216 protein-coding genes, 5 tRNA genes and 2 riboswitches (2 of these 223 running past the window's edge) are annotated in these 226,880 nt (G+C 70.1%); of the genes, 73 read left to right on the top strand and 148 right to left on the bottom strand.

The window, feature by feature from the left end; all coding sequences use genetic code 11:
- The 5 genes in view from ACFQW8_RS16915 to ACFQW8_RS16895 are tightly spaced (at most 34 nt apart) and all read left to right on the top strand, a layout consistent with a single transcriptional unit that may run on beyond the window.
- A protein-coding gene (locus ACFQW8_RS16915) for a helix-turn-helix transcriptional regulator (protein WP_380089386.1) crosses the window boundary here: on the top strand, positions 1-753 show its 3' portion. 219 nt of this gene lie to the left of the window's left edge; 753 of the gene's 972 nt are visible here — the last part of the coding sequence; its start codon lies off the left edge, out of view; its stop codon occupies positions 751-753.
- Positions 754-787: 34 nt separating this feature from the next.
- Positions 788-1,114, top strand: coding sequence for a Sec-independent protein translocase subunit TatA (gene tatA / locus ACFQW8_RS16910; RefSeq protein ID WP_380089384.1), 327 nt, complete (start codon positions 788-790; stop codon positions 1,112-1,114).
- Positions 1,115-1,126: 12 nt separating this feature from the next.
- Positions 1,127-1,966 (top strand): twin-arginine translocase subunit TatC, encoded by an 840-nt coding sequence (tatC, locus tag ACFQW8_RS16905; protein WP_380089382.1) that lies wholly within the window; start codon positions 1,127-1,129, stop codon positions 1,964-1,966.
- A complete protein-coding gene (locus tag ACFQW8_RS16900; RefSeq protein ID WP_380089380.1) occupies positions 1,963-2,865 on the top strand; it encodes a diacylglycerol/lipid kinase family protein in 903 nt (300 codons plus the stop codon). Before tatC ends, ACFQW8_RS16900 begins: the two co-directional genes overlap by 4 nt.
- A gap of 9 nt (positions 2,866-2,874) precedes the next feature.
- Positions 2,875-5,745 (top strand): DEAD/DEAH box helicase, encoded by a 2,871-nt coding sequence (locus tag ACFQW8_RS16895; protein WP_380089378.1) that lies wholly within the window; start codon positions 2,875-2,877, stop codon positions 5,743-5,745.
- A 12-nt stretch (positions 5,746-5,757) separates the two neighbouring features.
- Here the strand turns inward: ACFQW8_RS16895 and ACFQW8_RS16890 are convergent, their stop codons facing one another.
- Both ACFQW8_RS16890 and ACFQW8_RS16885 read right to left on the bottom strand, forming a co-directional pair.
- Positions 5,758-6,687: a 5'-3' exonuclease gene (locus ACFQW8_RS16890; RefSeq protein WP_380089376.1), complete on the bottom strand. Its 930-nt coding sequence runs from the start codon at positions 6,685-6,687 to the stop codon at positions 5,758-5,760.
- Positions 6,688-6,717: 30 nt separating this feature from the next.
- Entirely contained in the window at positions 6,718-7,074 is a 357-nt protein-coding gene (locus ACFQW8_RS16885) for a hypothetical protein (protein WP_380089374.1), read from the bottom strand.
- Positions 7,075-7,112: 38 nt separating this feature from the next.
- On the opposite strand from ACFQW8_RS16885, the gene ACFQW8_RS16880 reads away from it, so the two are divergent.
- Together ACFQW8_RS16880 and ACFQW8_RS16875 are read left to right on the top strand one after the other, a co-directional pair.
- Positions 7,113-7,535, top strand: a complete 423-nt coding sequence (locus tag ACFQW8_RS16880; RefSeq protein ID WP_380089372.1) for an Lrp/AsnC family transcriptional regulator — start codon at positions 7,113-7,115, stop codon at positions 7,533-7,535.
- Positions 7,536-7,593: 58 nt separating this feature from the next.
- A complete protein-coding gene (locus ACFQW8_RS16875) occupies positions 7,594-8,013 on the top strand; it encodes a hypothetical protein (RefSeq protein ID WP_380089370.1) in 420 nt (139 codons plus the stop codon).
- Here the strand turns inward: ACFQW8_RS16875 and ybaK are convergent, their stop codons facing one another.
- Both ybaK and ACFQW8_RS16865 read right to left on the bottom strand, forming a co-directional pair.
- On the bottom strand, positions 8,014-8,508 hold the full coding sequence (gene ybaK, locus ACFQW8_RS16870; RefSeq protein ID WP_380089368.1) for a Cys-tRNA(Pro) deacylase: 495 nt from the start codon (positions 8,506-8,508) through the stop codon (positions 8,014-8,016).
- A gap of 23 nt (positions 8,509-8,531) precedes the next feature.
- Complete coding sequence (locus tag ACFQW8_RS16865) at positions 8,532-9,803, bottom strand: MFS transporter (RefSeq protein WP_380089366.1); 1,272 nt, start codon at positions 9,801-9,803, stop codon at positions 8,532-8,534.
- A gap of 101 nt (positions 9,804-9,904) precedes the next feature.
- Between ACFQW8_RS16865 and ACFQW8_RS16860 the strand changes: the two genes are divergently transcribed.
- Entirely contained in the window at positions 9,905-10,225 is a 321-nt protein-coding gene (locus ACFQW8_RS16860) for an ArsR/SmtB family transcription factor (protein WP_380089365.1), read from the top strand.
- A gap of 40 nt (positions 10,226-10,265) precedes the next feature.
- On the opposite strand, the gene ACFQW8_RS16855 is transcribed toward ACFQW8_RS16860, so the two are convergent.
- Positions 10,266-11,720, bottom strand: a complete 1,455-nt coding sequence (locus ACFQW8_RS16855) for a KamA family radical SAM protein (protein WP_380089363.1) — start codon at positions 11,718-11,720, stop codon at positions 10,266-10,268.
- 87 nt (positions 11,721-11,807) lie between these two features.
- Here ACFQW8_RS16855 and kdd point away from each other — a divergent pair, with 87 nt between their 5' ends.
- Positions 11,808-12,902, top strand: coding sequence for an L-erythro-3,5-diaminohexanoate dehydrogenase (gene kdd, locus ACFQW8_RS16850; RefSeq protein WP_380089361.1), 1,095 nt, complete (start codon positions 11,808-11,810; stop codon positions 12,900-12,902).
- Positions 12,903-12,911: 9 nt separating this feature from the next.
- Here kdd and ACFQW8_RS16845 read toward each other — a convergent pair whose 3' ends face one another.
- Positions 12,912-14,015 (bottom strand): winged helix DNA-binding domain-containing protein, encoded by a 1,104-nt coding sequence (locus ACFQW8_RS16845; protein ID WP_380089359.1) that lies wholly within the window; start codon positions 14,013-14,015, stop codon positions 12,912-12,914.
- Positions 14,016-14,149: 134 nt separating this feature from the next.
- On the opposite strand from ACFQW8_RS16845, the gene kamD reads away from it, so the two are divergent.
- Genes kamD through ACFQW8_RS16815 form a run of 6 tightly spaced genes read left to right on the top strand, consistent with a single transcriptional unit; the run spans position 14,150 to position 19,762 of the window.
- The gene (kamD, locus tag ACFQW8_RS16840) at positions 14,150-15,739 is read left to right on the top strand and encodes a lysine 5,6-aminomutase subunit alpha (RefSeq protein WP_380089357.1); all 1,590 of its coding nucleotides are present in this window, start codon (positions 14,150-14,152) and stop codon (positions 15,737-15,739) included.
- Positions 15,736-16,512, top strand: coding sequence for a lysine 5,6-aminomutase subunit beta (kamE, locus tag ACFQW8_RS16835; RefSeq protein ID WP_380089355.1), 777 nt, complete (start codon positions 15,736-15,738; stop codon positions 16,510-16,512). Before kamD ends, kamE begins: the two co-directional genes overlap by 4 nt.
- A gap of 5 nt (positions 16,513-16,517) precedes the next feature.
- Positions 16,518-16,913, top strand: coding sequence for a 3-aminobutyryl-CoA ammonia lyase (gene kal / locus ACFQW8_RS16830; protein ID WP_380089354.1), 396 nt, complete (start codon positions 16,518-16,520; stop codon positions 16,911-16,913).
- 23 nt (positions 16,914-16,936) lie between these two features.
- Complete coding sequence (gene lnt / locus ACFQW8_RS16825) at positions 16,937-18,505, top strand: apolipoprotein N-acyltransferase (RefSeq protein WP_380089353.1); 1,569 nt, start codon at positions 16,937-16,939, stop codon at positions 18,503-18,505.
- Positions 18,498-19,271: a polyprenol monophosphomannose synthase gene (locus ACFQW8_RS16820; protein ID WP_380089352.1), complete on the top strand. Its 774-nt coding sequence runs from the start codon at positions 18,498-18,500 to the stop codon at positions 19,269-19,271. Before lnt ends, ACFQW8_RS16820 begins: the two co-directional genes overlap by 8 nt.
- Entirely contained in the window at positions 19,268-19,762 is a 495-nt protein-coding gene (locus tag ACFQW8_RS16815; RefSeq protein ID WP_380089351.1) for an FxsA family protein, read from the top strand. Before ACFQW8_RS16820 ends, ACFQW8_RS16815 begins: the two co-directional genes overlap by 4 nt.
- A 194-nt stretch (positions 19,763-19,956) precedes the next feature.
- On the opposite strand, the gene ACFQW8_RS16810 is transcribed toward ACFQW8_RS16815, so the two are convergent.
- From ACFQW8_RS16810 to ACFQW8_RS16795, 4 genes are all read right to left on the bottom strand, one after another.
- Entirely contained in the window at positions 19,957-20,319 is a 363-nt protein-coding gene (locus ACFQW8_RS16810) for an RNA polymerase-binding protein RbpA (RefSeq protein ID WP_380089350.1), read from the bottom strand.
- 184 nt (positions 20,320-20,503) lie between these two features.
- The gene (locus ACFQW8_RS16805) at positions 20,504-21,889 is read right to left on the bottom strand and encodes an MFS transporter (protein ID WP_380089348.1); all 1,386 of its coding nucleotides are present in this window, start codon (positions 21,887-21,889) and stop codon (positions 20,504-20,506) included.
- A 49-nt stretch (positions 21,890-21,938) separates the two neighbouring features.
- Positions 21,939-23,456 carry a D-alanyl-D-alanine carboxypeptidase family protein gene (locus ACFQW8_RS16800; RefSeq protein WP_380089347.1) on the bottom strand — a complete coding sequence of 506 codons (1,518 nt, stop codon included), beginning with the start codon at positions 23,454-23,456 and terminating at the stop codon, positions 21,939-21,941.
- 135 nt (positions 23,457-23,591) lie between these two features.
- Positions 23,592-24,347, bottom strand: a complete 756-nt coding sequence (locus ACFQW8_RS16795; protein WP_380089345.1) for an SGNH/GDSL hydrolase family protein — start codon at positions 24,345-24,347, stop codon at positions 23,592-23,594.
- Between the two features lie 177 nt (positions 24,348-24,524).
- On the opposite strand from ACFQW8_RS16795, the gene ACFQW8_RS16790 reads away from it, so the two are divergent.
- On the top strand, positions 24,525-27,812 hold the full coding sequence (locus ACFQW8_RS16790) for a GH92 family glycosyl hydrolase (RefSeq protein ID WP_380089343.1): 3,288 nt from the start codon (positions 24,525-24,527) through the stop codon (positions 27,810-27,812).
- Positions 27,813-27,952: 140 nt separating this feature from the next.
- Complete coding sequence (locus ACFQW8_RS16785; RefSeq protein WP_380089341.1) at positions 27,953-28,291, top strand: single-stranded DNA-binding protein; 339 nt, start codon at positions 27,953-27,955, stop codon at positions 28,289-28,291.
- Here ACFQW8_RS16785 and ACFQW8_RS16780 read toward each other — a convergent pair.
- Positions 28,281-28,595: a DMT family transporter gene (locus tag ACFQW8_RS16780; protein ID WP_380089339.1), complete on the bottom strand. Its 315-nt coding sequence runs from the start codon at positions 28,593-28,595 to the stop codon at positions 28,281-28,283. The two genes, ACFQW8_RS16785 and ACFQW8_RS16780, sit on opposite strands and share 11 nt — an antisense overlap.
- Positions 28,596-28,608: 13 nt before the next feature.
- Positions 28,609-28,674, bottom strand: a riboswitch (guanidine-III (ykkC-III) riboswitch).
- Between the two features lie 51 nt (positions 28,675-28,725).
- Positions 28,726-29,187: a GNAT family N-acetyltransferase gene (locus tag ACFQW8_RS16775; RefSeq protein ID WP_380089338.1), complete on the bottom strand. Its 462-nt coding sequence runs from the start codon at positions 29,185-29,187 to the stop codon at positions 28,726-28,728.
- Between the two features lie 83 nt (positions 29,188-29,270).
- On the opposite strand from ACFQW8_RS16775, the gene ACFQW8_RS16770 reads away from it, so the two are divergent.
- Both ACFQW8_RS16770 and ACFQW8_RS16765 read left to right on the top strand, forming a co-directional pair.
- Entirely contained in the window at positions 29,271-29,714 is a 444-nt protein-coding gene (locus ACFQW8_RS16770) for a helix-turn-helix transcriptional regulator (RefSeq protein ID WP_380089337.1), read from the top strand.
- A gap of 10 nt (positions 29,715-29,724) precedes the next feature.
- Complete coding sequence (locus tag ACFQW8_RS16765) at positions 29,725-30,129, top strand: VOC family protein (RefSeq protein WP_380089335.1); 405 nt, start codon at positions 29,725-29,727, stop codon at positions 30,127-30,129.
- A gap of 48 nt (positions 30,130-30,177) precedes the next feature.
- Here ACFQW8_RS16765 and helR read toward each other — a convergent pair whose 3' ends face one another.
- Together helR and ACFQW8_RS16755 are read right to left on the bottom strand one after the other, a co-directional pair.
- Positions 30,178-32,322 carry an RNA polymerase recycling motor ATPase HelR gene (gene helR / locus ACFQW8_RS16760; RefSeq protein WP_380089333.1) on the bottom strand — a complete coding sequence of 715 codons (2,145 nt, stop codon included), beginning with the start codon at positions 32,320-32,322 and terminating at the stop codon, positions 30,178-30,180.
- 453 nt (positions 32,323-32,775) lie between these two features.
- Positions 32,776-33,315, bottom strand: a complete 540-nt coding sequence (locus ACFQW8_RS16755) for a M15 family metallopeptidase (protein WP_380089807.1) — start codon at positions 33,313-33,315, stop codon at positions 32,776-32,778.
- A 246-nt stretch (positions 33,316-33,561) separates the two neighbouring features.
- On the opposite strand from ACFQW8_RS16755, the gene ACFQW8_RS16750 reads away from it, so the two are divergent.
- Both ACFQW8_RS16750 and ACFQW8_RS16745 read left to right on the top strand, forming a co-directional pair.
- Complete coding sequence (locus ACFQW8_RS16750) at positions 33,562-34,257, top strand: response regulator transcription factor (protein ID WP_380089331.1); 696 nt, start codon at positions 33,562-33,564, stop codon at positions 34,255-34,257.
- Positions 34,250-35,353, top strand: a complete 1,104-nt coding sequence (locus ACFQW8_RS16745; protein WP_380089330.1) for a sensor histidine kinase — start codon at positions 34,250-34,252, stop codon at positions 35,351-35,353. Before ACFQW8_RS16750 ends, ACFQW8_RS16745 begins: the two co-directional genes overlap by 8 nt.
- Here ACFQW8_RS16745 and ACFQW8_RS16740 read toward each other — a convergent pair.
- The 9 genes from ACFQW8_RS16740 to ACFQW8_RS16700 all read right to left on the bottom strand — a co-directional run bounded on the left by ACFQW8_RS16740 (position 35,340) and on the right by ACFQW8_RS16700 (position 40,637).
- Positions 35,340-35,783: a hypothetical protein gene (locus ACFQW8_RS16740; protein ID WP_380089328.1), complete on the bottom strand. Its 444-nt coding sequence runs from the start codon at positions 35,781-35,783 to the stop codon at positions 35,340-35,342. The genes ACFQW8_RS16745 and ACFQW8_RS16740 overlap by 14 nt on opposite strands.
- Before the next feature lie 48 nt (positions 35,784-35,831).
- Positions 35,832-36,428 (bottom strand): GNAT family N-acetyltransferase, encoded by a 597-nt coding sequence (locus ACFQW8_RS16735; protein WP_380089326.1) that lies wholly within the window; start codon positions 36,426-36,428, stop codon positions 35,832-35,834.
- 23 nt (positions 36,429-36,451) lie between these two features.
- Positions 36,452-37,294, bottom strand: a complete 843-nt coding sequence (locus ACFQW8_RS16730) for a methyltransferase domain-containing protein (protein WP_380089324.1) — start codon at positions 37,292-37,294, stop codon at positions 36,452-36,454.
- Entirely contained in the window at positions 37,291-37,605 is a 315-nt protein-coding gene (locus ACFQW8_RS16725) for a hypothetical protein (protein ID WP_380089322.1), read from the bottom strand. The genes ACFQW8_RS16730 and ACFQW8_RS16725 overlap by 4 nt, the downstream gene beginning before the upstream one ends.
- A gap of 15 nt (positions 37,606-37,620) precedes the next feature.
- Positions 37,621-37,929 carry a DUF1905 domain-containing protein gene (locus ACFQW8_RS16720; protein WP_380089320.1) on the bottom strand — a complete coding sequence of 103 codons (309 nt, stop codon included), beginning with the start codon at positions 37,927-37,929 and terminating at the stop codon, positions 37,621-37,623.
- 282 nt (positions 37,930-38,211) lie between these two features.
- The gene (locus ACFQW8_RS16715; protein ID WP_380089318.1) at positions 38,212-38,994 is read right to left on the bottom strand and encodes a GNAT family N-acetyltransferase; all 783 of its coding nucleotides are present in this window, start codon (positions 38,992-38,994) and stop codon (positions 38,212-38,214) included.
- A gap of 15 nt (positions 38,995-39,009) precedes the next feature.
- Positions 39,010-39,633, bottom strand: coding sequence for an L-threonylcarbamoyladenylate synthase (locus ACFQW8_RS16710; protein WP_380089317.1), 624 nt, complete (start codon positions 39,631-39,633; stop codon positions 39,010-39,012).
- Between the two features lie 3 nt (positions 39,634-39,636).
- On the bottom strand, positions 39,637-40,095 hold the full coding sequence (locus ACFQW8_RS16705) for an OsmC family protein (protein ID WP_380089315.1): 459 nt from the start codon (positions 40,093-40,095) through the stop codon (positions 39,637-39,639).
- Complete coding sequence (locus tag ACFQW8_RS16700; RefSeq protein WP_380089314.1) at positions 40,092-40,637, bottom strand: DUF1697 domain-containing protein; 546 nt, start codon at positions 40,635-40,637, stop codon at positions 40,092-40,094. The genes ACFQW8_RS16705 and ACFQW8_RS16700 overlap by 4 nt, the downstream gene beginning before the upstream one ends.
- Before the next feature lie 89 nt (positions 40,638-40,726).
- Here ACFQW8_RS16700 and ACFQW8_RS16695 point away from each other — a divergent pair, with 89 nt between their 5' ends.
- Positions 40,727-41,335, top strand: coding sequence for a histidine phosphatase family protein (locus ACFQW8_RS16695; RefSeq protein WP_380089313.1), 609 nt, complete (start codon positions 40,727-40,729; stop codon positions 41,333-41,335).
- Positions 41,336-41,359: 24 nt separating this feature from the next.
- Here ACFQW8_RS16695 and ACFQW8_RS16690 read toward each other — a convergent pair whose 3' ends face one another.
- The gene (locus ACFQW8_RS16690; protein ID WP_380089312.1) at positions 41,360-42,847 is read right to left on the bottom strand and encodes a glutamate-cysteine ligase family protein; all 1,488 of its coding nucleotides are present in this window, start codon (positions 42,845-42,847) and stop codon (positions 41,360-41,362) included.
- A 137-nt stretch (positions 42,848-42,984) separates the two neighbouring features.
- Between ACFQW8_RS16690 and ACFQW8_RS16685 the strand changes: the two genes are divergently transcribed.
- On the top strand, positions 42,985-44,163 hold the full coding sequence (locus tag ACFQW8_RS16685; RefSeq protein WP_380089311.1) for an exonuclease SbcCD subunit D: 1,179 nt from the start codon (positions 42,985-42,987) through the stop codon (positions 44,161-44,163).
- On the top strand, positions 44,160-47,300 hold the full coding sequence (locus ACFQW8_RS16680; protein WP_380089310.1) for an AAA family ATPase: 3,141 nt from the start codon (positions 44,160-44,162) through the stop codon (positions 47,298-47,300). Before ACFQW8_RS16685 ends, ACFQW8_RS16680 begins: the two co-directional genes overlap by 4 nt.
- Positions 47,301-47,494: 194 nt before the next feature.
- On the opposite strand, the gene gcvP is transcribed toward ACFQW8_RS16680, so the two are convergent.
- The 10 genes from gcvP to ACFQW8_RS16630 form a co-directional block, all read right to left on the bottom strand.
- Positions 47,495-50,383 carry an aminomethyl-transferring glycine dehydrogenase gene (gcvP, locus tag ACFQW8_RS16675; protein WP_380089309.1) on the bottom strand — a complete coding sequence of 963 codons (2,889 nt, stop codon included), beginning with the start codon at positions 50,381-50,383 and terminating at the stop codon, positions 47,495-47,497.
- Positions 50,384-50,457: 74 nt separating this feature from the next.
- Positions 50,458-50,557: riboswitch (glycine riboswitch) on the bottom strand.
- Between the two features lie 70 nt (positions 50,558-50,627).
- Positions 50,628-51,203 (bottom strand): MerR family transcriptional regulator, encoded by a 576-nt coding sequence (locus ACFQW8_RS16670; protein WP_380089307.1) that lies wholly within the window; start codon positions 51,201-51,203, stop codon positions 50,628-50,630.
- A gap of 140 nt (positions 51,204-51,343) precedes the next feature.
- Positions 51,344-51,847, bottom strand: coding sequence for a bifunctional nuclease family protein (locus ACFQW8_RS16665; protein ID WP_380089305.1), 504 nt, complete (start codon positions 51,845-51,847; stop codon positions 51,344-51,346).
- Positions 51,848-51,864: 17 nt separating this feature from the next.
- Positions 51,865-52,563 (bottom strand): transcriptional regulator FtsR, encoded by a 699-nt coding sequence (ftsR, locus tag ACFQW8_RS16660; RefSeq protein WP_380089303.1) that lies wholly within the window; start codon positions 52,561-52,563, stop codon positions 51,865-51,867.
- A complete protein-coding gene (locus ACFQW8_RS16655; protein WP_380089301.1) occupies positions 52,544-53,002 on the bottom strand; it encodes an FHA domain-containing protein in 459 nt (152 codons plus the stop codon). Before ACFQW8_RS16655 ends, ftsR begins: the two co-directional genes overlap by 20 nt.
- A gap of 112 nt (positions 53,003-53,114) precedes the next feature.
- Complete coding sequence (gene gcvH / locus ACFQW8_RS16650) at positions 53,115-53,504, bottom strand: glycine cleavage system protein GcvH (RefSeq protein WP_380089300.1); 390 nt, start codon at positions 53,502-53,504, stop codon at positions 53,115-53,117.
- A gap of 24 nt (positions 53,505-53,528) precedes the next feature.
- A complete protein-coding gene (locus tag ACFQW8_RS16645) occupies positions 53,529-54,305 on the bottom strand; it encodes a DUF881 domain-containing protein (RefSeq protein WP_380089298.1) in 777 nt (258 codons plus the stop codon).
- A gap of 10 nt (positions 54,306-54,315) precedes the next feature.
- Entirely contained in the window at positions 54,316-54,648 is a 333-nt protein-coding gene (locus ACFQW8_RS16640) for a small basic family protein (protein ID WP_380089296.1), read from the bottom strand.
- Positions 54,645-55,556 (bottom strand): DUF881 domain-containing protein, encoded by a 912-nt coding sequence (locus tag ACFQW8_RS16635; protein WP_380089294.1) that lies wholly within the window; start codon positions 55,554-55,556, stop codon positions 54,645-54,647. The genes ACFQW8_RS16640 and ACFQW8_RS16635 overlap by 4 nt, the downstream gene beginning before the upstream one ends.
- On the bottom strand, positions 55,553-56,155 hold the full coding sequence (locus ACFQW8_RS16630) for a CDP-alcohol phosphatidyltransferase family protein (protein WP_380089292.1): 603 nt from the start codon (positions 56,153-56,155) through the stop codon (positions 55,553-55,555). The genes ACFQW8_RS16635 and ACFQW8_RS16630 overlap by 4 nt, the downstream gene beginning before the upstream one ends.
- Before the next feature lie 36 nt (positions 56,156-56,191).
- On the opposite strand from ACFQW8_RS16630, the gene ACFQW8_RS16625 reads away from it, so the two are divergent.
- The 3 genes from ACFQW8_RS16625 (at position 56,192) to ACFQW8_RS16615 (ending at position 59,102) form a co-directional block, all read left to right on the top strand.
- Positions 56,192-57,331, top strand: coding sequence for a MalY/PatB family protein (locus ACFQW8_RS16625; protein WP_380089291.1), 1,140 nt, complete (start codon positions 56,192-56,194; stop codon positions 57,329-57,331).
- A complete protein-coding gene (locus ACFQW8_RS16620) occupies positions 57,328-58,938 on the top strand; it encodes a phospholipase D family protein (RefSeq protein ID WP_380089289.1) in 1,611 nt (536 codons plus the stop codon). Before ACFQW8_RS16625 ends, ACFQW8_RS16620 begins: the two co-directional genes overlap by 4 nt.
- A gap of 90 nt (positions 58,939-59,028) precedes the next feature.
- Positions 59,029-59,102 (top strand) — tRNA-Pro (locus tag ACFQW8_RS16615).
- Here ACFQW8_RS16615 and ACFQW8_RS16610 read toward each other — a convergent pair.
- The 13 genes from ACFQW8_RS16610 to ald form a co-directional block, all read right to left on the bottom strand.
- Complete coding sequence (locus ACFQW8_RS16610; protein ID WP_380089287.1) at positions 59,094-61,199, bottom strand: ATP-binding protein; 2,106 nt, start codon at positions 61,197-61,199, stop codon at positions 59,094-59,096. The genes ACFQW8_RS16615 and ACFQW8_RS16610 overlap by 9 nt on opposite strands.
- A complete protein-coding gene (locus ACFQW8_RS16605) occupies positions 61,196-62,653 on the bottom strand; it encodes a glycosyltransferase family 2 protein (protein ID WP_380089285.1) in 1,458 nt (485 codons plus the stop codon). Before ACFQW8_RS16605 ends, ACFQW8_RS16610 begins: the two co-directional genes overlap by 4 nt.
- Entirely contained in the window at positions 62,653-63,762 is a 1,110-nt protein-coding gene (locus ACFQW8_RS16600; RefSeq protein WP_380089284.1) for a HEAT repeat domain-containing protein, read from the bottom strand. The genes ACFQW8_RS16605 and ACFQW8_RS16600 overlap by 1 nt, the downstream gene beginning before the upstream one ends.
- The gene (locus tag ACFQW8_RS16595; RefSeq protein WP_380089282.1) at positions 63,759-64,142 is read right to left on the bottom strand and encodes a response regulator transcription factor; all 384 of its coding nucleotides are present in this window, start codon (positions 64,140-64,142) and stop codon (positions 63,759-63,761) included. Before ACFQW8_RS16595 ends, ACFQW8_RS16600 begins: the two co-directional genes overlap by 4 nt.
- A 113-nt stretch (positions 64,143-64,255) precedes the next feature.
- On the bottom strand, positions 64,256-65,746 hold the full coding sequence (gene der / locus ACFQW8_RS16590) for a ribosome biogenesis GTPase Der (protein ID WP_380089281.1): 1,491 nt from the start codon (positions 65,744-65,746) through the stop codon (positions 64,256-64,258).
- A 489-nt stretch (positions 65,747-66,235) separates the two neighbouring features.
- Positions 66,236-66,961: a (d)CMP kinase gene (gene cmk / locus ACFQW8_RS16585; protein ID WP_380089279.1), complete on the bottom strand. Its 726-nt coding sequence runs from the start codon at positions 66,959-66,961 to the stop codon at positions 66,236-66,238.
- A 62-nt stretch (positions 66,962-67,023) separates the two neighbouring features.
- A complete protein-coding gene (locus tag ACFQW8_RS16580; RefSeq protein WP_380089277.1) occupies positions 67,024-68,118 on the bottom strand; it encodes a prephenate dehydrogenase in 1,095 nt (364 codons plus the stop codon).
- Entirely contained in the window at positions 68,115-69,059 is a 945-nt protein-coding gene (locus ACFQW8_RS16575; protein WP_380089275.1) for a pseudouridine synthase, read from the bottom strand. The genes ACFQW8_RS16580 and ACFQW8_RS16575 overlap by 4 nt, the downstream gene beginning before the upstream one ends.
- Positions 69,056-69,697, bottom strand: a complete 642-nt coding sequence (scpB, locus tag ACFQW8_RS16570) for an SMC-Scp complex subunit ScpB (RefSeq protein ID WP_380089273.1) — start codon at positions 69,695-69,697, stop codon at positions 69,056-69,058. The genes ACFQW8_RS16575 and scpB overlap by 4 nt, the downstream gene beginning before the upstream one ends.
- A complete protein-coding gene (locus tag ACFQW8_RS16565) occupies positions 69,690-70,625 on the bottom strand; it encodes a segregation and condensation protein A (RefSeq protein ID WP_380089271.1) in 936 nt (311 codons plus the stop codon). The genes scpB and ACFQW8_RS16565 overlap by 8 nt, the downstream gene beginning before the upstream one ends.
- Before the next feature lie 4 nt (positions 70,626-70,629).
- Positions 70,630-71,466: a ParA family protein gene (locus ACFQW8_RS16560; RefSeq protein WP_380089806.1), complete on the bottom strand. Its 837-nt coding sequence runs from the start codon at positions 71,464-71,466 to the stop codon at positions 70,630-70,632.
- A gap of 166 nt (positions 71,467-71,632) precedes the next feature.
- Positions 71,633-72,553 (bottom strand): site-specific tyrosine recombinase XerD, encoded by a 921-nt coding sequence (gene xerD / locus ACFQW8_RS16555; RefSeq protein ID WP_380089805.1) that lies wholly within the window; start codon positions 72,551-72,553, stop codon positions 71,633-71,635.
- Positions 72,550-73,665 (bottom strand): alanine dehydrogenase, encoded by a 1,116-nt coding sequence (ald, locus tag ACFQW8_RS16550; RefSeq protein ID WP_380089269.1) that lies wholly within the window; start codon positions 73,663-73,665, stop codon positions 72,550-72,552. Before ald ends, xerD begins: the two co-directional genes overlap by 4 nt.
- Positions 73,666-73,724: 59 nt before the next feature.
- On the opposite strand from ald, the gene ACFQW8_RS16545 reads away from it, so the two are divergent.
- Positions 73,725-74,336 carry a hypothetical protein gene (locus ACFQW8_RS16545; RefSeq protein WP_380089267.1) on the top strand — a complete coding sequence of 204 codons (612 nt, stop codon included), beginning with the start codon at positions 73,725-73,727 and terminating at the stop codon, positions 74,334-74,336.
- On the opposite strand, the gene hisS is transcribed toward ACFQW8_RS16545, so the two are convergent.
- Complete coding sequence (gene hisS / locus ACFQW8_RS16540) at positions 74,299-75,669, bottom strand: histidine--tRNA ligase (RefSeq protein ID WP_380089265.1); 1,371 nt, start codon at positions 75,667-75,669, stop codon at positions 74,299-74,301. The genes ACFQW8_RS16545 and hisS overlap by 38 nt on opposite strands.
- Positions 75,666-76,367, bottom strand: a complete 702-nt coding sequence (locus ACFQW8_RS16535) for an MBL fold metallo-hydrolase (protein ID WP_380089263.1) — start codon at positions 76,365-76,367, stop codon at positions 75,666-75,668. The genes hisS and ACFQW8_RS16535 overlap by 4 nt, the downstream gene beginning before the upstream one ends.
- Before the next feature lie 57 nt (positions 76,368-76,424).
- Here ACFQW8_RS16535 and ACFQW8_RS16530 point away from each other — a divergent pair, with 57 nt between their 5' ends.
- A complete protein-coding gene (locus tag ACFQW8_RS16530; protein WP_380089261.1) occupies positions 76,425-77,213 on the top strand; it encodes a peptidylprolyl isomerase in 789 nt (262 codons plus the stop codon).
- 2 nt (positions 77,214-77,215) lie between these two features.
- Positions 77,216-78,865: a DUF349 domain-containing protein gene (locus tag ACFQW8_RS16525; protein ID WP_380089259.1), complete on the top strand. Its 1,650-nt coding sequence runs from the start codon at positions 77,216-77,218 to the stop codon at positions 78,863-78,865.
- A 252-nt stretch (positions 78,866-79,117) separates the two neighbouring features.
- Here ACFQW8_RS16525 and ACFQW8_RS16520 read toward each other — a convergent pair whose 3' ends face one another.
- From ACFQW8_RS16520 to pdxT, 10 genes are all read right to left on the bottom strand, one after another.
- On the bottom strand, positions 79,118-81,418 hold the full coding sequence (locus ACFQW8_RS16520; protein ID WP_380089258.1) for a RelA/SpoT family protein: 2,301 nt from the start codon (positions 81,416-81,418) through the stop codon (positions 79,118-79,120).
- A gap of 9 nt (positions 81,419-81,427) precedes the next feature.
- Positions 81,428-81,979 carry an adenine phosphoribosyltransferase gene (locus tag ACFQW8_RS16515; RefSeq protein WP_380089257.1) on the bottom strand — a complete coding sequence of 184 codons (552 nt, stop codon included), beginning with the start codon at positions 81,977-81,979 and terminating at the stop codon, positions 81,428-81,430.
- Between the two features lie 4 nt (positions 81,980-81,983).
- Positions 81,984-83,192: a protein translocase subunit SecF gene (gene secF, locus ACFQW8_RS16510; protein ID WP_380089255.1), complete on the bottom strand. Its 1,209-nt coding sequence runs from the start codon at positions 83,190-83,192 to the stop codon at positions 81,984-81,986.
- A complete protein-coding gene (secD, locus tag ACFQW8_RS16505) occupies positions 83,189-85,081 on the bottom strand; it encodes a protein translocase subunit SecD (RefSeq protein ID WP_380089253.1) in 1,893 nt (630 codons plus the stop codon). The genes secF and secD overlap by 4 nt, the downstream gene beginning before the upstream one ends.
- Before the next feature lies 1 nt (position 85,082).
- Entirely contained in the window at positions 85,083-85,403 is a 321-nt protein-coding gene (gene yajC, locus ACFQW8_RS16500; protein ID WP_380089251.1) for a preprotein translocase subunit YajC, read from the bottom strand.
- A gap of 139 nt (positions 85,404-85,542) precedes the next feature.
- A complete protein-coding gene (gene ruvB, locus ACFQW8_RS16495; protein ID WP_380089802.1) occupies positions 85,543-86,646 on the bottom strand; it encodes a Holliday junction branch migration DNA helicase RuvB in 1,104 nt (367 codons plus the stop codon).
- Positions 86,647-86,747: 101 nt separating this feature from the next.
- Positions 86,748-87,353 (bottom strand): Holliday junction branch migration protein RuvA, encoded by a 606-nt coding sequence (ruvA, locus tag ACFQW8_RS16490; protein ID WP_380089249.1) that lies wholly within the window; start codon positions 87,351-87,353, stop codon positions 86,748-86,750.
- Positions 87,350-87,862 (bottom strand): crossover junction endodeoxyribonuclease RuvC, encoded by a 513-nt coding sequence (gene ruvC, locus ACFQW8_RS16485; RefSeq protein WP_380089247.1) that lies wholly within the window; start codon positions 87,860-87,862, stop codon positions 87,350-87,352. The genes ruvA and ruvC overlap by 4 nt, the downstream gene beginning before the upstream one ends.
- Positions 87,863-87,948: 86 nt before the next feature.
- Entirely contained in the window at positions 87,949-88,710 is a 762-nt protein-coding gene (locus ACFQW8_RS16480) for a YebC/PmpR family DNA-binding transcriptional regulator (RefSeq protein WP_380089245.1), read from the bottom strand.
- A 140-nt stretch (positions 88,711-88,850) separates the two neighbouring features.
- Positions 88,851-89,462 (bottom strand): pyridoxal 5'-phosphate synthase glutaminase subunit PdxT, encoded by a 612-nt coding sequence (gene pdxT / locus ACFQW8_RS16475; RefSeq protein WP_380089801.1) that lies wholly within the window; start codon positions 89,460-89,462, stop codon positions 88,851-88,853.
- Between the two features lie 52 nt (positions 89,463-89,514).
- Here pdxT and ACFQW8_RS16470 point away from each other — a divergent pair, with 52 nt between their 5' ends.
- Positions 89,515-89,763, top strand: a complete 249-nt coding sequence (locus ACFQW8_RS16470; protein WP_380089243.1) for a hypothetical protein — start codon at positions 89,515-89,517, stop codon at positions 89,761-89,763.
- A 31-nt stretch (positions 89,764-89,794) separates the two neighbouring features.
- Here the strand turns inward: ACFQW8_RS16470 and ACFQW8_RS16465 are convergent, their stop codons facing one another.
- The 5 genes from ACFQW8_RS16465 to ACFQW8_RS16445 all read right to left on the bottom strand — a co-directional run bounded on the left by ACFQW8_RS16465 (position 89,795) and on the right by ACFQW8_RS16445 (position 96,122).
- Positions 89,795-91,753 carry a family 43 glycosylhydrolase gene (locus ACFQW8_RS16465; protein WP_380089242.1) on the bottom strand — a complete coding sequence of 653 codons (1,959 nt, stop codon included), beginning with the start codon at positions 91,751-91,753 and terminating at the stop codon, positions 89,795-89,797.
- A 100-nt stretch (positions 91,754-91,853) separates the two neighbouring features.
- Positions 91,854-92,858: a glycoside hydrolase family 43 protein gene (locus tag ACFQW8_RS16460; protein WP_380089240.1), complete on the bottom strand. Its 1,005-nt coding sequence runs from the start codon at positions 92,856-92,858 to the stop codon at positions 91,854-91,856.
- A gap of 32 nt (positions 92,859-92,890) precedes the next feature.
- Positions 92,891-93,793 carry a carbohydrate ABC transporter permease gene (locus ACFQW8_RS16455; RefSeq protein WP_380089238.1) on the bottom strand — a complete coding sequence of 301 codons (903 nt, stop codon included), beginning with the start codon at positions 93,791-93,793 and terminating at the stop codon, positions 92,891-92,893.
- Entirely contained in the window at positions 93,790-94,773 is a 984-nt protein-coding gene (locus ACFQW8_RS16450; RefSeq protein WP_380089237.1) for a carbohydrate ABC transporter permease, read from the bottom strand. The genes ACFQW8_RS16455 and ACFQW8_RS16450 overlap by 4 nt, the downstream gene beginning before the upstream one ends.
- A 2-nt stretch (positions 94,774-94,775) precedes the next feature.
- Positions 94,776-96,122 (bottom strand): ABC transporter substrate-binding protein, encoded by a 1,347-nt coding sequence (locus ACFQW8_RS16445; RefSeq protein ID WP_380089235.1) that lies wholly within the window; start codon positions 96,120-96,122, stop codon positions 94,776-94,778.
- 209 nt (positions 96,123-96,331) lie between these two features.
- Between ACFQW8_RS16445 and ACFQW8_RS16440 the strand changes: the two genes are divergently transcribed.
- The 3 genes from ACFQW8_RS16440 to fdhD all read left to right on the top strand — a co-directional run bounded on the left by ACFQW8_RS16440 (position 96,332) and on the right by fdhD (position 98,982).
- Positions 96,332-96,859, top strand: a complete 528-nt coding sequence (locus ACFQW8_RS16440) for a GNAT family N-acetyltransferase (protein ID WP_380089233.1) — start codon at positions 96,332-96,334, stop codon at positions 96,857-96,859.
- Complete coding sequence (locus ACFQW8_RS16435) at positions 96,856-98,100, top strand: kynureninase (protein WP_380089231.1); 1,245 nt, start codon at positions 96,856-96,858, stop codon at positions 98,098-98,100. The genes ACFQW8_RS16440 and ACFQW8_RS16435 overlap by 4 nt, the downstream gene beginning before the upstream one ends.
- Before the next feature lie 75 nt (positions 98,101-98,175).
- Complete coding sequence (gene fdhD, locus ACFQW8_RS16430) at positions 98,176-98,982, top strand: formate dehydrogenase accessory sulfurtransferase FdhD (RefSeq protein ID WP_380089229.1); 807 nt, start codon at positions 98,176-98,178, stop codon at positions 98,980-98,982.
- A gap of 141 nt (positions 98,983-99,123) precedes the next feature.
- Here the strand turns inward: fdhD and ACFQW8_RS16425 are convergent, their stop codons facing one another.
- The 10 genes from ACFQW8_RS16425 to ACFQW8_RS16380 form a co-directional block, all read right to left on the bottom strand.
- Positions 99,124-99,657, bottom strand: coding sequence for a hypothetical protein (locus ACFQW8_RS16425; RefSeq protein WP_380089227.1), 534 nt, complete (start codon positions 99,655-99,657; stop codon positions 99,124-99,126).
- A gap of 29 nt (positions 99,658-99,686) precedes the next feature.
- The gene (gene pdxS, locus ACFQW8_RS16420; protein WP_380089226.1) at positions 99,687-100,625 is read right to left on the bottom strand and encodes a pyridoxal 5'-phosphate synthase lyase subunit PdxS; all 939 of its coding nucleotides are present in this window, start codon (positions 100,623-100,625) and stop codon (positions 99,687-99,689) included.
- A gap of 21 nt (positions 100,626-100,646) precedes the next feature.
- On the bottom strand, positions 100,647-101,234 hold the full coding sequence (locus ACFQW8_RS16415) for a hypothetical protein (protein WP_380089224.1): 588 nt from the start codon (positions 101,232-101,234) through the stop codon (positions 100,647-100,649).
- Entirely contained in the window at positions 101,231-102,421 is a 1,191-nt protein-coding gene (locus ACFQW8_RS16410) for a glycosyltransferase family 4 protein (RefSeq protein WP_380089222.1), read from the bottom strand. Before ACFQW8_RS16410 ends, ACFQW8_RS16415 begins: the two co-directional genes overlap by 4 nt.
- A complete protein-coding gene (locus ACFQW8_RS16405) occupies positions 102,418-103,368 on the bottom strand; it encodes a phosphatidylinositol mannoside acyltransferase (RefSeq protein ID WP_380089221.1) in 951 nt (316 codons plus the stop codon). Before ACFQW8_RS16405 ends, ACFQW8_RS16410 begins: the two co-directional genes overlap by 4 nt.
- Complete coding sequence (gene pgsA, locus ACFQW8_RS16400; protein WP_380089219.1) at positions 103,365-104,006, bottom strand: phosphatidylinositol phosphate synthase; 642 nt, start codon at positions 104,004-104,006, stop codon at positions 103,365-103,367. The genes ACFQW8_RS16405 and pgsA overlap by 4 nt, the downstream gene beginning before the upstream one ends.
- Positions 104,007-104,032: 26 nt before the next feature.
- Positions 104,033-104,581 carry an HIT family protein gene (locus tag ACFQW8_RS16395; protein ID WP_380089217.1) on the bottom strand — a complete coding sequence of 183 codons (549 nt, stop codon included), beginning with the start codon at positions 104,579-104,581 and terminating at the stop codon, positions 104,033-104,035.
- Positions 104,582-104,863: 282 nt separating this feature from the next.
- Positions 104,864-105,322, bottom strand: coding sequence for a GNAT family N-acetyltransferase (locus ACFQW8_RS16390; protein ID WP_380089215.1), 459 nt, complete (start codon positions 105,320-105,322; stop codon positions 104,864-104,866).
- Positions 105,323-105,338: 16 nt separating this feature from the next.
- A complete protein-coding gene (gene thrS / locus ACFQW8_RS16385) occupies positions 105,339-107,324 on the bottom strand; it encodes a threonine--tRNA ligase (protein ID WP_380089213.1) in 1,986 nt (661 codons plus the stop codon).
- Between the two features lie 122 nt (positions 107,325-107,446).
- Positions 107,447-108,520 (bottom strand): FUSC family protein, encoded by a 1,074-nt coding sequence (locus tag ACFQW8_RS16380; protein WP_380089212.1) that lies wholly within the window; start codon positions 108,518-108,520, stop codon positions 107,447-107,449.
- Positions 108,521-108,599: 79 nt separating this feature from the next.
- Between ACFQW8_RS16380 and ACFQW8_RS16375 the strand changes: the two genes are divergently transcribed.
- Positions 108,600-109,352, top strand: a complete 753-nt coding sequence (locus ACFQW8_RS16375) for an N-acetyltransferase (protein WP_380089211.1) — start codon at positions 108,600-108,602, stop codon at positions 109,350-109,352.
- 6 nt (positions 109,353-109,358) lie between these two features.
- On the opposite strand, the gene ACFQW8_RS16370 is transcribed toward ACFQW8_RS16375, so the two are convergent.
- Genes ACFQW8_RS16370 through ACFQW8_RS16360 form a run of 3 tightly spaced genes read right to left on the bottom strand, consistent with a single transcriptional unit; the run spans position 109,359 to position 112,846 of the window.
- Positions 109,359-110,216, bottom strand: coding sequence for a MaoC family dehydratase (locus tag ACFQW8_RS16370; RefSeq protein WP_380089210.1), 858 nt, complete (start codon positions 110,214-110,216; stop codon positions 109,359-109,361).
- Positions 110,216-111,553, bottom strand: a complete 1,338-nt coding sequence (locus ACFQW8_RS16365) for a 3-oxoacyl-ACP reductase (protein WP_380089209.1) — start codon at positions 111,551-111,553, stop codon at positions 110,216-110,218. Before ACFQW8_RS16365 ends, ACFQW8_RS16370 begins: the two co-directional genes overlap by 1 nt.
- 3 nt (positions 111,554-111,556) lie before the next feature.
- Positions 111,557-112,846 carry an acetyl-CoA C-acetyltransferase gene (locus ACFQW8_RS16360; RefSeq protein WP_380089207.1) on the bottom strand — a complete coding sequence of 430 codons (1,290 nt, stop codon included), beginning with the start codon at positions 112,844-112,846 and terminating at the stop codon, positions 111,557-111,559.
- 112 nt (positions 112,847-112,958) lie between these two features.
- Between ACFQW8_RS16360 and ACFQW8_RS16355 the strand changes: the two genes are divergently transcribed.
- From ACFQW8_RS16355 to ACFQW8_RS16345, 3 genes are read left to right on the top strand one after another with little or no spacing between them, the layout of a single operon-like run.
- The gene (locus ACFQW8_RS16355; RefSeq protein WP_380089205.1) at positions 112,959-113,747 is read left to right on the top strand and encodes a TetR family transcriptional regulator; all 789 of its coding nucleotides are present in this window, start codon (positions 112,959-112,961) and stop codon (positions 113,745-113,747) included.
- A gap of 2 nt (positions 113,748-113,749) precedes the next feature.
- Positions 113,750-115,729 (top strand): acyl-CoA dehydrogenase family protein, encoded by a 1,980-nt coding sequence (locus tag ACFQW8_RS16350; RefSeq protein ID WP_380089203.1) that lies wholly within the window; start codon positions 113,750-113,752, stop codon positions 115,727-115,729.
- The gene (locus ACFQW8_RS16345) at positions 115,726-116,358 is read left to right on the top strand and encodes a class I SAM-dependent methyltransferase (protein ID WP_380089202.1); all 633 of its coding nucleotides are present in this window, start codon (positions 115,726-115,728) and stop codon (positions 116,356-116,358) included. The genes ACFQW8_RS16350 and ACFQW8_RS16345 overlap by 4 nt, the downstream gene beginning before the upstream one ends.
- 68 nt (positions 116,359-116,426) lie before the next feature.
- On the opposite strand, the gene ACFQW8_RS16340 is transcribed toward ACFQW8_RS16345, so the two are convergent.
- The 14 genes from ACFQW8_RS16340 to kdpF all read right to left on the bottom strand — a co-directional run bounded on the left by ACFQW8_RS16340 (position 116,427) and on the right by kdpF (position 131,512).
- Complete coding sequence (locus ACFQW8_RS16340) at positions 116,427-117,242, bottom strand: hypothetical protein (protein ID WP_380089200.1); 816 nt, start codon at positions 117,240-117,242, stop codon at positions 116,427-116,429.
- A 154-nt stretch (positions 117,243-117,396) separates the two neighbouring features.
- Positions 117,397-118,521 (bottom strand): NAD(P)/FAD-dependent oxidoreductase, encoded by a 1,125-nt coding sequence (locus ACFQW8_RS16335; RefSeq protein ID WP_380089199.1) that lies wholly within the window; start codon positions 118,519-118,521, stop codon positions 117,397-117,399.
- Entirely contained in the window at positions 118,518-119,801 is a 1,284-nt protein-coding gene (locus ACFQW8_RS16330) for a class I SAM-dependent methyltransferase (protein WP_380089198.1), read from the bottom strand. The genes ACFQW8_RS16335 and ACFQW8_RS16330 overlap by 4 nt, the downstream gene beginning before the upstream one ends.
- Positions 119,798-121,189 (bottom strand): FAD-binding oxidoreductase, encoded by a 1,392-nt coding sequence (locus tag ACFQW8_RS16325; RefSeq protein WP_380089196.1) that lies wholly within the window; start codon positions 121,187-121,189, stop codon positions 119,798-119,800. The genes ACFQW8_RS16330 and ACFQW8_RS16325 overlap by 4 nt, the downstream gene beginning before the upstream one ends.
- A 194-nt stretch (positions 121,190-121,383) precedes the next feature.
- A tRNA-Val gene (locus ACFQW8_RS16320) sits at positions 121,384-121,457 on the bottom strand.
- Positions 121,458-121,546: 89 nt separating this feature from the next.
- Positions 121,547-122,011, bottom strand: coding sequence for a TIGR02611 family protein (locus ACFQW8_RS16315; protein ID WP_380089194.1), 465 nt, complete (start codon positions 122,009-122,011; stop codon positions 121,547-121,549).
- Entirely contained in the window at positions 122,008-122,856 is an 849-nt protein-coding gene (locus ACFQW8_RS16310) for an aminotransferase class IV (protein ID WP_380089192.1), read from the bottom strand. Before ACFQW8_RS16310 ends, ACFQW8_RS16315 begins: the two co-directional genes overlap by 4 nt.
- The gene (locus ACFQW8_RS16305) at positions 122,853-123,902 is read right to left on the bottom strand and encodes a chorismate-binding protein (RefSeq protein WP_380089190.1); all 1,050 of its coding nucleotides are present in this window, start codon (positions 123,900-123,902) and stop codon (positions 122,853-122,855) included. Before ACFQW8_RS16305 ends, ACFQW8_RS16310 begins: the two co-directional genes overlap by 4 nt.
- A gap of 10 nt (positions 123,903-123,912) precedes the next feature.
- Complete coding sequence (locus ACFQW8_RS16300) at positions 123,913-124,623, bottom strand: response regulator transcription factor (protein WP_380089189.1); 711 nt, start codon at positions 124,621-124,623, stop codon at positions 123,913-123,915.
- Entirely contained in the window at positions 124,620-127,157 is a 2,538-nt protein-coding gene (locus ACFQW8_RS16295; RefSeq protein ID WP_380089188.1) for a DUF4118 domain-containing protein, read from the bottom strand. Before ACFQW8_RS16295 ends, ACFQW8_RS16300 begins: the two co-directional genes overlap by 4 nt.
- Positions 127,154-127,735, bottom strand: a complete 582-nt coding sequence (gene kdpC / locus ACFQW8_RS16290; protein ID WP_380089186.1) for a K(+)-transporting ATPase subunit C — start codon at positions 127,733-127,735, stop codon at positions 127,154-127,156. The genes ACFQW8_RS16295 and kdpC overlap by 4 nt, the downstream gene beginning before the upstream one ends.
- A gap of 5 nt (positions 127,736-127,740) precedes the next feature.
- On the bottom strand, positions 127,741-129,768 hold the full coding sequence (kdpB, locus tag ACFQW8_RS16285) for a potassium-transporting ATPase subunit KdpB (protein ID WP_380089185.1): 2,028 nt from the start codon (positions 129,766-129,768) through the stop codon (positions 127,741-127,743).
- A complete protein-coding gene (kdpA, locus tag ACFQW8_RS16280) occupies positions 129,765-131,414 on the bottom strand; it encodes a potassium-transporting ATPase subunit KdpA (protein WP_380089184.1) in 1,650 nt (549 codons plus the stop codon). Before kdpA ends, kdpB begins: the two co-directional genes overlap by 4 nt.
- Positions 131,414-131,512, bottom strand: coding sequence for a K(+)-transporting ATPase subunit F (gene kdpF, locus ACFQW8_RS16275; RefSeq protein WP_380089182.1), 99 nt, complete (start codon positions 131,510-131,512; stop codon positions 131,414-131,416). The genes kdpA and kdpF overlap by 1 nt, the downstream gene beginning before the upstream one ends.
- An 85-nt stretch (positions 131,513-131,597) precedes the next feature.
- Here kdpF and ACFQW8_RS16270 point away from each other — a divergent pair, with 85 nt between their 5' ends.
- Genes ACFQW8_RS16270 through ACFQW8_RS16260 form a run of 3 tightly spaced genes read left to right on the top strand, consistent with a single transcriptional unit; the run spans position 131,598 to position 134,272 of the window.
- Positions 131,598-132,632 carry a class I adenylate-forming enzyme family protein gene (locus ACFQW8_RS16270; RefSeq protein WP_380089180.1) on the top strand — a complete coding sequence of 345 codons (1,035 nt, stop codon included), beginning with the start codon at positions 131,598-131,600 and terminating at the stop codon, positions 132,630-132,632.
- Complete coding sequence (locus ACFQW8_RS16265) at positions 132,629-133,768, top strand: thiolase family protein (RefSeq protein ID WP_380089178.1); 1,140 nt, start codon at positions 132,629-132,631, stop codon at positions 133,766-133,768. The genes ACFQW8_RS16270 and ACFQW8_RS16265 overlap by 4 nt, the downstream gene beginning before the upstream one ends.
- A 21-nt stretch (positions 133,769-133,789) precedes the next feature.
- Positions 133,790-134,272, top strand: a complete 483-nt coding sequence (locus ACFQW8_RS16260) for a DUF6328 family protein (RefSeq protein WP_380089176.1) — start codon at positions 133,790-133,792, stop codon at positions 134,270-134,272.
- Here the strand turns inward: ACFQW8_RS16260 and ACFQW8_RS16255 are convergent.
- Genes ACFQW8_RS16255 through ACFQW8_RS16235 form a run of 5 tightly spaced genes read right to left on the bottom strand, consistent with a single transcriptional unit; the run spans position 134,259 to position 138,453 of the window.
- A complete protein-coding gene (locus ACFQW8_RS16255) occupies positions 134,259-135,185 on the bottom strand; it encodes a S1C family serine protease (RefSeq protein WP_380089174.1) in 927 nt (308 codons plus the stop codon). The genes ACFQW8_RS16260 and ACFQW8_RS16255 overlap by 14 nt on opposite strands.
- Before the next feature lie 20 nt (positions 135,186-135,205).
- Positions 135,206-136,153, bottom strand: a complete 948-nt coding sequence (locus ACFQW8_RS16250; RefSeq protein WP_380089173.1) for a VWA domain-containing protein — start codon at positions 136,151-136,153, stop codon at positions 135,206-135,208.
- Positions 136,153-137,100: a DUF58 domain-containing protein gene (locus ACFQW8_RS16245; protein ID WP_380089171.1), complete on the bottom strand. Its 948-nt coding sequence runs from the start codon at positions 137,098-137,100 to the stop codon at positions 136,153-136,155. The genes ACFQW8_RS16250 and ACFQW8_RS16245 overlap by 1 nt, the downstream gene beginning before the upstream one ends.
- A complete protein-coding gene (locus ACFQW8_RS16240; RefSeq protein ID WP_380089169.1) occupies positions 137,093-138,145 on the bottom strand; it encodes an AAA family ATPase in 1,053 nt (350 codons plus the stop codon). The genes ACFQW8_RS16245 and ACFQW8_RS16240 overlap by 8 nt, the downstream gene beginning before the upstream one ends.
- Positions 138,142-138,453, bottom strand: a complete 312-nt coding sequence (locus tag ACFQW8_RS16235) for a hypothetical protein (protein WP_380089168.1) — start codon at positions 138,451-138,453, stop codon at positions 138,142-138,144. Before ACFQW8_RS16235 ends, ACFQW8_RS16240 begins: the two co-directional genes overlap by 4 nt.
- A gap of 157 nt (positions 138,454-138,610) precedes the next feature.
- Here ACFQW8_RS16235 and ACFQW8_RS16230 point away from each other — a divergent pair, with 157 nt between their 5' ends.
- Together ACFQW8_RS16230 and ACFQW8_RS16225 are read left to right on the top strand one after the other, a co-directional pair.
- Positions 138,611-139,312: a response regulator transcription factor gene (locus ACFQW8_RS16230; RefSeq protein WP_380089167.1), complete on the top strand. Its 702-nt coding sequence runs from the start codon at positions 138,611-138,613 to the stop codon at positions 139,310-139,312.
- On the top strand, positions 139,309-140,535 hold the full coding sequence (locus ACFQW8_RS16225; RefSeq protein WP_380089165.1) for a sensor histidine kinase: 1,227 nt from the start codon (positions 139,309-139,311) through the stop codon (positions 140,533-140,535). The genes ACFQW8_RS16230 and ACFQW8_RS16225 overlap by 4 nt, the downstream gene beginning before the upstream one ends.
- Positions 140,536-140,557: 22 nt before the next feature.
- On the opposite strand, the gene ACFQW8_RS16220 is transcribed toward ACFQW8_RS16225, so the two are convergent.
- The 3 genes from ACFQW8_RS16220 to ngcE all read right to left on the bottom strand — a co-directional run bounded on the left by ACFQW8_RS16220 (position 140,558) and on the right by ngcE (position 143,966).
- On the bottom strand, positions 140,558-141,454 hold the full coding sequence (locus tag ACFQW8_RS16220) for a carbohydrate ABC transporter permease (protein WP_380089163.1): 897 nt from the start codon (positions 141,452-141,454) through the stop codon (positions 140,558-140,560).
- Positions 141,454-142,425 (bottom strand): carbohydrate ABC transporter permease, encoded by a 972-nt coding sequence (locus ACFQW8_RS16215; protein ID WP_380089161.1) that lies wholly within the window; start codon positions 142,423-142,425, stop codon positions 141,454-141,456. The genes ACFQW8_RS16220 and ACFQW8_RS16215 overlap by 1 nt, the downstream gene beginning before the upstream one ends.
- A 125-nt stretch (positions 142,426-142,550) precedes the next feature.
- A complete protein-coding gene (gene ngcE / locus ACFQW8_RS16210; protein WP_380089159.1) occupies positions 142,551-143,966 on the bottom strand; it encodes an N-acetylglucosamine/diacetylchitobiose ABC transporter substrate-binding protein in 1,416 nt (471 codons plus the stop codon).
- Between the two features lie 145 nt (positions 143,967-144,111).
- On the opposite strand from ngcE, the gene ACFQW8_RS16205 reads away from it, so the two are divergent.
- The 5 genes from ACFQW8_RS16205 to ACFQW8_RS16185 all read left to right on the top strand — a co-directional run bounded on the left by ACFQW8_RS16205 (position 144,112) and on the right by ACFQW8_RS16185 (position 149,275).
- Positions 144,112-146,082, top strand: coding sequence for a DUF5107 domain-containing protein (locus ACFQW8_RS16205; protein WP_380089158.1), 1,971 nt, complete (start codon positions 144,112-144,114; stop codon positions 146,080-146,082).
- 121 nt (positions 146,083-146,203) lie between these two features.
- Positions 146,204-146,803, top strand: a complete 600-nt coding sequence (locus tag ACFQW8_RS16200) for a hypothetical protein (RefSeq protein WP_380089156.1) — start codon at positions 146,204-146,206, stop codon at positions 146,801-146,803.
- Positions 146,804-146,883: 80 nt separating this feature from the next.
- Positions 146,884-147,345 (top strand): pyridoxamine 5'-phosphate oxidase family protein, encoded by a 462-nt coding sequence (locus tag ACFQW8_RS16195; protein ID WP_380089155.1) that lies wholly within the window; start codon positions 146,884-146,886, stop codon positions 147,343-147,345.
- A 3-nt stretch (positions 147,346-147,348) separates the two neighbouring features.
- Complete coding sequence (locus ACFQW8_RS16190) at positions 147,349-148,593, top strand: acetyl-CoA hydrolase/transferase C-terminal domain-containing protein (RefSeq protein ID WP_380089154.1); 1,245 nt, start codon at positions 147,349-147,351, stop codon at positions 148,591-148,593.
- A gap of 88 nt (positions 148,594-148,681) precedes the next feature.
- Positions 148,682-149,275, top strand: a complete 594-nt coding sequence (locus ACFQW8_RS16185; protein ID WP_380089153.1) for a CBS domain-containing protein — start codon at positions 148,682-148,684, stop codon at positions 149,273-149,275.
- Here the strand turns inward: ACFQW8_RS16185 and ACFQW8_RS16180 are convergent.
- From ACFQW8_RS16180 to ACFQW8_RS16150, 7 genes are all read right to left on the bottom strand, one after another.
- Entirely contained in the window at positions 149,263-149,928 is a 666-nt protein-coding gene (locus tag ACFQW8_RS16180; RefSeq protein ID WP_380089152.1) for a response regulator, read from the bottom strand. The two genes, ACFQW8_RS16185 and ACFQW8_RS16180, sit on opposite strands and share 13 nt — an antisense overlap.
- A 57-nt stretch (positions 149,929-149,985) precedes the next feature.
- Entirely contained in the window at positions 149,986-151,677 is a 1,692-nt protein-coding gene (locus tag ACFQW8_RS16175) for a GAF domain-containing sensor histidine kinase (RefSeq protein ID WP_380089150.1), read from the bottom strand.
- A gap of 106 nt (positions 151,678-151,783) precedes the next feature.
- Positions 151,784-151,858 (bottom strand) — tRNA-Val (locus ACFQW8_RS16170).
- A gap of 17 nt (positions 151,859-151,875) precedes the next feature.
- Positions 151,876-151,946 (bottom strand) — tRNA-Cys (locus ACFQW8_RS16165).
- 23 nt (positions 151,947-151,969) lie between these two features.
- A tRNA-Gly gene (locus ACFQW8_RS16160) sits at positions 151,970-152,042 on the bottom strand.
- Between the two features lie 79 nt (positions 152,043-152,121).
- Positions 152,122-153,300, bottom strand: a complete 1,179-nt coding sequence (locus ACFQW8_RS16155) for a YihY/virulence factor BrkB family protein (RefSeq protein WP_380089148.1) — start codon at positions 153,298-153,300, stop codon at positions 152,122-152,124.
- A gap of 97 nt (positions 153,301-153,397) precedes the next feature.
- A complete protein-coding gene (locus ACFQW8_RS16150) occupies positions 153,398-154,297 on the bottom strand; it encodes a PPK2 family polyphosphate kinase (RefSeq protein ID WP_380089147.1) in 900 nt (299 codons plus the stop codon).
- A gap of 50 nt (positions 154,298-154,347) precedes the next feature.
- On the opposite strand from ACFQW8_RS16150, the gene ACFQW8_RS16145 reads away from it, so the two are divergent.
- Positions 154,348-155,031, top strand: coding sequence for a dihydrofolate reductase family protein (locus ACFQW8_RS16145; RefSeq protein ID WP_380089146.1), 684 nt, complete (start codon positions 154,348-154,350; stop codon positions 155,029-155,031).
- Here the strand turns inward: ACFQW8_RS16145 and ACFQW8_RS16140 are convergent.
- Positions 154,996-155,718 carry a DUF899 domain-containing protein gene (locus ACFQW8_RS16140; protein WP_380089144.1) on the bottom strand — a complete coding sequence of 241 codons (723 nt, stop codon included), beginning with the start codon at positions 155,716-155,718 and terminating at the stop codon, positions 154,996-154,998. The two genes, ACFQW8_RS16145 and ACFQW8_RS16140, sit on opposite strands and share 36 nt — an antisense overlap.
- A gap of 98 nt (positions 155,719-155,816) precedes the next feature.
- On the opposite strand from ACFQW8_RS16140, the gene ACFQW8_RS16135 reads away from it, so the two are divergent.
- Positions 155,817-156,452 carry a TetR/AcrR family transcriptional regulator gene (locus ACFQW8_RS16135; RefSeq protein ID WP_380089142.1) on the top strand — a complete coding sequence of 212 codons (636 nt, stop codon included), beginning with the start codon at positions 155,817-155,819 and terminating at the stop codon, positions 156,450-156,452.
- Here the strand turns inward: ACFQW8_RS16135 and ACFQW8_RS16130 are convergent.
- From ACFQW8_RS16130 to ACFQW8_RS16115, 4 genes are all read right to left on the bottom strand, one after another.
- The gene (locus ACFQW8_RS16130) at positions 156,442-157,434 is read right to left on the bottom strand and encodes an LLM class flavin-dependent oxidoreductase (protein ID WP_380089140.1); all 993 of its coding nucleotides are present in this window, start codon (positions 157,432-157,434) and stop codon (positions 156,442-156,444) included. The genes ACFQW8_RS16135 and ACFQW8_RS16130 overlap by 11 nt on opposite strands.
- Positions 157,431-158,852, bottom strand: coding sequence for a dicarboxylate/amino acid:cation symporter (locus ACFQW8_RS16125; protein WP_380089138.1), 1,422 nt, complete (start codon positions 158,850-158,852; stop codon positions 157,431-157,433). Before ACFQW8_RS16125 ends, ACFQW8_RS16130 begins: the two co-directional genes overlap by 4 nt.
- 199 nt (positions 158,853-159,051) lie before the next feature.
- Entirely contained in the window at positions 159,052-160,218 is a 1,167-nt protein-coding gene (locus ACFQW8_RS16120) for an alpha/beta hydrolase family protein (RefSeq protein WP_380089136.1), read from the bottom strand.
- On the bottom strand, positions 160,211-162,352 hold the full coding sequence (locus ACFQW8_RS16115; RefSeq protein ID WP_380089134.1) for an ATP-dependent DNA ligase: 2,142 nt from the start codon (positions 162,350-162,352) through the stop codon (positions 160,211-160,213). Before ACFQW8_RS16115 ends, ACFQW8_RS16120 begins: the two co-directional genes overlap by 8 nt.
- Positions 162,353-162,488: 136 nt before the next feature.
- Between ACFQW8_RS16115 and msrB the strand changes: the two genes are divergently transcribed.
- Complete coding sequence (msrB, locus tag ACFQW8_RS16110; RefSeq protein WP_380089131.1) at positions 162,489-162,923, top strand: peptide-methionine (R)-S-oxide reductase MsrB; 435 nt, start codon at positions 162,489-162,491, stop codon at positions 162,921-162,923.
- Between the two features lie 146 nt (positions 162,924-163,069).
- Here msrB and ACFQW8_RS16105 read toward each other — a convergent pair whose 3' ends face one another.
- The 5 genes from ACFQW8_RS16105 to hemG all read right to left on the bottom strand — a co-directional run bounded on the left by ACFQW8_RS16105 (position 163,070) and on the right by hemG (position 166,776).
- Positions 163,070-163,417, bottom strand: coding sequence for a hypothetical protein (locus tag ACFQW8_RS16105; protein WP_380089129.1), 348 nt, complete (start codon positions 163,415-163,417; stop codon positions 163,070-163,072).
- Between the two features lie 16 nt (positions 163,418-163,433).
- Positions 163,434-164,177, bottom strand: a complete 744-nt coding sequence (locus ACFQW8_RS16100; RefSeq protein WP_380089127.1) for a hypothetical protein — start codon at positions 164,175-164,177, stop codon at positions 163,434-163,436.
- Entirely contained in the window at positions 164,174-164,521 is a 348-nt protein-coding gene (locus ACFQW8_RS16095) for a type VII secretion target (protein WP_380089125.1), read from the bottom strand. The genes ACFQW8_RS16100 and ACFQW8_RS16095 overlap by 4 nt, the downstream gene beginning before the upstream one ends.
- 100 nt (positions 164,522-164,621) lie before the next feature.
- Positions 164,622-165,350, bottom strand: coding sequence for a hydrogen peroxide-dependent heme synthase (gene hemQ / locus ACFQW8_RS16090; protein WP_380089123.1), 729 nt, complete (start codon positions 165,348-165,350; stop codon positions 164,622-164,624).
- 4 nt (positions 165,351-165,354) lie between these two features.
- Positions 165,355-166,776 (bottom strand): protoporphyrinogen oxidase, encoded by a 1,422-nt coding sequence (hemG, locus tag ACFQW8_RS16085; RefSeq protein WP_380089121.1) that lies wholly within the window; start codon positions 166,774-166,776, stop codon positions 165,355-165,357.
- Between the two features lie 126 nt (positions 166,777-166,902).
- On the opposite strand from hemG, the gene ACFQW8_RS16080 reads away from it, so the two are divergent.
- Complete coding sequence (locus ACFQW8_RS16080; protein WP_380089119.1) at positions 166,903-167,874, top strand: DUF4349 domain-containing protein; 972 nt, start codon at positions 166,903-166,905, stop codon at positions 167,872-167,874.
- Here the strand turns inward: ACFQW8_RS16080 and hemE are convergent.
- From hemE to ACFQW8_RS16050, 6 genes are read right to left on the bottom strand one after another with little or no spacing between them, the layout of a single operon-like run.
- Positions 167,863-168,891: a uroporphyrinogen decarboxylase gene (gene hemE / locus ACFQW8_RS16075; RefSeq protein WP_380089118.1), complete on the bottom strand. Its 1,029-nt coding sequence runs from the start codon at positions 168,889-168,891 to the stop codon at positions 167,863-167,865. The two genes, ACFQW8_RS16080 and hemE, sit on opposite strands and share 12 nt — an antisense overlap.
- A 34-nt stretch (positions 168,892-168,925) precedes the next feature.
- On the bottom strand, positions 168,926-169,759 hold the full coding sequence (locus ACFQW8_RS16070) for a DMT family transporter (RefSeq protein ID WP_380089116.1): 834 nt from the start codon (positions 169,757-169,759) through the stop codon (positions 168,926-168,928).
- A 9-nt stretch (positions 169,760-169,768) separates the two neighbouring features.
- Positions 169,769-171,547 (bottom strand): IucA/IucC family protein, encoded by a 1,779-nt coding sequence (locus tag ACFQW8_RS16065; protein ID WP_380089114.1) that lies wholly within the window; start codon positions 171,545-171,547, stop codon positions 169,769-169,771.
- Complete coding sequence (locus tag ACFQW8_RS16060) at positions 171,544-172,086, bottom strand: GNAT family N-acetyltransferase (protein WP_380089113.1); 543 nt, start codon at positions 172,084-172,086, stop codon at positions 171,544-171,546. Before ACFQW8_RS16060 ends, ACFQW8_RS16065 begins: the two co-directional genes overlap by 4 nt.
- Positions 172,083-173,381, bottom strand: coding sequence for a lysine N(6)-hydroxylase/L-ornithine N(5)-oxygenase family protein (locus tag ACFQW8_RS16055; protein ID WP_380089112.1), 1,299 nt, complete (start codon positions 173,379-173,381; stop codon positions 172,083-172,085). The genes ACFQW8_RS16060 and ACFQW8_RS16055 overlap by 4 nt, the downstream gene beginning before the upstream one ends.
- The gene (locus tag ACFQW8_RS16050; protein WP_380089110.1) at positions 173,381-174,901 is read right to left on the bottom strand and encodes a pyridoxal phosphate-dependent decarboxylase family protein; all 1,521 of its coding nucleotides are present in this window, start codon (positions 174,899-174,901) and stop codon (positions 173,381-173,383) included. The genes ACFQW8_RS16055 and ACFQW8_RS16050 overlap by 1 nt, the downstream gene beginning before the upstream one ends.
- A 135-nt stretch (positions 174,902-175,036) precedes the next feature.
- Between ACFQW8_RS16050 and ACFQW8_RS16045 the strand changes: the two genes are divergently transcribed.
- Positions 175,037-175,621, top strand: a complete 585-nt coding sequence (locus ACFQW8_RS16045; protein WP_380089109.1) for a DUF3000 domain-containing protein — start codon at positions 175,037-175,039, stop codon at positions 175,619-175,621.
- Position 175,622: 1 nt separating this feature from the next.
- Positions 175,623-176,897, top strand: coding sequence for an HRDC domain-containing protein (locus ACFQW8_RS16040; protein ID WP_380089107.1), 1,275 nt, complete (start codon positions 175,623-175,625; stop codon positions 176,895-176,897).
- A 20-nt stretch (positions 176,898-176,917) separates the two neighbouring features.
- Here the strand turns inward: ACFQW8_RS16040 and ACFQW8_RS16035 are convergent, their stop codons facing one another.
- Both ACFQW8_RS16035 and ACFQW8_RS16030 read right to left on the bottom strand, forming a co-directional pair.
- Positions 176,918-177,811, bottom strand: coding sequence for a hypothetical protein (locus ACFQW8_RS16035; RefSeq protein ID WP_380089105.1), 894 nt, complete (start codon positions 177,809-177,811; stop codon positions 176,918-176,920).
- Positions 177,808-178,299, bottom strand: coding sequence for a hypothetical protein (locus ACFQW8_RS16030; RefSeq protein WP_380089103.1), 492 nt, complete (start codon positions 178,297-178,299; stop codon positions 177,808-177,810). Before ACFQW8_RS16030 ends, ACFQW8_RS16035 begins: the two co-directional genes overlap by 4 nt.
- 94 nt (positions 178,300-178,393) lie before the next feature.
- Between ACFQW8_RS16030 and ACFQW8_RS16025 the strand changes: the two genes are divergently transcribed.
- Positions 178,394-179,929 (top strand): helix-turn-helix domain-containing protein, encoded by a 1,536-nt coding sequence (locus ACFQW8_RS16025; protein WP_380089101.1) that lies wholly within the window; start codon positions 178,394-178,396, stop codon positions 179,927-179,929.
- A 3-nt stretch (positions 179,930-179,932) separates the two neighbouring features.
- The gene (locus ACFQW8_RS16020; RefSeq protein ID WP_380089800.1) at positions 179,933-181,057 is read left to right on the top strand and encodes a class I SAM-dependent methyltransferase; all 1,125 of its coding nucleotides are present in this window, start codon (positions 179,933-179,935) and stop codon (positions 181,055-181,057) included.
- A gap of 2 nt (positions 181,058-181,059) precedes the next feature.
- On the opposite strand, the gene ACFQW8_RS16015 is transcribed toward ACFQW8_RS16020, so the two are convergent.
- Genes ACFQW8_RS16015 through ACFQW8_RS15990 form a run of 6 tightly spaced genes read right to left on the bottom strand, consistent with a single transcriptional unit; the run spans position 181,060 to position 186,539 of the window.
- Entirely contained in the window at positions 181,060-181,809 is a 750-nt protein-coding gene (locus tag ACFQW8_RS16015; RefSeq protein ID WP_380089099.1) for a 3-hydroxybutyrate dehydrogenase, read from the bottom strand.
- 1 nt (position 181,810) lies between these two features.
- Positions 181,811-182,836 carry a branched-chain amino acid ABC transporter permease gene (locus tag ACFQW8_RS16010; RefSeq protein WP_380089097.1) on the bottom strand — a complete coding sequence of 342 codons (1,026 nt, stop codon included), beginning with the start codon at positions 182,834-182,836 and terminating at the stop codon, positions 181,811-181,813.
- Positions 182,833-183,702, bottom strand: coding sequence for a branched-chain amino acid ABC transporter permease (locus tag ACFQW8_RS16005; RefSeq protein ID WP_380089095.1), 870 nt, complete (start codon positions 183,700-183,702; stop codon positions 182,833-182,835). Before ACFQW8_RS16005 ends, ACFQW8_RS16010 begins: the two co-directional genes overlap by 4 nt.
- A 21-nt stretch (positions 183,703-183,723) precedes the next feature.
- Positions 183,724-184,974, bottom strand: a complete 1,251-nt coding sequence (locus tag ACFQW8_RS16000; RefSeq protein ID WP_380089094.1) for an ABC transporter substrate-binding protein — start codon at positions 184,972-184,974, stop codon at positions 183,724-183,726.
- Between the two features lie 49 nt (positions 184,975-185,023).
- Complete coding sequence (locus tag ACFQW8_RS15995; RefSeq protein ID WP_380089093.1) at positions 185,024-185,731, bottom strand: ABC transporter ATP-binding protein; 708 nt, start codon at positions 185,729-185,731, stop codon at positions 185,024-185,026.
- A complete protein-coding gene (locus ACFQW8_RS15990; protein ID WP_449274540.1) occupies positions 185,724-186,539 on the bottom strand; it encodes an ABC transporter ATP-binding protein in 816 nt (271 codons plus the stop codon). Before ACFQW8_RS15990 ends, ACFQW8_RS15995 begins: the two co-directional genes overlap by 8 nt.
- A gap of 161 nt (positions 186,540-186,700) precedes the next feature.
- Between ACFQW8_RS15990 and ACFQW8_RS15985 the strand changes: the two genes are divergently transcribed.
- Positions 186,701-188,566: a helix-turn-helix domain-containing protein gene (locus tag ACFQW8_RS15985; protein ID WP_380089091.1), complete on the top strand. Its 1,866-nt coding sequence runs from the start codon at positions 186,701-186,703 to the stop codon at positions 188,564-188,566.
- A 42-nt stretch (positions 188,567-188,608) separates the two neighbouring features.
- Positions 188,609-189,610 carry a hypothetical protein gene (locus tag ACFQW8_RS15980; RefSeq protein WP_380089090.1) on the top strand — a complete coding sequence of 334 codons (1,002 nt, stop codon included), beginning with the start codon at positions 188,609-188,611 and terminating at the stop codon, positions 189,608-189,610.
- A 14-nt stretch (positions 189,611-189,624) separates the two neighbouring features.
- Here ACFQW8_RS15980 and ACFQW8_RS15975 read toward each other — a convergent pair whose 3' ends face one another.
- Complete coding sequence (locus ACFQW8_RS15975) at positions 189,625-191,043, bottom strand: DUF222 domain-containing protein (protein ID WP_380089089.1); 1,419 nt, start codon at positions 191,041-191,043, stop codon at positions 189,625-189,627.
- 200 nt (positions 191,044-191,243) lie between these two features.
- On the opposite strand from ACFQW8_RS15975, the gene ACFQW8_RS15970 reads away from it, so the two are divergent.
- A complete protein-coding gene (locus ACFQW8_RS15970; protein WP_380089087.1) occupies positions 191,244-191,507 on the top strand; it encodes a hypothetical protein in 264 nt (87 codons plus the stop codon).
- A 47-nt stretch (positions 191,508-191,554) separates the two neighbouring features.
- Here the strand turns inward: ACFQW8_RS15970 and dxs are convergent, their stop codons facing one another.
- Positions 191,555-193,429, bottom strand: coding sequence for a 1-deoxy-D-xylulose-5-phosphate synthase (dxs, locus tag ACFQW8_RS15965; RefSeq protein ID WP_380089085.1), 1,875 nt, complete (start codon positions 193,427-193,429; stop codon positions 191,555-191,557).
- A gap of 127 nt (positions 193,430-193,556) precedes the next feature.
- Positions 193,557-193,988 carry a hypothetical protein gene (locus tag ACFQW8_RS15960; protein ID WP_380089083.1) on the bottom strand — a complete coding sequence of 144 codons (432 nt, stop codon included), beginning with the start codon at positions 193,986-193,988 and terminating at the stop codon, positions 193,557-193,559.
- A gap of 125 nt (positions 193,989-194,113) precedes the next feature.
- Between ACFQW8_RS15960 and ACFQW8_RS15955 the strand changes: the two genes are divergently transcribed.
- The 6 genes from ACFQW8_RS15955 to ACFQW8_RS15930 are packed head-to-tail and all read left to right on the top strand — an operon-like array spanning position 194,114 to position 200,651.
- On the top strand, positions 194,114-195,817 hold the full coding sequence (locus ACFQW8_RS15955) for a nitrite/sulfite reductase (protein ID WP_380089082.1): 1,704 nt from the start codon (positions 194,114-194,116) through the stop codon (positions 195,815-195,817).
- Complete coding sequence (locus ACFQW8_RS15950; protein WP_380089081.1) at positions 195,814-196,530, top strand: phosphoadenylyl-sulfate reductase; 717 nt, start codon at positions 195,814-195,816, stop codon at positions 196,528-196,530. Before ACFQW8_RS15955 ends, ACFQW8_RS15950 begins: the two co-directional genes overlap by 4 nt.
- Positions 196,527-197,519: a sulfate adenylyltransferase subunit CysD gene (gene cysD, locus ACFQW8_RS15945; protein ID WP_380089079.1), complete on the top strand. Its 993-nt coding sequence runs from the start codon at positions 196,527-196,529 to the stop codon at positions 197,517-197,519. The genes ACFQW8_RS15950 and cysD overlap by 4 nt, the downstream gene beginning before the upstream one ends.
- Positions 197,519-198,865 (top strand): sulfate adenylyltransferase subunit 1, encoded by a 1,347-nt coding sequence (locus tag ACFQW8_RS15940; RefSeq protein ID WP_380089078.1) that lies wholly within the window; start codon positions 197,519-197,521, stop codon positions 198,863-198,865. Before cysD ends, ACFQW8_RS15940 begins: the two co-directional genes overlap by 1 nt.
- Entirely contained in the window at positions 198,853-200,070 is a 1,218-nt protein-coding gene (gene cobA, locus ACFQW8_RS15935; RefSeq protein WP_380089076.1) for a uroporphyrinogen-III C-methyltransferase, read from the top strand. The genes ACFQW8_RS15940 and cobA overlap by 13 nt, the downstream gene beginning before the upstream one ends.
- A 53-nt stretch (positions 200,071-200,123) precedes the next feature.
- Positions 200,124-200,651 (top strand): DinB family protein, encoded by a 528-nt coding sequence (locus tag ACFQW8_RS15930; RefSeq protein WP_380089075.1) that lies wholly within the window; start codon positions 200,124-200,126, stop codon positions 200,649-200,651.
- A gap of 120 nt (positions 200,652-200,771) precedes the next feature.
- Here ACFQW8_RS15930 and ACFQW8_RS15925 read toward each other — a convergent pair whose 3' ends face one another.
- Positions 200,772-202,820: an amylo-alpha-1,6-glucosidase gene (locus tag ACFQW8_RS15925; protein WP_380089074.1), complete on the bottom strand. Its 2,049-nt coding sequence runs from the start codon at positions 202,818-202,820 to the stop codon at positions 200,772-200,774.
- Positions 202,821-202,995: 175 nt separating this feature from the next.
- Here ACFQW8_RS15925 and ACFQW8_RS15920 point away from each other — a divergent pair, with 175 nt between their 5' ends.
- The 4 genes from ACFQW8_RS15920 to ACFQW8_RS15905 are packed head-to-tail and all read left to right on the top strand — an operon-like array spanning position 202,996 to position 207,298.
- A complete protein-coding gene (locus ACFQW8_RS15920) occupies positions 202,996-204,063 on the top strand; it encodes a LacI family DNA-binding transcriptional regulator (protein ID WP_380089073.1) in 1,068 nt (355 codons plus the stop codon).
- Positions 204,060-205,316 (top strand): sugar ABC transporter substrate-binding protein, encoded by a 1,257-nt coding sequence (locus ACFQW8_RS15915; RefSeq protein WP_380089072.1) that lies wholly within the window; start codon positions 204,060-204,062, stop codon positions 205,314-205,316. Before ACFQW8_RS15920 ends, ACFQW8_RS15915 begins: the two co-directional genes overlap by 4 nt.
- A 3-nt stretch (positions 205,317-205,319) precedes the next feature.
- The gene (locus tag ACFQW8_RS15910) at positions 205,320-206,447 is read left to right on the top strand and encodes a carbohydrate ABC transporter permease (RefSeq protein WP_380089071.1); all 1,128 of its coding nucleotides are present in this window, start codon (positions 205,320-205,322) and stop codon (positions 206,445-206,447) included.
- Positions 206,444-207,298, top strand: a complete 855-nt coding sequence (locus ACFQW8_RS15905) for a carbohydrate ABC transporter permease (protein ID WP_380089069.1) — start codon at positions 206,444-206,446, stop codon at positions 207,296-207,298. The genes ACFQW8_RS15910 and ACFQW8_RS15905 overlap by 4 nt, the downstream gene beginning before the upstream one ends.
- Positions 207,299-207,395: 97 nt before the next feature.
- Here ACFQW8_RS15905 and acnA read toward each other — a convergent pair whose 3' ends face one another.
- From acnA to ACFQW8_RS15890, 3 genes are all read right to left on the bottom strand, one after another.
- Positions 207,396-210,206 carry an aconitate hydratase AcnA gene (acnA, locus tag ACFQW8_RS15900; protein ID WP_380089068.1) on the bottom strand — a complete coding sequence of 937 codons (2,811 nt, stop codon included), beginning with the start codon at positions 210,204-210,206 and terminating at the stop codon, positions 207,396-207,398.
- 134 nt (positions 210,207-210,340) lie between these two features.
- Positions 210,341-211,627, bottom strand: coding sequence for a class I SAM-dependent RNA methyltransferase (locus ACFQW8_RS15895; protein WP_380089067.1), 1,287 nt, complete (start codon positions 211,625-211,627; stop codon positions 210,341-210,343).
- Positions 211,624-213,651, bottom strand: a complete 2,028-nt coding sequence (locus ACFQW8_RS15890) for an APC family permease (protein ID WP_380089065.1) — start codon at positions 213,649-213,651, stop codon at positions 211,624-211,626. The genes ACFQW8_RS15895 and ACFQW8_RS15890 overlap by 4 nt, the downstream gene beginning before the upstream one ends.
- Before the next feature lie 46 nt (positions 213,652-213,697).
- On the opposite strand from ACFQW8_RS15890, the gene ACFQW8_RS15885 reads away from it, so the two are divergent.
- Both ACFQW8_RS15885 and ACFQW8_RS15880 read left to right on the top strand, forming a co-directional pair.
- Complete coding sequence (locus ACFQW8_RS15885) at positions 213,698-214,357, top strand: potassium channel family protein (protein ID WP_380089064.1); 660 nt, start codon at positions 213,698-213,700, stop codon at positions 214,355-214,357.
- Between the two features lie 22 nt (positions 214,358-214,379).
- Entirely contained in the window at positions 214,380-215,066 is a 687-nt protein-coding gene (locus tag ACFQW8_RS15880; protein WP_380089063.1) for a potassium channel family protein, read from the top strand.
- Here ACFQW8_RS15880 and ACFQW8_RS15875 read toward each other — a convergent pair.
- From ACFQW8_RS15875 to ACFQW8_RS15845, 7 genes are all read right to left on the bottom strand, one after another.
- Positions 215,051-215,731 (bottom strand): DUF3159 domain-containing protein, encoded by a 681-nt coding sequence (locus tag ACFQW8_RS15875; protein WP_380089061.1) that lies wholly within the window; start codon positions 215,729-215,731, stop codon positions 215,051-215,053. The two genes, ACFQW8_RS15880 and ACFQW8_RS15875, sit on opposite strands and share 16 nt — an antisense overlap.
- Before the next feature lie 8 nt (positions 215,732-215,739).
- The gene (locus tag ACFQW8_RS15870) at positions 215,740-216,108 is read right to left on the bottom strand and encodes an OB-fold nucleic acid binding domain-containing protein (RefSeq protein WP_380089060.1); all 369 of its coding nucleotides are present in this window, start codon (positions 216,106-216,108) and stop codon (positions 215,740-215,742) included.
- The gene (locus ACFQW8_RS15865) at positions 216,108-216,887 is read right to left on the bottom strand and encodes a DUF3710 domain-containing protein (RefSeq protein WP_380089058.1); all 780 of its coding nucleotides are present in this window, start codon (positions 216,885-216,887) and stop codon (positions 216,108-216,110) included. Before ACFQW8_RS15865 ends, ACFQW8_RS15870 begins: the two co-directional genes overlap by 1 nt.
- On the bottom strand, positions 216,884-217,378 hold the full coding sequence (gene dut, locus ACFQW8_RS15860) for a dUTP diphosphatase (RefSeq protein WP_380089056.1): 495 nt from the start codon (positions 217,376-217,378) through the stop codon (positions 216,884-216,886). Before dut ends, ACFQW8_RS15865 begins: the two co-directional genes overlap by 4 nt.
- Before the next feature lie 74 nt (positions 217,379-217,452).
- Positions 217,453-217,752, bottom strand: a complete 300-nt coding sequence (locus ACFQW8_RS15855) for a DUF4193 domain-containing protein (RefSeq protein WP_009774670.1) — start codon at positions 217,750-217,752, stop codon at positions 217,453-217,455.
- A gap of 155 nt (positions 217,753-217,907) precedes the next feature.
- Complete coding sequence (locus tag ACFQW8_RS15850) at positions 217,908-218,774, bottom strand: inositol monophosphatase family protein (protein WP_380089054.1); 867 nt, start codon at positions 218,772-218,774, stop codon at positions 217,908-217,910.
- Position 218,775: 1 nt separating this feature from the next.
- Positions 218,776-219,894 carry a ferrochelatase gene (locus tag ACFQW8_RS15845; protein ID WP_380089052.1) on the bottom strand — a complete coding sequence of 373 codons (1,119 nt, stop codon included), beginning with the start codon at positions 219,892-219,894 and terminating at the stop codon, positions 218,776-218,778.
- A gap of 115 nt (positions 219,895-220,009) precedes the next feature.
- On the opposite strand from ACFQW8_RS15845, the gene sepH reads away from it, so the two are divergent.
- Entirely contained in the window at positions 220,010-221,221 is a 1,212-nt protein-coding gene (gene sepH, locus ACFQW8_RS15840; RefSeq protein WP_380089050.1) for a septation protein SepH, read from the top strand.
- Between the two features lie 243 nt (positions 221,222-221,464).
- Here the strand turns inward: sepH and ACFQW8_RS15835 are convergent, their stop codons facing one another.
- The 4 genes from ACFQW8_RS15835 to ACFQW8_RS15820 all read right to left on the bottom strand — a co-directional run bounded on the left by ACFQW8_RS15835 (position 221,465) and on the right by ACFQW8_RS15820 (position 226,804).
- Positions 221,465-222,142 (bottom strand): thymidine kinase, encoded by a 678-nt coding sequence (locus tag ACFQW8_RS15835; protein ID WP_380089048.1) that lies wholly within the window; start codon positions 222,140-222,142, stop codon positions 221,465-221,467.
- Between the two features lie 11 nt (positions 222,143-222,153).
- Positions 222,154-223,308, bottom strand: coding sequence for an alkaline phosphatase family protein (locus tag ACFQW8_RS15830; protein WP_380089046.1), 1,155 nt, complete (start codon positions 223,306-223,308; stop codon positions 222,154-222,156).
- A 101-nt stretch (positions 223,309-223,409) separates the two neighbouring features.
- A complete protein-coding gene (locus ACFQW8_RS15825; protein ID WP_380089045.1) occupies positions 223,410-224,075 on the bottom strand; it encodes a DUF5998 family protein in 666 nt (221 codons plus the stop codon).
- 62 nt (positions 224,076-224,137) lie between these two features.
- Positions 224,138-226,804 (bottom strand): bifunctional acetate--CoA ligase family protein/GNAT family N-acetyltransferase, encoded by a 2,667-nt coding sequence (locus tag ACFQW8_RS15820; protein ID WP_380089044.1) that lies wholly within the window; start codon positions 226,802-226,804, stop codon positions 224,138-224,140.
- Here ACFQW8_RS15820 and ACFQW8_RS15815 point away from each other — a divergent pair.
- Positions 226,803-226,880 carry the 5' portion of a nitroreductase family protein gene (locus tag ACFQW8_RS15815; RefSeq protein WP_380089042.1) on the top strand. The gene runs 597 nt beyond the window's last position, so 78 of the gene's 675 nt are visible here — the first part of the coding sequence; the start codon lies at positions 226,803-226,805; its stop codon lies beyond the right edge, outside the window. The two genes, ACFQW8_RS15820 and ACFQW8_RS15815, sit on opposite strands and share 2 nt — an antisense overlap.

Here is a 226,880-nt window from a genome sequence, read left to right as displayed (position 1 = left end):
GGCAACGCCGACACGATCTCGCGCCCCCTGCGGCTCGGTGTCGACGAGGCCGTCACCCTCATCGTCGGGCTGCGCACCCTGCTCGACGTGCCCGGCCTCACCGAGCGTGACGCCATCGAGCGGGCCCTGGCCAAGCTCGAGGCGGCGTCCGGCACGGCTGCCGAGGCCGCCGCCCGCGTCTCTGTGGACCTCGCGGGGGAGCGCGTCGACGACACGACCCTGGCCCGCGCCCGCGAGGGGGTCGAGCAGCACCGCCGGCTCCACCTGACCTATCACGTGCCCGGGCGCGACGAGTCGACCGAGCGCGACGTCGACCCCATGCGCGTCATCGCCTCGGACGGCCACTGGTACCTCGAGGGGTGGTGCCACCGCGCCCAGGGGGTGCGCGTCTTCCGGCTCGACCGGGTCGAGGACCTGACCGTCCTCGACGAGGACGGCACTCCGCCCGAGGGTGTCGCCCCGCGCGAGCTCGGCGAGAGCATCTTCAGCCCGGCCGAGGACGACCTGCTCGTCACCGTGCGCCTGCTGCCCGGCGCCATCTGGGTGAGCGACTACTACCCGGTGGAGACCTCTGAGGACGCCGAGGACGGCTCCCGCACCATCACGCTGCGCACGGCCGACACCGCGTGGATCGAGCGGCTCGTCCTGCAGCTGGGCGGGCACGCCATCGTGCTCTCACCGGAGGATCTCAGCGAACGCATCGCCGCACGAGCGCAGGCAGCGCTCGCTCCACAGGCCCACGACGTAGACTGACCACCGACCTCTCACTGGAAGAAGGCTTTGCCTCATGAACCGCATCGGCGCCCCCGAGATCATCATCATCGCCGTCCTGCTCATCGTCATCTTCGGCTGGAAGCGCCTGCCTGACGCGGCACGCAGCCTCGGTCGGTCGGCGCGTGTCTTCAAGTCCGAGGTCGACGAGATGAAGGGCGACAAGGACAAGAAGGCCTCCGAGACCGTGCCCGGCGAGACCGTGCACCGTGACTCGGCTGCCCCCGCGCCCACGCAGGCGTCACCGGCCGCGACCCCGACCGCAGCCCCGACCTCGTCCCCGATCGACGAGAACGCGCCCCGGACGGACAACCAGTCCGGTCCGACCGGCCACGTCGTCTGACCCAGCCCTTCGATGCCCCGACTTGCCAAAGCCGGTCGGGCTCACCTGCCCCGGCGGCGTGAGCGCGACCCCGAAGGCAGGATGTCGCTCGGCGACCACCTGCGCGAGTTCCGCCGACGCGTCCTGCTCGCTGCTGCCACGGTCGTCGTCGCGGCGGTTGCGGCTGGCCTGAACTACGACCGCATCTTCATCTTCCTGGCGGACCCGTTCTACGACTACAAGCGCGCCAACCCGCAGAACGCCATCAGCCTGAACTTCGGTGAGGCGACGTCGGCGTTCTCCAACCTCATCACCCTGTCGGTGTTCGTCGGTGTCATCGCTGCCAGCCCGGTCTGGCTCTACCAGCTCTGGGCGTTCATCGTGCCGGGGCTGACCCAGAAGGAGAAGCGGATCTCGCTGGCGTTCATCGCCTCCACCGTGCCGCTCTTCGTCGGCGGCTGCTGGTTGGGCTATCTCGTCCTGCCGCAGTCCTTGCAGCTGCTCTACGGCTTCTCGCCCGAGGGGACGTCCAACATCCAGCAGGTCTCGGCCTACTTCTCCTTCGTCACCCGCTTCATCCTCGTCTTCGGTGGGGGCTTCCTCTTCCCGGTCTTCCTCGTCGCGTTCAACGCCGTCGGCATCCTTCCTGCCGAGAGGATGATCCGAGGCTGGCGAGTGGCGACGGTCGGCATCTTCGTCTTCGCCGCGGTCGCCACCCCCACCGCAGACCCGATGACGATGTTCCTGCTCGCAGCGCCGCTGATGGTCCTCTACTTCGTGGCCTACGGTGTGGCCCGGCTCATCGACTCGCGTCGCGCCAAGAGCCGCCCGGACTGGCTCCAGACGGCGGACGACGAAGCCTCGACCCTGTGAGCGACGCCCGTCGCGAACGCATCGGGCTGGTCATCAACCCGACCGCAGGCAAGAACACCGGTGCTCGCGTCGGACGAGAGGCTGCCTCGTTGCTGGCCGCCGCGGGACACGAGATCGTCGACCTGTCGGCCATGGACGGCGCCCATGCCATCGCACGGGCCCGGGCCGCCATCGCGGACCACTCCGTCGACTGCATCGTCGTCGCCGGTGGCGACGGCATGGTGCACCTCGGCGTGAACCTCGTGGCCGGCAGCGACATCCCTCTCGGCATCATCGCCGCGGGCACGGGCAACGACAACGCACGCGAGCTCGGCCTGCCGGTGCGTGACGCGGGCAAGGCGGTCGAGCGGATCCTTCGCGGAGCCACGCGTCGGGTCGACGCCGTCCGCCACGTCACTCCCCGCGGCGACGAGCGCTGGTTCCTGGGAGTGCTCGCCGCCGGCTTCGACGCCGTCGTCAACGAGCGGGCCAACGGCTGGCACTGGCCCAAGGGGCAGATGCGCTACAACCTCGCGATCCTGCGCGAGCTCGGCGTCTTCAGGCCCATTCCCTACGTCGTCGAGGTCGACGGAGCTCGCCACGAGACCAGGGCGATGCTCGTCGCGGTGGCCAACGGGCCGGCATACGGAGGGGGCATGAAGGTCGTCCCGAGCGCCGCGTTCGACGACGGCCTGCTCGACATCCTCATCCTCCACGAGGTCTCGATCCCGACGCTGCTGCGCGTCTTCCCCAAGGTCTTCAAGGGCGAGCACGTCAGCCACCCGTCCGTCGAGATCGTCCGCGGCCGACACGTCCGGCTGGAGGCCAAGGGGATCGTGTCGTATGCCGACGGGGAGCGGTTCGGACCACTGCCGCTCGAGTGCGAGGTCGTGCCCGGAGCGGTCTCCGTCCTGACGTAGCCTGACCGCATGAGCGGGACAACGGTCGAGCCCACCTCCCATCTCGCGACTTTCATGGCGTCGCTGAGCTTCCCGCTCGACGACTTCCAGGTGCAGGGATGCGCTGCCGTCGAGGCCGGCCAAGGCGTCCTCGTCGCGGCCCCCACCGGGGCGGGCAAGACCATCGTCGGTGAGTTCGCCGTGCACATGGCGCTGGCCACGGGCCGCAAGGCCTTCTACACGACCCCGATCAAGGCCCTGTCGAACCAGAAGTACCACGACCTCGTCGCCGTCCACGGGGTCGGCAACGTCGGTCTCCTGACGGGAGACTCGTCGGTCAACGGCGAGGCTCCCGTCGTCGTCATGACGACCGAGGTGCTGCGCAACATGGTGTATGCCGGGAGCAGTACCCTGCGTGGACTGGGTTTCGTCGTCATGGACGAGGTCCACTACCTCGCCGACCGCTTCCGCGGGGCGGTCTGGGAAGAGGTCATCATCCACCTGCCCGAGTCGGTGCAGGTCATCTCGCTCTCCGCGACGGTGAGCAACGCCGAGGAGTTCGGTGACTGGCTGGCCGAGGTCCGGGGCAACCACGCCGTCGTCGTCTCCGAGCACCGACCCGTGCCGCTGTGGCAGCACATGCTCGTGGGCAGCTCGATGTTCGACCTGTTCGTCGACGAGACGGCCGAGCCGCGCGAGGACGGCTCGACGCCACGCGTCAGTCCCGACCTCATCCAGGCCATCCGTGGCGCCGAGCAGCGACGGGCCGACGGTTGGGTGCGGGGGAGCACCCGCGACAAGGGGCGAGGCCCCGAGCGTCCTCGCGACCAGGGCCGCGAGGGGGGCCGCAAGAATGGGCGCGACCACGGACGCGGGCCCGGTCGCGGGCCCGGTCGCGGTGGCGCGGTCGAGGTCTCGAGTGGGCCGAACGGGCGCCCGGACCGGGGCTTCACGCGAGGCGGCCGCCCCGGTGGGGGAGCGACGCGGGCCGAGGTCATCGCCCAGCTCGACCGCGACGGCCTGCTGCCGGCGATCACCTTCATCTTCAGCCGCATGGGCTGCGAAGGGGCCGTCGGGCAGCTGCTGTCGTCCGACACCCGGCTCATCCCGCAGCGCGACGGCGAGCGGATCCGCCGCCACGTCGAGGAGCGCATGGGCTCCCTCGCCGAGGAGGACCTCGGGATCCTGGGCTACTTCGACTTCGTCGAAGGGCTGTCGCGGGGCTTCGCCTGCCACCACGCGGGGATGCTCCCGCTCTTCCGCGAGATCGTCGAGGAGCTCTTCACCCAGGGGCGCATCCGCGCGGTCTTCGCCACCGAGACCCTCGCCCTGGGCATCAACATGCCGGCGCGCACCGTGGTGCTCGAGAAGCTCGTGAAGTTCAACGGCGAGACCCATGCCGACATCACGCCGGCCGAGTACACCCAGCTCACCGGTCGCGCCGGACGGCGTGGCATCGACATCGAGGGCCACGCCGTCGTGCAGTGGAGCCGCGGCCTCGACCCGCTCGCCGTGGGTGGACTGGCGTCGACGCGGACCTACCCGCTGCGCTCCAGCTTCCGGCCGACCTACAACATGGCGGTCAACCTCGTCGCCCAAGTCGGACGCCAGGTGGCCCGCGACATCCTCGAGACGTCCTTCGCCCAGTTCCAGGCCGACCGCGCCGTCGTGGGGCTGGCCACCAAGGTCCGGCGCAACGACGAGGCGCTCGAGGGCTATGCCGAGTCCATGCACTGCGACCTCGGCGACTTCCGCGAGTACTCCGACCTGCGCCGGGCCATCGCCGATGCCGAGAAGGACGGCGTGCGCAAGCGTTCGGCCAGCCGCAGGGCCGAGGCCGCGGTCAGCCTCGAAAAGCTCCGGATGGGCGACATCTTCAAGGTGCCCGCTGGCCGGCGCTCGGGGTGGGCCGTGGTCGTGCAGACCGCCAAGACGGGCAGGGGTGCAGCGAGTGGGCCCGGTGTCGTGACCGAGGACCGCCAGTTCCGGCGGCTCACGCTCGACGACGTCCCCGTCCCCGTCGAGGCCGCAGCCTCGATCACGGTGCCCAAGAACTTCAACGCCAAGTCCCCGAAGTCTCGACGTGACCTCGCGACGACGATGCGGATCGCCGTGCCCCACGACCTGCCGCCGAAGCGGGCCAGGGAGGAGGCGCAGGAGGCAGCCGAGGAGAACGACCGCATCGCGCACCTGCGGGCCGAGCTCAGGGCCCACCCCTGTCACCAGTGTCCTGACCGCGAGGACCACGCCCGATGGGCCGAGCGCTGGCACCGCCTCAGGCGCGAGACCTCCGGGCTGAAGCGCAAGGTCGAGGGCCGCACCAACTCGGTGGCACGCACCTTCGACCGCATCTGCGTCGTCCTGACCCAGCTCGGCTACCTCGAGGACGACGTCGTCACCGAGCGTGGCGAACGGCTGCGGCGCCTCTACACCGAGCGTGACCTGCTGGCGGCCGAGTGCCTGCGCCACGACGTCTGGAAGCGGCTCGACGCAGCCGGTCTCGCTGCCTGTGTCTCCACGCTCGTCCACGAGCCGCGGCACGAGCAGGCCGACCCGTCACCGAAGATGCCCAATGACGACGTGGCCGCCGCCATCACCGAGATGCAGCGACGGTGGAGCGAGCTCGACGACCTCGAGGGCGACCACGGACTCGAGGTCACGGCGGTCCCGGACGGCGGGATGGCCTGGATGGTCCATCGGTGGGCGAGCGGCGAACGTCTCGACACGGTGCTGCGTGGTCAGGAGATGGCCGCCGGTGACTTCGTGCGTCGCTGCAAGCAGATCGTCGACCTGCTGGGCCAGATCGCCGACGCCGCCCCAGACACCGAGCTGCGGCGCACGGCCCGCAAGGCCGTCGACGCCGTCCGCCGGGGCGTCGTCGCCGCCGACCGCCTCGACTGACCCGGCTGCGGGTCAGGGGATCTGGAGCGCCGCGAGCACGCGGTTGATCGGGTTGGTGATCCCGTAGGTCGAGGCGAGCTCGCTGAGCAGACGAGCGTCGGCCACCTTGGTGGGCAGCGTGATGTCGACGTCGGCGACAGGGGCGTCGCGGGCCACGCGCACCACTCGCGGCGCGACGTCGAGGTAGGCCGCGGCGGCCTCGAGGTTGGTCCGCCTGGCGCCCTTGATGGCGGGGTCGCCTTCGGCGACCGCCTTGCGCAGGCCCTCCAGCGATCCGTATGCCGCGATGAGCTGCGCCGCGGTCTTGTCACCGATGCCCTTGACCCCGGGAAGCCCGTCGCTCGTGTCTCCCCGCAGGATGGACATGTCCAGGTAGGCGTCACCGCTCGGTACGGAGTACTTCTCCCGCAGGTAGGCCTCGGTGCCCTGGTCCGGCTCTCGCACACCGCCCTTGCCCGTGTAGAGCACACGCACGGAGTTGGCGTCGTCGATGAGTTGGAGCAGGTCGCGGTCACCCGTGACGACGTCGATGGCCTTGCTGCCGCGGTGCCGTTCGACGAGGGTGCCGATGACGTCGTCGGCCTCGAAGCCTGGGGCGCCGAGGCGCGGGATGCCGAGCGCGGTGAGGGCGTCGCGGATCAGGGGCACCTGCGGAGTGAGGTCGTCGGGCGACTCCTCGACGACGTCGCTGCCCTCGGTGAGCCGGTGCGTCTTGTAGGTGGGGATGAGGTCGACCCGGAACTGCGGGCGCCAGTCGTCGTCCCAGCAGGCGACGAGGTGTGTCGGTTTGTGGGCGTTCACCAGCGTGGCGATCATGTCGAGGAACCCGCGCAGCGCGTTGGTCGGCGTCTCGTCGGTCGAGTCGCGCTGGTCCGGGACGCCGAAGAAGGCCCGGAAGTAGAGGGAGGCAGAGTCGAGGAGCAGCAGCCGGTCCGTCGTCATGGCGGTCAGCCTAGTTGGGCCTCTTCTCGCTCAGAGTGAGCCGACGACGGTGCCGACCAGCCACACCAGTCCGGCGCCGAGCAGCAGGACCCCGAGCACGACGTCCCAGACCGTCCGCGGCGAGCCGCGCCCGATCCGGACGATGCGGACGACCAGGGTGACCACCAGGGTGAGGGCGCTCAGCGGGGCGACGACGATGATCCCGGCGAAGGCGGCGAGGTCGTGCGGAGTGAGGGTGCAGCCGAAGCCCAGGCCCGAGCACTGTCCACCGGGGTTGCTGTCGGGGGCAGTCAGCAACCAAAGCGCCCAGACCACCCAGAGGGCCACGAGCACACCGAGGACGATGAGGGACCCACGGGGGCGGCGTGTCGTCGACATCGCGGTCATGACGAGCATCGTGCCCTGAACTGACTAGGGTTGGCGACGTGGAGGACCTGGACCGCAAGATCGTGGAGCAGCTCTCGACCGACGGCCGGATGAGCTACACCGACCTCGGGCGGGCATTGGGCATGTCGACGTCCGCCGTCCACCAGCGGGTCCGCCGCCTCGAGAAGAGGGGCGTCATCAAGGGCTACACCGCCCGGGTCGACCACGCGGCTGTCGGGGTTGCGATGACGGCGTTCATCTCGATCACCCCCCTCGACCCGGCCGCCCCCGATGACATCCCCGACCACCTGCGCGACATCCCTGCCATCGAGGAGTGCCACTCCGTGGCGGGCGACATGAACTACATCCTCAAGGTGAGGGTCGCCACCCCCCTCGAGCTGGAGGAGCTGCTGGCCCGCATCCGCGGCGTGGCCAATGTCTCCACCAAGACGACGGTCGTGCTCTCCACGCCCTGGGAGTAGGTCCCGTCCCTGTGGAGAAGTCCACGGCGCCTTCGCAGGATTTCGGCACGATTCCGTCATGACCTTCGACGACCTGCCCAAGAACTTCCGTGACCTTCCACTCGACGACCCGATCCTGCGCGCTGACGTGGTGGATCTCTTCGTCGGCTATGTCGACCGCGCGGAGGGATGTCTTGCCATCCTCCTGCTCGACGACGAACACCGCTGTGTCCAGCCCGTCCTCATCACCGAGCTGGGTCCCGCCGACCCCACGACCCTGGGGTCGCCGATCCGCGTGATGCTTGACGAGCTGCGGCCTCCGGCCGTCGTGGCCGCCCTGGGACGCCAGGGGTCGCCCCTCTTCACCGACACCGACCGCTCCTGCCACCAGGTGCTCGTCGAGGTCTGCCGAGAAGTCGGCGTCGACCTCGTGGCGGCCTACGTCGCCACCGAGCACGCTGTGCGCGAGCTCCCCGAGCACCTGCGCCTGGCCTCCTGACTAGCGCGCGACGGGTGCGGTGATCGCTCGGGTCACCCTCACGAGGTCGGCGGGGGAGAGCTCCAGGTCCAGCCCGCGACGACCGCCCGACACGAGCACCGTGTCGTGCCCTGCAGCTGATGCGTCCACCACCGTGGGCAGAGAGCGCTTCTGCCCCACGGGGGAGATGCCGCCCACGACATAACCCGAGCTGCGCTCTGCCGCAACGGGATCGGCCATGACGACCCTCTTGACACCCAACGCCGCCGCCATCGCCTTGAGGTCCAGGCTGCGGTCCACCGGGACCACGCCGACCGCCAGACCGGTGCCGGTGTCGACGAGCAGCGTCTTGAGGACCCGGGCCGGCTCGACGCCGAGTGCCTCCGCGGCTTCCAGACCGAAGGACTGCGCCGCAGGGTCATGCTCGTAGGCACGCACGGCATACGCGATCCTCGCCCGGGTCAACGCCACGGTCGCCGGGGTGCCGACCGAGCCGCCGCGCTCCTTGCGTCCCATGACGGGCGAGTATGCCGTGTCAGTCAACCCTTCGTGGCGAAGGTCCGGGTCAGCGCGGCCGCGCCGGAGAGGACCACGACCACGAGTCCATAGATCGTCGCCGTCGTCTCCAGCCCCAGGCGTGGAGCGGCGAACCCGGCCGCCACCGCCGGCAGGCCGAAGGCGAGATAGCTCACCACGAAGACGCTCGCAAAGAGCTCACCGCGTTGCTCGGGCCCGACGGTCGGGGTGATCGAGCGCATGATGCCGAGGAACGACGTGCCGAAGCCCGACCCGGCCACGACGGCGGCGAGGAGGAACCCGACCAACGACTCGCCGTGCAGGGCCAGGAGCGTGAGGAGGGTGCCGACCGCGAGCATCGTCGTGCCATAGATCGTGATCTGCCGCGGGGTGCGGTTGCGGGCGAGGAACGAGCTCACCGCCCCCACGCCGGTGAGCACGGCCACCACGGACCCCTGGACGAGGTGCGAGCGGCCACCGAGGAGCTGGCCGACGAGGGGCGCGCCCAACGACAGGTACAACCCACCAGTCGCCCAGCCGGCGAAGAGTGCTGGAGCGCTGCGGCGGAAGGCGGGACGCGCTGCCTGCGGGATGCCCACCCTGGGTCGGAGGGAGCGGCGCCAGCCCTCGTGGCGGGGGGACGTCTCCGGGAGCGCGAGGACAGCCAGGGCGAGGACGACATAGACCGCCGTGAGCGACGCGAAGACGATCGTGAGGGCGCCACCGGGGCTCAGGTCGAGCACCAGACCACCGAAAAGGGCGCCGGCCGCGAGACCGAAGAGCGGCGTCACGCTGTTGAGCGTGGCAGCCAGGCCGGGACGGGAGGCCGGCTCGAGGTCCGTGACCGCAGCCGTCATCGTCGACATGAGCAGCCCCGCGGCCAGGCCCTGGACGGCGCGCGAGACGAGCAGGGTCCCGACGCTCTCGGCGTGCCAGAAGCCGACCATGCTGGCGGCCAGCACGACGAACCCGGCCGCCAGCACGGGTCGCCGGCCGATGTGGTCGGACAGCGACCCCGTGACGAGGAGGGTCACGAGGAGCGCCACGGCATAGACGCCGAAGATCGTGGTCATGGTCCCTGCGGAGAACCCGATCTCTGCCTGCAGCACCGGATAGAAGGGCGAGGGTGCACTGGCGCCCACCATGAGGGCGACGACCGTGGCGAGCGTGAGCACGAAGCCGGGGCCGCGCCCGAGACGACGTGTGGCCGTTTTTCGCTCATCCGTCTCAGCGACCTGCCCCGCTGAGGCCGACCTCTCCCGAGAGCTGCTCCGGGTGCTGCTGGGTGCGGTCATGACGGCCTCTCCGACGGAAACTACGGTTCGAAAGGGTTCGAACCTAGACGCTCGCCCAGGCATTCCCGGCGTCCAGCATGTGGTTCGACTATTATCGAACCATGCCAGCGAACCAGGCGCTGCCCCATCCCGCCATGAAGGACGTGGAGCTCACCGAGGTCCTCTTCGCGCTGAGCGACCCGGCTCGCCTCCAGATCGTCCACGACCTGGCCGACGGCCCGCTCCAGATGGCCCAGTGCGGCGCCACGAATCCGGCCCTGCCGAAGTCGACGAAGTCGCACCTCATGAAGGTCCTGCGGGAGGCCGGCGTCATCCGCAACGAGCCGCAAGCACGGGGGCGGCTCGTCTCACTGCGCCGCGAGGAGCTCGACGAGGCCTTCCCGGGCCTCCTCGACAGTGTCCTGAACGCGCCGAAGGCCTGACCCTCAGCACGAGAGTCAGGCCTCCGGAACAACCAGCTCGTCAGGCGAGGTCGCGCGCCGAGGCGTCCCGGCTGGCCGTGGCACCGGCCATCGCCGCAGCGTGGACCTGGTCCACGTCGGTGTTGGAGCTCCACCACTGCTGCCCGGCCTGCGGCAGCGTGTAGATCGGGTCGTAGTAGACGTACTCGCGGGAGAGCGCCTGCTCGTCCGAGCCCTCGATGGACGTGCGGTAGTTCTTGCGCCAGAACGACATGCCCTTGTCCCGGTCGTAGGTGTCGACCTGGTGGACCCAACGCTTGCCGACGAACGGTACGTCGCAGACGATGCGTGGCGTCGCGAAACCCGGGAGGTAGCCCATGATCGAGTGCTGCAGGTGCTGCGCCTCGTGCAGCGCCAGTCGCCAGTGCTCCGAGAACGGGATCATGTCGCACATGTAGAAGTAGTACGGCGTGATCATCGCCTCGTCCTGGAGCGCGAAGCAGAGGTCGAGCAGGTCCTCGCTCGTGTCGTTGATGCCGCGCATGAGGACGCCCTGGTTGCGGACGTCTCGCACGCCGGCCTCGAGCATCGCCTTGGACGCGTCGGCGACGAGCGGGGTGACCGACTGGGCGTGGTTGACGTGGGTGTGGATCGCCAGCGACACCCCACGCGACCGGGCCAGTGCCGAGACCCGGGCCACGCCCTCGACGACGTCCGGCTGCAGCCAGTGCTGCGGCAGACCCATGAGCGCCTTGGTCGCAAGCCTGATGTCGCGGATGTTGTCGATGCGCAGGAGCTTGTCGAGGAAGCCCTCGAGGTTCTTCCACGGCATGTTGGCGACATCGCCACCCGAGACGACGACGTCGCGCACCTGCGGGGTGCGCTGGAGGTAGTCGAGCATCGCGGCGTGGCGGTCGACCGGCTTGCCGGCGAGCTTGAGCTTGACGACCTGCGCGGTCGAGTTGCCGACGAGGTCCATGCGCGTGCAGTGGCCGCAGTACTGCGGGCAGGTCGGCAGCATCTCGGCGAGGACCTTGGTGGGATAGCGGTGGGTCAGACCCTCGACCGCCCACATGTCGTGCTCGTGCAGGCTGTCGCGCGCCGCGAACGGGTGGGAGGGCCAGTCGGTGCGACGGTCGCTGAAGACCGGGAGCATGTAGAGGCGCACCGGGTCAGCGAGGAATGCCTGCGTGAAGGCGACGCCGGCAGCGGGCATCGACCCGTCGGCCCACGACATCTCGCTGACCATGGTGTTGAGCATCTGCGGCGGGACGAGCATCGACATCGTCGCCCGCTCGACCTGGTCCCGCTCAAGGTCGGCATAGAACTCGTCGGTGAGGAGGTCGCCCATGAGCTCACGGAGCTGCGCGACGTTCTTGACGCAGTGCGCGCGCTGCCACTGGGCGCTGGCCCACTCGTCCTTGGTGACGTCGCGCCACCCGGGGAATCGCGTCCAGTCCGGCTCGACGAGCTCGCGACGCCGATAGACGTAGGGCTGCTCGATGTTTGTCGTCATGTCTGCGAGGATACGGACAGACCACCTTCAAGTCATCTTCCTTCCGCAATATTTGTTGCCCATTTCTGTCAGACAGGAGAACTTCCCGTGCCTGGAACGTCACCGGTGAGCACGACGACCTCGCCGTTCGGGGTGCACCGCGTCCTCGACCCGGCCGGGAAGTCGCTCCCGCAGGCCGCGCGTGTCCTCGACGCCCGGCCCGAGATCTGGCCGGACGAGGTGCGTATCGACATCGAGACGCTCAACCTCGACGCAGCGTCCTACCGCCAGCTCCACGACAAGCACGCCGGTGACGGCGCCGCCATCCGCGCCGAGGTCCTCGAGATCGTCGGGGAGCGCGGCAAGATGCAGAACCCGGTGACCGGTAGCGGAGGCATGCTCATCGGCACCGTCGCCGAGGCCGGTCCGGAGTCGACGCTCGGACTCGTGGCCGGCGACCGCGTGGCCACCCTCGTCTCCCTGTCGCTCACGCCGCTGGCCCTCACCGACGGGCTGGAGCGGTGGGACGGGTCGGGGGAGCGGGTGCCTGCAAAGGGGCACGCGATCCTCTTCGGTCGCTCCATCGCCGCGAAGCTCCCTGAGGACCTGTCGCCCGAGCTTGCCCTCATGGTCATGGACGTCTGCGGTGCACCTGCGCTCGTGTCCCGGACAGTGCGCGGGTATGCCGCCCGCCCGCCTTCCGATCCCGCCACCAGCTCCGTGGACGGGCCGTCGGTCGTCGTGCTCGGGGGAGCGGGCAAGTCCGGCTCGCTCTCGTTGGCCGCTGCCGCCGACGCCGGCGCGACCCGCCGGGTCGCTGTCGTCCGTGACGAGGCCGAGGCGGCCCTCCTCGACGGCACGGGCCTCGCCACTCACGTCGTCGTCGCCGACGCCCGCAACCCGATCGGGCTCTCCGAGGCACTAGCCGCCGCGGGCGGCCCGGCCGACCTCACGGTCGTCTGTGTCGACGTCACTGGCTGTGAGCAGCCGGCGATCCTCGCGACGGCCGAGGGCGGCACGGTCATCTTCTTCTCGATGGCGACGAACTTCGCCGCCGCCGCACTGGGGGCCGAGGGTCTGGCGGCCGACGTGACCATGCTGGTGGGCAACGGCTACGTACCCGGCCACGCGGCATACGCGCTCGAGCTCCTCCGTGGCAACGCCGCGGTCCGCGAGCTCTTCGAGGGTCGGCTCACGCACTGAGCGCGGCGGTCACGCGGCGGCCCACTCGATCCGGTGGCCGCCCCCTGAGGTGAGGAACGTCAGGAGCCATTCGGCCTCGGCGTCCACGTCGTCACCCGCCTCGGCCCGGGTGAGTCCGCCCAGGGGAGAGATGACGAGGACGGTGGTCGCGTCGTCGTCGACACGCGTCGTCCACGTCGCCCGGACCCGACCGTCGACGAGCAGGTAGCGAGCGCCCAGGATGCTGAGCCCCTTGTCGGCGTCATCGATGATCCGCGAACGGTCGTCGTAGCCGAGCACCGCGTTGTCGAAGGCGGGGAGGAACCTCGGGGGAGCGGGGGTGTCCGGGTCCGGGAGGAGTCCGTCAGGAACGTCGAGGAGGAGCCGCCCTCGCTCGTCGCGGTAGGTCACCAGGTCGGGCAAGAGGTTCTTGACCGCCGCCGGTAGGCCGGCGAGTCCTGACCACGACCGGACGTCGGCGCTGGCTGCCGGGCCGTAGGCGCGCAGGTAGCGAAGCACCAGGCTCTCGGCAGCGATCGCACCAGACCCGCCCGTGGTCGGCACGTCCTGCCCGAGCCAGGTGCTGATCGTCGTGTTCCTGGCCGGACCAGCCTGACGCCACAGCCCGCGCGGCGGCACCTGGACGAGCGGCACGAGCGAGCTCAGCGCATCCCCGAGGTCACGAGCGACGGCGCCAGGCCAGCGATCCGCCAGCGCGCGGCCTGCCTCTGCCAGCTGTCTCGCCTCACCCACGAAGAGGGGGGTGCCTGCCTCACGCAGCTCCTCCTCGTCGACACCGACGAGCCGGGTCCGCAGGACACCTCGCATGCGCTGCTCGAGCATCGGCTGGTGCAGGGCCCGCAGGCCGAGGCAGTCGGCGGCACTGAGCAGGTGGATGGTGCGACGCATCATCAGCGTCCGGACCACCCGGCGGCTCTCCAGCAGATCGCTCGCAGCGACCGGGTCGAAGTCGGCGAGCCGCGAGAACAGGCCGACGTAGGGCTCCTGCGGCTCCTGCGCCTGCAACCCGACCAGGTGCTCGGTGGCAGCGACGACGTCCAGGGTCGAGCGTTCGAGCAGCAGGTTGCGGGCCAGCAGCGCCCGGTTGAGCTCGCGTCCGCTCAGCACTCTCATGCGGGGAACTCTAGGAAGTTGCGCCGACACCCGCACCCGGGGCGACGGCGCGCTCGCCGCACTCGAACAGGGAGGATTTGCGGCCCAGCGTGTGCTGGCCCGGAAGTCCTCTCTCTCGCTGCTAGATTTACCGCGTGTCTTCGCGTACCCCACCCCTTCTCGAGCTCGACAAGGCCGACGTCCGGCGCGCCCGCTCGCTGGCGCGCAAGGTCGGCAAGCCGGTCGTCGACATCGCCAACCGTCACACCACCGTCTCGGTCGAGCGCGCCACCCTGCGACTGGCCGGACTCGGCGGCGCCGACCACGACCGCGTCCCGTGGGTGAACCACCTCGTCGACGCCGTCCGCGAGAGCGCCGGGCTCGAGCACGGTGTCACCCTGCCCGTCTGGGACGCCCTGCGCCGTGGCGCCGCTCCCGACCTGCTCACCCTCGCCCAGATGGCGAGCAGCCGTTCGGTGGACTTCCGCGTGCCGAAGGGCAAGGACGCCACCGCGGCAGCCAGGCATTCCCGCACAGCCGTGGCACGCGGCATACGGGCCATCGACAAGCAGCGCGCCGCTCGCGACCGGCTCGTCAAGCGGCACGGGGACCCCAAGCAGCGGCCGTGGATCTATCTCATCGTCGCCACCGGCGACATCTACGAGGACATCCCGCAGGCCCAGGCTGCCGCGCGTGAGGGCGCCGACGTCATCGCCGTCATCCGCTCCACGGGGCAGTCACTCCTCGACTACGTGCCCGAGGGTGCGACGCGCGAGGGGTATGCCGGCACCTACGCGACCCAGGAGAACTTCCGCCTCATGCGGGCCGCTCTCGACGAGACGAGCAAGGAGGTCGGCCGCTACATCCGGCTGACCAACTACGCGTCCGGGCTGTGCATGCCCGAGATCGCGGCGCTCGCCGGCATGGAGCGGCTCGACATGATGCTCAACGACTCGATGTACGGCATCCTCTTCCGCGACATCAACCCGATCCGCACGTTCGTCGACCAGCGCTTCAGCCGACAGGTCCACGCCCGCGCCGGCATCATCATCAACACCGGTGAGGACAACTACCTCACGACGAGCGACGCCGTCGAGGCCGCGCACACGGTCACGGTGAGCCAGCTCCTCAACGAGTACTTCGCCAAGGAAGCCGGGCTCGAGGACTGGCAGCTGGGCCTGGGCCACGCCTTCGAGATCAACCCCGACCTGCCCGACTCGTTCCGGACCGAGCTCGCCCACGCACTGCTCGCCCGCACGCTCTTCCCCGACGCGCCACTGAAGTGGATGCCGCCGACGAAGCACATGACCGGCGACGTCTTCAAGGGCAACCTGCTCGACGGCTTCTTCAACCTCGTCGGCGCGCTCACCGGCCAGGGCATCCTCCTCGTCGGGATGATGACCGAGGCCGTGGTCACCCCCTGGATCTCGGACCGTGACATCGCGCTCCAGAACGTCCGCTACGTCCTGGGCGCGGCCGGGGGACTCACCGAGGACTTCCACCCGCCACGCGACGGCTACATCCAGACGCGCGCCCGGCACGTGCTCGGCGAGGCGATCGACCTCCTCCAGCAGATCACCGACGAGCCCGGCAAGGCGCCTCTCCTGGAGGCGATCGCTGACGGCACCTTCGGCGAGATGAAGCGCCCGGCCACGGCGGGCAAGGGCCTCGACGGGGTCGTCGTGCGTGCGGCCGGCTACGACAACCCCGCGATCACCCTCCTCGAGACGGGAGAGACCCGATGAGTGTCCCCGACATCCCCCAGGTCATCCGTCCCTACGGCGACCAGACCGGTGACGGGATGGTCCAGGTCTCCTTCACGCTGCCCATGCTGAGCGGCAAGCGGGCCGAAGGGGCAGCCCTCCAGCTCGCCGGCAAGATGGGCATCGAGCCGGCGATCGTGGTGCACAGCAAGCCGATCGGCGAGGGTTTCACCTTCTTCGTCGTCTACGGCTCGGTCAAGCACCTCGTCGAGCCGGGACTCGTCGAGGTCGTCGAGCGCGAGTTCCCCCTGCTCTCGGGCAAGGAGATCAACACCGCGATCAAGCGCCAGCTGCGTCGCAAGCTCGTCGTCGTCGGCGCCTGCATCGGCACCGACGCGCACACGGTCGGCATCGACGCGATCCTCAACATCAAGGGCTTCGCGGGGGAGAAGGGCCTCGAGTACCACCGCGAGATCAAGGTCGTGAACCTCGGTGCGCAGGTCCTCGTCCCCGAGCTCGTCGAGCGCGCCCGCGAGGAGAAGGCCGACGCCGTCCTCGTGAGCCAGGTCGTCACCCAGCGTGACGCCCACATCCACAACACCACCGCGATGTCGGCGGCCTTCCGCGAGGCGTTCCCGGCCGGCAAGGTGCCGCTGCTCGTCGTGGGCGGGCCCCGGTTCGAGGAGGGCTCGGCCGGCAGCCTCGGCGTCGACCGCATCTTCGGACGGGGAACCACGCCGGGTGAGGTCGCCAGCTACCTCGTCCACGCCCTCGTCGCGCAGCGCGCCGCCGACCGCCAGACCAAGGGAGCATGAGCACCATGACCGAACGCCAAGACCCCACCGGCAGGACGGTCACGCACCGTCGCTACGTGCCCTACAGCCACGCCCACTACGCCGGCAACCTCGTCGACGGCGCCTACTCGCTGGCCGCCTTCGGTGACGTCGCCACGGAGATGTGCATCGTCACCGACGGCGACGAAGGCCTCTTCGCGTCCTACAGCGACGTCCAGTTCCTCGCACCCGTCCGTGCCGGCGACTGCATCGAGATCGAGGCGACCCTGGTGCGGGTCGGCACCCGCAGCCGCGAGATGGAGTTCGCGGTCCGGGTCGTCGCGCGGGGCAATCCCGAGCGCGGCGAGTCCGCAGCCGACGTCCTCGACCCGCCGATCGTGGCCACGACGGCCCGCGGTGTCGTGGTGGTGCCGCCGCGCTGAGGTCCGTGACCTACGGTGGCTGCGTGCCACTGACGATCCCGTATGCCGTGCGCCTCGCCGGCGCGCTTCTCGCCGGGATCCTGCTGTGGCTGGCCTTCCCCGAGCACAACCTCTGGTGGCTGGCGCCGGTCGCCGTCGCGCTCCTGGGTGCCGTGACGATCGACGTCGGGGGGCGACATGGCTTCGTGCTCGGCCTCGTCGCTGGCTGGGCGTTCTTCGTCCCGGTCCTGTCCTGGTCCGGCGTCTATGTCGGCAGGTTCCCCTGGTTCGCGCTGGCCACCCTCGAGGCGCTCTACCTCGGAGTGATGTGCGCGGCGGTCGGCTTCGTCGGCCAGCGGCTCCGTCCTCGTCGGGGTGACGGCGTGTATGCCGTGGTGCCCCTCGCGTGGGTCGGCCAGGAGCTGGCGCGCGGAACGACGCCGTTCGGTGGGTTCCCCTGGGCGCGGCTCGCGTTCAGCCAGGCCGACAGCCCGCTGGCCAACGTCGCCCAGCTCCTGGGCGCGCCGGGGGTCACCTTCGCCGTAGCTGTCATCGGCACCCTGCTGCTGATGGTTGCAGTGGGAGCTCGGCGCCAGCCTCGCAAGGCAGCCGCGCTCGCGGCCGTGACTGTTGCCGGGGTGGTCCTCCCTGGCTTCATGACCCCGTCGGTCGACGGCCGGAAGGTCACGGTCGCCCTCGTCCAAGGGAACGTCCCGCGGGCCGGGCTCGACTTCAACGCCGAGCGTCGCGCCGTCCTCGACAACCACGTGCGCGGCACCGAAGCGGTCGCGGACAAGGCGGCTGAGGACCTCAGCCTCGTCGTCTGGCCCGAGAACGCCTCGGACATCGACCCCATCCGCAACCCCGACGCGGCAGCGCAGGTGCAGCGCGCGGTGAGCGCCGTCGGCGTGCCGGTCATCGTCGGTGCCGTCCTGCAGGAGCCACAGCCCCAGGTCTCCAACGTCTCGCTCTTCTACCGGCCCGGGGGAGGGGAGCCCGAGCGCTACGTCAAGAACCACCCCGTCCCCTTCGCCGAGTACATCCCCTACCGGTCCTTCTTCCGCACCTTCAGCGACAAGGTCGACCTCGTCACCAAGGACTTCGCCAAGGGGACCGACCTCGGCGCCTTCCGGGTCGACAGCCCGTCGAGTGCCTACTGGGCGCTGCCGACCATCTGCTTCGAGGTGGCCTACGACGGCCTGATGCGCGACTCCGTGACCCAGCCGGGCAAGGAAGCGAGCCTCGTCCTGGTCCAGACCAACAACGCCACCTTCGGCTACACCGCCGAGTCCGAGCAGCAGTTCGCCATCTCCCGCATCCGCGCCATCGAGCACGGCCGTTCGGTGGCGCACGTGTCGACGGTCGGCGTGTCGGGTTTCATCGCCCCCGACGGCTCGGTCACCGGCAAGACCGGTCTCTTCACCGCCGAGCAACGGATCGCCCCCGTGACGATCCGCACCGACCGGACCGTCTCCGACCAGCTCGGCCCGTGGCCGGAGCGCCTCGGCGCCGTCGCGCTCCTCGCGTTCGTCGTTGCCGCAGGTCTGCGGGGTCGACGGGATAGGGTCGGGCGACCCGTTTCGACGCCACCCACGAAGGACCACGTTGACTGAGCGTCCCCCTCTCGACCGCGTTGTCGTGCTCATCCCGACCTACAACGAGCGCGAGAACCTGCCGATGATCCTCGAGCGCGTCCGGCGAGCGGTCCCCGAGGTCGACGTCTGCATCCTCGACGACAGCTCGCCCGACGGCACAGGGGAGCTCGCCGACGAGCTCGCCGAGGGCGACGACCAGGTCCACGTGCTGCACCGCGCCGGCAAGGAAGGTCTGGGGGCGGCATACCTCCACGGTTTCGCGTGGGCGCTCGAGCAGGGCTACGACGCGCTCGTCGAGATGGACGCCGACGGGTCCCACCGACCCGAGGACCTGCGTCGGCTGCTCGTGGCCGCCGAGGACGCCGACCTCGTCATCGGGTCCCGCTGGGTGCCCGGGGGTTCCGTCGTCAACTGGCCCACGCACCGCAAGGTCCTCAGCGTCGGTGGCAACATCTACACCCGGCTGCTGCTCGGCATGCGCGTCCACGACGCCACTGCGGGCTACCGCGTCTACCGCACCGACGCGCTGCGCCGGCTCGACCTCGGCAGCGTCGAGTCGGCCGGCTACTGCTTCCAGGTCGACCTGACCCGCCGCGCCGTCCTGGCCGGCCTGGTCGTCGTCGAGGTCCCGATCACCTTCGTCGAGCGCGAGCACGGCGAGTCCAAGATGGACCAGAGCATCGTGCGCGAGTCGCTGGGGCGGATCACGGTCTGGGGAGTGCAGCGCCGGGCCGACCAGGTGCGGGAACGGCTCACCGGCCGTGAGCGTTGGCACCAGTTGTGACCCACCCGATCGGTTCCACGCCCTACGCGCGACGGCAGAAGCGGCCCCGCTGGCTCACGTTCGTCCTCTTCGGCCTCGTCCTGGCACCGGTCATCGAGATCGCCGTCCTCATCGCCGTCGGCAGGACCATCGGCCTGGGCTGGACGATCCTCGCGCTGCTGCTCCTGACGATCCTGGGCACGTGGCTCGTGCGTCGCGAAGGTGCCCGCACCTGGAAGGCCCTGCGCGAGGCCTCGCAGACCGGCCGGATGCCGAGCCGCGAGATCGCCGACGGGGTGCTCGTCCTCATCGGTGGCGCGTTCCTGCTGCTGCCCGGATTCGTCAGCGACGTCATCGGGCTGTTCTTCGTCCTGCCATTCACCCGTGGCTTCGCTCGGCGCCTGCTCGAGGCCTTCATCGCGAGCCGGGTCCTCGTGCGGGTGCCCTTCCCCGGCGGCGGCCCGTCGTCCCCGGGCGCGCAGGGCACGATCCGCGGCGAGGTCATCGACTGAGCTCCGCGGCATACCTGCCTGCCTCATGATCGGGTCACCCGATGTTGGACCGCTTCATCCCGGTTGCCACCTCCGGTCGAGAGCCCCTTTATCGGGTGACCCGATCATGCGGCGGCTGACAGATGGGTTCAGACGCACGTATGCCGTGTGCCCTCGTGGGCAACACGGCATACGGCGTCTGTGGGTGGAGACCCTCAGGCGGACTTCTTCTTGCCCGGCTTCTCACCGCGCGACGCGCGCAGGAGGAGCAGGCGCTCCTCGAGGAGCTCCTCGAGCTCGGGGATGGAGCGACGCTCGAGGAGCATGTCCCAGTGGGTACGAGCCGGCTTGACCGGCTTCGGCTCGGGCTCGGGGCCGCCGCCCTGGAGCTTGGCCTCCTCGCCACAGCGGCACTCCCAGACGGCCGGGATCTCTGCCTCGATCGAGAACGGAAGCTCGATGCGGTGGCCCTGGGGGCACAGGTAGGTGGTGATCTGACGCTCGCTCGGGACGACGTTCTCGTCCGTCTCCATGCTGAGGGCGCCGAGTCGGCTGCCGCGCAGGCTGCGTTCTGCCATGGGGTGTCTCCCAACGAATTTCGTGGATCCCGGCGGATGTGCTGCGCCGGGTGTCACAGATGAAACGGCTGAGCATCCGCCGTTGTTCCGGGATCAGCGATGACGTCGCTGCCGCCGTGCGAGGCGCAGGTCCCCCTGTGACCGGAATCACGCCCTTTCGGCGCGACAGATCAGTCTAGCGGATTCAGACGACCGCTGGCACCTCGTTGCCGGCCTCGCGGATCCCCCGGGGCATGTCGACCTTGGCCAGCAGGACCCCGCCGAGCACGAAGAAGACGACCAGGGCGAGGATCGCCGGCCGGTAGGAGTCGGTGATCTGGTGCACGACACCGAAGATCACCGCACCGAACCAGCTCGTTCCGCGCTCGAGCGCCTGGTAGAGGCTGAAGAACTCGGCCTCGCGGTCTCGGGGGACGAGCTGCGAGTACATCGAGCGGCTCAGGGCCTGGGTTCCGCCCATGACGAGCCCGATGCCGATGCCGAGCGCGAAGAGGGCACCCAGCGCCTTCTCCGGGACGAAGAAGGCCGAGATGATGACGAGGACCCACATGCCGATGCCCCACAGCACCGTCCGCCAGGCACCGAGCCGTCGAGCGACCTGGCCGAAGATGAGAGCACCGCCGAAGGCCACGAACTGCACCATGAGGAAGAGCGTGAGCATGGTGGTCTCGGAGAAGCCCAGCTCGGCCGTGCCGTAGAGGCTGGACTGGCCGATGACCGTCTGGATGCCGTCGTTGAAGAACATGTAGGCGACGAGGAAGAGCAGGGTCTGGGGCAGCCCGAGGAGGTGCTTGAACGTGTCCTTGAGCTGTCGGAAGGTGCCCCCGACGACACCGGCCTTCGCCGCGACGACCGGTCGCTCGACGCCGCGCATCTGCCACATCCCGAGGACCGGGATGAGGCTGAACAGCCCCCACCAGAGCCCGGCCATGAGCATGCTGATCCGCACCGCCTGCCCGGTGCCACCGAACGTGTCCTCGTTGCTCAGCATGAGGAAGTTCACGGCGAGCAGCAGCCCGCCGCCGAGGTAGCCCAGGGCCCACCCGCGCGAGGACACCTTGTCGCGGTCGTCCGGGTGGCAGATGCGCACGAGGATCGCGTCATAGACGACGAGGGAGGCTCCGAGGCAGATGCTCGCGATCATGAGCAGCAGCACGCCGAGCTGCCAGTTGGTGCCCTCGACGAAGAACATGAGGGAGGCGGCGACCGCGCCCACCCCGGCGAAGGCACCCATAAGTCGCGCGGGCCGCTTCGTCCGGTCGGCGATCCCGCCCACGAAGATGAGGAGCAGGGCACCGACGAAGGTCGACAGGCCGACGGTGTAGGGGTGGAGGGAGCCCGGGTCGATGGGGAGCCCCAGCACGTTGAGGTCGGTCGTGCAGTCCGCGCCCTCGGCCAGTCCCGGGCAGGCCGCCTCCGTCGCGATCGAGGTGAGGTAGGGGCCGAACAGCACCGTGGCCGTCGTCGTCACGAAGGCGGAGTTCGCCCAGTCGTACCAGTACCAGGGGCGCTGGTACGGCGCGTTGGTGGAGTACTCCTCGGCGGTGACCGTGGCCGACTGCGTCGTCATGAGCCGAACTGTGGCACACCGGAAGGGGTGAGCGGGCGAGTACGTCTACTCAGCCTGCGTACTCCCAGTGCCAGGGTTCCGGTGTGGCGCCGGAAGGACCCGCCCAGCTGGGGTGGAACCAGCCGTAGAGCGGAGCGTTCTGCTTCATCCACAGGTGGGCGGGGGAGCCGAAGTTGTTGATGCCACCGCACAGGTCGAGCGCCATGCCGAGCCCGTGGCGGCTGGTGCCGGGGCGAGCCGCGAAGCGCCCACGCTTGGCCTTGGTGACGTACTGCTGGCTGAGCGAGCGGTAGGAGTCGGTGACACAGATCGGGCTGCCCGTCTGCTTGGCGTAGGCCATGCTCATGGCGTTGTAGGCGGCTGCGGCTCGGGGCGACAACATCTCTCCCGGGGCCTGCCACAGGGGGCAGAGCGCCGACGTGGGGAACATGCCGTTGGGGTACGCGCCGGAGGCCGTGCTGCACGGCTTCACCACGCCCGCCGTCGGGACCGCGGACCCGAGCACCTTGGCGAGCTTGGCGTAGGCCGCCTTGGCCTCGGGTGTCTGGATTCCCACGAGGTATGCCGCGATGGGCCCCGCCTTGGCGACGTCGGCGGCCTGCGACTTCTGCAGCAGGGCCAGCTTGGTCTGCTGCGTCCTGACCAGCGCGTCCAGTGACGCCTTCTCGCGGACGATCTTGGCTGCTGCCTCGACGGCGACCTTCTGGGCGGCTGCTCGGCTCGTCGTGAGCTCTCGCTGACGCGCGGTCAGGGTCCGGACCTCGTCGACGGCTCGCACGCGCTGGTCGGTGAGGTAGGACAGGTCGCCGAGCGGGTCGCCCACCTCCGCCTCGTCGGCGCCCATCGCGTCGAGCATCGAGAGCATCTCGGCGCCGGTGCCACCCTCGGCGTAGGCCTGGAACGCCCACTCGCGAACGATGGCCCGGGCGCGATCGAGGCGCCCCTGGAGCACGCCCAGCTCGATCTTGGCCTGCGCTGCTGAAGCCGTCGCAGTCTTCTCGGCGGCCCGCGCCTCGGTCAGCGACTCCAGTAGGGCATTGGACTGCGCGGCCAGACCCTGCAGCTCCTTGAGGGCGAGCGACAGGCCGGTGTTGGACGCGGTGATCTGGGCCCAGATCTGGTCGGCGGCGGCGACCTGCTGGGCCAGGTCGGTGGTGGTCAGCAGGTTGTCGGGGTCGAAGGACCGGGGTCCGTCATCGGAGTCACCCGGTGCGGGCGGGTTCCACGGCAGGCGTGGCGTCGGAGTCGGGTCGGGGTAGGGGTCCGGCCGGGTGGGGGGCGCATCCGTCGCGGGAGGCGGGGTCGTCGGGGGCGACGTCGTGGTGGACGGCTGCGTGGTGCTCGGCCGGGGCGTCGCTGGAGGTGGTGTCGTCGTAACCGGAGGGGGCGTCGTGGCCGGAGGTGGGGTCGTGGCAGGGGGTGGTGTCGTGGCAGGGGGTGGTGTCGTCGGCGGAGGCGTGGTGGTCGTCTCGGCGGGCTCGGCCACCGGGGTCGTCGCGCTCGGGTCCACCGGCTCGGCAGCGGCCGAGCCGACCGTCAGCGCAACGGCAGCCGCTGATGCGGCCAACCCTGTCGCGATCCGCGACAGCCTTCTCCGTTGCATGGTGGACGTTCACTTCCCGGGCGCACGACCTGCGCCCTGCGCTGACCGGGCAGGACCCGATGACTCTCCGGTCCACCCTAGAGGAGGGGGACAGGCCTGTCAGCCGGTTGACGTCTGACCGATGGCCTCGGAGACGACCTTGGCGAGGGCTGCGTGCCCGGCATCGTTGGGGTTGGTTCCGCCGGCGACCATCAGCTCGGGCTGGTCGACGAGCGGCTGCTTCGTGTCGAGATAGGTGACCCCCGCGGCCGTCGCGGCTGCCCGGACGGCGGACGTCTGGGCCGTCAGTGACTCCGGGACCGGGCGGAGGTCCCACCACGGGTTGACCACGTAGATCTTCGCCTGCGGCAGCGCCTTCCTGAGGTCGCCGAGGGTGTCGCTGACGGCCTGCGAGAAGTCCTCGGCGGGCAGGCCTGCGTCGTTGCCGCCACCGGTGACGACGACGGCGGAGGGCTTTGCCCTCACGACCTCGTCGACCATGCCCTCGAAGTTCGGACAGGCCGCGTCGCCGCACGAACCCTCCGATCCCTTGCGCAGGTAGCCCGTGCGAGCGTGGCCGAGGTTCACCTCCTTGAGTCCGAGGTCGGCCGCCACGAGACTCGTCCAGCGCTTTGCCCGGGTCGTCGCGCTCCTGCCTTCCGCGACCGAGTCCCCGAGGAAGACGACCGATCCCGCCCCGGTGGTCGACGACGCGGACGACGAGGGCGACGGTGCCGTGGTCATGGACGGCGTCGTCGAAGCCGAGGTCTGCGGCGCCGCGGCCTCGGGACCCCGGCTGCGCAGCGAGAAGCCCACGAGGACCAAGGTGAGGACGAGAAGTGCGGCCAGTGCGCCGTTCTCGAGGCGGTCGTTCATGCCTCGCAGTGTTCCACGAGTCCGGCGGCACCCTGCGGAGGTCCTTGTCTGTCCGGTGGCGTGACCTGACCGGACAAGGGGGGACGCTGCGATTGACCAGGTCAGCGCGGCCCCGGATGGTGAAGATGTCACAGCTCGCACAGCTCGTGGATCACCGTCGCCCCACAAGGAGCATCAATGCGCCGCATCCTCTCCAGGTCTGCCCTCACTCTGGCCTGCAGCCTCGTCGTCGCCCTCGGCGTCGCCGTGCCCGGCAACGGCTCGGGTGGCCTACCCGCCGCAGCCGCCGCGACGCCTCTCACCGCAGAGGTGAACCCCTTCATCGGGACGCAGGACAACGGGAACACCTTCCCCGGGGCGAGTGCGCCCTTCGGGATGGTGCAGGTGAGCCCCGACACCGGGGGAGAGGGTGGCTACGACTACTCCCAGTCGTTCATCCACGGTTTCAGCCAGACCCACCTGTCGGGTGTCGGCTGTCCGGTGGTCGGCGAGCTCCCGGTCATGCCGACGACGGGAGCGGTCACATCGACCGACCACACGGCATACCGGAGCGGTTTCACGCACGCCGACGAGGAGGCGACACCCGGCTACTACCGGGCGGGTCTGACGAAGTACGACATCGACGCCGAGCTCACCGCGACCGACCGCACGGGGTGGCAGCGCTACACCTTCCCGGCCGGCAAGCAGGCCAACGTCCTCTTCAACACGGCCAAGGCCAACAGCACCGTCTTCGACTCCGAGATCCATGTCGTGGGCGACCGGACGATCGAGGGTCGCATCCACAACGGCAACTTCTGTGCCGGCAAGGACGAGCACACGATCTACTTCTCGGCCCAGTTCGAGAAGCCGTTCGAGAGCTTCGGGACCTGGACCGGGTCGACCCGCACGCCGGGAGGTCGTGACGCCTCCACCGTCCGTGGGGGCAACGGCGCCTGGGTGACGTTCCCCGCGGGCACGACGAGCAGCACCCTCAAGGTCGGGCTGAGCTACACCGGCGTGCCCGGTGCCCGCGCGAACCTCGCCGCAGAGACGGGGTCGTCCTTCGACTTCGACGCGACCCGCACCGCCCTCACCCAGCGTTGGGAGAGCCAGCTCGGCAAGGCGCGGATCACCGGCGGGACGAGCGCACGACGCACGGCCTACTACTCCTCGCTCTACCACGCGCTTCTCCATCCGAACCTCGCCGAGGACGTCGACGGCAAGTACTTCGGCTGGGACCGCAAGATCCACACGAGCGACGGCTGGACCGCCCGCCAGAACTTCTCCCTGTGGGACACCTACCGCCCGCAGAACCAGCTGCTCGAGATCCTCGAGCCCGATGTCGCCCGCGACTCCTACCTGTCGATCCTCGCCATCGGCCGCGAGGGTGGCTGGCTGCCCCGCTGGGCCTTGGCCAACAGCGAGACCAACATCATGACCGGTGACCCCGTGACGCCCTTCCTCGTCGAGGGCTGGTCCAAGGGCTTCCTCGCCGGTCACGAGGCCGAGGCCTATGCGCTGCTGAGGCAGAACGCCACGGAGCGACCGCCGGTGGACAGCCAGTTCAACGGACGCAGCGGACAGCACTACTACGAGAAGCTCGGCTACATCCCGTTCGGACTGGAGCTCGGCACCGACTGCGTGCACCACGGCGGCGACAACGACTGCGTCCACCCGGCGTCGGCGACCCTCGAGTACGCCGCTGCTGACGCGTCGCTGGCGCAGATGGCCAAGGGCCTCGGCAAGACCGCTGACGCCGCGATGTTCGACGAGCGAGGACGGAACTACCGCAACCTCTTCGACTCCACGACGGGCACCTTCCGCCCGCGGCTCGAGGACGGCACCTGGCTCGACCCGTACGACCCGGTGGAGGCGTCACGCGCCTTCCACGAGGGTGGGGCGTACCAGTACCAGTGGCTCGTGCCCCAGGACCCGGCCGACCTCGTCAAGCTGATGGGCGGTCAGGAGAAGGCGTCGGAGCGCCTCGACGACTTCTTCGCCTACGACAAGCTGCTGACCGACCCTGCAGGGACGGTGCGCAACGACTGGATCGAGGCGACGTACGCCTACTACTCCAAGCCGACCTACAACCCCAACAACGAGCCCGACCTCCTGGCCCCCTACATGTACGCGTGGGTCCGGGAGCCCTCCAAGACCGCGACGGTGGCACGGGCGGCATACACGCTGTTCAACCCCGGACCGGACGGCATGACCGGCAACGACGACCTCGGGACGATGTCAGCGTGGTACGTCATGTCCTCGTGGGGCATCCACCCGCCGATGAGTGGCGCGAACTACTTCGTCGTGTCGAGCCCGCAGTTCGAGCGCACCGACATCACCGTGGCTACCCCGAAGACGGGGACCGCGCGGCAGGGCGGCAGGCTGACCATCACCGCACCCGGTGTCTCCGACGACCGTCGCTACGTGCAGTCCCTGACGGTCAACGGCTCGCGCACGACCAAGAGCTGGATCGGCTGGGACGCACTGCGATCGGGCGGTCAGATCTCCCACGTCGTCGGTGACACCCCGAGCTCGTGGGGTACCCGTCCCTCCGACGTGCCGCCATCGGTGTCGACCTCCAAGGGTTCGTCCAAGGTGAGCCTGAGCATGACCGCGCGACCCAACCCCCTTGTCCTGGGCACGGACGCGACCTCGGGCAAGTTCGTCGTCGACCTCGTCGGACAGGCGCAGAAGAGCCTGCCCACCCGTGTGTCGGTGGCTGTCCCGGAGGGCTGGAGCGCCACCAGGGCCAGCACCGACGTCGTGCTGAAGAGCAACGGTGTGCCCGCCTCGGCATCCGTCCCCGTGACGTTGGGACTGCCCGCGGACGCGGCACCGGGTGACCACCAGGTCGTCGTCACCGCGTCGGCCCCGGGCGTGCCCGACGTCGTCCGCACGCTGACCGTGACGCTCAAGGAACCGCTGACGTGCGCGAACGCTGCGGCTCCGTGCGCCGTCGACCTGGGCGCCGAGCGCAACCATGACGGCACGGCGACCGTGACCGCGACCACCGAGGGCAACTTCGACGGAAGCGGCTGGGCGTTCGACGGAGCACTGCTCCCGGCCGCCGGCTCGTGGGAGCACGGGGGAGTGGAGTATGCCGTCCCGTCGGCTCTCGGGACGACGCCCAACTTCGTCGAGGCGCGGGGACAGACGCTCCTCGTCCCGGCCGGTGCGCGCTCACAGCTGCGCCTCATCGGAGCGACCCACAACGGTGACGTGTCGACGGCCCTTCGCGTGACCTACACCGACGGCTCCGTGGCGAACGTGCCGGTCGCTCTGACCGACTGGGCTGCCGGGAGCGGTCGCAACGGCAACACCGTCGCCATCGCGATGGACCACCGGATCAAGGGTGGCTCCGGGGTCGACGGTCCGCCGGTGCAGCTGTTCGCGGCCAGCGGGGCGACCGACGGCGGCAAGCAGCTGCAGTCGATCACCCTGCCCAACGACCCGCGGTTCGAGGTGTACGCACTGACGCTCCAGTGACGCGGGCGCTCGTCCACAGGCGGGCGGTCTCTGGGACGTCGTCCACAGATCGCCCGCCAGGGCTGGCGGCCCCCGGCCACGCAACCACACGCTGGCACCAGACATTGGTGCCGCGTGCGGCGTGAGCAGGGGAGTGGAACATGACGAGGATCGTCGATCCGACGACGCCGTCCGTCAACACGGTGGAGCTGTCCGGGCGAGTGAGCGGCGAACCCGAGTCGCGACAGCTGCCCAGCGGGGACCAGATCGTGACCTTGCGACTGGTGGTGACCCGGCCCAAGGGAGGACCGGTCGACACCATCGACCTGGCCTGCTGGTCGTCGACCACACGTCGGTCCGCCGAGCGGGTGGGCGACGGGGACCAGGTGCACGTCGTCGGCGCCCTCCGTCGCCGCTTCTTCCGGACACCCGGTGGAGCGGCCAGCCGCTACGAGGTCGAGGTGACCAAGCTGTCACGTCGTCGGGGGGTCAGTGAGTGAGCTTGAGACCGACGACGCCGGCGACGATCATCGCGACGAGGACCAGACGCAGGGGTGACGTCGGCTCCCGGCCGGTGGCCATCGCATAACCCACGGTGAGGACGGCACCGATCCCGACCCACACGGCATACGCCGTCCCGACCGGAAGGTCGCGCATGGCGAAGGCGAGCCCACCCATGCTGAGGACGAGGGCGATGCCGAAGGTGAGGGTGGGGACGAGTCGGGTGAAGCCCTCCGACCGGCCGAGGGCAGTGGCCCACACGGCCTCCAGCACACCGGAGAGGACAAGGACGATCCACGACATGACGAGCTGCTCCTGCGGGCCGTCTTGTCGCGTTGCCGGGTACGGCGCCCCTCGTCCGGGAGCCTGCAGCAGGCTCTCCGACCAAGGTCTCACACGGGGGAGGGGGCGGCAAATGCGCCGAGTCCGGAGGTCACAGGTCGCGTTCGTAGTAGACGGCGAGCGGACCCTCGCCCCGCCCCTCGTGGCAGTCGAAACCGAAGTCCTCGTAGAGGTGACGCGCGGCCTCGTCGTCCTCTGAGGTGTTGAGGTCGGCGTAGACGGCTCCACGGGCACGGGCATGGTCGAGGACCTCGGCGAGGAAGGCTCGCCCGATGCCCCGGCCGCGGTGGTCGGGAGCCACGTAGAACTCCGCGAGGTAGGCCTCCTGCCCGGCATCCCACGTCGCCGTCCGGAACCTCAGGATCGCCAGCCCGATGGGTGGGGACCCCGTGAGCAGGACGCTCGTGTCGCCACCCTGCACCAGGCTCGCGAGATGGCCGGCGAGCCACACCGGATCTGGCGTCGGGTCGTCATACTCCGTGTTGAAGTCCACCAGCAGGCCTGCGGCACAGCGGAACTCATCGTCCGTTCCTGCCGGGAAGCTCGTGTCCATGGCGTGAGGCTAGCGCTCATCGCGACGACGGACCATGGCTGAGTGGGTGCGGGGAGGCCGTCGGACGTAGCAAGATCGTCGACGTGGCAGGACACTCGGGGTCGGACGACAGGTTGCGCGACCTGGCGCTGCTGCGACGGGTCCGGGACCGCATGGACCGTGAGTTCGCCCTGCCGCTCAACGTCGAGGCGTTGGCGGCAGACGTGCACATGTCCTCGGGTCACCTGAGCCGGTCGTTCAAGGCGGCGTACGGCGAGTCGCCCTACAGCTATCTCATGACGCGCCGCATCGAGCGGGCCATGTCCCTGTTCCGTCGGGGTGACCTGAGCGTCACTGAGGTCTGCTTCGCTGTGGGTTTCTCCTCCCTCGGCACGTTCAGCACGCGCTTCACCGAGCTCGTGGGTATGCCGCCCAGCACCTATCGCCAGCTGGCCGAGGAGTCGGCCGGCGAGCTGCCGTCGTGCGTCACCAAGGCGGTCACGAGACCGATCAGGAATCGAGAAGCACCGCCGTTCGAGCCCCGCTAGCGTCAGCGGCATGAACCTGAGCATCCACCACACGTTCCTCCCGCACCACGACCCTGAGGCCTCGCTGGCCTTCTACCGAGACGTCCTGGGCTTCGAGGTCCGCAACGACGTGGGCTACGAGAACATGCGTTGGATCACCGTCGGTCCAGCCGGTTCCGGGACGACGATCGTCCTCACGCCGCCGGCCGTGGATCCGGGCATCACCGACGAGGAGCGTGCCACCGTCCTGGAGATGATGGCCAAGGGCACCTACGCGACCATCGTCCTGCAGTCGCCCGACGTCGACGAGACGTTCCACCAGATCCAGGCGACCGGCGCCGACGTCATCCAGGAGCCCACCGACCAGCCGTATGGCGTGCGCGACTGCGCGTTCCGCGACCCCGCCGGCAACCACGTCCGCATCAACCAGGCCTGATCCGGGCTGCTGCCGATGTGCATCCCCGGGGCGCGGTTTCTGACCGACTCAACGGCTCGTGAGGATCACGAGCCGCTCGGTGGCCCTGGTCATGGCGACATAGCGGTCCACGGCGCCCTCGACCCCGTCACCGAACGTCTGCGGGTCGACGAGGACCACGAGGTCGAACTCGAGCCCCTTGGAGAGCGCCGGCGTCAGGGACAGCACCCGGTCCGTCGACTCAAAGCTCGGATCACCGATGACGCAGGCGACGCCGTCGTCGTGCTGGGCGAGCCACATCGAGAGGATCTCGTCGCGGTCTGAGCGCCGGCCGTGGGTGACCGGGACGCCGGCACTGCGGATGCTCGTCGGCACGTTGGCGTCCGGCAGTGCTGCGCGGATGACCGGTGCGGCTTCGGCCATGACCTCCTCGGGGGTGCGGTAGTTGATGCTGAGCGAGGCCGTGGTGACCCGGTCGACCCCGATGCGCTCGAGGCGTTGCTCCCAGGACTCCTGTCGCGCCTGGGCGCGGTCGCCGACGATGGTGAGGCTGCGGGACGGGCACCGCACGAGCAGCATCTGCCACTCGGCGTCGGTCAGCTCCTGCGCCTCGTCCACCACGATGTGGGCGAATCGACCGGCGAGCAGGTCGGCACCCGCGCTTTGGGTGGCCGCCTCGTCGACGAGGTTCTCGCGGATGTCGGGGTGGCGGAGCATCGTCACCAGACCCTCGCCGTCGTCGGCCGCGATGAGGTCATCGATGACCTTGGCCATCTGCTCGCGCTCGACGGCCGAAGCTGCCTCCCGCCGACGCCGGCGTCGCGAGGCCTCGGGGTCGCCGAGCCGCTGTCGTGCCGCATCGAGCAGGGGCAGGTCGGCGAGGGTCCATGCCTGGGCGTCATCGCGCTGGAGCAACCGGACCTCCTCCCGGCTGAGCCATGGGGCGCACCGACGCAGGTAGGCCGGGACCGACCACAGGTCGCCCACGAGGTCGGCGGCCTCGACGAGCGGCCAGGCCCGGTGGAAGGTCTCCATGAGCTCCTCGTTCTGCAGCAGGGTCCTGCGCAGGAGGTCGTGCGGGGCGTCGACCTCGTCGTCCTCGTGCTTCGTGATGATGATCGACACCAGCTCGTCCCAGATCTCGTCCCGAGCCTCGTTGTGGGGCGTGCCGGGCGCCGCGGCCTCGAACGCGACACTCCAGTCCTCGGGGCCCAACCAGACGTCGGCCCAGGGGGTCTCCACCGTGAGTCCGGCCGTTGGCGGCTCCTCGTAGAGAGCGACCGCCGGCTCGATGGCCTTCACCATGTCGACGGTGCCCTTGAGGCGGGCAACGTTGGCATCAGGCTCGATTGGGGCATCGGCACCTTCGGTCACGAGGTCGCGGATGGTGCAGGTGAGCACACCTTCCTCGCCCAGGCTCGGCGGGACGTCGGACACGTAGGCCAGGTAGGGCTGGTGCGGTCCGACGAAGAGGACACCGCCCCTGCGGTGGCCGAGTCGCGGATCCGAGTACAGCAGGTATGCCGTCCGGTGCAGCGCCACAACCGTCTTGCCCGTGCCTGGTCCTCCGTCGACGACAAGTGCCCCCTTGGAGCCGGCCCTGACGATCGCATCCTGGTCGGCCTGGATGGTGCCGAGCACGTCACGCATGCGCTCGGAACGACTGCTGGCGAGGCTGGCGATGAACGCCGACTGGTCGTCCAGCGCTGCATGGCCCTCGAGCCCGTCGGCAGTGAAGACCTCGTCCCAGTAGTCGGTCACCCGGCCGCTCTGCCAGCGATATCGGCGTCGACTCACCAGACCCATCGGGTGGGCATGGGTGGCGCCGAAGAAGGCTTCGGCTGCGGGGGAGCGCCAGTCGATCAGCAGCCGAGTGCCGTCACTGTCGGTGAGTCCCAGTCGGCCGATGTAGATCGGCTCGGCGTCGTCGGCAGGCACGATGCGACCGAGGCACAGGTCGACGCCGTAGCGGGTCAGGGCGCGCAGCCGCGCCGTGAGTCGGTGGATCTCGAGGTCCCGGTCCATGGCGGCCTGACCCGTGCCGCCCGGCGAGGAACGGGCCACGGCGAGCCGCTCGGAGAGCTGGGCGATGGACTCCTCGAGACTGGCGGCGACTGCTGCGAAATGCCGCCCGTCAGAGGCGATCTGGCGCTCGTCAGCCTTGGGGGAGAGGTGTTCGGGAAGGTGAAAGAAAGGGGTGGTCGTCGTCGTCACTCAGGGCTCCGTCCGGCCGGAACCTCCGGCCACGACCTGAAATTCTGGACACGAACAGCCGCTTGCGGCAAGGCCCCCCATGCGCTATATCTTGGGAGTGGAAGGACGCCTCGGGCGATCCTTCTTTTTTCTGCCCCGGGGTGGCTGTCGACAAACAGCCGTGGACGGGTCCGGCAAAGGCGTCCCGGCACGTGCCAGAAGCAACCGCCCAGCTCGGCCCGTGTGACCCCGGTGCTACGTGTTCGCTCGACCGTTGACGGGGAGGAAGCCCGCCCGTGCAGACATGTGAGTACGCAGCGGTTCCGCGGATGCTTCTGGTCGTTCCATAACGCCGATAATCAACATTATGTCAAGTAACGCGAACTGTGACCCAGGGCGACCTCCCCTCCTGTCCCAACGTAGAGCCCTTGACGACTCGCACGAACCGTGGCCCCCGACGGAATGACGCCGTCGTTACTGCTGCATCCGCGGATCCTGCGTGGGGTCGGCATACATGCGAGGACAGCCGTCGTCGACGGCGTCGGGACGCAGCTCGAAGTGCCAGGGCTCGTTGCGATAGATCTGACACAACCCGTGAGCTGCGCCGTGCTCGGACAGCCACGCCGTCGCAGCCGAAGGTCCCAGATCGACCGCCTCCCCGGCGACGTGGGCCGAAGTGCTCGGTGTCGCCACCCAGCGGGCCGCCTCGGCCCTGGAGCCGTAGCGGCGGATCGCGTCTCGAAGGAGCCGCTCCTGGTGCTCCGCAGAGCGCCAGCCGCTGTTGACCACGAAGGCAACCCCCTCCCTCTGCGCCTCCCCCGCCGCCCGGCGGAGGGCGTCTGCGAGGTCGCGGTCGAGGTTGCGCACCGCCGGGACGTCGGTGTCGAAGACCGTCGCATCCTCAGGCACGCCGGCGCCGGCCCCCGATCCATCAGGAGTCCGCTTCCCGGGCCCCGAGCCCGTGGGCTTCACCGCAGCCGGCGCCAGTCGTGAGGGCACAGCCACGGTCACCATCTCGGACGACGCGGATGTCCCCTGCGTCGCAGTGGACGATGGCCCCTGAAGGTGGTTGCCCACCACTGCCACCATGGCTGCGACGAGCAGTGGGCCACCGAGACGCGGACCCCACCGATGGTGAGGGCTCGTTCTGCCGGCTGCTTCTCGAGGAGTCATGACGTCAGTCAAGGCACCACCGCGTTGCCATCGCGTATGCCGTTCTCGATACGCCGCGGATATGCCGCCCGCCCTAGCATCGACGGCATGCGTGTCTTGATCGTCGAGGACGAACCCCTCATGGCCGAGGCCATCCGCGACGGGCTGCGGCTGGAGGCCATCGCCTCCGACATCGCCCCCGACGGTGACCTCGCCCTCGAGCTGCTGGGCGTCAACACCTATGACATCGCCGTCCTCGACCGCGACATCCCGGGCCCGTCCGGCGACGAGGTGGCCGGGCACATCATCCGCTCCGGGAGCGGCATACCCATTCTCATGCTCACGGCGGCCGACCGCCTGGACGACAAGGCGTCCGGGTTCGAGCTCGGGGCCGACGACTACCTCACCAAACCCTTCGAGCTCCAGGAGCTCGTCCTGCGTCTCAGGGCTCTCGACCGTCGGCGGGGTCACAGCCGCCCACCCGTGCGGGAGATCGCCGGTGTGAGGCTGGATCCGTTCCGCCGGGAGGTCTTCCGCGACGGTCGCTACGTCGCGTTGACGAGGAAGCAGTTCGCCGTGCTCGAGGTGCTCGTCAGCGCCGAGGGCGGCGTCGTCAGTGCCGAGGAGCTGTTGGAACGGGCGTGGGACGAGAACGCCGACCCGTTCACCAACGCCGTGCGCATCACCGTCTCGGCCCTGCGCAAACGGCTCGGTGAACCCTGGGTCATCGCGACGGTGGCCGGCGTCGGCTACCGCATCGACACGGCCTCCGGCACGGGACCGGAGCGAGCGGGTCGTGGATAGACCCTCTGGGCCGAGCGTCCGGCTCAAGCTCACCCTCAGCTATGCCGGGTTCCTCATGGTCGCGGGCGCACTGCTGCTCGCCGTGGTGTGGGTCTTCCTCCTGCGCTACGTGCCGGACGTGACCACCGGACCCGGACCCGGACCTGCGAGGTTCGTGCCCAACCGCTCCGACCTCCAGCGCGCGTTCGTCCCCAAGGCGGCGTGGGCCATGGCTGCCCTGTTGCTGTTCGGCCTCGTCGGTGGCTGGGTCCTCTCCGGGCGCATGCTCGCTCCCCTGTCCCGCATCACCCGGGCCACCCGCCTCGCCGCGGAGGGCTCTCTCGCCCACCGGATCGAGCTGGAAGGTCCCCGGGACGAGTTCCGTGAGCTCGCCGACGCCTTCGACAGGATGCTCATCCGGCTCGAGGCCCACGTCGCCGAACAGGAGAGGTTCGCGGCCAACGCCTCTCACGAGCTGCGCACACCGCTCGCGATCACCCAGACGCTCCTCGAGGTGGCCCGCCAGGACGCGAACCGCGACCCCATCGAGCTCATCGACCGTCTCCACTTCGTCAACTCCCGCGCGATCGACCTCACCGAGGCCCTGCTCGTCCTCAGCCGCGCCGATCGAGGGTCGTTCGCCCGCGAGCCGGTCGACCTCTCCCTCATGGCCGAGGAGGCAACCGAGACGCTCCTACCTCTGGCAGAGGGACGGGGACTGACCATCGAGACCTCCGGCTCCCCCTCCCCCACCCTCGGCTCACGCGCTCTGCTGCTGCAGCTCACGACCAACCTCGTGCACAACGCCATCGTCCACAACCTGCCGGATGCCGGCACCGTGTGGGTGACGACCGGTGTGGGGCGGACGACCGCGTGGATCATCGTCGAGAACGACGGTGTCGAGCTGTCTCCCGACGTGGTGCGCACCCTGGCGGAGCCCTTCCGCCGTGGGACCGAACGCATCCGCACCGACCACACAGGTGTCGGCCTGGGCCTGACCATCGTCCAGAGCATCACCCGGGCTCACGACGGAGCGCTGACTCTCACACCCCGCGCGGGCGGCGGACTGTCCGTGAAGGTGAGCCTTCCCCTCGCCCCTCACCTCACCGGCGGGTGAAGATGAGGTCGAAGTCCTTGCGCCACGTGGAGCCCTGGTCCTCGGAGGCCTCCCAGCGCCCGTCGAGCCGGTCCGGCGAGACGTCCGCCACGAACCGCTGGTGCATGTCGGGATCCTCGCGGACCAGAGTCCACCGTGAACCGTCGAAGGTCATGTCGAAGACGCGGCAGACGCCTCGTTCGTCGTGGTAGAGCGCGGTGAGCTCGTCCCGGGCGTCGCTGCGGCCGAGCACCAGGACCTGCTCGCTCGTGGCCTCCCCGACATCACCCTGCATGGTCCAACGGGCGACGAGGAAGGCATCGGCCAGCCACTCGATCGTCGCGGAACCGGGCACCTCCTGATCGGCCGGCTCCAGGAACCATGCGTTGGTCAGCGTGGTGTCCCACGACCCTGTCAGGACGTCCAGACGGTCCAGGTCCTTGTTGCGCATTGCTGCCTCCATCTGTGTCGGGTTGCCGCCGAGTCTCACCTAGCTCGTTCAGGCTTCGGCGAGCCGTGGCGACGGGATGGTCATGACGAACGGCGCCGGCGAGTCGAACCCCAGCCGCCGATAGAACGCCACCGCAGCGAGGTTCTCCTCGCCGACCCTCAGGTGGACGCCGGGCACACCCAGACGCCCCAGCTCCTCGGCCAGGGTGCGCAGGAGCTCTCGGCCGAGGCCGCGTCCCTGGGCTTGGGGCAGCAGGTCGACGTGCAGGTGCGCGGGGAAGGCCGCGTCATCGGCGTGCGAGAGCATCAGCTCCGGTCGGGTGCCGCCGGCGAAGAGCCATTCCTCGTCTGCGCGCGCCGCCACGTCCCCGTGCCGACGCACGAACTCGTCGGTCCACGACTGGCCCCACCAGGCCACGAAGTCGACCGTGTCAGGAACCGCGACGACGTACCCCACGGCACCATCGCCCTCATCCACGACCCAGGCAAGACCCTGCGGATATCGCAGGTAGGGCTCGAGGTAGACGTCCGGCAGGAGACCGTCGTCGGCCCACCGGCCGGTCGCGTCGGTGCCGTTGTCACCGGTGAGCAGGCAGACGCGGCGCATCGAATCGAGGTCGTCGAGGGTGGCCCGCCGGATCGTCACGCCACGACCGTAGTCCTGGTCGGTCATCCGAGGGGAAGTCGCGCCAACAGCTCCCCGTGCACGACGGCGAACCAGGCGTCGGGAGCGGTGCTCCAGCGCCACCAGCCGTCGCCGATACGCGCCAGCTGCTCGGCGTCGACACCGTGCTCGGCAGCCTGCTCCGCGAACACCCTCCCCACATAGCGCTCGGCCTGGCTCTCGCCCCACCAGCGGCAGGACCTGTCGTCGGCGTAGGTCCAGACACTCGTCGACAGGCGGACGTCAGCCAGTCCCGCAGCCCGGGCCCAGCCCCGCAGCCGGCGCCCGGCATCGGGTTCGGCACCGTTGCCCCGCGCGACGTCTCGATAGATCGAGCGCCACTCGTCGAGCTCTGGCACCTCGGGAAACCAGGCCATCGCCGCGTAGTCGGCGTCGCGGGCCGCCACCCACCCACCGGGCCGACAGACCCGGGCCATCTCGGTGAGCGCCGTGACCGGGTCCGTCACGTGTTGCAGGACCTGGTGCGCATGGACGACGTCGAAGCTGTCGTCGTCGTGGGGCAGGGCAAGGACGTCGGCCTGCTCGAACCGCGTCGTCGTGTCGCCTCGCCGGGCAGCCTCGTCCCGGGCCGCCGCGAGCGGACCCGCGACCGGCTCGATCCCGACCACCTCGCCAGGTGCCACGACCTCGGCCAGGTCGAGCGTGATGGTGCCCGGCCCACAGCCGACATCGAGGACCCGCATCCCCGGTTCGAGAACGGGCAGCAGGTAGGCGCAGGAGCTCTGCGCGGTGCGTCGTCCGTGCGAGGCGAGCGTCGCGGGCTCATGACCCTGCGTGTAGCGGTGCTGACCCTTCCCCGCCGAACCGGACCCGGCTGGGCTCGTCACGACAGCCCCCGGTGCGTCGACCACAGCGCACTCGCGTGGGTCGCGGCCGCGTTGATGAGCGCCACCAGCTCGGGCCGGTCCGGGACGCGGAAGGACGTGTAGCCACCGCGACCACTCGCCACCGGCCGCCCGTAGGCCTTGGCGGCGAGGTGCCCGTCAGGCAGCAGGCGGATGGTCACCGACTGCAGGACGAACTCCGCGCCCGCGCGAGTGTCCCGCCACTGCAACGCCTCCGGCACGGCGACGTTGATCGCCAGGGCACTGACATCGACACCGGCGTCCTCGGCGGGAGGTGGAGGCTCGGCCGTCATGGGCTCATCCCTTCGTCACACGTGCAGGTGGATCGACATCGACACCGTGACCACGTCTCCGAGTTCGATGGACTCGGCCCGCCGCACCCGGTCCTTGAGCGGCACCACGTAGCCACCGTCCTTGGGCCACAGGGAGGTCGTCCACTCCGTCGCACCGATACGCACCGTCACCGGCACCATCCCCCATCCGTAGCTGACGAGCTCGGCCGACTCGCGGACGTCGTCGTGCAGCTCCTCGGGCACCGACACGAAGTGGAAGGGAGCCGGTCCGCGCCACTCCCAGACCTCACCCGTGAGCTCCAGCTCGACGACGTCGCTGATCACGCCCGCCAACCTAGCCTCGCCGACCCGACCCGGCCACCACCGACCACAAGCACCCACTCCCCCGAACGTGGCCCGCAAAGTCTTGACCCCGGCATACCAACTCTTGACTCGGACGAGACCCTGCGTTGACCGCGGCCTTCCTAGGCTATGGGCGCTGCGGCGGTGAGGATCAGGGAGTTCTTCACTCCACCGCGGCCGCGCCTGCTCGATTTCCTCCCGGGCAGGTCGTCGTCGTCACCCCCACCGGTCCAGGGGCTCAGGCACCGGCGGGGGTGACGCACGTCAGGGGGCGATCTCGAGCAGGTGGGCTCGTTCCTGCCCGATGGGGGTGAAGCCCTCGCGCAGCAGGACCGGGAGCGACTGGGTGCGTCGCGCCTTGGTCACTGCGGTGTGGCACCGCGCCGTGGAGGCAAGGTCGAGCCTCGCGGCCAGCATGGCGGCATACACCCCGCGTCGGCGGGCGTGCGGCAGGACGGCCGCGCCGACAAGGGGCGCCACGCCGTACTCGAAGCCCACTCGCGCGCGCCCGACCGGCGCCCCGTCGACCCACCCCACGACCCAGGCGCCCGCTCCGCGCTCGAGCTCGTCGAGCACGTCGGCCAGCAGCGCGGCGCGATCCGGCTGCGGGTTGTCGAACACCTCGACGCCGATGTCGACCACGGCGTCGAGGGCCTCGGCGTCCTGCACGAGGGTGACCTGCACACCCGGTGCGATCGACGGCGGTGCGTCACCCACGGCGCGTGCGACGCACACCTGGTCCTCGATCGTCTTCGCTCCCGCCGCCAGCACGAGCTCCTCCAGCCCGAGGGGTGTCGAGTCGTCGCGGAACCACCATTCCGCGCTGCGCGCCCCGGACGTCCGCAGGTATGCCGTGAGCTCACCGAAGAGGTCAGCCGGGTCGCGGTCCGACCGGGTCCAGTGGACGACGAACGGCCGTTCCGGCTCAGGCGGGTAGTGGCTGATGAGCGCGTCGTAGTGGCCGAGGGTCACGTAGCCCCGGCTCGGCGTCACGCCGTGCCGGGTGATCGACTGCAGGACGAGGTCGGGGAACGTCGGCTCGGTCACGCGGCGACCGCTGGCTCACGCCTCGAAGCGGCCGGGGTCACCCGCGCCGACGCGCAGCACCTCGGCGCCCGCGCCGGAGAGGTCGACGACCGTGGTCGGCTCCGTGCCGCACTCCCCCGAGTCGATGACGACGTCGACGACGTGGTCGAGCTCCTCCTTGACCTGCCAGCCGTCGGTCATGGGCTCGCTCTCCCCCGGGAGGATGAGGGTCGACGTGAGCATCGGCTCGCCCAGCTCGGCCAGGAGTGCCTGCACGACGGGGTGCTCCGGGATCCGCACGCCGACGGTCTTCTTCTTGGGGTGCAGCACCCGACGAGGCACCTCACCCGTTGCGGGGAGGATGAACGTGTAGGGACCCGGGGTCGAGGCCTTGACTGCTCTGAACACCGAGTTGTCGACGTGCACGAACTGGCCGAGCTGGGCGAAGTCGGCGCAGACCAGAGTGTAGTGGTGCTTGTCGTCGAGCCGACGGATGTCGCGGATGCGGTCCTTGGCGCTCTGGTTGCCCAGCGCCGCTCCCAGGGCGTAGCCGGAGTCGGTCGGGTAGGCGATGAGCCCACCTTCTCGCAGGGTGTCGACGGCCTGCTTGATTGCTCGGGGCTGCGGGTCCACCGGGTGGACGTCGAGGTAGCGCGCCACGGCTCAGTCCTCGCGCATGGTGATGGGGGTGCCGAGCTGGACGGTGCGCGACACGGTGCACAGGCGGTCACGTGACTGGGCGATCGACCGAGGCAGCATCTCGCGTGCCTTGTCACCCTCCGGGCCCTGCGGGAAGCGCACCCTGAAGGTCACCTCGAGGTCCTCCATGTGGTTGCCCTTCTCGGCGCTCTTGACCTTGTCGCCCTCGCTGACGACCACGAACTCGGTCGGTTCGGCGCGCTTGGCGGTGATGAAGTCGACGTCCACGGCGCTGCACCCGGCGATGGCCGTGAGGAGCAGCTCGACGGGGGTGAAGTCGTCGGACTCCCCCGTGCCGATGTGGATGGTTCCACCGCGCACGTTGGTGACGTCGAACTCGCCGTGGCTCGTGCGGGTCAGCGTGACCGCGCGGTGCCCCGGTCCGGTGCCACCGGTCTCTGCGGTCGGGTCGGGCTGGGTCACGTGGTGCTCCACTTCTCGTCGATGGCGCGCACGACCTTGATGTCGCGCGAGGTGAAGGTCGTGCCGGCCAGGCGTTCGAGCCTGGCGCCGCCGAGCCTGGGGGCGGGGACGTTCCCGGCCAGCTCGAGGAGCAGGTCACGGCCCACGACACGGCAACGTTCTGGGGTGTCCGCGTATGCCGTGAGCGCACCTTGCGCTGTCGCGCTCACCTCACCCTTGGCGAACGCGACGTAGCGACGCGCCTGGTCGTCGAGAAGCGGAGGGGTCGCCTCGATGGCCTGCACCATGGCGTGGAACTCGCCGGGAGACCGGACCATGGTGGGCACCTCGAAGCCGCGCCAGTCCCGCAGGAGGTCCTCGATGGCGGCCTCGACCTTGATGGCCGAGCGCATCCTGGACGTGAGGGCGATGTTGCCGGTGTGGATGTGGGTCTCCACCTCGGTGAAGCCGGCCGCCACGAGCCGTTCGCGCAGCTCAGCCATCGGCACCTGGTGATGGGCACCCAGGTTGATGGCACGCAGGAAGGCCAGGTGACGCGGCATACGAGGATCCTGCCAGAGCGGGGTGGAGGCAGAGTCCCTGCTCACCCGCGGGTGGCGGAGGGGGCGAGGCTCCTGCCAGAGTGAGCCGCATGACTGGTCCACCCGCTGTCCCCGAGGGACGCATCGTCCTCGTCCGTCATGGCAAGACCGAGTGGAGCGAGTCGGGTCAGCACACCGGCACGACGGACATCCCCCTCACAGAGCAGGGCGAGGCCGACGCCCTGACCCTGGGCGAACGGCTGTCGGGCTTCGACTTCGGACTCGTCCTCACCTCCCCGATGCAGCGCGCTCGACGCACGGCGGAGATCGCCGGGTTTGGCTCGCCTGAGGTCGATCCCAACCTCGTCGAGTGGGACTACGGCGCCTACGAGGGGCGCACCACGAAGGAGATCCGGGCAGAGCTCGGCTACGACTGGGCAGCCTTCGAGCACGGTGTCGTCCCTGGTGAGACCCCCGGCGAGACTGTCGAGGAGGTCGCGGCCCGCGCCTCCCGGGTTCTGCTGCGGGCTGCGCCCGTGCTGGCGACCCGGGACGTGCTCCTCTTCGGACACGGCCACGCGCTGCGGGTGCTCGCGACGACGTTCCTGCGCGAGCAGCCACGGTTCGCGGCCAAGCTGCTGCTCGACGCAGGGTCGGTCAGCGTGCTCGAGTACGAGCGCGAGCAGCCGGCGATCAAGCTGTGGAACAGCCTGGGCTGAGCCCTCGTTGGACCGGGCCCGAGCTCAGGGCAGCGGCCAGGTGTGGACCGGCTCGTTGGTGCCCATGTGCTCGGTGTAGAGCTCGAGCATCTGGTGCAGCGCCGTGCGCCGGTCGGACCCGCGCTCCTCGAAGCGCCGGACCGCGTCGGTCTGCCAGGTGGCGCCGTTGGCGCCGGCCTGGCACCGGGCCTCGATGATGCCGAGGAACCGGTCACGCACGGCCTGGGAGACACCCCACTCCTGGAGGCCTTCGTGGGCGAGCGGCAGGAGGTGACGCAGGACGAGCTCGTCGGCCCCGACCTCGCCGAACCCTGGCCAGTAGAGGCGTGCCTCGATGCCGTCCCGGGCCCCGCGGTGGAAGTTCTCCTCGCACGCCGCGAAGCTCATCTTGGTCCACACGGGGCGCTCGGTCGACGCCAGCTTGCGCACGACGCCGTAGTAGAAGGCGGCGTTGGCCATGGTGTCGGCGATCGTCGGGCCGGCGGGGAGCACCCGGTTCTCGACCCGGAGGTGGGGCCGCCCCTTGACGATGTCGTAGATGGGACGGTTCCAGCGGTAGACCGTGCCGTTGTGCAGTCGCAGCTCGGCCAGGTCGGGCGCCTCGCCCGCCTCGAGCTTGGCCATCGGGTCCTCGTCGGTCGTCTCGGCGAGGAGCGCCGGGAAGTAGCGCGAGTTCTCCTCGAAGAGGTCGAAGATCGAGGTGATCCAGCGCTCACCGAAGAAGACGCGGGGTCGCACGCCCTGGTTCTTCAGCTCGATGGGCCGGGTGTCGGTCGCCTGCTTGAAGAGCTCGATCCGGGTCTCGGCGTGGAGCCGCTGACCGAAGAAGAACGGCGAGTTCGCGGCCAGGGCCACCTGGACGGGTGAGATGGCCTGCGCGGCGTTCCAGTGGTCGGCGAAGTCCGAGGGCTCCACTTGCAGGTGCAGCTGCACGCTCGTGCACGCCGACTCGGGAGCGATGGAGTCGCAGTAGGTTGCGACCCTCTCCCCCTGCGGGCCGGTGATGTCGAGATAGATGTCCTCGCCGCGGGCCACGAAGATGGAGTCGTTGAGCGCGGTGTAGCGGTTGTTGTCGCTGATCCACTCGCCCTCGTAGTGCTCGGGCATGATCGTCGGGAGGATGCCGATGGCCACGAGCCGCGAACCCACCTCCCGGGCCTTGGCGTCCGCTGCGTTGAGCGACTCACGCAGGTCGCGCTCGAGCTCGAGGGCCGAGTCGCCCGGCAGAGCTCTCGGCGGGACGTTGAGCTCGATGTTGTACTGGGCCAGCTCGGTCTGGTAGCCGGGGTCGGCGATGGCCCGGAGCACCTCGGCGTTGGCGAAGTGGGGGTCGAAGTTCTCGTTGACGAGGTTGAGCTCGATCTCGAGGCCCGTCATTGGCCGGTCGAACTCGAAGGAGTGCTGGCCCAGCATCCGCTCGAAGACGTCGAGGTTCTGACGCACCTTCTCGCGATAGCGCTGGCGCTCCTCGCGTGTGTAGCTCTGCGCGCTGACCTCAGCACCCACGCCCATCACCTCCCGATCTCATCGTGGTTCGTCTGCTCGGAGGCCGAGTCAATCACCATCCGAGCACAGCGCGCGAACGGAACGTGGGCGAATCCGCGTTTCGGTCACGGGGGCTGTCGGCGCCCCCACCTAGCCTCGGTGACGTGCGCATGATCCACACCTCCGACTGGCACCTGGGACGGGCATTTCACCAGGTCGGGCTGCAGGCTGCCCAGTCGGCCTTCCTCGACCACCTCGTCGAGGTCGTGCGCTCCGAGTCCGTCGCCGCGGTGGTCGTCTCCGGTGACATCTATGACCGTGCCCTGCCCGCGCCCGACACGGTGGCCATGCTCTCCGACGCGGTCGAGCGGCTCATCGACGCCGGCGCCGCCGTCGTGCTCTCCAGCGGCAACCACGACTCCGCCATCCGACTGGGCTTCGCCTCGCGTCTGCTCGAGCGCTCGGGTCTGCACATCCGCACGAGCATCGAGGACATCGGCCGTCCCGTGCTCGTCGGGGACGCCGCCATCCACGCGCTCCCCTACCTCGAGCCGTCGCTGTCGGCCGGTCCCCTGGGCACCGGCGAACGCACCCACGCCGGCGTCCTGCGCGCGGCGATGGAGCGGGTTCGGTCCTCCCTCGCAGCCGGCGGTGCGCGACGCTCCGTGGTCATGGCGCACGCCTTCGTCACCGGAGGCGCCACGAGCGAGTCCGAGCGAGACATCTCCGTGGGTGGTGTCGCGGCCGTGCCCCCGGAGGTCTTCGCCGGGGTCGACTACGCCGCTCTGGGCCACCTGCACGGCCGTCAGCAGGTGTCGGAGTCGGTCCGCTACTCCGGCTCCCCCGTCGCCATGTCGTTCAGCGAGGCGAGCCACACCAAGGGGTCCTGGCTCGTCGACCTCTCGGGCGAGGTCCCCGTCACCGACTTCGTTGCGGCTCCCGTCGAGCGTCCCCTCGTCCTGCTCCGCGGAACCCTGGACGATCTGCTCGGGGACCCGCGTCACACGGCCGCCGAGTCCGCGTGGTGCCAGGTCACCCTCACCGACCCGATCCGTCCGCTCGGGGCCATGGAGCGCCTGCGGGTCCGCTTCCCCCACACCCTCGACCTGCGCTTCGCCCCCACGGGTTCGGTCACGACCATGAGCGCGTATGCCGCGTCGCTCACCGAGCGCTCGGACCTCGACGTGTGCTGCGACTTCCTCACCCACGTCCGCGGCGGGCACGGCGCCGACGAGGACGAGCGGCTGCTGCTCGGCCGGGCCGTCGAGGGGGCCCGGCTGCGTCGATCGGCCCGTGAGGGCGAGGGTGGCAGGTCCATCCACCGGGTCACGGGGGCGGCATGAGGATCCACCGCCTGAGCGCGACCGCCTTCGGTCCGTTCCCCGACGAGATCTCCGTCGACTTCGACGTCCTGACGTCTGCGGGGCTTTTCCTCATCCACGGGCCGACGGGGGCCGGCAAGACCAGCCTCCTCGACGCGATCTGCTTTGCCCTCTTCGCCGACGTCCCCGGGCTGCGCGACAAGCGTGGCATTGTCAGCGACCACGCCGCCCCCACCACCACTCCCTCCGTTGAGCTCGAGTTCACCTGTGGCACACGGAGATTCGCAATTCGTCGATCCCCCGCGCACGCGCGCCCCAAGAAGCGTGGCACCGGCACGATCGAGGCGCCGGCCACGGTGGTCCTCTCCGAGCTTCGTGGTGGGGACTGGACGGTCGTCTCGACCCGCAACGACGAGGCGGCCGAGGTCCTCCACGACGTGCTCGGCATGGGCAAGGAGCAGTTCGCCAAGGTGGCCATGCTCCCCCAGGGTGAGTTCGCCGCGTTCCTCACCGCCAAGGACGACGAGCGTCGGGCCCTGCTCGAGAAGCTCTTCGACATCACCCGCTTCGCCGATGTCGAGGAGTGGCTCGTCGGCGCGCGCCGGGCCAGCGAGGCGGCAGTCACCGAGCTTCGGTCCGGCATCGACACCGACCTCGCCCGCCTGGCCGATGTCGTGGCCGCGAGTGGCCTTCCCGGGCCCGTCCCCGATGGTGACGCCGAGGCTGTCCCCGGGGCTGACGAGCGCACGCTCGATGGTCGCCCGGCTCTCGACCCGGCGTCGCCGGACGGGATCCGCGCGCTGCTCGACACCATCGGCAGCGACCTCGACGAGCGGCTGTCCGAGGCCATGGTCGCCCTCGACGCGGCCGTGGCCTCGGAGGCGGCCGCCGCCACCGAGGTCGAGCGTTCTCGCAGCGTCACCGCACTGCGAGAACGGGCCCGCGTTGCACGGGCGGCTCTTGCCAGCCTCGATCGCGTCGAGGACGACATCACCGCCGCCCGAGCCACCCACGACGCCGCGAGCCGGGCCGCGTCGGTCCGCGGCCACCTCGTCGCCATGGCGCGCGAGGCCACCGAGGTCGAGCGCGCCACGACGGCCCTCGAGGCAGCCATGGCTCGCGTGCGGTCCGTCAACCCACAGGCCGTGGATCCCACGGCCCTGCTCGACGCCCTGGAGGCGCATGACGACAGCCTGCGTGAGCTGGTCCGCCTCGAGACCGCCCGCGGCCTGCGAGCGCGACAGGCTGGTGACCACCTCGACGCCATCACGGATGCCACTCGAGTCCTCGAGAGCGCCGACGCCGACCGTGCCGCAGCCAAGGACCTCCTCGTCAGGGCCGAGTCGGTGGTGGCTGACGCCCTCGAGGCCGAGGCCTCCCGTGAGGGGGTGGAGAGTGCTGCCGAGGTGGCCCACGACCGGCTGCGTCTCGCTCGACGCGTGGTCGAGGACGAGGTCACGGTGTCACGGCTCGCCACCGATGCGGCGCAGGCCCGCTCGGCCGCTCAGGATGCCCGCGACCATGAGCAGGACGTCGTCTCTCGACGGTTGTCGCAGATGGCGGCAGAGCTGGCCGAGGGCCTGGTCGACGGCGAGTCGTGCCCGGTGTGTGGTGCCGACGAGCACCCGGCACCGGCTCGCGAGGGCAACCGGGTCGGCGCGACCGAGCTCGACGAGGCGCGACGCACCCATGCTGCCCTCACGCGTGCGCACCAGCAGGCCGAGACCGCGGCGGCAAGCGCACAGGCTCTGCTCAGCGAGGCACTGCGAGTCCTCGGCGTCTCCTCCGTCCGCGACCTCGAACTGAGGGCCCTGACTGACGAGGCTGCGTCCGCGGCAGCTCGGCAGGCGCAGGTGCGGGCCCGCGCCGCACAGCGGGTGTCGGGCGAGCAGCGCCTCGCAGCTGCCCGTGCCGAGCTGCACCGCGTCGACGAGGCAGTCACCGCTGCGCAGCAGGACCTGGCCCGCGCCACCACCGTGGCCGATCAGGCCCGGGTGGCCGACGCCGCCGACGTCGCCTCCATCGGCGCGCTGCTCGAGAGCCACTCGACCTGCCCCTGCACCTCCTCCATCGCGGCAGTGGAGGTTCATGCCGGGTCCGTGCCCGGTGCCTCGGGGGACCCCGCAGGCACGACGCGAGACATCGTCGAGTCGCACGAGAGCCTGGTCGTGGCGACGCGTGCGTGGGAGCAGGCCCTGGCCCGCCACGACGAGTCCGCCTCCCGACTGGCCTCCGCTGCCGAGGCCGGTGAGGCCGCGGCTGCTGAGGCCGGGTTCTCGTCCCTCCCTGACGCCTCCGCCGCAGTGATGCCACCCGCGGCCCTCGACCGGCTCCGTGACCGGCTGCACGACCACGACCGCGCGCGGTCCTCCGCCAGCGCCGTTCTCGAGGACGCCGAAGTCGTTGCGGCCGAGGCAGCTCCTGCGCCGGACCTCGACGCCGTCGTGTCGGCGGCGCAGCAGGCACGCTCGATCCTGCTCGCGGCGCAGTCCACCCAGACCCAGGCCAGCGCCGCTCGCCGGGCGTTCACCACCGTGAGGTCGAGCCTTGTGGCAGGCCTCGATGCCGCCGGGCCGGCCCTGACCCACCACCACCGGATCAAGGAGCTAGCAGACACCTTCACCGGTGGCGGACTCAACAACACCCTGCGGATGCGGCTCACCTCGTTCGTGCTCGCCAGCCGACTCGACACCGTCGCCCGGCTGGCCAACGAGCGGCTCCGCATCATGGGTGACGGTCGCTACACGCTCGAGCACTCCGACCGGTTGGCAGCTCGGGGGGCCCGCAGCGGACTGGGGCTGCGCGTCCTCGACCAGTGGACTGGGGTGAGCCGCGAGACCTCGACCCTGTCCGGGGGTGAGGCCTTCATGGCCTCACTCGCCCTCGCCCTGGGGCTGGCCGACGCCGTGCGCGAGGAGTCGGGCGGTTTCGACCTCGGCACCCTGTTCGTCGACGAGGGCTTCGGCACTCTCGACGACGAGAGTCTCGAACAGGTCATCTCCGTCCTCGACTCCCTGCGCGAGGGTGGGCGAGCCGTCGGCGTCGTCTCTCACGTCGGCGAGCTCCGCAGCCGCATCACCAGCCAGCTCGTCGTCCGCAAGAGCGCCAGCGGCAGCACCGTCGCGCTCTCGACCCCCGGAGCCGAGAGCGCCGCGTGACCTGCTGACGGCCAGGAGTCAGCGACGTTCCGGGCCGTGACGCGGAGGGTTCCATGCTCTCAATGGCGTATGCCGCCGCTCTCCGTCCCCGCGCCGGCCCGCGCCGGCCCGCGCCAGTCGAGAGGAGAGAACTCGCTGCCTCCGTCGTGGTGGAGACGGCGAGCTCTCTCCCCTCGACCGGTTGTTCGGGCAGCTCAGTCCTCGAAGGCCTCCGGCGGCGGGCACGAGCAGACGAGGTGGCGGTCGCCGTAGGCACCGTCGATGCGGCGCACCGGCGGCCAGTACTTCGCGAGCGGGTCGACACCCTTGGGGAAGGCGGCGTCCTGCCGGCTGTAGTCGACGTCCCAGTCTCCTACCAGCGAGACCGCCGTGTGCGGGGCTCCGCGCAGCACGCTCGTCGCCGCGTTGCCGGCAGCACCGACCGCCTCGATCTCCTCGCGGATCGCGATCATCGCGTCGCAGAAACGATCGAGCTCGAGCTTGTCCTCGCTCTCGGTCGGCTCGACCATGAGCGTGCCCGCGACCGGGAACGACATCGTCGGGGCGTGGAAGCCGTAGTCGATGAGCCGCTTCGCGATGTCGTCGACGCTGACGCCCGTCTCCTTGGTGAGGGGCCGCACGTCGAGGATGCACTCGTGGGCGACGAGCCCTCCCTCGCCCGAGTAGAGCACCGGGTAGTGGTCGCGCAGGCGCGCCGCGACGTAGTTGGCGTTGAGGACAGCCACCTCGGTCGCGCGACGCAGGCCCGCCGCCCCCATGAGCCGCACGTAGGCCCACGAGATCGGCAGGATGCCCGCCGAGCCGTAGGGCGCGGCCGAGATCGGACCGACGCCGGTCTCGGGACCTGCCTCCGGGTCCAATGGGTGGTTGGGGAGGAACGGTGCGAGGTGCTCCCGGCACGCCACAGGACCCACGCCCGGACCACCACCGCCGTGCGGGATGCAGAACGTCTTGTGGAGGTTGAGGTGGGAGACGTCGGCACCGAACCGCCCGGGCTGGGCCAGGCCGACGAGAGCGTTGAGGTTGGCGCCGTCGACATAGACCTGGCCGCCGGCGTCGTGCACCATCGCGCAGAGGTCGGTGATCGTGTCCTCGAAGACGCCGTGCGTGGAGGGATAGGTCACCATGATCGCGGCGAGGTCCTCCCGGTGCTCCTCGACCTTGGTCTTGAGGTCGTCCATGTCGACGTTGCCGGTGATGACATCGGTCTTGACGACGACGACCTTCATCCCCGCCATCACCGCGCTGGCGGCGTTGGTGCCGTGGGCGCTGGCCGGGATGAGGCACACCGTGCGCTCCCCCTGCCCTTGTGAGCGGTGGTATGCAGCGATGGCCAGCAGGCCGGCGAACTCACCCTGGGAGCCGGCGTTGGGCTGGAGCGAGACCGCGTCGTAGCCGGTGATGTCGCAGAGCCACTGCTCCAGCTCGCTCACGAGGTGGCGGATGCCCTCGGTCTGGTCGAGCGGTGCGAACGGGTGGAGGTTCGCGAACTCGGGCCAGGTGATGGCGAGCATCTCGGTCGTCGCGTTGAGCTTCATCGTGCACGAGCCGAGCGGGATCATGCCGCGGTCGAGGGCGAAGTCGCGATCCGAGAGGCGACGCAGGTAGCGCAGCATCGACGTCTCGCTGTGGTGGCTCGTGAAGACCGGGTGAGTGAGGTAGTCGGACGTGCGGAGGAGGGCCCCGTCCCAAGCGGGTTCGGCGATCGCCACCTCCGACGGCGCGTCCACACCGAACGCTCGGCAGACCTTGTCGAGGTCGTGGAGGTCGGTGGTCTCGTCGACCGAGATCAGCACGGTGTCGGAGTCATGCCGCCAGACGTTGGTGTGCTCGGCGAGGGCAGCCTGAACGATGTCGTCGGCGCGTCCCGGAACCCGAACCGACAACGTGTCGAAGACCGCCTCGTCGGCCACGTCGAAACCACCCTTACGCAGCGCGGCGACAAGAGCCGTCGCGTGCGCGTGGGTGCGGAGCGCGATGGCGCGCAGTCCACGCGGGCCGTGGTAGACGGCATACATGCTGGCCATGACCGCCAGCAGCACCTGTGCGGTGCAGATGTTGGACGTCGCCTTCTCGCGGCGGATGTGCTGCTCCCGGGTCTGGAGCGCAAGCCGGTATGCCGGTGCGCCCGTGACGTCGACCGACACGCCGACCAGTCGGCCGGGCAGGGTCCGCTCGAGGCCGGCACGCACGGACATGTAGCCGGCGTGGGGTCCGCCGAAGCCCATGGGGACACCGAACCGCTGAGTGGTCCCGACGGCGATGTCGGCGCCCCACTCCCCCGGCGCCGTGGCCAGGGTCAGGGCCATGAGGTCCGCCGCCGCCGTGACGAGGGCACCAGCCTCGTGGGCCGCGTCGGCCAGGGCGCGATGGTCACGCACCCGGCCGTGCAGGTCGGGGTACTGAACGAGCACACCGAAGACGTCACGCCCACCAGCAGCCGCGACGAGCGCCTCGCCCGTCGTCACCGACGACAGGTCGGCCACGACGATCTCGATGCCGAGCGGCAGGGCTCGGGTCTGCATCACGGCGAGAGTCTGCGGGAAGATGGCCTCGTCCACGAGGAGCACCGACTCGGACGCAGCCTTGCTCGAGCGGCGCATGAGCGTCATCGCCTCGGCCGCCGCGGTCGCCTCGTCGAGGAGGGAAGCGCCGGCCGTGTTCAGTCCGGTGAGGTCGCTCACCACGGTCTGGAAGTTGAGGAGCGCCTCCAACCTGCCCTGCGAGATCTCCGGCTGGTAGGGCGTGTATGCCGTGTACCAGGCCGGGTTCTCGAGGACGTTGCGCTGGATCACCGCCGGCGTGATCGTGCCGTAGTAGCCCAGGCCGATCATCGACGTGAGTACCTGGTTGCGGGCGGCGAGGCCGCGCAGCTCCTCGACGACGGCGAACTCGGAGTCAGCGGGTTCGATGGCCATGGCACGGGTCGCGCGGATGGCGGCCGGGACGGCGGTCTCGGTCAGGTCGTCCAGACTCGAACGACCTATGGTCGCGAGCATCTCGGCGATCTGCCCGTCGTCGGGACCGATGTGGCGCTCCGCGAAGGCGGGCAGGTCATTGGCGTGGATCGTGGGGTCGGTCATGAGGGTGAGGCTCCTGGCGCACGGACGGGCACGGGCCTCCCCTTCTGTCGCGGCAGAAGCCGTTTCAGAGGTGCCTGATCCGTGCGGTCCTTTGCGCCTGAGAGGTTCCGGGGAGTTTGCCCCTTCGGCGCCCCGGCTCCGATGTGCGACCAGGGACTCTCCCGCACGGTGTTTGCGGCGCGGCCAGCGTAACAAACGGCGCGCACCCGATGGGCGCGCGCCGTCTGCTACGTCGGTTGGGGGTTCAGGCGAGTCGCGCAGCGCGACGGGCACTCAGCTCGTCGTCGGGGTGCGCTGCCGGCGTCTCGTCGGAGAGACGCTCGCTCGGCAGGTGGGACAGGTCGCCCTCGACCTCGCGCCAGACCTTGCCGACGGCGATGCCGAAGACACCCTGACCGCCCTGGAGGAGGTCGATGACCTCTTCGTTGGACGTGCACTCGTAGACCGAGGCACCGTCGCTCATGAGGGTGATCTGGGCGAGGTCGTCGACGCCGCGGTCGCGCAGGACCTGCACGGCTCCACGAATCTGCTGCAGCGAGACCCCGGTGTCGAGGAGGCGCTTGACGATCTTGAGCGCGAGGATGTCGCGGAACCCGTAGAGACGCTGTGAGCCCGACCCGGCGGCCCCACGAACCGACGGCTCCACGAGTGAGGTGCGGGCCCAGTAGTCGAGCTGGCGGTAGGTGATGCCGGCCGCCTTGCACGCAGTCGGCCCGCGGTAGCCCATCTCCTCGTCGAGCTCGGGCAGGTCGTCCGTGAAGAGCAGCCCCTGCGCCGCGACGGGCACGTGAGCCTTGGGATGTTCCTCGATGGCGTTCACGCCAGCCTCCTGCTGCGACACGGTGTAACTACATGGACGTCGTTCTCTTGAGGTGACGTTATGGCGCTGGGCACCTGGGGTCAACTACCACTGGACCCTAACCTCATGCGTGTCGTGAGCAACATGAGTAACACTCACCCTCAACTTGACGGTTGATCTCCGGTGTCGAAGTCGTCGGCGGAGACGTGGTCCAGGAACTCCTTGAACTTCTCGACCTCGTTCTCCTCCTGCTCCTCCTCCGCCATGGCGATGCCGGCTTCGCCGAGGAGGTCCTCGGTCGTCACGATGTCGACGCCGAAGCGCAACGCCAGGGCGATGGCGTCCGAGGACCGGGAGTCGATGCTCTGCCCTCCCCCGTCCTCGCCGCCGTCGACGTCGAGCACCGCGTGGAAGACGCCGTTCGCCAGGCTGGTGATGCGCACCCGGTCGAGGGTGTGGCCCAGGTCGTCGAGGAGGTTCTTCATCAGGTCGTGGGTGAGGGGTCTCGGTGGGGTGACTCCCTGCTGGGCGTAGGCGATCGCCGCGGCCTCGGCCGCACCCACCCAGATGGGCAGGTAGCGACTGCCGTCCCGCTCACGGAGCAGGACGATGGGCTGATTGGTCGGCATCTCGACTCGGACCCCGAGGACGTCCAGTGACTTCACCCTTCCACCGTACGTCGTCAGGGTCGGGACAGACCACCCTTGACCAGCGCGGCGTGGAGCTGGAGGCACAGGCGAGCGACATCGGCCTGGTCCTGGGCACGGCCACCGGACCGGCGCGTGCTCATCGCCTGCTCGACGAGCCCCACCTCGCGATCGGCTGCGGTCCGGAACGGACGCAGGTGCCGTGCCTCGATCCCGTATGCAGCGAGGCCTGCGGCCGCGTGCGCGGCCTGGAGGTCGGCTCCCGAGAAGAGGCCCTCCGCATCGACTCGAAGGATGCCGAAGCCCTCGAGCGAGGAGATCGTCTCGAGGTCGAGACCTGTGGCCGTCGTCAGCTCGTCACGGGTGAGGCGGACGATCGGGCCCGGGCGGAGCGTGTCGGCCGAGGGAACGTCGGGATCCGCCTCGGGTCCGGGGGGCTGCGGGCGGGCGTCGACGTCCGTGGCCGGCTGGAGCCCGCGGTCGAGGGCGTCGAGCGCCTCACGGATGACCCTGAGCGGCCAGAACCGGTCGCGCTGTGCTCGCAGCACGTAGCGGAGGCGTTCGACGTCCGCGGCCGAGTAGGTCCGGTATCCCGCGGGCGTTCGTGTGGGTTCGACGAGCCCCTCGCCCTCCAGGAACCGGATCTTGGAGATGCTGACCTCGGGGAACTCCTGACGCAGGGCGTCGAGGACCTTCCCGATGGTCAGCGGCCGGTCAGGCCTGCTTGGCGGCATAGAAGACGAGGCGGTACTTGCCGATCTGCACCTCGTCGCCGGTCTGGAGCACGGAGTCGTCGATCCGCTCCCGGTTGACGTAGGTGCCGTTGAGCGAGCCGACGTCCTTGACGACGAACCGACCCTGGACTCGCTCGAACGTCGCGTGCTGCCGGGAGACGGTCACGTCGTCGAGGAAGATGTCGCTGTCGGGGTGCCGACCCGAGGAGACGATGTCGTCGTCCAGCAGGAACCGGGCCCCGGTGTTCGGACCGCGCAGGACGACGAGCAGGGCCGTGCCGGGACGGAGCGCCTCGACCGTGGCCTGGTCGGCGCGGGTGAGGACGTGCTCGCTCTCGTGGACGACGTCGGACTGCTCGAGTCCGTCCACCGCCCGGAAGCGCATCGTCGTCGACGACTCCGGCTCGCGCGCTGGGGTCTGGCGACTGTCGTCACTCATCTGTGCGGCTCCTCGGGTGCGGATGCGATTCTGCGGGCTTGTCGTCCGGAACATTCACCCTAGATGACCACTCCAGGGATGAACAGGTGGTTGGCCGTGGATGGCCTGTCAATCAGCTGAGCTGTTGCTGGTAGGCCTCGACGTCCAGGAGTCCGTCGACCGCTGCCGAGTCGCTCGGGCGCAGCTCATACATCCAGCCCTCGCCATACGGGTCGGAGTTCACGAGCTCGGGCGAGGCGTCCAGGGCCGCGTTGACGGCGGTGATCTCACCCGCGACCGGCGCGTAGAGGTCACTGACCGACTTCGTCGACTCCACCTCGCCGCACGCGTCTCCGACGGCCACGGTGTCTCCGGCTGCCGGCAGGCTGACATAGACGACGTCGCCGAGCGCGTCCTGGGCGAACGACGTGATCCCGATCCGCACGGTGCCGTCGTCACCTGCGCGCACCCACTCGTGCTCGGCGGTGTAGCGCAGGTCGCTCGGGTACTCGAGGTCGCTCATCGGTGAGGCTCCTTCAGGTGGCGTTCAGGACTTCGTGGGACTGGGGACGGGTCGAGCGTACTGAGGCTCCGAAACGGTCTGCAACGCGGACACCGTCACCTCCTCCTTGGTCTCGACGCCCGCCTCACCTCCGACGCTGCGGACCGACTCGGTCACACCCCCGGGGATCTCCATGGCGGACGCGAGGGTGGAGCCGTCGCCGATCGCCGTGACGACGTAGGGCGCGGTCACCGACGTGCCGGAGATCGCGAGGCCGCCCTCGTCGTCCGTGAAGTAGGTGTTGGCCACGACGCGGACGTTGTTGATCTCGACCGCCTCGGCGCCGGCGTCGCGCAGCTCCTGCAGGGTGTCGAGCAGCATCGGTGCCGTCACGCCGTTGTCGGGATCGCGGATCGTCAGCACGATGCCGGGCCCACGCGTCGGCACCGTCCCGGCCATGATCGCCAGCGAGTCGAGGCGCTGCTGCGCCGCCTGCTGGGCCTCGGTGAGGCTCGTGGTGTCGCTCTGGAGGCGGTCGCGCGAGAGCTGCAGGGTCTGGATCTCCTCGGCGAGCCGGTTGCCGTCCTGGTCGACCGTGTCGAGGATGCGGATGAGCTCGTCCTCACGCAGGTCCTCCAGCCCCTCGATCGAGGTCTGGTGCACCTGCGCCGCGATGGCGAACCCAAGGCCGAGCGCGAGGAGGGTCGCGAGGATGTTGGCCTTCGTACCCCGGGGTCGTCCGGCCCGGCCGAGCCGGTGCCACGCCGTGCTCGAAGACCCCGCGGGGCGGTTGGCGGGTGCGGTCGGCTGTGCGTCGGTCATCGGCGTCTGCTCACGCGTTGAAGAGGTGGCGGCGGATGGAGGCGACGTTGGAGAAGATCCGGACACCCAGGACGACCACGACGCCGGTCGAGAGCTGGCTGCCCACACCCAGCTGGTCGCCGAGGAAGACGATGAACGCGGCGACGACGACGTTGGAGAGGAACGAGATCACGAAGACCTTGTCGTTGAAGATCCCGTCAAGGACCGCCCGGACCGCGCCGAAGACCGCGTCGAGCGCGGCGATCACGGCGATGGGCAGGTAGGGCTGCAGCCACAGGGGCACCTCGGGCTGCATCAGGACACCGGCGACGATGCCGATGACCAGGCCCAGTGCGGGGATCACGACGAGTCTCCTTCGGGCGAGGGCGTTGCTGGGTCCTTGACCCTATCCGCGGGGACGGCTGCTCGGGTCCCGAGCGTGGCCGAGGCCGGAATCGTGACCTCTTTGCGGACGGAGGTCTCGACCCTGATGCCGAAGGAGCTCTTGAGCGTCGAGAGGTATGTGCCACCATTGCCGTCCGCGAAGGCCGCCGGCATCCTGCCCGGGTCGCCGATGGCGGTGACGACGTAGGGACGCTTGAGGGGGCGGTAGTCGACGAGGATCGCCTCACCCGCGAAGCGGATGGACGCCGTCGTGGTCAGCCGCTGGCCGTTGACCGAGACGGCCTCGGCACCGGCCTCCCAGAGGCTGTTGGTGAGGATCTGCAGGTCCCGGGCGAAGACGTTGCCATCGGTCGAGCTCGCATCAGCGCGAGGTTCGCTGTTGGAGCCGGCCTCCTCCGAGCTGGGCGCGTCGTCGACGGTCACGACGAACCCCGGGCCACGCACCGGGACCGCCCCGGTGACGAGGGCGAGGCGCTCGACCTCCTGGGCCAGCGACTCGCTCACGTCACGGAGGGTCTCCGCGTCGAGGGTCGCGATCTCGGACCGGAGCGTTCCCGCCTGTGCGGCGCGGGTGTCCACGACGGCCTGCTGCTGCTCGATGCGCTCGATGAGGCTGGTCTTCGTGCGCTCCTTGGTGGTCTCGCCGCCACGCAGCTGCATCGCGGCGATCCCGACGAGCACGCCGATGACCACCGCGAACAGGACGAGCGCGGGCGAGCGCAGGCTCGTCGCCCGGGACAGGCCCGCCCTCTCACGGCGGTCGGCGGCCGCGGCATACCCGGAGTCGAGGGGTCGCTCGAGCATCGAGGTGAGCAGCGTCATCGACGCGTCAGGGCGGCGAGGTGGGGTGGTGACCTGCGGGCTCATCGGGCACCACGGCGAGCGATCAGCGCACGGAGCTGGACGGCATACAGGATCCCCGCAACCCAGTAGAGGACGATGCCCCACCACGCGAAGCCCCACCCCACGGGGCGCATGAAGGTCGCCAGCGCACCGTCCCCGTCGGCCATGAGCAGTGCCGGGAACGCGTAGAGGAGGTTGAAGGTCGCAGCCTTGCCGATGAAGTGGACGGGCAGCCCGGTCCAGCCATGGCGCTTGGCGATGAGGACGACGACGCCCATGAACGCCTCACGGGCGAAGAGCACCACCACGACCCACCAGGGGATGATGTCGCGCCACGCGAGACCCACGAGGGTGGTGACGATGTAGAGGCGGTCGGCGATGGGGTCCAGCAGCTGGCCGACGCGCGAGACCAGCCCGTAGTGGCGCGCGATCTTGCCGTCCAGGTAGTCAGTGATCCCCGACGCCATGAGGATGACGAGGGCGATGGCGTCGTGCTGCGTGGCGATCGCCCAGATGAAGACGGGAACGCCGAGAAGTCGCAGTGCCGAGAGCGCGTTGGGCAGGGTGACGACGCGGTCGACGGGGTCGCTGTCGGTCCCCCGAACGCTCTCACCCGCAGTCATGGCTGCAGCCTATGTGCTCGTGTCTACAGTCGGTTCATGACTTCCCGCATCCTCACCGGCGACGCCGCGACCTGGCGTTCGCGCCGCACCGGAGTGAAGTGGGGGCACTATCCCGACGACGTCCTGCCGCTCTGGGTCGCGGAGATGGACGCCACCCCCTGCGAGCCCGTCGTCGAGGCGGTGAGCGCGGCACTGCGACGTGGAGACACGGGCTATCCGCTCGGGGCCGACTTCGTCGACGCGGCTGTCGGGTATGCCGCCGACACCTGGGCCTGGACGATCGACCCGACCCGCGCCACTCCCGTGGCCGACGTCATGATCGGGCTGGCCGAGCTCGTCCGGTGCGTCACCGACCCGGGCGGTCCCGTCATCGTGTCGTCGCCGGTCTACAACGCGTTCTTCGACTTCGTCGCCATGACGGGTCGCCGGGTCGTCGACGCCCCGTTGTGCGGCGGACGTCTCGACCTCGCGGCGCTGGACCTGACGTTCGCCGAGGTGACCGCACAAGGTGGGCGGGCGGCATACCTGCTGTGCAACCCGCAGAACCCGACGGGCACGGTCCACACGGCCTCGGAGCTCGCGGCCCTGGCTGGCCTGGCGAACCGCCACGGGGTCGTCGTCATCGCCGACGAGATCCACGCGCCGATCGTCCATGACGGCCCGTTCACTCCCTACCTGTCGGTGCCGGGCGGGCAGCAGGGGGCCAGTTTCCTGTCGGCGTCGAAGGCCTGGAACCTCGCCGGCCTCAAGGCAGCCCTCGCCGTCATCGGCAGCGACGCCCGGAGCGAGCTGGCGATCCATGAGGCACACACGCACGGCGCGAGCCACCTGGGTCAGATCGCGGCCGTCGCGGCCTGGACCGACGGACGCCCGTGGCTCGCCCAGGTCACGGCCGAGATCGCCGAGAACCGCGTGCTGCTGGGTCGACTGCTCGCCGAGCACCTCCCGAAGATCCGGTATGCCGCACCCGCCGCGACCTACCTGGCGTGGCTCGACTGCCGGGCGCTCGGCCTGGGCGAGGACCCAGCCTCGGTCATCCGCGAGCGGGGACGGGTGGCCCTCTCGTCGGGCCCGACCTTCGGCGACACCGGACGCGGCCATGTCCGGCTCAACCTCGCGACGTCTCCGGATATCGTCACCGAGGCCGTCCGGCGCATGGCAGGGTCGCTCGGGTGAACCCCGATGTGACCCGATGGCTGCTCACCGCGACCGAGCGCGACAACCCCCACACGCGCCTCGACGAGGCGCACCCCGGGGAGCAGGCATGGTCGACGGGCAACGTCGTGCGTCCCCTCGTCGACGGCGCGACCTACTTCGCCGAGCTGCACCGGGTGCTCGAGGCGACGAAAGAGGGCGACCTGGTCCTGTTCGCCGGGTGGCGGATCGACGGCGACGAGCAGCTCACCGACGACCCGTCGAGCACCCTGCTCGCCGTCCTCGACCGGGCGGAGAACCGCAGGGTGCAGGTGCGCGTCCTCGTCTGGCGCTCGCACACCGAGCAGCTCGACTTCTCGGCCGAGAAGAACCGCCAGGTCGCTGAGGAGCTCGCCGACGAGGACGACGAGCACGCCGAGGTGCTGCTCGACATGCGGGTCCGCCGCGGCGGCTCGCACCACCAGAAGTTCGTCGTCGTCCGACACCGCGACGACCCCTCGCGCGACATCGCCTTCGTCGGCGGGATCGACGTGGCCCACTCCCGACGCGACGACTCCCACCACCACGGTGACCCGCAGCGGCAGACGCTCGCCGACGAGTACGGCCCCAGCCCCGGGTGGCACGACGTCCACTGCGCCATCACGGGCCCGGCGGTCGCGGACGTGGAGACCGTGTTCCGTGAGCGCTGGGAGGATCCGGACCCCCTCACCCCGGCGTGGCACTCGCGGCTGCGCGATCGGCTGAGCCGGGTCAAGCACGAGGCGAGCCCGCTGCCACCGACCCTTCCCGCCCCCGAGCCGGTCGAGGGCGGCACGCACGTCGTCCAGCTGCTGCGCACCTACCCGCACCTTCACCTCGGTCGGGCCTACCCGTTCGCTCCGCGGGGTGAGCGCTCCATCGCCCGGGCCCACCTCAAGGCCATCGGGCAGGCGCGCGAGCTCATCTACATGGAGGAGCAGTACCTCTGGTCGTCCTCGGTGACCTCGGCGCTCGCGGACGCCCTGACCGACAACCCGCGGCTGCACCTCATCTCGGTCCTCCCCCACCGTCCCGACCTCATGGGCACGGCCGAGCTGCTGCAGCTCGAGGGCCGCTTCGAGGCGATCGCCCAGCTGACCGCCGCGGCACCGGACCGCTTCGCGGCATACGGCATCGAGAACTCCACCGGTTGGCCCGTCTACGTGCACGCCAAGGTCTTCGTCATCGACGACTGGTACGCGACGATCGGCTCTGACAACGTCAACCGACGCTCGTGGACCCACGACTCGGAGCTGACGGCGCTCGTCCTCGACGAGGCCTCCACCGACCACTCGCCCTTCGCCCGGTCGCTGCGGCTGCGGCTCGCCGCCGAGCACCTCGACCGCCCGCTCTCGGGACCGGAGCACGAGAGCGCCCTGGCCGACTGCGTCTCCGCCGCTGGGATGTTCAACACGTTCGCCGCGTCCGCCACGGCGCTGCAGGCCTGGCGCGACGGTGGGATGCTCGGTCAGCGATCGGCCGGGAGGCTTCGACGGGTCCACGAGCCGGACATCGGTCGGGCGCTCCGGCGGGTGCTGGAAGTGCCGCAACGCCTGCTCGGCGACCCCGACGGGCGGCCGACGACGCTGCGCCGAGAGCGGTCGTACTGACCTGGGGCCCACCTTGCTCAACCGATTCGGCCGGGACTACACGCATGGGATATGGTTTCGTTCGCTCGCCCGGCAACAGGTGAGCAGCCACGGGCTGTGGCGCAGCTTGGTAGCGCACTTGACTGGGGGTCAAGGGGTCGCAGGTTCAAATCCTGTCAGCCCGACGTTCGGACCCTGACCTCTTCATGCAGGTCAGGGTCCTTCTCTGTCCGCTCCGGCTCGGGTGCCGCAGGCGTCGTCAGTGGGAGCACCATGACGACCGTCGTGCCCTCACCCTCGACCGACTGGAGCTCCAGCTCTCCGTGGTGTGCGTCGATGATGGCCCTGACGATGGCCAGGCCCAGTCCGGTGCCGGGGATCGCGTGCTCGGTGGCGTTGCTCGCGCGGAAGAACCGCGAGAACATCTGCGCCATGTCGGCCTCCGGGATGCCGATCCCCTCGTCGCGGCACTGGATGCGCACTCGCGTCGCCTCGACCACGGCGGCGACCGACACGGTGCCGCCGGTGCGTGAGAACTTCACGGCGTTGCCGATGACGTTGGTGAGTGCCCGGCCCAGCTGCAGCGGGTCGCCCTGCAGGATGCAGGTGCCCGGGACGGCCAGGACCTCGAGCCTCACCGAGTTTGCCGTCGCCTGCGGCTGCAGGTCCTGGACGACGTCGGCCACCAGCGACCCGATGTCCACGGGCACGAAGCTGGGGTCGAGGCCGCGGGTCTCGATCCGGTTGAGCACGAGGACGTCCTCGATGAGGCCCCGGAGGCGGACCGTGTTGCGGTCGATCACCCCGAGGGCCTTGACCTGTGCCGGCGACAGCTCGCCGAGGTCTCCGTCCTCAAGCATCTCGAGGTAGCCCGCGATCGAGGTCAGCGGGGTCCGCAGCTCGTGACTGACGGTTCCGACGAACTCGTCCTTCTGCCGGTCCAGGGCCTCGAGCCGCTCGACGAGCTGGGCCTGCTGCCTGACCCGCTCGCCGGTGAGGAAGCTGCGCGCGGTGTAGGCGGTCGCCTGCTGGAGGGCGCTGCGCTCGTGCGGCGTCCACGAGCGCGCCGTGGGTGAGATGAGGAGGATCCCCCCGATCACACCGTCCCCGACCCCGAGCGGCGTGCCGAGGAAGGCGCCGATCGGCAGCTGCTCGGCCAGGCTCACGACGAAGGGCTGGTGACGCATCGGATCGCGGGCGAGGTCCTCCGTCATGAGCAGGGTCCCCGACACCCAGTGGCCCCGGGCGATGCTCTCCCGGGAGACCGGGGGAACCAGGACGACCCGCGACCCGTCGAGCACGTCCGGTGGCCAGGATGCCGCCAGCCGCCAACGGCCTTCCGCGGCGCCCTCCGTCGGCTCCGCCGTGAAGATGGCCGCGGTGGTCGAGGTCGCCTCAGCCAGCACCTCGGCCGTGATCGCCAGGGCCTCCTGCGGCTCGACCCGGCCGCGCAGCCGGGTGGCGAGCGAGAGCGTGACCTCCTGCATCCGGATCGCGTCCTGCTGGTCGGCCTCGAGCGAGCGCGTGACTGAAGTGAGGTGGTTGAAGTGGGCCGCGAGCTCGCGCACGTCGCGGGGGCCCGACGTCTCACGGGCCAGGGCGGTGCGATCCCCTCGGCTCTGCGCGTGCACGACCTGGCGCAGTGCGTCGATCGATCCGGTGAGCGACCTCGCGATGCGCCACCCGGCATACAGGGCGATGACGGTCGCGAGCAGCGCGCCGCCGGCGAGGAGCACCACGGCATCGCGAAGCTGGCCCGTGGACGCCCTGCGAGCGGCTATGCGTTGGGCCGTGAGGTCCTGGCCGATCGCCGCATTGGCCGCGCGGACCTCGTCGAACACCCTCTTGCCGCCCCGGTAGTCCAACGTGCCCCGGGTGGCCAGGAGCGACCTGGAGTCGTTGGCGTAGTCCCACCACGCAGCGATGGCCCGGTCCTGCGTGGCCAGCCTCTCGGACCAGCGAGGGAGCTCGGGATCGAGCACCCGGCGCAGCGCCTGCTGCTGGGTCGTGACGCGCCGCTGGGCACCGTTGAACGGCTCGAGCAGGACCTGGTCGCGAGAACCGTCGTACCCACGCAGGCCGGTCTCGGCGTCGGTGAGGATCTGGAGGATGGACGCGTTGGCGTCGGCGGCCGGTCCGTTGAGCGTGGCCAGGTCGTCGACCTGGCGATAGGCGCCCAGCACGGCCACGGTGCCCGTGACCACCGCGAGGAGCATCAGTCCCACGAGGATGAAGACGAGTCGCCGCAGGCGCTGGGTGACCGTCAGGGCCGCGACGTTCATGTCTTCGACTTCTCGCCGAGGCCCACGCGCGTCATGGTGCCCCAGACCTGCTCCCGTCCGCGCAGGCTCGCCCACCAGCCCTGCAGTCGCCACCAGGCGGTGATCTGGCGGTAGCCGATGTTCTCTGCCACCGCCGCGAGGAGCATGACGCCGAGGTCGCGCCACCGCGTGTACTTGCGGAAGGTCATCTCCTCGAGAGTCATCGCGGCGAGTGTCACGAGGATGGCGTAGCCGTAGGCGACGAGCATGAACAGGAGCGCGAAGGGGACGTTGATGACGTCCAGGGCGAGCCCGAGGATGACGAGCAGGAGGCCCCCGAACTCCAGCAGCGGAGCGAGGAGCTCGAAGAGCCAGTAGTACGGCACGGCGAGCATGCCGACCTTGCCGTAGCGCGGGTTGAGCATCATGTGCTTGTACTTCCACAGCGTCTCCCAGAGACCGCGGTGCCAGCGTGCCCGCTGCTTCCTCAGGACCTTGGTCGTGGAGGGAACCTCGGTCCAGCAGACGGGTTCGCCCACGAACTGCACGCGGTAGTCGCGACCCTCGCGACGCAGGTGCTGGTGCACGCGCATGAGGACCTCGAAGTCCTCCCCGATGCTCGTGGTGTCCAGTCCGCCGACCTCGACGAGCACGTCGCGCCGGAACACGCCGAACGCGCCGGAGATCAGCACGAGCGCCCCGAGCCGGGACCAGCCGGCGCGGCCGATGAGGAAGGCACGGAGGTACTCGACGACTTGTATCCGCGGCAGCAGCTCCCTCGGCATCCGAGGCTCCACGAGCCGGCCGGCGACGACGCGGCTGCCGTTGGCTGCGCGGATGACTCCCCCGGCAGCCACCATCCGCGTCGGGTCGTCCGCGAACGGGACCGTGACGGTCAGCAGGGCGTCGGGGTCGAGGATCGAGTCCGCGTCGACGAAGACGAGGAGCTCGCCGGCCGCGGCGTTGATGCCGACGTTGACGGCGTCCGACCGCCCCGAGTTCGTCTTGCGGATGATCGTCAGCGGGGTGCGACCGTTGCGGGGCACGTGGACCGAGAGGACCTCGGCGCGCACCGGCAGCTCACGCGGGATCTCGCGGTCGACCTCCACGAGGTCGAAGGCCTCGGCGAGCACCGCGAACGTGTCGTCCTTGCTCCCGTCGTCGACGCACACGACGTCGTGGTGCGGGTAGCGCAGCGAGAGCAGCGACTGCACCGACTGGACGATGCCCGCGGCCTCGTTGTACATCGGCACGACGAGCGTCACCGACGGCACGAACTCGCTGGCCACCCGCTCCCCACGCCCGGCCTGCTCGACCCGACGCAGGTGGTGCACGAAGTCCCAGGCTGCGAGGGCGACGAAGACGAGGTAGGACGTGTTGATGAGCACGAAGTAGATGAGGACCGGCCACTGCATCGTGGCCAGCACGTCGATGACGACCTCGCGCAGCCCCGGGACGATCTCGTCGGCATCCATCAGCCGGCCCGCTCTGAGCTCTGCAGGTCGAGCAGCTGGACGGCTCCGCGGACCGCGGACCGCGCGGCCTCCGGCGCATGGGAGTCCTGCGCCGTGCGGCGCAGGGCCCGCCGTCCCTCGTCGGACTGAGCGAGCGAAGAGGCCGAGGCCACCGCCAGGAAGCGGTCCTCGTCGGCCAGGACTGAGACGAGCACTGCGACGGCGTCGGTGCCCCCCAGCTCGCCGAGCGCCCGGGCGGCCGCCCGCCGCACCACGGCCGGCTGCTCGGGCGCGAGCAGGTGCGCGACCGCGGGGACGTCCTCCGGCCGGCCGACCGCGCCGAGTGCCTCGGTGGCGCTCACCCGCACCGTCCGGTCCTCGTCGGTGGCCGCCAGCCGGGTCAGTCGAGGCACGCAGCCGATGAAGAGGCTGTGGCCCGCGACGGCCGCGGCGACGTTGCGGACGCCGGGGTCGGAGTCCTCGAGCCCCATGGACACGGCGGACCCGGCCTCGACGCCCAGCCGGGTGAGCGTCTGCATGGCCACGGTGGCGGGCACTCCGGGGCCCGACCGTCGGGTCCGGACGGCGCGCAGGACTGCCTCGGCGGCCTCGGACCCCGCACCCGCGCCGATGGCGCCGACGGCCCGGGCGGCGACGATGCGCACCTCTCTGGACCGGTCGGACAGCATGCGCACGATGTCGTCGGTGAGGGCTGGGTCCCGCAGCAGCCCGAGCGTGCGTGTGGCGCGTGCGCGCCGCACGCTGGACGCCGCGTCGAGGGAACGCAGGGCGGTGGACACGCCATGGCGCTCGCGCAGGACGGCGACCAGGTCCTCGGCCGGCGCGCCGCGCACCTTGGTCAGGAGGTCGACGAGGGCGCGGTCGAGGACCGTGCCGGCGACCCGGTCGTCGACCAGGCGCCGGCGGGACTTCCCTGACGGGTCCTCGCCCGCACCCACCGCGATGAGATCGGTGCGCAGGGGCGCCAGCCGTTCGCGACTGGACGTGGCCGTGCGCTGGATCCACACCCGGCTGGCGACGACGACGAAGGCCAGGACGACGCACAGGCCAAGCACCGCGACGAGGACCTCGTCGAGCAGGCTCTGGCCGACGGGAAGCGCGTCGATCACCTTGGTCGTGCGACGAGGGCCGCGATGCGGTGGACGAGCTCGCGCGGGCTGAACGGCTTGATGAGGTAGTCGTCGGCGCCGGTCGAGAAGCCCATGTCGACATCGGTGTCACGAGAACGCGCGGTGAGCAGGACCACGCGGACGTTGCGCAGCGCGTCGTCGGCACGGATCTCGCGCAGGACGTCGATCCCCGAGAGCCCTGGCATCATCACGTCCAGAACCGCCAGGTCAGGTGGGTCGCGCCGGATCTCCTCGAGGGCCTCGACGCCGTTGGCACTGGCTCTCACGGTGTATCCGGACTGGGTGAGCTTGAGCTCCACCAGGTCACGGATGTCCGCGTCATCATCGGCCACGACCACGTCCACCACTGTCGGCTGCACGGATGCCCCCTCTCCTCGGGCCATCAGCGTATAGCCACTGACTAGTCGGTGGGGACCACAACGCGCCGACAGGCGTGGCCCAGCAGAACCACAGGTGCGGCCCTTTGAGCGGGTCAGCGGCGAGAGCGCTTCTCGCGGACTCGGACAGACACCTCGATGGGCGTGCCCTCGAAGCCGAACTCCTCACGCAGGCGACGTTCGACGAACCGGCGGTAGCCGGCCTCGATGAACCCCGAGGCGAACAGCACGAACCGTGGCGGCCGGGTCGAGGCCTGGGTCGCGAAGAGGATGCGAGGCTGCTTGCCTCCGCGCACGGGGTGCGGGTGGCCGGCGACGATCTCGCCGAGGAAGGCGTTGAGGCGGCCGGTCGGGATCCGGTGGTCCCACGACTCCAGCGCTGTCTCGAGCGCCGGCACGAGACGGTCCATGTGCCGGCCGGTCGAGGCCGACACGTTGACCCGGGGGGCCCACGGGATCTGGACGAGCTCTCGCTCAATCTCTCGCTCGAGGTAGCGGCGACGCTCCTCGTCGGTGAGGTCCCACTTGTTGTAGGCCACGACGAGCGCACGGCCGGAGTCGACGACCTGCTGGATGACGCGGATGTCCTGCTCGGTGATCGACTCGGAGGCGTCGACGAGGACGACCGCGACCTCGGCCTTCTCGAGAGCGGTCTGCGTGCGCAACGAGGCATAGAAGTCGGCGCCGCGGGTCTGGTGGACCCGGCGGCGGATACCGGCCGTGTCGACGAAGCGCCACGTCTTGCCGCCGAGCTCGATGAACTCGTCGACCGGGTCCCGGGTCGTGCCTGCGACGTCGTCGACGACGACTCGCTCCGAACCAGCGAGCTTGTTGAGCATCGAGGACTTGCCGACGTTGGGGCGTCCCAGCAGGGCGACGCGTCGCGGGCCCCCTCGCTGGTAGGCGCTCACGGCGGACTTGTCCGGCAGCACGGCAAGGATGGCGTCGAGGACGTCACCACTCCCCCGGCCGTGCAGCGCCGACACCGGCCACGGCTGCCCGAGCCCGAGGTTCCAGAGAGCGGCCGCATCGGCCTCGGTGCGCTGGTCGTCGACCTTGTTGGCGACGAGGATGACGGGCTTGCCCGAGCGCCGGAGCAGCTTGACGACGTTCGCGTCGTCGTCGGTGGCACCGACGACGGCGTCGACGACGAAGAGGACCGCGTCCGCGAGCTCGACGGCGATCTCGGCCTGCTCGGCGACGCGCAGGTGGATGCCCTTGGCGTCGACCGCCCAGCCACCGGTGTCGACGAGGGTGAAGCGGGTGCCGGTCCACTCGGCGTCGTAGGCCACGCGGTCACGGGTCACGCCCGGCACGTCCTCGACGACGGCCTCGCGCCGCCCGATGATGCGGTTGACGAGGGTGGACTTGCCGACGTTGGGGCGTCCGACGACGGCGACGACCGGGACGGCCCCCTCGAAGTCGTCGTCGGGGAGCGAACCGTCGCCACGGTCGACGAGGGCGAGGTCCTCCTCGCTCAGGTCGAAGTCCTCCAGACCGGCGCGCAGGGCATGCGTGACGGACTCGTCCAGCGACCCGTCGTCGGTCACGGTCTCGTCGGTCTCGGGGGTGTTCATGCCATCCATTCTCCCTCAGACGAGCGAATGCTCAGTCCCACAGGTTCGGGCGCACGTCGCTCGGTTGCTCGATGCGGTGCCGCCGGCTCGGAGCGACGACGTGCTCGGACGACGTGGAGCCGATCTGCTCCCCTGCCCTCTCGAGAGCAACCGACCCGGTATGCCGTCCGCCCGCGTCACCGAGACCAGGCGCAACCCGAGGGTCAGAAGGATGCAGGGACGCTGACCCCCATCTGGATCGGATCATGGGGACTGCGGGTGTCCGGCCCCCTCCAGAGCGGTTCGTTCGCGAGGGCGGCAGGCTTGTAGAAGCCGTCGATCCCCAGCCCCCGGGGCACGATCCGCCCACCGGTGCGACCTGAGATGTTGTTGGGGTCCTCGCCCACGGTCTTGTTCCAGTCGCCGCCGAGCAGGAGACGCTGAGGGTGGGCGTTGGAAAGCGCGACGACGTTGTCCCCTCACCGGCAGCTCTGCGAAACCGCTGCGGAACCGCTGTCGTCAGGGCGCGTCAGGTGCATCGGGGTGTGCGTGCCCGGCGATCGAGGCCACGACGGCGAGGACGGCCTCGACGCTCTCGTCGAAGTCGAGGTCCGAGGTGTCGACCGTGACCACACCGTCGGCGGCGACCGTGAACTGCGAGACAGCGGAGTCGTCGCGGTCGCGTCGCAGCACCTGGTCACGGGTCGCAGCGATCGCCGCCTCGTCGGCGGAGCCGTGGACCTCGGCCGAGCGGCGGCGCAGGCGGGCCTCCTCGCTTGCCGTGAGCAGGATGCGCACCAGGGCGTCCGGCGCGACGACGGTGGTGATGTCCCGACCCTCGGCGACGACCCCTCCGGTCGCGACGCTGATGGTGGCCATCCGGTCGCGTTGCGCCTGCTGGAGGACGGGGCGCACCCCCGTGTTGGTGGCGACCTTGGACACCTCTGCACTGATGGCCGTCGTGCGGATCGCGGCCGTGACGTCGGTGCCTCCGACCACGACCCGCTGGTCGCCTGGGTCGGTCGACAGCTCGAGCGGCAGTGCCTCTGCGGCAACGACGACGGCCGCCTCGTCGGTGAGCGCGACACCCTGGTCGAGGCACCACCATGTCAGTGCGCGATACATCGCGCCCGTGTCGAGGTAGCCGATGCCCAACCGGTCCGCGACGGCCCGGGAGACACTTGACTTGCCCGATCCGGAGGGACCGTCGATGGCGATGGTGAGCAGGGGCTGGTCGCGCGACATGGCGGTCAGCCTAGGCGTTGGCTGCTCACCCGATCACCGGGGCGAGAGCTGACGCGCGACGCTCAGCCGTGCAGCCGCCAGCCACGCTCCTCGAGCCCGTCGGCGAGTGCGGTCGCGGCACCGGGGACGACATCGATCTCGGCCAGCCCGAACGCCTGACCGAGGCCGTGGTCGAGGTGGAACTCCTCGATGTTGGTCCCGGTCGCACCGACGTCGGCGAAGAGCCGACCGAGCTGTCCCGGCTCGTCGGGGATGAGCACCCGGACGGTCGTGTATGCCGTGGGCGCCGCTCCGTGCTTGCCGGGGATCCGCGCGTGGCCGGCGTTGCCAGCGGCGATGGCGCGCGCCAACGTGCCGCGGGCGCCGGGGGCGTCGTCGTCGACGCCCAGGGTGGTGAGAGCCGCGATGACCCCCTCGAGGTCGGTCGCCAACGAGGCGAGGACCTCACGCACCGCGGAGGCGTTGCCCGAGAGGATCTGCGTCCAGAGGTGCGGGTCGCTCGCAGCGATCCGCGTGACGTCGCGCAGCCCCTGCCCCGAGAGCGCGACCGACGACTCGGCGAGGTGCTCCAGGCGTGCGGCGACGAGGCTGGCCATGAGCTGTGGCACGTGCGAGACCGAGGCCACCGCGGCGTCGTGCTCGTCGGGAGCGAGGGTGATGACCTCGGCCCCGACGGAGCGGGCGACCTCCGCGACCAGCCCGTATGCCGCGTCGCCCGTCTCCGCGGTGGGCGTGAGCACCCAGGCGCGGCCGTGGAAGAGGTCCTGACGACCGGCGACGGCCCCGCTGCGCTCACGACCGGCCATGGGGTGGGAGCCGCAGAAACGGGCGAGATCGGCTCCGCGAGAACGCAACCCGTCGATGACGGCGCCCTTGACCGACGCCACGTCGGTGACGACGGCGCCCGGCCAGCGCTCCAGTGCCACGGCGACGCAGGACGCCGTGACGTCCGGCGGGGTCGCCACGACGACGAGCACCGGGTCACCCTCGGCCGAGGTCTCCCCCGCCCCGAGGTCGCGGGCCAGTGCCGCGTTGGTGCTCGAGATGTCCTCGAGCGTCACGCGGCGACCCGCCTGCGAGAGCGCCAGCCCGAGACTGGTCCCGATGAGCCCGGTGCCGATGATGTGCACCCGTGCGGGGGCCGGGCTCTGCGTCACATCCCCGCCGCGGTGTGGAGCTCCCCGACCTCGCCCTTGGTGAGGCGACGGAACTTGCCGGGTTTGGTGTCGCCGAGACGGATGGGTCCGATCTGGGTGCGCACGAGGGAGAGCACCGGGTGGCCGGCCTCGGCCAGCATCCGGCGGACGATGTGCTTGCGACCCTCGTGGAGGACCACCTCGACGATCGCCTTGCCCGGCTGGCTGTCGACGACCCGGAACGAGTCGACCTTGACCGGCCCGTCCTCGAGCTCGATGCCGTCGCGCAGCTTCCTGCCCAGGTCGCGCGGGACGGGCCCGCGGATCTGCGCGAGGTAGGTCTTGAGGACGCCGTACTTGGGGTGCTGCAGACGGTGGGCGAGGTCGCCGTCGTTGGTGAGGAGGAGCAGGCCCTCGGTGTCGGAGTCCAGACGACCGACGTGGAAGAGGCGCTCCTTGCGGTCGCCGAAGTAGTCGCCGATGTCGATGCGACCGAGGTCGTCGTTCATCGACGTGACGACGTTGAGCGGCTTGTTGAAGGCGAGGTAGACGCGTGACTCGTCGAGCGTCACCCGCACTCCGTCGACGTGGACGACCTGGTCGGAGTTGATGCGGACACCGAGCTCGGTGACGATCTGGCCGTCGACCTCCACCCGCCCCTCCGTGATCATCTGCTCGCAGACGCGACGTGAACCCACCCCTGCAGAGGCGAGGAGCTTCTGCAGGCGTATGCCGTCGGGGTCGTGCACGTCCTTCTTGGCGACCTTGGGCCGGTCGGGCAGACCCGTGGGCTGGCTCTTCTTCGTCGTCCCGACGCCACGGGGGCGTCCTCCACCTGCCGGAGCGCTTCCACCGCCGGCGCCGCCGGCGCGGCCAGCACCCCCGGCGCGACCGCCGGACGTCGGGCCGCGGCCACCGGGCTTCTTCGCGGGTCCGCCGCGTCGGTTCTGCGGCGGGGTCATGCCCGACCGCTCTCTGCGATCTCGTCGAGCACGTCGACCTCCGGAAGGTAGGGGGCTAGGGCGGGTAGGTCATCGAGCGTCTGCAGTCCGAGCCGCTCGAGGAAGTAGGGGGTCGTGCCATAGAAGGTGGCCGTCGACTCCTCGTCGGTGCCGACCTCCTCGATCAGGCCTCGGGTGAGGAGGGTGCGGATGACGCCGTCGACGTTGACGCCGCGGACGGCCGACACCCGTGAGCGTGACACAGGCTGGCGGTAGGCGATGACCGCCAGGGTCTCGAGCGAGGCCTGCGTGAGCCTGGCCTGCTGTCCGGCGAGGATGAAGCGGCTCACGACGGGGGCGTAGTCGGAACGGCTGTAGATCCGCCAGCCGCCACCGACCTCGCGCAGGGTGAAGCCGCGCTGCTGCGCGGCATACCCCTCCTCGAGCTCGACCAGAGCGGCCTCGACGTCGGGGACGGGGACCTCGAGGGCGGACGCGATCTCGAGCTCGGTCACGGGTTCGTCGACGACCATGAGGACGGCCTCGATGGCGCTCCTGAGCCCGCCCGGGAAGTCGTGGACGTCGAACGCCAGCTGGATCTGGGACTCCGGCTCGACGACTGCGTCCTCGAGGGTGTCGGTCAGGGGTGTGTCAATCATGGTCAGCCTCTCGCTGATCGGTGGATGCGTCTTGGTCGTCCGGTGTCGCCGGGGCGGGCAGCGCATCCTGGACGGCCCTCGGCTCGTCGATCCCGGTCTCGGTCTCGTCGAACTCGTCGGTGACCTCGATGTCGCCCTCCATCGGACCGGTCCAGCGCACCGTGAGCTCCCCGAGCGCCTCGGCCTGCTCGAAGGAGATGGACGACTCGCGGAAGAGCTCGAGCAGCGCGAGGAAGCGGGCGACGATGACGAGGGTGTTGTCGGCGTCGCGGACGAGGCTGCGGAAGGACGAGACGCCCTCCCGCCGCAGCCGCTCCCCGATGATGCTGGCCTGCTCGCGCACGCTCACCGCAGGAGCATGCAGGTGTCCGAGCCCGACGACGTCGGGGACCTTGGGCGTCAGCGCGTGGGCCGCGATCATCGCCAGCTGGTCCGGCGTGATGGTCATGACCAGCTCGGGCAGGAGCTTGGCGAACTGCGGCTCGATGCCGGCCTGACGTGCCGTCATCCGCCCCGCCGTCGTCATCCGCTCGTCGAAGGTGCGGGCGATGTCCTTGAACGCGCGGTACTGGAGCAGCCGGGCGAAGAGCAGGTCGCGTGCCTCGATGAGGGCGAGGTCCTCCTCGTCCTCGGGACCCGCCTGCGGCAGCAGTCGAGCGGCCTTGATGTCGAGCAGGGTCGCGGCGACGAGCAGGAACTCCGAGGCCTGCGAGAGGTCCCAGACATCGCCACCCTTGGCCTGCTCGGTCTTGATGTGGGCGATGAACTCGTCGGTGACCTGGGCGATCGCGATCTCGGTGATGTCGAGCTTGTGCTTGGAGATGAGACCGAGGAGGAGGTCGAACGGCCCCGAGAAGACATCGAGATGCACCTCGAAGGCCGTCGTGGCTGCCCGTCGGGTGAGAACTCCGCCGGGGGCCTCGGTCATGGTCTCAGGCTGCTCCGCCACGGGCGATGAGCTCTCTGGCCAGCTGGCGGTAGGCGCCGGCACCCTTGTGGGTGCTGTCGTAGGTGGTGATCGGCTCGGCGGCGAGCGAGGCGTCCGGGAACTTCACCGTGCGGCTGATGACCGTGTGGAAGACCCGGTCGCCGAAGTGCTCCACGACGCTCGCCACGACCTCCTTGGAGTGGAGGGTGCGGCTGTCGTACATCGTCGCGAGGATGCCGTCGACCTCGAGGCGTGGGTTGAGCCGGTCGCAGATCTTCTCGATCGTCTCGATGAGGAGGGCCACGCCGCGCATGGCGAAGAACTCGCACTCGAGCGGGATGAGCACGCCGTGCGCTGCGGTGAGCGCGTTGACCGTGAGCAGGCCGAGCGAGGGCTGGCAGTCGATGAGGATGACGTCGTAGTCGTCCAGGACCGGACGCAGCACGCGCGCGAGGATCTGCTCGCGCGCGACCTCACCGACGAGCTGGACCTCAGCGGCCGACAGGTCGATGTTGGCCGGGATGACGTCGAGGTTCTCGACCTTGGTCCTGACGATGACGTCGCGCACGTCGTGTCCGCGCTCGGTGAGCAGGTTGTAGACGGTGACGTCGAGCTGGTGGGCAGGGATGCCGAGACCGACCGAGAGAGCACCCTGCGGGTCGAAGTCGACGAGGAGCACCCGCCGGCCGTACTCCGCCAGGGTCGCTCCGAGGTTGATGGTGGTCGTGGTCTTGCCGACGCCACCCTTCTGGTTGCACATGGCGATGACCCGCGCCGGACCGTGGCTGGCCAGCGGCGGCGGCTCGGGGAAGACGGGCATCGGGCGCCCGGTGGGGCCCATCTGTCCTCGACCGGCGTCCTCGGTCCCGGGCAGGTGTCCGTGTCGGCTCGTGGGGCCGGTGGACTCATCCACTTCGGTCACCACGGCCTCGATGTTCGACGAATCCATCTCTCTCCCGGAACTGGCGTGCAGGCGGTCAGCGTCCCGCTGATCGCCACGAACCCTATCAGCGCGCACGCGGATGGCTCTGGGCGTAGACCTCACGCAGCTGCTGCACGGTGACGAGCGTGTAGACCTGCGTCGTCGTCACCGAGGCGTGCCCGAGCAGCTCCTGGACGACACGCACGTCCGCGCCGCCTTCGAGCAGGTGGGTGGCGAACGAGTGCCGCAGCGTGTGCGGCGAGAGGTGGCCCGAGAGGTCGGCGCGTGCCGCGGCCGCCCGCAGGATCGACCAGGCACTCTGGCGCGAGAGCCGCGACCCCCGCTGGTTGAGGAAGATCGCCGGCGTCCCGATGCCCTTGGTCGAGAACGTCCCACGACCTCGGACGAGGTATGCCGTGAGCGCCTCCCTGGCGTAGGACCCCAGGGGCACGAGCCGTTGCTTGCCGCCCTTGCCCTCGAGCCGGACCACTCCGGCCTCACGGTCGACGTCGTCGATGTCGAGCCCGACCGCCTCGGAGATGCGGGCGCCGGTGCCGTAGAGGAGCTCAAGCAGAGCCCGGTCACGCAGTGAGGCGGGGGTGTCGCCCACGGCCGCCGCGTCGAGGAGGCGCTGGACCTCGCTGACACTGATCGCCTTCGGCAGTCGCGACGGCGGAGGGGGTGGGCTGACCGCAGCCGCCGGGTCGGCGTCGAGATCTCCCTCCAGCGCGAGGAACCGGTGCAGTCCCCGGACCGAGACCAGGGTCCGGGCGGCAGAGTTCGCGGCGAGGGCCGGGTGGTCCTCGTCGCCCTCGCGCAGCCGCGCGAGGAACTCACCGACGTGCTTCTCGGTCACCGCGGCCGGATCGTCGATCCCGACCGCGGCGAGGTATGCCGTCCAGCGCCCCAGGTCACGCCGGTAGGCCTTGAGCGTGTTGGCCGACAGACCTCTCTCGACGTCGAGGTGCGTCAGCCACGACCGGACGGCGCGGTCGACCCCGCTCAGCCGAGGACCTCCGCCAGTGGGCGGTGCCCGAGTCCGTGGGCCTCGGCGACGGGGCCGTAGACGATCTCCCCCGCGTGCGTGCTCAGCCCCAGGGCGAGCGACTGGTCGGCCCGGGAAGCCTCGCGCCAGCCACGGTCGGCGAGCCGGACGGCATACGGAAGGGTGGCGTTGGTCAGCGCCCACGTGCTCGTGTTGGGCACCGAGCCCGGCATGTTGGCGACGCAGTAGAAGATCGAGCCGTGGACCTGGTAGGTCGGTTCAGCGTGGGTCGTCGGACGGGTGTCCTCGAAGCACCCGCCCTGGTCGACGGCGATGTCGACGAGGACCGAGCCGGGCTTCATCTGCGACACGAGCTCGTTCGAGACCAGCGTGGGCGCCTTGGCCCCGGGGACGAGCACGGCCCCGATGACCATGTCGGCCTCCATGACCTGCTGACGGATGGCGAGCGTCGACGAGGCAAGGCCGTGGACGCGGTTGTTGTAGCGCCAGAAGCTCATCCGCAGCTTGTCCAGGTCGGTGTCGAGCAGGGTGACGTCGGCGCCCATGCCCAGCGCGATGTTGGCGGCGTTCTGGCCGGAGACACCGGCCCCGATGATGACGACTTTGGCGTTGGCGACACCGCCGACACCGCCCATGAGCACGCCGCGCCCACCCTGCGGCTTCATGAGGGAGTGGGCACCCACCTGCGGAGCGAGGCATCCGGCGACCTCGGACATCGGGTAGAGCAGGGGAAGCAGACCTGACGGGAGCTGGACCGTCTCGTAGGCGACCGAGGTGGTCCTCCTGTCGACGAGCTCCTTGGTCAGGCGCTCGTCGGCAGCGAGGTGCAGGTAGGTGAAGAGGGTGAGGTCCTCGCGCAGCCGGTGGTACTCCTGCTCGACCGGCTCCTTGACCTTCATGACCATCTCGGCCTCGCCCCACACGTCATCGGCGCTGTCGATGATCCGCGCCCCCTGCGAGACGTACTCGTCGTCGGTGATCGACGACCCGAGGCCCGCGCCCTTCTGGACGAGCACCTCGTGACCGTGCTTGACGAGCTCGTGCACGCCGACCGGCGTGATGCCGACCCGGAACTCGTTGTTCTTGACCTCGCTGGGGATGCCGATGCGCACCTGCTGACTCCTTCGTCGTGGGGCTGCGGTGGGTGTGCCGCGGTGCGAGTCTAGGACCTGTGAAGCTCTATGCAGACCTGCCCGGACGACGGCTCGTCCAGATCCTCGCCGACCTCGCGCTCCTGGCCTGGGTCGCCCTGTGGGCGTGGGTGGGGCGCCGCGTCCACGACGTGACGATGGCGCTCGCCGAGCCGGGGCGCCGGCTCCAGGGAGCCGGTGCCGGCTTCCGCGAGAAGCTCAACGCCGCCGGCGACGGGGTGGACGACCTGCCCCTGCTCGATGACCGCGTGGCCGGACCGTTCCGGTCCGCAGCCGGCGCCGGCACCGACATCGAGCAGGCCGGCACCGACCTCATCAGTGCGGTCGAACGCCTCGCCCTCCTCATCGGGTGGACCACCGCGCTCGTGCCGATCCTCATCGTCGCGATCTGGTGGGCGGTCGCCCGAGGCCGCTTCGTGCGGCGCGCCTCGGCAGCCCAGCGGTTCATCGACGCCGACGCCGACCTCGACCTCTTCGCGCTGCGTGCCATGGCCAACCAGCCCATGACCACCCTCGCCAAGGTCTCGGCGGACCCGAGCGGCGCCTGGCGCCGAGGTGACCGCGAGACGATCAGGGCCCTGGCCCTGCTCGAGCTCAAGGACTCGGGTCTGCGGCCACCACGGACGGCCTGAGGTCCTGCGCCGGCGGCTCCCACGTCGCCGGGTCGGCGTCCACCTGGTCACCGGAGCGGATGTCCTTGACCTGCCCCATGGACCCCGGCACTGAGCCTTCTTGAGGGAACCAGACGAAAGGTATGCCGCGCCGGTCGGCATACCGAATCTGCTTGCCGAACTTCGCGGCGGTCGGGGCGACCTCGCACGGGATGCCGCGGGCACGCAGCGCTTGAGCGACAGCGGCCGACTCACGGCGCGAGTCCTCCTCGACGACGGCGACGAGGACGGCCGCGGGCGTGGCGCGCGAGGCCGTCACGAGGCCCTTGCCGAGCAGGAGACCGAGCAGGCGCGAGACGCCGATCGAGATGCCGACGCCGGGATAGGTCGTCTTCCCGTCACTGGCCAGGGCGTCATAGCGGCCGCCCGAGCAGAACGAGCCCCACGACTCGTAGCCCTCGAGCTGCGTCTCGTAGACGGTGCCGGTGTAGTAGTCGAGGCCGCGGGCGATCTTGAGGTCCGCGACCATGGCGCCGGGCGCGTTGTCGAGGCCACTCCGGATAACAGCGCTGAGGGCTGCGAGGCCCTCGTCGAGGGTGGGGTGATCGACCCCGAGGGCGCGCACCTGGTCCACGAACGAGAGGTCCTCGGTGCGGATCGCGGCCAGGGCGAGGCACTGGTCGGCCTGCTCGCCAGTGCGGCCCGCCTCGACGAGGAGGGTCCTCACCTTGGCCGGGCCGATCTTGTCGAGCTTGTCGACGATGCGGAGCGTGTTCTGGATCTCCGTGTCATCGTCGGTCCCGATGCCGATTCCTCGGTAGAAGCCCTCGGGAATCTTGCGGTTGTTGACCTGGATCGTCATCCGCCCGATCGGCAGCTTGGCGAAGACCTCGGCGATCACCAACGGCATCTCGGCCTCGAAGTGGGCGCTGAGCTCCCCCACGTCCACGACGTCGATGTCGGCCTGGGTGAACTCGCGGTAACGGCCCTCCTGGGGTCGCTCCCCTCGCCACACCTTCTGGATCTGGTAGCGGCGGTAGGGGAAGGTCAGCTTCCCGGCGTTCTCGAGGACGAAGCGGGCGAACGGCACCGTGAGGTCGAAGTGCAGGCCGAGGGCGACGTCGCGCGACGGGTTCTCGACGCTCTCCTCCGCGAGGCGCGTCACGCCGTAGATCTCCTTGTCGGCGTCTCCTCCCTTGCCGAGCAGACGCTCCACCGGCTCGACGGCGCGGGTCTCCAGCGAGGTGAAACCGTGCAGCTCGAAGGTCTCGCGGATGACGTCGAGGAAGTGCTGCTCCACGATGCGTTCGGCGGGGAGGTACTCGGGGAAGCCGCTGAGCTTGGTGACCTTCACGCGCCCAATCCTTGCAGGTAGGGGTTGGTGCTCCGCTCACGGCGCATCGACGTCGCGGACCCATGCCCGGGGAGGAGCAGCGTGGAGTCGGCCAACGGCAGGACGACGTCCCGCAGCGAACGTTCCATGGCAGAGCCGTCGCCCCCGGGCAGGTCCGTGCGCCCGATGGAGCCGGCGAAGAGGACGTCGCCCGTGACCATGGTGCGGTCGAGCTCCTCGGGCGCGCGGACGCCGTCGGGCAGCCGGTCGAAGCCGAACATCACCGAGCCCTCGGTGTGGCCCGGCGCATGCAGCACCTCGAGGTCCAGCCCCGCCAACGTCAAGGACTCTCGGTCGGTCACCTCGACGACGTTGCTCGGCTCGGTCCATGTCGCCTTCTGACCGAACTGCTGCTCGAGCATCCCGACGAGGCCAACGCTCGCCGATCCGAGTGGGTCGGCGAGGCGGTAGCGGTCGTCCGAGTGGATGTATGCCGCCGTGTCGCCTCCGCAGACCGGTGTCACCGAGTAGACGTGGTCGATGTGCCCGTGGGTGAGCAGAACTGCTGTCGGCTTGAGCCGGTGCTGGGTGAGGACCTCACGCAGGGTCTCCTCGATCCCGATCCCCGGGTCGACGATGAGGCACTCCTCCCCCTCGTTCGTGGCGAGGACGTAGCAGTTGGTGCCGAAGGCCGCGGCAGGAAAGGCGATGGTCAACACGCCGCCCAACCCTAGTCGGGTGAGCAACCGGCATACCGCGTCCCTAGACTCACCCGGGTGACGAAGAAGCAGGAACGCGACCGGGCCCGGCGTCGGTGGGAGAAGCAGCAGGTGACGCAGGCTGCTCGCACGGAGAGGCGTGCCCGCAACAGGCGGGTCGCGGCGATCGTGGCCACCGTCGCGGTCGTCCTGGCGCTCGTCGTCGGGTTGACCATCGCGCTCCGGCCGGAGCAAGCCGCCGAGCCTGCCCAGACCGCAGCCGGGTGCACGTCACCTCCGCAGCCGCTGGGCACGTCGGCCAAGCTCACCCTGCCCGACAAGGCGACCGCCAAGGCCGCCACCTGGACGACCACGCTGACGACGAACTGCGGTGACATCGTCATCGACCTCGACGGGGCCAAGGCGCCGCAGGCCGTGGCCTCGTTCATCCAGCTCGCTCGAGCGGACTACTGGCTCAACTCGCCTTGCCACCGCCTGGGCGTCGGCGAGGGCTTCAAGCTGCTCCAGTGCGGTGACCCGACGGGCGCCGGTGACGGCACTCCCGGCTACGGCTTCGGCGTGGAGAACGCACCCAAGGACGGCAAGTACACCCGCGGCCAGCTCGCCATGGCCCGCACCCAGGACCCCAAGGCCGGCAACGGGGGCCAGTTCTTCATCATCAACGGGGACACGAGCCTTCCGGACCCGGTTGGCTACACAATCTTCGGCACGGTGACCAAGGGTTTGGATATCGTCGACAAGGTCGCCGCAGCGGGCGTTCAGCCCGGCGGTGAGTCGGAGACCATCGGTGCCCCCGTGGCACCCATCAGCATCCTTCGGGTTGCAGTGACAGAGAAGAAGGCATAACCGTGAGCGACGAGACGACGAGCACCACCCCCTCGGACGAGTCCGTGGAGGTCCAGGCCGAGACGCCGCCACAGGTCGCGGAGGAGGGGCCCGCAGCGCAGGAGGCTGTCGCTGTCGACGAGACCCCGGCGACGGAAGAGGCACCCGCCGTCGCAGAGACGCCCGCGGACGAAACACCCGCGGTCGCAGAGACCCCCGCGGCCGACGAGGCACCCGCCGTCGCAGAGACCCCCGCGGCCGAGGAGACGCCGGCACCGGCCGAGGAGACGCCGGCACCGGCCGAGGAGAAGCCGGCGCCGGTCGCGCCCAAACCGTCGGTCCCCTCCCCAGCGGCGCTCGCGTCGAAGATGGCGGCCCGCCCGACCCCTCCCGTCACGCCATCCGTCGTGCACGAGCACTCCGACTCGGCGAAGTTCGGTCGGGTCGACGACGAGGGTCACGTCTTCGTCAAGGTCGGTGACGAGGAGCGCGAGGTCGGCTCCTACCCCGGCGCGTCCCCTGACGAGGCCCTGCAGTACTTCGCCCGCAAGTACGACGAGATCGCCGCCTCCGCCGACCTGCTCGTGCAGCGTGTCGCCAACCCTGACGTCGCAGCCAAGGAGGTCGCCGACGGGCTCAGCACCCTCAAGGAGCACATCGCCGACGCCCACGTCGTCGGTGACCTCGCCGCGCTGGACGCCAGCGTCACCGCCGTCGAGGCCGCGCTCGCCGCCAAGCGGGAGACAGAGCAGGCAGCGCGTGCCGAGGCACGTGCAGCGGCCACCGTCGAGCGCGAAGCCATCGTCGCCGAGGCCGAGGCGATCGCGGGACAGCATCCGGACCAGACCCAGTGGAAGCAGAGCGGTGAGCGGATGCGCGCGCTGCTCGACACCTGGAAGCAGCACCAGCGTTCCGGCACCAAGCTGGACAAGCCGACCGAGAACTCGCTGTGGCAGCGCTTCAGCCACGCTCGCAACCACTTCGACAAAGGGCGGCGCACCTACTTCGCGCAGCTCGACTCCACCCGCGCCGAGGCCAAGGGCACCAAGGAGTCGCTCGTGAAGGAGGCGGAGGCCCTCGCCACGAGCACCGACTGGGGTCCGACCGCGCGAGCGTTCAAGAACCTCATGGACCAGTGGCGTCAGGCCGGCCGCGCCTCGCGCACCGAGGACGACGCCCTGTGGGAGCGCTTCAAGACGGCCCAGGACACCTTCTTCAACGCCAAGGACGAGGTCTCCGCCGCCGAGGAGGAGGAGTTCCGCGCCAACCTCGCCGTCAAGGAGGAGCTGCTCAAGGAGGCCGAGCAGATCCTGCCCATCACCGACCTCGAGAAGGCCAAGGCGCAGCTCCGCACGGTCCAGGACAGGTGGGACGCCGCGGGCAAGGTGCCGCGGGCCGACATCGACCGCACCGAGAAGGCGATCCGCCGGATCGAGACCGCTGTCCGCGAGCAGGACGAGAAGAAGTGGAAGTCGTCGAACCCCGAGGTGGCCGCCCGGGCCAACTCCATGGTGACCCAGCTGCGCTCGTCGATCGAGACGATCGAGGCCGACCTCGCCAAGGCCACCGCATCGGGCAACGAGAAGAAGGTCAAGGACCTCACCGCCAGGCTCGAGTCGCAGCAGGTGTGGCTCAAGCAGGCCGAGGCCGCCGGCGACGAGTTCGGCTCCTGAGCCCTGACTGAGCGAAGACTGCAGCGCCCACTGGTTGCCGAGCATTGCGCGGCGAGGTGGGCGCTAAGTCGTGCTGAGCCGACCCGCGGCGCAGTGACGGGCGCGCGTTCGGTCGATGCTCGTAGCGCGCTTGCTCGAAAAGCCTCTGCGACATCGCAACTCGCGCGCGGAGAGCAGCGTGCCGACTGAGCGTGCCCCTCACTGCGCAAGGGTCGGCGACCACATGCGCGAGGGACGACGTCGCCGAACGGGTCAGTTCTGGGTGATGCGGTAGGCGTCGAAGACGCCAGCAATCCCCCGGACGCTGCGGATGACGTGGTCGAGGTGGCTGGGGTCGCCCATCTCGAAGGTGAACTTGAGGCCGGCCACGCGGTCGCGTGAGGTGTGCACCGAGGCGCTGAGGATGTTGACCCCGCTCTCGGACAGCACACGGGTGACGTCGGACAGCAGCGCCGAGCGGTCGAGTGCCTCGACCTGGAGCTGGACGAGGAAGATGCTGTTGGCGGTCGGGGCCCACTCGACCTCGATGATCTTGTCGTCCTGGCTGAGCAGCGACGAGGCGTTGGTGCAGTCGGTGCGATGCACCGAGACGCCCGCGCCTCGCGTGACGAACCCGAGGATGTCGTCGCCCGGGACGGGCGTGCAACATCGGGCCAGCTTGACCCAGACGTCCGAGGTGCCCTTGACGACGACGCCCGGGTCCCCGGCACGTCGCCGACGGTTCGAGATGGGCCGTGGCATCGTGACCTCGGCGAGGTCGTCGCTCGACTCCTCGCCGCCCTGCGCAGCCACGAGCCGCGCCACGACGTGCTGGGCGCTGACGTGCCCCTCGCCGATCGCGGCATACAGGCCGTCGATGCCGCTGAGCCGGAGCTCCTCGGCGACACCGGTGAGGGACTCGACGGACGACAGGCGGGCGACCGGGAGGCTGCGCTTGCGCATCGCCTTGGCCAGCGACTCCTTGCCGTTGTCGATCATCTCCTCGCGCCGCTCGAGGGTGAACCAGTGACGGATCTTGTTGCGGGCGCGCGCGGACTTGACGAACGAGAGCCAGTCGCGTGACGGCCCGGCACCGTCGGCCTTGGACGTCAGGACCTCGACCGTGTCACCGTTGTCCAGCCGCGACTCCAGCGGGACCAGACGCCCGTTGACCTTGGCACCGATGGTGTGGTGTCCGACCTCGGTGTGCACGGCATACGCGAAGTCGACCGGAGTCGAGTTGGCCGGCAGGCCGACGAGCTGGCCCTTGGGCGTGAAGACATAGACCTCGCTGGCGTTGATCTCGAACCTCAGCGACTCGAGGAACTCGCCGGGGTCTGCGGTCTCCTTCTGCCAGTCGAGGAGCTGGCGCAGCCACGCCATGTCGTTGGCGCCGGTGTTGCTCGTCGTCGGACCCTCGGGACCGCCGCCCGCCTTGTCGTTCTCCTTGTACTTCCAGTGGGCCGCGACGCCGTACTCGGCGCGGCGGTGCATCGTGTGCGTGCGGATCTGGATCTCGACCGGCTTGCCCTCGGGCCCGATGACGGTCGTGTGGAGCGACTGGTACATGTTGAACTTCGGCGTCGCGATGTAGTCCTTGAACCGGCCGGGCACCGGAGTCCACCGGGCGTGCATCGCGCCCAGCGCCGCGTAGCAGTCGCGCACGGTGTCGACGAGCACTCGCACGGCCACGAGGTCGTAGATCTGGTCGAAGTCGCGTCCGCCGACGATCATCTTCTGGTAGACGGAGTAGTAGTGCTTGGGCCGCCCGGTGACCGTCGCCTTGAGCTTGGCCGCTCGCAGGTCCCCGTCGATGTTGGCGCGCACCGTCGCGAGGTACTCCTCGCGAGCCGGGGCCCGGTCGGCCACGAGGCGCACGATCTCGTCGTAGACCTTGGGGTACAGCGTCTGGAACGACAGGTCCTCGAGCTCCCACTTGATCGTGTTCATGCCGAGGCGATGGGCCAGCGGGGCATAGATCTCGAGGGTCTCGCGGGCCTTGCGCTGCGCCGACTCCTTGGAGACGTAGCGCCACGTCCGCGCGTTGTGCAGTCGGTCGGCCAGCTTGATCACGAGGACGCGGATGTCGCGTGCCATGGCGACGACCATCTTGCGCACGGTCTCGGCCTGCGCGGCCTGGCCGTAGGTGACCTTGTCGAGCTTGGTGACACCGTCGACGAGCATGGCGATCTCGGCGCCGAAGTCCTTCTCCAGCTGGTCGAGGTGGTAGTCGGTGTCCTCGACCGTGTCGTGCAGCAGCGCGGCGGCCAGCGTCGGCGGGGTCATGCCGAGCTCGGCGAGGATCGTCGTCACGGCGAGGGGGTGCGTGATGTAGGCGTCACCGCTCTTGCGCATCTGGCCCTCGTGGGCGCGCTCCGCGACGTCGTAGGCACGCTCGATGACCGTGAGGTCGGCCTTGGGGTGGGTGCGGCGGACCGACGTCAGCAGCGGCTCCAGGACCGGGTGGGTGGAGGTGCGGGTTCCTCCGAACATGGCGATGCGGGCACGCGCACGGGCGCGTTGGGAGCCTGTAGCCCCGCTGCGCACCGGTATCGGCGTGGTCTCCTCGGCCATGGAGGGAGTCTAGGCGTCCGCCGTGCCGGTCACGACATGCAGGGCGTGGACGGAGCGCTCCCCCATCGCGTCACGTCCCCCGAGGAACGCCAGCTCGACGATGGTGTCGAACCCGACGACGTCGGCGCCGCAGTCGGTCAGCAGGTCCCAGGCTGCGATGGCCGTGCCGCCCGTCGCCAGGACGTCGTCGACGAGCAGGACTCGTTGTCCGGCTGTCACGGCATCGGCGTGGATCTCGATGGTCGCCGTGCCGTACTCGAGGTCGTAGGTCCGCTGCACCGTCTCGCCGGGCAGCTTCCCCGCCTTGCGGACGGGCACGAAGCCGACGCCCAGCTCGAGCGCGAGGGCGGCCCCGATGATGAAACCACGCGCCTCCACCCCGGCCACCGCGTCGATCGGCTGCGCCGCGCCGGTATGCCGTGCCGCGAGCTCGCGGATCACCGCACCGAACGCTTCCCCGTCTCCCAGGAGCGGCGTGATGTCCTTGAACACCACGCCCGGCTTCGGGAAGTCTGCGACGTCGCGCAGCAGGGATGCGACGAGCTGGCTGACGGCGGTCACGCGGCTACCTGCGGCGCGATTTGGGCGGTCGCTTGGGCTGGTTGCGTGGGCCGGACTGGGCGTACTTGTGCACCTGTCGGCCGGTGACCGTCGCAGAGCCCTCGCCCTCGGCCATGGGCGACGTCGATGCCAGTGCCGGGTCTGTGTCCACCTCGGTGATCCGACCATCGGTGACCGACGAGTCCGTCACGACTGCGGACGATCCGGACGGTGCCACGCCGACCAGCTCCTTGGCGCGCTTGGCCTGGGACCGAGCGGCTCGCTTGTCCAGCTCCAGGACCGACTCGTCCTTGTTGCGCAGGCTCACGAGGAGCGGCGTGGCGAGGAAGATCGAGGAGTAGGCGCCGATCAGGATCCCGACGAAGAGCACGAGCGCGAGGTCGAGCAGGGTGCCTGGCCCGAGGAAGATCGCGCCGACGACCATGACCGCGAGGATCGGCAGGATGCCGATGACCGTGGTGTTGATCGAGCGGACCAACGTCTGGTTGACCGCGAGGTTGGCAGCCTGGGCAAAGGACAGCCGTCCGTTGGCGAAGGCCTCGTTGGTGTTCTCCCGCACCTTGTCGAAGACCACGACGGTGTCGTAGATCGAGTAGCCCAGGACGGTGAGGAAGCCGATCATCGTGGCCGGGGAGACCTCGAACCCGGTGAACGAGTAGATGCCGACGGTGATGACGAGGTCATGGACGAGCGCGAGCAGGGCTGCGAGGGCCATCTTCCAGTTGCGGAAGTAGATCGCGAGCACCGCGGCCACGAGCACGAGGAAGATCACCAGCGCCCGCAGCGCCTGCTTGGTGACGGAGTCCCCCCAGGAGGGCCCGATGAAGGTCGAGCTCACCTTGTCGGCTCCGACCTCGAACGTCTGCGCGAGCTCGGTGGCCACCCGGGCGCTCTCGGCGTCGTCAAGACGCTCGGTCTGGACGCGGACCGTGTTGGCACCGAGCTTCGAGACGCGCACGCCCTGGGAGTCGTCCGCGTCACCGAGCGCCTCCCGCGCCTGCGACTCGTAGTCGCCCGGGACCGACGTGGTCGTGACCCGGAACTCCGAGCCACCGCTGAACTCCAGCCCGAGGTTGAGCTTGTTGATCCCGAGGCCTGCGATGGCGATCGCCATGAGCAGGAGCGAGACGAGGTAGAACGACTTGCGCTTGGCGACGACCGGGATGGATCGCTTGCCGGTGTAGAGGTCGTTTCCGAGATCGGCGAACTTCATCGAGCTGTCCCTTCGGCGCCCGCGGTGCGGGGCGGGTTCGCACCTGCTGTGCGGGGCGGGTTCGCGCCCGTGGTGCGGGGCGGGTTCGTCGTGAACCGGCCACGGCCGGCATACGAGGTCTTCTTCACGGCACCGAGCTTGTCCGGGTCGAGTCCCGACATGGGGTGCCCGTCCCGGAAGAACTTCAGGCGCGCGAGGAGCGTGACCAAGGGGTGGGTGAAGAGGAAGACGATCAGGATGTCGAGCAGCGTCGTGAGCCCGAGGGTGAACGCGAAGCCACGCACACTGGAGCTGGCCAGCACGTAGAGCACGATGGCCGCGAGGAAGTTCACGCCGTCGGCGATGAGGATCGTGCGCTTGGCACGGGCCCACCCGGTGGCGACGGCGCTCTCGAGCGAACGACCCTCACGCAGCTCGTCACGGATGCGTTCGAAGTAGACGATGAACGAGTCCGCGGTGAAGCCGATGGCGACGATCAGACCGGTGACACCGGCCATGTCGAGTCGGTAGTTGTGCGACCACCCCAGGATCGTGATGGCGAGATAGGTGAGCAGCCCCGCCACGAGGATCGACGCGATGGTGACGAGCCCGAGCACGCGGTACTGCGCCAGCGAGTAGAGGACGACGAGCAGGAGCCCGACGAGCCCGGCATACAGCCCGTAGCGCAGCTGCTCGCCACCGAGGGTGGGGCTGATCTGCTCACGCGTCTGCAGGTCGAACGAGATCGGCAGGGCGCCGAACTTCAGCGTCTGGGCGAGGTCACGAGCCTCGGTGATCGCGAAGCCACCGGTGATGCTCGCCTTGCCGTTGGGGATCGCCTCGTTGAAGGACGGAGCCACGATGACGCGGGAGTCGAGGGTGGCAGCCAGCTGGTTCTGCGGCTGCTGGAGGGAGACCATCTTGCGGGAGACGTCCGCGTACTGCTCGGTGCCCTCACCGTTGAGGCTGAGCTGGATCTCGACGACGGACGTCTGCTGGCCGTTGGCACCGACCTGGTAGCCGGCGGCGGCATCCGAGACCTTGTCACCGGAGACGACGACCGGACCAAGGATGTACTTGGCTGTGCCGTCGGCGTCACAGGTGGCGATCGGCTTGGTCTCGTCGTCGACGAGGGCGTCGAGGGCGCCGTCCTTGCTGCAGTCGAGAGCGGTGAAGGCGGCGGTGAGCTCGGGCGTGATCTGCTCGAGGCTGAACGGGTCACCCCCGGCAGGAGCCGAGGCGGAGCCGCTGGGGCTGGGGCTGGGCGAGGCGCTGGGTGACGCGCTCGGCGAGGCGCTGGGTGACGCGGACGGCGACGTCGACGGCGACGGGCTGGGCTCGGCGACCAAGGCCTCGGGGATGGCCGAGTTGTTGGTGGGCGAAGGGCTGACCGGGTTGGCTGACGGCACGGGCGCCGACGGGGAGGCACTCGGCGAGGCGCTCGGCGAGGCCGAGCCACTCGGGGACGGACTGGCCGAGCCGCTCGGCGAGGCCGACGGAGCCGGTTGGGGTGAGCCCGCGGCGATGGCGAGGACCGGCCGGAACTGGAGCTGCGAGGAGCGGCGGATCGCGTCCTCGTCCTGCTTGCTCGGTGTCCCGGGCATGCTCACGACGATGTTGCGGCCGCCCTGGGTCGTGACCTCGGCGCCGGCGACACCGCCCGCGTCGACACGCTGGACGATGATGTCGCGGGCCTGGGTGATCTGCTCCGGCGAGACCTCTCGGCCACCGGTGAGCCGGGGTTCGAGAATGATCTGGGTGCCACCCTCGAGGTCGAGGCCGAGCTTGGGGGCGTAGCTGCCGTTGCTGAACTGGTTGGCGCCGAACAGCAGGCCCATGAGCGCGATCGTCAGGACCGCCATGGCGGCCATCGCACGGCGCGCAAAGTTCGCGTGACTCATCTGCGCCATGTCAGCCGACCTCTGGGGTGCTGTCCGGTGAAGCAGCGCCGTCGTGCGTCGTGTCGGAGCCGGGCTGCTTGAGCCCGATCGCCCGACGGTCGACCCGCACCTGGACGCCGGGGGCGATCTCGAGGGTCGCGGCCACGTCGCCGAGGGTGGTGATCGTGCCGTAGAGACCCGAGGTCAGGACCACCTCGTCACCGACGGTGAGTGCTGCCTGGAAGTCCTGCACGGCCCGGCCACGCTTGCGCTGGCTGAGCATGAGGAACGCCAGCAGAGCGAGTGGGAGGGCGAGCACGAGGAGGTTGCCGACGCCGGCACCGGAGTTCATGGAGTGTCCTTCGAGTCTGGTTCAGTGCACCCGCAACGCTGCCGGGCACGTCAATGGCCCGGGCGACGCCGGGCCGAGCCAGCATAGGTGACGGGTTCATCCTCGACCAACGCGCGACACCCGGAGGGAGTGCCCGCGGTCAGCCGCCGAGCCGCCCGGGGCCGTCGCTGAGGGGCAGGACGTCCTGGGTGGGCAGATCGCGAGGAGGACTGAGACCCAAATGTGTCCAGGCCTTCCTCGACGCAGCCCGTCCTCGGGGCGTGCGCACCATGAATCCCTCGCGCACGAGATACGGCTCGGCCACCGTCTCGACGGTGTCGGACTCCTCCCCCACGGCGATCGCCAACGTCGAGAGCCCGACAGGGCCACCACCGAAACGTCGGCAGAGGGCGTCCAGCACCGCGCGGTCGAGCCGGTCGAGCCCCGCGTCGTCGACGTCGAAGAGCCGCAGCGCCTGATGGGCGGCCTCGAGGTCGACGCTGCCCATGCCGTGGACCTGGGCCCAGTCGCGCACCCGGCGCAGGAGCCGGTTGGCGATGCGAGGCGTGCCTCGCGACCGCCCGGCGATCTCGGTGATGCCCGCCTCGTCGGCGTGCACACCCAGCAACCCGGCGGAGCGGCGCAGGATCGTCGTGAGGTCGCTCGCGTCGTAGTAGTCGAGGTGGCCGGTGAACCCGAACCGGTCCCGCAGCGGCGCCGGCAGCAGACCGGACCGGGTCGTGGCCCCGACGACGGTGAAGGGCGACAGCTCCAGGGGGATCGCTGTCGCGCCCGGCCCCTTGCCGACGATGACGTCGACCCGGAAGTCCTCCATGGCGAGATAGAGCATCTCCTCGGCGGCCCGCGACATGCGGTGGATCTCGTCGAGGAAGAGCACCTCGCCCTCGTCGAGCGACGAGAGCACCGCGGCCAGGTCGCCCGCGTGCTGGATGGCGGGTCCGGAGGTGATCCGGATGGGGCGCTCCAGCTCCGCGGCGACGATGAGCGCCAGCGTCGTCTTGCCGAGCCCGGGCGGGCCCGACAGCAGGATGTGGTCGGGCACGCTCCCCCGGCGTCGCGCCGCCTCGAGGACGAGCCCGAGCTGGTCACGCACGCGGGTCTGCCCGGGGAACTCGGAGAGGCGCTTCGGCCGCAGGGCCGCCTCGACGACGCGCTCGTCGTCGCTGTCCGCCCCGGCGTCGACGATCCGCGCGGTCGCGTCGAGCGAGCCGTCGGCGTACCTGTCGTCACCCAGCTCGGACATCCCGGCCTCGACGATGTCGGACCGGAAGCCCTTGGTGCTGCCACCGGGATCGTCAGCGCTCGTCGACGTGGGCTTCATGGGTGGTGTCATCTCGGCCGCACTCATCGGCCCAGCTCGCGCAGAGCCATCCGCAGCAGTGCCGCCACCGAGGCCTCGGGGTCGGCAGCAGCGGACACGCCTGCGACGGCGTCGGTCGCCTGCTTGGCCGACCAGCCCAGACCGACGAGGGCCTCGGCGACCTGGTCGCGCTTGGCGTCGCCGAGGGAGGCGGCGGAGGGGGTGACGTCGGCACCCGCCGAGCCGGTCGGCATACCCACCTTGTCCTTGAGCTCGAGCACGAGGCGCTCGGCGCTCTTCTTGCCCACCCCGGGGATCTTGGTCAGGGTCGCGAGGTCCCCCGCCCGCAGGGCGCCACTGACCTCGTCCGGCGTGAGCACCGAGAGCATCGCCAACGCGAGCCGTGGCCCCACGCCCGACACCGTCTGCACCGTCTCGAACATGTCGCGCTCAGAAGCGGACCCGAAGCCGAAGAGGGTCAGGGAGTCCTCGCGGACGACGAGCGTCGTCGACACGGTGACGTCCTGACCCGTGCGCACCTCCCCGGCCTGGCGCGGGGTCGTGTGGACGAGCATGCCGACACCCCCGACCTCGATGACGACGCGGTCGAGCCCGACGTGGCCGACCCTGCCGGAGAGCGAGGCGATCACCGGACGCTCGCCTTCGCGAGGGCCTCGAGGCGTGCCGTCGCCGCCCCGCGCCAGAGATGGCAGATCGCCAAGGCCAGGGCGTCGGCGGCGTCGGCAGGCTTGGGCGGTGAGTCGAGCTTGAGGATCCGGGTGACCATGGCGGTGACCTGGGCCTTGTCGGCCCGACCGCTGCCGGTCACCGACGCCTTGACCTCGGTGGGTGTGTGGAACACGACCGGTATGCCGCGTTTGCCGGCGGTGAGCAGCGCGATCGCCGTGGCGTGGGCGGTGTTCATGACCTGAGTGACGTTGGTGTCGGCGAAGACGCGCTCGACCGCCACGACGTCAGGCGTGAACTTGTCGAGCCAGCCGTCGAGCTCGCGCTCAAGGAAGATGAGGCGTTGCGACGGCTCGGCGTCGGAGGGAGTGCGCACGACACCCACCGCGACCATCGCCGCGCGACCGGCCCGGCCGTCGACGACGCCGAGGCCGCACCGGGTGAGACCGGGATCCATCCCGAGAACGCGCACACGCGCCGCCTTCCACACAGAGCCGAACAGGTGTTCGGTGCCACGCTACACAGCGTCGTCCGGACGGGCGGGCAGCAACACGCAGGTCACTCCTCGTCGTTCAGCTCCGCGAGGACGTCGTCGGGGATGTCGCCGTTGGCGAAGACGTCCTGGACGTCGTCGGAGTCCTCCAGCGCGTCGATGACCCGGATCATCTTCTTGGCCCCGTCGAGGTCGAGCTCGATCTGGAGGTTGGGGACCCATGACGCCTCGGCAGAGTCGTAGTCGATGCCCGCGTCCTGCACGGCCTTGCGCACCGCGACGAAGTCGCTCGCCCCCGACACGATCTCGAACGCCTCGCCCAGGTCGTTGACCTCGTCGGCGCCTGCCTCGAGGACGACCTCGAGGATGCGCTCTTCGTCGACCGACTCGGACTTCGGCACGACGACGACACCCTTGCGGTCGAAGACGTAGGCCACCGAACCCGGGTCACCGAGCTGCCCGCCGTTGCGGGTGAGCGCGGTGCGGACCTCGGCGGCGGCGCGGTTGCGGTTGTCGGTGAGGCACTCGATGAGGATCGCGACACCACCGGGCGCGTAGCCCTCGTAGGTGATGGTCTCCCAGTCGGAGCCACCCGCCGTCGCGCCCGAGCCGCGCTTGACCGCGTTGTCGATGTTGTTGTTGGGCACCGAGCTCTTCTTGGCCTTCTGGATGGCGTCGTAGAGCGTCGGGTTGCCGGTGATGTCGCCACCGCCAGTGCGGGCGGCGACCTCGATGTTCTTGATCAGCTTGGCGAAGAGCTTGCTGCGCTTGGCGTCGACGACAGCCTTCTTGTGCTTCGTCGTCGCCCATTTGGAGTGGCCGGACAAGGTGTCTCCTCGTGCTGTCGAACGTGCAGGACTCGCGGACGATCCTAAGCCGTGTGCCGTGTGGGCCGGTCTGCGGTGCTGGAGCCGCTGCGTCCGGCGACGTGGGCGGCATACCCACCGCAGTTGGTTGACCGAAGGGCTCAGGCGCGACGGACGAGGTCGGTGAACCAGGCGTGGACTCTGTGGTCGCCGGTCACCTCGGGATGGAAGCTCGTCGCGACGAGGTTGCCCTGGCGCACGGCCACGGGGTGGTCGGCGCCCTCGACCCGCACCGAGGCGAGCACCTGCACGGCGTCGCCCACGTCCTCGACCCAGGGCGCGCGGATGAACACGGCTCGCACCGGCTCGGGGCCGAGCTCACGGATGCGCAGGTCCTCCTCGAAGGAGTCGACCTGTCGCCCGAAGGCGTTGCGGCGCACCGTGATGTCGAGACCTCCGAGTGTCTGCTGGTCGCGGTGGCCGTCGAGGATGCGGTCGGCGAGCATGATCATTCCCGCGCAGGACCCGTATGCCGGGAGTCCGTCCTGCAGTCGGGCCACCAAAGGCTCGTGCAGGTCGAAGATCCGGACGAGCTTGTCCATCGTGGTCGACTCACCACCGGGGATGACGAGGCCGTCGACCGCCTCGACCTCGCTCGGGCGCCGGACGGCGATGGCGCGGGCGCCGGCCAGCTGCAGCGCCTGGACGTGCTCTCGCACGTCGCCCTGGACGGCGAGGACTCCGATGGTGGGTTGGGCGCTCACGCCCGGAATCGTACGTCCGGCTGCCCACCTGCGGCGGCGGCGGTCGACCTAGGCTGGGCCCATGACGACATCACAACCCGGAGACGACACGTCGGCAGAGGTCCTGGAGGCGAGGGTCGAGTCCCTCCAGGCGGTGGTCGACCGGGTCCTCTCCTGGCAGGAGAGCGCACCCGAGGGCACCGTGCGCGAGGAGCTCGACAAGGCGCTGGACGAGGTGGGCCTGGAGCTGGACGAGGCGACACGCGAGCGCATCGTCGAGCACATCCACTCAGGGGAGGAACACACCGACGTCCGTCGCTTCCTCGGCTGAGGAGACGACGGACGTCGGTGTGCTTGCCGGGTCAGGGCTGCGGCCTGGCGCCTCCCTTGACCCCGTAGACCCGCACGTAGTCGAACTCCGCCGTGATGGGCGAGGTCACCTGGTCGGTGGCTCCCATGGACACGAGGCCGATGAGTGCCTCGTCCCCGAGGCTGTGGGTCCAGACGCCGCCGCGCACCCAGGTCACGCCGTCCTGGCTCGTGTATGCCGTGTAGCGCTCCGTGTCGCCACCGGCCTCGCGCTGCTCGGAACCGCTGAGCCGCTCGACGACGATCCGCAACCACGTCCAGTCGTCCCCGGGGGGGCCGACGACGGTGTTGCCGTAGCGGCTCCACCCCTCGGGCGCGGGGCTGAGCTCCTTGGCGAACTCCGTCTGTCGGGTCTCCCAGATCGAGGCGCTCGTCAGCTTGACGAAGTTGTCGTCGTCCTCGTAGACCACGAGCCCGGCCTGGGCGTAGTTGAAGCAGCACCCCTCGTCGGGCAGACCGGTCAGCCGCACCTTGGTCTCGACGACGTAGTCGCCCGCCGGTGCGTCACGCACGAGCACCGAGGCCGTGTCGCTGTCGACGTAGAGGTCGGTGTGCTCGACCTCCCAGCGCAGCACCCCGCCCGCGACCGTGGCGTCGCCCACGCGTCCCTGCGCCCAGGACCAGTCGCCGTCGATCGTGGTGCCGGAGAACTCGTCCCGGTCGAGCAGCTGCCCGACGACCTGCGGCTTGACGAGCTGGGTGCGGTAGCGGGAGCGCTCACCCTCCTGGGCTGCGGGGGCGGGCATCTTCGTGTCGGAGGCGCCCGCGCCACCGTTGACGACCGGCCACCCGTTCACCCAGTCGACCGGGTCGAGCAGGGCCGGTCGCTTGGTGAAGCCGGTCGCGAAGTCGTAGAACGGGTCCTCCTGGTCGACGGCGTGGTAGACGGTCCACCACTGGCCAGCCTCGTCGACGAAGACCGAGTTGTGGCCCGTGCCGACCCAACGGTTGCCGTTCATCGTGAGGAACGGCGTGCCGCCCACGTTGGCGTCGAGGAAGGAGTTGCCCTCCTTGTCGACGAAGGGTCCGTAGGGGCTGGTCGAGCGGCCGACGAAGACGCTGTAGCCGGTCAGCGCACCGTTGCAGCAGTTCGTGGCCGAGGCGAAGAGGTAGAAGTAGCCGTCCTTCTCGACGACGTTGGACCCCTCGTAGCGGTTGCCGATCGCGATCCGGATGTCGTCGGTGGTCGTCTCGGTCACAGCCGTCACGCCGGTCTCGGTGAAGTTCACGTCCGTGACGAACATGCCGCCGTAGTAGGAGCCGTAGTAGAGGATGCCCTTGTCGGTGACGGTGTCACCCAGGACGTCCGGGTCGAACGTCCAGAAGTAGGAGCACTCGCCGCCCCCCGGGTCCTTGCGGGGCTGGACGACCGGCTCGTCGCTCCACGTCCATGGACCGGTGGGGCTGTCGGCGACTGCCACGCCGATGGCTCCGTCACCGCGACAGGTGTCCGAGCCACCACCAGCGGCGGTCGTCTCGGTCACCGTGGTGAAGAGGTAGTACTGGTCCGTCGTGCTGGAGTAGACGACCTCCGGGGCCCAGAAGGCTGCGGTGGGGTCGATCCAGGCCGGGAGGTCGCCGCCGTCCAGCGGGAAGGCGTCTCCGACGTAGGTCCAGTTGACGAGGTCCGTGGAGACGTTCATCGGGATCCGGTGGAAGATCGGGTCGCCGTTGGCGTCGACGTCCTCGTCGTTGAGCGGGTCGGTGGTGCAGTACATGTACCAGACCTGCTCCCCGTCGATCGTCTCGCCGTCCTGGCCCTGAAGGATCATCGGGTCGGCGCAGCTGTCGACGGTGCCGTCACCCGGGACCACCGGGGCCAGGGGGTTCTCGTAGCTCGTCGTCACCGGCTTCGCCTTCGCCGGGGCGGCCTTGGTCGGGGCGGCTTTGGCGGCCGAGGCGGCCGGGGCCTTCGCCGGCGCGCCGGCGGCCGAAGAGGCCGTCGGCGCCACGACCAGCAGGCTGAGCGCCGCCACCATCGGAGCGAGCAGCGACCGAGGCCTGCGTCGCCCGCGTCTGCCTGCAGTGGTGTGTCCGGTCCTTCGTGCGCTTTCACTCATGGCCGTGTCCTTCGTGCGGGGAGTGGTGGTGATGAGGTGGTGCGGGTGGGTCGGATGACACCGAGACCTGTCGGCCGTCGACGTGGAGCGCCAGGCGGTGGGGCCGCCGACGATCGAGGGATGGGTCCCAGGCGTGGAGGATCAGGTGCCTGGACCCGTCCTCGTCCGTGAGCACGCTGCAGTGTCCAGGACCGATGAGGCCGGTGCCGGCGCTCGTGACGACCGGTCCCCGGTCGGGGTCCTCGTGCCAGGGACCAGTGGGGGCCGGCGCGCTGGCGAGGGCCACCCCGTAGCCGGGTGTCTGCCAGTTGCCGCCGGAGTACAGGAGCAGGCACCCTCCCTCGCCGTCGTCCATGACGGACGGCCCCTCGAGGGTGTGCCAGTCGTGGACGCCGCCGTAGATCTCGCGGTCCGCCTCGTAGCGCTGCCACTCCGCGCTGGCCCGCAGGACGATGGTCGGGTCGCCCTCGAGCCGGGTCATGTCGAGCAGCCGTTGCACGGCGAGGACGGTCCCCGGGCGGTCCCCCTCGACGAGGTCGGTGGCATAGAAGAGCCACCACGACCCGTCGGTGGCGCGGTACGGGGACGGGTCGATCGCGAACGGCACGTCCGGGGTCAGGACGAGTCCGAGGTCCTCGAACGGACCCGTCGCGCTCGGTGAGGTGGCCACTCGCAGCCGGTGCTCCTTGTCCCCGATCCCGCTGGAGTAGTACATCCAGTAGCAGCCGTCGGAGTACGCGACCTCCGGCGCCCAGTACTCCGTGCCGGGCGGCCTCTCGCCGACGACGAGGGCACCGCCCGCGTCCTCCCATGTCTCGAGGTCCTCGCTGACGAGCACCTGGAAGGCACGTCCCTCGGGAAGGGCGACCGGCGTCGTGCCGTACATGACGTAGCGCCCGTCCTCCGCCCGCAGCACGAACGGGTCGGCGCAGTAGCCGTCCCACAGCGGCAGGTGAGCACGCCCAGGCTCGGCCGTGGCGTCCGGGGTGGACGCCACGGTCGCGGCGGCGTTCTCGGCAGGGATGGCGCTCAGCCCTTCACGCCGCCGCGGGCGATGCCCTCGATGACGAAACGTTGGCTGATGAGGAACAGGATGAGCACCGGGATGCTCGCGATCGCTCCCCCGGCGAGGATCGTCGCGTAGTCGGTCGTGTAGGCGCTCTGCAGCGTCGACAGGCCGGGCTGGATCGTCAGCCGTTCAGGGCTGAACAGCACGTAGAGCGGCCACAGGAAGTCGTTCCAGTTGGCGAGGAACGTCAGCAGGGCGAGTGTTGCCAGGGCGGGGCGCGACAGCGGCACGATGATCGTGAGGAAGGTCTTGAAGCGACCGGCTCCGTCGAGCATCGCGGCCTCCTCGAGCTCGATCGGAAGGCCCATGAAGAACTGCCGCAGGAAGAACACCCCGAACGCCCCGGCTGCCCCCGGCACGATGACGGCCGTGAGGCTGTCGAGCCACCCCAGGTTGGACACGATGACGTAGTTGGGGATGAGCAGCGAGATGGGCGGCACGAACAGGGTCGCCAGGACCAGCCCGGTGAGGATCCTCTTTCCGGGGAAGGACAGCCGGGCGAGGGCGTACGCCGCCATCGTGGCCACGACGAGGACGAGCAAGGTCTGCCCCGTCGCAGCGAGCATCGAGTTGAGGAACCACGTGCCGACCGGGGTCTGGGGCGCATCGAGGATCTTCTGGTATCCCTCGGTGCTCACCTCGCCCGGGATGAAGTTGAGCTCGGCCTGTGACACCTCGGCCGTGGACTTGAGCGACGTGGTGGCCATCCACAGCATCGGTGCGAGGAAGAGGAGGGCAAGCAGGCCGACGAAGATGATTCGCCACGGTGATCGCGACCGGCCCTCGGCCTCGCTCGCCTCCGGCCGGTCCCGGTTCGGCCCGTCCGCTGTGTCGACGTCGGCGTCTGTGACGTGCGTGCTCATGCCTTCGACTCCTTGGGTGTGCGCTCCCGCATGAACGAGAGGCTGAGCACGCTGATGAGGAGGAGCGCGAGGGTGAGGATGGTGCTCATCGCCGAGGCAGCGCCCATGTTGAACTGGCGAAGCCCTTCCTCGCCGATCTGCATGATGACCGTGCGCGTCTCCTCGCCCGGTTGGCCCTGGGTGATGAGGTAGGACTGCCCGAAGACGTTGGCCGAAGCCAGGATCGTGATGGTGAGGACGAAGATCGTCACCGGCCGAAGCCCGGGCAGCGTGACGTGCCTGAACCGCTGCCATGCGCTGGCACCGTCGAGCTCGGCTGCCTCGTAGAGGTCGGGAGAGATCTCCTGCAGGCCGGCGAGGAAGATCACCATGTTGTAGCCGGCCGTCCACCAGATCGTCGGCACCACCAGCGCCAGCCACACCCACGGCGTCGCGGTGGTGAACGGAATCCTGTCGATGCCGATCTGGTCGAGGTAGTAGTTGAGGACACCGACATTGGGGTCGAGCAGGTAGCGCCAGAGCAACCCGATGACCGCGACGCCGAGGACGTAGGGCGCGAAGAAGATCGCCCGCACCGCGTTGCGGCCCCAGAACTTCTTGTTGAGGGCGACCGCGAGGGCCAACGGCAGCACCATGAGCAGGGGAACGCTGAGCAGCGTGAAGATGCCGGTCGCGCGCATCGAGTTCCAGAACGGTCCCGCCGTCGTCGACCCGCCCGTGAACAGGTCGGCGTAGTTCTTCAGGCCCACGAAGGGCTTCCCGGGCAGGAGGAAGTCCCACTGGTGGAGGCTGATCCACAGCCCGTAGAGGATCGGCCCGAGGACGAACATGACGAACAGGACGAGGTAGGGCCCGAGGAACAGCAGGGCCGTCCCGAGCCCCGCACGCATCACGGCCGGGTCTGCATTGGGGGCCTTCCCGTTGCCGCCCGCCTTCTCCACCGGAGGCGCTTGGGCGGCAACGGGCGCGAGTGCGCTCACGCTCAGGCCTTGTACTTGGACCGGTCGGCGGCGAGCAGCGAGTCGGCCTTCTTGGCGGCCTCGTCGAGGGCGGCCTTGGGCTCCTTCTTCCCGAGGATGACCTCGTTGACCGCGGTCTCGTAGGTCGGTGCGACGACGCCGCCGATGCCGGGCACGGACGGCGGGAACTGCACGTCCGGCAGCTGCTCCGCGAGGACCGACTGCACCTTGAGCGCCTTGAACTCGGCCGAGTCGCGCACGCTCGCGCGGGCCGGGACCTGTCCTGACTTCGCCCACTCGAGCGACTTCCCGGACACGTAGGAGATGAATGCCCTCGACGCGGCCAGCTTGTTGGGGTCCTTCGTGGCCTGGCTCGTCACGACGAAGTTGTGCGAGCTGGCCCAGACCGCCGGCTTGTCGCCGATGGTGGGGAACTTGGCGGCCTCCCAGTCCAGGCCCTTGACCTTGGCCCACTCGTTCATCATCCAGATGCCGTCGAAGGTCATGGCGTTGCGCTGCTGCCGGAAGGCGACCGCCTGCGCGTCGTTGGAGACGTTCTTGGGGCTGGACCCGCTCTGGATGAACTTGGTCATCCACTCGAGCGACTCGACCCCGGCGTCGGAGTTGAACGTCGCCTTCGCCCCCTCCTCGTCGAAGATGCTTCCGCCGAACTGGGCGATGAGCGAGGTGAAGATGAGGTGCGCCGGCCAGGTGGCGGTGACCCAGAACGGGTTCGCGACGCCACCCTTGCCCTTGAGCTCCGTGACGGCCGCCTCGAACCCGGCCCGGTCGGTCGGGATCTCGGTGATCCCGGCCTTGGTCATCAGTCCCTTGTTGACGTAGAACCCCAACGGGTGGATGTCGAGGGGGATGCCGTAGCGCTTGTCCTGGTACTCGCCGGCGTTCCAGACCACCGGGGCGAAGTCGTCCTCTTCGAGCTTCAGTCCCGTAGCGATCTCGTCGAGCGGGACGATGACCCGCCGCGCGGCGTTGGTGGCGAGCTGGTCGATGTGCATGCAGGCCACGTCGGGGCCTGCACCGGAGGCCACCGCAGTGGGGACCTTCGCGTAGAAGTCGGCCCACTGGAGCGTGTTCATCGCAACGGTGACGTTGGGGTTCTCCTTGTTGAACGCGTCGACCATCTGCTTCATGAAGGGCCCGTCGCCGCCGGTGAAGCCGTTCCAGAAGGCCAGTGCGACCTTGGGACCTTCGTACTTGTCGCCCTCGCCGAAGGAGCCGCTCGAGGGAGCCGCACCAGGGGGGGTGCTGGTCCCGCCCGAGCAGGCGGAGAGCGCGGCGCTCGCGCCGATGGCACCGAAGCCTCCGAGAAGCAGGCGACGGGAGAGGTCGGATGACGGGGAGTGAGACATGGGCGTTGGCTCCTAGATCGGCCGCGTCTTGCGTGCGCAGGGACGAAAGGCCGGCAGGGACAACGCCGACCCATGTTCCGTTCTATACCCACATGTGTGACCCGCACCACATTGGCCTCGGGTCTCTTTGGTGACGCTCCGATAACGCCTTGACCTGCATCGACGGGCGCGAGCCACAGGGCCGGACGTGGTTCGCCTACCGTGCGGAGGTGCCTGTGACGATCCGCGACCGCCGACCCGACGATCTGACTGTCCTCGTCGAGCTGCTCGGCGCGCAGCAACCTGCCACCTCCTACCCGCAGCGGTGGCCCCTGCCCTTCCCGCCCGAGGAGTTCATCGTCCGCCCCGGCGAGCTCGCCGCCTGGGTCGCCGTGGAGGACCAGACCGTCGTCGGCCACGTGTCGGTCACCGAGCTCACCAGGAGCCGGATGGCGGCCGAGTGGGAGAGCGCCACGGGCCGACCCGCCGACGGGCTCGGGGAGGTGTCCGTCCTCTTCGTCGCAGGCGGCCGCCACGGCTCCGGGATCGGCGGCCTCCTGCTCGACACGGCCCTCGCGGAGATCCGCCGGCGCGGGCTCACTCCCATGCTCGACGTCGTCGGTGACGAGACGACCGCCGGACTCTTCTACCGACGGCGCGGCTGGCGCACGGTCGGCACGGCCCGGCCACCCTGGCTGCCTGACCACCGACCCGACCTTGCCTTCATGCTTCTGAAGGATGAGAGGGTCAGGGCATGAGCGACGATGCCCTGACCGCGCTGGGGAAGCGCGCGCGTGACCTCGACTCCGACCATGCGTCCACCGATCGACGCGGTGCGTTCGTGCTGCCCGAGGGTGTCATCTATCTCGACGGCAACTCGCTGGGGGCGATGTCGGTGGCGGCGCGTGACGCGGCCACGGACGCCGTGACCCGTCAGTGGGGCCAACAGCTCATCCGCGCCTGGAACGACTCGGCCTGGTGGACCGCCCCTGAGCGCGTCGGTGACCGCATCGGCGAGCTCGTCGGCGCGCCCTCCGGAACGGTCGTCGTCGGTGACTCCACGACCGTCAGCCTCTTCAAGGCGCTCCACGCCGCTGCCCGAATGCGCCCCGACCGAACCGTCGTCCTCACCGACCCGGACTCCTTCCCGACGGACGTCCACGTCACCCGCGGAGTCTGCGACCAGCTCGGCCTCTCCCTCGAGCTGGTCCCGCCCGGCGACGCCGTGGCGCGACTCGAGGGCTCGAACGACGTTGCCCTCGCCTCCTACTCGCACGTCGACTACCGCACCGGCCAGCTCTGGGACCTCGCCGCGATCACGGATGCGGCGCATGCGACCGGGGCCCTCGCGTGCTGGGACCTCTGCCACTCGGCTGGGGTCGTGGAGGTCGGACTGACCGCAGGGGGTGCGGACTTCGCGGTGGGCTGCGGCTACAAGTACCTCAGCGGCGGACCCGGGGCACCGGCCTTCCTCTTCGTGGCACCGCAGCACCTGCGCGACTTCACCAACCCCATCCTCGGGTGGAACGGGCACGCGACCCCCTTCGCGATGACGCCGGACCACGTCCCCGCCGACGGCATCACCCGGGCCCGCGTAGGCACTCCCCCAGTGCTCGGGATCGCCGCGCTGGAAGGTGCGCTCACGGCATACGACGGCCTGGATGTCGTCGACGTGAGGCGACGCTCACTCTCGCTCACCGGGTTCTTCATCGAGTGCCTCGACGCCCTCGGCGTCGACCTTCCTGTGGTCACGCCACGAGACGAGGCGCGCGGCTCACAGGTGAGCCTGCGGCACCCCGACGCGTATGCCGTGGTGCAGGCGCTCATCGCGCGCGGAGTCATCGGTGACTTCCGTGAGACCGACATCGTCCGGCTCGGTTTCGCACCGCTCTACCTGTCGCACGAGGACGCTCTCGCGGCAGCCGTGCACCTGCGGGACGTCGTCGTCGGGCGCGAGTTCGAGCAGGAGCGGTTCCGGCAGCGCGCAACCGTGACCTGACAGGGAGACAATGGTGATGATGGGACGCAACGCACCGACCGACGACCAGGGCGACGTCGACCTCGAGGCTCGCTGATGGGCCGGGTCACCTCACGCCACAAGGTCGTCCGCATCGACCTCGACGGGGAGGTCTCGCGGACGATCGACACGATCGCCGGTGAGGAGCCGCTGGAGATCCGCGTGAACGGCGAGACCTTCACCGTGACGATGCGGACGCCGGGCGCCGACGTGGACCTGGCCCACGGGCTGCTGCGCGCCGAGGGTGTCATCGCCCGTCGCGACGACGTAATGTCGGCGCGTTTCTGCTCCGACCTCGACACCCTCAACGTGCTCAACCTGACGGTGCCGGGTCGTGACGCGCGGACCGCCGTGACCTCGACCCGCAACCTCGCGTCGCTGGGCGGGTGTGGTCTCTGTGGCACGACCGCTGTCGACGCCATCGAGGCCGTCGTCGAGCAGAGACCGCCCGAGGTGCTGTGGGAGGCTGCACAGATCGCTGACGCCTTGGGTGAGCTGCGCTCTCGCCAGGCGGTGTTCGACAAGACCGGTGGTGTGCACGGCGCAGGTCTTGTCCCGGCGGGGAGCAGCGAGGTCGCCATCGTCCGCGAGGACATCGGGCGCCACAACGCCGTCGACAAGGTGCTGGGCTCAGCGCTCGTCACGGGCGTCGAGACCGCCGGTGGGCTGCTCGTGGTGTCGAGCCGGGCCAGCTTCGAGATCGTGCAGAAGGCCGCGGTCTCGGGCATCTCGGTGCTGGCCTGCGTCTCGGCGCCGTCATCGCTGGCGATCGAGGCAGCCGACCGGCTCGGGGTCACCCTCGTGGCCTTCGCGCGGGGACGCCGGATGAACGTCTACACCCACCCGCACCGCATTCCCCACTGACCGGCGGTCAAGACGACCTGCACCCAGTCACGCCTATGAGGAGTGCGCCGCTCCCTGAAGCTCGAGCGAGGCAGAAGCTGGCGACCACGCCCCTACGGGAGCATCGCTCACCAAGGTGTGGCTCGCTCGGCCAGCCAGGGATCAGGCTGCGACGACAGTGGCGCCGGACTGGTGGAGCAGCCAGAGGAACTCGTCGGCGTAGCGCCGCTCACGCAGGTCCTTGAAGTCGTTGCGGGAGATGAGGTTGATGTGCTCGTGACTGACCGTGAGGTTGAGCCGGCCCGTCTGCTCGGTCTCGACCCACACCTCGCCCTGCGACAGCATGCTGTTCTTGCCCGCGCGCACCCGGGTCGTGGGCACGAGCCACGTCGGCGTCGCCGCGTCGCCCGCGTGGAACCCGAGCCAGCCGTTCTCGATGCGGATGGTGCCACCGTCGCCACCGAGCTCGAGCCGTCCGCTCGGCGTCACCCGGGCGTTCCACTGCCCGACCGGGCAAGCCGGTGGACGCGCCGGGTCATGACCGGCCGCAGAGACGGCCTGGGCGGTGGAGACCGGCACCCGGGGCCTGCGAGTGCGGTGCCAGAGGAGCACCAGGGCACCGGCGAAGAGCAGCGGGATCGCAGAGATGAACGCGCTGAACAGCCCGAAGATGCTGTCGCCTCCGAACCCGAACACGGCTCCCCACCCTCAGCGGTCCGGCCGGGTCACCAGCCCCGCTCGGAGAGGCGGTGTGGCTCGGGGATCTCGTCGACGTTGAGCCCGACCATGGCGTCGCCGAGTCCGCGGGAGACCTTGGCGATCACGTCGGGGTCGTCGAAGAAGGTCGTGGCCTTGACGATCGCCTCGGCGCGCTGGGCCGGGTTGCCGGACTTGAAGATGCCGGAGCCGACGAAGACGCCCTCGGCGCCGAGCTGCATCATCATCGCCGCGTCCGCGGGGGTGGCGATGCCGCCCGCGGTGAAGAGCACCACCGGCAGCTTGCCCGCCTCGGCGACCTCCTTGACGAGCTCGTAGGGAGCCTGCAGCTCCTTGGCCGCGACGAAGAGCTCGTCCTCGGGCAGGTTCTGGAGCTTGCGGATCTGCTGGCGGATCTGACGCATGTGGGTCGTGGCGTTGGAGACGTCTCCGGTGCCGGCCTCCCCCTTGGACCTGATCATGGCCGCGCCCTCGGTGATGCGGCGCAGGGCCTCACCGAGGTTGGTCGCTCCACAGACGAAGGGCACCGTGAAGTTCCACTTGTCGATGTGGTTGGCGTAGTCGGCCGGGGTCAGGACCTCGGACTCGTCGATGTAGTCCACACCGAGGGACTGCAGGACCTGGGCCTCGACGAAGTGGCCGATGCGCGCCTTGGCCATGACCGGGATCGACACCTCGGCGATGATGCCGTCGATCATGTCGGGGTCGGACATGCGCGAAACGCCACCCTGTGCCCTGATGTCGGCGGGAACCCGCTCGAGGGCCATGACGGCGACAGCGCCCGCGTCCTCGGCGATCTTGGCCTGCTCGGCGTTGACGACGTCCATGATGACGCCGCCCTTGAGCATCTCGGCCATGCCGCGCTTCACCCGGGTCGTGCCGGTGCCGCTGGTGGTGCTGGTGGCGGTGGTGGTCGGGGAGTCTGCGGCGGGGGTGTTCTCACTCATGCGCGCAAGTCTAGGGCCGCCTCAGTCCACGACTGCGGGCGGAAGGTCATCGTCGAAGTCGACGGGCACCGGGAGGGCCGCGTGCCCGGCCAGTCGGAAGAGCCGCACGACCTTCTTGGCCCGCACCCGTCGCACCTCGCGCACCGCGTCGTTGTGGAACCGGCGGGCGAGCTGGACCCTCAGGGCGCTCGCCTCCACCCGGCTCAGCCCGTCGGCCCCGGGACTGCCCGGTTGGTCGCGCAGGGCCTGGACGGTCTCGGGCTGGAGTACCGCGCGCAGTGTCGCGGTGAGGTCGGCCTCGGTGCTCTCGCGCCCGGCGAACGTCTGGCCGTCGAGAAGGTCGTGGCTGAGCGGGTGGTGCGTGTGGCGCTCGAGCGCCTCGCTCGCGGCGTCGGCGAGAAGCAACGAGGTTGCCGGATCCACACTTCCGCTGGTGGCGAGCTCGAGGGTGGCCTCGGCCCGGCGCACGAGCTGGGCGTCCAGCGCTGACACCGCACCCTCGACCTTGGCGTGCAGCCGGTCCAGGCGCGACGCGGAGTAGGAGAGGTACCAGGCTGCCCCGAGCAGAACCAGGGCGAGGATCGTCGCGACCTGCAGGACATCGATCACGCTTCACCTCTCACTGGCCAGCGCAGGCGACCCAGCAGACCTGCGCGCGGGCCGGCCTCGACCGGGGAGTGGTCGGCGCCCTCGATGACAGTCTCGTACACCGCCATGACCCGCTCGGCGACGACCGTCCAGTCGAACGAGCGGGCCCGCCTGAGCCCGACCTCGCGCAGTCGCTGACGCTCCTCGGGCGAGCCGATGAGGTCGATGGCCGCAGCAGCGAGTGCGGCGCTGTCGCCGTTGGGGAAGGTGCGCCCGGCGGGGTCGGCACCGAGGACCGCGGTGAAGGCCTGGAGGTCGCTGGCGAGGACAGGGGCGCCCGAGGCCATCGCCTCGACGAGGACGATGCCGAAGCTCTCGCCACCCGTGTGGGGTGCGACGTAGAGATCCGCCGACCTGAGGAGCGCGACCTTGTCCTCCTCGGAGACGGATCCGAGGAACTCGGTGGCGGCCCTGACGCTCGGGTCGAGGCGCTCGGAGATCTCGTCGACCTCTCCCGGACCGGCGACGACGAGCCGGGCGCCGGGCAGTGCGTCGAGGATCGCCGGCATCGCCGCCACGACGACGGCGAGGCCCTTGCGGGGCTCGTCGATGCGACCGAGGAACGCGAGGGTGGGTCGCTCCGGCGTGCCGGTCCAGCGGGTCACTGCACCGTCCGGCGCGAAGCGCTTCGTGTCGACGCCGTTGGGGATGATGTAGGCGTCGCCACCGAGGTGGCGACGCACCGTCCCGCGGGCCTCCTCGGAGACGGCGATCCGCGCGCGGATCTTCTCGGTGGAGGGGCGGAGCAACGGGTTCGCCGCGTGCATGGCACGCGAGCGGAGGTTGGACGTGTGGAACGTCGCGACGACCGGCTCGGACGAGGCCCAGAGGGCCATGAGCGACGCGCTGGGCGTCACTGGCTCATGGAGGTGGAGGACGTCGAACTCGCCGTCCTCGAGCCACCTGCTCACGCGCGACGAGGTCACCGGGCCGAATGTCAGGCGTGCGACGGATCCGTTGTAGCGCACCGGAACTGCGCGACCGCACGACGTCACGTATGCCGGCAGCGACGTCGCGTCGTCATCGACCGGTGCGAGGACGGAGACGTCGTGGCCCTGCGCGATGAAGTACTCGGCCAGGTCCCGGACGTGGAACTGCACACCCCCGGGGACGTCGTAGGCATAGGGACAGACGAGCCCGATCCTCATGACGCCCCGGCACGGGCGAGGCGCTCACGGTCGAGGTCCTTGGTGAAGACGGGCTGGAGCATGTGCCAGTCGGCGGTGTGCTCGCGCACGGTCGCTCCGAGGGCGTCGGCGCACGCCTGCGTCATCTCGGCCACCTTGGCACGGGTCGTCCCCGACTCGGGCACGGGCACCGGCTCGTGGAAGGTGATGACGATCCCCCACCCCGCGTCGCGGCGCTCGTGACGGATCGAGACGGGGAACAGTGGCCGTCGTGTCGTCAGGGCGAGTGCGGCAGGGCCAGCCGCCATCCGCGCCGGCACGCCGCAGAAGTCGACCTCGACACCGTCGCGGGAGAGGTCGCGGTCGGCGAGCAGGGGGATGAGTCCGCGCCGCCCCGTGGCCTCGCGCAGCAGCGGGAACGGTGGTGGACCGCCGGTGAGCGGGTGGATGGTCATGCCGAGACCCGTGCGGAACTCGAGGAACTCCTCGAAGACCTCCTCGGGCTCAAGTCGCTCCGCCACCGTCGTCACCGGCCCGAGGTGCACCGCTCCCCAGGCTCCGGCCAGGTCCCAGTTGCCGAGGTGCCCGAGGAAGCAGACGAGAGAACCGTCGGCCGCGAGGACCTCGCGCACCGGTCCGTCGCCCTCGACCCGCACACGGGCGGCCAGCTCGTCCGGCGAGAGGACGGGGAGTCGGAACGCCTCGCAGTAGTAGCGCAGGTAGGCCCGCATCCCGTCGCGCACCAGCGCGTCGAGGGCGGCGTCATCGAGCTCGGGCCGGACGGTCGCATAGTTCGCCCGCATCCGCGCACCGCCACCGCGGGCGACGGTGAGATCCGCGATCCGGTCGAAGACCGCGTAGGCCGTGCGCTCCGGCATACGCCGGATGACGGACCATCCCACGCGGAAGCCGGCCACCGTCGCGACGTCGGTGGCTCGAGCGAGAACCGCTGAGGGGAACGGGCTCACGCGACGTCGAGGGCCTGTCGCCGCACCTCGAGCATGCGCTGCACCACGGTGACGAGGCTGGCGAGGGCAAGGAGGGCCAGCACGACGGCCAGGAAGATCTCGGGGACGAACCAGCCCACGAAGCCCGTCGTCACGAGGACGGCGACGAGGCGCTCGGCCCGCTCTGCGATCCCCACGTTGGCCGTCATGCCCAAGCCCTCGGCGCGTGCCTTGGCGTAGGAGACGACCATGCCGAGGATGAGGCAGCCAAGGGCGAGTGCGGCCATGATCCCGGGACGGACCTGGAGGATGCTGTCGGGGCGGAGGTTCTGGCCTCCGGCGTAGAACAGGACGAGACCGCTGAAGACCGAGGCGTCCGCGACGCGGTCGAGCGTCGAGTCGAGGTAGGCGCCCCACAGGCTCGAGCGCCCCGAGCGCCGCGCCATGATGCCGTCGACCGTGTCCGAGAAGACGAAGGCCGTGATCACGAGGGTCCCGACGAGGAACTCACCGCGCGGATAGAAGACCAGGGCACCGAGGCTCACGCCGAGGGTTCCGACGATCGTCACGACGTCAGGGCTCACCCCGAGGCGCAGCAGGAGGGAGGCCAACGGGGTCAGGAGCTTGGTGAAGAGGGGTCGCGCGTACTTGTTGAGCATGGTGCGGCCAGCCTAGTGGGCCGGGCTCACTCCCCCGGCCAGGCCAGCGCGAGGCGGCGGCGCGCGTCCTCGAGGAGGACCGGCAGGGCCTTGGTCTGGCCCACGACCGGGAGGAAGTTCATGTCGCCACCCCACCGCGGCACGACGTGCTGGTGGAGGTGGGCCGCGACACCGGCCCCGGCGACCGCGCCCTGGTTCATCCCGATGTTGAAGCCCTGCGGTCCCGACGACTCCTGCAGTGCCACGATCGCCTGCTTGGTGAGAGCCGTGAACTCGGCCGTCTCCTCGTCGGTGAGGTCGACGTAGAGGGACACGTGACGATAGGGACAGACGAGCACGTGACCCGGGTTGTAGGGGAAGAGGTTCATCACGACGTAGCAGTGCACTCCGCGGTGCACGACGAGCCCGTCCTCGTCGTCCCGCCCCGGGGCGGCGCAGAACGGGCAGCCGTCACCGGCATCCTTGGACGGGCGCTCCCCCGTGACGTAGGCCAGCCGGTGAGGGGTCCACAGCCGGTCGAAACCGTCCGGCACCCCCGCGAAGTCCTCGGCGGCAGTCGTCGGAACATCACTCATGGCCACGATCCTAGACACGCGCGCCCCCGTGGTCGGAGGGCCGGGGCGTGCGCCCCTGCACGACGCCCCGGTCCCTCCAAGCATTGAGACGTCGTGGGTGGCCTGAAGGTTGCTCGGCGGACGAGAAAAGGGTGGGTCTTGTGGACTTGTGCCTCGAACCGCAGCGCGAGCTGTGAGGATCTGCCTCGTCGGAAGGGGGCAACGACCCGAGCCACGCGTGTGAGGTGCGCCGACGGCATACCGCACTGCCGGTATGCCGTCCGCACCACCGACGCTGTCCGCTCACCGCGTGCTGGCGCGCCACTCCATGAGCTCCGGTGCAGCGGTGGTGAACCCGGCCCGCTCGTAGAGACCGCGGGCCCGTGGGGCAGCGTTGAGCTGTATCCGGTCGACGTCGTTCTCCCCCGCCCACAGCTGGAGGGTCGAGAGGAGCCGGGTGCCCAGACCGGCGCCGCGGGCGTCCTGCGTCACGAACAGCAGCGACACGTGGAGCCACCTCGTCCGAGGCCGTCGTGAGCTGGGGAGCTTGGTGACGACCGCGGCGGTGACCAGGCCCAGCGGGCGGCCATCCGCGGCCTCGGCGACGAAGGTCACCCGGTCGCGGTCGGCCAGCCACGCGTCGGCGTAGTCGTCGAGGAACCCCGGCACGATGCTCGCACCGCACTCCCGGTCGTCCTGCATGGTCAGCGCTGCGACGGCGAACGCGTCACGGGGCTCGGCCAGCCGGACGACCGGTTCCATGTCTCTCGCGCCCCCGTCAGACCTGGGCGCGGGTCTCGATGGCGCCCAGGACCTCTGCGATCGCGTCCTCGATCGGCACACCGTTCTTCTGGGACCCGTCGCGGTAGCGGAAGGACACCGCGTTGTTGCTGCGGTCGTCCTCGCCCGCGATGAGGGCGAACGGGACCTTGGCCTTGCTTGCGTTGCGGATCTTCTTGGGGAAGCGGTCGTCGCTGTCGTCGAGCTCGACCCGGATGCCCTTGGCCTTCATCTGCGACAGGACGCCCCAGAGGTAGTCGTTGTACTCGTCCGCGACCGGCAGCCCCAGCACCTGGACCGGGCTGAGCCACACCGGGAACGCACCAGCGTAGTGCTCGACGAGGACGCCGATGAAGCGCTCGATGGAGCCGAACTTGGCCGAGTGGATCATCACCGGCTGCTGTCGGGTGCCGTCGGCGGCCTGGTACTCGAGGCCGAAGCGCTCGGGTTGGTTGAAGTCGTACTGGATCGTCGACATCTGCCAGGTGCGGCCGATGGCGTCGCGGGCCTGCACCGAGATCTTCGGACCGTAGAACGCGGCGCCGCCCGGGTCGGGGACGAGGTCGACGCCGTACTTGCCCGCAGTCTCCTCGAGGACGCGCGTCGCGGTCTCCCACTGCTCGGCGGACCCGATGAACTTCTCCTTCTTCTCCTCCGAGTCGTCGCGGGTCGACAGCTCGAAGTAGTAGTCATCGAGGCCGAAGTCCTTGAGCAGACCGGTGACGAAGTCGAGGAGGTGCTCGACCTCTGCCGGTGCCTGCCCTGCGGTGACGTAGGAGTGCGAGTCGTCCTGGGTCATGGCCCGCACCCGGGTGAGACCGTGGACGACCCCGGACTTCTCGTAGCGGTAGACGGAGCCGAACTCGAAGAAGCGCAGGGGCAGCTCGCGGTAGGAGCGACCGCGCGACCGGAAGATGAGGTTGTGCATGGGGCAGTTCATCGCCTTGAGGCGGTACTCCGCGTGCTCGAACTCCATCGGCGGGAACATCGTGTCGGCGTAGTAGGGCAGGTGTCCCGAGGTGTGGAACAGCCCGTCCTTGCTGATGTGCGGGGTGCCGACGTAGTCGAAGCCCTCCTCGATGTGGCGACGACGGACGTAGTCCTCCATCTCACGCTTGATGACCCCGCCCTTGGGGTGGAAGACCGCCATCCCCGAGCCGATCTCGTCGGGGAACGAGTAGAGGTCGAGCTCGGCGCCGAGCTTGCGGTGGTCGCGCTTCTCGGCCTCGGCGAGACGGTCGAGATAGGCCTTGAGCTCGTCCTTGGTCGGCCACGCGGTGCCGTAGACGCGCTGCAGCTGGGGGTTCTTCTCGGAGCCCCGCCAGTAGGCGGCGGCGCTGCGCATCACCTTGAAGGCGTTGCCGAGGACCTTGGTGGTCGGCACGTGCGGACCGCGGCAGAGGTCGCCCCACGCCTTGGTGCCGTCGCGACGGACGTTGTCATAGATGGTGAGCTGCGCGCCGCCGACTTCGACGTCCGCGCCCTCCGCCGCCTCTGAGGCCGCGCCGCCCTTGAGCCCGATGAGCTCGCACTTGTAGGGCTCGTCCTTGAGCTCGACCAGGGCGTCCTCGTCGCTGATCTCGCGCCGCACGAAGGTCTGGCCCTCGTTGACGATCTTCTGCATGGCCTTCTCGAGGGCCTTGAGGTCGTCGGGCTGGAACGGCTCGGCCACGTCGAAGTCGTAGTAGAAGCCGTCGCGGACCGGAGGGCCGATGCCGAGCCTGGCGTCTGGCTTCAGCTGCTGCACGGCCTGAGCGAGGACGTGGGCGGCGCTGTGCCGCAGGACATCGAGCCCGTCCTGCTCCTGCGCCGTCACCGGCTCGACGACGTCACCGTCGGCGACGACATGGGCGAGGTCGCGCAGCTCACCGTTGACGCGGGCGACCAGCACGTCGCGCCGGCCTTCGAAGAGGTCAGCCGCCGTCGTCTCCAGCTCCACCGATCGCTCGTCTCCGGCGACATGAACGGTGATCTGTGAGGACACAGCGACTCTCCTGGGGTGACACGAAACGCGGGTATGCCGCGTGCGGACGTCCCGACGCGGCATACCGATGTTATCCGGCTGGTTTCCCACGTCGCGCGCGCCTTTCGCGGGTGGCGAGCGGCTCAGTCGGTGGGTGGGATGACGGCGCCTCCGGCCACGCTGCGCAGGTCCGCGACGAGGCGGGTGCAGTCATGGAGCAGGGCGCCGTGCTCGGGCCAGGCGCGGGGGTCCTCCAGGGGCGTCTCGTGCAGCAGCGTGGTGAGCTCGTCGAGCCGGCGCTCGACGCCGTCCAGGCGTGACCCCACGGACTCGAGCGCCCCGTCCACGCCGAAGTCGTCGAACGCGGCCGCCACCTCACTGAGGACCGAGGCGATCCCGTCGAGGAAGTCCTGGCTCGGCGCGGCACGGGCGGGATGGTCGAGGTTGTCGCCCAGGGTCCGGACCAGCCCGCTCACGTGCCAGGTCGCGCGGCGCAGCCCGTCCACCGTCTCGCGGTAGCCGTCCCAGGCCGGCTCGAGCTTGTGGAGCTCGTCACGCGGGTTGAACCGCTGGCTCTCACGGCCGAGCTCGATGAGGTCGAGGACTCCGGGCGCCTTCTCATGGAGGGAGTCGGCGGCGGCCCGCCAGGCATCGACCGAGTCCTTGCCCCACTCCCCTCGCAGCCCATCGGCCACCTCGTCGAGAAGGGCTCGCACGCGTCGGCTGTAGTCGAGAACCCTCTCGCGGGGTGCCTGGACGTGCAGCGGTGCGAAGACCAGCACGTTGACGGCCACGCCGATCATGCCGCCGACGAGCGTCTCCAGCATGGTGATGCCGGTGAACTCCTCGTCCGTGCCGCCTGCCGTGAGCAACGACAGCAGGGCCATGGAGGGCACCTGGATCCCCGAGTCCCCGAGTCGGTGCCAGCGACCGAGGACGAGGGCGCCGAGGATGACGATGCCCATGCTCCACCAGTGCAGACCGAGCGTCGTGCCGACCAACCACGCGAGGGCCATGCCGAGCCCGACGGCGAGGATGCGGCGCACGCTCTGGCCGAGCGAGCGCGCGACGGTCCGGTCGACGACGAGGAGCGCGGCCAGAGGGGCATAGAACGGGGTGGCGCTGCCCATGACCCGATCAGCGACGAACCAGGCGATGACCGTGGCCATGGTGGCCTTGACGACCATGAGGAGGTCGTCGCGGGAGAGAGTGGGCATGTTCGCGACCCTAGGCCGCGACCCGGCATAGCGGGAATCTCGGAGGCGCGAGCGACGCCCGACGTCCTACCGTCGGGGCATGGACCTCCACATCGCCAGCCTCGCCGAGCGGCCGGACCTCGTTCACCTCCTCCGGGAGTTCGACGACCCGTGGCCGGAGTTCATGAAGTACGACGCGATCGCCGACCTGTACTACCCCCGGGCATCGACGACCTTCGCTGCCTGGACGCTGCTCGCGTGGGACGCCGCTGACCCGAGCCGCCTCGTGGCGAAGTCACACTCGATCCCCTTCGCGATGGGCGCGGACATCGGGCGCCCGACGTTGCCCGAGGACGGGTGGGACGGCGTGATCGTGTGGGCGTGGCTGGACGAGCTCGCCGGGCGCGAGCCCACCCATGTGTCAGCCCTCGAGGTGGCGATCCGATCCGACCTGCAGGGCACCGGTCTGGCGTCGGTGATGCTGGAGGCCAAGCGGCAGAACGCTGCCCGGCTGGGGTTCCACGACCTCGTTGCGCCCGTTCGCCCCAACGCCAAGCACCTGGAGCCCGGGACCCCGATGAGTGACTACGCGCTGCGGACCCGCGAGGACGGCCTGCCGGTCGACCCGTGGCTGCGACTGCATGCGCGCGTCGGTGGCGAGATCGTGGGCGTGTGCCCGAGGGCGATGACGATCTCCGGGACCCTGGCCGAGTGGCGGGCGCGGACCGGGTTGCCCTTCGACGCCAGCGGCGACGTCCAGGTGCCGTTCGCGCTCAGCCCGGTCCATGTGAGCGTCGAGCACGACCACGCGGTCTACGTCGAGGCGGGAGTCTGGGTCCACCACCGCATCTGAGCTGCCTCAGGAAGCCGTCTCGAGGGAGAGGACGAGGTGCTCGGTCTCGGGTCTGCGCGTGGAGCGCAGCCCCGCCACGACGAGCGCCTGGCTGCGGTCGACGACGAGGTCGACCCTGCTCGGCAGGAGCACCGGCTTCCTGAACCACACGTGGGACGTGCTCGGCCCATTGGCGACACGTCCGAACGATCCCAGGGTTCTGGCGGAGGTCCACATGCCGTGGGCGATGGCCCTCGGGAAGCCCATCGCCCTGGCAGTGAGTCGGTGCAGGTGGATGGGGTTGACGTCCCCGGAGACCGCGGCGTACTGACGGCCGAGGTCACCCGGGAGGGACCACTGCGCGGCAGCACTGCCCAGGGGGATGCCCGGAGCCTCGGCACCACGTTCGGCATCGGGGTTGCCCTTGCCGCGCGCGAGATAGGTCGAGCGACCGCTCCACACCGACTCGCCCTCGACGCTCACCTCGGTGACGAGGTCGACCTGGCGACCCTTGGGGTGCTCACGCAGGTCCTCGGCGTGCACGGCGATGTCGAGGACGTCGTCAGCCGTCAACGTCCTGCGCACGGTGATGGTGTTCTCGACGTGCACCAGTCCGACCAGTGGCAGCGGGAACGCCTTGCGCGCCATGAGCTCGGCCTGCAGCGGGAACCCGAGGATGTGCGGGTAGGTGTGCGGCAGAACGTCATCGACACCGAACCCGCAGAGCCGCTGGTAGTCCATGAGGTGGTCACGGGCGACCGAGTGCCCGCTGAGGACGAGCTCGCTGGCGGGCAGCGACCGGCCGGACTTCTTGCCCGCGACGGCGGCACGCACGAAGACCCTGGCCAGGGACGGCGCGGTGCTGAACAGCTCCTGCTGGGCCATCAGGCGCCCAGGATCATCTGGCCGCAGACGCGCACGACGTTGCCCGTGACGGCACGGTTGGCGTCCCAGGCGAAGTAGCCGATGGTCTCGGCGACGTCGATGGGCAGCCCACCCTGCTGCAACGAGTTCGTCAGCCTGCCGATCTCCCGGGTGGCGAGCGGGATCTTGGCGGTCATCTCGGTCTCGATGAAGCCGGGCGCCACGGCGTTGACGGTGATGCCCTTGTCGAGGATCGCCTGGTCGGCGGCGAGCGACTGGGTCATCCCGATGACGCCGGCCTTGGACGCGGCGTAGTTGGTCTGTCCGCGGTTGCCGGCGATGCCGGCGATGGAGGAGACGTTGACGATGTGTCCGCCGTGGTTGATCGCCGGGATGAGCGCCTCGTTCATCCGAAGGATCGACAGGAGGTTGACCTGGAGGACGGAGTCCCACCGGTCGGCCTCGGTGTTGGCGAGCAGCTTGTCGCGGGTGATGCCGGCGTTGTGCACGACGATGTCGAAACCGCCGTGACGAGCCTGGGCGTGCTCGACGATCTTGGCGCCGGCATCGTCGGCCGTGACGTCGACCTGGAGGGCGGAGCCCCCGAGCCGGTTGGCGACCTCGGCGAGCGGGCCGCCAGCGGCGGGGACGTCGACGGCGACGATCGTCGCGCCGTCACGCGCGAGGGTCTCGGCGATCGCCGCCCCGATGCCGCGTGCGGCGCCCGTGACGACGGCGACCTTGCCGGCGAGCGGCCGGTCCCAGTCAGAAGGAGCCACGATGTCGGCGACGGGAGCCTCCACCCGGAAGACCTGGGCCGACACATAGGCGGAGCGACCCGAGAGCAGGAACCGCACCGTCGCGTCGATGCCGGCATCCGCCCCCTCGGCCACGAGGACCGTGTTGGCGGTACCGCCGCCACGCATCTCCTTGCCGATGGAGCGCACGATGCCCTCGACCGCGCGGCGGGCCGCAGCCTGCGCGACCGACGTGGCCGACTCGGGCGGACGGCCGAAGACGATGATGCGACCGGAGGGAGCCAACGTCTTGAGCGCCGGACCGACGACACCACGAAGGGTCTCGAGGTCGGCAGGGGTCTCGACCGTGGTGAGGTCGAGCACGACGCCGGCGACCGACGTCGACGGTCGCGACGCGACGGTGACACCTGCCTCGGCGAGGAGGTGCCGGACGCGCTCGGCCACCGGGGCGTCCCCGTGACCGGCCACGAGCACCTCACCGGGGACGAGCGAGCCGCCCACCTTGTGGCGACGCAGCCGGCTCGGCCGGGGCAGCCCCAAGGTGGTGGCCAGCTGCTTGCCGACCCCCCCGCTGACGAACTGTCCGTAGTTGAACGCCATGAGTCAGGCTCCTTCGAGGATCGCGACGACGCCCTGCCCACCGGCAGCGCAGATGGAGATGAGACCGCGGCTGCCCGGCCCCTGCTCGCGCAGCATCTTGGCGAGTGAGGCCACGATGCGGCCGCCGGTCGCGGCGAACGGGTGACCCGCGGCGAGCGAGGAACCGTTGACGTTGAGCTTGCTGCGGTCGATCGAGCCGAGCGGCTTCTCGAGGCCGAGCCGCTGGGTGCAGAACTCCTCGTCCTCCCACGCCTTGAGCGTCGAGAGCACGGTCGACGCGAAGGCCTCGTGGATCTCGTAGTAGTCGAAGTCCTGGAGCGTCAGTCCGTGACGTGCGAGAAGTCGCGGCACGGCATACGCGGGAGCCATGAGCAGGCCCTCGTCGCCGTGGACGTAGTCGACCGCGGCGACCTCGCCGTCGACGAACCAGGCCTGGATCGGCAGGTTGTGCTCGTCCGCCCACTCCTCGCTGCCGAGGAGGACGGCGGACGCGCCGTCGGTGAGGGGCGTCGAGTTGCCCGCCGTCATCGTGGCGCCCTCACCCTTGCCGAAGACCGGCTTGAGCCTGGCGAGCTTCTCGACGGTCGAGTCGGCACGCAGGTTCTGGTCCTTGGCGAGGCCGAGGTACGACGTCATGAGGTCGTCGAAGAAACCACGGTCGTATGCCGCCGCGAGATTCTGGTGGCTGGCTGCCGCGAGCTCGTCCTGGGCCTCGCGGGTGATGCCCCACTTCTTGGCCGTGATGGCCATGTGCTCGCCCATCGACAGGCCGGTGCGCGGCTCCGTGTTGGCCGGGGTCTCGATGCCGATGTCGCCGGGCCGGATCCGCAGAGCGCTCTTGGCCATGTCGACCGTGGACTTGGCGCGGTTGATCCTGAGCAGCTTGCGGCGCAGCTTCTCGGTGACCATGATCGGCGCGTCGGAGGCGGTGTCGACGCCGCCCGCGATGCCGGACTCGATCTGGCCCAGCTTGATCTTGTTGGAGACGAGGATGGCGTTCTCGAGGCCGGTGCCGCAGGCCTGCTGGACGTCGTAGGCCGTGGTCTCGGGCGCGAGGCTCGAGCCCAGGACGGCCTCACGGGTCAGGTTGAAGTCGCGGCTGTGCTTGATGACAGCACCTCCGACGACCTCTCCGAGGCGCTCCCCCCCGAGGCCGTGACGGGCCACGAGGCCCTCGAGGGCGGCCGTGAACATGTCCTGGTTCGACGCGTTCGCATAGGGCCCGAACTGACGGGCGAAGGGAATGCGGTTGCCGCCGAGGATGGCGGCGCGGCGGGGACTGGCTGGTGTCACCGGGGGCTCCTGAGGTCTGTCGAGAGGGTGGACGACCGGGTCACGTGGGACGCGACACATATCCGATACTGACGGTAGCAGGTACCTCGCTTCACCTGCTACGGTCCGACCTGTGAGCAGCACCACGGACCCCCTGCGCGACTCCGCCGACACCCGCGACGCGGACTCGGCGGAGGTCGTCGACGGTCGCAGCAGCCGCTGGGACCGCCATCGCGCGCAGCGGCGGCAGGAGCTCGTCGAGGCGACGCTGCGTGCCATCCGCGCCCAGGGCGCCGGCGTCGGCATGGACGACATCGCGAGCAGTGCCGGAACCTCCAAGACCGTCTTCTACCGTCACTTCACCGACCGCGCTGGGCTCTACTCGGCCGTCGCGGAGCGCGTGAACCGGATCATCCTGCGCGACATCACGAGGGCGGTCGGCGACCTCAGCGTGTTCACGAGTCACGCCTCACGGCGGTCGGCCGAGCCCCGCGCCCTCCTGGGTGCGGCGGTCGACGCCTACCTGTCGCTCGTCGAGACCGACCCGGAGGTCTATCGCTTCATCGTGGCCGCACCGCTCGTGCCTCCGTCGGAGCGCACCGAGACGATCGACCTCGCCTCGACGGTGAGCCGCGCCATGGGGGTGCAGATCGGCTCGCTCATCGCTGCCTCGCTCACCGGTGCGGGGCGGGGCACCGAACCCGCCGCCACGTGGGGGCACGCCGTGGTCGGCATGGTCCGTGCTGCGGGTGACGAGTGGCTGCGTTCTGGGGCGGCCGCGTCGGGAACCTCGCGTGAGACGCTCAACGAACACCTCACCGAGCTCATCTGGGGCGGCCTGTCGTCGGCCTGGCCGATCGCGGACGTCACCCCGGACACCCATCCCGACGCCGACGCTGACGCGGACGCCGACAAGGAGTGAACGTGGACGACCTCACCCCCGAGCTCACCCGGATCCTCGACGGACGATGGGGTGATGTGCGCCGCCGCCTGCGCGAGCACGAGGACGCCTCGCGCTTCGCTCCCCCGAGCGAGCAGCTGTCGTCGCAGGAGCACCGCCGCCACACGACGCGCCAGCTGCTGGCGCTCACCCACGAGGACTTCGCCAGCGCCGGTCTGGCCAAGGGCATGGGCGGCTCCGGGAACTTCGGTGCCTCGGTGACGGCGTTCGAGATGCTCGGCCACGGCGACCTCTCACTCCTGGTCAAGGCCGGGGTCCAGTTCGGCCTGTTCGGTGGGGCGCTCGCCAACCTGGGCACCCAGCGGCACCACACGGCATACGTGCCGGGAATGCTCGACGGCACCCTGCTGGGCTGCTTCGCCATGACCGAGACCGGGCACGGCTCCAACGTGCAGCACCTCGAGACGACGGCGACGCACGACCCCACCACCGACGAGCTCGTCATCGACTCCCCCACCCCGGGCGCGCAGAAGAACTACATCGGCAACGCCGCGCGCGACGGCCGGATGGCGGCCGTGTTCGCCCAGCTGGTCACCGCCGACGGCGAGTCGCACGGCGTGCACTGCGTGCTGGTGCCCATCCGCGACACGAGCGGACGTCCGATGCCCGGCGTGACGATCGGCGACTGCGGCGCCAAGGGCGGCCTCCCGGGCGTCGACAACGGCACGCTGGAGTTCGACCGGGTTCGTGTCCCCCGGTGGAACCTCCTCAACCGCTACGGCGACATCACGGCTGACGGCACCTACACCTCGCCCATCGACAACTCGTCCCGTCGGTTCTTCACGATGCTCGGCACGCTCGTCCGCGGCCGCGTGTCGGTCGCCGGTGGAGCCGGCGCCGCAACCCGGTCGGCGCTCACGCTGGCCACGCGGTATGCCTTGCACCGGCGACAGTTCGCAGCGCCCGGCGGCGACGAGGAGCTGACCCTCATGAGCTACCGCGCGCACCAGCGCAAGCTGCTTCCGGCCATCGCTCGCAGCTATGCGCTGATGCTCGCCCAGAACGACCTCGTGGCGATGATGCACGAGGTGGCCGGCCACGAGGGAGACGCTCCCGAGGAGCGGCAGCGCGAGCTCGAGGCCCGAGCCGCCGGCATCAAGGTGGCCGCGACCCGGCACGCCACCGACGCCATCCAGATGTGCCGCGAGGCGTGTGGCGGCGCGGGCTACCTGGCCGACAACCGGCTCACCTCGCTCAAGGCGGACACCGACGTCTTCACGACCTTCGAGGGAGACAACACCGTCCTGCTCCAGCTCGTCGCCAAGGGTCTGCTCACCGAGTTCCAGGAGACGTTCGAGGACAACTCACCACTGGCGATGATCGCGTTCGCGTCTCGCTTCACGGCCTCGTCGATCCTCGAGAAGACCCCGGCCGCCGGGCTCATCTCCAAGCTCATGTCGCGGGCCCCGAGCAGCGACGAGGACGGCGCCGAGCGCCACCGCGGTCGTCAGGTCGCGCTCTTCGTCGACCGAGAGAAGCATCTCCTCGAGGGCGTCGCCCTCCGGCTGGCCAAGGCGGCGAAGGCCCAGCCGGCCGACGCCTTCCGGATCTTCAACAACGCCCAGGACCACCTCTTGACGGCCGCCGAGGCGCACATCGACCGGGTCCTGCTCGAGGCACTGTGCGCGGCGGTCGAGGAGTGCGAGGAGGGGCCGGCCAAGGAGCTCCTCGACGACGTCACCGACCTCTTCGCGCTCTCGACGATCGAGTCCCACCGGGGTTGGTACCTCGAGCACGGGCGGCTCACCCCGGTGCACTCCAAGGCCGTCATCCGCGACGTGGGAGTGCTCTGCAAGAACCTCGCCCCGCACGCCCGCACGCTCGTCGACGCGTTCGCCATCCCCGACGCCTGGTTGGGCGCGCCACAGCTGCTCGAGCCGCTGCCGTCGGCCCACCCCGCGACACGTGAGCGCGTCACCGACACCGCCGAGAGCACCGCGTGAGCGACATTCCGCCGAGCCGGTGGGCGTTGGGTGGGCAGGCCACTCGGGGCTACGGTCCGCGTTTCGCCGAGCTCGTCGCGCGAGGCGACGACGTGGATGGTGAGGCGCGACTCGCCGACGCCCTCTGTCGGAGGCGTGCTCGCATCCTCGATGCGGGCGCGGGCATGGGTCGGGTCACCGCAGCGTTGCGCGCCCGGGGCCACGACGTCACCGGCATCGAGCCGGACCGCAGCCTCGTGGACCAGGCCGAGACCACCTATCCGGGCATCGGGCTGCTCCCTCTCGACATCCTCGAGCTCTCCCCTGCGGTGCTCGAAGCGCATGGCTGCCCAGCGGCACACGATCTCGTCGTCGCTGTCGGCAACGTCTTCGTCCTGCTCGCCGAGGACACCGAACGCCGCGCCCTGACGACCCTCGGCAGCCTCCTGGCGCCGGGAGGACGGATGCTCGTCGGCTTCCACCTCACGGCAGGGCCGGCCGGCAGCCGCACCTACCCGCCGGAGGAGTTCGTGGCCGACGTCGAGGCGGCGGGCCTGAGGGTGGACCTGCGTGCGGGCAGCTATGAGCTCCATCCCGCGAATGCGGAGTATGCCGTGTGGCTGCTCAGCCGGGACGTCACCACCGGCTGAGCACGCCGTGCGCGCCAACGGACGGCCCGCGTGCCGGTCGCGCACGGGCCGTCCGTCCTCCTGCTCGCTCAGCAGGTGAGGCTGAGGAAGAAGTAGTCGTCGACGTAGGCGTTCGAGGTGTTGCTGATGCCCACCTTGACCTTGTTGCCGCCGTAGCTCGAGTGGTTGTCGGGCGACGGGTCGGTGTTGGAGCCCCAGATGAGGCTGCTCGCCGTCGCTGCGCACTTCGAGACGGTGCGGTCGAAGACGACGTCGTAGTTGCCGGTGCTCGTCTTGGTGACGGACACCACGCCCGAGGCGATCCCGTCGTAGATCGTGCCGCTGGGTGAGACCGCCACGTAGGCCGGCTTGGTGTAGTAGCCGGCGACGTCGGCGAACACGTTGGCCCGTCCGGTGACGCGCAGGTTGAACTGCTCGGAGGCGTTGACGGGCAGGGTGACCATGTTGGCGATCGCTGCGCTGCCGAAGTTGAGCAGTGAGGCGAGCGGCACCGGCTGACCCGTCGCCCAGCCCTGGACGTAGCCACCCGGGGCGACCGGGACCGCACCGAGGTTGACCTGGATGGCCTCGGCGTTCGTCGGGATGCCACAGCCCGCAGCGTTGCCGCCCTGGGCCGCGAGGGCTGAGCTGGAGCGGAAGGTGCGGGTGGCGTTCTGGAGGGCGCCACCGCCATAGCGGGTGTCGAGGATGCGGCATGGTGCGACCGCGTGGAAGACGAAGTCGGACCCCGGCGCGCCGGGCGGCACGATCGACTCGAGCAGGGCGGCGCTCGGGACCGGGTTCGGCGGTGCCTCGGACTTCGCAGCGGCGCCGCCGGCCGCGATGAGGGTCGCTGCCACGCCGATCAGGGCGACACGACGGGTTCTGCTGATGAGCTTGTTCATGGTGACTCTCCCGTGAGATCTGCCCGGCCTTCCCGACCGAGTCAACGGGGAGGAGTCCACCGGAGGCGTCCAGATACATCCGCGGGCATGTTCGTGCTGTGGGGATCTCCACTGCGTCACCAGCACCCAGCCTCCGCGAGTGCGCTGTGCGGCGTCAGCTGTCCGAGGGCGGTCCCTGGCCGACGCTGGCGCGCATCTCGTCGGACGCGTCCCAGTCGTTGGCCTGCATCGCCGCGACGACCACGTCGTCCTTGACCCACCAGGCGCGGAACGCCCCACTGAAGTCGCCACGCGTCTGCACGCGGTCGTAGCCCTCGGGTCCCACGCTGCCGAAGTACTCCATCCCGAGGTCGTACTGGTCGGTGAAGAAGTAGGGCAGCTTCGCATAGGACTCGGCGGCGCCGAGGATCGTGGCGGCCGCCGCCTTGCCCTGCCCGATCGCGTTGTCCCAGTGCTCCACTCGCACACGCCGACCGAGCACCGGGTGCTGCTGGCTCGCGATGTCACCGATGGCGAGGATGCGCTCGTCCGAGGTGCGCAACAGCTCGTCGACGAGCACGCCGTCGTCGACCTCCAGGCCCGCGGCCGACGCCAGTGACGTCCGGGGCGAGACGCCGATGCCGACCACGACGAGGTCGGCCTCGGCCAGATCCTCCGAGGTCACCGGGGCGCCCAGCCGCAGGTCCACGTCGTGCGCCCGGTGCAGGTCGGCGAAGTGCTGGGCGACCTCAGGACCGAGCACCGCCAGCAGCGGCAGGGACTCCGTCTCGTGGACGGTCACCGCAGCGCCGGCAGAGCGGGCGGCCGCCGCCACCTCCAGCCCGATCCAGCCAGCGCCGATGACGGCGACCCTGGTGTCCTGGGTGAGAGCCGCCTTGAGGGCAACGGAGTCCTCCATGGTGCGCAGGTAGTGCACGGGCCGTCCGGACTCGTCGGCCAGCCTGAGACGCCTCGGCTCGGATCCGGTCGCGAGCACGAGCCATTCGTAGGGCTGCTCACCCGTGGTCGTGACGACGCGTCGACCAGCGAGGTCGATGGACTGCACCTCGGTGCCCGTGCGCACGTCGATGTCGTGCTCTCGCCACCACGCCTCGTCGTGGACGTAGGCCGAGTCGACCTCCTTGTCGCCGAGCAGGACAGCCTTGCTCAGCGGCGGACGCTCGTAGGGCAGATGGTCCTCCGCCCCCAGGACGACGATCTCGCCGTCGTGGCCACGGTCTCGCAGGGCCTGCGCCGTCGTCGCTCCCGCGAGGCCGGCTCCGACGATGACGACGGTCATGCCGACCACCACGGGCGCAGCGGAAGGCCGGGGAGGCGGGTCTGGTCCAGCCGGGTGGCGAGCACCTGGTGCAGCTGGACGACGTTGCGCTCGAAGCCACGCCGGGAGCCGGCAAGATAGAGGCCCCAGACCTTGGCCGTGGCCTCACCGACCTCGTCGACACACTCGTTCCAGTGCTCGACGAGGTTCTCGCACCAGCCGGCGAGCGTCAGGGCGTAGTGCTCGCGCAGGTTCTCCTCGTGCAGCACCTCGAACCCGGTGTCCTGCATCGCGGTGACGATGCGCCCGGAGCCGGTGAGCTCGCCGTCGGGGAAGATGTAGCGGTCGATGAAGGGACCCACGCTCCTGGGCCTGTTGTCCGGTCGGGTGATGCAGTGGTTGAGCACGAGTCCGCCCTCCTTGACGTGGTCGAGCATCCACTCGAAGTACGCCGGATAGTTGCGCACGCCGATGTGCTCGGTGATGCCGATCGACGAGATCGCGTCGAAGCCGGACTCGGCGACGGCCCGATAGTCCTCGAACCTCACCGAGGCGAGATCCCCCAGACCCTCACGCTCGATCGCCTCCTGGGCCCACGTCGCCTGCTCCCGCGACAGGGTGACTCCGATGGCCTGCACACCTCGACGCGCGGCATACCTGACCATCCCGCCCCAGCCGCAGCCGATGTCGAGGAGGCGCTGGCCGGGCTGGAGTGCGAGCTTGTCGAAGACGAGGCGGTACTTGTTCTCCTGGGCCGCGTCGAGGTCGGTGTCCTGCTCGGGGAAGACGGCACACGTGTAGGCCATCGACGGACCGAGGACCAGCTCGTAGAAGCGGTTCGAGACGTCGTAGTGGTGGTGGATGGCCTCCTTGTCCCGGGTGAACGAGTGACGCAGCCCCTCGGTGGCGCGCCGCCACCGAGGCAGCGCCTCCTGTGGAGGCGGCGGGGGCGGCGTGAGGCCACGCGGCCCGAGCACCCGGGCGAGGTCGAGGAGCAGTCGGGGGTCGGGGCGACGGAAGTGCAGCCGCTCGAGGTCGACGAGCGCCTCGTAGGGGTTGCCCGGGTGCACGCCCTCGACGACGAGGTCACCGGTCGTGTAGGCGCGAGCCATCCCGAGGTCCCCCGGGGCGGTGGCGAGGTAGGACACGGCGCGATGGTTCGCGATGTGGAGTGCACGCGGAGCGCTGTCCGGTCCGGTCTTCGAACCGTCGTATGCCGTGATGCGCAGTGGAAGGGGTCCCGCCACTGCTGCGTCGACGAGCTCGGCGATCGTCCGGGTCTCACGGGTCGTGCTGCTCATGCGTGGTGCACCGCCTTGTCATAGAGGTCAGGGAAACGTCCGAGAGGGTCATGGAGGGACTTGAGGGCGGCATACGCATCGCCGCCGTAGAGGGCGTCGAAGTCCTCACGGGAGTAGTAGGAGTCGGAGTAGAGGGACTTGTGTCCGTCGAGCTCGCCGACCCGACGCTCGATGGCCCGGTTGGTCACACCGGGCTCCCCGCCGGGGACGGTGGACCAGAAGCCGACGTTGACGTAGGTGTGGTGGGGGCGAAGGGGGTAGAGGTCCCAGGTGCTGTCGCCGCGAAGCCTCAACGGGCACAACCAGATCGGCTCGATCGGCACCTCTTGGAGGAACCAGTGGAGGAACTCGGCGGTGTGCTCGAGTGGCAGCTCGACGTCCTGGACGACCCGCTCTCTCGGGGGGTTGCCCCTGCGGGCCTCGAGACGGTCGGAGAGGCCATGGCGCTGGTCGAGGGCGACGAGCTTCCAGTAGATGCTGGAGCGTCGCCAGCGACTCGGCCAGAGCCGACGGATGCGGGGGTTCTGGGCGCCGAAGGCCCGCGAGCACCAGAACCAGTCGGTGTCCCAGCGCCAGAAGTAGTCGTGCGTCGTGAGCAGGTCGCGCCTCGGCGCTGCCTCGTCGTGCTGGATCGAGCGGTAGAAGATCTGCTGGCCGGTGTAGTCGCTCGCAACAGTCGGCCCGCCGCGCACCGGCTCGTCGACCTGCCGGCCCAGGGTGAGGTAGGCCTCGTCGCGAGTGAACACGACACCGTCGAGGTAGTCGACCCGTTCACCGTCGTGGGTCCCCGACCCGACGATGGCGTCGATGCCGGCGCACAGGCTCTCGAGGTCGTGGAAACGGACATGGCGCAGGGCCACGAACTGATTCACCGGCTCGAGCTCGATGCGCAGGCGGGTGGCGTAGCCGAGCGAGCCGTAGGAGTTGGGGAAGCCGCGGAAGAGGTCGGCGTGCTCGTTGTCCGGGCGGGCGGTGACGATCTCGCCGGTGCCGGTGAGGATGTCGAGCTCGACGACCGACTCGTGCGGCAGTCCGTTGCGGAAGGACGACGCCTCGATGCCGAGTCCGGTCACGGCACCTCCGAGGGTGATGGTGCGCAGCTGCGGCACGACGAGCGGAGCGAGCCCGAGAGGCAGCGTTGCGGCGACGAGGTCCTCGTAGGTGCACATCCCGTCGACGTCCGCCGTCCTGGCTCCGACGTCGACGACGCGCACGCCGGTCAGCCCGGAGGTGTCGAGGCCGCGGGTCGTGGAGCGCGTGCGCTCCCGGAACAGGTTGGAGGTGCGCTTGGCCAGACGCACGCGCTTGCTCGGCGGAATGGCGGCAAAGCTGTCGAGCAGCCGTCGCTCCCCGTCGGCGTGTGTGGAAACCGGGAGGGTTCGCTCCATGTTGCGCACGCTACGCCTGAGCTGTGACTCCCGCCGCGCGATTTCCTGCTTTGGAACTGGACAGCTTGTCGGGCAGGGCTCTGACGTGCGGGTATGCCGTTCGGCGGGTTTCTCATGCCCGTCCCGGGCGAGTCGCCGGACGGCCGAGGATGCCGTGGCGAGCGGTCGCACCAGCGCCGACCCGGTCTTGAGAGTGGACGTGAAGGGACTCGAACCCCTGACCTCTCGCGTGTGAGGCGAGCGCTCTAACCAGCTGAGCTACACGTCCGGCACCCGCCGGGAAGCGGGCGGACCGAGAATACCCGGCGCCCCTCCCCCGGCGAAATCAGGGTGCCAAGCGCCCGATCGCGAGGCTGCTCAGATCCGGGCGGTGGTCCGCATCCAGCTCTCGAGCCCGTCGGGGAAGAACCCTGGGATCCCGGAGAAGTGGAAGGTCAGCCACAGCACGGTGGCGATGAAGACGAGGCCGACGACGCCGACGAGACCCTTGACGAAGAGGTTCTGGCGCTTGACCCACTCCTCCCACATGCGGAGGTTCTTCTTGACGAACTCGAGGACACGTTGGGCCCTCTCGAACTCGGTCGCCCAGATCGCAAGGCCGGCGATGACGATGAGCCACCCCGGCCCGGGGAACGGGATGAGCGCAAGGCCGACGACCACGATGAGGAGTCCGGCGATGAAGACCCCGATGCGATAGACCTTTGCCGTCGTCGGGTTCGCCCTGAGCCTGCGACGCCAGGCCCAGTCGTCCTCCGGGGCGTCGGCATGCTGCTCGGCCCCCACGTCCTCTCGCGCCTCGCCAGCGGGAGGCGGCACACTCACGGGTCCATCCCGAGGTCGGCCTCGGCAGTGCGCCACACGTCGACGGCTCGCGCGGTCACGGGTCCTGGCGCGACGAGTCGGCGCTCGTCGACGAGGTGCACCCCCTGCACGTCGCGGGATGAGTTGGTGATGATGACCTCGTCGGCGGTCTGCAGCACCTCGAAGGGCAGCCTCTCCTCGACGACCTCGAGACCGGCGTCACGGCACCACTGGATCGTGAGCTCACGGGTGATGCCGGCGAGGCAGCCACTGTCCAGGGGCGGTGTGCGCAGCACCCCGTCGGTCACGACGAAGACGTTGGAGGCGGTGCCCTCGCACAGCTCGCCGCGCGTGTTGGCGAGCAGTGCCTCCTCGGCGCCGAGCGAGCGGGCGTGTGTGACGGCGATGACGTTCTCGGCATAGGAGGTGGTCTTGAGGCCGACCGTCGCGGCTCGCTCGTTGCGCACCCACGGGACGGTGACGACGGCCGCGGAGGGGGCGTGGGCCGCCGACTCCGTGGCGGCGACGATGATCGTGGCCGGCGACTCGTTGCGGTCCGAACCCAGTGGCCCCGCTCCCCCGGTCACGGTGATGCGCACCCGCCCGAACGCGATGGCCTCGCCCGTGGACAGCACGGCCTCGACGCCCTCACGCACGCGGTCCTCGTCCACCGGCGGAAGGCCGAGCCCCGAGAGGGTGCGTCCGAGACGGCGCAGGTGCCGCGTCATCGCGAACGCCTCGCCGCGCACGATCTTGCACGTCTCGAAGGCCCCGTCCCCAACCGTCACGCCATGGTCCAGCGCGCGCACCGACGGCGCCTCCGCATCGACGACCTGGCCATCGACCCACACCCGCACTGCGTTCATGGTCCAACCATCCCAGATGTGCCTCCGGCCAGAGACACCAGACGCGCCGCCTTGAGCTCTGTCTCGCGCAGCTCCCCCTGTGGATCCGACCCCCAGGTGATCCCGGCCCCCGTGCCGAACCGCAGCCTCCGCTGGCCCGACTCGTCACGATCCACCCAGAACGTGCGGATCCCCACGGCCAGCAGCGCCTCGTCTCGGTCGGCGTCGATCCACCCGATCGCGCCGCAGTAGGGCCCCCGCTCGACGGGCTCGAGGTCCGAGATCGTCTGCAGCGCCGTGTGCTTCGGGGTCCCCGAGACCGACCCGGGCGGGAACGAGGCATCGAGCAGCTCGCGCCACGTCGCGCCCTCCCGCAGCTCCCCCGTCACGTCCGACACGAGGTGCACCAGCCCCGGATGCTGCTCCATCCGGCACAGGTGGTCGACACGGACGGTGCCCGGACGGCATACGTGCTGGAGGTCGTTGCGGACGAGGTCCACGATCATGACGTTCTCGGCGAAGTCCTTGGGCAACATCTCACTGGCGGTCGCGGCCGTGCCCTTGATGGGACTCGACGTCACGGTGGCACCGCGCCGCACGAGGTAGGCCTCCGGCGACGCGCACGCGATCTCGAGCCCTGCCTCGGGGATGTCGATCGTCGCGGCATACGGAGCCGGGTTGCCCTGTGCGAGAACATCGCCCAGAGTCCGGATGCCGAGCTCGCCGACGTCGGTGCTCAGCACGCGACAGAGGTTGACCTGGTAGACGGTGCCGCGCGCGATCCGCTCGCGGATCTCCTGGACACCTTCGACGTATGCCGTGTCGTCCAGGCTGCTCGTCCACTCGCCTCCCACGCCCGGCCAGGCAGCGCCGGCCGCCATCGCGTTCGGCTCGTCGTGGCGCGCACGGGAGACCTCGGACATGCGGACAGCGGTGAGCTCGCCCTCGAAGGTGACGGTGACGGTCCAGAAGCCGGAGGTGAGGTCGTCGATGTCGTGGGTGACGACGTCGACGCCACTGCACTCGATGGCTCCCCCGTCGAGGGAGCTGAACCTCGCCCATGCCACGGCGTCGATGCTAGGCGCCGTCCGGGGCATCGGCGGGCAGGTCGTCCATCAGCCGGTAGCCCTGGCCCGGTTCGGTGACGAGGTAGCGCGGGTCGGACGGATCGGGCTCGAGCTTGCGGCGCAGCTGGTTGGCGTAGACGCGCAGGTAGTTGGACTCGCGCCCGTAGTGCGGACCCCAGACCTCACGCAGCAGGTCCCGCTGGGGCACGAGGTGACCCGCGTGGCGAGCCAGCACCTCGAGGAGGCTCCACTCGGTCGGCGTGAGCCGGACGACCTCGGAGCCGACGCTCGCCCGACGCTCCGTGAAGTCGAGGGCGAAGTGGTCCGTGACGAACGGGTCCAGCGCCGGCGTGCGTTCGTCCTGGGTGCGGCGCAGGGCCACCCGGATCCGCGCCAGGAGCTCGTCGACCGCGAAGGGCTTGGTGACGTAGTCGTCGGCGCCGAGGTCGAGCGCCTCGACCTTGTCGATGGAGTCGGCGCGCGCCGAGAGGACGATGACCGGGACCTGCCACCCCTCCCGGATGCCGCGCAGCACGTCGACGCCGTCGATGTCGGGCAGTCCGAGGTCGAGGATGACGAGGTCAGGTGTCTGGTCGTGGACGGCCTGGAGGGCCGAGCGGCCGTCGCCTGCGGTCTCGACCTCGTAGTCGCGGGCACGCAGGTTGATGGCGAGGGTTCGCACGAGGTGGGGTTCGTCGTCGACCACGAGGATCCGGCTCACGACCACGTCTCGCGTTCGGCGACGTCTGGGGCTCCGTGACCCACCGGGTCGGCACGGGGCAGCTCGAGGACGATGGTGAGGCCGCCGCCGGGGGTGTCCTCGGCCGAGATCGTCCCGTTCATGGCGTCCATGAGACCACGCGCCACCGCGAGACCGAGGCCGACGCCATTGCCGCGGGGCGCGTCGCCGAACCGCTGGAACGGCGCGAAGATCGTCTCCTTGGCCGCTCGCGGCACGCCGGGACCACGGTCCACGATGCGCAGCTGCACCCGGTCCGACAGGGCCGCGCCGGTGACGACGACCTCGCCGGCCCAGTGCCTCTGGGCGTTCTCGAGGACGTTGGCGAGGACCCGTTCGAGCAGGCCGCGATCGGCGACCACGGGCGGCACGGCGGACGACATCGTCGACCGGACCACTCCCGTGGTGGTGAGACCGGCACTGACGTCCTCGACGACCTCTCGCAGGGACAGTCGCTCCGGGCGAGGCGTCACGGCTCCACCCTGGAGCCGGGACAGGTCGAGCAGGTTGGCCACGAGGCCCGTGAGCCGGTCGGCGGACTGCTCGATGCTCTCGAGGAGGTCGGCCCGGTCGGCGTCGCTGAACGACACGTCCTGCGCCCGCAGGCTGGAGGCACCTGCCTTGATCGCCGCCAAGGGGGTGCGAAGGTCGTGCGAGACCGCTGCCAGCAGGGCCGTGCGCGAGCGGTTGTCCTTGGCCAGCGCCTTGGCCCTGGCCGCCTCGCGGAGGAGCTCGGCCCGGTGCAGGACCGCGCCGGCGCGCGCCGTGAAGGCGGAGACGAGGCGTCGGTCGTCGGCCGTGAGCACCCGACCGGACAGCACCAGGCTGCGCTCGTCGTCGATGCTCGCCTGCACCGACGCGTCCCTCACCTGGGAGACGTCGAACCCCTCGGTGGCGCCCAGCACGGCCCACTCCTCGCGCACGCTCGCGCGGGACACGACCGCGGCGGAGTCGAGGCCGAAGAACTCCACCGCCTGGAGGAGGAGCGCCTGGAGCTGGTCCTCCTCCCCCAGCAACGACTCGGCAGACGAGGCCAGCGCGGCCGCCTCGCGCTGGGCGGCTCGCGCGGCAGCGGCCCGACGCACGCTGAGGTGCACGACCGACGAGACCGCGATCGCGACCCCGAGGAAGACGGAGAGTGCCACGAGGTTCTGCGGGTCCGAGATCGTCAGCGTGTGACGCGGCTCCGTGAAGAACCAGTTGATGAGCAGGCTCGACGCACCGGCGGTCACGAGGGCCGGCCACAGGCCGCCCACCAGTGCCGTGCACACGGTCAGGAGGAGGAAGAGCTGCACCTCGAGCGGCAGGTCGTGCCACTGGCCGGTGAGGTCGAGCAGCCAGGTCAGGAGCACCGGCCCGAGCAGCGCCATCACCCAGCCGGCCGCAGTGCGTCGTCGACCGAGCTCGGGGCCGATGCGCAGCGGAGCCTTCACGGATCTCGTCCAGTCATGGCTCACGAGCTGCACGTCGATGTCGCCGGAGTCCGCGACCACCTGCTGGCCGACGCCCGGGCTGAGGAGCTCCTGCCACCGCTTGCGCCGGGACGCACCGATGACGACCTGTCGTGCGTTGACCCCCCGCGCGAAGGCCAGCAGCGCGTCGGCGGTGTCGTCGCCGCGCACCGTCTGGAAGGTCCCGCCGAGCTCGCTCGTGAGACGGCGCAACGCCTCCACCTCGTCGATCTCGGCGGCCACGAGCCCGTCCGAGGCCGTGACGTGGACGGCGATCAGCTCGCCACCGGAACCTCGAGAGGCGATCTGCGCGCCGCGACGCAGCAACGTCCGGCCCTCGGGGCCTCCCGTGAGCGCGACGACGACCCGTTCGCGGGTGGGCCACGACTCGGTGATGCCCTGGGCCGCGCGGTAGCGGGTCAGACCCTCCTCCACCCGGTCCGCGACCCACAGCAGCGACAGCTCACGCAGGGCCGAGAGGTTGCCGACCCGGAAGTACTGGGCCAGGGCTCCGTCGACCTTCTCGGCGGCATACACGTTGCCGTGTGCGAGTCGGCGTCGCAACGCCTCCGGTGACATGTCCACGAGCTCGACCTGGTCCGCTCCGCGGACGAACTCGTCCGGAACCGTCTCGAGCTGGCGCACCCCGGTGATCGACTCGACCACGTCGTTGAGCGACTCGAGGTGCTGGATGTTGACGGTGGAGATGACGTCGATGCCGGCCTCCAGGATCTCGTCGACGTCCTGCCACCGCTTCCCGTGCGGCGCGCCCGGTGCGTTGGTGTGGGCGAGCTCGTCCACGAGCACGACCTCCGGCCGTCGGTTCACCACCGCCTCCACGTCGAGCTCGGTGAGGACGACGCCGCGGTGCTCGACCCGGCGCAGAGGCAGCGCCTCGATGCCCTCGGCCATCGACGCCGTGAACGCTCGCCCGTGGCTCTCGCAGACACCGATGACGACGTCCGTGCCCCGGTCGATGCGGCGCTGTGCCTCCGACAGCATGGCGACGGTCTTGCCCACACCGGGAGCGCTCCCGAGGTAGACCCGTAGCGCGCCTCTCGTCATGGCTTGATTGTGCCCGGCCTCTTCAGGTCCCGGAGCGCGAGGTTGAGCTCGAGCACGTTGACGCGAGGTTCGCCCAGGAAGCCCAGCTGCCGGCCAGCAGTGTGGTCCTCGACGAGCCGGGCCACCACCGAGCGGTCGAGGCCCGCCGCGGCCGCGACGCGAGTGACCTGTGCCTTCGCGAACGCCGGGCTGATGTGCGGGTCCAGACCGCTGGCCGAGGCGGTCAGCGCATCGCCTGTGGGTTCGCCTACGGCGATCTCGGCGTATGCCGCACGCCGCTCGGCGACCGCTGTGGCCTGGTCCTGTGACGACTCGGCGAGGTTGGATCCGCCACTGACCCCGCCGGCATACTCGTTCACCGACGGTCGCGGGTGGAACAGGGCCGGGTCGGTGACCGCCTGCCCGAGCAGGCTGGATCCGATCACCTGCCCGTCACGGGTGGTGAGGGAGCCATCGGCCTGGTCGCGGGCGACGCCGCGGACCAGCCCCCACACGAGGGCGGGATAGAGCACGCCGAGGACGAGCGTGAGGACGAGCATCATGCGCAGGGCGGCGAGGAGCTGACGGACGAAAGGCATGGCGGTCACGACATTCCGGGGAGCAGGGAGACGACGAGGTCGATGAGCTTGATGCCGAGAAACGGCACGATGACGCCGCCCAGGCCATAGACGAGCAGGTTGCGGCGCAGCAGGGCTGCCGCGCTTGCGGGGCGATAGCGAACGCCTCTGAGCGCCAACGGAATCAGCGCGAGGATGATGAGCGCGTTGAAGATCACGGCCGAGAGCATGGCGCTCTTGGGAGAGCCCAGGTCCATGATGTCGAGGGCATCCAGACCGGGGAAGAGAACGACGAACATCGCCGGGATGATCGCGAAGTACTTCGCGATGTCGTTCGCGATCGAGAAGGTCGTGAGGGCGCCACGGGTGATGAGCAGCTGCTTGCCGATCTCGACGATCTCGATGAGCTTCGTCGGGTCCGAGTCGAGGTCGACCATGTTGCCCGCCTCCTTGGCCGCCGACGTCCCGGTGTTCATCGCCACGCCCACGTCGGCCTGCGCCAGCGCGGGTGCGTCGTTGGTGCCGTCGCCGGTCATGGCGACGAGCCGGCCCCCCTCCTGTTCGCTGCGGATGAGCCGCAGCTTGTCCTCGGGGCTGGCCTCGGCGAGGAAGTCGTCGACACCGGACTCGCGGGCGATGGCCGCGGCCGTGCGCGGGTTGTCGCCGGTGATCATGACCGTGCGGATGCCCATGGCGCGCAACATGTCGAAGCGCTCCTTCATCCCGGGCTTGACGACGTCCTTGAGGTGGATGACGCCCACGGCCTTGGCGCCCTCGCCCGGCGAGACGCTCGCGATGACCAGGGGCGTGCCCCCGGACTCGGCGATCCGCGCGACGAGCTCGTCCACGACCGGTGGCACGACGCCACCCTCGGACGCGACCCACGCCGCCACTGCTGACCCGGCACCCTTGCGGATGCGCGTGCCGTCGGGCAGGTCGACGCCACTCATGCGGGTGGTGGCGCTGAACTCGTGGACGACCGCGCCCTGGCGGCTGAGCGACTCGGCGCTGCGGTCGTCGTCGATGCCGCCCAGCAAGCGGCTCAGCGTGACGATGGATCGCCCCTCGGGCGTGAGGTCGGCGAGCGAGGACAGGTATGCCGTCTGCGCGAGCGAGCTGCCTCCCTCGCCTCCCTCGACGGGCAGGATCTCGTGCGCCTGCCGGTTGCCGAAGGTGACCGTGCCCGTCTTGTCGAGGAGCAGGGTGGAGACGTCGCCGGCCGCCTCGACGGCACGGCCGGACATCGCGAGGACGTTGCGCTGCACGAGACGGTCCATGCCGGCGATCCCGATGGCGGACAACAGGGCTCCGATCGTCGTCGGGATGAGGCAGACGAGCAGGGCGATGAGCACGATGACCGGCTGGAGCTCGCCCGAGTAGGCCGCGAACGGCTGGATGGCCATGACGCTGGCCAGGAAGATGACGGTCAGCGTCGTGAGCAGGATCGTCAGGGCCACCTCGTTGGGCGTCTTCTGCCGGTCTGCACCCTCGACGAGGGCGATCATCCGGTCGATGAAGCTCTCCCCCGGCTTCGTGGTGATGCGCACGACGATGCGGTCGGACAGCACGGTCGTGCCGCCGGTCACCGCGCTCCGGTCGCCACCGGACTCGCGGATGACCGGCGCGGACTCGCCGGTGATGGCCGACTCGTCGACCGTGGCGACACCCTCGACGACGTCGCCGTCGCCGGGGATGACCTCCCCCGCCTCGACGACCACCTCGTCGCCGATGCGGAGCTCGCTGCCCGGCACGCTCTCCTCACCGGAGCGCGTGAGCCGGCGGGCGACAGCGTCCCGTTTCGAGGCCCGCAGGCTCGCTGCCTGCGCCTTGCCGCGGCCCTCCGCGACAGCCTCTGCCGCATTGGCAAAGAGCACTGTCGCCCAGAGCCACCCGGCGATCGACCACGCAAAGATGCTGGGGTCGACGAGGGCCAGTGCCGTCGTGAGGACCGATCCGATCCACACGACGAAGATCACCGGGGATCGCCACACGTGTCGTGGGTCGAGCTTCACCAGGGCCTGTGGAGCGACAGCGGCGATGGTTGAGGTGTTCATGCGAGTGCCTCCGCGAGGGGACCGAGTGCGAGAGCCGGGAAGAAGGTGAGCCCGGCGAGGATGAGGGCGATGCCGATGAGCAGTCCGACGAAGAGCGGCGTGTGCGTGGGCATGGTTCCCGCCGTGTCGGGGCGCTTCCTCTGCTCGACGAGAAGGCCGGCGAGACGGAGCACGAGCAGCATCGGGAGGAAGCGCCCGAGGAGCATGCACACTGCGAGCGTGAGGTTGTACCAGGGGTTGTCAGCACCCAGGCCCGCGAAGGCACTGCCGTTGTTGTTGGCTGCGGACGCGTAGGCGTAGAGCACTTCGGTCAGGCCGTGCGGTCCGCTGGCGGTCATCGTCTCGCGCGGCCCGGCCATCGCCAGCGACGCACCGGTGAAGCCGAGGACGAGCACCGGCATGACGAGCGAGTAGAGCGCGGCGAAGGTGATCTCGCGGCGACCGATCGTCTTGCCGAGGTATTCGGGGGTCCGGCCCACCATGAGGCCCGCGACGAACACGGACAGGATCGCGATGACGAGGATCCCGTAGAGCCCGGATCCCACACCACCGGGCGAGACCTCCCCGAGCAGCATGTTGCCGAGGACGACGCCACCGCCCAGCGGGCTGTAGCTCTCGTGCAGCGAGTTGACCGCGCCCGTCGACGTTCCCGTCGTGGAAGCTGCGAAGAGGGTCGAGCTCCAGAGGCCGAAGCGCACCTCCTTGCCCTCCATCGATCCCGCGGGACCCGAGGCTGCACTCAGCTCGGCCCATGTGGTGAGGGCGACACTGCCGAGCCAGAGGGTGCAGGCGAAGGCGGTGAGGGCCCACCCCTGACGTCGGTCGCCCACGACGATCCCGAAGGTGCGCGTCAGCGCGAAGGGGATGAGCAGCATGAGGAAGATCTGGACGAGGTTGGTGAAGGCGGTGGGGTTCTCGAAGGGGTGCGCGGAGTTGGCGTTGAAGTAGCCGCCGCCGTTGGTGCCGAGCTGCTTGATGGCCTCCTGGGAGGCGACGAGGCCACCGCGAATGACCTGTTCGGCACCGTCAAGGCCGGACACGGTCATGGGGGACCGCAGGTTCTGGATGACCCCACCGACCATGAGCACCGCGGCACCCAAGAACGCGCCCGGCAGCAGCACGCGGACCACGACGCGAGTGACGTCGACCCAGAAGTTGCCGATCGTCTGCGCGCTCGAGCGGGCGATGGCTCGCATCAGGGCGCCCACGACGGCGATGCCGACGGCAGCGGAGACGAAGTTCTGGACGGCGAGACCCACGGTCTGGACGAGCGGACCGACACCCACCTCGCCGGCATACGACTGCCAGTTCGTGTTGGTCACGAACGACATGGCGGTGTTGAGGGCCGTGTGCCAGAACATGCCGTCGGTTCCCTGCGACAGGGGCAGACGACCCTGGCTCGTGATGAGCGCGAAGAGCAGTGCGATCCCGGTGAGAGAAAACGCGATGACGCTCACGGCATACGACTTCCAGCTCTGTTCCGCGTCAGCGTCGACGCGCACGAGGCGATGCACGATCCGCTCGACCCGCCAGTGCGCGGTGTCCGTGAGCGTCGTCGCCAGCCACGCGCCGAGCGGGAGCCCCACGGCGGCGAGCATGGCGATGAGCACGCCGAGAGTGAGCAGTCCGCTCACGGTGTCACCCATCAGAACTTGTCCGGTCGGATGAGGGCGTACACGAGGTAGGCCAGGACTGCGATGCCGGCGACTGCGCCGATGAGGTTCTCGATCACCTCTGCAGTCAACGACTGCGCGCGGGGACATCACGCGCCCTTGACGAGTCCCTGACAGTCCCTGACGCGTTCTTGACGGATGTGAGAGCGTGGCGCCGTGCGTGACACTCCGGCCCGGGCCGCCCTCCGCGAGATGGGGGTGCTCCAAGAGGCCCATGGCCGCGCGTGGCTCGAGCTGAGCACGTCCGGGACGACAGCGGCGGCTCGCACGGTGCACCGCTCACTGGCGTCGTGGGAGGCGAGCTTCGACCACGTCAGCCGGCTGACCGGGACGGTGGCGACAGACCGGGTGCTCGTGCCGGCGCCGCCGAGCGGGTCGATGTTCGCGTTCGCCCGTGCGCATCTGGCCCACGTCGGCGCGGAGGCCGTGAACCTGCCCCGGTGGAGCCTGCGCGACGCCGAGTCGGCGCTGGCCACGTGCACGCTCGCGCACCTCACACCGGCGATGCTCGCCGGCCTGCTCGCCCGTGACCTCGGCCGGCTGCGCACCGTCGTCTGTGCCGGCGCCGCACTGCCCGAGGCCGTGCGACGGCGTGCCGAGGCGGCCGGGGTGCACGTCGTCGACTACTACGGAGCCGCGGAGCTCAGCTTTGTGGCGATGCGGGTCGAGGGTCGGCTGGACCCCTTCCCCGAGGTCGAGGTGGGGGTGCGCGACGGAGTGGTCTGGGCGCGAAGCCCATGGCTCGCCGACGGGTATGCACCCGGGCAGTGGGGTCCCCTGGTCCGTGACGCCGACGGCTGGGCAACCGTCGGTGACCGAGGGCGTCTCGACGACGACCTCGGGCTCGTCGTCCTCGGTCGCGGCGACGACGCCGTGACGACAGGGGGCGCGACGGTGTTGTGCGCCGATGTGGAAGCCGCTGTCCTCGCCCTCCCGGGGATCAGCGCGGCTGTGGCCGTCGGCTCGCCCCATGCCGAGCTGGGCGAGCTGCTCGAGGTCGTCGTCCTCGGCGCCCGCCCCCTCGACCTCGACGAGCTGCGTTCCCGCACAGCCGAGCTCGTGACACGAACGCACGTTCCTCGACGCTGGCACGTCTGGACCGAGCTGCCCCTGACAGCGGCCGGCAAGGTCGACCGCGCGGAGGTTCGCAGCCGCCTCGCGGCCGAGCGTGCCATGGAGCCCACGGCGTGATCGACGACCGGACCCCCGTCATCGTCGCCGCACGACGCACCCCCATCGGCACCGCCGGGCTCGCCCTGCGCGACGTCGACGTCATCGGCCTGGCCGCTCCCACCCTGCGAGCCACCGCCGCCGACGCCGGGCTCACCGCACCCGCGCACGTCGTCCTGGGCAACTGCATGGGACCGGGTGGCAACGTCGCGCGCGTCGCTACCCTGGCGGCCGGGTTCGACGTCGCGACGCCCGCCATGACCGTCGACCTGCAGTGCGGGAGCGGGCTGGCCGCCCTCACCACGGCGTGTGCGCTCGTCCGCTCCGGCTCCGTCGAGACTGCGCTCGCCGGTGGCGCTGAGAGCGCCAGCACGGCGCCATGGCGCTTCTGGCCCGCCGCTGATGACGCTGTGCCGCAGCGCTATTCGCGCGCACCCTTTGCGCCGACGGAGTTCGGCGACCCCGAGATGGGCGCCGCCGCCGACGACGTCGCTCGCCGCTGGGGCATCACGCGTGAACGACAGGACGCGTATGCCGTCCGCTCCCACTCCCGCGCGGCCGCGGCCCGCGCTGCCGGCCGCTTCGACGACGAGCTCGTGCCGCTTCCCCAGCTGTCGGCTGACCAACGCGTCCGCACCAGCCTTCGCCTCCAGACCCTCGCCCGACTCCCCTCAGCCTTCACGGTCGGGGGCACCGTCACTGCGGGCAACGCCTGCGGGATCAACGACGGTGCCGCCACGGTCGTGCTGGTGACCGAGGCACAGCGGCGGGCGGACGGCATACCGGGTCTTGCCTGCATCGACTGGGCAACGACCGGTTCGGACCCCAACCTCCCGGGGGTCGGGCCGGTGCCAGCCGTGCGAGACCTGCTGCGCCGCAACGGTGTGGGGCTCGACGACGTGGGGGTGGTCGAGGTCAACGAGGCCTTCGCCGCCCAGGTGCTGGCGTGCTGCGACGAGCTCGGGCTCGACGACGAACGGGTGTGCGTCGAGGGTGGCGCTCTCGCGCTGGGCCATCCGTGGGCTGCGTCCGGTGCCGTGCTGGCAGTCCGGCTGTTCAGCCAGATGGTCCGCCACGACGGCCCCGAGCTGGGGCTCGCGACCATCGCCGTCGGCGGCGGCCAGGGCGTCGCCCTGTTGGTCCAGCGTGTCGGCTGACGGAATGGGTACGGTCAGACGATGGAATCCGCACCCGCCGCCGACAGGGACGAGACCGACACCGAGCGCTTCGACCGCAACTGGGACGAGCTGCTGCAGGAGCTGCGGGTCACCCAGACGGGGGTCCAGCTCCTCGCCGGCTTCCTGCTGACGCTTCCCTTCCAGCAGCGCTTCGCGACGATCACCGAGGTCCAGCGCAACGCCTACCTCGCCGCGCTCGCGACCGCGGTCCTCGCCACAGCCCTCTTCGTCGCGCCGGTGAGTGCGCACCGGTTGATGTTCCGGCGGCACGCGAAGGCCGAGCTCGTGCGCTTCGCCGACATCGCTGCTCGCACCGGGCTCGTCGTCCTGGCCATCAGCATCACCGCGGCGACCTTCCTCATCTTCGACGTCGTCATGGGTCGAGGTGTCGCGCTCACCGCCGTCGCCGTCGCCGTGACGGTGTTCGCCGTCAACTGGTGGGTGCTCCCGCTGGTCGTGCGGCACCGCCTCACCCGTCGATGATCTCCTCGGCGACGTCGACGGCCCGGTCGATGGGCACGGCGAAGCCGATCCCGATCGACCCCGAGGCCCGTCCGCTGATGGTGGCGATCGCCGTGTTGACACCGACGACCTGGCCGTCGAGGTTGACGAGCGGGCCGCCGGAGTTGCCGGGGTTGACTGAGGCGTCGGTCTGGATGACGCGTTGGCTCGCGCCTCCCCCGAGTCGCGCCGACCGCTCCACCGTGCTCACGATGCCGGCCGTGACCGTGCCGTCGAGGCCCAGCGGGGACCCGACGGCGATGACCGGCTGACCGATCCGGAGGGCGGAGGACTGCCCGATCTGCGCCGGCTCGAGAGCCTGTGGGTCGGCGCGCAGGACGGCGATGTCGTCCTCCTCGCTGCTTCCGACGACGGTGGCCCTCACCGTGCGGCCGCTGGCGAGCTGGAGGGTCACCGACGACTCCCCCTCGATGACGTGGTGGTTCGTCATGACGTGGCCGCGGTCGTCGAGGACGAAGCCCGACCCGGTGGAGCGCCCGGCCCGGATCTGGACCACGCTCGGCAGGATCGTCTGCGCCGCGGCCTCCTCCGTGCCCGCGCCGGACGCGGGTGCGCGTCGCGTGGGAGGTTGGGCGACGATGCTCGGCCCGGACGTAGGGGCGTCGTCCGGGCCGAGCACGACGGCTGCGCCGGCACCCGCGAGTCCGCCTGACAGCGCTGATGCCAGGAGGAGCGCGGGGAGCCGGCTGCGTCGCCGCTCCCGACCGGGGGGCACCGTTGCACTCCCGGTCGAGTCCGGAGGGCCCGCCGGGGCGGGCCGGTCGGGAAGGGCACGGCGGAGGAAGTCCGGTCCCGCCGGCTGCCCGAGGCCGAGCCATCGTTGCGGGCTGGCCTGGCCACTGGTGGGGGTGTGGCCTGGAGGCATGAGCGACATGTCTTCTCCTGAGGGGGTGTTCACGGGAGGCGGGCGAACCACCGGAGCGACATGGCTCCGGCTGCCAGACCGAGGAGGAATCCGAGGGCTGAGAGGTAGGGCGTGATCTCGCGTGGCTCGGTGCGCCACCCGATGGACGAGCCGATGTCGTCATAGACCTCGGCGAGCTCGTCCCCGCTCTCGGCCGTGTAGGCCTGCCCGCCGGTGCCCTCGGCAAGCGTGGCGAGGGACTCGACGTCGACGGGGACCGGGATGACCTGCCCCTGGAGCTCGACCGTGCCGTCCTGGGTGCCGTAGGCGATCGTCGAGACCGGGACCGCGGCCTCGGTCGCAGCGGTCGCCGCCTCGTCCGGGCTGCGGCCCGAGGTGTTCGTGCCGTCGGACAACAGGACGATCCGCGCGGGCACGTCGACGTCTGCCTCCCCCTCGGCCATCGACGCCACCTGGTCGAGCGAGGTGAAGACCGCCTCTCCGATCGCCGTGCTGTTGGCCATGGGGAGGTTGTCCAGAGTCGCTGCCACGGAGTCGTGGTCGGTCGTCGGGGCAGCGAGCACGGACGTGGATCCGGCGAACGTGACGAGTCCGACGTTGAACGTCTCCGGGAGGTTCTCGATGAACGCCGCCGCGGCATTGCGGGCGGCCTCCATGCGGTTGGGCTCGACATCGGTCGCCTCCATCGAGCGCGACACGTCGATGGCCACGATGACGGTGGCGCGTTCATGGGGCACGCGGACGTCGATGACCGGCCGCGCCGCAGCCAGCCCGAGGGCCGTGAGGGCGAGAAGGAACGCGGCAGCCGGCGCATGGCGGCGCCAGCCGGGCTGCTGGGGCGCCACCTTGTCCAGCAGAGGGAGCGCAGCGAACCGGACGGCATACCTGCGTCTGCGTCGTTGCAGGACGACATAGGTGAATGCCAGCGCCGCCAGCGGGATGAGAAGGAGGAGCCACAGGGGTGAGAGGAGCTGCATCATCGAACCTTCCGGTCGACACGGCGCGTTCGACGCCGGGAGAGGATGTAGCGGGCCAGGTCGCGCACCCAGTCCGAGTCGGTGCGGACGACCACGTGACCGGCACCGCTCGCCCTGACGGCATCGGCGACGGCCGCTCGGTGCCGTGCCGCGAGCTCGGCATAGCGCTGCCTCAGCACCGGCGTCGTGTGCACCTCACGCGCTCGTCCGGACTCCGGGTCCCGCAGGACGACGAGCCCGAGGTCGGGCAGCTCCAGCTCGCGGGGGTCGAGCACCTCGACGACGATCACGTCGTGCCGCGCCGAGAGCCGACGCAGGGCCGGCTCCCAGGTGAACGGTCGCTCGGTGGCGCCGTCGGGGTCGACGAAGTCGCTGACGACGACTCGCAGTCCCGGTCGTCGGTGCCGCCGCTCGAGCGCGGTGATCGCCTCCCCCAGAGTCGTCGTGTCGACCCGGCGGTCGGCGCGAGGGGCACCGGTCACCGACCTGAGGGTGCGACGGGCGCTGACCCTGCCGGGGAGCGGTGCGTCCCACTGGAGGCCGGTCGGGGTGAGGTGCGCGACGCCGACCCGGTTGCCGGGGCCGTCGGTCAGCAGGCCGACGGACCCGGCGACCCATCCCGCCACGTCCCGCTTCTCGCTCAGGGCCGTGCCGAAGTCCATGCTCGGCGTCTCGTCGACGAGCACCCACGTGTCGAGCTCGTGCTCGGCGAGGGGACGCCAGACGTGCGGCTCGCCCGTGCGCGCGGTGACGTTCCAGTCCATCCGGCGCACGTCGTCCTCGCCCGCCCGGTAGCGGACGACCTCCTCCGGTTCCGATCCGGCGCCCAGCCGGGTGCCGGCGCGGTCACCCTGCAGCAGGCCGTTGAGACGACGTCGGACGACGAGGTCGAGCGCCTTGAAGGCCCGGTCCCCGGTGCGGGACGGGTCGCGCGCCGGGTCAGCCATGGCCGCCCTGTCCGGTCGGCGGTGCTGCACCGGCCACGACCGAGTCGTGCTGCGTCGGAGCCACCTCCGGGACCGGCACGGCCGCGAGGACCGCGCCCGCGACGGCTCGTGGGTCGACACCGTCGGCGACCGCCTCGAAGGACAGCACGATGCGGTGGGAGAGGACGTCGGGGGCGATGTCGGCGATGTCGCCCGGTAGGACGTAGTCGCGGCCGCGGAGCAGGGCGAGCGCCCGGCCCGCTGCGACGAGGCCCAGCGTGGCGCGGGGACTGACGCCGAAGTCGACGACACCGTCGAGGTGGCCCAGCCCGAACCGGTGCGGCTCACGGGTCGCGATGACGAGCCCGACGGCATACTGCGCGACCGCGTGGTGGACGAAGACCCTGTCGGCAGCTCGCTGCAGCTCCTGGACCTCCTCGAGCTCGAGGGTGAGGTGGGCCCGCGGCGGGTCCACGCTCATGCGCTGCAGGATCGTCAGCTCCTCCACGTCGGTGGGGTAGCCCACGTCGACCTTGAGGAGGAACCGGTCCCGTTGCGCCTCGGGGAGCTGGTAGACGCCCTCGGACTCGATCGGGTTCTGGGTCGCGAGCACGAGGAACGGGGAGGGCAGCCCGAACGTCCTGCCACCGATCGTCACCTGGCGCTCGGCCATGGCCTCGAGCAGGGCCGACTGCACCTTGGCGGGCGCGCGGTTGATCTCGTCCGCGAGGACGAGGTTGGCGAAGATCGGCCCGAGCTCGGTGTCGAACGCGTCGCTCGACGGACGCCAGACCCGCGTGCCGACGATGTCGCCAGGCATGAGGTCGGGGGTGAACTGGAGCCGGCTGAACGTCCCACCGATGGCCTCCGCAAGGGTCCGGACGGCAAGGGTCTTCGCCACACCGGGCACGCCCTCGAGGAGGACGTGCCCGCGGGCGATGAGGCCGACGAGCATCCGCTCGACCATGTGGTCCTGCCCGACGACGACCTTCTTCACCTCGAAGAGGGTGCGTTCGAGCGCTGCGCCACCGGACTGCGGCTGCGCCAACCGTTGCTCTTGCGTCACAGCGTGCCCGCGTCAGGAGTCTCGGGGGTGGCCGAAAGGCTTCCCGATCCGCTGCCGTCCTTCTCGGGGCAGTCCTCACGGTCGGCGACGCCGGTCGCACCGGGCCCGGCGGGCGACTCGACGAAGGTGCCGTACTGGATGCCCTCCGCATCCGCACCCCCTCCACCGACGGCGTATGCCGCCCCCGCACCTCCCAGCGCGAGCATGAGTGCCGCGGCGCCGGCGACGGCGAACCGCCTGGCGCGGGGAGCGGTGTCCTCGTCGGGTCCGGGCGTCGAGCTGAAGGTGTGGTCGTCGTGGTTGGTCATGATCGCTCCTCGGGATCCGGCTGGGTGGGCTGGCCCGCCGCCGTGGCGGGCCGTGGACCCAGACCATCAAGAGGGTGCGAAAACGAGGGGCAAGAGCGGAGAAAGGGCACCGAAAGGGCGTTGGGACGAGGCGTCCGGCCGCGGCTACGGTGAGCCCATGCGGGTGCTCATCATCGAGGACGAGGAAGGCCTGGCCAGTGCGTTGCGCATCGGCCTGGTCCGTGAGGGGTATGCCGTCGACCTCGCCACGTCGCGACGGGAGGCGGGCGAGAAGCTCGCCCTCACGGCATACGACATGGTCCTGCTCGACCTCACGCTGCCCGACGGCAATGGGTTCGAGATCGCCGAGGGGCTGCGCTCGGGTGCGCTGCCGACACCCTCCGGACGGGACGTCCGCATCCTCATGCTCACCGCTCGCAGCGGCCTGCCCGACCGGGTCAGGGGTCTGGATGTGGGAGCCGACGACTACCTGGTCAAGCCGTTCGCCCTACCGGAGCTGACGGCGAGGTTGCGGGCCCTGCTGCGACGCGACGTCCGCGGCTCCACGTCGGTCCTGCGGGTCGGGGACCTCACCCTCGACACCAGCCGCCAGATCGCCCATCGCGGGGTGCGCGAGCTGTCGCTCACGCTCAAGGAGTTCGGCGTCCTGCGCTACCTCATGAGCCGTCCCTGGCACGTCGTGTCGACCGAGGAGCTGCTCGAGCACGTGTGGGACGAGAACGCCGACCCGTTCACCCAGACCGTGCGCGTCACCGTGGGCACGTTGCGACGCAAGCTCTCCACCGGGGACGAGGTCCCGCTGCTCGAGACCGTCATCGGACGGGGCTACCGGCTGCGCGAGGGAGGCGACCCGACGTGAGAGCGCCCGCCTGGACGCGCACCATCCGCACCCGGCTCACCCTGACCTACTCGGGCCTGCTCTTCGGCATCACCTCGCTGCTTCTCGGAGCGGTCTACCTCGCCGTCTCACGTTCGATCGAGTCGAAGCCGCTCGACCCGGTGACGGTGAAGAAGTTCCAGAAGGGGGACGGCGGGATCGTGAGCTACCGCCCGGGAGAGGACTTCCAGGCCGCTGACATCCGCGACGTCCAGGAGTACGTCAACTACAACACCCTCGAGACCCTGCGGACGTACTCCTTCATCGCCCTGGCCGTGCTCTTCCTCATCAGCCTTGTCATCGGCTGGTGGGTCGCAGGTCGTGCGCTGCGACCGGTCGGTCGCATCACCACGACAGCGCAGGAGATCACCGCCTCGGACCTGTCCCGGCGCATCGCGGCGACGGGTCCCCATGACGAGCTGCGCACCCTCGCCGACACCGTGGACGACATGCTGGGGCGGCTTGAGAAGTCGTTCGGCGCCCAGCGCGCGCTCGTCGACGACGTCTCGCACGAGCTGCGCAACCCCATCGCCGTCGTCCAGGCCAACGTGGACGCCGTCCTCTCCCGTGAGGACGTGTCGGCGCGGGACCGTGCCCACGCAGCCCATCTCGTGTCACGAGCCACCTCCCGGATGGCCAGTCTCGTCGACGACCTCCTCGCCACGGCGCGCAGCCGGTCGGGAGCCTTCGTCGACCGCGAGGTGGACCTGTCCGAGCTCGCCGGTCAGGTCGTCGAGGAGCACCGACTGCTGGCCCAGGCCCGGGGTCTGCGGCTCGACCGGCGACTCGCGCCGGGTCCTCGCGTCATCGCCGACTCGGAAGCCTTGTCGCGAGCCCTCGACAACATCCTCGCCAACGCGGTGCGCCTCTCCCCCGGTGGCGAGGACATCACCATCGCCTCGGGTTCGATGCAGGGTTGGGCGTGGGTGGCTGTGCGCGACAGCGGTCCGGGCATCGCCCTCGACGACCGTGAGCGGGTCTTCCACCGGTTCGGACGAACCGGCCCAGCCAGTGACAACAGCGGTCACGGGCTGGGACTGGCGATCTCACGGCAGGTCGTCGAGTCCCACGAGGGCCGGATCGACCTCTTCAGCGAGGTCGGTGTGGGCAGCACGTTCGTCGTCTGGCTCCCGGACCGCGCGATCGTCCGTGACGGTGACCGGGCACGCACTCCCCCGGTCACCGACCCGCTCGGTCGCGTCTGACGACCAGCCGGAGGGTGATCCGCTACTTCATCGTGCCTTGCGACAGGGATCCCTGGAGCTGGCGCTGCGAGATGATGTAGACCGCCAGCACGGGGGCGATCGTGATGACCACGGCCGCGAAGAGCTGGCCGAAGTCCACGGCATACCCGGCCTGCGAGGCGAAGCGCGCCATCCCCTGCGAGAGGACGTAGTTGTCCTCGTTGGTGTTGAGGGCCACCGGCAGGAGGAACTGGTTCCAGAGGCCGAGGAAGTTGAAGATCGAGATGGCGACGATGCCGGGGCGGGCCATCGGCAGCATCACCTGGAAGAAGGTGCGCCACTCGCCCGCACCGTCCAGCTCTGCGGCCTCGGCGATCTCCTGCGGCAGCGCTCGGAAGAACGGGAACAGGAAGAACACCGTGAAGGGGAAGGCGAACGCGACATAGGTGGCGATGAGTCCCGGCAGGGTGTTGAGGAGTCCGGTGTTCTTGAGCACGAAGAACAGCGGCACGATCGCGAGGAAGACCGGGAAGGTCAGGCCGGCGAGGATGAGGTAGTAGACGATGCTGCTGCCGGGGAAGGGATACCTCGCGAGGGAGTATGCCGCCGCGGAGCCCAGGACCATGACGATGACCAGCGACGCGGTGACGACGATGACCGAGTTGAGCATGTACTGGCCGATGTTGGAGTCGGTCCAGGCATTGACGTAGTTGTCGAAGGACCAGTTCTCGGGCAGCGACAGCGGCGACTGGAAGATCTCGCTCGTCGTCTTCCACGACGACAGGAAGACCCAGACCAGCGGGAGCACGACGATGACGGTCCAGATCGACAGCACGATGTGGGACACCACGGAGACGGTGCGGTCCCCTCTGGACGCCTCACCCTCCGGGGTGTTGGGGGCCTTCGGTGCGGTGACCTTGGTGGGGGTCTCGGTGGACATCAGCGGTCCTTCCCACCGGTGAGGCGGTTGACGAGGAAGACGGTGGCGGCGAACAGCAGGGTCAGCACGGCAAGGACGACGCCCATGGCGCTGGCCAGACCGAACTGGCCCTTCTTGAAGGCGGTGTTGAACAGGTCCTGGGTGATCGTCAGGGTGGAGTTCTGCGGGCCGCCGCTCGCGTTGAGGGCCGCCATGTAGACGAACGCGTCGAGCGCGAGGATGCCGAGATAGATGTAGGCGGTCTGGATGGTCTCGCGCACCATCGGGAGGGTGACCATCATCGTCATCCGGATGCGTCCGGCCCCGTCGACCCGGGCCGCGTCATAGAGCTCCGCGGGGATGCCCTTGATGGCGGCGATGAAGAGCACCATGTAGAAGCCGACGAAGCCCCAGATGATGACGAACATCGTCACCGGCATGGCCGTGGAGACCTCACCGAGCCAGGCGAAGGACTCGAACTTGTCGAGCCCGAGTGTGGTCAGCACCCCGTTGACCAGACCCGCAGAGGGGTCGAACATCTGCGCCCACACGAGGCCGATGACGATGGCCGGGATCGTGTAGGGGAAGAACGAGACGATGCGGTAGAGCGAGGACCGGCTGAGACCTCGCACGGCGCCGGTGCCTGCCCCGCCGACCGTGACCATCGTGGCCAGGGCCAGGGCCAGCACGATGGTGGTGAAGGGGACGACCAGCGCGAGGAGCAGGTTGTTGCGGACGGCCTTGAGGAAGATGTCGTCCGTGAGCAGGTTCTGGTAGTTCGCGAGCCCGACGAAGTCGAAGGTGTCGGAGAACCCGCTCCAGTTGGTGAGCGAGTAGATGAACGCCTGGAGGAACGGCCACAGCACGAACACCGTGTAGAAGGCGAACGGGATACCGAGGGTCACGAGGAGGAAGCCCTTGCGGGCCAACGGCATACGCCGTCGTCGTGGCTTCCTCACGCTCGCCGTGCTGGGGGGAATGACTGTGGTCATGGGTGTCCTTGCTTCCATCGGCCGGACCGGCGTGTGCCGGTCGTGGCGGCGTCAACCCGCCCGAGACACGGGGTGGGCAAGATTGTGCCCGGCCCGGCACAGGTGTGCAGGGCCGGGCACAGGGGTCAGCTGACCTCGACCTTCTTGACCGACGAGTCCTTGGCGACCTTGTCGGTGATGGCCTGCAGCTGCTTCGTGAGAGCGGCCGCGTCGATCTGTCCGGAGAGGAAGGCATTCCACGGGACGAGCTGGTCCTGGTTCATGCCGTAGATGTCGACGAAGTTCCAGGTGAACACGTCGTCGCCGGCCTCCTTGAGCATCTTGCCCTGGGACTGGAGAGCCGTGGAGCCGAAGCCGTCCTCGGGGACGGTGTCCTTGACGATGGTCGCCGACAGCTTGGTCTTGGCGAAGTTCGTCGCCGCCTCCTTGGACAGCATGGTCCGCAGCAGCTCCTTGCCCCCGGCGGGGTTCTTGGACTTGCTCGGCACGATGAACGGCTCACCGGCCGCCGAGTGCAGAGCCGTGTAGGGCATCTTCGAGCCGGAGGTGAGCGTCATCTCCGGGGCGCCCGTCATCATGAAGCCCTCCTTGGTCTGGTCCTTGATCTCGTTCTCGATCCAGGATCCCGACGGGTAGAGCAGTGCTGCCTGGTCGTTGCTCCACTGGGCCTGGGCGGCAGTGAACTGGGTGCCACCGCCACCGGGCTTCATGTAGCCGTTCTTGACGATCGTCTCCATCGCCTTGATGACGCCCTGCATGGCCGGGTGCGACCAGCAGTCGGGCTTGAGGTTCTCGAACGACAGGCGGACCTCGTCGCCACCCTCCTTCATCGCGGAGGCGAGCGCGAGCGTCTGGTAGTAGGTGGCGGCCTCCTTGCCCCACAGCATGAGGAACTTGCCCTTGGCCTTGGCCTTGGCACCGAGGTCGATGGCCTCGTCCCACGTCTTGGGCGCGGTCCAGCCGTTGGCCTCGAAGAGTGAGGCGGAGTACCAGATCGCGTAGACGGTCTGGACGTAGTTGATGGCCACGAGCTTGTCGCCGATCGTGCCGGGAGACTCGACGCCCGGGTAGAGCGTGTCCTGGATCGTCGTGCCCTCGAGGTTCTTGGCGGCGAAGACGTCCTTGAGGTCCTCGAGCTGGTCGGCGATCGTGCTGAGGCCGATCGCGTTCGCACCGGAGTTGTCGATGAGGTCCGGCGGGTTGCCGCCGACGAAGCGCGGCTGGAGCTCCTGCGCGATCTGGGTCGAGGGCTTGACCGTGAACGTGCTGCCGGCCTGGTTCTTCTGCGCCAGGTTGGCCGCGAAGGTGACGTAGTCGAAGCCGTACCCGCCGTTGAAGATGACGGCCTCGACGGTGGCCTTGTCAGCCATGCCGAAGGGGTTGGTGTCGCTCTTGCTCCCACCCGCAGCGCTGGGGGCGTCGTCGGACTCGCCGCCACCGGTGGCACAGCCAGCCAAGGACAGAGCAGGAAGCGCGAGGCCTCCCGCGAACGCCAGGCGCACGATCGTGCGCCGATCCACTTGCTTGCCTCGAGGGTTCATCCACTCCTACTTCCGGTACGGGGCGGAAACACCACCCGTCGTTGGGCACCACGGCCATCTGTGGCAATGGCCATATCGTGCTCGGCGTGATTGATTGTGTCAAGGATGTTGACCCAATCACTCACAATCGAGCACTGTTTGTGACATGACCGAACAACGACCCGCCGCCGCACGCCTCCGGTCCATGCTCGTGACTGGGACCTCGGCCGGACCGACGAGTCCGATGGCGGCGATCACACCCGTGCGTGGTGCGACCACCATACGAGTCAGCGACGCCGCGGACGCGGAAATGGTGGAGCGGATCCACCGTGGACCGCTGGCCTCGCCCCTGCCCTACGGCGTGCTGAGCGACTACGACCGGGCCGACGAGACCCTCGAGCTGCCCGCCATCGAGCTCGACAACGGCGTGTTGCGGGCCGTCGTGCTTCCCTCGCTCGGCGGCCGGGTCTGGTCCCTCGCGTCCCTCCATGACGGGAAGGAGGACCGGCCCCTGGTCCACCAGAACTCGCGCCTGCGTTGGGCCAACTTCGGCCTGACCAACGCGTGGTTCGCGGGTGGCATCGAGTGGAACCTCGGGTCGACCGGCCACACCACCCTGTCGAACCAGCCGATGCACGCCGCCGTCCTTGACACGGCGCTGGGACCGGTCGTGCGCCTCTGGGAGTGGGAGCGGACCCGCGACCTCGTCCTCCAGGTCGACCTGTGGCTCAGCGGCGCGCGACTGATGGCATCCACGCGGGTGCACAACCCCGATCCCGAACCCAAGCCTCTGTACTACTGGACCAACATCGCGGTTCCCGAGACGCCGGGCACGCGGGTGCTCGTGCCGGCCAGCACGGCGTGGCGCACCGACTACGCCGGAGTCCTCGAGCGCGTGCCCGTCCCCTTTCCGGATGCACCGGACGCATCGGACGCACCGGATGCGGTCGACGTGAGCGTCGCCCGGGCCAGCAGGTATGCCGCCGACTACTTCTACGAGGTCGGCGACCAGGAGGGTCGGATGGTCGCGGCCGTCGAGCCGGACGGCCGAGGCATCGGCCAGACGTCCACCGCCGCCCTGCGTGGCCGCAAGCTGTTCCTCTGGGGACACGGCCCGGGCGGGCGCCGTTGGCAGGAGTGGCTCGGCTCCGCCGGGTCCCGCTACCTCGAGATCCAGGCCGGGGTGTGCCCGACCCAGCTGGAGCACGACCTCCTCGACGGCGACGACAGCAGCTGGACCGAGGCGTTCCTCCCCCTCGACCTCGACCCGGCCGTGGCCGCGGGCGACTACCCGACGGCCGCCGCGGCCGCGCGTGACGCCGTCCACCGTGCGGCGCCACCGGAGTGGCTGAGCCGACAGCACGATGTCTGGCTCCGGGACGTGGCGGACGCGGCGCCCGCCGAGCTGGTCCACACCGGCTCAGGGTGGGGTCGGGCAGAGCTGGCCCTGCGCCACGCAGCTGGTCCTGAGGGCACGCCCTTCCCGGAGGTCGCCGACGAGAGCCTGCCCCTGCGCCGACTCGTCGAGGACGACGACGCCGGCGCCCTCGTCGACATCTCGGCGGACCACCCGACCCTGCCGGTGGTCTCGGACCGGTGGGTCACACGCCTGGAGGCCGCGCGTGCCCGACGAGGCGGCTGGTGGGTCGAGTACGCACTCGGCACCGCGCGGCACGTGCGCGGCGATCTCGAAGGTGCGCACACGGCATACGAGCAGAGCTGTGAGCTGCAACCCACGGCAGTGGCGCTCCGAGGGCTGGCCCTGCTGTCCGACGACCCCTCCCGTCGCGTCGAGCTGTATCGCCAGGCACTGGCCCTCGCGCCCGACGACCGCCGCCTGGCCGTCGAGCTTCTCGAGGCGCTGCGAGGCGCCGGCCGCCACGACGAGGTCGTCGCGGCCGTGCAGGACCTGCCGGACGTTGTGCGCAGCCACGGACGTACCCGAATGCTGCTGGCGCAGGCCCTGGCCGCCTTGGGCGAGGATCGTGCTGCCCTCGACCTCCTCGAGGATCTCGAGGTGCCCGACCTGGCAGAGGGTGACCAGACGCTCTCCGAGTTGTGGGAGAGGCTGCGTCCCGGCGAGCCCGTGCCCGCCCACCTCGACTTCCGGATGTCCCTGCCTCCCGCGCTCGGCTGACCCCTCGAGCTCGGCGAGGCCCACCCGGATGACGGGTCTTTGGTCCCTGTTCGCATCGCCGTGCGCGAGGGACCGTGGAGTCACCAGCACAACCCCGCTGGCTCACTCAGGGAGATACTCAATGAGCACCACCACCCGAACTCGCAACGATGCCAGCGGCGTCCAGTCCACCCACGTCGCGGCAACCGAACCCGACCACTACCCCACGATCGTCCGCAGGTCCGCGGCCGTCGCCCGCCTGGCCCTCGGCTGGGTCTTCCTCTGGGCCTTCCTCGACAAGCTCCTCGCCCTCGGGTTCTCCACCGGTCGTGACGCGGAGACCAACGTGGTCGACACCTTCGGGCCGGCTGCCTGGGTCAACGAGGGCTCACCGACGCTGGGCTTCCTCAAGCTCGGCACCAAGGGTCCGCTCGCGGAGTTCTACCAGGGATTCGCCGGCGCCTCTTGGGCCAACTGGTTGTTCATGATCGGTCTCGCCAGCATCGGTGCCGCCCTCATGCTCGGAGTCGCCATGCGCATCGCCGCAGGCTCGGGCGTCCTCATGCTCGTCATGATGTGGAGCGCGGTCCTGCCCCCGGACAACAACCCGTTCATGGACGACCACCTCGTCTACGCGATCGTGCTCGTCCTGCTCGCCGGTCTCGGTGCCGGACGCACCTTCGGTCTCGGCAGCCAGTGGGAGCGCCTGCCCTTCGTGCAGCGCCACCCCATCCTCAAGTAGGAGCGCCCACTTCGCCCGGTGCCCTCACAGGGCACCGGGCACCATCCAGCCGTAGAAGGTCAAGGCGAAGGACGAGCAACATGAATTCCAGTCAGCCCCAGGTGAGCTCAGCACCTCTAGGGACCCGGACGGCTCGCATCCTGGCACCGAATGCGTCCTGGGACCTCCTCCGTCGCGCCTGCGTCGGACGCCTGGCCGTGGTGCATGACGACGCGCCGGACATCTTCCCGGTGAACTACGTCGTCGACCACGGCACGATCGTCCTCCGGACCGGCGGGGGCACCAAGCACGAGGCCGCGCGCAACCACGTCGTGGCCTTCGAGGTCGATGGTGAGGACAACGACGACACCGAGTCCTGGAGCGTCGTCGTCCGTGGTCGTGCCACCGAGATCCATGCCGTGGACGAGACCATCGCGGTCATGGACCTGCCCCTCATCTCGTGGGCGCCGGGGGCACAACCCCACTTCCTGCGAATCACGCCCGACGCGATCACCGGTCGCCAGTTCGTGCGCGCACCCGCTGCCCAGCGCCCGGGTGGGTGACGGGTGAACCCCTCGACGACGCGTTCGGTCGCGGGCGCGCTGAGGAAGCTCTCGCGCAGCTGCGACCGGCCGCTGCGCGTCGTGGCCAGCGGCAACGCGGCCGCACCGTGGGACCTGCTCGAGCTGTTGGACACCACTGTGGAGCGATACGAGCTGTTCATGCTCAACGCACCACGCGGCATACCGACCAGGGCAGGAGTCACCCATGTGACTCCCTTCGTCGGCCCGGGGATGCGCACGCCCGCGGTGTCGTACCTGCCCGCGCGCCTCTCCCACGTGCCGACGCTGCTGGCCGCGAGGTTCGTGCCGGATGTCGTGCTCCTGACCGTCTCCGAGCCGATCGGAGGACGGTGGTCTCTCGGGGCCGAGGTCAACATCCTTCCAGCGGCGATCTCGGTATGCCGGGACGCCGGCGGCCTCGTGTTGGCCCAGTCCCGTTCCGACATGCCGTTCACCTTCGGCGACGGTGAGCTCGACGCCCACGACCTCGACGCGATCCTCGTCGCGCCTCCCGGCCCACCCCGCACCGCCGCGGCCCACAACGCGGCGAGCAGCGACGGCATTGACCTCATCGGTGGGCTCGTCGCGGCGCGGGTCGGCTCCGGTGCAACCCTCCAGCTGGGCATCGGTGCCATCCCCGACGCCGTCGTGCCGCACCTGCGCGACCGTCGCCGGCTCGGGGTGTGGAGCGAGATGGTGTCCGACGGGATCATGGAGCTTTACGACGCCGGCGCCCTCGACCAGGAGCGCGACGTGGTCGCCTCCTTCGCCGTGGGTGGGCCCCGCCTGATGACCTGGTTGCACGCCAACCCACGCGTGCGCATGCTGCGCACCGAGACCGTCAACGACCCGGGTCGCATCGCCTCCCAGCCCGCCATGACGAGCATCAACACGGCGCTGTCCGTCGACCTCTTCGACCAGGCCAACGGGACCCACATCGGCTCACGCGTCCACTCCGGCTTCGGCGGGCACTGCGACTTCGTCGTGGGCGCGATGGACTCGCCCGGCGGTCAGGCGCTCATGGCGCTGCGCTCGTGGCATCCCCGGGCCGACGTGTCCACCATCGTCGGCCTCCTCGAGGGACCGGTCACGTCGTTCCAGCACACCGCCGTCATCACCGAGCACGGCACCGCTGAGATCATGGGCTGGGACGCCAAGGGCCAGGCCCGGCATCTCATCGAACAGGCCGCCCACCCGTCGGTTCGGGCCGACCTGTGGGAGGACGCCAAGGAGCTGGGCCTCGCCTGATGGCCAGCTCGATCCCCCTCTGCGACAGTGGCTTCGTCCGCTGTGCTGGGCAGCAGGACAACGGTTGGGCAAGAAGAGGAGCAACACCATGCTGGTTGCCGACATCATGACCACGCCGGCGCGGAGCATCCGTCCTGAGGCGACGCTTGCGCAGGCGATCGCCCTGCTCGGAGGTGCCGGTCTCAGCGCCCTCCCGGTGGTCGACAGGGACGACCGGGTCGTGGGCATCATCTCCGAGGGCGACGTCCTGCGGCAGACCCTTCCCCAGGACCCTCGGGCACATCTGCGCCTCACGCCCGCTGCCTCGAGAGAGGAACCGCTCGTCGGTGAGCTGATGACGGCGGACGCGAGTTGCGCCACGGCACGTGAGGACGCCTCCGAGGTCGCGCTCACCCTGTCCCGTCGTGGATGGAAGAGCATGCCGGTGACCGACGAGGAGGGCAGGCTCCTGGGCATGGTCAGCCGCAGCGACTTCCTGCGAGCCCTGGCCCTCACCGACGAAGTCCTCGTCGATGCCGTGCACGATGCCTTCACGCAGGCGGGCCACCCGGAGTGGCATGCCGACGTGCACGGTGGCCACGTCACGGTGAGCCCGCCGGGCGACGGGATGGATACGGCGGCCAAGGCCATCGCCGCCACCGTGGCCGGAGTCCGCAGCGTGCGGGTGGGTCAGGACGGCTGAGAGTCCCGCAGGGTCGGGCGGCTGCCCTGCGGCCCGTGGCTGGCGACGTAGACCGCGGCCTGGGTCCTGCTCTCCATGCCCATCTTGGCGAGCACCGAGGTCACGTAGTTCTTGACGGTCTTCTCGGCCAGTGACATCACCCGTCCGATCTGTCGGTTCGTCAGCCCTTCGGCGATGTGTTCCAGGATCCTGCGCTCCTGAGGCGAGAGCGGCGCCAGTCGCGGGTCCTGCGCGTCTCGGCCCCACCCGGCACGAATGCGGGTAACGACGCCCTCATCGAGCAGGCTCCGGCCCGCGGCGACCTGCCGGATCGACTCGACCAGGTCGACTCCCCGCACGTCCTTGAGCAGATAGCCCGCAGCGCCCGCCAGCACGGCCGCCCGCAGCGCGTCGTCGTCGTCGTAGGACGTGAGGATCAGACCGCCGATGGACGGATCCACGGACCGGACGTCACGGCATACGTCGATTCCCGAACCATCCGGGAGCCGGGCGTCCAGGACCATGACGTCGGGCCGCAGGGCCGGGATCCGCCTCGTGGCCTCGAGCGCGCTCGCGGACTCGCCGACGACTTCGACGTCGCTCTCGACCTCGAGCAGCTCGCGCAGCCCGCGTCGCACGACCTCGTGGTCGTCCAACAGGTAGACCCGGACCATGGTCATCACTTCCTCACGTCGAGGCCACGTCGCCCGGTCGGGACGACACGATGGTTCTCAGGACGGCACGTCCTCGTCGAGCGGGACGCTCCACACCAGCCGGGTCCCTGACGGCTCTCGGGCCTCCAACGACAGGGTGCCGCCCCGATGTTCTGCCCGCCTCGCCAGGTTGTCCAGGCCGGAGGACCTGCTCGGGAGCGGGCCGATCCCGTGCCCGTCGTCGACGACGGTAACGACGACCCCGCCGTCGACCTCCACGGAGACGTCGACGACCGTGGCGCCGGCGTGCCTGGCCACGTTGCTCAGACCTTCACGCAGCACCGCGAGCACGTCCGCCTCCAGCTGCTCCGGCAGGGCGTCCGTGCGACCCGACAGGCGTAGATCCGGAGGAAAGCCGAGGGTGATCGAGGCGTCGCGGCACACGGCGGTGATCTCGGCGGCCAGGTCTCGGGCGCCCGGTGGCCGTTGGAGGGCGAAGATCGCGTGGCGGATGTCCTTGATCGCGGCATCGAGCTCGTCGACCGCTCTCTCGACACGAGGGCGCACGGTCTCGCCGCTCATCCGGGCGGCCGACTGCAGGGACATCCCGGTGGCGAACAGTCGCTGGATCACGTGGTCATGCATATCGCGCGCGATCCGGTCGCGGTCCTCGAAGAGCTCCGCGCGAGACCTCTCGGTCTGGGCCGTCGCAGCCACGAGGGACAGGGTCAGTCGCTGGGCGAAGCCGGTCAGCTCCTCGAGATGACTCAGACGCTCCTCCTCCGCCCAGTCGACGACGATGAGGCCCAGCGGCGCCTCCCGGAGCATGAGGGGAATGGTCGACCTCGTGCCGGTGGCGCTCGTGGCGTCGGCCTGGACGGTGCGCGCCTCGGCCAGCATGGCCGCCCGGAGGCCGAGGTCACTCACGGAGGTGCCCGGGGCGGGCTGCGAGGCGGTCGAGGCGACGACGACGAGGTCGGTGCCGCGGGTGAGAGCCAGGAAGCAGGACGACGCCTCGGTGAGCTCGGCCACCCGAGCGACGACCTCGCTGAGGACCACTCCGTGTGGTTCGCCCGCCAGCAGGCCCTGAGTGGCACGACCCGCCACCTCACCCCAGAGCTGCTGGCCCCTGGTGCGGTCGTACAACCGGGCGTTCTCGATGGCGACGCCGGCCGCTGCGGCCAGGGCCACGAGGATCGCCTCGTCGTCCTTGCTGAACTCGGTGGCCTGGCGCTTGTCGGTGAGATAGAGGTTGCCGAAGACCTCGTCACGGATGCGAACCGGCGCACCGAGGAAGCTCGTCATCGGAGGGTGGTTCGGCGGGAAGCCGAAGGACCGGGGATGCTCGCCGATGTCAGTGACCCGCTGTGGCTGGGGGCTGGAGATGATCAGCCCGAGGAGTCCGTGTCCGCGAGGGAGCGTTCCGATGGCGACGCGTTGATCTTCGGTCAGGCCGTGCGTGACGAACTCGATGAGCTCCTCTCCCCCGGGGCCCAGCACGCCCAGAGCGCCGTAGGTCGCGTCCACGAGCTCGCAGGCAGAGACCACGATGCGATGGAGCACGTCGGCCAGGTCGAGGTTCGAGCTGACCGCCACCACCGCGTCGAGCAGCGACGCCATGCGCTCCTGTGACTCACGTGCGCTGCCGGCCCGGGCCCGCAGCTCGTCGAGGAGGTCGTCGAGCTGGAGTGCGGACAGGGACCAGAGCGAGGACGGCGAGGAGCTCGTGGGGTCCTGCGGGCTCTGGCCTTGCACGCTCTCGTCGGCCATGGCCACAGGGTATGCCCATGCCCGGAAGTGGCCGCCGACGAAGCGGCGACGTGGCCCACACATGAAGAACCGCGGCTCAGGAGGCGAGTCCTGAACCGCGGTTGCTTGGTGGGCGATACTGGGATCGAACCAGTGACCTCTTCCGTGTCAGGGAAGCGCGCTACCGCTGCGCCAATCGCCCGTGAGGGGTACTACTTGAGGTGGAGACGGGATTTGAACCCGTGTAAACGGCTTTGCAGGCCGCTGCCTCGCCTCTCGGCCACTCCACCATTGAGGGGTGGCTAACCCTCCGAGCGGATGACCGGGTTCGAACCGGCGACCTCAACCTTGGCAAGGTTGCGCTCTACCAACTGAGCTACATCCGCGAAACGCTTCCGAACTTTCGTTCGTGGCGTGCGGAGAGACATTAACTGATGCCGGACGTGAACTCCAAACCCACCAGTTTCACCGGCCCGATCCGACTCGGATCCGCGGGATCACCAGGGTTTCGTCGTCGTTGATCGGGGTCAGCGGACGTCGGGCAGCGTCGCGGATGCCGTTCAGGTCGAGGTCGTCGTCAGTGCCCTTGTCAGCACCCTGGTCGGCGCCTTCCTCGGCGTCCTCGACGTTCCGACGCTCATCGCCGCCGAGCGCACCACCGGGCTCGCGACCCTCCCCTGGGCCCGCAGCCCGTTCCGCGGCCGCCGCCCCTCTCCCGGGCAGGACCAGGGCGGCCAGCCGCTCCCGCAGCCCACGATCGTCCCCGGCCGGCCAGAGGTTGCGGATGGCAGCGTTGAGGGCGGCGCCGATGAGGACGGCGATCGCCAGCATGTAGAGCCAGATGAGCAGGACGATCGGCGCGCTGAGCGGTCCATAGATCGAGGCACCACCGAGCGAGGCCGCGATCGTGCCCCGCACCGCGAACGACGCCACGACCCAGATCAGGAGGGTGAGCACCGCGCCGGGGATGTCGCGGGTCCATGGGCTCCGCAGCGGGGTGGACACGTGGTACAGGCTCGTGAACGTGGCGATGACGAGCAGCGAGACGACCGGCCAGTAGAGGAAGGTGAGGAAGTCCCAGGCGTCCGGCAGGAACTCTCCGAGAAGCGTCGGGCCGATGAGCACGAGCGGGATGGTGACGACGCCGACGAGCAGGGCCACGACGTAGAGCGAGAAGCTCAGCGCCCGGGTGGGCACGATGCCGCGCACCCCGGACTGGCCGTACATGATCGAGACGGTGTCGACGAGCACGTTGAGCGCTCGCGACCCGGACCACAGCGACAGCACGAAGCCGACCGAGATGAGGTCGAAGCGCCCGTCCTGGAAGACGTCGTCGACGGTCGGGGACAACGTCCTGGAGATGATGTCCTCGGTGAGGAAGCGGCCGGCATACTCCGCGATCGCCAGCCGCACCTGCTGGACCGTGTCCTGCCCGAGCCAGCGCCCCACGTAGCCGACCCCACCGAAGAGCCCCAGGACGAGCGGCGGCAGGGACAGCAGCGCGAAGAAGCCCGCCTCGGAGGCCAGCCCCGTCACGCGGTAGCGCAGGCAGATGCGGATCGTCTCGACGGTGAGGCGGGCGAGCGTCTCCAGCGCAGGGAACCGCGCCAGCCACCCCCTGAGGCGTCGCTTCGCACCATTCACGCGTTCACGCTATCTGGCGCACCGGCGGGCGAACGCCCGGGACACGTTCTCGCGCGACACGAGCGGGTCACGAACGCCTCGCCGGTCCGGGGGTGACCTAAGGTGTCTCGGCGAGGCGCTTCTGCTCCGCTGCGACGTCGAAGTCGGCCTCGGGCCACTGCGGGTCGAGCGCCGTGAGGTGCTCGAGGACGAGGTTGGTCACGGCGAGCCGTGCGTACCACTTGCGGTCGGCCGGCACGACGAACCAGGGCGCGTCGTCGATCGAGCACTTCTCGATCGCTGCCTGGTAGGCCTCCTGGTAGGCGGCCCAGTGCGCACGCTCGTCGAGGTCGCCGGGGTTGAACTTCCAGTGCTTGTCCGGTCGCTCCAGCCGCTCGGCAAGCCGTGCCTTCTGCTCGTCGCTGGAGATGTGGAGCATGACCTTGATGACGGTCGTGCCGGACGCGACGACCTTCTTCTCGAAGGTGTTGATCTGGGCGTAGCGCCGCGACCACTGCGAGGGCGGGACGAGGTCGTGCACACGGACGATGAGGACGTCCTCGTACTGGGACCGGTCGAAGACGCCGATCTGGCCCGCCTCGGGCAGTGCGTTGCGGATGCGCCAGAGGAACGGGTGCCTGCGCTCCTCCGCCGAGGGTGCCTTGAACGAGGTGATGTGGACACCCTGCGGGTCGAAGGCACCGACGACGTGCCGCATGATGCCGCCCTTGCCGGAGGTGTCCATGCCTTGGATGATCAACAGGACAGACCGCTTCCCGCCGGCCTTGGACTCGGCATAGAGCCTCTCCTGCAGCTCGGCGAGCTGGTCACCGAGTCCTGCGAGGGCCTCCTCACCAGCCACCTTGTCGCCGTCGAACCCCGGGGTCGAGCGGGGATCGAGACCCACCAGCTCGAACCCCTCACCGACGCGCAGCGCCTCCGTGAACGACGGCGGCGTGACCGCCGCGACCTTGGCGTCCTTGTGGGCCTTCTTGTCCTTCGAGCTCTTCTTCGCCATTCCCGCATCCTGTCACCCAGGGCGCGTCGAAGGGGTGCCAGACTTCCGCTGTGCGCCTCCTCCTCGACAGCCGCTCCAGCGCGTCCACCCCCGACCCGCTCGCCGCCGGTGACCTGGCGACGCTGTATGCGTGGCCCGCGGACGGCGGTGTCCGAGCGAACTTCGTGAGCACCCTCGACGGGTCCGCCGTCGGCGGGGACGGCCGTAGCGGGTCGATCAACACCGAGGCCGACGGACGCGTCTTCCACCTCCAGCGAGAGCTGGCCGACTGTGTGCTCGTCGGCGCGGGAACCGCTCGTGCAGAGGGCTACCGGCGAGGAGCCACGCCCATCGTCGTGGTCAGCGGGAGCGGTCGCCTGCCGGAGTCGCTGGCCGCCGGCGACGGTGCCGTCATCCTCGTCACGTGTCGGTCCTCAGGGCGGACGGAGGACGAAGAGGTCTGGGTCGAGGGAGACGACGTCGTCGACCTTCCGGCCGTCGTGGCCAGGTTGCGATCGACAGGTATGCCGCGTGTCCTCACCGAGGGCGGCCCCCACCTCTTCCACAGCCTCCTCGAAGCCGGGGTCGTCGACGAGCTCGCACTCACGATCGCCCCCCGGATCGTGGGCGGAGACCACCAGGGCGTCGTCAGCGGTGTGCCGCTCGGCGGAGCCTCAGGACTGGACACCGAGATCGTCCACCTCCTCGAGGAGGACGGCTCACTGCTGGGGCTGTGGCGCGTCCGCCGCCTCTGAGGCGCCCTTCTCCCCGTACCACCGGGCGACGTCCTCCGAGTCGATCCACCTGCTGTATGCCGCGGACTGCGGCCACCCCTCCGGCGAGTCCTGCCACTCCTCCTGGCGACCGTAGGGCAGCAGGTCGATGAGGGGGAAGCTGTGGCTGAGCTGTTCGGTGCCGCGGCCATCGGTGTGCCACGTGCGGTGGACCGTGTCCCCGTCCCGCAGGAACACGTTCACCGCGAAGCCGCCACCAGGAGGGGCGCCCATGTCGGCACCGAAGGGGCTGTTGGCGGTCGAGTACCACGTCATGCGGTTGCCGACTTTGGTGCGGTAGGCCAACGCCTCCTCGATCGGGCCCTGCGTGACCACGACGAACCGGGCGTCCCAGTTCTGGAGGAACTCGAGTCGGGTGAACTGGGAGGTGAAGCCCGTGCAGCCACCGCACTGCCACTGCGCGCCGGGGTTCCACATGTGGTGGTAGGTGATGAGCTGCGACGCGCCGTCGAAGACGTCCGCGAGCCGCACCGGACCGTCCTCACCCTCGAGCGTGTACTCCGGCAGCTTCACCATCGGCAGCCGGCGGCGCTGTGCCGCGATGGCGTCGAGCTCTCGGGTGGCGGCCTTCTCCCGGGCCCGCAGCTGCGCGAGCTCGTCCTGCCAGGTGGCGTGGTCGACCACCGGCGGTAGGGCGGTGCGTGTCATGGGCACTCCTTCGAACCGGGCCGTGTCGCGGATGCGTACGACGCGTGTGACTGAGTAATGTCTACACCGTATACATCAGTCACGCGAAGGAGCAAGAGGTGCCACCGAGAGACCGTGAGCGCTACCACCACGGCGACCTGCGGCGCGCACTCCTCGAGGCCGGGCTCGACCTCACTCGCACCGGCGGCCCGGCGGCCCTGAGCCTGCGAGAAGTCACCCGAAGAGTGGGGGTGACCCCGAACGCCGCCTATCGGCACTTCGCGGACCGGAAGTCTCTGGTCCAAGGAGTGGCCGAGGCCATCCAGCACCGCATGGTCGCGCGGATGCGGGCCGCGAGGCGCGCCTCCCCCGCCACGAGCGCGGCGGAGGCGGCGAGGGTGCAGCTGCGGGCTGTGGGACTGGGCTACATCCACTTCGCCCTCGCCGAACCGGGATGGTTCTCCGTCGCCTTCTTCGGGGAGCCCGAGCTGCGGCTGGCCGACCTCTCCGCGCCCGCCTCGCCCCCGGCGCCCTTCCTCCTGCTGGTCGACGCCCTCGACGCCATGGAGGCTGCGGGATGCCTGACGCCCGAGCGCCGTGCCGGAGCGGAGTGGCCGTGCTTCGCGGCGGTCCACGGGTTCGCTGTCCTGGCCCTGGACGGCCCGCTCCAGCACCAGCCCAGGGCCGCCGTGGACCGTTGGGCAGCCCGCACGGTCGACGACATCATCACCGGCCTGCAGCAGGTCAGGAGCTGAGGAGCTCCAGGGCTCGGAGGCGGTTGTCGAGACCCGGAGCCGCGTTGTTGACCATGAGCTCGTCCGCCCGGGCCAGCTCGGCGAAACGGTCGAGGTAGTCGCGCACGGTCGTGATGTCGCCGACGGCCGTGTAGGTCATCATGTGCCGCGCCTGCCCCGCCACCGGTGACTCCATCAACGCGTCGACGGTCGCATCGTCCAGCTGGCCGGCATACGCCGGGACGCGGGAGGCCAGCGAACGCACCCGGGAGCGCAGGACCGAGGCGGCCATCGACTCGGCCTCCCCCTGCTCGTCGGCCACGACGACGTTGAGCGCCGCGATGACGTGGGGCTCGGCGAGCTGCTCCGAGGCCCGGAACTCGCGGCGATAGACCTCGACCGCCTGCTGCAACGCGTCCGGCGCGAAGTGGCTGGCGAAGGCATACGGCAGACCGAACCGCGCCGCGAGCTGCGCACCGAAGAGCGAGCTGCCGAGGATGTAGAGCGGCACCCTGGTCCCGCGCCCGGGGATCGCGTTGATCGTCGGCACGAGCGACTCGTCGGACAGGTAGCCCTGGAGCTCGAGGACGTCGTCCGGGAAGTGGTCCGAGGCCCGGGGGTCCACCCGAAGCGCCCGGCTGGTCACCTGGTCCGTGCCAGGCGCCCGGCCCAGTCCGAGGTCGATGCGGTCGGGGTGCAGCTCCGCGAGCGTGCCGAACTGCTCGGCGATGACGAGTGGCGAGTGGTTGGGCAGCATGACGCCACCCGAACCGACGCGGATGCGCTCGGTCCGGGCAGCGACGTGCGCGAGCAGGACCGCGGTCGCAGCGGATGCGATCGAGGGCATGTTGTGGTGCTCGGCGAACCACAAGCGCTCGAACGTGCCGAGCGAGTCCGCCTTCTGCGCCAAGGTCACGCTGGTCTCGAGAGCCTCACCGACGGACTGGTCATGGCCCACCGTGGCGAGGTCGAGCAGCGAGAGCCGCGGTCCTGCCGTGGTCATGCGGGGACCGCGACGCGGGTGTCGTCCGTGGTCGGCGCGGGAGCCACCTCGTCCTCGTCGAGCTCGAGCCGTGCATCGGCGCCGCCGAAGGTGTTGCTGTCATAGACCGACTGGTCGAGCAGGCCGTTGCGCTTGGCCACGATCGTCGGCACGAGCGCCTGGCCAGCCACGTTGGTGGCGGTGCGGATCATGTCGATGATCGGGTCGATGGCGAGGAGCAGCCCCACGCCCTCGAGCGGGAGCCCGAGCGTGGACAGGGTGAGGGTGAGCATGACGACAGCTCCGGTGAGACCGGCGGTGGCGGCCGAACCGACGATCGACACGAAGGCGATGAGCAGGTAGTCGGTGAAGGCCAGGTCCACCCCGAAGAGCTGCGCCACCGTGATCGCTGCCAGGGCCGGGTAGATCGCAGCGCAGCCGTCCATCTTGGTCGTCGCGCCGATCGGCACCGCGAAGGAGGCGTAGTCCCTCGAGACGCCGAGGTTGTGCGTCACGACGCGCTGGGTCAGCGGCAGGGTGCCGATCGAGCTGCGCGACACGAACGCGAACTGGATCGCCGGCCAGGCCCCCGCAAAGAACTTGACCGGGCTCAAACCGTTGGCACGAGCCACGATCGGATAGATCACGAGGAGCACGATCGCGCAGCCGAGGTAGACGTCGGCAGTGAACAGGGCGAGTGGTCCGAGCAGGTCCCAGCCGTAGTTCGCGACGGCCGAGCCGATGAGGGCGGCGGTGCCGAGCGGCGACAGCCTGATGACCCACCAGACGAGCCTGCTGAAGACCTCGAGGGCGCTGCGGGTGAGGTTGACGAACGGCTCGGCCTTGGCGCCGACGGACAGGGCCGCCGCTCCGATGGCGATGCCGAGCACGACGAGCTGGAGGATGTTGAAGTCAGGGCTCGAGGTGAGCGCCCCACCCTCCTCCGTGGAGGTCGAGACCTCGAGACCGAGGAAGTTGCCCGGCACGATCGAGGTGAGGAAGTCGAGCCAGCTGCCCGTGCTGCTGGGCGCCTCCCCGGCGCTGGTGTCGAGGTTCGCGTTGGCGCCGGGATTCGTCACCAGGCCGAGAGTGATGCCCACGACGACCGACGCGGCGGCGGTGATCGCGAACCACACGAGGGTCTCCCCCGCGAGGCGCGCGGCGTTCGTCACCTGCCGAAGGTTGGCGATCGAGACGATGATCGCGGTGAGGACCAGCGGGACGACGATGACCCGGAGCAGCTGGACGAAGATGCCGCCGACGGTCTTGAGAGTCTCGGCGAGCCAGGCCTGGTCGAACTGGCGCGCGACGAAACCGATCAGGACTCCCACGGCGAGGCCGATGAAGACCTGCGCCCAGAAGGGCACGCGGCCCCTGGTGTGCCGGGGTGTGCGGGTCGCCGGCGCGGGCGCGGCGGCGTCAGGGGTGGTGCTGGACATGACGGGACTCCTGAGGAAGGGGGCGGGCTGCAGGGGCGGAGGCGGTCAGCGCGGACAGCGGTCGCTGGCGTCCAGCCTCAGGTCCACGTGCAACCGTCGCCACAGGGCAGGGGTCGTCGTCGGAGTGCGCACGAGGGCGGCAACCTCCGACGGGGCGACGCTATTCCCCGCAGTCCAGCAGTTGGTCGATGCCGGCGACCTATCGGACGAAGTCGGCGACGAGCCGCTCCCAGCGGTCCGGATCGGTGTTCCACTCCTTGCAGTGCCGCGCGACCCGCCACTCCTCATAGGTCACGAGGTCGGGTCGGTGCAGGGCGAGCCGGCGGGACGGGCCGACGGGCACGAACTCGTCGTCCGCCGAGTGCATGAGCAGGATGGGGTGCCGCAGCTCGTCGGCACGACGCACCCAGTCGGTCTGGGCGACGTCGACGGACTCGTGCACCCCGACGAGGCGTCTGCCCCAGCGTCGCCCCATCATCGAGCGCGACAGAGTCCCGACCCCCTTGGGCAGTCGGTGCAGGCGCGCGTGGTGGTCGAGCACGTCACCCCAGTCGATGACCGGGCCGTCGAGGACCACGCGGGACACCAGGTCGGCCAGCGGTGAGCGGTCGAGGAACTGCAGGGCGATCGCGCCACCCATCGACCAGCCCAGGAGCAGCACCTCGTCGGCTCCGGACTCCACGGCATACTCGACGGCCGACTCGATGTCGCGCCACTCGGACAGCCCGAGGTTGTAGCGGCCGTCCGGTCCGGCGGGGACGTCCTCGTCGTTGCGGTAGGTCGGGACGAGCGAGGTCCACCCGGCCTCGTGGAGTGCCGGAAGTGCGCGCAGCAGCTCGTCACGACGCGCCCCGCGCCCATGGACGAGTACGGCCCATCGCGATCCTCGGCCACCGCTCGCCGGCACGACCCAGGCCGGCATGCGACCGAGTTCTCCGTCGACGTCGGCGTGCTCGGTCGCCAGCCCCAGCGCGACGTCCGGGGTCCCCGCGAAGTAGTAGCCGTCGAAACGGGCGCCACCGGGCCGCAGCTGGCCGCTGTCGACCCCGACGACCTCACGCTCGACCGTGCCCTCGGCGACGTCGGCGCCGGTGAGGTCGCCGAGACGGACGTGCCCTCGGCCGCCGTCGATCCACAGTCCGTAGCGACCGGGCACGACGGTCTCGGCCGTCGCGGACAGCAGGACGCGGTCGCCGCGGACGTCGAGGATCTCGACGTCGTCGGGTCGGTCGCGTTCCGGGGTGAGGACACGACGGGCGAAGTATGCCGCCGCCGCGAGTGAACCTGCCGCGCTGGCCACCGTCGTGGTCGCCCCGACGGCGACGGCGGCGCGCACCGCCCGACGGGTGTTGGTCGTCTCAGGCATCAAGAACGTCGGCGAGGTCGTAGGAGACGGGCTCCTCGAGCTGGGCATAGGTGCAGGACAGAGGATCCCGGTCGGGGCGCCACCGCACGAACTGGGCCGTGTGCCGGAACCGCACGCCTTCCATGTGGTCGTAGCGGACCTCGACGACGCGCTCGGGACGCAGGGGGGTGAAGGACAGGTCCTTGCCCGCGGCCCACCGGGAGCCGGCGGCGTTCTGCGGTGTCCGGGTGCCCTCCTCCTGCTTGGCCCACGCCCACGGGTGGTCGTCGAAGTCGGTGACGAGCGACTGCAGCTCCTCGAAGAGCTCCTTGCGCCTCGCCATCGGGAAGGCCCCGATGACACCGACGCTCGCGAGCGTGCCCTCGTCGTCGTAGAGGCCGAGGAGGAGCGACCCGATGAGGTCGTCTCCGGTCTTGTGGGTGCGATAGCCCGCGACGACGCAGTCGGCCGTGCGCTCGTGCTTGAGCTTGTGCATCGTGCGCTTGTCCTGCTCGTAGGTGCCGTCGAGGGGCTTGATCATCAGCCCGTCGAGGCCGGCACCCTCGAACTGCTCGAACCACTCCTGCGCCTGTGACACCTCTCGCGTCGCCGGCGTGAGGTGGATCGGCGCGCTCACCGAGGCGAAGGCCTTCTCGAGCTCTGCCCGGCGCACCTCGAAGGGCTCGCCCATGAGGTCGCGCTCCCCCAGCGCCAACAGGTCGAACGCCACGAACGACGCAGGTGTCTCCGCAGCCAGCTTCTTGACCCGACTGGCCGCGGGGTGGATCCGCTGCTGCAGCAGGTCGAAGTCGAGCAGGTCCTCGCCGGGTCGCACGAGGATGATCTCGCCGTCCACGACGCACGTGTCGGGGAAGTTGGCGAGCACCGCCTCGACGACGTCGGGGAAGTAGCGGGTCATCGGCTTCTCGTTGCGGCTGCCGATCTCGACCCTGTCGCCGGAGCGGTAGATGATCGAGCGGAAGCCGTCCCACTTCGGCTCATAGCTGACCTCGCCCTCGATGAGCTTCTTGCTCGGCTTGGCGAGCATGGGAGCGATTGGTGGCACGACCGGCATACCCCACTGTTCGCGAAGGTCTGCGTCCCGCTCGGCCTTGGGCTTCATGTAGTCCTCGTCGGCACGGTCCGTGCGCCGTTTGCTCGGCTGCACGCGTGGCGGCTCACCGGGCATCTTGGGGTAGTCGGGCGGGAAGTTCAGCTCGCCGAGCCCTCGCTCGACGTCGGCGTCCCACAACGCCAGGGCAGGCGCGATGTCTCCGACCGCGGAATCCATGCCCTCCCACGCGTCACCCCGGTCGGCGACGATCTCGGGCACGGTGAGGATCGTGAAGTCGCCCGGAGTCACCGTGCCGAGCTCCTCCCACGAGACCGGCATCGAGACCGGCGCCCCTGCGAGCGGCCGAGGGCTGTAGGCCGAGGCGATGGTGCGGTCGCGACAGGCCTGGTTGAAGTCGACGAAGACGCGCTCCCCCCGCTCCTCCTTCCACCACGAGGTGGTGACGAGGTCGGGCAGGCGGCGCTCGAGCTCACGGGCGAGGCCGATCACCCCGTGGCGGACGTCGAGGAACTCGTGGGTCGGCGCGATGCGGGCGAAGACGTGCACACCCCGGTTGCCCGAGGTCTTGGCCCACCCGGTGAGACCCGCCTCAGCGAGCACCTCGCGCAGGGCGAACGCGGCCTCCACCGCATCGCTGAAGGTCCGACCGGGCTGGGGGTCGAGGTCGATCCGCAGCTCGTCGGGATTGTCGTTGTCCGCGGTGCGCACCGGCCACGGGTGGAAGGTCACCGTGTTCATCTGCACGGCCCAGACCGCGGCGGCGGGCTCGTCGACGACGAGCTGCGCGTGCCGCCGTCCCGACGGGTAGCGGCACGACACGGTCGGGATCCAGTCGGGCATGCCCTTCGGCGGGTTCTTGGACCAGAACTCCTCGCCCTCGATCCCCTCGGGGAAGCGTTGCAGGGTGACCGGCCGGTCACCGATGGCGCGCACGAGCGGCTCCCCGACCGAGACCATGTATGCCGCGAGGTCACCCTTGGTGATGCCGTCACCGGGCCAGATGAGCCGGTCCGGACTCGAGAGCCTGACCTCACGGGCCCCGTCCGGACCGTCGATCTCCATCGTCGTCGCACCCGTCATGGCCACACCCTAGTGAGAGCCGCCGACCGCACCGTGCTCCGGCGGGCCGGGCGGGTCCCAGACGCTCAGGCTGCGCCCCGCCTGAACCACGTGGCCACCGGGGAACGTTCCCGGGGGCTTCGTGGTTGGTCATGGCATGGAGCCCACGAACCGCACGTATGCCGTCACCAAGACCGACGAGGAGTGGCGCGCCGAGCTGACGCCCGAGGAGTACGCCGTCCTGCGGCAGGCCGGGACCGAGCGCCCCTACGCGGGCGAGTACACCGACTCCAAGACCGAGGGTGTCTACTCCTGTCGCGCCTGCAGCGCCGAGCTCTTCACGTCGGAGACCAAGTTCGACAGCCACTGCGGCTGGCCGTCCTTCTACAGCCCTCTCGCCGGTGACTCGGTCGAGTTCATCGAGGACTCGTCGCTGCCGGGTCGCCCGCGCGTCGAGGTCCGTTGCGCGACCTGTGGCAGCCACCTCGGTCACGTCTTCGAGGGCGAGGGCTACGACACCCCCACGGACCAGCGCTTCTGCATGAACAGCATCGCCATGACACTGCGCCCCGCCGACGGGACCCCCGCCTGATCCGCGAGCACTGCAGAAATGGCTGAGTGAGCCACCCATGGGTGGCTCGCTCAGCCATTTCTGGCTCCCTCGACCCGGGGCCAGCGTCCCTGCTCAGCGCTGGACGGCGATGAGGTCCGCGACGGCGACGAGCCGACCGGCGCGCCTCACCAGGTGCCGTGCGTCGGCGGGGCGGGCGGAGCCGGCGGGCGCACCGACTCCGGGGAGCCCCCGCCCGGTTCGGCCACCGCACGCTCGTACTCCTCGAACAGCTCCATCCCCCGCTCGGTCAGCGGGGTGACGAAGCTGCCGAAGTCGGGGTCGCCGGCGAGGTCCCGCAGCTGGGCACGGCCCGCAAGCACCTCGCCGATGCGGGCCCGCAGTGCCTCGTCCGGGCAGGTGTCCCGGAGCACTGAGAGCGAGTCCCTCAGCTGGGCGTCGTGTGCCGGGTCGGTGAGGGTGGGCAGCAGGGGGCGAGCAACCCACCCGTCCGGGCCGGTGGGCGGCTGGCTCATCGCGCTCTCCTCTTCGTCACAGGTTGTTGTTCTCGTAGACGCTGGGCAGATGCACCGTCGAGAAGTTGCCCGCCGGCCCGGCCAGCGAGGCGGTCACCCCGATGACACCCCGAGCAGCGAGGGTGGCCAGCTCGATGGCGTCCTTGATCATGGAGACCTTGGAGACGGCCAGGGCCACCTGGGCAGCGATCGCCGATCCTCCGATGAGCAGCCCCGCGCCCGTCCACGACGACGCGGCCGTCGCTGCGAGCGAGATCCCGATGGTGATCGCCAGGTCGACGATGGTCTCGATGCCGGACTTCACGGTCTCGAAGCACTCGTGGATGCCCAGCGCCGCCTCGTTGAACCCCTTGGCGGCCTCGTCGAGGTTGCCCTTCATCGTGTCGAGGGCCGCGCTCACGCTGATGAACCAGACCGATGCCGCCTGGGCTGCCTCCCCGTCCCAGTCGCCGTCCATGATCCCGGAGTGCGCGTCCAGGGCGTCCGAGAAGTCGTCGCAGAACTTCCCGAGGTTGGTCAGCGCCGCGGCGAGCTTGGCGACCTGCTCCCAGTCACCGGCCAGGAGCTCGCCCCAGATCTCACCGATGTCGGCGCCGGAGAACTTCTCCCAGGCCATGAGCGCCCACTTGCCCAGGGAGGGGTTGAACTTGTCGTACCAGTCGTTGACGTCTCCCCAGGCGCCCGCGACGTCCTTGGGGACGGGGTCCACGAGGTACTGCGCGGGGTACCAACCGCCTCCGCCCTCGAGCGGCGCCTTCACGACTGGCTCCAGTAGGTCGCGTCCAGCCGTGCCGCGGCCTCGTCGTCGAGTCGTTCGTAGCGGTTGGCGGCCTGGCCGAGCTCGCTGCCCGCACCCGCGATGATCGTCTTGAGCTCGGTGAAGAAGGTCGTCAGCTCCGTGTCGACGTTGTAGGCGACATCGACGACGCGCTCCATGAGAGAGCCCCCACTGGGGTCCAGCTCGGCCCACGTCTTGGCGTAGTCCGATGCCGCACCGGCCTGCGGAGCCAGCTCCAGGAGCTCGTCCCTGAAGGTCCGCAGCGCCTCGGGCTGCACCCGGAACGTCTCTGCGGTCCCCCGACCGCCGGTCTCCTCGCGTCGCATGGCCTACCTCGCTCGTGGATGGGTGTGTGCGGGCAAGTCTGCACGGCATCACTCCGGCCCACCATGGGGAGCACTACCCACGGCAGAGACCGGCGACTGGTCAGCGCTGGCGGGCGATGAGGTCGGCGACGCCGACGCGAGGGCCCGTGAAGAAGGGGACCTCCTCGCGCACGTGCAACCGGGCCCGGGACGGCCGCAGCTCACGCATGAGGTCGACGATGCGGTGCAGCTCGTCGGCCTCGAACGCGAGGATCCACTCGTAGTCGCCGAGCGCGAAGGACGAGATCGTGTTGGCCCGCACGTCCGGGAACTCACGCGCCATCTGCCCGTGCTCGCGCAGCATGTCGCGACGCTCGGCGTCCTCGAGGAGGTACCACTCGTAGGACCGCACGAACGGGTAGACGCAGACGTAGTCGCGCGGCTCCTCACCGGCGAGGAACGCGGGCACGTGGCTCTTGTTGAACTCCGCCGGCCGGTGCAGGGCCGCGTTGGACCACACCGAGGACAGGTGCGCGCCGAACGAGGTGCGCAGCAGCCGGTGGTACGCGTCCTGGAGGTCCTCGATGCGCTCGGCGTGCCACCACACCATGAGGTCGGCGTCACCGCGGAGCCCGGCGACGTCATAGAAGCCGCGCACCACCACGTCGCGCGACCCGAGCTCGGCGACGAGCTCCTCGACCTCGGCCGTCATCGCCGCGCGGTCGTCCTTGCCGAGGGGCTCGGTCACCTCGAACACCGACCACATCGTGTAGCGGATCGTCTCGTTGATCTCGCGCATCTGGGCGGGCGTGGGCTTGCTCGGGGCGGGGCGACCGGTGGGGGTGCTCATGGGCTCATTCTCCCGCGTGCGCTGCGACCGCCCTCAGGTGGGTCGTGGTCGCCTCTGCCGCGGCGTGGCCCGACGCGATGACGGCCGGGATCCCGATGCCCTGGTATGCCGCACCGGCCACCTCGAGACCGGGCACCTCCGCGACCGCTCGCGTCACCCGGGCGATGCGGTCCACGTGGCCGACCGTGTACTGCGGCAACCCTCCACCCCACCGCTGCACGTGGCTGTCGAGCACCGTGAGCGGTGGCACTCCGACCGCCTCGGCGATCTCGCGGACCGCGAGGGAGACGAGGTCGGCGTCGTCGCGCTGGAGCGTCGCCGACTCCCCCGCGCGCCCGACGGACGCACGCAGGTATGCCGTGTCGCCCCCTTCCGCCGCCAGCCAGCCCCACTTGGCGGAGCTGAAGGTGCTGGCCTTGATGCCACGTCCGTCGACGGGCGGCACGAGGAATCCCGAGCCCTCCCACGACCCGACCTGGGCGGAGGGGACCGCGAGGGTGACGACGGCCACCGAGGCCATCTCGACCTCGCCCAGCGCGACACCCGCTGCCGGCGCGATCGGCGCCAGCAACCGGGAGGCAACGGGCGGCGGCACCGCCACGACGACGGCATCCGCCTCCAGCCGACGAGGCTGGGTCGTCGGCCCGCTGAGGACGGACCAGCCGGTCGGAGTGCGCTCGATGCCGCGGACGATCGTGCCGGTCTCGACAACTCCACCGCGCTCCTCGACGTCTGCGGCAAGGAGCTCCGACAACCGACCCACGCCACCGACCAGTCCGATGAACGGTGGCCGCGCCGCCCCGGCCTGCGGGTCGACAGCCGGTGGCGCCAACAGGGAGCCCTGGGTCCGCGCGATCGCCCAGACCGCCGGCATCGTCGCCCGCAGCGACAGCAGCCGCGCGTGACCGGCATACACGCCGCCGAGCAGGGGCTCCACGAGACGGTCGACGACAGCGGGACCCAGCCGGGCACTGACGTAGTCGCCCACGGAGACGTCGTCCCCTGGCGACGGTGCCGGGGCCTCCGTGCGCATGCGCACCTCCTCGTCGGCGTCGAGGAGTCCGGCGACGACCGAGTCGGCGAAGGGGACGCCCATCCGCCCGCGTGGCAGGGGATGCAGGTCGCCGCGCGACCACACCCGAGCAGACGTCGTGGTCGGCGTGACGACGTCCGAGTGGTCGGCGAGGTCACCCACGAGGTCGACGGCCTCAGGCCGCACGGCCAACATGGCCTCTGCACCCACGTCCACGAGGTGTCCGCCGATCTCCTCGCGTCGCACCTTGCCCCCGACCCGGTCGGACGCGTCAAGGACGACGACCTGTGTGCCGGGCGCCGCGATGAGCAGGTCGCGCGCCGCCGTGAGCCCGGCGATCCCGCCACCGACGACGACGACGGAGGGACGGGACAGGGGTGCGGCGACGCTCACCTCCTCACTCTCTCACCGGCCGTCATCAACTCGTGACCCGGATCTGCGGAACCCGTGACCCCGCAGGAGCAGTCTCACCACCAACAGACACCGAGCGCCGGGCCCACCGGAGAAGTGGAGAGCACCATGAACCCCCAGGTTCTTCGCCCCCAGAGGCTGTGGCGCCGACGCCTCGCCAGTGCCGCACTCGTCGGGCTTCTCGGACTGGGTGCGCTGGGCGCCTGCTCTGGCGGGGGCGTCGAGAGCAGCAGTGACTCCGGCGGCGCCCCGGCCAGTGGCGAGATGGCGAGGCAGGACCAGGGCGCACAGGCCTCCGACGGCGACACCGCTGCCGGCGCGGCCAAGGACGGCACCACGGCGCAGGCCCGAGCAGTCGTCGGCCAGAAGCTCGTCCGACGCGCCAACCTCCAGCTCAAGGTCGAGACCCTCACGGCGGCCGCCGACCGGATCCGCACGATCGCCTCGACCCAGCAGGGAGCCGTGCTCTCCGAGGAGCTGTACTCCGGCACCGATAGCAGGGGCACCTCCAGCACCATCACGATCAGCGTGCCCTCGACCTCGCTCGATGCGACCATCGCACTCATCGAGAAGGTCGGCGACGTGCAGTTCCGCAACAGCTCGAGCGAGGACGTCACGGGGACCTATGTCGACACCGAGGCCCGGGTGAAGTCGATGACCGCCAGCGTGGCCCGGATCCGCGACCTGCTCGCCAGGGCGACGACGGTCAACGACCTCGTCTCCCTCGAGAACGAGCTCTCACAACGTCAGGCCGAGCTCGACGGCCTCACGGCACAGTTGGCCAACCTCAAGGACTCCGTGACGATGTCGCCCATCTCCATCTCGCTGTCGACGGACGACTTCGAACCGGTCGCGGCCGGCGGCTTCCTGGCCGGCCTGAAGTCCGGGTGGTCGGCCTTCACGTCCTCCGCGGCCGTGCTCGTCACGGTCATCGGCGCGGTGCTCCCGTTCGCCGTCGCGTTCGGTCTCGTGCTGGCTCCGGTGATCTGGTGGCTGCGCCGTCGTCGGTCCGCCCGTCCGGGCTTTCTCGCTCCGGTCGCGCATCCCGCCGGGCCGATGCCCCCGGGCTCAGCGGGCTGAGTGCTCGTGCACGACCTCGACGATCCTCGTGAGGACGTCGGGGTCGGCGTGCGGCGGGACGCCGTGGCCGAGGTTGAAGATGTGTCCCGGCGCGTCGCGGCCCTCGTCGACGATCGCCCGGACCCTGGCCTCGAGCACGTCCCACGGGGCGCCCAGCAGCGCCGGGTCGAGGTTGCCCTGCACGGCGTACCCGTCCCCGAGACGAGCCACGGCGTCGGTGAGGGACACGCGGTAGTCGACGCCCACGACCTCGGCGCCCGCCGCACCCATCAGCTCGAACAGCTCGCCGGTGCCCACGCCGAAGTGGATGCGTGGCACACCGAGGTCGGCGACCGCGGCCAGCGCTGTGGCCGAGTGCTTCTGGACGTATGCCGTGTAGTCGGCTCGCGAGAGCGCGCCGACCCAGGAGTCGAAGAGCTGCACGGCGCCGGCCCCCGCCTCGACCTGGACGCGGAGGAAGGCGCCGGAGATCTGGGCGAGCCGCTCGCACAGGTCGTTCCACAGCTGCGGATCACCGTGCATGAGGGCCTTGGTCTGCTCATGGGTCTTGGACGGACCCCCCTCGACGAGGTACGACGCGAGGGTGAAGGGCGCTCCGGCGAACCCGATGAGCGGGGTGGGCCCGAGCTCGCCGACGAGTCGCCGGACCGACTCGGTGATGTCGGGGATGGCGTCGGCGGTGAGGTCCGGCAGACGGTCGAGGTCGGCGCGGGTGCGGAAGGGGGCCGGCACGACGGGACCCGTGCCCGGGACGATGTCGAGGTCGACGCCCACGGCCGCGAGCGGCACGACGATGTCCGAGAAGAAGATGGCGGCGTCGGCCTTGTGGCGGCGGACGGGCTGCAGCGTGATCTCCGTGACGAGATCGGGTGTGCGGCAGGCCTCGAGCATGGCCGTGCCCTCACGCAGCGCGCGGTACTCGGGCAGCGAGCGCCCGGCCTGACGCATGAACCACACAGGGGTGTGCGGGACCGGCTGGCGGGTGGCGGCGAGGACGAGCGGGCTGTCGGAGATCACCGCGTGATCCTCTCATTGCAGGGCGTAGCGCCCGTCACAGGGAAATGATGCCTGCGCCGACGAGGGCGCACACGACACCGACCTGCTGGACGGGGCGGAGCCGCTCTCCCAGCACGATGCGGGCCAGCAGGATCGTCGCGATGGGATAGAGCGAGCCCAGCACCGACGCGATGCTGACCTGCCCGCGTGAGGAGGCAGTGGCGAAGAGCGCGTTGGCGAGCAGGTCGGCCGACCCGATGAGGGCGAGCGGCAGCAGGTGGGCACGTCCGGCGCCACCGACGGAGCGCAGCACGAGCGCCACCGAGGCGAACACGACGACAGAAGTGAAACGCATCCCCCACAACGTCATGAGCAGCGAGTCGCGCGAGCCCCGGTCGAGGGAGAAGAGGGCGAGACCGAATGCGAGAGCGGCCACGCAGGCGAGGAGCACCGGACGTGGTGACACGGCGCCCGAGATCTCGGGACCTGACGCGAGGACGATCCCGACGACGGCCACGGCGATGCCCAGCCACACCCAGCCCGAGGGTGTCTCACCCGATGCGACACCGAGTCCGACGGTCACCAGGACCCCCATGGACGCGATGGGTGCGACGACACCCATCGTGCCGCTGGCCAGTGCCGTGTAGAACGCCACCAGGCCGGTGGCCCCGCTGAGTCCGGCGAGCACGGCCCACCCCACCCAGCTCCCCCACTCGGGTGGGTCCCCCAGCGCCAGGCGCACGAGGACGACGCCGCAGAGCAGGAGGAACGCCAGGCCTTGGGTGATCCCGACGACCGCCACGGCCGGGAGCCGTTTGGCCATGAGCCCACCGAAGAAGTCCGACGTCCCCCACACGGCCGACGAGGCGAGGGCGAGGAGGGAGAGCACCTCCGCAGCCTATGAGTGGGGCTCCGCCAGCGGGTTGGCGATCCGACCGGCGAACGCCAGCGCTCCCACGGGGTCGGCCAGGTCGACCATCTGCTGGTTGTTGCGCAGCTGCAACCGGTTGAGGCAGGAGAGGTCGAAGTCCGCCGCCCGCAGGTCGAGGTCGTCGAGCCGGGCGGCGAGCTCGGGGTGCGCGTCCTCGTAGTCGTCGAGCACCTCTCGCACGACCCCCCAGAAGTCCTCGGCGTCGAGCACGCCGGCCTCGTCGAGCACGGCGGCGAGGAACCGGAGGAAGCAGTCGACGACATCGGTGAGGATCGACAGGGCCTGCATCGGCGGTTCGGCGTCGACCCGCACCCGCTCGACCGCGTCGGGCAGGGCGACGTCCGGGTCGAAGATCGCCACCTCCTCGCCGATGTCCTTCATGATGACGCGCTCCACGACGCCGTCCCTCAGGACGAGGATGAGGTTCTCGCCGTGCGGCATGAAGGCCAACCGGTGCGCGACGAGGCAGTGGGTCACGGGCACGAGGTAGGCCTCGAGATAGCGGCGCACCCACTCCTTGGCCGGAAGTCCGCTGGCCTCGACGAGGGCCGCGGCGAACGACCCGCCCACCTCGTCGACATGGAGCAGGCTCGCCATCGTCGCGAGGGTCTCCCCCTCCCGGAGCAGGGGCACCGGGCTCTCCCGCCACAGCCCGGCGAGCATCTTGAGGTGCGGGTCGCCCCGCTCGGCCGCAGCGTCATACGCCGGGCTGCGGTAGCCCACGGACGCGTGCTCCCTCAGGACGTCGAAGCCGCTGGCCCGCAGGGTCTCGTCGCCGCGGACGAGGTCGGCGACGTGGTCGTTGATCGCCGGGGTGACCTCCATGTAGGCGGCGGAGAGACCGCGCAGGAAGCCCATGTTGAGCACGGACAGCGCCGTCTTGACGTAGCTGCGCTCCGGCGCCGACGTGTTGAAGAAGGTGCGGATCGACTGCTGGGGTCGGTGCACGTCGTCGCCGTGCCCGAGCAGGACGAGATCACCCCGGACGAGGTCGGCGGCGAACGTCGTCGTCACCCGGTTGTCCCACTGCCACGGGTGCACGGGGAGCAGGTGCACGTCGTCGAGCGAGAGGTCACGCTCCGCGAGGACGCGCTCGAACCGGGCCAGGGTCCCGTCCGAGAGCTCCTCGGCGAGGAGCCGCTCCCGTGTCATGCCGGCTCCCACGGCGAGGGTGGCTCGCTCACGCCGGGCGGCCAGCCAGACAAGTCTCACGTCGGGCGCAGCTTCGGGTGCATAGCGTTCGTACTCGCTGGCATCGAAGCCGATCCGGCCAGAGTTGGCGACGAAGCAGGGGTGCCCCTCACGCATCGACGCCTCGACCAGCTGGAAGTCCGCACCGACGAGCTCACTGCTCTTCGGCTGGTGCACGGACCAGCGGTAGGCCTGGGCGCTGAGTGTCGCCGACACCTCCTCGAGGAGCAGCGGCAGGACCGTGGGCCCGAGGTCGAGGTCGGCGCGCAGCTCGACGAACAGCTCGAGCGCATCGAGGTCCCGCACCTCCCCGCCCACGGTCCGCACGATCGACTCCGGCGCGATGAGCCAGTGGTCGAGGGGAAGCACCCGAGCCGAGAACTCGTATGCCGCACCGGAGCTCGCGCGGACGGCATACCTCCCGCGTCCGAGGGCGATGGGGTCGAGCATCCGCTCGTGGGCGAACTCGGCCAGCGCCTTGCGGACGAGCCAGCGCGTCGCGCGCGCCCAGTGCTCGGGCTGCAGGTGCGCGGGGAAGTGGGGCCTGGTGGTCATGCGGCAGCTCCTCGACGAGTAGCGGAGGCGACGTGGTCGTCGCGTGTGCAGAAGCTCAGCAGGGCGTCCTTGCCGGGCAGGCGGACGCGCTCGTGGACGGTGAAGCCGGCCCACGCGTTGAGGGCGTGGACGGCATGGTTTGCGGCGTCGGGTTCCACGACGACGCGTTGCACGGTCGGGTCCTCGAAGAGCCAGTCCATGACCGTCGCGAAGACGTCACGCGTGAACCCCGGCACGGGCGAATCCGTCGGCGCGACGAGGACGTGCATTCCGGCGTCGCCGGGCTGCACGGCATACACCTCTCCCACCGGGTCACCCGCCGGGTCGTAGCGTTCGACGAGGAACGCCGGCTCGTCGTCGACGAGGCCGAGGAACGCGTCGTGAGTGGGGTTCTCGTCGATCTCGACATAGGCCTGCTGCACCTGCGCGACGTCGTGGTAGGCCATCTGCCAGAAGCGGCACTTGGGATGCGTGACCCACCGATGGAGCGTGGGAGCGTCGGCGAGCGGGTCGACCGGTCGCAACGTGAACGCCGTCATGCCGACACCTTCCGTCGCAGCGGCGCGACCTCGGGCAGTCCGAACTCCTGGTGAGCGATCCGCGTCTCGATCGGATAGACCTCGCGTCCGGTGATCCCACGGACGATGAAGGAGTTCCGGTATGCCGCCATCCCGAGATCGGGGGCGGCGAAACCGTGCGTGTGAAGCTCGGCGTTCTGCACCCAGATCGGCGGACCGTCCACGTCGACCCGGTAGTCGCGGGTCACGTCGAAGCGGCCACGCCCGTCCCAGCGGATGCGGTCGGCGACGGGAGCGAGGAAGGCGGGCACCTCGTGCCTGTATCCGGTGGCCAGGACGAGCCCGTCGGTCTCGAGGTCGCGCTCCTCACCGGTGTCGGCGTGCCTCACCGTGAGCCGGTAGGTGCCGTCCGGCTCCTGGACCGACCCGGTGACCACCGTGTTGGTGAACAGGCGCGTGTTCGGCGGTCCCTCCACACCCGCGGCGTAGAGGGCGTCGTAGATCTCGTCGACGAGGTCGCCCGAGATGCCCTTGTAGAGCTGGGCCTGAGACGTGATGAGCGACTCGCGACGCTCCGGCGGGAGGGCGTGGAGGTGGTCGACGTACTCCGGCGAGGTCATCTCGAGAGTGAGCTTGGTGTACTCGAGCGGGAAGAACCGGGGCGACCTCGTGAGCCAGATGACCTCGCGCTCCCGGCCGTCGTCGGCGGCCAGGAGGTCACGGAAGATCTCGGCCGCGCTCTGGCCGCTGCCCACGACGACGACGCGGCGGCAGTCGAGCAGCGCCGCCCTGCGCTGGAGGTAGGTCGAGTTGTGCAGCTCCGCCGGCAGACCGCCACAGCTGTCCGGGACGTGCGGCGGGGTTCCGGTCCCGACGACGAGCGAGCGGGCGGCATACGTCTCCTCTCCGTCGGGCGTCGACGCCCGCACGACGTAGGCACGCTGGTTCTCGTCGAAGGTCACCGACGTCACCCTGCGCGACAGGCGGACGCTCTCGAGGCGCTCGGAGACCCACCGGCAGTAGGCGTCGAACTCACGCCGCAGCGGATAGAAGGACTCCCGGATGTAGAAGGGATACAGCCGTCCCGTCTCCTTGAGGTGCTGGAGGAAGGAGTGGCGCGACGTGGGGTCGGCCATCGTCACGAGGTCGGACATGAACGGCGTCTGCAGCCGGCTGTCGGGCAGGAGCATCCCCGGGTGCCACATGATTGCGTCGCGCGCCTCGAGGAAGACGTCGTCGACGTCGTCGACGGGGTCGAGGAGGGCCGCGAGACCGAGGTTGAAGGGGCCCAGGCCGATGCCGATGACGTCGTGCATCAGGCCACCTCACGTCCGGTGGCGACGAGGTCCGGTGCCGCGTCGAAGGCGCGCTCGGCGTGGTCCCCGAGGAGGTCGACGACCTCGAGGACCTCAGTGAGGGTGGTCTCCGGGTTGAGCAGGGTGAGCTTGAGCCAGGTGCGACCGTGGATCTTCGTGGACGCCACGACGGCCTCTCCGGCGGAGAAGACGGCTTCGCGGGCGCCGGTGTTGGCGGCGTCCACGCGCGCGTCGTGCACCGTGCCTGCGCCCGACGGGGACGACGGCACCCAGCGGAAGACCACCGTGCTGAGCACCGGGTCCACGGCCACCTCGAAACGGGGATCGAGCCGGAGGTGCCCGGCCGTCGAGGCGGCGAGGTCGATGACCGTGTCGAACAGCTCGCCCACCCCGTCCGGGCCCATGGCGCGCAGGGTGAACCACAGCTTGAGGGCGTCGAAGCGTCGTGTCGTCTGCAGGCTCTTGTCGACCTGGTCCTCGATGCCCCGACGGTCGGCGTGCTCGACCGGGTTGAGGTAGTCGGCACGGATCGTCACGTGTCGCAGGGTCGCCCGGTCGCGCACGAGCACGGCACTGGAGCTCACCGGCTGGAAGAAGGACTTGTGGAAGTCGACGGTCACCGAGTCGGCGCGCTCGATCCCCGAGAGCAGGGCGCGCCGGCGCGAGACGAGCAGCCCACAGCCGTAGGCCGCATCGACGTGCATCCAGAGGTCGTGGGCGAGGGCGACGTCGGCGATCTCGGTGAGGGGGTCGATGCTGCCGAAGTCGGTCGTCCCGGCGGTGGCGACGACGGCGCACGGCAGGTTGCCGGCGCGACGCTCCTTCGACACCGCGCTCACGAGGGCGTCGACACAGAGGCGTTCGGCGTCGTCGGTGTGGACCACGATGACGGCGTCGGGCGAGAGTCCGAGCAGCCGGGCGGCTCGCTGGACGCTGAAGTGACCGGCGGCGGACGCGAAGACCCGCAGCTGCTCCAAAGCCTCGGCGCGTGGTCGGTCGGCGTGCCTGGCAAGGGCCTCGTCGCGAGCGAGCAGGAGCGCCTGCAGGTTGGACTGGGTGCCGCCACTGGTGAAGATCCCGTCCGCGTCGGGTCCGAGGCCGACCCGCTCGGCCGTCCAGTCGACCAGGCGCCGTTCGATGAGCATGGCGCCGGCACTCTGGTCCCACGTGTCGAGCGAGGAGTTCACCGCGGTGAGCATCGCCTCGGCCGCGACGGCGGGCACGGCGACGGGGCAGTTGAGGTGCGCGAGGTAGCGCGGGTGGTGGAAGTAGACGGCGTCGCGCAGATAGAGCTCGCGCACCTCGTCGAGGACGGCGGCCATCCCAGTCGTGGGCACGTCGAGGTCGATCGCGGCGACCTCGCGACCCAGCGGCCCGGGCGTTACCCCGCTGAACGGCCCCCCGGCTCCGGCGATCGCCTCGGCCGCGACGCGGGCAGTGGTGGCGACCGCGTCGGCACAGGCCTCGGCGGTGCGAGCGGTGAGCAGGGACGTGGCAGGTGACGACTCTCGTGTGGTCATGAAGGTGAGGGTACCCTTAGTTAGGGTGACCTAAGCAAGTGCCCCGCCGGATCCTCCGTCAGCACCACCGGCACCACCCGCACCATCCGGCGTGGCCTCACCCGCGAACCCAGCCACCCGGCATACCCTCGTCAGGTGGCAACACGCTCCCTTCCCGGCCGCGAGTCCCCGGAGTTCACCGAGGCTCTCGAGGCACTGCGACACGTTCGGCTGCGGCCCGAGGTGCGCATCACCGAGGTCCCGGCCCCCCAACGGATCGCTCCGTATGCCGTGGCCCTCACCGCCGACGTCCTCGGCTCCGCGGGCGACGACGAGGAGCTCGCCTCCGGTCGCTTCGTGCTGCTCCACGACCCGTCCGCTCCCGAACCGTGGGGTGGTGAGTGGCGGGCCGTGACGTTCGCGCGCGCCGAGCTCGAGCCCGAGCTCGCCGCCGATCCGCTCCTCGGCGAGGTGGGGTGGTCGTGGCTCGTCGACGCCCTCGGCAACCGTGGGGTCGAGGCGATCGCCGAGGCGGGCACCGTCACCCGCGTCGTGAGCCAGAGCTTTGCCGGCCTGGCCGACCGCCCGGCCAGTGTGGAGATGGAGGTGCGCGCGTCCTGGACCCCGGTCGGACCCGACGCGGGACTGCACCTGCTGGCCTGGTCCGACCTGCTGTGCACCATCGCCGGGCTCCCTCCCCTGCCCGAGGGCGTCGTCGCCCTGCCCGGGCCTCGCCGCTGACATGACCGACGACCCGTCCGACTCGTCCGTGGCCACCGAGGACCTCGACGCCGAGCACAACCCTGACGCCGAGCCCGCGCTTCCCCCGCCGACCCCCCTCAACGAGCCCGCCGACGGCACGCCGGACGTCGTCGAGTCCGAGCGGCGACTCAGCGAGGCCGCCGCAGCGATCGCGGCCGGTGAGGGGCCCGTCGCCGTCGACGCCGAGCGCGCCTCCGGCTACCGCTACGGTCAGCGCGCCTATCTCATCCAGGTGCGACGTGAGGGTTCCGGCACGTGGCTCATCGACCCGATCGCCTGCCCGGACCTCTCTCCCCTCAACGAGGCCATCGGCCGTGCCGAGTGGATCCTGCACGCGGCGACCCAGGACTTGGCCTGTCTCGCCGAGGTGGGCCTGCGTCCCATCCAGCTCTTCGACACCGAGCTGGGCGCCCGGCTGCTCGGACTTCCCCGGGTGGGACTCGCCGCGGTCGTCGAGCACTACCTCGGTCTGGCGCTGGCCAAGGAGCACTCCGCCGTCGACTGGTCGACGCGGCCCCTCCCCGAGCCGTGGCTGCGCTATGCAGCGCTCGACGTCGAGGTGCTCACCGAGCTGCGCAACCTCATGGGCGTCGACCTCGACCGTCAGCAGAAGTCCGAGTGGGCCCGGCAGGAGTTCGAGGCCCTGCTGCAGTGGGCACCGACCGAGCGCGTGGACCCCTGGCGGCGCACCAGCGGACTCAACACCATCCGCAGCCGCCGGGGCATCGCCGTCGTGCGTGAGCTCTGGTACGCCCGTGACGACATCGCCCGCGAACGCGACACCTCACCCGGTCGCATCCTCCCCGACGCCGGACTCGTCGCCATCGCGACGGAGGCACCGACGACACCGTCCGGCCTTCCCAGCGGGCACCGGGCGATCGCCCGCTACGGCCGCCAGTGGGTCGCGGCGGTCCAGCGCGCCAACGCCATCGACGAGGCCGACCTCCCGCCCCGGACGGTGCGATCCGACGGGCCACCGCCCGCACGCTCCTGGGCCGACAAGGACCCGGTCGCCGCCGCCCGCTTGGCGGACACGCGAACCGAGCTCACGGCATACGCCGAGCAGCACCAGATCCCGGTCGAGAACGTCATCTCACCCGACCCGCTCCGCCGGGTGGTGTGGCGTCCACCGACCTCGCGCGACACGGCGGGTTTCACCGAGGCACTGCACGACTACGGCGTGCGTGCGTGGCAGGCCGAGATCGTGGCACCGATGCTGGCCCGGGCCTTCGAGGCGCATCCCGACCCCGACTAAGGACCGGCTCGCGCCTGCCGCTACGGCTCGGGAACCGTTTCGACCTTCCGGGGTATGGCGTCCGCCCCCGTCGCGCTCCGGGCGCGCCGGGCCCGCGTCACGCGGTCCTTGACCGACCCCAGGCGTTCCAGGGGCAGGAAGGCGAGGAGGCAGACGGCCAGCGGCAGGAAGTGGATCTTGAGCATCAGGTAGGTGCTCAGGTGGAAGCCGGCAGCGAAGAGCAGCGCACCATGGAGCGCCTTGCCCCTGAGCCACAACATGAGGGGTGCGAGGAACTCGGCGATCCAGACGATCCACTGGAGCGCGTGGGTGAGTGTCTGGTGGGACCCGACCCAGGGACCGATGCCGTTGGGACGACGGGTCAGCGCCCAGATGAGGGTCGCGCCGTTGGCCCAGCCGGGGCCGCCGAAACGCAGCTTGGCCCAGGCCGAGAGCGCATAGATCGAGACCGCCCCCAGCTGGACCATCCGGATGGCCCAGCCAGCGGTCTCCCAACGGTCGACGTCACGCACGCTGGCCCTGCCGACGGTGGGCAGCACGAACAGGGCCAGGATCAGGGCGAAGTGGTCGTGGTCGACCTTGGAGTAGGCGAAGGCGTTGCTCACCCAGTCGAGCATCCCGATCGCGCACGCCAGGCCCGCCAGCCGCGGCAACCGCCCCATGGCGGCGACGACCGAGCTGATCAGGATGACCGCCAGCAGCACTCTGACATAGGTCGGTGACGGAGCGGGCATGCCGAAGAGGGTCCGCACGGTGAGTCCGCGGTAGAGGCTCGCCGGCACGTCACCGTGCGGGATGGGGTCGGTGACGATCCACAGGACGTCGAGCCACACGAAGGCATAGATGAAGCGCCGCAGCCACGCCACGCGCGCCAGTGGCAGGGCCGGCACGAAGAAGGTCCGGACGGCACTCATCGCGCGTCCTGGGAGATGCCGCTGGGCCGGGGGTCGATGGGGTCGACGACCTCCCAGGAGACGAGCCTGCGCACCGTGGTCGCACCGGTGCGGATGTCACGCTGGGTGTTCTGCAACCAGATGGTGCGATAGGCGGGCTCGTGTGCGAGGCGGCGGCGGTGGAGCACAGCGACGTCCTGGAGCAGGCCGGGGTTGTTGATGATGCGCGGCGCCTGGCTCTCGATCTCGGCGCGCTCGATGCCGATCATCTCCTTGGACAACGGCACCCGCACCTCCTCGCCGTCCACGGTCACCGCGGCCATGGTGAGCGAGTTGATGACACCGTCGTTGCGGACGGAGAAGGCGTACTGCGACATGGGCGCGAACGGCCACCAGCCGTCGTTGCCGATGAGGGTCCCCAGGGCGACCGTGACGGTGACGACCACGCTCACCGCGATCCGCCAGGCCACGGCATACCCAGGAATGGTGCGTGTCGCCTCCCCCGTCATGGCGTCATGGTGCCAGATCCGTGGCGTCGACGAGGGACGTTGCCGCTGCACGCCGTGGCTTGCGTTATCTCATATCTGACATACGCTGTTCGGCATGACTGAGTCCAGCTACCTCACTCGTATCGGCACCCTCATCCGAGACGCACGTCGTCACCAGGGCCTGACCCAGAACGAGCTCGCCGACAAGCTCGGCACCAGCCAGAGCGCGGTCGCGCGCATCGAACAGGGCCGCCAGAACCTCAGCCTCGAGATGCTCGCCCGCGTCGGCGAGACCCTCGGCAGCGAGTTCGTCTCGCTGGGGCACAGCGGTCCGCAGCACCTGCGGATCGTCGGTGGCGCCAAGCTGTCCGGCTCGATCCCCGTCAAGACCAGCAAGAACGCCGCCGTCGGCCTGCTCTGCGCCGCCCTGCTCAACAAGGGGCGCACGACCCTGCGCAACCTCGCGCGCATCGAGGAGGTCAACCGGATCATCGAGGTCCTCACCTCGATGGGCGTCAAGGTGCGCTGGCTCCCGGACAGCAGCGACCTCGAGATCATCCCGCCGGCGACGCTGGACCTCGACTCGATCGATGTCGCTGCCGCTCGTCGCACGCGGACCGTGATCATGTTCCTCGGTCCTCTGCTCCACCAGTTCGACACCTTCTCGCTGCCCTACGCCGGTGGCTGCGACCTCGGCACCCGCACCGTCGAGCCGCACCTCACGACCCTGCAGTCGTTCGGTCTCGACGTCGCGGCGACGCACGGCTTCTACGAGGCCAAGGTCGACAAGACCAAGCGCCCGGAGAAGGCCATCGTCCTCACCGAGCGTGGGGACACGGTCACCGAGAACGTCCTCTTCGCCGCGGCCCTGTATGCCGGCACGACCGTCATCCGCAACGCGTCGTCGAACTACATGGTCCAGGACGTCTGCTTCTTCCTCCAGCGCCTCGGCGTCACGATCGAGGGCATCGGCACGACGACCCTCACGGTCACGGGCCGTGAGTCCATCGACGTCGACGTCGACTACTCCCCCAGCGAGGACCCGATCGAGGCCATGAGCCTCATCGCCGCCGCCGTCGTCACGGAGTCCTCGATCACCATCGAGCGGGCACCGATCGAGTTCCTCGAGATCGAGCTCGCGACGCTGGACGGGATGGGCCTGCAGTACGAGATCTCGCCGGAGTACCTCGCAAAGAACGGCCACACGCGCCTCGCCGACATCACCATCCTGCCGAGCCAGCTCACCGCGCCGATCGACAAGATCGCGCCGATGCCCTTCCCCGGGCTCAACATCGACAACCTGCCGTTCTTCGCGCTCATCGCCGCCTGCGCCGAGGGCACGACGATGATCCACGACTGGGTCTACGAGAACCGCGCCATCTATCTCACCGAGCTGACCAAGGTCGGTGCCCAGGTGCAGCTGCTCGACCCGCACCGCGTCATGATCACCGGCCGCACCGCCAAGTGGCGTCCGGCCGAGGTCATGTGCCCGCCGGCGCTGCGTCCCGGCGTCGTCGTGCTGCTCGCGATGCTGGCTGCCAACGGCACCTCGGTGCTGCGCAACGTCTATGTCATCAACCGCGGATACGAGGATCTCGCCGAGCGCCTCAACGCGCTGGGCGCGACCATCGAGATCTTCCGCGACATCTGATCCCTGGTGTCCGAACCCCTGACGTCCGACTGGGACGACCTGCGCCGCTGGCCCGACGTCGAGGCGTCCAACCTCCAGGCGTGGGACGCCACTGACCTCCTCCTCCTCGACGAGGCCGGTGCCCTGCCCGGTGGCGACGGCGACGTCGTCGTCATCGGGGACCACCATGGCGCCCTGACGCTCGGCGCCCTGGCGGCCGGCGGGTCAGGGGTCCGGGTGCACCAGGACGGAATCCTCAACGAGAGAGCACTCGACGCCAACGCGGGCCGCCGCGGTGTGGACGGCTATGCCCGCCACGGTCTCGACGCCTCGCTCGTGGCCGGCGCGCGGCTGGTGCTCCTCCAGCTCCCCCGGTCGCTCGACGAGCTCGACGAGATCGCCCAGCTCATCGCCCAGCACGCGCACGCCGACGTGCGGGTGCTCGCGGGTGGTCGGGTCAAGCACATGTCGCTCAGGATGAACGACGTGCTGGGTGCGTCGTTCACGACGGTCCGGCCGAGCCTGGCCCGCCAGAAGTCCCGGGTCCTGCGCGTCTCCGGCCCCCGTGAGGACATCGCGACCACCTGGCCCAGGCAGCGCACCCACGACGACCTCGGCGTCACGGTCGTCGCGCACGGTGGCGTGTTCGCCGGCACCAACATCGACATCGGCACCCGGCTCCTGCTGGAGCACCTCCCGGAGATGCGTGAGGCCGACCGAGCCGTCGACCTGGCTTCGGGCAGCGGAGTCGTCGCCGCGGCCCTGGCGCTGGCCCGTCCTGCACTGAGCGTCCTCGCGACCGACCAGTCCGCAGCCGCGGTCGCCTCGACAGTGGCGACGGCCGAGGCCAACGGCGTGGGCCAACGCGTCGAGGTCGTCCGGGCCGACGCGCTCGAGATGCTCGAGCCCGCGACGGCCCAGCTCATCGTCCTCAACCCGCCGTTCCACGTCGGGTCGGCGGTCCACACCGGCCTCGCCGAACGCCTCTTCGCCGATGCCGCACGGGCCCTGGAACCGGGTGGCGAGCTCTGGTGCGTCTGGAACACCCCGCTGAGCTATCGGCCGATCCTCGACAAGCTCATCGGGTCCACCAAGCAGGTGCAGCGCACCTCCAAGTTCACCGTGACGAGCTCGCGCAAGCGCACCTGAGATCAGTGGGCGGTCCAGCCGCCGTCCATCGTGAACGAGCTGCCCGTGATCGAGTCCGACGACGGGCCGCAGAGGAAGCCGACGAGGTCCGCGACCTCCGCCGGCTCGATGAGCCGCTTCACAGCCACCGGCGTCAGCATGACCTCCGCCAGGACCTCGGACTCCGGTATGCCGTGCGCCTCCGCCTGTGCGCGAATCTGGTTCTCCACCAGGGGAGTTCGCACATAGGCCGGGTTGATGCAGTTGCTGGTGACGCCCTTGTCACCGGCCTCGAGGGCCACGACCTTGCTCAGTCCCTCGAGACCGTGCTTGGCCGAGACGTAGGCCGACTTGAAGGCACTGGCCCTCAGCCCGTGCACGGACGAGACGTTGACCACGCGACCCCAGCCGGCGGCATACATGTGTGGCAGGCAGGCACGGACGAGCCGGAACGGCGAGAGAAGCATGAGCCGGTGGATCTGCTCGAACTCCTCGATCGGGAACTCGTGGACCGGTGCGACGTGCTGGATCCCGGCGTTGTTGACGAGGACGTCGATGTCGGTGGGCAGGTCGGCGTGCGTGTCGAGGTCGGCCAGGTCGAGCACCCAGGGGGTCACCCGGTCCACGCCGATGCGCGCAACGAGCTTGTCGAGGGCGTCGCCGTCGATGTCGACCGCGTGGACCTGCGCTCCGTCGACGGCGAGACGTTCGACGACTGCGGCACCGATCCCGCTGGCGGCACCTGTGACGAGCGCGGTGCGAGCCTCGGGCATCTCACTTCCCCCGAGCTGCAGGTCGGTTGCGGATCCGCTCGACGAGGTCGGCCACCGTGCCCCAGATGCCCTTGCGGAAGAGCAGGACGATGAGGACGAAGATCGTCCCGGTGATGATGCCGATGCCGTTGAAGCCGGAGGACGCGAGCTGGTCCTCGAGCAGGACGACGACGGCCGCGCCGAGTGGACCGCCCCAGAGGGTGCCGATGCCACCGAGGACCGTGATGAGCACGACCTTGCCCGACGTCTGCCAGATGAGCTCCTGCAGTGACGCGAAACCGTGGCTCACCGAGAACACTCCCCCGGCCAGCCCGGCGATGCCGGCGGAGATGACGAACACCATGATCTTGTAGCGCTCGACGTCGTAGCCGAGCGCCCGGGCCCGGGCCGGGTTGTCGCGGATGGCGAGGAGCACCCGGCCGAACGGCGACGACACGGTGCGCCAGGCGACGAACGCGCCCAGCAGGATGAGCGGCAGTGCCGCGTAGTAGAAGTAGAAGGCGTCCCTGTTGATGAGGTCGGTCAGCCCGCCCAGGTTCTTGGGGATGCCCTGGAGGCCGTTCTCGCCACCGGTGAGGTCGCGCGCCTGGTTGGCGATGAAGTAGATCATCTGGGCGAAGGCCAGCGTCACCATCGCGAAGTAGATCCCGGTCCGGCGCACGGCGAGGTATCCCGTGGGGACCGCGACGATCATGGCGACGACGGCCCCACCGAGGATGGCCACCGGGAACGGCAGGCCCGAGCGGATCGCGATGATCCCCGTGACATAGGCCGACGTCCCCCAGAACATCGCGTGCCCGAAGCTCAGCAGGCCCGTGAACCCGAGCAGGAGGTCGATGGAGATGGCGAAGAGCCCCCACGCGAGGATGTCCATGGCCACCGGTGGGTAGATGAGCCAGGGCAGGGCGAGGACGGCGACCAGGGCGACGAGGAGCAGGCCGGCCCGGACCAGCGGGTTGAGCTTGCGGTCCGGCGCCGCCGACGCGGCTGTCTGCACCCGCGTCGTCTCGGTGAGCTGGGCACTCATGAGGCCTCCTCGCGGCCGAAGAGTCCCGCCGGGCGGACGAGGACGACCGCTGCCATGAGGACGAAGATGAGGACCTGCGCGTAGGACGGTGCGTAGGCCTGGCCGTAGGCCTCGACGAGCCCGACGAGGAACCCGGCGACGACGGCGCCGAGGATCGAGCCGAGCCCGCCGATGACGACGACGGCGAACAGGATGATGATGAAGTTGCTGCCCATGTCGGCGGTGATCGCGCGGAACGGCGCGGCGAGCACTCCGGCCACACCGGCCAGCGCGATGCCGAAGCCGAAGACCGGTGTCACCCACCGACCCACGTTGATGCCGAGGGCCCTGGTGCGCTCGGCGTCCTCGGTCGAGGCCCGCACGATCATGCCGATGCGGGTCTTGGTGAGCAGCAGCCAGACGGCGACGCAGAGCACCACCGAGAAGAAGGCCGCGAACAGCTGGTAGCTCGACAGGCTCAGCCCGCCCACGCTCACCCTCCCCTCGAGCCCGGCCGGCAGCTCGTAGGGCAACCCGGAGACGCCGTAGCGGCGCTTGACCAGGTCGACGATGAGCAGCGTGAGGCCGAAGGTGAGGAGGAAGTTGTAGAGCGGGTCGAGCGTGAGCAACCACCTCACCAGGAGTCGCTCGACGAGGATGCCGAAGAGGAACAACAGGACCGGGACGATGACGAGCGCACCCCAGAACGGGATGTCCGCGACGTCGAGGAGCACGGCCGACCCGACGGCGCCGAGCATGTACATGGCGCCGTGGCTGAAGTTGACCACCCCCATGACACCGAAGATGACCGCCAGCCCCAGGGCGGCGAGGGCATAGAAGCCGCCCGTCGCCAGGCCCTGGAGCGTGTACTGGATGAATGCACTCATCGGGGTCTCAGTGACCTCTCGTCACATCGAGCAGCCGGACTCGGCCACCGGCTTGAAGGCTTCGGCGGCAGGGATGGTGGCGACGATCTTCTCGTAGTCCCACTCCTCCTTGACCTCGGCGGCGGGCTTGACCTCGGCGAGGTAGGCGTCGTGGATGACGCGGTGGTCCTCGGCGCGGACCTCACCGTTGCGCAGGAAGAAGTCGTTGATCTTCTTGCCCTCGAGCTTGGCGACGACGTCGTCCCCGGTGTCGCTGCCGGCCTCCTGGACGGCCTCGAGGTAGTTGTAGGCCGCGGAGTAGTTCGCGGCATGGGCGAACGAGGGACGCGTCTTGGTGCGCTCCTGGAACTTGTCGGCCCACTTGCGGTTCTGCTCGTCGAAGTTCCAGTACCAGGCCTCGGTGAAGGTGACGCCCTTGAACTGCTCGGCGCCGAGGCTGTGGATGTCGGTGATGAACATCAGGCCGACGGCAAGCTTGATCTGCTCGGAGATGCCCGCCTGGTTGTACTGCTTGACGAAGTTGATGAGGTCACCACCGGCGTGCATCGTGCCGATGACGTCGGGCTTGTCGGCCGCTGCCTTGGTGATGTAGGTGGCGAAGTTGTCGTTGGGGAACGGGGTGGGGACCTTCTGACCGATGGCGCCGCCGGCTCCCGTGATCTGACCCTCGAACGACTTCGTCATGTCCTGGCCGAAGGCGTAGTCGGGGTAGACGACGTTCCAGTTCTTGCCGCCGTCCTTGGTCAGCGTGCCGCCCGTGCCCTTGGCGAGCATGTAGGTGTCGTAGGCCCAGTGGAACGTGTACTTGTTGCACTGCGCGCCGGTCAGCGCGGTCGTGCCGGCGCCGATGTTGATGTAGACCTTCTTCTTCGCCTTGGCCTGCGTCGCGACCGCGAGGGCCGCTGAGGAGGTCGGGACGTCGAGGATGATGTCGGCCTTCTGCCGGTCGTAGAGCTCCTGCGCCTTGGTGTTGGCGATGTCGGGCTTGTTCTGGTGGTCGGCCGTGACGACTTCCACGTTCTTGCTCACCGCGTCGTCCTTGTGCGCGGCCTTCCAGTCCTCGACCGCCATCTTCACGGCCTCGACCGAGTTGGGTCCCGAGAGGTCCTTGTAGACGCCGGACTGGTCGTTGAGGATGGCGAGGACGATCTTGTCTTCGCTGATCTTCCCGCCGCCCGAGGCCGGGCCTCCGCCAGCGCTGCCGCACGCGGTCAGCACGAGGCCGGAGCCGGCCACCATGGCCGCGAGACTGATCATCTTGGTGTTTCGCATGTTCCCCTCCTGGGGTGTGTGTGCCGTGCCCGGCGAGAGTGCGTCTCGGCTACATGCCGAGGTGCTGAAGCAGTTCCGTCGTGCGCGTCTGGAACTCGGTGTTGTCGAGGCTCTCGACGACCTCGCCCTGGGCGAGGAGGTTGTGGCGGTCGGCGACGGTGGACGCAAACTTCACGTTCTGCTCGACGAGGAGGACGGCGACGCCCTGCGCCTTGATGTCGCGGATGATCTGGCCGATCTGGTTGACGATGACCGGAGCCAGGCCCTCGCTCGGCTCGTCGAGGAGCAGCAGCCGCGACCCGGCGCGCAGCGGGCGGGCCATGGCGAGCATCTGCTGCTCGCCGCCGGACAGCTTGGTGCCGGGGAAGTCGCGTCGCTCGCGCAGGACCGGGAACTGGTCGTAGATCGAGTCGAGGCTCCAGGCAGCGTCCTTGTCGACGACGGGAGGCAGGCTGAGGTTCTCGGCGACGGTGAGCGTGGCATAGATGCCGCGGTCGTCGGGCACCCAGCCGAGGCCGAGGCGCGCACGCTTGTCGGCCGACCGACCGTCGAGGGAGGTCCCGGCAAAGGTGATCGAGCCGCGAGTGCCCCTGTGCAGACCCATGATCGAGCGCAACAGGGTCGTCTTGCCGGCGCCGTTGCGACCCACCAGCGTGACGACCTCGCCGGCCGCGACGTCGATGGAGACGTCGCGCAGGACCTGCGCCTCGCCATAGAAGGCGGAGAGGTTGTCGACCGTGAGCAACGTGTCACTCATGGGTCTCTCCCCCCGTCTCTCCGAGGTATGCCGTGATGACCCGATCGTCCCCGCGCACCTCGTCGTAGGTGCCCTCCGCGAGCACCTCGCCCGACTGGAGGACGGTGACCCGGTCGGCGAGCGAGCCGACGACGTGCATGTTGTGGTCGACGAAGACGACCGTGCGGCCGGCGGACACCTTCTTGACCAGCCCGATGGTCCGGTCGACGTCCTCGAGGCCCATGCCCGCGGTGGGCTCGTCGAGCAGGAGCAGGGTGGGGTCGAGAGCGAGGGCGAGCGCGATCTCGAGGGCCCGCTTCTGCCCGTAGGCGAGCGAACCGGCTCGCTGGCCGCTCCGGTCGGCCAGTCCGACCTCGGCGAGCAGCTCCATCGAGCGCTCCCTGAAGGCTCCGAGCTTCTTGCGCGAGGTCCAGAAGCGGTAGCCCAGGCCCGTCGGGGACGCGAGGGCGAGCTCGAGGTGCTCGAGCAGGGTCATCTGGTCGAACAGGCTCGTGATCTGGAAGGAGCGGGCGACCCCGAGGTGGGTGATCTTCTCCGGCTGCTGGCCGGCGATGTCCTCGCCGCGCAGCAGGATCTGACCTGACGTCGGAGTGAGGAAGCCGGTGAGCAGGTTGAAGAGGGTGGTCTTGCCCGCCCCGTTGGGGCCGACGAGGGCATGGATCGTGCCATCCGCGACGTCGAGGTTGACGGCGTTCACGGCGGTGAACCCGCGGAAGTCCTTCGTCAGGTCGACGGTCCGCAGGACGGGCGTCGACCCGGCCGACGGGGACGCCGACGAGGGTTCCGTCGTCGATGGGCTCGCGCTCACCAGCACCTCCTCGTGCTCCGCGTGCAGGACCTCTGCAGGCGGTGAAGACACACCCTAGGACGGCCAGGCGCAGGCCCACATGGCGCCCGGACCCATGGTCTGGCGGGTCTCATGGTTTGCGGACCCATGCGTTGGTCGCGAGCGGCCCTTAGGATCGACACATGCACGACGACGTGGATGTGGGCACCGGCCTGCTCGAGCTGCTCGCCTCGGGGGCATCTGCGGCCGAGCTCGCGGCTCTCGACGTCAACCCTCGCGCCCGCGACCTCGCGATCCGGATCAGCGGCGCCTTCGACGTGCAGCGCCGCCGAGAGCAGCAGCTCGCCGCGCTCGTGGACACCGCTGGCGAGCTGGCCTCGATGCGCGACCCGTCGGTCGTCCTCGACGCCATCGTCCGGCGCGCCCGCACCCTCATGGGCACGGACGTCGCCTACCTCACGCTCTTCGACCACGACCGTGGCGACACCTACATGCGAGCCACGGCCGGGTCGGTCTCGGCCCAGTTCCAGGTCGTGCGCCTGGCCTTCGGGGCCGGCCTCGGTGGGCTCGTTGCGCAGTCGCACAAGCCCTACTGGACCTCTGACTACTTCGCCGACTCGCGCTTCCGGCACACCCACTCGATCGACGGTGCCGTCGGAGACGAAGGGCTCGTCGCCATCTGCGGCACGCCGCTCATCGTCAAGCACGAGTTCGTCGGAGTGCTCTTCGCCTCCAACCGGACCCCCCGTCCCTTCACCCACGACGAGGTCGCCCTCCTCGGCTCGCTCGCCGCCCTGGCCGCCGTGACCATCGTCCAGGTCCAGGCGGCCGAGGAGGCGTCGCGGACCCTGGCCGCCCTGTCGAACGCGACCGACCGGGTGAGTCACTACGCCGCCGGGATCGAACGTGCCGCGGCCGCGCACGACCGCTTTGCCGAGATCGTGCTCGAGGGCGGTGGCGTCGACGACCTCACCGAGTCCCTGAGCCAGCTCCTCGGGGGGTGGGCCCTCCTCCTCGACCTCGACGGCGAAGCCCGGAGCATCGCAGGTGATGCTCCGCCGACGGGCGGGGCGTTGCGGCGTCTCGCCGACAGTGTCGCCGGCGGTGTCGAGGGTGGTCGACTGTCGAGGCACGGTGACTTCTGGGCCATCGGCATCGCGGCAGCCGGTGAACCCCTGGGCGTGCTCGTCGTGGGCGAGGTGTCCTCGATGGACGACTCCGACGAACGGACGGTCGAACGCGCCGCCGTCGTCACCGCCCTCGTGCTCCTCGGTGAGCGCAACCGCGCCGAGACCCGGCAGCAGCAGCGGAGCGACCTGGTGGCGGGTCTCGTGGGCGGGCACGGCGATCTCGGGCTCCTGCTGCCCACCGCCCGGTCACTCGGACTCGACCTGCGCGAGCCCGCCTGCCTGCTCGCCGTCCTCGGCAGCGAGGCGGCGACCGCGCGATCCCTCGTCCTCGCGGTCAACGCCGCACTGGGTGGAGTGGGTCTGGTCGGCGAGGTTGACGGTCATGTCGTCGCGCTGGTCCCCGGCGACGACCCGGGCTCCGCCGCGACTGATCTGGCTCAGCGACTGTCCCGCAGCAATGTCGTCACCGTGGGGGCGGCTGGCCCGGTGAGCGAGGCAGTCGGCACGCTCAGCCCGGACCTCGCGGCCGCGCACACCGAGGCCGTGCGCACCGCCGAGGCCCTCGAGGCGTTGGGGCGTCGCGGCGACGGGGCGGCAGCCACGGACCTGGGCTTCGCGGGTCTGATCGTGGGCACCCAACCCGAGGTGACGGCATACGTGCACTCCGTCCTCGGACCGCTGCGCGACTACGACGCCTCGCGCGGCACCGACCTCGTCGGGACGCTCGAGGCCTACTTCCTCGCCGGCGCCAGCCCGCGGCACGCAGCCGGCAGGTTGCACGTCCACACCAACACGGTGGCGCAACGGCTGGAGCGCATCACCCGGCTCGTCGGCGAGGGTTGGCAGTCACCCGAGCGTGCGCTCGAGCTGCAGCTGGCCCTGCGCCTGAGGCATCTCGTCGGTGCCATCGCACACTGAGCGGTGTTGGGCGGTGACGCCCTCACCTGCGAGGCTGGGCGCGTGCTGACCCCCAACGACGTGGCCAAGTGCGAGCAGTGGTTCGACGCCAACGGTCTGCCCTACTTCGTCGAGGCCGGCCACGAGTCCATCCGCCGCGCCTTCGGCACCCGTGTGGTCGCGCTCTGGGCCGGCATCGCGCTCGCCGTGGGGGTGGGGGCCGGAGCCCTGGCACTGGTGGCGGACGCCTCCCGACCGGACGCTGCGTTCGTCGCCGTCGTCACGGCGGGCATCGTCGCGGCACTGCGCTGCGCCAAGGTGCTCCGCGTCCCGCTCATCGGGCGGTGGGCGCTCGCTCATGCCTGGGCGGGTCGGTCGCTGCTCATCCCGTTGGCAACGCGGGCGCTCCCGTTCCTGCTGCTGTTCATCACCTTCCTCTTCATCAACACCGAGGTGTGGCAGGTCGCGTCGTCGCTGAGTCGCCAGCTCCTCTGGTCAAGCATCGCCGTCTTCGTCGTCCTCGCCGTGTCCTTCCTCGCGCCCTCCTTCGACACGGAGATCACTCGGTTGGGTGCGGAGGTCGAGGGTGAGCGGCTGGTTGCCTCGTGCGTCGGCACACCAGTGGCATCGGCGGCGCGGGAGATTCTCGATGAGCCGCAGCTCGCCGCCCAGGTCGCCGGAATCCGGCTGCGCGGGCTGGAACGCCGCAACCTGCTGCTCATGCTCTTCATCACCCAGGCCATCCAGGTCGTCAGCCTGGCCTTCATCGTCTTCTGCTTCTTCGTCGTGTTCGGCTCCATCGCCATCCAGCCGGAGGTCATCGAGTCGTGGGTTGGTCACGCCCCGACCTACGAGACAGGTGGACTGCACCTGGTGAGCAACGAGCTGTTCTCGGTCGCAGTCTTCCTCTCCGGGTTCGCCGGGCTCTACTTCACCGTGCAGGCGGTCATCGACCAGAACTACCGCCGCGAGTTCTTCTCGCGGATCGAGGACGACCTCCAGCGCGCGATCGGCGTTCGCAAGGTCTACGTGGCGCTGCGAGCCCACCTGGCCAACCGCCCCTGACCGCCGCTGACGGCTCAGGCGGCCAGCTCGAAGCGACGTGTCGGGAAGGCGAAGTCCACACGCGGCACCCCGTCGTCGGGCTCCGGTTCGGACCAGCCCTCCCCGAGGACTGGTGGCGCGGCCGAGTCGTGCACCCGTCCCGTGGGTGTCGTGATGCGTATGCCGTGTGCTCCAGTCCCGTCGAGCCCTGTCGACTCGACTCTGACGTGCCATCCTGGTTCTTCCTTGACGAGGTTGTGGCGTGTGCACATCCCGCCGGCGTTGGCTCCGGTCGTGGCTCCACCGTCATGGACCGCTTCGACGTGGTCGGCTTCGACCGCGGGCGCGTCGCACCAGGGGACGCGGCAGGTGGGGTCACGCAGCTCCAGGAAGCGGCGGAGGCCGCCGAGGAAGCGGCGCCGCTTCGAGTCGAGCGCGACGAGGTCGCGACCGGAGGGGGCGGTGAACAGCCGCCGGAGCCACACCGTGCTCTGGTCGTCAGCGTCAGCGTGGTCGAGCAATGCAGCAAGGTGGGCGCGCGCTTCGCTACCGGGGATCGGGCCCCACCCGGGGATGACTGCCACGTCGTCGTCGGGTGCCCGGCCGCCGAACGCTGCCGGAAGGAGCACCGTGTCGGTCATGACGAGGTTGACCTCGACCGGCTGCGGCTGACCCTTCGCCCGACCTGAGAGCAGTTCCAGGGCCCGGTCCGCCAGCCAGGCACCCCTGCCCCGGGCGTCCGCTCGGGCGGCTGCTGCGGCTGCCTCCCACTTCTCCGCGGGCAGGTCGGGATCGATCTGGTGGCGCCTGGACTCTTCGGCGGTCAGGGCGACGTGGGCGCCGATGACGTCCTTCATCGGCCCCAGGATCGACAACCAGGCCATCCCGTCCGCAGCAGCACGCACCGACATCCGGCGGGATGCCACCGCCCGGCGGTTGCGCTCCGCAAGAGACTCCGCGTCCAACGCGGCACCGGCACGACGCGCCGCACCGGCCAACGCCCTGTCCCCCAACGACCCGATCGTCGGCGCCAGTCGCCGGTCCACCTCGGCGCGGTGCTCCACACTCAGGCACGCCGTCTCGCGCACGACGATCATCGCCCGCCGCTCGCTGATCTCCCCACGGGTCAGCGCGGCCATCGTCTCGGGCATCTCACCCACCAGCGCCTTGGCCACCCCCACGTGCTGGTCCGCCACCGTGGGCGAGCAGCGACGGGCCAACGCCAGGTCCGCCCGCACACTGCGCGAGTCCTCACCCAACGCCTCACGATCCACCACCGCAGCCGCCGTCAGTCGCGCCTGCGCAGCCGCCACCGCACCCTTCACAGCCTCCAGCGCGGACACCGCCGCGACCCGCTCCCCCTGCGTCAGACCCTCCGGGTCCAGGCGCGCCAGAGAGGACACCACGGAGCGGACCTGAACCTCAGGCCCTTCCAGTGCTGGTGTCCCCTCCATACCCTCATCGTACACCTGTTCGGTGACAGCCCACAGGTTGTCCACACACCAATTCACCTGTGGCACAGGGCATCTGAGCCAAAACACGGCAAGGAGCCATTGAGCGGCCAAGCAGGACCGGCAGCCCATCAACGCCAGACGCGAGGGGGCAGGACGCCCACTGGTCTGGCGGTTCCTCGAGGGCGGGGTCACAATGGCACATGGCCCTGCAGCGCACGCCCCGCACCGGGATGGTCCTCCCCGACCTCCGTGGTGATGGCCGCTCGCTTCGCGCAACCTGGCACCAGGAGCAGCAGGTCGTCGTCCTCTCGCTGTGGCGCAACAACGTCTGCGTCAGCACCTTCCGGCTCGCGGCCGACGACGTGCCCGACCTCATCACCCTGCTCCGCCACGGGCTCGACGAGGCGTACGACACCGCCCGTGAACGGGTCGAGCGTCTCGAACGGCCCTCCCAAGCGGGCTGACGGCCGCAACGGAACCACCCCCGGCCGTGCCGCATCGAGACGCGGCCTCAGCGCAGGGCGGCGAGAAGCCTCGTCGAGATGGCGTCGGGCGTGAGGCCGACCCGGTCGAGGACCTGTCCGCGCGAACCATGGTCGAGGAACTCGCGCGGCAGTCCGAAGAGGTGGATGGGAGCGTCGATCCCGCTGTCGCGCAACGACTTCATGAGGTGTGAGCCGACGCCACCGGCGACGGAGTTGTCCTCGACGACGGCGACGCGGCGCGCCGCACGACCCAGCTCACCCACCGCCGGGTTGACCGGCAGGGCCCACACGGGATCCACCACACGCACCCGCAGGCCTTCGGCGGAGAGCTTGTCGGCGACGGTGAGCGCGGTGGCGACCATGGACCCGACGCCGACGAGGAGCAGGTCGACCTGCTCGTCAGTGTCCTCGGGCTCGACGAGCACGTCGACACCGTCGACGGTGCGGACGGCCTCGATCGGGTCTGAGACCGAACCCTTGGGGAAGCGGATGACCGAGGGCGCGTCGTCGATGTCGACGGCCGCGCGCAGGGCGATCGGGATCTGGTGGCCGTCACGCGGGGCGGCGAGGTGCAGACCGGGGACGATGCCGGCGATCGACATGTCCCACATGCCGTGGTGCGAGGCCCCGTCGGGACCGGTGATGCCGGAGCGGTCGAGCACGAACGTCACGCCGGCCCGGTGCAGCGCGCAGTCCATCAGCAGCTGGTCGAACGCGCGGTTCAGGAAGGTCGCATAGATCGCGACGACCGGATGCCGGCCGGCATACGCCAGGCCGGCCGCCATCGTCGTCGCGTGCTGCTCGGCGATGCCGACGTCGAAGGTGCGGTCGGGGAAGCGCTTCGAGAACGCGTCGAGCCCGACCGGGATCATCATGGCCGCGGTGATCGCGACGATGTCCTCCCGCTCCTCGCCGAGCTCGACGAGGGCGTCGCTGAACTCGTCGGTCCAGCTGCGTCCCGAGATCTCGAGCGGCAGGCCGGTCTCGGGGTTGATCACCCCGACGGCGTGGAACTGGTCGCTCTCGTCGTTGACGGCGTGCTCGTATCCCTTGCCCTTCTGGGTGATGACGTGCACGAGCACCGGCCCACCGAAGGCACGAGCTCGACGGAGCGCCTGCTCGAGCGCCGCCTCGTCGTGGCCGTCGACGGGCCCGACGTACTTCAGGCCCAGGTCCTCGAAGAGACCCTGGGGCGCGACGATGTCCTTGATGCCCTTCTTGACGCCGTGGAGCGTCTCGTACATCGCTCCCCCGACGACGGGAGTGCGGTGCAGGGCGGACTTGCCCCAGTCGAGGAACCGCTCGTAGCCGCGGGTCGTGCGCAGCGTCGCGAGGTGGTCGGCGAGCCCGCCGCGGGTCGGCGCGTAGGACCGCTCGTTGTCGTTGACGACGATGACCAGCGGGAGGTCGGACTCGGCCGCGATGTTGTTGATGGCCTCCCAGGCCATGCCGCCGGTGAGCGCGCCGTCACCGATGACGGCGACGGTGTGCCGGTTGCTCTCGCCCGCGAGGACGCGCCCGGCCGCGATGCCGTGTGCCCACGACAGCGAGCTCGACGCGTGGGAGCTCTCGACGACGTCGTGCTCGGACTCGGCGCGGCTGGGGTAGCCCGACAGCCCTCCCTGCTTGCGCAGCGTGGTGAAGTCGTGGCGACCGGTGAGGAGCTTGTGGACATAGGACTGGTGACCGGTGTCGAAGACGACGGCGTCGTGGGGGCTGTGGAAGACGCGGTGGATCGCGATCGTCAGCTCGACGACGCCGAGGTTGGGTCCGAGGTGTCCACCGGTGCGGGAGACCTCGTCGACGAGGAAGGCGCGGATCTCCTCGGCCAGGGTCGCCAGCTCCGAACGGCTCAGGGCCTTGAGGTCGTCAGGCCCCTGGATGCGCTCCAACACGCTCACGCGCTCTCCCTCTCGGTGCGGTAGTCCATCCGCAAGAGTCTAGGTGCTCTCCCACACGCCTCCGCTCCCCGTTGGGTGCAGCTGCCGTGGACCCACACGAAACGCTCACCGGCTCCACACCCCCTTCTCAGAGCCGCGGCACGAACGCGTGGCCGTGCATCGCCTCCAGCAGGAGCCCGGCCGCGCGCCGAGCCGCGAGAAGTCGTGCCCCCTCGGCCTCCAGCGCCGCGAGCGAGGCGGCGATCCCCTCGGGCTCGACGTGCTCGGCGAGGTCCACCCGCAGACCCCGGTATGCCGCCCGCATGGCTCCCAGCTGTGCGTCCAGATGGTGCGTGGTCACCCAGGCGAGGGCGATCGGATGGCGACGCCACACGGCATACATGCGGTATTCGGACGGGCAGTGGTCCAGCAGCCAGCCGACCGCGGGCACCTGCCAGCCGGGTGCCTCCGGTGGCGGCACGCGGTCGGGCCACCCCGGAGGGCCCGGCCGTGCCGACCCACCCGGAGCTCCCGGGCTCGCCGCGCGACGCAGCGGGGGCCGGGCGGGTGTGTCGAACATGTGTTCGATGGTAGCGCCTCTCGGGCTCCCCCGACACGGCCACATCGTGGACCTCGTGCCACCGCGACATAACCGACGCTTATGCTTCCCATCAGCATTGGCACCCCATTCAGGAACGAGGACCCATGACGAGCGTCGCCTCCGGCAGCCGCGCACTGCGGCCGCCGCGCACCGGCCGGTCCAACGGTCAGTGGGCCGTCGACGGCCGCGAGCCGCTCAACCCGAACGAGGCGTTCAAGGCGGAGGACAACGGCCTCAACGTCCGCGAGCGGATCGAGACGATCTATGCGCGGGACGGGTTCGACGCCATCCCGGGTGACGACCTGCACGGGCGCTTCCGCTGGTGGGGGCTCTACACGCAGCGCAAGCCCGGCATCGACGGCGGGCAGACCGCCTCGCTCGAGCCGCACGAGCTCGAGGACAAGTTCTTCATGCTCCGGGTCCGCACCGACGGCCAGGTCCTCTCACCCACCCAGCTGCGCGTCCTCGGCGGCATCTCGACCGACTTCGCGCGCGAGAGCGCCGACATCAGCGACCGACAGAACATCCAGTACCACTGGATCGCGATAGAGAGCGTGCCGGAGATATGGCGCCGGCTCGAGGAGGTCGGTCTGCAGACCACCGAGGCCTGTGGCGACACACCTCGTGCCTTCCTCGGCAGTCCCGTCGCCGGCATCGCCGCGGACGAGATCATCGACCCCACGCCAGTGATCCGCGTCATCACCGACCGTTGGCTGGGCGACCCCGAGCTGTCCAACCTCCCCCGCAAGTTCAAGACGGCGATCACGGGTCACCCGAGCCTCGACGTCGTCCACGAGATCAACGACATCTCGCTCGTCGGTGTCGTCCATCCCGAGCTGGGGCCCGGCTTCGACCTCTGGGTGGGAGGCGCCCTCTCGACCGCGCCGCGGCTCGCCGAGCGACTCGGTGTCTTCGTGTCCGAGGCCGACGCCCCCGACGTGTGGCACGGGGTCATCTCGATCTTCCGTGACTACGGCTACCGGCGGATGCGCACCAAGGCCCGACTCAAGTTCCTGCTCGCCGAGTGGGGTCCCGTGAAGTTCCGCGAGATCCTCGAGACCGAGTACCTCGGGCGAGCGCTTCCGGACGGGCCTGCGCCCGCGCCCGCCAAGGGTCCCGGCGACCACGTCGGCGTCCACCCCCAGAAGGACGGTCGCTTCTACGTCGGTGCGGCCCCGGTCGTCGGTCGGGTCAGCGGCACCATCCTCAGCAGCCTCGGTGACCTCGTCGAGCGGGTCGGCGGCGACGGCGTGCGCCTCACCGCCCACCAGAAGCTCGTCGTGCTCGGCGTCCCGGAGTCGGGAGTCGCCGAGCTCGTCGCCGGCCTCGAGGACCTCGGACTGACCGCGACGCCCAGCCCGTTCCGTCGCACGACGATGGCCTGCACGGGCATCGAGTTCTGCAAGCTGGCGATCGTCGACACCAAGGACACGGCGACCGCGGTCATCGCCGAGCTCGAGGAGCGTCTCGCGGGAGTCGAGCTCGACATCCCGATCTCGTTGCACGTCAACGGTTGCCCGAACTCGTGCGCCCGCATCCAGACCGCCGACATCGGACTCAAGGGCCTCATCACGACCAACGACGCGGGCGAGAACGTGCCCGGCTTCCAGGTCCACCTCGGTGGCGGGCTGGCCTCCCCCGAGCGGGACGAGGCCGGACTGGGCCGCACGGTCCGCGGACTCAAGATCGCCTCCACCGACCTCGCCGACTACGTCGAGCGCATCACCCGCCGCTTCCTGGCCCAGCGGACCGCCGGCGAGTCCTTCGCCACCTGGGCCCACCGAGTTCCGGACGAGGAGCTGACATGAGCACCCTGACCAGACGCACCACCAGGCGCAGCGAGGAGGAGCTGCGTGCCCTCGCCCTCGAGGGGTCGCAGCTCGACGACACGGACGCTGCCGGAGTCGCGCGGTGGGCGGCGGCGAACTTCCACGGCACGCTCGCCGTTGCCTGCAGCATGGCCGAAGGGGTTCTCCCACACCTGATCTCACAGGACTCCCCCGGTGTGGACGTGCTCTTCCTCGAGACCGGCTACCACTTCTCGGACACCATCGGCACCCGCGCCCGCGTCGCCGACGAGCTCGACGTCAACGTCGTCGACGTCCTGCCCCAGCGCACCGTCGCCGAGCAGGACGCGGAGTTCGGTGCGCGCCTCTACGAGCGCGACCCGGCCGCCTGCTGCGCCATGCGCAAGATGGAGCCACTCGCCCGGACCCTCGCGGGCTACGAGGCCTGGGTGACCGGCGTGCGTCGTGACGAGGCGCCGACTCGCACGGCGACGCCCCTCGTCACGTTCGACGAGAAGCACGGACTCGTGAAGATCAACCCCCTCGTCACCTGGTCGCTCGACGACGTCACGGACTACGCCCTCGACCACGGCGTGCCCATCAACCTCCTTCTCTCCGACGGCTTTCCGTCGATCGGTTGCGAGCCGTGCACCAAGCGCGTCGCACCCGGCGAGGACCCTCGATCCGGTCGTTGGGCCGGACTCTCGAAGACCGAATGCGGGATCCACACATGAGTGCCACCACGACCGACCTCACCGGGTCGCCGCCCGACACCGACGCGCCCACGAAGGCCACCACGTCGTGTGCCGGACAGCCGGCATACGACGGGCACGTCCTCAGCCAGCTCGACGCCCTCGAGGCCGAGGCGATCCTGATCATCCGCGAGGTCGTCGGTGAGCTCGAGCGTCCGGTGCTGCTCTTCAGCGGCGGCAAGGACTCCGTGATCATGCTCCACCTGGCGACCAAGGCGTTCTGGCCGGCGCCCATCCCCTTCCCCGTGCTGCACGTGGACACCGGGCACAACTTCCCCGAGGTCCTCGACTACCGCGACGAGACGGTCGCAAGGCTCGGGCTGCGGCTCGAGGTGGCGAGCGTCCAGGACTACCTCGACGACGGCCGCCTCCGCGAGCGGGCCGATGGCCTGCGCAACGCCCTCCAGACGGTGCCGCTGCTGGACGCCATCAACGAGCACCGCTTCGACGGCGTGTTCGGTGGCGGGCGCCGTGACGAGGAGAAGGCCCGCGCCAAGGAGCGGATCGTCTCTCTCCGGGACGAGTTCGGCCAGTGGGACCCCAAGAACCAGCGACCCGAGCTGTGGAACCTCTTCAACCCTCGACACCGACCGGGCGAGCACGTGCGTGCCTTCCCGATCAGCAACTGGACCGAGGTCGACGTCTGGAAGTACATCGAGCGCGAGGACATCCCGCTCGCGCCGCTCTACTACGCCCACGAGCGAGAGGTCTTCAGCCGCGACGGCATGTGGCTCGCGGTCGGCCCCCACAGCCAGCCGCGCGAGGACGAGAAGGTGGAGACCCGGCTCGTGCGCTACCGCACCGTCGGTGACATGTCGTGCACCGGTGCCGTCGAGTCCCCGGCGCGGACCAACGCCGAGATCGTCGTCGAGGTGGCCGCCTCGACGCTGACCGAGCGAGGCGCCACCCGCGCCGACGACCGGATCTCCGAGGCCGCCATGGAGGACCGCAAGAAGGAGGGCTATTTCTGATGGAGCCCACGACCACTGCAGTCGCCACCCGTGGGACGCTCCTGCGCCTGGCCACCGCCGGCTCCGTCGACGACGGCAAGTCCACGCTCGTGGGCCGCCTCCTCCACGACACCAAGTCGGTCCTCTCCGACCAGCTCGCTGCCGTCGAACGGGTCTCACGTGACCGCGGGCTCACCGGCGCCGACCTCGCGCTCCTCACCGACGGCCTGCGCGCCGAGCGTGAGCAGGGCATCACCATCGACGTGGCCTACCGCTACTTCGCGACGGCGCGGCGCTCCTTCGTGCTCGCCGACTGCCCCGGCCACGTGCAGTACACGCGCAACACCGTCACCGGCAGCTCGACGGCCGACGTCGTCGTGCTCCTCGTCGATGCCCGCAAGGGCGTGCTCGAGCAGACGCGTCGCCACCTCGCGGTCACCGCGCTGCTCCGGGTGCCGCACGTCATCGTGGCGGTCAACAAGATCGACCTCGTCGGCTTCTCCCAGGAGACCTACGAACGGGTCAACGCCGAGGTGCAGGCCGTCGCGCGAGAGCTCGGCGTGGCCGAGGCCACGGCCATCCCGGTGAGCGCCCTCGACGGCGACAACATCGCCACCCGTTCGGCGCGCACCCCGTGGTATGCCGGGCCGAGCCTGCTCGAGCTGCTCGAGGCACTGCCGCCGGCGGACGACCCGTCCCACGAGGCCTTCCGGCTGCCCGTCCAGCTCGTCATCCGTCCTCAGGGTGCCGCCCTGGACGAGGCGCACCGGGACTACCGGGGGTATGCCGGTCAGGTCGCCTCAGGTGTCGTGCGGGTCGGCGACGAGGTCGTCGCCCTGCCCTCCGGGCGGCGCTCGACCGTCACCGGGATCGACCTCGGCGCGCGGTCACTGAACGAGGCCTTCGCGCTCCAGTCGGTGACGCTGCGCCTCGCCGACGAGATCGACATCTCGCGCGGCGACGTCCTCGCCGCGGTGGCGGACGCCCCACAGCCCACGCAGGACATCAAGGCCGTGGTCTGCTGGCTCGGCGATGCTCCCCTGCGCCCGGGCCAGCGCCTGCTGCTCAAGCACGGGTCGCGAACGGTGCAGTCCGCGGTGCGCACCATCGACGGCGCCCTCGACCTCGACGGCCTGCACTCCATCCCGGCCGAGACGTTGGCGCTCAACGACATCGGCCTCGTGACGCTCCGTCTGGCGAGCCCGGTGCCGGTCGAGAACTACGCGACCTCGCGGCGCGGCGGGTCCTTCCTCCTCATCGATGCGCACGACGGACGCACCGTCGCCGCCGGCATGGTCGGCGCAACCCTGCCGACCGCCGCCGAAGCGCCGACGCAGCCCGAGGGGGACGAGGAGTGGGAGATCTGAGGGGTGCCCTGCCGGTCGTCCTGGACCTCACCGGCCGACTGGTCGCCGTCTTCGGCGGCGGCCCGGTGACCGCGCGCCGCATCCGGGACTTCCTCGACGAGGGCGCCCTCGTCCGTGTCGTCTCACCGTGGGTCTGCGAGGACGTGCTCGACCTCGTCGACGGGTCCAAGGACCGCGTGACCTGGCTGCAACGTGACTACTCCGGACCGGGCGACCTCGATGGCGCCTGGCTGGTCCACACCGCGACCGGTGATCCCGAGGTCGACAGCACCATCCGAGACGACTCCACGGCCCTGCGCCTCTGGTGCATCGGCGCCACCGACGTGCCTGAGAGCACCGCCAGCATCCCCGCACGGGCACACGTCACCACCCCCGACGGCACCGTCACCGTCGCCGTCCACGGCGGCGGCGATCCCCTCCTGGCTCGGACCGTGCGCGACGGCATCGACCTCGCCCTCCGCAGCGGTGGCCTCGACCTGCGCCGCCACCGTCCGCGAGCCGGCGGCTGGGTCGCCCTCGTCGGTGGCGGGCCCGGAGCCGACGGTCTGCTCACCTCGCGCGGGCACGAGCTGCTCGCCGCAGCCGACGTCGTCGTGGTCGACCGCCTCGCTCCACGGGGGGTCGTGTCCCGCCTGCACGAGTCCGTGCGGGTCATCGACGTCGGCAAGACCCCGGGCCATCATCCGGTCCCACAGGACCGCATCAACGAGATCCTCGTCGAGGAGGCCCGACGCGGCCTAGGCGTCGTCCGGCTCAAGGGTGGCGACCCCTATGTCCTGGGCCGCGGAGGCGAGGAGCGCCTCGCGTGCGAGGCACACGGCATACCCGTCGAGGTCGTTCCGGGGGTCACGAGCGCAGTCTCCGTGCCCGCGGCCGCAGGCATCCCCCTCACCCACCGCGGGGTCGCCAAGGCCTTCACCGTGGTCTCCGGTCACGAGCAGATCCCGACACTGCCGCCCGGGTCGGACCACACCCTCGTCCTCCTCATGGGTGTGTCCACCCTGCGTTCCAGCGCCACCGCCCTCGTGACGGAGGGCCGCCCGGCCGACTGCCCCGTCGCCATCATCGAGCGTGGCTTCCTGCCGACCCAGCGAGTGACGATCGGCACGCTCGGCGACATCGCCGACCTCGCACTGTTCCGCGGCGTCGAGTCGCCGGCCGTCGTCGTCGTCGGTGACGTCGTCCGCCTCGCCCACGACGCCTGAGCCTTCCCGCGGATCGACGGGCGGATGTCGGCGGTCGTCACTAGGTTGCTGCCATGGACAGCGAACGCAGCGATCTCATCGACTCCCTCCGGCGCCACCGCGGCTTCCTGCGGACCACCGTGCAGGGCATCACCGACGACGAGGCGCGCAAGCGCACCACCGTCAGCGAGCTCACCCTCGGCGGACTCGTCAAGCACGTGGCCGCCACCGAGAAGGACTGGGCGAGGTTCGTCACGGACGGCCCCGCGCAGGGCCCCTCGATCGACTGGGAGAGCGTCGACTGGAGCAACCCGCCGCCCGAGGTGCAGGCCTTCATGGACTCGCACCGGATGACCGAGGACGAGACCCTCGAGGGCCTGCTTGCGACCTATGACGAGGTGGCTGCGGCGACCGACGCTCTCGTCGAGTCGGTGCCCGACCTCGACGCCAGCCAGCCGCTGCCTCCGGCCCCGTGGTTCCAGGCCGGAGCGCGATGGTCCGCGCGCCGCACCTTCCTCCACGTGATCGCCGAGACCTCCCAGCACTCAGGGCACGCCGACATCATCCGTGAGGCCCTCGACGGCCAGAAGACCATGGGCTGACCCGGGCCGCGGCGACGACGACGAGCAGCAGGCTGCCCAGTGTGCGTCCGCGGGGTCGGTCGGGACGCCACGGAGGCGGGCGCCCTCCGTCGAGTCAGGTGCTGGCGTGGGCAGCCCCGTTCACGCGATGGTGACCTCGAGGCCGGGGGCTTGCACGTCCACGACCTCCCCGCCGGAGTCGACAGACACCGACACCTCGACGTCACCGACCCGTATCCCCCGCACCCTCGTGGCGCCGAAGGGTGCCGGTCTCATCGGCGCGATCGTGAGACTGCGGTTCGGCGCGTCGGCGGTCAGGCCGAGCGCAACCTCGACCAGCACCCCGGCCGACGCAGCCGCCCAGGCCTGCGGTCGGCACGACGCCGGGTAGGGCACGGGCCGTCCCATGAGGAGCTCGCCACCGAACAGCTCTGGCCACCTGTTCCCGCTCGAGGAGGCGACCTCGACGAGGGTCTCCAGCACGCGACCGGCCTCCTCGGTGAAGCCCTCCCTGGCCAGCCCGAGCGCCACGATGGCGTTGTCGTGCGTCCAGGCCGAGCCGGTGTGGTAGCCGACCGGGTTGTAGGCGGGGTTGTCACGAGAGAGGGTGCGCACACCGGCGTCCCCGAGCATGTCCGGCGCCGTGAGCGTCCGGGCCGCCCGTCGCGCCTCCGGCGCACTGAGCACGCCGCTCCCCAGGACGTGGCCCATGTTGCTGCCCACCCCGTCGACCGGAATGCCGTCGCCCGCGATCGCCATCGACAGGTATCTGCCGGTCGAGGACTCGTCGACCCAGAACAGCTCGCGGACGGTGTCGGTGAGCTCGTCGGCCCATGACCGCCACTCGTCACCGGGTTCACCGAGCACCGACTCGAGAAGGTGCGCCGCACCGCGCGCTGCGGCGACGGCATACGCCTGCGTCTCCAGCAGGGCGATGGGCCCCGTGGCGATCGAGCCGTCGCGGTGGCGCATCGAGTCGCCGGAGTCCTTCCAGCCCTGGTTGGCCAGGCCCGAGCCGCTCTCGTCGACGTAGCGGAGCAGCCCGTCACCCTGCTCTGCCTCGGCGCGCATCCAGGACAGGGCTGCGAGCAGGTGCGGTGCGAGCTCCTGGACGACCTGGTCGTCCAGGCCCCAACGCCACGAGTCGTGCAGCAACCTGACCCACAGAGGTGTCGCGTCGACCGAGCCGTAGTAGACCGGCGGCAGCGTCATGCCCGTCACCGGGTCGACGTAGGGCGTCCGCCGGACCTCGTGAAGGATCTTGCCCGGGGACGACGCGGCGACCGAGTCGGTGCCGGTCGCCTGGCGTCGGGCCAGCGCCCGCAACGTCCCCCGGGCGAGGTCGGTGCCGAAGGGCAGCATGAAGCGGGCTGCCCACAGGGAGTCGCGACCGAAGAGCGTGAGGTACCACGGCGTCCCTGCCGCCGCGAAGACGTCCCCGGGTGACTCCGGGTCGGTGAGCAGGAGCCCACGCAGGTCGACGAGCGACTGGGTGAGGACCCTGCCCGGGCGGGGGTCCGTGGCCTCGAGGGCGACGTCGTCCCAGGAGATCGCGTCCCAGCCCGCGTCGGCGGCAAAGACCGCGCCTCCCACGCGACGGCTCTGCACGCTCGTGTCAAGGGTCGACGAGCCGCCCGGCGCGACCGTCGTCGACCACACCCACGTCGCACTGCCGTCCTCGTGGTGGCTGGAGCCCGCCGACGCCGTGAACGTCGTGGCGTGGCGCCCGTCCTGCCAGGTCACGACACCGTCGCTGACCTGCGCGTCAAGGACGTCCGCGCCGGCCCCACCCTTCACCGTCGCCACGTCGGCTCCGTCGGCGCCGAGGCGGATCACCAGCCGCACCTCGACAGGTCCTGCGGCGTGCGAGCTGACGGTCAGGGTCTCGCGCATGCCCTGGTCGACGAGCATCCGCTCGCGCACGAGCCCCACCGTCGGGTCGGCGCCGACGTCGCCCAGCGAACGCAGGAGCGTCGACACGGTCGTCGTGGGACCGGAGCTCCCGGCTGTCAGCCAGGTGGGCCGCTCGTCCGCGACGCGCACCTCCCACAGCGAGAGGACGCGGCGGTCGTCGACGAACAGCCCGGTCCCGGGCTCACTCATGTCGCCGTGGCGGTCGGAGACGCTCGTGACGTTGCCCCGCACCGCGATCTCGAGCTCGTGGAGCCAGGGCTGCACGTAACGCGTCATGCTCTCATCCGCTCCCTGCTCTCGGTCCTCGGCGTGGGCGGCAATGCCCTCGGTCGCTTGACAGCCAAACGTGGTCCGGGTCACAGTAGGCACTATAGCGATTTGAAGGTTCAAATTCGATAGGCATCGTTTTGGGCCCGCAGCCGCACCGCTTCTCACCGTCGAGGAGGTCCCCATGGCGTCACGGCCGTCAGCGCGAAGCCGCGCGACCGTCAACGACGTCGCGTCCGCGGCGCGGGTCTCACGCCAGACGGTCTCGAACGCCCTCATGCACCCCGAGAGGGTCAGACCCGAGACCTTGCGGCGCGTGCACGCAGAGATCGAGCGACTGGGCTACTCCCCCTCGACGGCTGCCAGCTCCCTGCGCCAGCAACGGGCCGGTGCGGTGGGCATGGAGCTGACCGGCCTGGGGTCGCAGTCCCTGAGCGACGCCCTCGCGCCGTTCCTGGTCTCGCTCACCATCTGCGCTCCCACCCACGAGTGCCACATCGTCACGTTCGGGTCCGACCAGGACGGCCCCACCCTCGAGCGGTACCGCGAGATGTGGCGCGGCCGCCTCGTCGACGCCTTCGTCATCATGGACACCCACCACGGCGACCCCCGCCCGACGTGGCTGGCCGACCAAGGGATCCCGTTCGCCTCCTTCGGCCGTGTCTGGGACGAGCCCGCCTTCACGGCCTGGGCCGACGTGGACGGGCGCGCCGGTACCGACACCGCGGTGGAGCACCTCGTGTCAGAGGGGTACGGACCCATCGGCTACCTCGGGTGGCCCTACGGCTCCCTCGTGGGTGACGAGCGCCGCGAGGGCTGGGCCATCGCCACTGCTCGCCATGGCCGCGGCGACCTGACCCTCCAGGCAATCTCCAACCAGGTGCTCCCCGAGGCCATCGACGCGGCGGGTCAGCTGGTCGACCGCGTCGGCACCGGTGGCGCCATCGTCTGCGCGTCCGACCTGCTCGCCCTCGCCGTCCACCACGTCCTGCTCACCCGTGGGCTGAGGCCGGGTCGGGACGTGGGGATCGTCGGCTTCGACGGATCACAGTCCGCACTCGCGCACGGTCTCACCAGCGTGGCGCAGCCGTTCCGGGCGATCGCCGACGAGCTGCTGACCCAGGTGCACGACCAGCTCACCTCCGCTCCCCAGCGCACCTCCGGCGTCATGCTCACCCCCACCCTCGTCCACCGCTCCAGCTCGCATCGCCGACCCACCGCCCCCGCCACCCACCACCAGGAGAAGTCATGAACACCCACCGCGCCCGGCGCTCTCGCGCCGCCATCGTCTGTGCCGCAGGCGTCATCCTCTCGCTCACCGCATGCGGCGGCGGCGGAGGGTTCGAAGAGGAGTCCGCAGCCCCACAGCAGTCGACCGGACCCTCCAAGCTCCAGATCCTCATCGGCACGTCCGGTGACGCCGAGACCGCTGCTGTCAAGGCTGCCGCGGACGGCTGGGCGAAGAAGACCGGCAACACCGCCGAGGTCGTCGTCGCCTCCGACCTGAACCAGCAGCTGGGCCAGGGGTTCGCCGGCGGGACGCCGCCGGACATCTTCTACGCCGACGCTGCCCGCATCGGCGACTTCGCCAAGGCCGGGAACCTCTTCGCCTACGGCGACCAGGTCAAGGACGCCGGCTTCCTCGACAGCCTCGTCAAGACCTACACCTACGAGGACAAGCTCCAGTGCGCGCCCAAGGACTTCTCGACCCTGGCGCTCATCATCAACACCGACCTGTGGACCAAGGCCGGCCTCACCGATGCCGACATCCCCAAGGACTGGGCCGGGCTCGAGGCAGCCGCAAAGAAGCTCACCAGCGGCAAGGTCACCGGCCTCGTCGTCAGCGGTGAGTGGGCCCGGGTGGGCGCCTTCATGAAGCAGGCGGGTGGCTGGGTCGTCAACGAGGACGGCACCGAGGTCACGGCCGACTCGGCCGAGAACCTCGCCGGGCTGACGCAGGCGCAGAAGCTCCTCAAGTCCGGGTCCATGAAGTACGCCAAGGAGGTCGACTCCGGCTGGGGCGGCGAGGCACTGGGCAAGGGCGTTGCCGCGATGACGATCGAGGGCAACTGGATCCGGGGCGCCCTCACCAAGGACTTCCCGAACATCAAGACCAAGGTCGTCGAGCTGCCCGAGGGCCCCGGCGGCAAGGGCACCCTCGTCTTCAGCAACTGCTGGGGCATCGCTGCCAAGTCGAAGTCGCAGGCGGCGGCGGTCGACCTCGTCAAGACGCTGACCGCAACCGAGCAGCAGATGGCCTTCGCCAAGGCGTTCGGCGTCATGCCGTCGACCAAGGAGGGCAGCGAGCAGTACGCCCAGGAGTTCCCGGACAACGCCGCCTTCGCTGCCGGCGGTGAGTACGGTCAGGGCCCGGTCAACGCGCCTGGCTTCGACCCCGTCATGGCCGCGTTCAACACCGACCTCGAGCAGCTGAAGACCAAGGACCCCAAGGCCATCCTCGAGGCCCTCCAGAAGAATGGCGCCTCCGCCCTCGGCGGGAAGTGAGCCATGACCAGTGATGTCGCATCCCGTCGCGGCCGGACAGCCTCCGGCCGCGACGGGGCCCGCAAGGGTGACGGCGCGGCCGGCTGGTTGTTCACCGCCCCGATGCTCCTGATCCTCGGTGTCTTCCTGTTCATCCCGGTACTCATGGCCTTCTACGTGAGCCTGACCAGCTGGAACGGCAACGGATCGCCGTTCACGGGAGGGGAGAACGCGCAGTTCGTCGGGGTCGACAACTACACTTCTCTGTTCGCCGAGGACGGCCTGCGGCGAGAGAACTTCATGCAGAGCATCGGCAACAACTTCTGGTTCGTGTTCTTCGTCGTGCCGCTGCAGACCGCCCTGTCGTTCTTCCTCGCCGTCATCGTCAACAACAAGTTCCTCAAGGGCAAGGGGTTCTTCCGGACCGCGTTCTACTTCCCGTCGGTGACCAGCTCGATCGCGATCTCGGTCGTGTTCATCTTCCTGTTCGCGAACTCGGGTGCGGTCAACGCCGTGCTGAGCAAGCTCGGCGTCGACGGGCCGGCCTGGTTCAGCGATGCCCGTGGGCTGTTCCACATCCTCGCCGGCGTCGTCGGTGTGGACGGCGCGCCCGGCTTCGCCGAGTCGGAGCTCCTCGGACGCAGTCTCTGGGACTGGTTCTCCGGGCCCTCGGTCGCCATGTGCGTCGTCATCATCCTCGTCGTCTGGACCACCACCGGAACCTTCATGCTCATGTTCCTCGCAGCACTGCAGGACGTCCCGGTGGAGGTCGAGGAGGCCGCAATGCTCGACGGCACCACGGGGTGGCAGAAGATGCGTCACGTCACGATTCCGATCCTCAAGCCCGCCTTCTTCCTCGTGACGACCCTCGGACTCATCGGCACGTGGCAGGTGTTCGACCAGATCTACGTCATGGGCAAGGGCGCCCCCGCGAACACGACGTTGACACCGGCGTTCCTGTCCTACAAGCAGTCGTTCACGACTCTCGACTACGGGACGGGCGCGGCCATATCGTTCGTCGTCTTCGCCCTCATCATCACGCTCACCTCGGCGCAGCGGTGGCTCCTGCGAGACCGGGGCCCCAAGCCCCGGCGCAAGGCACGCCTGGCCAGCATCGCGGCCTCCAACACCCAGACCGGAGCGAGGAAATGACCCAACGCACGCCCACGTGGAAGCTGCTGGTCTTCTACTTCCTGCTCGTCCTGTTCGCCGTCGTCTTCATCTATCCCTTCTTCATCCAGATCGCCACCTCGTTCAAGTCCAACCCCGCGGCCACCCAGGACCCCCTGAGCCTGCTCCCCAACCCCCTCGACCTCGATGCCTGGAAGCGGATCTTCGGAGTCGAGGGTGGCTCGGCGATCCCCATCCCCACGTGGACCATGAACTCCTTCCTCGTGGCCACCGTCGTCACTGCCCTGCGGGTCTTCCTCGACAGCCTCGCCGGGTACGCGTTGTCACGCCTGAAGTTCCGCGGCCGCGGCTTCCTGTTCGCGACGGTGCTCGCCGTGATGGCCGTGCCCGGGGTGGCGCTGCTCATCCCGAAGTTCCTCATCGTCAACTACCTGGGCATCTATGACACCTACACCGCGATGATCCTCCCCCTCATCGTCGATGCGGCCGGCGTCTTCATCATGAAGCAGTTCTTCGACTCGATCCCGGTCTCGATCGAGGAGGCCGCCCGCATCGACGGAGCCAGCGTCTTCCGCACCTTCTGGTCGGTCGTGCTCCCTATGGCCAAGCCGGCGCTCATCACCCTGACGATCCTGTCGTTCCAGGGTTCGTGGAACGAGTTCGGGCACTTCCTCGTCGTCACCCAGGACGTCGAGAAGCGCACCCTCGTGACCGGTCTGGCCAGCCTGGCCAGCGGCGAGCTCAGCGCGGGGACGCAGTACCCCCTCAAGCTCGGAGCCGCCCTGCTCACCACCATCCCCGTCGCCATCCTGTTCTTCATCTTCCAGCGCCACTTCACCTCGGGCGCCAACGAGGGCGGGGTCAAGGGCTGAGCCCGGCTCGGCCCAGCACGACAAACGACAACGAGAGACGCCGGTATGCCGTGAGCTCACGGCATACCGGCGTCGTCGTCCTTCCGACGGAGTCGGGCTACTTCACGAGCGACCGCAGGACGTACTGGAGGATGCCGCCGTTGCGGTAGTAGTCGGCCTCACCGGGGGTGTCGATGCGGACGACCGCATCGAACTCGATCGGCGACTCGGTGCCGGAGTCCTTGCGCGCGGACACCCTGACCGTCCTGGGCGTCGTGCCGTCGTTGAGGGCGGCGATCCCCGTGATCGAGATCGTCTCGGTGCCGTCCAGGCCCAGCGAGTCGGCGTCCTGGCCCTCGGGGTACTGGAGCGGGATGACGCCCATACCAATGAGGTTCGAGCGGTGGATGCGCTCGTAGCTCTCGGCGATGACGGCTCGGACGCCGAGCAGGCGGGTGCCCTTGGCGGCCCAGTCACGCGAGGAACCCGAGCCGTACTCCTTGCCCGAGAGGATGACCAGCGGCACCCCCGCGGCCTGGTAGGCGGCCGAGGCGTCATAGATCGTCGACTGCTCGCCGGCCTTGGCCTCGGGGGTGTCGATGAAGGTCCGGGTGAAGCCACCCTCGACGCCGTCGAGCAGGAGGTTCTTGAGGCGGATGTTGGCGAACGTGCCGCGGATCATGACCTCGTGGTTGCCGCGACGTGAGCCGTAGGAGTTGAAGTCCTTGCGCTCGACACCGTGCTCGGCGAGGTACTTGCCGGCGGGGCTGTCGGCCTTGATCGAGCCGGCCGGGCTGATGTGGTCGGTCGTGACCGAGTCACCGAGCTTGGCCAGGACCCGGGCGTCCTCGATGTCGACCACGGGTGTGGTGTCCATCGACATGCCGTCGAAGTACGGAGGCTTGCGGACGTAGGTCGAGTCCTCCGCCCACTCGAAGGTCTTGCCCTCGGGCGTGGGCAGGCTCTGCCAGCGCTGGTCACCCGCGAACACGTCGGCGTAGTCGCTGGTGAACATCTCCTTGCTGATGCTCTCGGCGATGACTCGCTCCACGTCGGCGGGCGCCGGCCACAGGTCACGCAGGAAGACCTCCGTGCCGTCGCTGTCGGTGCCCAGCGGCTGGGTGTCGAAGTCGAAGTCCATCGTCCCGGCCAGTGCGTAGGCGATGACGAGCGGCGGCGACGCGAGGTAGTTCATCTTGACGTCGGGGTTGATGCGCCCCTCGAAGTTGCGGTTGCCCGAGAGGACCGAGACGACGGCGAGGTCGTGGTCGTTCACGGCCTGGCTCACCTCGTCGATGATCGGACCGGAGTTGCCGATGCACGTCGTGCAGCCGTAGCCGACGAGGTGGAAGCCGAGCTTCTCGAGGTAGGGCCACATGCCGGCCTTCTCGTAGTAGCCGGTGACGACCTTGGAGCCGGGGGCCATCGAGGTCTTGACCCAGGGGGCGACCGTGAGGCCTCGCTCGACAGCGTTCTTGGCCAGCATGGCGGCGGCCATCATGACCGACGGGTTCGAGGTGTTGGTGCACGACGTGATCGAGGCGATCGCCACGATGCCGTGGTCGACCTCGGTGGCCTGACCGTTGATCGTGATCGCGACCCTCTTGTTCGGGCGGTCGCTGCCGTCGCCCCGGTCGGCCGGCTTGTCGCCACCGTTGCGACCCTCGGGCGAACCCTGGGGAGTCGGGTCGCTCGCCGGGAAGGACGAGGCCAGACCGTCGTCACCCTCCTCGTGCGCCACGTAGGTGGGAAGCACCTTGCGGAACGACTCCTTGGCGTCGGTCAGGGCGATGCGGTCCTGCGGACGCTTCGGGCCGGCGATCGACGGGACGACCGTGGAGAGGTCGAGCTCGAGGCGCTCGGAGTAGCGCGCCTCCGCGGAGGCGTCCAGCCACATGCCCTGCTCCTTGGCGTAGGCCTCGACGAGCGCGAGCGACTCCTCGGAGCGACCCGTCAGACGCAGGTAGTCCAGGGTGACCGAGTCGATGGGGAAGATCGCACAGGTCGAGCCGAACTCCGGGCTCATGTTGCCGATGGTCGCGCGGTTGGCCAGCGGCACGGCCGAGACACCCTCGCCGTAGAACTCGACGAACTTGCCGACGACGCCGTGGGCGCGCAGCTGCTCGGTGATCGTGAGGACGACGTCGGTCGCGGTGGCACCGGCCGGGATCTCGCCCGTGAGCTTGAAGCCGACGACGCGCGGGATGAGCATGGAGACGGGCTGGCCGAGCATGGCCGCCTCGGCCTCGATGCCGCCGACGCCCCACCCGAGGACGCCGAGCCCGTTGACCATCGTCGTGTGCGAGTCGGTGCCCACACAGGTGTCGGGGTAGGCGACGACACCGGTCTCGGTCTCGCGCGTCATGACGGTGCGGGCGAGGTGCTCGATGTTGACCTGGTGGACGATGCCGGTGCCCGGGGGGACGACCTTGAAGTCCTCGAAGGCGGTCTGGCCCCAGCGCAGGAACTGGTAGCGCTCGCCGTTGCGCTCGTACTCGATGTCGACGTTGCGCTCGAAGGCGTCGGCGCGACCGAAGACGTCGATGATGACGGAGTGGTCGATGACCATCTCGGCGGGGCTGAGCGGGTTGATCCTGGCCGGGTCGCCGCCGAGGTCGGCAACGGCCTCGCGCATGGTGGCGAGGTCGACGATGCAGGGCACCCCGGTGAAGTCCTGCATGAGGACGCGGGCGGGCGTGAACTGGATCTCGGTGTCGGGGTCGGCGTTCTCGTCCCACGCGCCGAGCGCCCGGATGTGGTCGGCCGTGATGTTGGCGCCGTCCTCGGTGCGCAGGAGGTTCTCGAGGAGGACCTTGAGGCTGTAGGGAAGCGTCTGGCTCCCCTCGACCGCCGCGAGGCGGTAGATCTCGTAGGCGTTGTCGCCCACCTGGAGTTCGCCGTGTGCCTTGAAGCTGTCAGTGCTCGTCACGAGCCTGCTCCTTCCGCGCGTCATCGCGTGTGTCGGTCCACCAAATTATCTTGACGTCAAGATACTAGTGGAGGGGCCTTCCTGTCCAACCTTCCCACGCCGGAAACGGCGATGGGCGGCGCGGCCCGGGTCCGTCAGAGCTGGTCCCGCTCGAAGATCGCCACGCACTCGACGTGGTGCGTCATGGGGAAGGCGTCGAACGCCCTCAGGGAGACGAGCGCGTAGCCGCGCTCCATCAGGTATGCCGTGTCGCGGGCCAGCGCTGCCGGGTCGCAGGCGACGTAGGCCAGGGCACGGGGCGCCAAGGAGACGACGGCTCCGATCACCGCCTTGCCGGCACCGGTGCGCGGCGGGTCGAGCACCACGATGTCGGCGGTGGGAGGCATGGCGCTGTTCGGCCGGCGAGGCGCACTCCGACGACGGCCACCCTTGCGCGAACCGGCCACGCGTCCCGTCGACTCGACACCGAAGACGTGGTCGACGCGGCCCTGGACGTAGTGGACCCACGGAGTGGACTCGACGTTGAGCCGGGCCTGGGCCACAGCAGTGGCGTCCGACTCGACGGCGATGACCTGCCCGCCCTCCCTCACGGCCTGTGCCAGAGCAGAGGTGAAGACGCCGACACCCGCATAGAGGTCGAGGCAGCGCTCGCCCGGCTGGGGTTGCAACCCGTCGATGACGGCGTCGACGAAGGTGGCGGCGGCGCCCGGATGCACCTGCCAGAAACCCCGCGCACTCACCTCGAACTCGCGCGAGAGCGACTGCCCCACAACGCTCTCCGTCACGACCGGTGCCACGGTCTCATCCGACGGGATGCGCACGACGACCGCCGCACCCTCACTGGGGGCGATGACGTCGACGGCCTTCTCACCAGCCCAATGACCCTGCAGCACACCGGTGCCGACGACTCGCTCGCTGGCGATGAGGCAGTCGTCGATCGTCAGGACGTCATGGCTGCGGTGCCGCCGCATGCCCGCCCGTGCATCGCGGCCCACGGCGAACTCGGCCCGGGTGCGCCACCGCAACCCGTCCACGTCACCTGGCACCGGCTCGACCACGACCTCGCGCTCGACGTGGGCCAGACGCTGCAGCTGCTCCGCCACGACCCCTGCCTTGAGGCGCCGTTGCTCGGCGGGCTCGACGTGCTGGAAGTCGCAGCCACCGCACAGTCCGGGACCGGCATACGGGCAGGGCGGTTCGACCCGGTGAGGGGAGGCATCGAGGACCTCGACGGCATCGGCACGCAGGAAGCGGTCACCGGACCCGCCCTCGGTGATGCGCACGCGCACGCGCTCCCCGGGGAGCGTGTGTCGCACGAAGAGGACGCGGCCCTCGTGCCGCGCGACGACGAAGCCACCGTGGGCGATCGGCCCTGCGTCGACGACGACCTCGTCGCCGACCGTGAGGTCTGCCTCGCTCATCCCTCGCCGCGGCGCACGTCGCCGGCCACGGGGCCGTCCAAGCGTTCCTCGACACCTGCGGAGGACACCAGCTGCCAGGGCACGCTGGCCACCATGACCCCCGGGGTGAACAAGAGGCGGCCCTTGAGCCGTAGCGCGCTCTGGTTGTGCAGGGCCTGCTCCCACCAGTGCCCCAGGACGTACTCGGGGATGTAGACGACGACGATGTCGCGCGGGTTGCCGGACCGGATCGACTTCACGTAGTCGACGACCGGGCGGGTCACCTCGCGGTAGGGGCTGTCGAGGGCCTTGAGGGGGAGCGGGATGTCGCGGCGGTCCCACTCGACCTGAAGCGCCTTGGTCTCGTCGGGGTCCACGTCGACGGTCAGGGCCTCGAGCATCGAGGGCCGGGTGGCCCGCGCATAGGCGAGCGCCCGCAGCGTCGGCTTGTGGATCTTGGACACGAGGACGATGGCGTGAACCCTCGACGGCAGGAGCTGCTGCCTGGTGTCGCCCTCGTCGACGCGCAGCTCGTCGCGCACCCGGTCGTAGTGACGCCTCACCCGCATCATGAGGAAGTAGAGGATGGCCATGGCCGCCATCGCGTAGCCGGCACCGTGCAGGAACTTCGTCGCGAGGACGACGAGGAGGACCAGGCCACACATCACCGCACCCACGCCGTTGATGATCCGGCTGCGCTGCATGCGTGCCCGGGTCCGAGGGTTTCGCTCGACCGCGAGGTGGCGGTTCCAGTGCCGGACCATGCCGACCTGGCTCAGCGTGAACGAGACGAAGACACCGACGATGTAGAGCTGGATGAGCTTGGTGACCTGCGCGTCGTAGAGCGCGATGAGCACCGCCGCAGCGCCGGCCAGGATGAGGATCCCGTTGGAGAACGCGAGCCGGTCGCCCCGAGTGTGGAGCTGACGCGGCAGGAAGCCGTCCTTGGCGAGGATCGAGCCGAGGACCGGGAAGCCGTTGAACGCCGTGTTGGCCGCGAGGAAGAGGATGAGCCCGGTGACGACGGAGACGAGGACGACGCCGGGGAGGAAGCCGTCGAAGACCGCCTTGGAGACCTGACCCATCACGGTGTCCTGCACGTGTCCCTCACCGACCGGCTGACCGTCCCGGAGCAGCTGGGTCGCCGGGTCCTCGGCGATCTTGACACCGGTCCACCGGGCGAGAGCCACCATGGAGACGAGCATCGTGATGGCCAGGCCACCCATGAGGAGGAGCGTCGTCGCCGCGTTGCGGCTCTTCGGCTTCTGGAACGCGGGCACCCCGTTGGAGATCGCCTCGACGCCGGTGAGCGCCGCACAGCCGGACGAGAACGCCCGCAGCAGCAGGAACGCCATCGCCGCCGTGCCGAGTGCGCCCATGCCGGGCTCGGGGGCGAGCTCGAGCTCCGCACTCTCGGCGAGCGGGAGGGTCCCCGCCGCCTCGCGGAAGAACCCGATGACCGCCATGCCGAGAATCGTCAACATGAAGAGGTAGGTCGGGAGCGCGAAGGCCTTGCCGGACTCCCGGACCCCGCGCAGGTTCATGGCGGTGAGAAGGACGACGATCGTCACGGCGGCGGCCACCTCGTGCCCGCGCAGGAACGTGAAGGCCGATGCGGCGTTCTGGACACCTGCCGAGACCGACACCGCGACGGTGAGGACGTAGTCGACGAGGAGGGCGCTGCCGACGGTGAGGCCGGCCTTGGGCCCCAGGTTGACGCTCGCCACCTCGTAGTCGCCACCACCGGACGGGTAGGCATGGACGTTCTGGCGGTAGCTCAGGACGACGACGGCCATGACGACGACGACGCCGAGCGCGATCTCCCAGGAGTGGGTGGCGGCCAGCGCTCCGCCAGCGAGGCCGAGGGTGAGCAGGATCTCGTCCGGGGCGTAGGCCACGGACGACAGCGCGTCGCTGGCGAAGACGGGAAGCGCGAGGCGCTTGGGGAGGAGGGTCTCGCCGAGCCGGTCCGAGCGCATGGCCCGCCCGAGGATGACGCGTTTGACCACGCGACCTGAGGAACTCACGACGGCCACTCTATGCATCCGCGCGCCCCGTTGCGCCCATGGTTCGCCGGTGTAGCGTCGGAGCGTGCATTTCGTCATCATGGGCTGCGGCCGCGTCGGTGCCTCGCTGGCCCGAGCCCTCGAACGGGCAGGCCACGAGGTCGCGATCATCGACCAGGACGAGTCGGCCTTTCGCCGGCTGGGTGCGTCCTTCGAGGGGCGGCGCGTCGTCGGGGTCGGCTTCGACCGTGACACCTTGCGTGAGGCCGGGATCGAGGAGGCCTATGCGTTCGCGGCCGTCTCGAGCGGTGACAACTCCAACATCCTCGCGGCACGGGTCGCTCGCGAGAAGTTCGGCGTCGAGAACGTCGTCGCCCGCATCTATGACCCCGGTCGCGCCGAGATCTACCAACGGCTCGGCATACCCACGGTGGCGACGGTCAAGTGGACGAGCGACCAGGTCCTCCGCCGACTCCTCCCCCAGGGCCACGTCCCGGAGTTCACCGATCCCAGCGGTCGGGTGGTCATCGCGGAGATGCCGGTCAACCCTGCCTGGGTGGGTCGTCGCGTCTTCGACCTCGAAGCCGTCGTCGGTGGACGGGTCGCCTACCTCACCCGTCTCGGCGAGGGCCTCATCCCCACGAGCGAGACCGTCCACCAGGACGGTGACCTCATCCACTTCTCGCTCGACCGCGACCGCCTCTCCGAGGCCGAGCGAATCCTCGACGCCGCTCCCCCGGCCTAACCGACAGCAAGGACCACCACGCATGCGCGTCGTCATCGCCGGAGCCGGGAGTGTCGGTCGCTCCATCGCCCGTGAGCTCATCCGCAACGGACACCAGCTCCTCCTCATCGACCGGGACGCCGACGGCGAGCGGGTCGCCAAGGTCGCTGACGCTGCCTGGCTCCAGGCCGATGCCTGCGAGCTGAGCGCCCTCACCGAGGCCGGTGTCGCGGACTGCGACGTCGTCGTCGCGGCCACCGGGGACGACAAGACCAACCTCGTCGTCTCGCTGCTCGCCAAGACGGAGTTCGGCGTCCCGCGGACGGTGGCCCGCGTCAACAACCCCAAGAACGAGTGGATGTTCGACGACGCCTGGGGTGTCGACGTCGCCGTCTCGACACCACGCCTGATGACCGCACTCATCGAGGAAGCCGTCTCGGTCGGCGACCTCGTGCGGATCTTCGAGTTCCAGCAGGGTCACGCCGCGATGGTGGAGATGACGTTGCCCGAGGGCAGTCCGTATGCCGGCACGCGCGTCGGTGACATCGCCTTCCCTCCCGACACGGTCCTCACCGCGATCATCCGCGGCGGCGCCCCGATCGCGCCCAGCCGTGACGACGCCCTGGAACCGCTCGACGAGCTGCTCTTCATCACGACGACCGACGGCGAGTCAGACCTCGAGTCGATGCTCAGCCCCGGCACCCGGCAGAAGCGTCAGCTCGACGACTGAGCGACCTCGGGGTCGAGCTGTTGGGGCGTGTTGCCACGGACGAGCAGCCAGCCCATGACCGCCACCCCCGCAAGCCACAACGGCCAGCCCAGGACGATCTTGGCGACGCCCAGCGCCTCCACCTGCGCGGCGAGGTAGAGGGGGATCTGGATCGAGAGCCGCACGACGTAGACCCCCACGAGAACCCACGACAGGCGCGAGCACACTCGCACCATCCCGGCATCCCGACGCCAGCCGAACGGGTCGTCGGCAACGCGCGGGTCGCCCGCTCCGACGAGGAAGCCCACCGCGGGCCACCTCACGAGGATCGAGACCACGGTGCCGACGAGGTAGGCGCCCGAGAGGAGCATGCCGGGCAGGAAGGCGTCCTCGGCCCGGCCGCTGCGCATGGCGAAGAACGCCGCGAGTCCCGTGGCGATGACGGCCCCGAAGACGTGTTGCAGGCTGGAGCGCTGCACGACCCGGACGACGGCGAGGACGACCGCCACGCCGACAGCAGTCCAGACAGCCAGCTGCAGGTCCTGGCGCCAGCTCCACAGCGCGATGAACGCGATGGTCGGCAGGGCCGTCTCCAGGGAGCCGCGCCACCCACCGAGGGCCGCGGACAACCGCCGCCGGATGAGCTGCTCGACCGTCTGCGCTGCAGCCCTCTCGTCCGCGCTCACCTCTGCGCTCACTTGGTCGCGACGATCTGGTAGGTCGGGTTGAAGATCGTGGGCTGGCCCTTGGCCTTGGCGATGCGACCCTGCGCGGTGAGGAAGACGCCGGGCTCGATGCCGGCGATGCGGCGACGGCCGATCCACACGAGGTTGACCGAGCGTTCACCGTCGAAGAGCTCGGCCACGAGCACCGGCATGCCCTGGCGCGGGGGCATGGTGATGCAGCGGATGCAGCCCGCGACAGTGGCCTCCCGGCGCTCGACCAGCTTGCCTGCGCACGCGACTGCGGCGCCGGGGTCGGAGATGGTCCGCTGCCGGATCTCGTCGGCCTCGAGCTGGGTCTCGGTCCGGGTGAGGTCTCGCAAACGCTGCTTCAGGCCCATCAGCGCACCTCGGTGATCTCGGGACCGCGTTGGAACGGGTTGAGGTCGTCCGTCGACGTCGGGCTCTCCTCCGCGCCGGGCGCGGTCGGCACCGGTGCGGCCTCTTCCTGCGGCAGGCTCAGCGGAAGCAGCTCCCGCGGTGCCATGGGGTCGCTGCCGCGCACGACGACGGTCTCGCGGAAGATCTCGAGCAGCTTCTGGGCGGCCGGCTCGTCGATGGCCCCACGGCCGGAGATGACTCCGCGCAGGAACCACCGCGGCCCGTCGACGCCGATGAAGCGCGCCGGGGCAAAGACGGTGCGTCCATCCGGGCCCGCACTGGGCATCCGGGTGCGGAGCTCGGCGCCGAACTCGGTGTGCTCGACGTCCGCCGTGCCGCCCTGGGCCTCGATCGCGACCGCGATCTCGGAGCGGATCTGCGCCCACAGGCCACCGGATCGGGGCGCCGCGAACGCCTGGAGCTGCAGCGCGGACTCGCCCACGACAGCGGTCGCCGCAATGACGTTCTGCTGCTCCTGGTCGATCTCGAGGCGCAGCTCCATGCCCTCCGTGCCGCTGATGCGCAACGAACCCAGGTCGAGCCGCCCGTCGTCGTCGTCGACCTCGGTCGCGTCGAACGGTCCGGCCGAGCGGTCCACGGGCTCGTCGGCAACGATCTGCGCCGAGCCCTCGGTCACGTCGTCCGACGCGTCCTGCGATGCGTCGGTGTCGGTGTCGACTGCAGACTCTGCCTCGACGGCCGTCTCTGCGTCGGCCTTGCGCCGGCGAAAGATGCTCACGGTGTGGTCACTTCCTCGAAGGTGTCTGGAGACGTCGTGCCGAAGCCTCCGGTGGATCCATGTCCAGTGTCCCCCCGGACGCTGTCAGGCAGCGAGTCGGCCTCGCTGAAGAGGGCGTGGAGATGTTCCTGGACGACGATCTGGGCGATGCGGTCGCCCACCGAGACGGTGAACGACTCGTGGGGGTCCAGGTTGACGAGGTTCACGAGAATCTCGCCGCGGTACCCGGAGTCGATCGTCCCGGGAGCATTGACGACGGTCACGCCGTGTCGTGCCGCCAGGCCGGAGCGCGGGTGGACGAGCCCCACCGTGCCCGGCGGCAGAGCGATCGCGATGCCCGTGGCGACGAGTGCACGCTCACCTGGAGCGAGGGTCACCGTTGTCACCGCGCTCAGGTCGGCCCCGGCGTCGCCGTCCGACGAGTATGCCGGGATACGGGCTTCCGGAGTGAGCCGCCGGAAGGCGACCGGAATGCGAGAAGGGCCAGTCACGGGGACTGACCCTATCTCGGACGCAGGCGTGGTCGACCACCGTCGGACCACGCGGGACGTGCGCGGGGCATTGCTCAGGCAGCGCACTCGCGGCAGACCATCTGGCCGGCCTTCTCGCTCGCCAGCTGGCTGCGGTGGTGCACCAGGAAGCACCGCGAACAGGTGAACTCGTCGGCCTGACGCGGGATGACCCGCACCGACATCTCCTCACCGGAGAGGTCTGCTCCGGGGAGCTCGAACCCTTCGGCCTGCTCGGTCTCGTCGACGTCCACGCTGGAGGATCGCTTGTCGTTGCGACGCGTCTTGAGCTCCTCGATGGAGTCCTCCGACAGCTCATCGTCAGTCTTGCGTGGGGCGTCGTAATCGGTCGCCATGGCTCTCCTTCCACAAAGTCGTCCGGCCGTTCACCGACGAGCTGTCGGTGCTGGCATCCCTGCTGGCCCAGTCAACGCACGGAGCGTCGATTTTGTGCCCGTGCGAGCGGCGATTGTGCACCATCTGAGCCCTGAGCGCCACAGGGGACCTGAGACTAGCCCCTGAGGTGCCTTCTGGTGCCCTCTTCGACAAGGTCCGGGAACGCCGGGGCGAGTCCGGGAGCACACGCCGACGTCAGGTCCTGGCCCGGACCGTCCAGCCCACCCACCACCGCGCCTGCCTCTGCGGCGACGAGCCACCCGGCCGCGAGGTCCCACGGGTTGAGACCGGTTTCGTAGTAGGCGTCGACCAGACCGGCACCCACGGCACAGAGGTCGAGGGCGGCGCTGCCGATCCGACGGATGTCACGCACCTGCGGAAGGAGGTCGAGCAGGAGGTGTGCCTGGCGCTCGCGGCGCTCCGCGGCATACCCGAAGCCGGTGGCGACGAGGGCCTGACCGACATCGCTGCATCCCGTGGGTGTGAGCGAGCGCTCCTCGCCTCCCGGGCGGACGACCCGTGACCCCGCACCCGCTCGAGCCCGGTATAGCTCGTCCGTGACGGGGTTGTAGACCGCGCCGGCGAAGGGGCGCCACGCGCCGTGCGTCGTCGGGTCACCGACGACGGCCGCAACGGACACGGCATACGCGGGTATGCCGTAGAGGTAGTTGACCGTGCCGTCGATGGGGTCGATGACCCAGGTGATCCCGGAGGTGCCGGTCGCTCCCCCGCTCTCCTCACCGAGGACGGCGTCATCGGGCCGGCTCTCGCGCAGCCGGGCGAGGAGGTGGTCCTGCGAGCGCTGGTCCATGACGGTCACGACGTCGGTCGCGCTCGACTTGGTCGATGCGACCTCGACGGCGTCCGGTCGTTCGTCGACGACGAGGCGACCGGCGGATCGTGCGACGTCGGCGGCGAGGGCTTCGAGGACCTGCGCCAGCGAGTCGTCGGGGAGGGTGAGGTCGTGGGCGGTCGACGACATGTCAGTCCCGTCCACAGAGGGCCGGCAGCGCCGCCCGGAGGTTGGGGCAGCAGCCCGGGTCGCAGGTCGACGGTCGCATGTCGCCGTCGTCCGCCTGGGCGGGGATGACGACCTCGCCGCGAGCCTGCGCCGCGCGCTCCTGGAGCAGGTCGACGAGGGCCTCGACGAAGAGCGGATGGGTGCCCGCCGTCGGGACGCGCACGAAACGCACGCCGAGCCGGTCGGCCGTCTCACGGGCCTCACGGTCGAGGTCGTTGACGACCTCCATGTGGTCGGAGACGAAGCCGATCGGGGCGAGCACGACAGCGGTGACGCCCTCGGCGGCCAGCTCCTCGATGCGGTCGTTGACATCGGGCTCCAGCCACGGGGTGCGCGGGCTCCCCGAGCGTGAGCAGAAGACCAGCTCCTGCTCGAGGGTCACGCCGGTGCGCTCGGCGAGCCCCTGCGTGATGAGATGCCCCGCCCGGAGGTGCTGCTCGACATAGAGGTTGCCGTCGCCGTCGCCCGGTCCCGACGTGTCGTCCATGGCCTCAGGGACCGAGTGCGTGACGAAGAGCAGCCGAGTGGTCGGGAGGTCCGCGGCGTCGAGCGCCCCCACGGACTCGACGAGGTGCTCGGTGTTGACGGCGATGAAGCCGGGGTGCAGGGCGTAGGGCCGCACCTTGTCGATGTCGAGGTCGACCGCCGCGAGGCCCAGCTCCTCGGTGGCGGCGGCGAGGTCCTCGCGGTACTGGCGGCATCCGGAGTACGACGAGTAGGCCGACGTGACGACGACGCAGATGCGCAGGTGGCCCTGCGCCCGGGCCTCGCGGAGGGTGTCGGTGACGAACGGCTCGCTGTTGCGGTTGCCCCAGAGGACTGGGACCGTCGAGCCGCGACGGGTCAGCTCGGCCTGCATCGCCGCGATGAGCTGCCGGTTCTGCCCGTTGATCGGGCTGGCACCCCCGAAGTGGTGGTAGTGCGTCGCCACCTCCTGGAGGCGTTCCTCCGGGACGTCCCGTCCGGCTGTCACGCGACGGAGGAACGGCATCACCTCGTCGGGCGCTTCGGGACCTCCGAACGAGAGCAGGAGCACGGCGTCATAGGGGGCAAGTGCGTCGTCATCGGACCTGGTCGGCATGGTTCCAACCTAACGAGCCCCGGATCGCTGCCCACGACCGGCGTGGGCTGCTTTGTCGAAGGCGTCAGGGGTGGCACAGTCGTGGGTGACCAGACCACAGCCCGGGAGTTCACTGATGCAGGACCTTCGTCTCATCGGCGTCCACGAGGACGGCGCGCACGTCCTCCTGTCCGACGCCGAGGGCAAGCGCTACCGCGTGCCCCTCGACGAGGCGATGCGCGCTGCCGCCCGGCGTGACCGCCCCCGGCTCGGCCAGCTGCAGATCGAGATCGACGGAGGCCTGCGGCCACGCGACGTGCAGTCGCTCATCCGGTCCGGCCTGTCGACGGAGGAGGTCGCGGACCGCGCCGGCTGGACCGTCGAGAAGGTCCAGCGGTTCGAGGGCCCCGTCCTCGCCGAGCGCGAGCACATCGCGAACCAGGCCCGAGCCTGCGTCATCGGCACCTCACGCACTGACTCGGTGACGGGTGCCGGGCGAGGCTCGGTCAGCAGCGCAGGGAGCGAACAGACCCTGGGGAACCGTGCGGACGAGCGCTTCAAGGAGCGTGGCGTCCCGGCCGAGCTCGTCCGTTGGGACTCGTCGCGCCTCGACGACGGGCAGTGGACGGTCACCGCCCTCTTCCCGGCCGGCGGCCGTGAGCGCACCGCGTCGTGGCGCTTCGACCCGCGCCTGCGTTCCCTCGTGCCCGGCAACGACGAGGCGCGCTGGCTGAGTGAGGAGTCCTCGAGCGACTCGGCCATCCCGACGCCCCACGTGGCCACGAACGCCAACCGCGCCAGTGCCGTCTTCGACGTCGAGGCCGAGGGTGGCGTCGAGGACGAGAAGCCGGCCGGGCGGGCGAAGTCGCGCGAGCCGATCGACCTCATGGCCGCCATGCGCGAGCAGTCCACCCGCAGCCGGCGTGGTCGCCGCCGCTCCTCACCCACACACACGCCTGTCGAGGAGTCGCCACGCGAGGACGCCCTCCCCCTCGAGGACCTCGTGATGGACACCGCCGACGCCCCCGAGCCGCCGGCCGCCCGCGGCGAGCACCCGATGGCTGCACACCTCGACGAGCGCGCCCCCGACGACGACGCCCCCGCCAACATCCACCACCTGGCCCCCAGCACGGTGGACGACGGCATCGACGACGACCCATCGCCCGAACCGGACGAGACCCACGACACCGAGGCCGAGGACGAGCCGGCCGCCGAGGAACCCACCGCGACGGTGCCGGCGGCGCCGAAGCCGGCCCCTCGCAAGACCCCAGGCCGCAAGGGCCGGCCGAGCGTCCCCAGCTGGGACGACATCATGTTCGGCGGAGGCCGCGGCGGCAACAGCTCCTGACCCCGACGTCGAGATCGGGCGACACGCTGCTTAAAAGGCTGAACGCCGGCATTTCCCCCGATCTCGACGTCGAGTGACCGGAGCGGGACTGGACACGCGACCTGGAGCGAGCAAGTGTCGGTTCGCCGCTGGCTGGGCCTGGCGGGAGCCAGGAGTGCGCTCAGCGCGCGAGCGGCGGATGGGACTGCGGCGAACCGGCACGTGAACGCGCCCACAAAACAGATCAGACGGCATACGACGAAGTCAGTCGCGCGGAGGCACCGCACAGACATCGAGGTCGAAGGGAAGCACGTCGGGAGTGGCGGAGGCCATGCGCGCCGCGTGGCTGCTCATGCGTCGCATGTAGTGCCGCCGGCAGAGAACCTCGTACTCGACCGAGGCGTCGGTCGCACTCGCCGTGTCCCCGACGACGACCTGCTCGCCCTCGACGACCATGACCCCGTCGATGATGCGTGCGTTGTGCGTGGCCCGGGCGCCGCACCAGCAGAGCGCCGCCACCTGCAGCACCTGCACCCGGTCGGCGAGCTCGAAGAGCCGCTTCGACCCCGGGAACAGCTCGGTGCGGAAGTCGGCCGTGATGCCGAAGCAGTTCACGTCGATGCCGAGCTCGTCGACGACCCGCGCCAGCTGCTCGATCTGGGCGGCGGTGTAGAACTGCGACTCGTCACAGATGAGGTAGTCGGCGCGCTGGCCGTGGGTGAGGTGCTCGACGACGACGTCCCAGAAGTCGAGGTCGTCACTGACCTCGTGGGCTTCGGTGGAGAGGCCGAGCCGCGACGACAGGACCGACTCGCCCATCCGGTCGAGCTTGGTGAAGATCAGACCCACCCGAGCTCGCGCCCGGTGGTTGTGGTCCATCTGGAGCGCGAGGGTCGACTTGCCGCAGTCCATCGTCCCGGAGAAGAACACCAGCTCAGCCACGAGGCGACACCCTAGATCGACTTCGGCGCGACATGGAACATGGGCACGGGCACCTCGTCGTCCGTGAGCGATCCGTGCAGCCCGACGAGGGCCAGCAGCTCCGGCCGGTGGTGACGGGAGTCGACGACGGCGTGGGCGTCGCGCATGGCGACGACGACGTCCCCGATCCGGGCGAGGTGCTCGTTGTGCACGGCCCCGAACAGGCCGCCACCGACCGCCTCGTCGCGTGAGAGCACCCACGCGAAGTCGCCCACCCGGGCACGCCACGTCGCGAGCACGTCGTCCACGGCGCCCGCCTCGCAGTAGAGCTGTGGCGCCCTCGGCTCTCCCCCGGTGTGCCGCACCCCTGCGGCGAGCTCGGGGTCGTGGGCGACGTCGACCCGGTTGGCCATGGGGACATCGACCATGCCGTGGTCGGCCGTGATCGTGAGCGAGCAGTCGGAGGGCAGGCCGTCAGCCAGTCGAGCGAGGGCCCGGTCGATCGTCTCGAGCTCGTCACCCCACTGCCAGGACTCGCAGCCGTGGACGTGGCCGACCTTGTCGAGGTCGCCCCAGTAGAGGTAGGTGAGCGTCGCCCCCGGCGTCCGTGCGTGGGCCAGCGTCGCGTCGACCCGGGCGTCGAGCTCCTTCGCTGCGACGAAGCGGCCACCGCGCAGCGCTGCCCGGGTCAGGCCGGAGCCGTCGAAGAAGCCCGGACCGGTGCGCATGACGTCGACACCCGCGGCGGAGGCCTTCTCGAACCACGTGTCCCGTGGCTGCCAGCGCTCGGGCACCGGCCCGTCCTCCCACGAGAGCTCGTTGAGCAGTCGGTCCTCGCCGGGCACGAGCACCTCGAAGCCGACCATGCCGTGCGCGCCGGGCACCAGGCCGGTGCCGAAGGACCCCATGGACACCGGCGTCGTCGACGGGAAGCCGCTGGTGATGCGCAGCCCGTCACCGAAGAGCGAGCGCAGCCATGGCGCGTGTCCACCCCGACGGCGGAGCAGGTCGTAGCCCAGCCCGTCGACGAGGACGACGACGGCGCTGCGGGCGGCTGGCAGGACCCATCGGGGTCCGCTCCCGCGGACGCCGATCGACGCAGCGATCGAGGGGAGGACGTCGGCGAGACCGCCCTCGGCGTAGGCCGGTGCGGGGGCACCCGACGGCACAGACGTCGTCGGAGCCATCGGGGCCGTGGATGCTCTGGATGCCTCGTATGCCGTCGCGCGCCTCGCGCGTGAGTGCCGCGGCTTCCGAGGCGTGCGCGGCTCCGGCTGAACGGACTCGGTCACTGGCCGAGCGAGCCCGAGAGCTCGTGGGCGAAGGCAATGGCCTGTTGGAGGGCCGCGTCGCCGTCAGCGGTGGCGGAGACGCGCAGCGCGAGGTCGTCGCTGGAGATGGTGCCGTCGTAGCCGTGGTCGGCGTCGCACCCGGGGTCGCCACAGGTTGCCGGGAGCAGGTCGACCCGGCTCACCGCGCCCCAGCCCAGCGTCAGGGTCAGCTCACGTCCGAGCGATCCGGGCACGTAGTTCTGCGGGTCGGCGACGACGTGGGTGAGCATGACGCCGCGGACGGCGGACAGGGGGATGCTCTCGGTCGTGGCGGTGGCGACGTCCTGCCCACCCGGACCGCCGACGTCGCCGTCGCCCTCGACACCGGCACCGGGGCCCCCGGCCTCGGTGACACCCGTGCCGGCAGCCTCATCGGCGTGGTCGTCCGCGTGGGCGATGACGAGCCGTGAAGGGGTGAGCACGAGGACGGTGACGTGGCGGCGGATGACGTCGCGGTCGAAGGTCGTCTCGAGGTGGACGAGGTGCGAGCGCACCCGCTCTCCGGCCAGGGCCGCAGCGACGACATCGCCGACGAGCGCCGGGTAGTAGCCCGCTCGCTCGATCGCCGCAGTGAGGTCCACCGGCAGGGTGGGGACGTCGAACGAGCGCATCATGTCGCCCATTCTGCCGCACCGAGCCGATGACGCCCGCCCCTGCACGGGTCGCACCCACGCCTGAGCCCTGCTCAGGTGAGCGAGCGACGCCCCGGATCCGTGCGCCGGGCCGTCGGCGCGAGGGTCACCTCGGCCCCGAGCACCTCGACCCCGCCCGGGTGGGCGTTGACCGGGTTGAGGCGCAGCGAGGCGATCTCGGGCATGTCGTCACTGATGACGGAGACGCGGGCGATGAGGTCGGCGAGCGCCGCGCGGTGCACCGGGGTCGAGCCACGGTGGCCGTGCAGCACGGGAGCGGCCTTGACCGAGGAGATGAGCTCGGAGACGGCGACGTCGGTGAGCGGCGGGATGCGGTGGGCGATGTCATCGAGCAGCTCGGTCGGGAGCCCTGCCACACCGAAGCTGACGACGGGACCGAAGAGGGGATCCTCGTCCGCGGTGACGACGCAGGCCACCCCCGGGGTCGCCATGCGCTGCACCTCGAGCTGCCCGGCGGCCAGGGGCGAGAGTCGCTCGTGCAGCGAGGCCCAGGCCTCGCGGACGGCCTGCTCGCCAGCGAGGTCGACACGCACCCCGGTGATGCCGCCCTGGTGACGCAGCATCGGTGCCGTGGACTTGAGCACGACCGGGTAGCCGATGTCGTCGGCCGCCTCGACGGCTTCCTCGACGGTCGACACCCGCCGGGAGGGCCACACCTCGATGCCGTATGCCGTGAGGAGGGCGAACGTCTCGTCGGGGTCGAGCCGACGTCCTTCCGGACTCACCGACAGCACCGTCTGGACGACGTCCTCGGCCACGCGCCGGTTGATCCCCGCCGGAGCCACCGGGACGCCGTGGTCCTTGTTGCGCCACTCGGCATACTTCGTGGCCTTGGCGAGGGCGTAGGCCGCGTCCTCCGGCATCGCGTAGATGGGGATCGCCTGCCCGGTCCCGCCCTCGTCCATGTGGGTGGCGGAGTTGACCCCACGCATGCCGAGGAAGGTTGCGACACAGGTCTTGTCGGAGTCTCGGGCTGCTGAGCGGACCGCCTCGGTGACATCCTCGTCGTGCGCGACGATCGGCGGGATGAAGCAGGTGAGCACCGAGTCCACGTCGGGATCGGCGAACGCCTCGGCCAGGGCCTCGCGGAATTGCTGAGCCGTGGCCTCGGACGGCAGGTTCACCGGTCCATGGGTCACGGTGAGGCCCCGGCCGGCCACCGCGCCGGCAGAGAGGGCGCCCAGCGCCGACGAGTTGCCGACGACCGCGACGCGACGCCCGGCCGGCAGCGGCTGGTGGACGACGAGCTGGGCCACGTCGAACATCTGGTGGACGTTGGACACCCGGATGCAGCCGGCCTGGCGCAGCATGGCGCCGAAGACGGCCGGCCTCACCTTGGTGCGGCGTACCCGGTGACCGGGGGGCGTGCCATAGGCCGACACCCCGGACTGGACGACGATGACGGGTTTGATCCGGCCGAGGTTGCGCGCGATCCGTGAGAACTTGCGTGGGTTGCCCATCGACTCCAGGTAGAGCCCGACCGCGTGGGTGTCGGTGTCGTCGATCCAGTACTGCATGAAGTCGTTGCCCGAGACGTCGACCCGGTTGCCCGCCGACGCGAACGTCGAGATGCCCAGCTTGCGGCGGGCCGCGGACGCGAGGACGGCAATGCCCAGGGCGCCGGACTGGGCGAAGAGTCCGAGGTGCCCCGTCGGTGGCATCTCGGGCGACAGCGACGCGTTGAGGGACAGCGACCGGTCGGTGTTGATGAGTCCGAAGGAGTTGGGTCCGACGATGCGCATGCCCGACCCTCGCGCCCGGCGCACGAGCTCGGCCTGGAGCTCGTCTCCGCCCGCTCCCTCGCCCTCGCCGAAGCCGGCGCTGACGATGAGCAGGGCGTCGACATCGGCTTCCGCGCACTCGTCCACGACCTTGAGCACCCTGTCGGCGGGCACCGCGATGACCGCGAGGTCCACGTGGCCGGGGACGTCACCGATCGTGTCGTATGCCGTCCGCCCCAGGATCGTCCTGGCGTTGCGGTTGACGGGATGTGCCTCTCCGGTGAAGCCGCCGTCGAGGAGGTTCTTGAGGAAGTGGTGGCCCATGGACTGCGGCGAACGCCCGGCGCCGATCACGGCCACGGTGCTCGGCCGGAGCATCCGGTTGACGCTGATCGCCTCGGCGCGGTGCTCTCGCGACATGGCGACGGCCTTGGACCTGTCGGTCGGCTCGATGTCGAAGTGCAGCGCGACGACGCCGTCCTCGACCTTGCGGCTCACCTCGTAGCCGGCCTCCGAGAAGACAGTGAGCATCTTGCGGTTCTGCGGCAGGACCTCGGCCGTGAAGCGGGAGATCCCGAACTCCTGGGCGATGGCGGCGAGGTGCTCGAGGAGGACGGAGCCGATGCCCCGGCCCTGGTAGTGGTCGCTGACGTTGAAGGCGACCTCGGCCGAGGTCGCCTCAACGCGGTCGTAGCGCCCGATGCCGATGATCTCGTCGCTGAGCGTGAGGACGAGGGCGACGCGGTCGTAGTAGTCCACGTGGGTGAACCGGTGGACGTCCTTGTCGGACAACCGACGGAGGGGGGCGAAGAAGCGCAGGTAGATCGACTCGTCGGACTGCTTGGCGTGGAAGGCGTGGATCCCCTCCTCGTCGCTGGGCAGGATGGGTCGCAGGTGTCCGACGCTGCCGTCACGGAGCACGACGTCGGCCTCCCACTGCACCGGGTAGCCCGGTGGGAGATCGAGGTCCTCGCTCATGCGCCCATCGTGGCACGGCACGATGGGCGCCATGGACCTGACCGAGGCGGTGTCGCGGCGACGCATGGTGCGGCGG

The organism is Knoellia altitudinis, assembly GCF_042666355.1.
GTDB lineage: Bacteria > Actinomycetota > Actinomycetes > Actinomycetales > Dermatophilaceae > Knoellia > Knoellia altitudinis.
The sequence above is the reverse complement of the archived record's forward strand: the minus strand, read 5'-3'. Positions and strand labels throughout refer to the sequence as shown.

Coding starts and splice junctions, on each gene's coding strand:
- tatA (WP_380089384.1), top strand. CDS start 788: ATGAACCGCATCGGCGCCCCCGAGATCATCATCATCGCCGTCCTGCTC.
- tatC (WP_380089382.1), top strand. CDS start 1,127: ATGCCCCGACTTGCCAAAGCCGGTCGGGCTCACCTGCCCCGGCGGCGT.
- ACFQW8_RS16895 (WP_380089378.1), top strand. CDS start 2,875: ATGAGCGGGACAACGGTCGAGCCCACCTCCCATCTCGCGACTTTCATG.
- ACFQW8_RS16890 (WP_380089376.1), bottom strand. CDS start 6,687: ATGACGACGGACCGGCTGCTGCTCCTCGACTCTGCCTCCCTCTACTTC.
- ACFQW8_RS16885 (WP_380089374.1), bottom strand. CDS start 7,074: ATGACCGCGATGTCGACGACACGCCGCCCCCGTGGGTCCCTCATCGTC.
- ACFQW8_RS16875 (WP_380089370.1), top strand. CDS start 7,594: ATGACCTTCGACGACCTGCCCAAGAACTTCCGTGACCTTCCACTCGAC.
- ybaK (WP_380089368.1), bottom strand. CDS start 8,508: ATGGGACGCAAGGAGCGCGGCGGCTCGGTCGGCACCCCGGCGACCGTG.
- ACFQW8_RS16865 (WP_380089366.1), bottom strand. CDS start 9,803: ATGACCGCACCCAGCAGCACCCGGAGCAGCTCTCGGGAGAGGTCGGCC.
- ACFQW8_RS16860 (WP_380089365.1), top strand. CDS start 9,905: ATGCCAGCGAACCAGGCGCTGCCCCATCCCGCCATGAAGGACGTGGAG.
- ACFQW8_RS16855 (WP_380089363.1), bottom strand. CDS start 11,720: ATGACGACAAACATCGAGCAGCCCTACGTCTATCGGCGTCGCGAGCTC.
- ACFQW8_RS16845 (WP_380089359.1), bottom strand. CDS start 14,015: ATGAGAGTGCTGAGCGGACGCGAGCTCAACCGGGCGCTGCTGGCCCGC.
- kamE (WP_380089355.1), top strand. CDS start 15,736: ATGAGTGTCCCCGACATCCCCCAGGTCATCCGTCCCTACGGCGACCAG.
- kal (WP_380089354.1), top strand. CDS start 16,518: ATGACCGAACGCCAAGACCCCACCGGCAGGACGGTCACGCACCGTCGC.
- ACFQW8_RS16810 (WP_380089350.1), bottom strand. CDS start 20,319: ATGGCAGAACGCAGCCTGCGCGGCAGCCGACTCGGCGCCCTCAGCATG.
- ACFQW8_RS16805 (WP_380089348.1), bottom strand. CDS start 21,889: ATGACGACGCAGTCGGCCACGGTCACCGCCGAGGAGTACTCCACCAAC.
- ACFQW8_RS16795 (WP_380089345.1), bottom strand. CDS start 24,347: ATGAACGACCGCCTCGAGAACGGCGCACTGGCCGCACTTCTCGTCCTC.
- ACFQW8_RS16790 (WP_380089343.1), top strand. CDS start 24,525: ATGCGCCGCATCCTCTCCAGGTCTGCCCTCACTCTGGCCTGCAGCCTC.
- ACFQW8_RS16785 (WP_380089341.1), top strand. CDS start 27,953: ATGACGAGGATCGTCGATCCGACGACGCCGTCCGTCAACACGGTGGAG.
- ACFQW8_RS16780 (WP_380089339.1), bottom strand. CDS start 28,595: ATGTCGTGGATCGTCCTTGTCCTCTCCGGTGTGCTGGAGGCCGTGTGG.
- ACFQW8_RS16775 (WP_380089338.1), bottom strand. CDS start 29,187: ATGGACACGAGCTTCCCGGCAGGAACGGACGATGAGTTCCGCTGTGCC.
- ACFQW8_RS16765 (WP_380089335.1), top strand. CDS start 29,725: ATGAACCTGAGCATCCACCACACGTTCCTCCCGCACCACGACCCTGAG.
- ACFQW8_RS16755 (WP_380089807.1), bottom strand. CDS start 33,315: ATGGTGACCGTGGCTGTGCCCTCACGACTGGCGCCGGCTGCGGTGAAG.
- ACFQW8_RS16750 (WP_380089331.1), top strand. CDS start 33,562: ATGCGTGTCTTGATCGTCGAGGACGAACCCCTCATGGCCGAGGCCATC.
- ACFQW8_RS16740 (WP_380089328.1), bottom strand. CDS start 35,783: ATGCGCAACAAGGACCTGGACCGTCTGGACGTCCTGACAGGGTCGTGG.
- ACFQW8_RS16725 (WP_380089322.1), bottom strand. CDS start 37,605: ATGACGGCCGAGCCTCCACCTCCCGCCGAGGACGCCGGTGTCGATGTC.
- ACFQW8_RS16700 (WP_380089314.1), bottom strand. CDS start 40,637: ATGCCGCGTCACCTGGCCTTCCTGCGTGCCATCAACCTGGGTGCCCAT.
- ACFQW8_RS16695 (WP_380089313.1), top strand. CDS start 40,727: ATGACTGGTCCACCCGCTGTCCCCGAGGGACGCATCGTCCTCGTCCGT.
- ACFQW8_RS16690 (WP_380089312.1), bottom strand. CDS start 42,847: ATGGGCGTGGGTGCTGAGGTCAGCGCGCAGAGCTACACACGCGAGGAG.
- ACFQW8_RS16680 (WP_380089310.1), top strand. CDS start 44,160: ATGAGGATCCACCGCCTGAGCGCGACCGCCTTCGGTCCGTTCCCCGAC.
- gcvP (WP_380089309.1), bottom strand. CDS start 50,383: ATGACCGACCCCACGATCCACGCCAATGACCTGCCCGCCTTCGCGGAG.
- ftsR (WP_380089303.1), bottom strand. CDS start 52,563: ATGCCGCCAAGCAGGCCTGACCGGCCGCTGACCATCGGGAAGGTCCTC.
- ACFQW8_RS16655 (WP_380089301.1), bottom strand. CDS start 53,002: ATGAGTGACGACAGTCGCCAGACCCCAGCGCGCGAGCCGGAGTCGTCG.
- gcvH (WP_380089300.1), bottom strand. CDS start 53,504: ATGAGCGACCTCGAGTACCCGAGCGACCTGCGCTACACCGCCGAGCAC.
- ACFQW8_RS16645 (WP_380089298.1), bottom strand. CDS start 54,305: ATGACCGACGCACAGCCGACCGCACCCGCCAACCGCCCCGCGGGGTCT.
- ACFQW8_RS16635 (WP_380089294.1), bottom strand. CDS start 55,556: ATGAGCCCGCAGGTCACCACCCCACCTCGCCGCCCTGACGCGTCGATG.
- ACFQW8_RS16630 (WP_380089292.1), bottom strand. CDS start 56,155: ATGACTGCGGGTGAGAGCGTTCGGGGGACCGACAGCGACCCCGTCGAC.
- ACFQW8_RS16625 (WP_380089291.1), top strand. CDS start 56,192: ATGACTTCCCGCATCCTCACCGGCGACGCCGCGACCTGGCGTTCGCGC.
- ACFQW8_RS16610 (WP_380089287.1), bottom strand. CDS start 61,199: ATGAACGTCGCGGCCCTGACGGTCACCCAGCGCCTGCGGCGACTCGTC.
- ACFQW8_RS16605 (WP_380089285.1), bottom strand. CDS start 62,653: ATGGATGCCGACGAGATCGTCCCGGGGCTGCGCGAGGTCGTCATCGAC.
- der (WP_380089281.1), bottom strand. CDS start 65,746: ATGGATGGCATGAACACCCCCGAGACCGACGAGACCGTGACCGACGAC.
- cmk (WP_380089279.1), bottom strand. CDS start 66,961: ATGTCGCGCGACCAGCCCCTGCTCACCATCGCCATCGACGGTCCCTCC.
- ACFQW8_RS16575 (WP_380089275.1), bottom strand. CDS start 69,059: ATGACCCCGCCGCAGAACCGACGCGGCGGACCCGCGAAGAAGCCCGGT.
- scpB (WP_380089273.1), bottom strand. CDS start 69,697: ATGATTGACACACCCCTGACCGACACCCTCGAGGACGCAGTCGTCGAG.
- ACFQW8_RS16565 (WP_380089271.1), bottom strand. CDS start 70,625: ATGACCGAGGCCCCCGGCGGAGTTCTCACCCGACGGGCAGCCACGACG.
- ACFQW8_RS16560 (WP_380089806.1), bottom strand. CDS start 71,466: ATGGGCCCCACCGGGCGCCCGATGCCCGTCTTCCCCGAGCCGCCGCCG.
- ACFQW8_RS16520 (WP_380089258.1), bottom strand. CDS start 81,418: ATGGCCGAGGAGACCACGCCGATACCGGTGCGCAGCGGGGCTACAGGC.
- secF (WP_380089255.1), bottom strand. CDS start 83,192: ATGAAGTTCGCCGATCTCGGAAACGACCTCTACACCGGCAAGCGATCC.
- secD (WP_380089253.1), bottom strand. CDS start 85,081: ATGGCGCAGATGAGTCACGCGAACTTTGCGCGCCGTGCGATGGCCGCC.
- yajC (WP_380089251.1), bottom strand. CDS start 85,403: ATGAACTCCGGTGCCGGCGTCGGCAACCTCCTCGTGCTCGCCCTCCCA.
- ruvB (WP_380089802.1), bottom strand. CDS start 86,646: ATGTCCGAGCTGGGTGACGACAGGTACGCCGACGGCTCGCTCGACGCG.
- ACFQW8_RS16470 (WP_380089243.1), top strand. CDS start 89,515: ATGACGACATCACAACCCGGAGACGACACGTCGGCAGAGGTCCTGGAG.
- ACFQW8_RS16455 (WP_380089238.1), bottom strand. CDS start 93,793: ATGAGCACGCACGTCACAGACGCCGACGTCGACACAGCGGACGGGCCG.
- ACFQW8_RS16445 (WP_380089235.1), bottom strand. CDS start 96,122: ATGTCTCACTCCCCGTCATCCGACCTCTCCCGTCGCCTGCTTCTCGGA.
- ACFQW8_RS16435 (WP_380089231.1), top strand. CDS start 96,856: ATGAGCGACGATGCCCTGACCGCGCTGGGGAAGCGCGCGCGTGACCTC.
- fdhD (WP_380089229.1), top strand. CDS start 98,176: ATGGGCCGGGTCACCTCACGCCACAAGGTCGTCCGCATCGACCTCGAC.
- pdxS (WP_380089226.1), bottom strand. CDS start 100,625: ATGAGTGAGAACACCCCCGCCGCAGACTCCCCGACCACCACCGCCACC.
- ACFQW8_RS16410 (WP_380089222.1), bottom strand. CDS start 102,421: ATGAGGATCGGGCTCGTCTGTCCCTATGCCTACGACGTCCCCGGGGGT.
- pgsA (WP_380089219.1), bottom strand. CDS start 104,006: ATGCTCAACAAGTACGCGCGACCCCTCTTCACCAAGCTCCTGACCCCG.
- ACFQW8_RS16395 (WP_380089217.1), bottom strand. CDS start 104,581: ATGAGTGATGTTCCGACGACTGCCGCCGAGGACTTCGCGGGGGTGCCG.
- ACFQW8_RS16390 (WP_380089215.1), bottom strand. CDS start 105,322: ATGGAACCGGTCGTCCGGCTGGCCGAGCCCCGTGACGCGTTCGCCGTC.
- ACFQW8_RS16380 (WP_380089212.1), bottom strand. CDS start 108,520: ATGCCCACTCTCTCCCGCGACGACCTCCTCATGGTCGTCAAGGCCACC.
- ACFQW8_RS16375 (WP_380089211.1), top strand. CDS start 108,600: ATGGACCTCCACATCGCCAGCCTCGCCGAGCGGCCGGACCTCGTTCAC.
- ACFQW8_RS16370 (WP_380089210.1), bottom strand. CDS start 110,216: ATGGCCCAGCAGGAGCTGTTCAGCACCGCGCCGTCCCTGGCCAGGGTC.
- ACFQW8_RS16365 (WP_380089209.1), bottom strand. CDS start 111,553: ATGGCGTTCAACTACGGACAGTTCGTCAGCGGGGGGGTCGGCAAGCAG.
- ACFQW8_RS16340 (WP_380089200.1), bottom strand. CDS start 117,242: ATGAACAAGCTCATCAGCAGAACCCGTCGTGTCGCCCTGATCGGCGTG.
- ACFQW8_RS16335 (WP_380089199.1), bottom strand. CDS start 118,521: ATGACCGTCGTCATCGTCGGAGCCGGCCTCGCGGGAGCGACGACGGCG.
- ACFQW8_RS16330 (WP_380089198.1), bottom strand. CDS start 119,801: ATGAGCAGCACGACCCGTGAGACCCGGACGATCGCCGAGCTCGTCGAC.
- ACFQW8_RS16325 (WP_380089196.1), bottom strand. CDS start 121,189: ATGGAGCGAACCCTCCCGGTTTCCACACACGCCGACGGGGAGCGACGG.
- ACFQW8_RS16310 (WP_380089192.1), bottom strand. CDS start 122,856: ATGAACGCAGTGCGGGTGTGGGTCGATGGCCAGGTCGTCGATGCGGAG.
- ACFQW8_RS16295 (WP_380089188.1), bottom strand. CDS start 127,157: ATGACGAGAGGCGCGCTACGGGTCTACCTCGGGAGCGCTCCCGGTGTG.
- kdpC (WP_380089186.1), bottom strand. CDS start 127,735: ATGCCTTTCGTCCGTCAGCTCCTCGCCGCCCTGCGCATGATGCTCGTC.
- kdpB (WP_380089185.1), bottom strand. CDS start 129,768: ATGAACACCTCAACCATCGCCGCTGTCGCTCCACAGGCCCTGGTGAAG.
- kdpA (WP_380089184.1), bottom strand. CDS start 131,414: ATGGGTGACACCGTGAGCGGACTGCTCACTCTCGGCGTGCTCATCGCC.
- ACFQW8_RS16260 (WP_380089176.1), top strand. CDS start 133,790: ATGGAATCCGCACCCGCCGCCGACAGGGACGAGACCGACACCGAGCGC.
- ACFQW8_RS16255 (WP_380089174.1), bottom strand. CDS start 135,185: ATGTCGCTCATGCCTCCAGGCCACACCCCCACCAGTGGCCAGGCCAGC.
- ACFQW8_RS16250 (WP_380089173.1), bottom strand. CDS start 136,153: ATGCAGCTCCTCTCACCCCTGTGGCTCCTCCTTCTCATCCCGCTGGCG.
- ACFQW8_RS16245 (WP_380089171.1), bottom strand. CDS start 137,100: ATGGCTGACCCGGCGCGCGACCCGTCCCGCACCGGGGACCGGGCCTTC.
- ACFQW8_RS16235 (WP_380089168.1), bottom strand. CDS start 138,453: ATGACCAACCACGACGACCACACCTTCAGCTCGACGCCCGGACCCGAC.
- ACFQW8_RS16230 (WP_380089167.1), top strand. CDS start 138,611: ATGCGGGTGCTCATCATCGAGGACGAGGAAGGCCTGGCCAGTGCGTTG.
- ACFQW8_RS16220 (WP_380089163.1), bottom strand. CDS start 141,454: ATGTCCACCGAGACCCCCACCAAGGTCACCGCACCGAAGGCCCCCAAC.
- ACFQW8_RS16215 (WP_380089161.1), bottom strand. CDS start 142,425: ATGACCACAGTCATTCCCCCCAGCACGGCGAGCGTGAGGAAGCCACGA.
- ngcE (WP_380089159.1), bottom strand. CDS start 143,966: ATGAACCCTCGAGGCAAGCAAGTGGATCGGCGCACGATCGTGCGCCTG.
- ACFQW8_RS16205 (WP_380089158.1), top strand. CDS start 144,112: ATGACCGAACAACGACCCGCCGCCGCACGCCTCCGGTCCATGCTCGTG.
- ACFQW8_RS16200 (WP_380089156.1), top strand. CDS start 146,204: ATGAGCACCACCACCCGAACTCGCAACGATGCCAGCGGCGTCCAGTCC.
- ACFQW8_RS16195 (WP_380089155.1), top strand. CDS start 146,884: ATGAATTCCAGTCAGCCCCAGGTGAGCTCAGCACCTCTAGGGACCCGG.
- ACFQW8_RS16185 (WP_380089153.1), top strand. CDS start 148,682: ATGCTGGTTGCCGACATCATGACCACGCCGGCGCGGAGCATCCGTCCT.
- ACFQW8_RS16180 (WP_380089152.1), bottom strand. CDS start 149,928: ATGGTCCGGGTCTACCTGTTGGACGACCACGAGGTCGTGCGACGCGGG.
- ACFQW8_RS16175 (WP_380089150.1), bottom strand. CDS start 151,677: ATGGCCGACGAGAGCGTGCAAGGCCAGAGCCCGCAGGACCCCACGAGC.
- ACFQW8_RS16150 (WP_380089147.1), bottom strand. CDS start 154,297: ATGGCGAAGAAGAGCTCGAAGGACAAGAAGGCCCACAAGGACGCCAAG.
- ACFQW8_RS16140 (WP_380089144.1), bottom strand. CDS start 155,718: ATGACACGCACCGCCCTACCGCCGGTGGTCGACCACGCCACCTGGCAG.
- ACFQW8_RS16130 (WP_380089140.1), bottom strand. CDS start 157,434: ATGACCACGGCAGGACCGCGGCTCTCGCTGCTCGACCTCGCCACGGTG.
- ACFQW8_RS16125 (WP_380089138.1), bottom strand. CDS start 158,852: ATGTCCAGCACCACCCCTGACGCCGCCGCGCCCGCGCCGGCGACCCGC.
- ACFQW8_RS16120 (WP_380089136.1), bottom strand. CDS start 160,218: ATGCCTGAGACGACCAACACCCGTCGGGCGGTGCGCGCCGCCGTCGCC.
- ACFQW8_RS16115 (WP_380089134.1), bottom strand. CDS start 162,352: ATGACGGGTGCGACGACGATGGAGATCGACGGTCCGGACGGGGCCCGT.
- msrB (WP_380089131.1), top strand. CDS start 162,489: ATGGAGCCCACGAACCGCACGTATGCCGTCACCAAGACCGACGAGGAG.
- ACFQW8_RS16105 (WP_380089129.1), bottom strand. CDS start 163,417: ATGAGCCAGCCGCCCACCGGCCCGGACGGGTGGGTTGCTCGCCCCCTG.
- ACFQW8_RS16095 (WP_380089125.1), bottom strand. CDS start 164,521: ATGCGACGCGAGGAGACCGGCGGTCGGGGGACCGCAGAGACGTTCCGG.
- hemQ (WP_380089123.1), bottom strand. CDS start 165,350: ATGAGCACCCCCACCGGTCGCCCCGCCCCGAGCAAGCCCACGCCCGCC.
- ACFQW8_RS16080 (WP_380089119.1), top strand. CDS start 166,903: ATGAACCCCCAGGTTCTTCGCCCCCAGAGGCTGTGGCGCCGACGCCTC.
- ACFQW8_RS16065 (WP_380089114.1), bottom strand. CDS start 171,547: ATGACCACCAGGCCCCACTTCCCCGCGCACCTGCAGCCCGAGCACTGG.
- ACFQW8_RS16060 (WP_380089113.1), bottom strand. CDS start 172,086: ATGACGGCGTTCACGTTGCGACCGGTCGACCCGCTCGCCGACGCTCCC.
- ACFQW8_RS16055 (WP_380089112.1), bottom strand. CDS start 173,381: ATGCACGACGTCATCGGCATCGGCCTGGGCCCCTTCAACCTCGGTCTC.
- ACFQW8_RS16050 (WP_380089110.1), bottom strand. CDS start 174,901: ATGACCACACGAGAGTCGTCACCTGCCACGTCCCTGCTCACCGCTCGC.
- ACFQW8_RS16040 (WP_380089107.1), top strand. CDS start 175,623: ATGACCGACGACCCGTCCGACTCGTCCGTGGCCACCGAGGACCTCGAC.
- ACFQW8_RS16035 (WP_380089105.1), bottom strand. CDS start 177,811: ATGAGTGCCGTCCGGACCTTCTTCGTGCCGGCCCTGCCACTGGCGCGC.
- ACFQW8_RS16030 (WP_380089103.1), bottom strand. CDS start 178,299: ATGACGGGGGAGGCGACACGCACCATTCCTGGGTATGCCGTGGCCTGG.
- ACFQW8_RS16025 (WP_380089101.1), top strand. CDS start 178,394: ATGACTGAGTCCAGCTACCTCACTCGTATCGGCACCCTCATCCGAGAC.
- ACFQW8_RS16015 (WP_380089099.1), bottom strand. CDS start 181,809: ATGCCCGAGGCTCGCACCGCGCTCGTCACAGGTGCCGCCAGCGGGATC.
- ACFQW8_RS16010 (WP_380089097.1), bottom strand. CDS start 182,836: ATGAGTGCCCAGCTCACCGAGACGACGCGGGTGCAGACAGCCGCGTCG.
- ACFQW8_RS16005 (WP_380089095.1), bottom strand. CDS start 183,702: ATGAGTGCATTCATCCAGTACACGCTCCAGGGCCTGGCGACGGGCGGC.
- ACFQW8_RS16000 (WP_380089094.1), bottom strand. CDS start 184,974: ATGCGAAACACCAAGATGATCAGTCTCGCGGCCATGGTGGCCGGCTCC.
- ACFQW8_RS15995 (WP_380089093.1), bottom strand. CDS start 185,731: ATGAGTGACACGTTGCTCACGGTCGACAACCTCTCCGCCTTCTATGGC.
- ACFQW8_RS15985 (WP_380089091.1), top strand. CDS start 186,701: ATGCACGACGACGTGGATGTGGGCACCGGCCTGCTCGAGCTGCTCGCC.
- ACFQW8_RS15975 (WP_380089089.1), bottom strand. CDS start 191,043: ATGGAGGGGACACCAGCACTGGAAGGGCCTGAGGTTCAGGTCCGCTCC.
- ACFQW8_RS15970 (WP_380089087.1), top strand. CDS start 191,244: ATGGCCCTGCAGCGCACGCCCCGCACCGGGATGGTCCTCCCCGACCTC.
- ACFQW8_RS15960 (WP_380089083.1), bottom strand. CDS start 193,988: ATGTTCGACACACCCGCCCGGCCCCCGCTGCGTCGCGCGGCGAGCCCG.
- ACFQW8_RS15955 (WP_380089082.1), top strand. CDS start 194,114: ATGACGAGCGTCGCCTCCGGCAGCCGCGCACTGCGGCCGCCGCGCACC.
- ACFQW8_RS15950 (WP_380089081.1), top strand. CDS start 195,814: ATGAGCACCCTGACCAGACGCACCACCAGGCGCAGCGAGGAGGAGCTG.
- cysD (WP_380089079.1), top strand. CDS start 196,527: ATGAGTGCCACCACGACCGACCTCACCGGGTCGCCGCCCGACACCGAC.
- ACFQW8_RS15940 (WP_380089078.1), top strand. CDS start 197,519: ATGGAGCCCACGACCACTGCAGTCGCCACCCGTGGGACGCTCCTGCGC.
- ACFQW8_RS15930 (WP_380089075.1), top strand. CDS start 200,124: ATGGACAGCGAACGCAGCGATCTCATCGACTCCCTCCGGCGCCACCGC.
- ACFQW8_RS15925 (WP_380089074.1), bottom strand. CDS start 202,820: ATGACGCGTTACGTGCAGCCCTGGCTCCACGAGCTCGAGATCGCGGTG.
- ACFQW8_RS15920 (WP_380089073.1), top strand. CDS start 202,996: ATGGCGTCACGGCCGTCAGCGCGAAGCCGCGCGACCGTCAACGACGTC.
- ACFQW8_RS15915 (WP_380089072.1), top strand. CDS start 204,060: ATGAACACCCACCGCGCCCGGCGCTCTCGCGCCGCCATCGTCTGTGCC.
- ACFQW8_RS15910 (WP_380089071.1), top strand. CDS start 205,320: ATGACCAGTGATGTCGCATCCCGTCGCGGCCGGACAGCCTCCGGCCGC.
- ACFQW8_RS15905 (WP_380089069.1), top strand. CDS start 206,444: ATGACCCAACGCACGCCCACGTGGAAGCTGCTGGTCTTCTACTTCCTG.
- ACFQW8_RS15895 (WP_380089067.1), bottom strand. CDS start 211,627: ATGAGCGAGGCAGACCTCACGGTCGGCGACGAGGTCGTCGTCGACGCA.
- ACFQW8_RS15890 (WP_380089065.1), bottom strand. CDS start 213,651: ATGCATAGAGTGGCCGTCGTGAGTTCCTCAGGTCGCGTGGTCAAACGC.
- ACFQW8_RS15880 (WP_380089063.1), top strand. CDS start 214,380: ATGCGCGTCGTCATCGCCGGAGCCGGGAGTGTCGGTCGCTCCATCGCC.
- ACFQW8_RS15870 (WP_380089060.1), bottom strand. CDS start 216,108: ATGGGCCTGAAGCAGCGTTTGCGAGACCTCACCCGGACCGAGACCCAG.
- ACFQW8_RS15855 (WP_009774670.1), bottom strand. CDS start 217,752: ATGGCGACCGATTACGACGCCCCACGCAAGACTGACGATGAGCTGTCG.
- ACFQW8_RS15850 (WP_380089054.1), bottom strand. CDS start 218,774: ATGTCGTCGACCGCCCACGACCTCACCCTCCCCGACGACTCGCTGGCG.
- ACFQW8_RS15845 (WP_380089052.1), bottom strand. CDS start 219,894: ATGCCGACCAGGTCCGATGACGACGCACTTGCCCCCTATGACGCCGTG.
- sepH (WP_380089050.1), top strand. CDS start 220,010: ATGCAGGACCTTCGTCTCATCGGCGTCCACGAGGACGGCGCGCACGTC.
- ACFQW8_RS15830 (WP_380089046.1), bottom strand. CDS start 223,308: ATGGCTCCGACGACGTCTGTGCCGTCGGGTGCCCCCGCACCGGCCTAC.
- ACFQW8_RS15825 (WP_380089045.1), bottom strand. CDS start 224,075: ATGGGCGACATGATGCGCTCGTTCGACGTCCCCACCCTGCCGGTGGAC.
- ACFQW8_RS15820 (WP_380089044.1), bottom strand. CDS start 226,804: ATGAGCGAGGACCTCGATCTCCCACCGGGCTACCCGGTGCAGTGGGAG.